Origin of the sequence: Nocardia amikacinitolerans NBRC 108937 (assembly GCF_001612615.1) — a bacterium.
Taxonomy (GTDB): Bacteria; Actinomycetota; Actinomycetes; order Mycobacteriales; family Mycobacteriaceae; genus Nocardia; species Nocardia amikacinitolerans.
On the sequence record NZ_BDAU01000001.1, the window covers coordinates 1 to 227,814 of the forward strand.

The window sequence follows — 227,814 nt, forward strand, 5'->3', positions numbered from 1 at the left end:
GCAACCGGAGTCCGGAACCCCCGGCCGGAGTCTCCGGTTGAGATTCTCGCCGAGCCCGGAGGCTCGGCGCTGCGCCGCGCTCGAGGCGGTAGACGGCGGTGTCGTAGTTGAGATTCTCGCCGAGCCCGGAGGCTCGGCGCTGCGACGCCGGGTAGGGCGGGGTCGGCCAGCCAGTCCGTTGAGATTCTCGCCGAGCCCGGAGGCTCGGCGCTGCAGCTGCCGAAGCCGCGCCGCGGGCGCCCGAAGGGGTTGAGATTCTCGCCGAGCCCGGAGGCTCGGCGCTGCCGCCCGCCTTCCGCCGCCGCGATGCTGACCGCACAGGTTGAGATTCTCGCCGAGCCCGGAGGCTCGGCGCTGCAGTCGTCACGCCCGGTGCGCTTCGACCGGCCGAAGTTGAGATTCTCGCCGAGCCCGGAGGCTCGGCGCTGCCCTGGATGACCTGCACAGTTCTTCACACGCTCCGGTTTTGGTGTGTGAAGCGGCGTTGTCGGGAAACTGTTCGCCCTTGTCGGCCCTGCGGAACCCTCCAGGGATTTCGGTCGCGCCTAGGGTTCCGAAGCGATGCAGCACTGCTTATAGGACCAGTGGTTCGTCGTGTGGAGGTTTCACGGACGCGCCGCGGTGGCGGGTGTTGGCGAAAGTGCCTTGATCGAGTTGATAGATGCGGATGCTATCTCGGCTGTGGTCGATGGCGGCGTCGAGCGCGGCTTCGAGCCGAAGCCGTGTGGCGGGTGTGCATGTGACTTCGAAGACTGATTTCTGTACTCGGTGGCCGTAGCCCTCGCATATTCGGGCGACCTTACGCAGTCGAGCGGCGCCTTCGGGGGTGGTGGTTTCGACGTCGTAGGTGATCAGCAGTTCCATCAGGACACCGTCCAGGGAATGTAGCTGTCGGTGTCGCCACGCAGGTGACGTACGAGTAGCCGAGCCTGTACGAGAGGTATTGCAGCGGCAGCGATTTCGCGATCGAGGTAGCAGTGGCGCCAGTTGCGTTCACGCGCGAGCGACCATTGTTCGAGGAAGTGCTTTCGTCCGGTGTCGGTGAGCTGGACTTGTCCGCCCGGGAGGGTTTCGGTGTGGGTCGACTTGATTTGTCCTCGGTTGATGAGGGTGAGGACGAGCCGGTCGACCAGCAACGGTCGTAGTTCTTCCATCATGTCCAGGGCCAGTGCGGGTTTGGCGGGACGGATACGGTGCAGGTACCCGATATAGGGGTCGAGCCCGACGTGTTCGAGGGCTCCGTGGACCGCGGTTCGGAGCATGCCGTATCCGAAGGACAGCAGGCAGTTCAGCGGGTCGGTGGGTGGGCGCCGATTCCGACCTGGTCCGGCGGAGGGCGCAAGGGCCGGTAGGGCTTGGAAGTAGTCGCGGGCTGCCCTGCCTTCGATACCACGGGCTACATCCAGGGTGTCAGCATCGCGGAGCAAGGACAACGCCGTTGTTTGTCGGTCGGCGATCTCACGCACGGTGGTGAGGCGTTGTCCGGAAAGGTCGCGGGCGCTGCGCAGCAGGAGTTGGCGATAGTTGTGTAACTTGCCGGCCACCATGGCTTTGGCCAATTCCAGGCATGCGGTCGGATTGTCGTTGAGCACGGACTTGCGCGATGCGTAGGTGTGGGTTTCCGCTGACGGGCCCGGACACCCGAGCGAGGAATCTGCCGTTGCGAGTCAACCACGTCAGGCCTCGGCCGTCGGCTGCGCATCGGTGCATCAGGTCGTCGGTGACGGTGACACCGTTGAATACGACGACTTCGTCGAGCCTGACCAACGGTAGGAGGTGTCGTCCAGGGCGGTCGGGGTGATAGACCCGTAGTGCGTCACCGTCGAGGTGGAGGCTGGTGCCCGGAGTGGTGACGTACAGGGTTTTCAGGACTTCGCTCATGGGCAGTCTCCCGGGGCTCGCGGTGCGAACAGATCGACAGCGCGCTGAGGGCGGGTTTCTGGAACGCAGCCGGGCCGCAGTGAACAGCGAACGCAGCGTCGATCATTGACCGGTATGGGCACAGCGCTGCCGAGGATGCCTCGACGTAGATCCTCGACCGCGGACAGTACGGCCTGTTGCAGCTTGTCATCGACGAGCACAAGGTGGTGTTTTCGGTCGCGGCCTGCGAATACCTCGCCGTAAGGCACGCTTTCGTCGAATATCTCCCGCAGGCACAGCACTTGTGCGGCTACCTGCAGATCCGCAGGGCCGCCCGGCCTGTAGCTGCCCGACTTGTGTTCCACAGGTACCGGTCCCTCGGCAGTCCAGTGCACGGTGTCACAAATTCCATGGATTCCGAGGCGGGCGCTGTGCACGGGCAGCGACCGCCAGATCCGGGCGCCGCGGCGACCGGTCAGCACACCGCCTCGGTCGACGGCTTCGTGCGCCAAGTCGCCGCGAACAGTGTCGAGGTTGGACTCGAAATACGATTCCTGCCAAATGAGTACCGCTTGCCGAGGACAGTAGGCGTGATGTTCCAGTGCCGAGATCGGCACGCTCCACCGGTCCTCGGCTGCGGACTCGACACACATCTCAGGCGAAGACCTGGTGATAGGTGATCCCTGCGGGGAGGTCGTCGGCATCGACGCTGACGGTGTAATCGCTGAACCGTCGAGGGCTGCGGTCTTCGTCGTCGCGCTGATGCGCGGGCGCGGCCTGTACGCGTTCGAGGAGTTTGTGGGCTGGGGCGTTGCCGAAGGCGTTGTCGTGGCTGAAGACGTGCAGTCCTCGGGCGGTCATGCGGCCGCGGGCGGCGGAGGCGTCGTGGTCGAACATCATCTCCATCACCTGATACAGCAGTTCGAAGTCCTTGGTGTCGACACCGGTTTGGATGCCGCGGGCGGCGGAGTAGCTGATCTCGACCCGATACAGGGCATAGGGCACTGTCCACTTCGAACCCATCTCGGTGCTCTCGCCGTTATCGATGTCTTCCTGGCGAGTTTGGGTGACGCGAGTGATGGCGTGCTCTGTGGGAGTGATCGGATCGATCGAACGGGCCATCCCGAATTGCAGGGGTCCGCGGATCGCTCCGAGCGCGTTGGTTTCGCCGGTGGAAAGCACCGCGCCGAACAACCGGATGTCGGCGTAACGGTCGCACAACCAGGCCCTGGCCGCTTGGGCTTGTTCGAGTGTCAGTTTCGCCTTCGCCTTGCCGCTCTTCTTGGTGTCTTTGTCGCGTTCGACGCCGGTCGCCGACAACGATTCGACCAACCGGGTGTTGAGCGCATGTCCGGCCTCGACGAAGATGCCGTAGCGAGGGTGTCCTGCAGCGGCTAGGGCCAGACCGTCGCGGAACTTCCGTTTGATCGCGACATCGGTGACCAAGCCGTGGCCGGTGTAGAGGTCGGTGCGGGGCTGGTTGCCGGCATCGGGGTCGCCGTTGGGGTTGCCGTCGGTGACGTCGAAGAAGAAGACCATGTCGTGGCGCACGGTGGGGTCGAGGTGCGCGCGAATGCCTGCGGTTGTCATTGATGGTGGTCCTGTCTGGGAAGGGGCGGTGGATCAGTTCTGCTCGCCGCGCGCGGTGCGCTTGGCGCGAGCAGCAGCGATGTCGTGGGCGAGCTGGTGGTGGTAGCCGAGGATGAACTGCTCCTGCTGGCGCAGTGTGTTACGCATCGGCGCCCCGCCGTGGTGGTCGAGCAGCTCATACAGTGCGGTCAGCCGTGGAGTGTGTGCGCTCCCGGCGGCGCTGTTGCGGCGACGCAGTTTGGTGATCCATGCGGTGGCCTGTTTGCGCCCTTGGACGAGCACAGGGCGGGGAGTATCGATAGCCCGCCGCAGGAATCGGTCACCGAAGGTGGAATTCACTTCCCGCCGCACGTCATCGTCGGCGGGCTCGCCTTCCTGCGGTGCCGAGGATTTCGGTGTCGGCCGATGCGCGTCGCGTTGTGTCGATTCCAAGGCAGCGAACAACCGTCCCGCGACGTAGGCGGGTTCTGTGCAGGTCTCATCCAGTGACATCGGGATCGTGATCTCCTTGTCCGGGTGGCTATTTCGAGTCAGTGCCAGTCGGGCCAACGCGGCGCGCCGGTCATCGATGCGGCCGTCGTTGCGTACTCGATGGATCAGGTGGGCGCGCAGCGAGGTCGGCATTGGGCGCGCTAGGACCGCGACCTGCAGGAGCTGGTGGACGACGTTGTCGGGTCGGTCGGCGTTCTTCGCGCCGAACGGCCGGTATCCGCTGGTTTTGTGGTCCCATCGACCGAGCGCTGCGGCTAGCCCTGGCACACCGTGTATCCATCTGCCCGCAGGGATTTCGGTGCCCTTGGCCAAGGAGTACGGCACGGTGTGGCGTGGTGTGTTCTTGTGGTCGGCGAACCAGGCCAGGATGTTGGAGTCGTGACTGACTTCCTCGCCGTCACGCGTCGCTAGTGCGATGTCGATGAACTCTCGGACCATGATCCGAGCGACGTTGCCGCCCACCGCAAGCCAGCAGAACCGGCCCTTCAACCGCTGGGCGGGTTGTCCGCGATGCACCGTCGTGAACAATTGCTCGACTTCGTCTGGGTTGGGGTCGAGCACGAGGTCGAGGTGGTCGAGTTCATCGGTGCCGGTCACCCACCACGCCAGCCGCGTGTTCTGGCCGGGAAAGGTGACGCTGTGCCGAGAGGACAGGACCGAGGTCAACCCCGCCATGAGGTCATCAGCGCAGCCCAAGCAGACCGGGATATGGGTGAGCTGTTCGGACAAGTCGTAGCCGAACACCCGCTCGTTGACGCTGACCAACGCCGCGTCGTTGCTGGCGCCGGGCACCAGCGATGCCGGTACTTTCACAGGGATCGTGTTGGCCAGTGCAGATTCCTGCCCGCATATCATGCACAACCCGACACTGCCGCTGCCCTTGCGTTCACCGACCTGCTCGCGCCAGAACTGCCCGACGCTGAGGCTTTCGTGGACGTAGCGGCCGTCGACGGCGATCACCACCCCGTCCTTGGCCCGCACACCTTCCGGTCGCGAAACGGAGTCGAGGACACCGGACCGGTACACCCGTATCAGCACATGCGGCGTTCGATCCTTCTCGACGGGAACCGCTGCCGCCCAACGTTCGATCAATCCGACGAACGCCGCATGACATTGGGCGACCCGCGCTGGGTTGCTGTCCTCATCAGACCAACCCAGTACGTACTGGATGTCATCAGCGCCCAGGTTCGGCGAAACCCCTACCGTTCGAGTGGACGCCGGCACCACATGCACGATGCCGCGCTTGGGCCGTTCCGGGTCCGGCGTCGACGTCAGCTCGGCGGTGAACCCTCCCTCGTGGCCGGTGCGCACATCCAATTTCCACCGGAACTCTCGCTCACGATGAAAACCCGGCACGCCCTCGGAACGCTCGCGCGCGTACGCGGTCAACCGCTCCAACAGCATTCACATCACCCCGAGCTCGTCGGCGCCGATACCGAACCGCGGCACCTGCAGCACACCGTTTTCCAGGCGCGCACGAAACCAACTCGAGCGCCTCGGCGTAGTCGAGTAGTCGATGCTGTGCAACATCACTCCCAGGTCGGCCGACATCGCAATCGGCTCGGAGTCGTCAGGGTCGGAGAACGCCGCCGGGAACTCCCGGGTGCCCAAGAACGGCTGGCTGAAGCACTGCCCCTTACTGACGCGGCGCCGCAACTGATCCCGATAAGCGGCTATCTGCTTGTCCGCGTGCGGGAGAAGGTCGATCTGGGCATGGATTCGGTACGCGACGTCCTTCAGGCACACCGCGTTGCGCTGGACCCGATGCGCGACCGTGTCGACAGTTCGCACACCAGCCGCCGCCTCCGACAGTGACACCAGATCCGAAGTCTCGTTACGGCGCAGCGTGAAGGTCTTCACCGGCCTCAAGACCTCGATGCTGGTGATCCGGTACACGAACTCCGGCTTCCAATAGATCGCCGTCAACACCCCGATAGCTGCCGTCGGCGTCATCACCGAATAGGTCAGCCGCTCAGCCGACAAACCCGGCCGCGTGAACAACGCACCCGGGCCCCACACCTGAACCACCAGACTCACACCCCACCCCTTTCAATACTGTTTCCGCACAGATAATTACGAACAAGGCAACCGATCCCTCGCACGCATCGTGCACCACCCCACCGACAAGTTCAGTCGACCTACGGCGACACTGCGGCCAGACTCGGTCGCGCGCGCCATCCTCAGGACGAGCCTGGCACCCAGCGGTGACTCATTGATCGAAATGACGGCGCAGCCAAGTGAATAGCCAGTCCGCGATGATCTTCGCCGCGACAATCTGTCCAACCCGCTCCCACAGGCGAGGCCCTTCACCTCGTCGCTCACCGTCGGACCGATCCCGTTCAGGCTGGCGCATCGCGATCCCTTCGTTAGAGCCGACCTGCCTAACGCTACATCGGACGCCACATCAGCACCGCAAAATCGGATGCCGAATCTCGCTGTGCAACAGAAACTTTCAGAACCGGTCGGTCGAGTTTCGGCACCGACTAGACGGCGAACGCCGGACGCCTCGGCGTCCGGCGTTCATGCTCTGGCAGATCGGCACTAACCTTGAGATTCCCGCCCGGTTTTTCCGAGCGCTGCGGATTGCCGCGAGGCGGCAGCCCTGGTCAGAATACTGTGGTGAGATCGGCCTCATCGAGTCCGAGGCCGCGCGCTGTGGTGTTGTCCCACTCGTAGGTGCCGCGCCACCGCCCGAGGTCGCCGGTGACCGGTTGGATCAACGCAGCGATATCGGCGCGCCGGGCGAGATCCCCGCGCAGCTGCACAATCCATGGCTGTAGCGCCCGCAAGGCCTTCCCGGCCTCGACCGTGCCCGCGGCGAGCTCGCCGGTCAGCCGATCGACGTGCTCGGAGTTCGTCGCGTCGGCGACCACCACGGGGACCGTGTCCTCGTCGATCATCCGGAACGCCTTCTTCCGGTCACGCGCAGCGCTTCGTGCCGCATCGACAAGAGGCCCGTCAGCGACGGCACGGAAATCCAGTTCTTCGCGGTGCTTTTGGATCAGCTGCCCCACCGGGGTCCGGGTGTAGCTGCGTGTGCGGCGATCGAGGCCAAGATCCTGATACAACTCCTCGTAGTATCGGGCCAGCGCCAGTTGGTCATCCAACTTCGCGCCGTCGGGCCCGAAGTGACGAACTGTCAGCCCGCACGCCTGCGCATACTCAGCGGGTCGGTGTCCATCGGCCGGATCGAAGACTACCACCAAGCCCTCCTCGCGTTCACCGTGGCGATTCGCGCGCCCCGCTGCCTGCTGCAACGAGTCCGCAGGCGCCAAGGCCCGCCACACCACTGGGAAGCTCAAGTCCACACCGGCCTCAATCAACTGAGTCGACACCAACACCGTTGGCAACCCGGCCGCCAATCGAGCCTGCACCGTCGCTAACACCGCGCGCCGATGCTGCGGACACATCCGTGTCGACAAATGCCACACGTCCTCACGCCCCTGCGCTACCAACCGGTACAGCACGCGGGCGTCGGCGACCGCGTTGACCACCACCATCAGCTGCGGCACCACCGCCACCTCATCGGCGATCTCCTGCCACGACAGCTTCGGGTTCAACCGCCACTCATAACGAACCCGGCGGGCACTGTCGAACAACGGTTGCGGCTCCGCGATCACCTCGGTGATCCGAACCTGATCCCGCGTCGCCGAATCCTGCCACACCGACAACGCCTGGAACTGTGGCTGCGTCGCCGAGGTCAACAACACCGTCGTACCGAAATCCTCAGCCAGCGTCCGCAACCCACTCAGAATAGGCAACAGCAACCGCGGCGGAAGCGCTTGAACCTCATCCAGAATCACCACCGCACCAGCCAGCCGATGAACCTTGCGAACTTGCGAAGGCCGCCGCCCGAACAGCGACTCGAACAACTGCACCGTCGTCGTCACCACGAACGGCGCATCCCAGTTCTCCGCAGCCAACCGCGACCACCGATTGTCGCGACCTCCCTCTTCCTCACCCTCGTCGAAGCGGACGCCCGAATGATGCTCCAGCACCATGGGATTCGTCTCATCGTCCAGCAGGCGCCGGTACACCTGCGCGTTCTGCTCGGTGATCGTCACAAACGGCACCGCCACAATCACACGCGATTTCCCCCACTTCGCGGCATGACGCAACCCGAATATCCCCTGCGCGAACGTCTTACCCAAACCGGTCGGCGCCGCGAGCCGAAACAAACCAGGCGCTTCCTCCGCAGCCGCCACCGCCGCCTGATACACCGCCGACCGCAACCGGCCAATACCATCGCCCTGACCCTCACCGAGCATCGCCGCACGCCGCCGCTCGAACCGCCGCACCAAAGCACCCATATCGGCTGCCGCGGCGACCTGCGGACCCGACAGCCCCCGCCGATGAGCCGCTGTATCCAGATGATCGGCATCAACCAACGCCGAAAACACCAGACGCAGCCTCATCTCCTCCACCAACTTCTCCCGCACACCAGACCACCGCGTCGGAAACAACCCGCGCCCCAGCCTCACCCCCGACGCCTCCGGCACCTGCTGGAAAAACCTGGCGAGCACTTCACCGTCATTCACACCGTCGGGGTCCAACCACACCTGCTCCAACACCGCCGGACTCACCATTCCACCGTGGTGACCCAGCACCGCCAACGCAGCCAAACCCGCGACCCCACGCAGCGCCCGCGCTCCAACCTCCTTGTGCGGCACCCCCACCCGCCCCACGGTGGCCTCCACCTCGATCAACCGACGCTGCCAAACACACCCCGCCTTGCCCGCATCGTGAAACAACCCCAACACATACGCCAACTCCCCCGCCCCGAACACCGCCGCAAACCGCCCCGCCCACAACGCCGTCGACCGAGAATGCTCATCCAAACCATGACGAACACCCGACACTTCACTACGGCTATGCGCCCACAAAGTCACCCAAACAAACTAACCCGACCCAATCCCCGAAGCGCCTCCAATAGCCACGCCGAACCCGAAGGTCCAGCGATGGCCGGAGCCAGCTGAGACATGCACACTCATCAAGTCGTTGAGATTCTCGCCGGACCCGGAGGTCCGGCGCTGCCGGTCGACCCCAGAGCGAGAGCACAGTCGGAAGATGTTGAGATTCTCGCGGGACCCGGAGGTCCGGCGCTGCCCGTCGCCGCGGCGGCGCCTACGACTGCCGCCGACATGTTGAGATTCTCGCCGGACCCGGAGGTCCGGCGCTGCCAATCAGCGCGGGTCGAATGTCGTTGTTGTTCATAGGTTGAGATTCTCGCCGGACCCGGAGGTCCGGCGCTGCGCGCGCCCAGTACGGCAGGCGCATCGTGTGGACGGTTGAGATTCTCGCCGGACCCGGAGGTCCGGCGCTGCTAGTCCGCTTCGACCAAAAGCTCCGGCACATCCGGGGACGTTGAGATTCTCGCCGGACCCGGAGGTCCGGCGCTGCCCTCGCCCCGGAGCACCGCCTACCCACTCGGGGTGGGTGTTGAGATTCTCGCCGGACCCGGAGGTCCGGCGCTGCGAGAAGCAGCGCGCGGGCATCTTCGGCACGGCCAAGTTGAGATTCTCGCCGGACCCGGAGGTCCGGCGCTGCTCGGCCAGCTGCTCCAACATGCAGCCCAGCGCGGCGTTGAGATTCTCGCCGGACCCGGAGGTTCGGCGCTGCCGGGGCCGCCCGCCGAGGGCAACGGGATACGGCACGTGTTGAGATTCTCGCCGGACCCGGAGGTCCGGCGCTGCAAGTCTTCATGCTGATCATCAACGGCGCCCGCCCGAGTTGAGATTCTCGCCGGACCCGGAGGTCCGGCGCTGCGAGTAGCCGGACAGGTCGACATCGCGGCGCAGCGCGTTGAGATTCTCGCCGGACCCGGAGGTCCGGCGCTGCGTCATCGCCGACGCACGCGGTCGTCGACGTGTTGCCGTTGAGATTCTCGCCGGACCCGGAGGTCCGGCGCTGCGTCGGCGATGCCACGCAGCCCGCGAGCGACCGCCAGGTTGAGATTCTCGCCGGACCCGGAGGTCCGGCGCTGCTGGCGGGAGCAGACCGCGACCAAACAGGCCGCGCCGTTGAGATTCTCGCCGGACCCGGAGGTCCGGCGCTGCAGGCGACGGCCGCCCGCATCGGCCGTCGCTGGCGGTGTTGAGATTCTCGCCGGACCCGGAGGGCCGGCGCTGCGTCCGCCTGGCGATGCTGCCCGGCCAGTCCCCGTTGAGATTCTCGCCGGACCCGGAGGTCCGGCGCTGCTATGTACCTGCATAGGCATCACGGAAGAAAGTTCCGGTTGAGATTCTCGCCGGACCCGGAGGTCCGGCGCTGCCGCCTGCCGGTGGCCCGACGACGGCGACCGGTTCGTTGAGATTCTCGCCGGACCCGGAGGTCCGGCGCTGCGCATGCGCGCCCTCTACTTGGACCGCGACGTGCAGTTGAGATTCTCGCCGGACCCGGAGGTCCGGCGCTGCGAGCGGGCGTTGTGGCCGCCAGTGCTGTTCGAACTGGTTGAGATTCTCGCCGGACCCGGAGGTCCGGCGCTGCCCTGGATGAGCTGCAGTTTTGCCCTGCCAGGTATTACACCGACGCGTGAACGACAACTCATTGACGCGATCCTCCCATGTCGCCACTTCGGAACCCTCCTGGGACTTTCGTCGCACCCCACGTTCCGAACTCACACCCCAACCAGGGCGACCATCACATCACCAACCGAACAGCCCGTGCACTCCAAGGGTTTCGAGGCGACCCCGCTGACTACCTTCACACCCAAGCAATGATCAGAACCTGTGGATGACCGGGAAGGAGTACCTTCCCGGATGATCTTCGAATCCTGGATCTGATCAAGCCTGGCGCGCCAACGCCGGGCGGGAAGGTACGTCCCGAATGCTCAAGGTAATCGACGGTGGCGCCGGTTCCAACAATGTCGGTGTGGCCGACGGCGCGTCGCGTTCGCCGATCGACGAGATCGTGCGCGAGGGTGCGCGGGCGATGCTCGCGGCGGCGTTGCAGGCCGAGGTCGCTGCGTATGTCGCTCAGTTCGCCGATCAACTCGACGAGAACGGGCATCGGCTGGTGGTCCGTAACGGCTACCACACTGCACGCACTGTGACCACGTCCGCGGGTGCGGTCGAGGTCCGTGCACCCCGTGTCAACGACAAGCGTGTCGATCCGGAAACCGGTGAGTGTCAACGCTTCTCCTCGGCGATTCTGCCGGCATGGTGCCGGCGGTCGCCGCAGATCAGCGAGGTGCTGCCGCTGCTGTATCTGCATGGGCTGTCCACCGGTGATTTCGCCCCGGCCCTCGAGCAGTTCCTCGGCTCCGGTGCTGGTTTGTCACCGGCCTCGATCACCCGCATGACCACGCAGTGGCAGGACGAGGCGAAGACGTTCGCTACTCGGGATCTGTCGAAGCTGGACTACGTCTGCCTGTGGGTCGACGGCATCCACCTGGAAGTCCGCCTGGAACAGGAGAAACTGTGCCTGCTGGTGATGATCGGCGTGCGCGCCGACGGCCGCAAGGAACTCGTCGCCCTCACCGACGGCTACCGCGAATCAGCCGAGTCGTGGGCTGATCTGCTGCGTGATGCCTGCCGCCGCGGCATGCGTGCCCCGGTGCTTGCGGTCGGTGACGGCGCGCTCGGGTTCTGGACGGCGCTGCGCGAAGTCTTCCCCGACACCCGAGAGCAGCGCTGCTGGTTCCACAAATCCGCGAATGTGGCTGCTGCACTACCGAAATCAGCCCAGCGGGGCGCGACTGCGGCACTGAAGGAGATCTACAACGCCGAGGACATCGACCACGCCCGGCTTGCGATCAAAGCCTTCGAGAAGACCTACGGAGCCAAACACCCGAAAGCGGTCGCCAAGATCGTCGACGATGCCGACGTGCTGCTCGAGTTCTACCACTACCCGGCCGAGCACTGGATCCACTTGCGCACCACGAACCCCATCGAATCATCTTTCGCCACAGTGCGTTTGAGGACCAGGGTCACCAAAGGACCCGGCTCACGCGCGGCCGGGCTGGCGATGGCGTTCGAACTGCTCGAGTCCGCTCAGAACCGGTGGCGCGCGGTCAACGCACCACATCTGGTCGCTCTCGTCCGCGCAGGAGCGCGTTTCGACCGTGGCGTTCTCGTCGAACGTGAGCAGGCCACCGCAGCATGACCAGCCGATCGCAACGCCCGCTGCTGTTCCTCGATGTCGATGGGCCGCTTCTCCCGTTCGGTGAGGACCCGAAAAACCACCCGCGCGATGTCGTGCCGGACTCGCGCCTATCGCGGCTGGGCCCAGAGCTGGGGCGCCGGCTGGCAGCACTGCCGTGCGAGCTGGTCTGGGCCACCACATGGGAAGACGAAGCGAACACCGAGATCACGCCCCGGATCGGATTGCCACGGCTTCCGGTCGTGCGCTGGCCCGATTCCTCCGCCGAGCACGAACGCGAGGACCGATGGTTCGGGCTGTGCTGGAAAACCCGGACACTGGTGGACTGGGCGGCTGGCCGCCCGTTCGCGTGGATCGACGACGAGATCACCGACGCCGACCGCAGCTGGGTCAGCACACACCATCCCGGCCGCGCGCTCCTGCACCACGTCGAGCCCTTCCGCGGGCTCGGCGACGGCGACTTTGCAGCCCTCGATCAATGGCTACGAGCAACCTGAATCACCCGTGATCCACAGGAATTGACAATTACTCTTCACACCCTCCGCGGAAGTCCAAGCGGGTTGTCGACGCAGACTGGCGTCTACGCTCGAAATCGCGTTGGTAGCAAGAGCATCTCGGCTGATCGTACGCGTGAACACGATCCTCGTGCCTATAAGCGTTTGACATCGAGGCGCAGTGTTCGGACCGCGCAGTCAACCAGGAACTGGATGGAGGTGTAATCTCACACGGCATGAACACATTTGCGTTGCAAGCGTGCAGCGCGCCGTGGACTCTTACAGATGCAGTAACCTGAAGAACCGCTGTTTCCGACCTCTGCACCGCGTCCTGCTTCGCTTCCTGCGCTACAGCCTCAATCAGCAGCTGGAACGGGTTCTCCCCGAGTGGACCGGTTTCCCGTGTTCACCCGAGACGGACCGACAGTGTGAAGGTGCGCGGTCTGAAGCATGATCTGAAGAACTCGCCGGTGCAGGCGTGGCGGATGAATCCAGCCACGTCGCCAGCAGACAACGCCTGAGGCAGATACCGGAACTCGCGACGCGCAGCTGCCGGGGTCCGGCTGTGTGTCGCCGCAGCGGGTGCCCGTCATGTCTCAGGAAATAGTGCGTAAGCGAAATAGGCCGCGAGCCGCGATCCTCCGTCTGCGAACCGAACGCGACAACTCAAAGCCGCCATTGAACGGCACCTTGGTCATCAGCTCGACCGACTCGGAGCTGCCGACCGCCCTCATCACCCCCGCCTCTTCACGAGTCGAACACCGCACGTTGCAGTTGCGCGAGTTGCCACCGGCGATTACCGATGAGAGTCAGCTTCCGGGCACGAGTTGCGGTCTCTCACCGATGAGGTCGAGGGCGATATCGATGATCATGTCCTCTTGGCCGCCGACGAGGCGGCGGCGGCCGACCTCGAGCAGCAGGGAGCGGGCGTCGACGCCGTAACGTTCGGCCGCGATCTCGGCATGGCGCAGGAACGAGGAGTAGACACCGGCGTAGCCGAGGGTCAGGGTCTCCCGGTCCACCTGCACCGGCCGGTCACGCAGCGGGCGCACCAGATCATCGGCGGCGTCCTGGAGCGCGAACAGGTCGCAATTGTGCTTCCATCCTTCGATATCCGCGACAGCGATGAACGGTTCGATCGGGCAGTTCCCCGCACCGGCGCCCTGCCCTGCCAGCGAGGCGTCCACACGTGTGACGCCCTCCTGCACCGCGACGACACTGTTGGCGACCGACAGCGACAGGTTTTCGTGGGCGTGGATGCCGATCTGGGTACCGGGATCGAGCACGTCCCGATAGGCGCGAACGCGCTCACGAACCCCCGCCATGGTCAGCCGCCCACCCGAGTCTGTCACGTAAACACAGTGCGCGCCATAGGATTCCATGAGCTTGGCCTGCGCGGACAATTCCGGGGCTTCGACCATGTGACTCATCATCAGGAATCCGGAGACGTCCATGCCGAGCTCGCGGGCCTTGGCGATGTGCTGGGCGGAGATGTCGGCCTCGGTGCAGTGGGTGGCGATGCGCACCGAGCGCACACCCAAGTCGTAGGCGCGTTCGAGTTCGGCGATGGTGCCGATCCCGGGCAGCAGCAGTGTCGTCAGGACCGCGTCGCGAATGTTCGCCGCCGCGGCTTCGAGCCATTCCCAGTCGGTGTGACTGCCGGGCCCGTAGTTCACCGAGCCACCGGCAAGACCGTCACCGTGGGCGACCTCGATGGCGTCGACACCGGCCGCGTCGAGGGCTGCCACGATGCGACCGACGTCGGCGGGTTCGATGCGGTGGCGGATGGCGTGCATACCGTCGCGCAGCGTGACGTCCTGGATGTAGAGCTCACGGGTCATCGCGCGATCTCCGAAACCAGTTGGGCGGCAGACACTTTGCGCTGGACGATCGATTCGCCGACGCGCAGCGCGGCCGAGGTCATTATGTCGAGGTTGCCGGCGTAGGCGGGCAGATAGTGGGCGGCGCCCTCGACTTCGAGGAACACCGACACCCGGGTCGTCATCGGCCCCGCCCCCTCGGGCACGAGTGTGTGCATCGGCTCGCCCGAGCCGATCGGTGTGAACTGGACTTCCTGCTTCAACCGGTAGCCGGGCACGTAGTGCGCGACACGTTCGGCCATCTCGGCGACCGAAGCGCGGATGGCGTCGTGGTCGGCGTCACCGATGAGGCAGAACACGGTGTCGCGCATGATCAGTGGCGGCTCGGCGGGGTTGAGGATGATGATCGCCTTGCCGCGCGCCGCCCCACCGACGGATTCGATGGCATGCGAGGTCGTTTCGGTGAACTCGTCGATATTGGCACGCGTGCCAGGACCCGCCGATTTCGAGGCGATCGAGGCGACGATCTCCGCGTAGTGCACCGGCGTCACTGCGGACACGGCGGCGACCATCGGAATGGTGGCCTGCCCGCCACAGGTCACCATGTTCACATTGCCGACGCCCGCGTCCAGGTGTTGGTCCAGGTTCACCGGCGGCACGACGAACGGCCCGATAGCCGCGGGCGTCAGGTCGATCAGCGTCTTACCGTAGGGCGCGAGCTTCTTCGCGTTCGCGATATGCGCACCGGCCGAGGTGGCGTCGAAGACGATCTCGATGTCGTCGAAGTTCGGCAGCGCGATCAGTCCGTCGACGCCCTCGTGGGTAGTCGGTACCTTCAAACGCTTCGCGCGCGCGAGTCCATCGGAGTCCGGGTCGATGCCGACCATCGCACCCACCTCCAGGGTGTCGGACAGGCGCAGCACCTTGATCAGCAGGTCGGTGCCGATATTGCCGGACCCGACGATGGCGACCTTGGCTTTGCTCGAGACAGCGGTGCTCATTGCCCCTCCTTCGGGGAAAACGTGGCGAAAACCGAACCGAGAGGGCCGATCTCAGCGCGGATGCGGGTACCGGGCGGCGTCGGCGCCATCGGCCCGAGTGCACCGGACAGGATGATCTGCCCGGCCCGCAGCGGCTCTCCGTAATCGCGGGCGGTCCGCGCCAGCCACGCCAGAGCGTTCAACGGGTCGCCCAGGCACGCAGCGCCATTACCTTCCGAAACCAGCACATCATCGGCGTACATGCGCATCACGACCTCGCGCGGGGAGAAATCCGCGAGGGTCAGCCGCTCATCGGCAAGGACGAACAATCCACTGGAAGCATTGTCGGCGACGGTATCGGTGATGGCGATATCCCAATTCGCGATGCGCGAGTCGACGATCTCGAGCGCAGCGACCGCGTAATCGACAGCGGCCCGGATCTGCTCCTCATCGAGGTCGCCGTCGGCGAGGTCTTCCTTCAGGACGAAAGCTAGCTCGGCCTCGGCCTTCGGTTGCAGCAGCCGCCGCGACGGAACCGGGTCCGACCCAGAACAGTCCATATCGGCGAACAACACACCAAAGTCGGGCTGGTCGACCCCGAGCTGCTGCTGCACCGCCGGTGAGGTGAGACCGATCTTGCGGCCGACGATCACCGCACCGGCCGCGACGCGGCGGCGGGTGAGCTCCTCCTGCACGGCATAGGCGAGCGCGATATCGCCGACGCCGAGCAGCCCGCGAACCGGCTCGATCGGCCGCTGAGTGCGGGTCGCGCCGCTGATCAGGTCGGCAACCTGCCCGACGATATTCGCGTCGATGTCGGTTGTGCTCATAATGGTTCACATCCTTTGGTAGCTGCCGCGTCGATCCTGCCTCGGCCGAAGAGGGGAAGTTGTCGAGCTGTTCCGCTCTGCGGCACAGCGGAGCTGGCGGTCGATGGTGTCAGTGAAGTGTTCGCGAACCAATGTGGTGAACGGCACGGGCTTCTCCACGTTCGCCAGGTGCCCGCAACCGGTGATCAACCGCAATGTCGAGCCTGGGATCGCTCGTGCCATCTCCCGCACCAATTCCGGCGGTGTGACCTGATCCCGCTCGCCGGCGAGCACGAGTGTCGGCACGGCGATGTCGGGCAGCAGTCGCTCGGCATCGTGCGTGGCCAGGGCCTCGCAGCAGGCGGCGTAGCCGTGCGGGCTCATCGTCGACAGCATCAGCAGCGACGCGGCATAGGTGTCTGGTTCCCGATCGTCGAAGCCAGGCGCGAATCGGCGTAGCGCGCTGCGTCGCACAATCTCCGATAACCCGTGCGTCCGAACGAGGCGGGCGCGGGCGTGCCGGAAATCGGAGTCGTAGCTCGGTGCCGCACAGGCGATCACGGCCGAGGTGACACGTTCAGCCTGGGTCGCGGCTAGCACCTGCACTATAGCACCACCGAAACTCAGGCCGACCACGGCGAACTCGTCCACACCGATCACGTCGAGCAGTTGCACCACATCGGCCGCGAACGCCGCTGTCGTGCAGGGATGCGCGGGGACCGGGGTGCCGCCGTGGCCGGGCAGGTCGATGGCGATGGTCCGGTGATCGGTGGCGAACGCACGCAACTGTGGATCCCACATCGACAGCGTCGTGCCGAGGGATCCGAGGAACACCACGACCGGAACGCCGACGCGGCCGTTGTCGGTGTAATGCGGGTACTTCATCGGCGCTGCGCGGTGGTGATGGCGAAGCCAGCGATCCACGCCGGAATCGCTTCGTAGAAGCGGTAATCCATCGTGTAGTCGCCGCCGGCGGCCAGCGCCGCGTAGGCGGCGATCCAGGTCCGCACCTCATGCGCGGAACCGCCGCCCTCGCGGGCCATCCAGTCGACGGTCCAGTTGTCGAATTCGGCGAGTTCACCGTTCTGCAGCAGGTCGAGCAGATGGTTGTCCCACGTCGGGTTGATCGGCGTCATCGTGGATGTCCCGGCGACGTAGTCGCGCCCGGCTTGCACGACCCGCTGCTCCCCCTTTGCCCGCTGTTCCGGTGTCGGCGGATGCCCTTCGATCAGCGCATCCGCGACCCGCGGCGGCGCGCCCCGCAATACCGGCACTGGCGGATCGTGCGAGAGGCCCCCCGAGGCCACATACAGGACTCGGCGACCCAGTTCGTCGGCAGCCTCGCCGATCGCGGTGCCGAGTGCCCGAACGCGGCCCACCGGCCCGAGCGGGGTCGCGACGCCGTTGACGAACACCGGTACGACCGGCACCTGATCGATACCGCCGAACAGCATTTCGAGCGGCTGCGCGAAACCGTGGTCGACAGTCATGCGTGCCGAGATGGTCAGATCGATATTTCGATCGAGTACTGCCTGCGCGATGTGTTCGGCCGCTGCGTGATCCACCGAGAGCGGTCCGGCCGTAGTGTCGAAGTCGCCCACCGCTTGTGCCGCGGTGGCCAGGCAGAATGGCGGCATCTCCTTGTAGAAGAAGCCGTTGTAGTGATCGGGTGCGAAGAGCACCACAAGATCCGGGGCGAAATCGCTGATGAATTCCTTGGCGGTCGCGACAGCTTGGTCGATACGGGTGAGCACGTCCGGTTCGGGATCGTTCTTGCCGATGAGGGGTGAGTGGGACAGGCCCACGGCTGCTGTGGTCACGAGCGGTTCCTCGGGAGTCGGGGGCAGTCGGATGTCACCGCGCCGGAGCGGGTGGGTGGATGACGACCTTGCCGGTGACGGCGCCGTCGATCATGAGTTGGAAGCCTTTGTGAATATCGTTGAGCGGCAGGGTTCGATCGATCGCGGGCCGTATCCCGGTGGCCTCCATCATGCGAAGCATCGCGACCAGTTCCGCGCGGGTGCATCCGGTGGAGCCGAGAATGCGCTGCTGCAGATAGAAGATCCGAGCCAGGTCGGCGGGCGGTTGGTCTCCGCTGGTGGCGCCCGCGACGACGATCGTGCCGCCGGGTCGCAATGATTTCAGCGAATGTGCCCAGGTGGCCTCTCCGACGGTTTCGATCACCACGTCGACCCGCTCGGGCAGGCGCTCACCAGTCGGCACGGCCGCGTGCGCGCCCCAGGCCAGCGCCTCGGCGCGCTTGTCGGCATTGCGACTCGTCACGTAGACGACCGCACCGGCCGCGGCCGCGAGTTTGATCGCCGCGGAGGCCACTCCCCCGCCGGCGCCCTGGACCAGGACCCGGTCGCCGGGCCGAATTCCCGCTTTGGTGAACAGCATTCGGTAGGCGGTGGTCCAGGCGACGGGCAGGCAGGCGGCCTCGTCGAAGGACAGCCACGCAGGTTTCGGCACCAGGTTGCGGGCCGGGACCGCGAGGTATTCGGCGAAGGTGCCGTCGTATCGCTCCGACATCAGCGCCCGCTGGGGGTCCAAGGTCTCGTCGCCGCCACCGGCGTCCGGGTCGGCGATCACCGGGTGCACGATCACCTCGTTGCCGTCGGCGTCGTAGCCCGCGGCGTCGCAGCCCAGGATGATCGGCAGTCGATCCGGCGGATGTCCGACACCGCGTAGCGTCCATAGGTCGTGCATGTTGAGTGCGGTCGCGACCACCCGCACCAGCGTCCATCCGGGGGCGAGCATGGGGATGGAGACATCGCGAACCACGAGACCCGACAGCGGTTCGGTGGCGCTCTGGGAGACAGCCTGTGCAGCAAGCATGAGGACACCGTCGCCTGCTCCGCCCGCCGAGTGAAAGCTGACGTGCCGTCCAGCGGCACACCGCGCCCACCTCGGGCGTTGTGCGCAAACTCGGCGGCAGCTTGTGCCGTCCTGCGGAACGTCCGATGGCGCTCGACACGCCGGGACGGCTTCCCTGGTGACATGACCTCCATCGAACCCGCCACCGGCCGCGAGGCCGCGTGCGCAACCCCGTGTGGCGCGTTGCGGCGACCGGCCGAGCTGGCCCGCAATATCGATGTTTCGGGACTGGTCGACAGTACCGGCGGCTTGCTGGACCGGGCCATTTTCACCGACGAGGGCCTGTATCGCCAGGAGCTGCGCCGGGTCTTCGCCCCGAGCTGGCTCTTCTTGGCGCACACCGACCAGTTCCACAAGCCGGGCGACTTCTTCACCACCTACATGGGTGAGGATCCGGTCATCGTCACGATGGACAAGCAGCGCCGAATCCGCGCGTACCTGAACTCGTGCCGCCACCGTGGCGCGCGGGTACTCCGGGCCGACTTCGGCGCCACCCGTAACTTCACCTGCACCTACCACGGCTGGGCCTACGACCTCGACGGCAAACTGGTCTCGATTCCGAACCAGGACGGATATCCCGACTCGTTCGACACCGGCGACTGGGGTCTGGTCGAAGTGCCGCGCGTGGAGTGCTACCACGGCCTGATCTTCGGTACGTGGAACCCGCAACCCGCTTCGTTGCGCGACTACCTGGGCGATATGGCCTGGTACATGGACGCGATGCTCGACCACGACGACGAGGGCACCGTGGTCGCGGGCGGGGTGCACAAGTGGGTGCTGGACGGCAACTGGAAGCTGGCGGCCGAGCAGTTCGCGACCGATTGGTATCACGTCAACATGAGCCACGCGTCGGCGTTGATGGTGCTCTCGCCGACCAAGAATCCGAAGAACGAGATCGTGCACCGCACCGGGCGGCAGTACGTCGATCCGAACGGGCACGGGCACGGTTTCCCGGTACACCCCAAAAACCGCTTCAATGCACAGAAGGTGCACGAGTGGACTGACTACGCGGCCTTGCGTGAGCGCCTCGGCGATGCCCGGGTGGAGGGCCCGCTGACCGACGGCCACGCCACCGTTTTCCCCAACTTCTCCTACCTGCCCGTCATCGGCACCATCCGGGTGTGGCACCCGAAGGGTCCCGACCGCATGGAGGTGTGGTCGTGGACTGTGGTCGACAAGTCCATGCCGCCGGAAGTCCGTGAAGCGCAACGGCTGTACAACCTGCGCACGTTCGGACCCAGCGGCATCTTCGAACAGGACGACGGCGAGAACTGGAGCGAAGTGCAGGCCATCTCGCACGGCTTCATCACCAACCAGGTGCCGCTCAACTACCAGATGGGCCTGGGCTCCGAGCGCGAGGACGGCAGGCACCCCGGCACGACCAGCGAACTCTACAGCGACGCCGCCGGACGCGCGTTCTACGCCCGCTGGCGCGATCTGATGAACACACCCGCGTGGCACGAGAAGGACAACCGATGAGCAGCAACGGCATTCGCGTGGCCGCCCTCGACGACATCCCGGTCGGCGAGGGGATCGCGATCGACAAGACCGTCACCGGCACCGATGACGACATCGCGCTGCTGCGTGACGACGACGGCAGCGTGTACGCCCTCGACGACACCTGCACCCACGAGGTCGCCTCCCTGGCCGAGGGGTGGGTGGAGGACGGATACGTCGAATGCCCCATGCACTCCAGCAAGTTCTGCCTGAAAAGCGGTGAAGTGCAATGCCTTCCCGCCACCCAGCACACCCGCCCGCATCGGGTCGAGGTGCGTGACACCGAGGTGTTCCTGTTCCCGAACGAGGCGCCATGATCGGCAGCGTAGTCATCGTCGGCGGTGGCATCGCCGGCCTCAGCACCGCCGCCGCGCTCCGGTCGGGTGGATTCGTCGGTGACATCACGCTGGTGGACGCCAGTGAATTCCCCTACGACCGGCCGCCGCTGTCCAAGGAGTTCCTGGCAGGCACCAAGCGGCTGACCGAGATCTCCCTGCAGCCACCGCAGTGGTACGACGACCAGAAGGTCCGGCTCGTCTCGAACTCCAAGGTCACCGCACTGCGGCCAAGCATCGGCGAGGTCGAACTGTTCGACGGCACAACGATTCCCGCCGACCGCGTGGTATTGGCCACCGGCGGGCGCGCCGCACGGCCACCGATCCCCGGCAGCCAGGACGCGCGAGTGCATGTGCTGCGCACCGCAACCGATGCCGAAAGACTCCGTGCCGCACTACAACCCGGCGCACGACTGCTCGTGGTCGGGGCCGGGCTGATCGGCGCCGAAGTCGCCTCCACCGCAGTTGATCTCGACTGTGAGGTGGCGTTGGTCGACCCGCTTCGACCACCGTTGACGCATGCGGTCGGCTCCGAGATCGCCGCCTGGCTGCACGACCTGCACATCCGACGCGGCGTCGTCAGCGTGCGCTCCGGCGTGGAATCGCTGCGCGCCACTCCCTCGGGCATCGAAGCTCACCTGACCTCCGCGGACAGGCCCCGGGAGTTCGACGTCGTCGTGCTCGGTGTGGGCATGGTGCCGGAGACCACACTCGCCGAGACCGCCGGGCTCGAGGTCGACCGCGGCATCGTCGTCGACCGTACTCAGACCACCTCCAACCCCGCCGTGCTGGCGGTCGGCGACCCGGCGCGCGTCCGCGATGGCGGCGCATTGCTCCCGCGCACCGAGCACTGGGAAGCCGCCCAGCGCGACGGGCAACGGGCCGCCGCGACCATTCTCGGCGCCCCACCCCCCGCCGACACCGCGCCGTGGTTTTGGACCGATCGTCATCACGTGCACGTCGAGGTGGTCGGCGATATGGCGGCCGCCGAACGTACCGTGCTCCGAGGAACCGTTGGTGATGTCAAGTTCTCGGCGTTCGGTCTGACCGGCGGCCGCGTCGTCGGCGCGGTCGCGGTGAACGACTCCACCGCGGTGCGCGCCGCCCGCCGTCTCATCGACCGCGGCATCGTCGTCGACACGGCCCGGTTGACCGACCCGGCCACCGACCTACGCCAACTGCTGCTCGGCTGATGTGCCGTCCTGCGGCACAGACGTTTCGGCGCTCCCGTAAAGAAGGGATGAAATGACATGGTGAGCACCACGACAGCGCAGTCCGTCGTCGGCGCGAGGGCCGATATGCACACCCATTTCGAGGTGGAACAGTTCTATTACCTCGAGGCGGAACTACTGGACGACGGCCGCTTCACCGACTGGCTGGATCTGCTCGACGACGACCTCGACTACTGGATGCCGACCCGCACCAACCGATTGCGCCGTCAACAGGCGCTCTCGATCGCCGCCCGCGGAGAGGCCGCCTATTTCGAGGAGACCAAGGACAGTCTCGCCTGGCGCATCCGCCGCTTCGACTCCGGCATGGCCTGGGCCGAGGACCCACCATCGCGAACCCGGCACCTGATCACCAACATCGTTGTGCACCAGGTCGATCCGAGCGAGAACGCCGAGTTCACCGTCAATGACCTGTTGGTGCGTTCGGCGTTCCTGGTCTACCGCAATCGCCTCGAACGCGAGGAGAACATCTTCGCCGGACAGCGCACCGACCTTCTGCGTCGCACCGAGACCGGCCTGCGGGTGGCGCGCCGCACCATCCTGCTGGATCAGAACATCCTGCAGGCCAAGAACATTTCGATCTTCTTCTGACCCGAGGGGACAATCCGTGTCCGTCACCGAAATCGATCACGCCTTGCAAGAGCACAACATTCAGCTCACCCACCACACGGTCGCGACGACGCTCGGCCCGATCGCCGTCGCCGAAGCCGGAACCGGGCCCGCGCTGGTCATGCTGCACGGCGGCGGCCCCGGCGCGTCCGGCGTCAGCAACTACCACCAGAACCTGCCCGCGCTCACCGAGCGCTTCCGCGTGATCCTGCCCGACCAGCCCGGATTCGGCGGCAGCTACCGCCCGACCGAAGCCGATCTCGACACCCGCTCGATCACCCAGATCACCGTCGATGCCCTGTACCAGGCGCTGGACGCACTCACCATCGACCGCTTCCACCTGCTCGGCAACAGCCTCGGCGGCGCGGCCGCACTCGCCATGGCACAGACCCGACCCGAACGCATCACTGGTCTAATTCTGATGGCGCCGGGCGGCGGTTGGCTCCCCTTCGGCCCCACGCCCACCGAGGGACAGAAGGCGATGTTCCGCTACTACAACAGCGGCGGACCCACCGAGAAGAAAATGGCCAACTTCATCCGCACCATGGTCTTCGACCACAAGCAGTTCGGTGCGGACGTCGTCAAAGCCCGCTACGAGGCATCACTGGACGAAAGCCACATCGAGTTCTACCACCGCTACAACGCCGCCTTCGCCAAACGCCACGGCATGGATCCCCTGTGGCGCGACCTGCACAAGATCAAAGCACCGACCCTGCTGCTGTGGGGGCGCGACGACCGCACCATCACCCTCGATGGAGCGCAGATCATGCTCAAGAACATCCGCGACGTCCAAATGCACATCTTCGGCAACTGCGGGCACTGGGTACAGCTCGAGCGGGCACGCGAATTCGAGCGCTTGGTCGGCGATTTCCTGGCGGACCGGGCATGATCGGTTGGCTCGCGGGCTACTCCGTTCTCGTCACCGGCGGCGGCACCGGCATCGGACGCGCCGTCGCCGAACGCTTCGTCGCCGAGGGCGCCTCGGTGACCATCCTCGGCCGCCGCTTGGATCAACTGAAAGAGGTCGTCGAGAACTGCATCGATCCGGACCGCATGCATGCCGTCGAGGCAGACGTCCGCGACTCCGATCGGCTGCACGCCGCCGTCGCCGAAACCGTCGACCGCTTCGGCAAACTCGACACCCTCGTCGCCAATGCCGGTATCTGGGACTACCAGCGCCAACTCACCCGACTGACCGCTGCGGAGCTGTCGGACGCCTTCGACGAGGTGTTCTCGATCAACGTCAAAGGCTACTTCCTCGCCGCGGAAGCCGCTTGGCGGGAACTGGTGAAGACCCGCGGCAGCATTGTCATGACGCTGTCCAATGCCTCCTTCTACGTCAACGGCGGCGGCCCGGTCTACACCGCCAGCAAGCACGCCTGCCTCGGGCTGATGCGCGAACTCGCCTACGAACTGGCTCCGAAAGTCCGCGTCAACGGCGTCGCCTGCGGCGGCATGAACACCGACCTACGCGGACCCGAATCACTTGCCCTACACGACCGTTCGCTGGCGGCTTCGTTCGCGAAGAAGAAGCCGGGCAACGCACCGCCGCCGATCCCGCTGCACGACTCCAGCACCGACCCGGCGGACTTCACCGGCCCCTACGTCCTGCTCGCCTCCCGGGAGCAGAGTGGCCCCATCACCGGACAAGCCATTTCGGTCGACGGTGGCGTCGGTGTGCGCGGCTTCACGACCGCCGCGGGCGGCGACCACCTGTAGTTTCACGATCCGCCGCACTCCGACCGAAGGCTGGTGACGTGACATGCCCACCCCACCGATTCCCATCCCGCAACTGCCCGCACCGTGGACCACCACAATCAGAACCCGTTCTACGGCAAGGGTTGTACTGGAGGTGCGCCGACCCGCCGACTGCACCGCGATCATCGAACTCGAACGTTGCGCCACCGGCCGACTGCGCCACGCCTACCCGGTCGACTCGCACGACATCGAGGCCCGCATCGTTGAAACCCTCCCGGGACCGTTGCTTTCGGAACTTCTCGGTGCGCTTGCCACCTCCATCCACACGACCGATCCCCGCTGCCGCCGGATCGTTTTCGCCACCGGTGTCGAGGACTCCGACATCCTGGCTGCCGCCGAGGCCGTCGGCTACCGCCATGTCGTCGACGTCGACCTTCCCGAAGCCGAACTGAGCCTGATGGTCGACGAGCCCGCTTGGGTCACCGCCGTCGACATGGACATCGACCACGTGCCCGGCACCTGATCAGCGGTCCAGAACATCGGCCGCGCCCGGTCCATGCGCGCCCCGCGTGACAGGCGGACCGAACTGGCGAACCTGCGGAATGGTGGTGACCATGTGGGCCACCACCCGCTCGCTCAAGCACAGATGCCGGTGCGGGACGTCGCCTGGGAATCGCACGAAATCACCCGCAGCGAGGTCGACGGTGTCGTTGAGCGGCCCGGTACGGAACTTGCCAGAGATCACGTAGATGTGATGGAGAGTTCCTGGCGCGTGCGGTTCGACCACCTCCGGTTCCGTGCCGGTTCGTTCCAGCCGGAGCACCAGCGTCCGCACGTAACCGGAACCATAGGTCTCGTCGAGCATGCGCTCGGACCAGTTTGCGGCCTCGGACCACTCGCTCTCCGCAGCTCGCTGCACGTAGACCGGCGTTCCCCATTCTGTGAGCAATCGGCGCGCGGTCACATCCAGCGCCGCACCCAGCTGCGACAGCGTTTCGATGGTGGGGTTGCCGACGCCTTGCTCGATCTTCGACAGGGTCTGTTTCGACAGCCCCGACCGGCGGGCCAACTCGCCCAGGGACATCACCCGTTCCAGCCGGTAACGGCGGACATTGCGTGCGACCAGCTCGTTCTCGTTGGGTCGGCCGTCACTTTTGATGTACATACCGTCATTGTTGACGAACGACCGGAAGAATGCACCCCCGTGGGGTCTCCAGCATGAATCGGTCGAACCTCCGTCGCGAACGGCTATTTTCTCCGGTCGGCCGCGGCAGCCCGGGCGCGCCGCATCTGGTCAGGCGTCAGGGGGGTCGATGGCAGCGGCGATTGCGGCACGGTGCTCGCCCGCATCCCGGCGAGCAGCAGGGCGAGGTACCGCCGCCAGTTTTCCGGGAGTACCGGCTCGGTGAGAATCGCGATGCCGTGCACCATCGTGACCGCCGCGCACACGTCGGCCACCTCCACGTCCGGACGCACCGCGCCGTCGGCCTTGGCCCGCTCGAGCAGTTGGATGAGCGCGGGCTCGATCGTCTCCTCGTACCGCGCCGAGGCCGTCGCGCGATCCAGTAACTCACTCAGCGCCGCGGAGAGTCCACGATTCCCGGCAACCCGGCCGCAGGCGTACTCCAACCACCGCGCGAGACCGGACCAAGCGTCGACTTCGCGGGTCGCCACCTCGGCCGCTGCCGCCAGTTCCTCGAGCGTACGCGTGAGCAGATCATCGATCAGTTCCTGCTTGTTCGCGAAGTGCCGGTACACCGTGCCGACACCGACACCAGCCGCTGCGGCAACCTCGTCGAGCGTCATATCGAGCCCGCGCTCGGCGAGCACCGACTCGGCCGCCTCGACGAGCTTGCGCCGATTGCGGACAGCGTCGGCCCGCCGCCTGCGCACCACCTTCTTCTCCGGCGCACGGCGGCCGCACCGCGCCGACTCCCCAGATTCGATCACCCTCTTGCTCCTCGACCAGCGAAGCGGCGATGCCACCGATGCCAACGCCACAATTCCGAGTTGTGTCACTTTTAATTTACAGTTTGTCACTCTTGACGTACACAAAGCCCACCTGCATCATTGTCACGTATAAGTGCCAATCGGCTCAATAGAGTTGACATAGCCCAGTAAGAGGGAAGCCAGTATGACCACGTCCATCGCCGAACCGGTCCGAGACGATCGCGCCGCCGTAGACAAGGCCATCAGTCTGCTCATCGCCTTCGGAGACCACGCCGGTACCGGACTGGGCGTCAGCGAACTCGCCAGGCGCGCGCAACTCAGCAAGTCGACCGCATTCCGGGTACTCGGCATGCTCGAGCGCAACGGAGTGGTGGAACGCGTCGGAACCGGATACCGCCTCGGCGCGCGACTGCACCAACTCGGCCAAGCCGTCTATTCCCCCGAGCACGAACAGATCCGCGACCTGCTACTTCCGTTCCTCACCGACCTCTACGAAGCCACCCGTCACACGGTGCATCTGGCCGCACTGCACGGAACCGATGTCGTCTACCTCGCGAAACTGTACGGCCACCGCACCATTGCGGCGCCCTCACGGATCGGCGGACGGCTACCCGCACACGGCACAGCAGTCGGCAAGGTCCTGCTCGCCTACCGCTCACACACCGCCACACAAGCACACGCCACCCCACTGCACGCGCTCACACCGCACACCATCATCGACCCGGCCCGACTCGCTGACGAGCTGGCGGGCATCCGCCGCACCGGCATCGCCCACGACAATCAGGAAAGCCGGATCGGTCTGTCCTGCCTCGCGGCACCGGTGTTCGACCACCGCGGCCGCGCCCTCGCGGCACTGTCCATCGCCGGACCGCACGGCCAATTCGATACCCGCCGCCTGGAAACGGGCCTGCGCCGAATTTGTGCGTCGGCAACCAAGACCATCGTCCGCGCCCAGCTACCGCGATCCGCGTAATTCAGGGGTCGACCGGCGATAGTCTCGAGGTAGATCATCGAGAGGTGGGCAATGATGCTTTGTCGGCCGTGGCTCGGATGGGATGACTCGGTGTAGTCGATGACCGACGCCGACCCCTTCACTACCCAACGCGAAACGTCCGGTTCCGTCGCGGCGGAGCTGGCGGCAGCCGGTTTCTACGACGCCGAGGAGATCGGCAGCGGCGGTTTCGGCGCCGTCTACCGCTGCACGCAGGCCGAGCTCGATCGGGTGGTGGCGGTCAAAATGCTCACCGCCGACCTCGACGAGGACAACCGGGCCCGGTTCTTCCGCGAGCAACGCGCCGCGGGCAGACTGACCGGTCACCCCAATATCGTGCACGTCCTGCACGCGGGCGTCACCGACAACGGCCGGCCTTTCCTCGTCATGCCGTACTACCCACGCGGCTCGCTCGACGCACGGATCCGCAGCCACGGGCCGCTGAAGCCGAGAGAAGCGCTGCGGCTCGGGGTGAAGCTGGCGTCGGCGCTGGGGACAGCACATCGAGCCGGGGTTGTGCATCGCGACGTCAAGCCCGCGAACATCCTGTTCACCGACTACGACGAACCGACGCTGGTCGACTTCGGAATCGCCCACCTCGCAGGCGGTTTCGTCACCGATACCGGCGTCGTGACCGGCACGCCGGCATTCACGGCTCCGGAAGTGGTCGCAGGCGAGCCACCGAGCCCCGCTACGGACGTCTACGGGCTCGGCGCCACCCTGTTCGCCGCGATCACCGGCCACGCCGCCTTCGAACGCCGGACGGGTGAGCAGGTGGTGGCCCAATTCCTACGGATCACCTCCGAGCCGATTCCGGATCTACGGGAACAGGGCATTCCAGAGGACGTCAGCGCCATCATCGAAGGCGCCATGTCCGGCGACCCGAGCAGCCGCCCTTCCGCCGCGGAATTGGGCGAACAACTGCGTGCAGCCCAACGCCACCATGGTTTCACCGTCGACGAAATGGTTCTGTACACACCACCCGAAGCCGAGCAGGACTCCACCGCACGCGCACGGGAAAAGTCCTCCCCCATCGGATCGCCCGCGGTTCGACCGTCGAAGACCTCGGGTTCGGGCCGAGCGGGCAGGATTCCACTCGAGCTGACCAGTTTTATCGACCGGCGCACCGAGCTGACCGAGGCGACGAACGCGCTGTCGACCGCGCGGTTGGCGACGCTGACCGGGATCGGCGGTGTGGGCAAGACCCGTCTCGCGGTTCGGGTGGCCACCCATGCACGGCGTGACTTCGCCGACGGTGTGGCCTACGTGGAATTGGGTGAACTTCATGACGAATCGCTGCTAGCGGGGGTGGTGGCGAGCGCGCTGGGATTGCAGGATCGATCGGCGCGGCCGCTGCGCGAGGTGCTCGCCGAGTTCCTCGCCGAGCGCGAACTGCTGCTCGTGCTCGACAACTGCGAGCAATTGGTCAGCGCGGTAGCCGAACTCGCCGAAGCGCTGCTGCGCACCTGTCCCGGATTGCGGATTTTGGCGACGAGTCGCGAGCCGATCGGCCTCGACGGTGAAGCGGTGCTACCGATCCATCCCCTTGCGGTACCCGATCCCGACCGGCTACCGCGGGGCATTCCTCGCAACGACGCGATGAGATTGTTCACCGAACGAGCCGCCGCGGCGGTCGCGGGATTCGAACTCACCGACGACAACAAGGTCACCATCGCCCGCATCTGCCGCCAGCTCGACGGGTTGCCGTTGCCGATCGAGCTGGCCACGGCTCGGTTGCGGGCCATGTCGCCCGAGCAGGTACTCCAACGGCTGACCGATCGGTTCGCGCTGCTGACGCGCGGCAGCAGGAGTGCGCCTTCACGGCAACAGACGTTGCGCATGTGCATCGACTGGAGCTACGACCTGTGTACTCGGGCGGAACAACGAGTGTGGGCCGAGCTGTCGGTGTTCGCCGACAACTTCGAACTCGAGGCCGCGCAATACGTCTGCGGCGACCACCTTGCGGCCGAAGACCTCCTGGACACAGTGTCCGACCTGGTCGACAAGTCGATCCTCGCGCGCGAGGAGTCGGGCGGCGCTGTGCGCTTCCGAATGCTCGAGACCGTGCGGGAATACGGACTCGACAAGGCGCGGCAGTTGGGCGAGTACCTCGAGATCCGCCGCCGCCACAGCGAATGGTACGAACGGCTTGCCCTCGAAGCGAAGGCCGACTGGGTCGGTCCACGAGAGCTCGAGTGGATCGCCAGATGTCACCGGGAGCTACCGAACCTGCGGCGCGCGCTGGAATTCTGTGTGTCCGACGACCCCGAAGCCGGAATCCGGATCGCCGCCGCTCTGTTCCCCTTCTGGGCGACTCAGGGGTGGACCGGTGAGGGACGGCGCTGGCTGGACCGCCTGCTGGATCGCCGTGCCGGAAAAGTCACCGCGGATCAGGCCGCGGCGCTCTACGCCGCCTGCCATTTGGCCGCATTACAGGGCGACCTTCCCGCAGTGGCCGTTTTGGTGCGCGAAGGACGACAACGCGGCGAGCAGACGATCGATCCCCTCGCCCTGGCGCACTTGGACCTCACCGACGCGGTCCTCGCACTGTTCAGCGGGAATCCGGCACAGGCGCAGGCGTATTTCGAGAAGGCCGCGCGAGTGTACGTCGAACACGGTGACCTGCTGTCCCAGCTCTACGTCGAGACGATGCTCGGGCTGACGTACGAGCTGTGCGGGAACACCGAGAAGGCGATCCGGTGCTACGAGCACACGCTCGCGATCACCGAAAAGCGCGGAGAGTCGCTGTACCGGTCGTACGCGATGTGGGCGCTGGCCTTCGTGTCGTGGCGGCAGGGCGATTCCGCGCGGGCGACCAGCCTGCTCGAGCGGGCACTGCGCGTGAGCCGGGCGGTGAACGACCATTCGAACGCCAGCATGTGCCTGCAAGCGCTCGGATGGATCGCTGCCGACGAACAGGATGCCGAGCGCGCGGTCGTGTTGACCGCGGCCGCAGACCGCATCGGCCGGTCGGTGGGCACGACGCCGATCATGTTCGCGGACCTGCTCGCTCAGCAAGAACTGTCCGAAAGCAGAACGCGGCGGGCACTGAGTGAGCGGACCTACGCCGCGGCCTGGCGGGAGGGCGCCGCGCTCAGCTTCGAAGCAGCCATCGCCTACGCCTTGGGTGAACGCGTCTCAGTTACGGCGACCGGCCCTGCCGGTCGCAAACTCACCAAACGCGAGCGCGAGGTAGCCGAACTGATCGCCGAAGGGCTGACCAACAAAGAGATCGCCACTCGCCTGGTGATCTCGCTGCGCACCGCACAGGGACACGTCGAGCACCTGCTGACCAAATTGGGGTTCACCTCACGGACCCAAATCGCGGCATGGATGGCGGCACCGCCGGACAAAGCCGCGGCGAGCGCCCCCGACTTTTGATTCGACCGATCGGCATGTGCGTGTATTCGCGGCTGTCGGGCTGGTTCAGGAGGGCATGGTCTGGTTCCGCACGACGCATCGGCTCAACATCTCCTCGACCCACGGCCGCTCGACCCCCACCCCCGGACACGTCGACCTGAAAAGTCCCATGCGGCAATGTCTATGGCGACTCGATGCGCCGCGCCCCTATGCGATCGCACGCCCTTCCACGGACAACACCAGACGCCGAGTCGGCGAACGCACTCTTGACCGGCAGCCATGAGATGCTCTTAACTATCATTCAAGACTAGCTGGAAGGCGCCGACTCATGACCGAACCCATCGCACCTGCACTACCCGCCCTCGACTCCGCCGCACGCACAGCGTTGTTCACGGAGGCACGGACCGCTAACACGTTCTCCGACACTCCCGTCACCGACGCCGAGCTGACGCAGATCTGGGACCTTGCCCGGTGGGCGCCGACCGCGGCGAACACCCAGCCGCTACGCGTGCTCTTCGTCGGCAAGGGCGAGGGACGCACGCGACTGGTCGGGCACATGGACGAGGGCAACAAGGCCAAGACGGAGGCCGCTCCTGCGGTCGCGGTCCTCGCGGTCGACACACGGTTCCACGAGCATGTGCCGACCCTGCTGCCGTTCAAGCCCGAATTGGCCGGACTGTTCGAAGCCGATGCGGAACTGCGCGCCGACACCGGCGCGTTCAACTCGGCACTGCAGGCTGGCTACTTCGTCCTCGCCGTGCGCAGCGTCGGTCTCGCCGCGGGTCCAATGGGCGGATTCGACCGCACGGGAGTGGATTCGGCGTTCTTTCCCGACGGACGGTGGCGATCGCTCCTCGTCGTGAACATAGGACATCCGGGCGAAGACGCGTGGCGCGAGCGGCTGCCTCGCCTCGCCCACGAGGACGTCGTCCGGTGGGCGTGAAACCCGCAGTCCTCGGCCTGTACCGCGCCCACCCCCTCATCAGGAATCTCAATGACGATGTCAAGCCGCGGCCGGGGCCCCGGTGATGCTTGGGGGCTTGGTGTCGAAGGGCCGGTTGTCGCGCAGCAGGGCCCACAGCACGTCGACCAGGCGTCGGGCCAACGCTAGGAGGGCTTGGGTATGGATGAGTCGTTCGGTGCGTTTGCGCTGGTAGAACGTTCGCGAGGGACCCTCGGTTTTGATGGAGGACAGGGCGGCCATGAAGAACACGCGCCGCAGCCTGCGGTTGTAGCGTTTGCAGGTTGCCGCTGATCCGGCCGGAGTCGCGTGGCACGGGCACGAGTCCGGCGTAGGAGGCCAGCCGGCCTGGGGTGGTGAACTCGGCCACGGCGTCGCCGCCGGTGGCGACGAGGAACTCGGTGCCCAGGTGTGGGCCCATGCCGGGCAGCGACTCGATGATCGCCGCTTGGGGGTGTTCGCGGAAGCAGGTGGTGATCTGCTTGTCGAGGTCTTTGATCTCGCGATCCAGATCGAGCAGTTTGGCCGCCAGCCGCTTGATCAGTGTGGCGGTGGTGGCTTCGCCCGGCACGGCGATGTCCTGGGTTCCGGCTGCGGCCATTGCCTGCGCGGCCATGGCGTCTACGCCTTTGGGCCATGCGCCGTTCTCGGCGAGATGCGTTGTCACGCCGTCGATTCCGGCGTCGCGGATCTCGGCCGGGGTGCACAGTCCGGCGACCAGGATCAGCGGCGAACGCGTCGAGTAGTCGAACGCGGCCTCCAGCGCCGGGAAGATCGAGGCGAGCATGGCGCGCAGCTGGTTGACCCCGCGCACCCAGTCGCTCATGAGGTCGCTGCGGTAGCTCGACAGCTGGGTCAGTTCGGCGACCAGCTCATCGGGCGCGGTCACCGGCTGCAAGTCCGAACGCATACGGGCGGTCTCGGCGATGACACGGGCATCCTTGGCGTCGGTCTTGCCCTCACCGCGGAAGACACCGGTCATGGTCGCCACCACACGGCCGGGCACATACACCACCGACTCACCGGCGCTCAGCAGGACCGTGATCAGCAGCGCGGCCAAGGGGCTGCTCAGATCGATCGCCCACCGCACCTCGATCCCGGTCTTGCGGGCGCGCTCGATCACCGCCTCGATCGCCCGCTGATCGTTGCCGAGTTTGCCCGACCAGCACACCTTGCCGGTCTCATCCATCACGCACACGTGATGACTGGCCTTTCCGACATCGATACCCACCCAAATTCGTTGGCGCAGCGCCACTCCCGCTCTCCGCTCTACACAATCCGAGCCCGTGGACAACCCCGCCATCAGGTCCCTAAACCAGCGACGAACCGCATCAGATCTCAATAAGTGGCCGGAGCGTCCAGCACGGTGGGGCAGCCATTCCTTCGCAGCCACAACAACAGCAACCAACCATCAGCTACACCCCACCGCCCTGGGCATCCAGGGCACCAACCCCAGACACCTACAAACTTAGGGAGCCGACCATGACCGCCCCGCACCTGTCCGCGGTGATCAGCGAACGCCGTCAGCTGATCAATGTCGCCTACCGGCTGCTCGGCTCGCTGGCCGAGGCCGAGGATGTGGTGCAGGAGACCTACGCGCGCTGGTACGCGCTGTCCGAGCGGCAGCGGCGGGAGGTGGCGTCGCCCGGCGCGTGGTTGACCACGGTCGCCAGCCGGATCTGCCTGGATCTGCTCGGCTCGGCGCGCGCAAGGCGGGAACAGTACGTGGGCGAATGGATTCCGGAGCCGGTACCAGGGCGGTCCGAATGGCTCGACGGTCCCGCCTCCGCCGATCCCGCCGACCGGGTCACTCTCGATGAGTCGATCAGCATGGCGTTTCTCGTCGTGCTGGATTCCATGACGCCCGCCGAGCGGGTGGCGTTCGTCCTGCACGACGTGTTCCGCTATTCCTTCGCCGAGGTCGCCGAGATCGTCGGGCGCACGCCCGCGGCGTGCCGTCAGCTCGCCTCCTCCGCCCGGCGCCGCATCGGGACATCGCAGGGTCCGTCGGTGGCCCAGCGCGCCGAGGTGGTCAGGGATTTCAAACGAGCTTGGGAGACACGCGATATCGAAGCGCTGATCGGCCTGCTCGATCCACGGGCGACCGCGACGGCCGACAGCGGCGGCCGAGCACCTGCCTTCCGCGAACCGATCATCGGCGGCGAGCAGATCGCCCACGCCTGGATGGAGATCGCCGCCAACGGCCCCGCGGTAATCCTGCTGGAGCGCACGGTGAACGGTCAGCCCGGCCTGGTCGCGCAGCTCGACGACACCATCGTCTCGGTCTATGCCTTCGACATCGCCGACGGCCGGATCACTCGCATCTGGGCGATCCGGAATCCGGAGAAACTGCGGCCCTGGATCGCGGGCTGAACCCCGCGGTCACCGACCGGTCGGCGTATTGGGTGCCGAAACGGTACCGCCAAGGGCCTGAGCTTTCAGCTGTTCGAATTCCGCGTCGGTGATGACACCGGAGTCGCGGAGGGCCTTGGCGTCGGCGATGCTCTCGGCGGGCGACTTACCCGCGACTTGCCGGATGTACTGATCGGTGGCTTGCTTCGCTTCGGCCTGCGCCTGTTGCGCGCGCAGCGCCATGCCACGCCCGCGCACGATCAAATACACGAGCGCCGTCAGGTACGGCAGCACCACCAGGGCGATCACCCACACGGCCTTGGCGATGCCGGAGACGGTGTGGTCGCGGAACAGATCCACGAGAATTTGGAACAGCACGATCAGGTACGCCACGAAGGCGAAGACGAGGATCGTGTACCACACGTAATCCCAGAACGAATCCATGCTGTGAACCTCCTCGGGCGGATCTCTTCCGTATCGTTGCCGGCCGTGAAATCCGACCGCGGAGTGAATCGGACCGCCGGTCGGCCTCTCGGGCGAAAACGAACTCCTGTCTTCTTTGCGGGTTGTCCGTGCTTCGGCGACAGCTCACGAGTGCGGTTCGAAAATAGGCGCACAACGACGTCGGCGCCAGCGTTCGACGAAATTGTCGAGTAAATGGAACGTGAGTAGGAGCCCTGGCCGGGGTGACCGAGTGCGGAGTGCGGGTACCGGAAAAGAGCACGAGCGCAGATGATCGTGACGGTAAAATCGCCGTGTGAATACCGCCGCGGGGCGGTCGGATCGGCCGTTGTGCGGACCACTTCTTCGCAAGCGTGCCACTGGAGAGCGGTCTGCTTCTTCCCGCCCACATCGCTGGAGACGGAGGCGGATATGACCACAGGTGACGGGGATTGGTCCAAGCCTGCGGCGATGGCCATCCCGAAGGAAGGCTATTTCGATCTCGAGCAGGGCAGGTACGGGCCGATATTCCCACGCACACCGGCCAATTACGGCTTCTCGATCATCGCGAAGGTCAAACCGGGGCGGGAGACCGCGATCCGGGAGTACGGCAAGCAGCTCGAGGCCGCGGTCCAGGAAGACCCCACCGTTCTGGCGCCGCTGCGGCTGCACTACCTGCGGTGGGTGCTGTTCGACGTCGGCGACGGCTTGTGTTTCCAGTACCAAGGGATCTTCGACACCGACTTCGACAAGTACGTCGAGGACGCCATCGCCCTGTTCCTGTCGACGGGTATCACGACCGTGTTCGTGAACCTCGAGGGGTTTCCCGAGGACTGGAAGACCAATACCGAAGCGGTCGTGAAGTTCTTCCGCGAGCATCAATTCCCGAGCTTCCTGGAGTACGGCGAGTACCCGTACGTGACCGCGGACGAGATCAAGAAGGCATTGCGCGTCAAGGCGGCGTTCTCCGGCATGCTCGACCAAATGCAGTAGCACCGCGAGGTTCGTTGATGCTCGAACTCGACGATATCCAGCACCTGGTGCTCACCCGCGTCCCCGCGCTGGCCGGACGCTACGAGTTCCTGTCCTTCGCCAGTGCCGACGGTGGGCGGACGTGGTTGTCGGCGATGGTCGACCAGGTGGCCTCGGCGGCCGCCGCGCAGCGCTCCGTAGCCACCGAGCGCCGCTGGGTGACACTCGCGTTCACCTGGACCGGGCTGCGCGCACTCGGCGTTCCCGAGCAGTCGCTGGCGACGTTTCCCGAGGAGTTCCGGCAAGGCATGGCGGCGCGGGCGGGCATCCTCGGTGACACCGGGCTCGCGCACCCCGACCACTGGGTCGGCGGGTTGGCGGGCGACGACCTGCACGCGATCGCGATCCTCTTCGCCGTCGACGACGCCGAACGGGATCGCTGGGTGCGGGCGCACGATCGGCTGGTCGCCGACTGCGCCGGCGTGCGGGTGCTGTCGTCGCTGGACGTCGGGGCGGTCCCGCCGTTGGAGTACGCGCACGACCATTTCGGCTACCGCGATCGGTTGTCGCAGCCGGTGATCGAGGGCTCGGGCGAGCAGCCGACGCCGGGCTCCGGCGCACCGATCAAAGCCGGGGAGTTCATCCTGGGATATCCCGACGAAGACGGTCTCCCGGTGGAACTGCCGCGACCGGAGGTGTTGTCGCGCAACGGCAGCTACCTTGCCTACCGGCGCCTCGAGGAACACGTCGGGCGATTCCGCGACTTCTTGGCCGAGCACGCCGAGACCCCCGAGGAACAAGAATTGCTCGCCGCGAAACTGATGGGGCGCTGGCGCAGCGGCGCCCCTTTGGTGCTCGCCCCCGAGAAGGACGATCCCGAGCTCGGGGCCGATATGAGGCGCAACAACGACTTCGACTACAAACGGATGGACCCCTATGGCTATGCGGCGCCACTGGGTTCGCACATCCGCAGAATGAATCCGCGCGACACCGCGGTGAACGTGCGACGCAGGCGCCTTATCCGCCGCGGCGCCACCTACGGACCGCACCTACCGGACGGCGTTTCCGACGACGGCGCCGAGCGCGGAATCGCGGCCTTCGTGCTGTGCGCGAGCTTGGTGCGCCAGTTCGAGTTCGCCCAGAACGTCTGGGTCAACGACAAGACCTTCCGCGAACTCGGCAACGAGCGGGACCCGATCATCGGCAATCAAGACGGCACCCTGGAATACAAGATTCCCAAACGCCCGATCCGCCGAACCATCAAGGGATTACCGGCGTTTACGACTCTCAGAGGTGGCGCGTACTTCTACCTGCCTGGTCTTCGCGCCCTGCGTTACCTCTGTACCCGAACCGACAGCGAGGTAGCACCATGACCGCGGCGCGCACCTACAACCAATCCCAGCTGCCACGCCTCTACACTCCCGGCAGACGCCGCCTGAGCATCTATTGGACCTGGAGCTATCCCTGGGAAGCCCAGCGCGACCCCGCCGCGCTGGACAACCGCTTCTCCACCATGACCGAAGTGCGCCAGGCGACTTGGCCCGCCTACGAGACACCCGAGTACGACGCCGCCCACTTCCTGCAGGGCATCGCGGGAACGTTGGAGCTGTTCCACCGCTCCACGCTCGCCTTCCAGGAGCTCGCCCAAGAGGCCACCGGCCATCCCGTCGCGGTCTTCCAGCGCATCGATCAAGCCGGGTTCGAGCTGCCCATCGACGAACGCGTCCTCGCCGACACCGACACCCTCATGGTCTTCGGTCTCGACCACGTACTCGGTCAGGCGGCGGCCAAGCCCGACGAGATCGCGGCCATCGAGCAGTGGTTGCGCCGCGAAGGCACCTGTCTGATCCTTGCGCCACACCACGACGTCGGCTGCACCGACGACCTCGGGCAACGCCAAGTCGAATACGAACACCACGGCGACCCGCTGGTGCCGCGCCAACAACGGTTCAGCGCCTACACCCGCTCACTGATGGAAGCACTCGACGTTCCGGTGCGCAACATGTACGGACTTCGTCCCGCCGTCGTCGAAAGCACGAAATCCATTGCGCCACTTACCGCATTCCGTGACCTCGACGCCCTGCACCTGCTCGACGACGTCACCACGTTCAACTTCCACCCCCACCTCCCGCACTATCACCTCACCGCGCCCGCGAGCGATTCCGTGCGGCTGCTCGCCCGTCAACCCATCGACCTCGACCGACCCCACCCCTTCACCGCCGAAGGCAACACCGAATTCAACACCCTGATCTGGTTGCCGCCCACCGACCACCGCGCGGGCGACATCGTCATGATCGACTCCACCAACTTCACCACCCTGTTCGGCGGAACCGAAAGCCTCGCCAATCTCTGGCGCAACGTCGCGCTCATGAAGTGAACGCACCGAACCCGCATGGAAGTGGTGACAACACACCGGGGTTGCGGTTGAGTCGAGATATGCGGTCGACGAAATTGTTCGGCACGCTGGCGAGGACCCTCGCCGCGCGCACGGAATCGGCGAGCGGCTGGCCCGGCACCTTCCGGAGAATTGTCGACGGGTGCGTCGAGATCGAGATCGTCGACCGATCGATGACCCTCGCGGCCCAAATCTTCACTTCGGTCCTGCCCGTGCTGATCGCCGGGTCTTTCCTCCCCTACTGGGATCTGGCCTCCCTTGCGATCAACGACCAGCTCGGCTTCGACACGACCATGCTCGTATCCGGGGTGGGCACCTTCACGGTCACCGATCCCACTTTCGCGGCCTTCGGTGTCGTCGGATTGCTGATGGTCGTCATCAGCGCACTTTCGTTCGCCAAAGCGCTGGCGCGCGTATACGGGAAGATCTGGCACGTGCCGTCGATCGGCGTGCGCAACGCATGGCGATGGCTCGTCGTTCTCCTGCTCGTGGCCCTCTCGGTCGTACTGATCGGCGCGATTCGGGAACTGACCGGGCTGCGCTACGTGGGCGTGCCTCTCGCCATCGTGGGCGAGCTGGCGATCTGGATTATCGTCTGGACGCTCAGCCCTTACCTGCTCACGATGGGCAAGCTGTCCGGCCGTGTGCTGTGGATGACCGGAGCCCTCACAGCCTCGGGTTTGACCGTTGTCCGAGCAGCGGGACGGCTCGTGCTGCCGAGGATCACGGAAACCGCGTACACGAGGTTCGGACTCCTCGGGCCGGTGTTCACCTCGATCAGCTGGCTGTTCGTGCTGTCAGCGGTCGTCGTCGGCGCCGCGACGATCACCAAAGCTCTCGCTCTCGACGAGTCACCGCTCGGTCGGTATCTCCGCGGACCGGTCACCGGCGATCGGCCACAGACGTAGCCGCCGACTCCCCCGCGATCCAGCGCATCTCCGCCATCGCCGAGGCCGGGCCGCGCGGGTCAGGCGTCGGATCGCGCCGTGGCCTCGGCATGCTGCCGGCTGAGAGCGGGACGAATCAACAGTTCCAGCGCGAGCAACGCCACCAGCGCGCCGAGGACGACCCACACCACCACGAGTCCGGTGGGATAGGGCCAGAACACCAGCACGAGCGCGGCGATGCCGATGATCGTCCAGCGCAGCGCCGTGCGAGCTCGAAAAGCCCACCGTTCCACCACGTTCGGCGGCCGCGATCGCCGCAAGTGCCGCACCGCGTCCATGCCGCGCCCGGATCGACGGCGCAGCGCGATGGCCGAGGCCGAACCTCCGGTGAGGTAAGCGCCGAGCGCGATCGCCAGGCCGAGCACGGCGACTCCGCGCAGCGCGGTCCGCAGCGGTGCCAGCACGGTGTCGATGATCGCGGTGGCAGCCTCCGGTGAGCGCACGTCGGCGGGCATCCCTTCCAGATACAGTGCCCGGGCGACGATCAGCGCGATGGCGAGGATCAGCATGCCCACCGCGAGCGCGAGACCGACGAAGGCAAGGGCGCGTCTGCGGCCGCCCGCGGGCGCCGCGGCGATCGCTGCCACGGCGGCCGCGATCGTCACCCACGGCAGCACCGCCGAAGCTTTGTCGAGGTTGTCGACCGCACGCTGTGCCCGGACCAGCTCCGGGGAACGGAACAACACGAACTGTTTGTCAACCGCGGGGATCTCTTCGGCGAAGGTGAAGTCGCGATCGAGCAGCCGGGCCTTCACGTTCTCGATCGCCGTTCCCAGTGAAATGCTCACGGTGCCGTTCTCGTCGACGGTCACCGACTCGGGGCCGACCTGACCGGTCACCACCGCCACCACCGTCGTGTGGGCGGCGCGGTTGGCTCGCAGCCACAGATCCTCGAACTGGTCGCTGCGCACGTACGACAGCACCGTCTCGTGGACGAAGTCGCGGGTCTGCTCGGCGATCACCGGCGCGAGCCCTTCGACCGCGCGGTCGACGCGCGGCCGGTTCTCGACCGCGGGTACCGCCTCGGTCAGGGCGGCGAGCGCGTCCGCGGTCATGCCTTCGATGTCGACGCGGGCGAAGATCTCGTCGGTGAGCGAGTTCGCGACCTCGTTCTGCACGGCAGGATCGGAGGCCAGGGGCGCCATCGTGGACACGTACCGGTCGGTGTCGAGGATCTGGCTGCGCACGTATCTGGCCAGCACCGTCGTGATCGCCAGCGCGGCGACCAGCACCGCCAAGACCGCCACGGCGGTCCAGCGCCACGCGTGGCGCCGCGGCCGTGCGCTGCCGCGAGCCTCCGCTCGCAACGCGGTCACCTCCGCGCGAAGACGGTCGAGTTCGGCGCGTTCGTCGGCGCTCAGCCGCTCGCCGGGCGCGTTGGCATCCATCGGTATCCCCAACTCCTGGAATGGGTTCGGGCACATGGGGCGACGTCGGTGCGGTCGCGATGCCTTTATCGAATTCACTGTTTCTCGGACGACAGGCAGGTTATAGAGTAACACCACGTACGTCGGTGAATTCGAGATCGATCTCGACCACGCACGTCGGCTCCAGCTGTTCGCCAAGTCGAGAGCGATCTGTAAGCGAGCCAGGCAATTACGGCTCTTTCTCGGACGAAAGAGGAATACCGTGACCGAAACCGATATCGACGCGTTAGGCCCGGTCGATTATCTCGTGATCGAATTTCCCGCCGATCGGCCTCCGGACGGTTCGGCGCTGCCCTTGCTGGCCGACCTCGTCGAGCGCGGCATCATTCGAGTGCTGGATCTGGCGTTCGTTCGGAAGGATGCCGACGGCTCCCTCGCCGGAATCGACATCGCCGACATGGGCCTCGAAGGGGACGTCGACATCACCCTGTTCGCCGAGGCGAGATCGGGACTGCTCGACGAGACCGATCACGCCGAAGCGGGCGCGGCCCTGGAACCGGGGTGCTCGGCCGCGATCTTGGTCTACGAGAACAGGTGGGCCGCGCCTTTCGCGTCCGCGCTGCGCCGCAACGGCGCCCAGCTCGTGGCTTCCGGGCGCATTCCGATGCAGAGCCTGCTGTCGTCGCTCGATCTGCTCGAGACGGAAAGTCGATAGGGAGAGTCTCATGCCAGGATTGCTGCGCGGCGTAGCCCGCACCGCCGTGATTTCCGGAACCGCGACCGCCGTATCGAACCGGGTCTCCCGTCGTCAGGGAGAACGCTGGGCGGCGCAGGAGCAGGCACAGCCCGACCCGTACGCGCAATACGCGCCACCACCAGCTGCCGCGCCCGCACCGCCGCCGAGCGGCGGCGCCGACATGGACCGAATCACGGCACTGAAAGAACTCGCCCAACTCAAAGCGCAGGGCGTGCTCACCGACGCGGAGTTCGAAGCGGAAAAGGCGCGCATCCTCAGTGGGTGAGCAGGATCTTGACGATGACGACGGTCGCGGCGACCACCGTCAGGAAGGCCGCGGTCAAGAGGGATGCCCGGTTCGGGCGCTCGCCGTTGAGATGGCCGATGACGAACACGATGCCCCCGATGCGGACCAGCACGGCCAGTTCCGCGGCGATTTGGGCGGTTCTCGGCTCGAGCCACCCGAGCCAGCCGGTCGCGAGAACGACGCACGGCAGCACCGCCGAACTGAGAATCGGGACGGAATTGCGCAATTCGCGCAGCCTCTCGGCCCGCGTCGATCGACTTCGATGGCGCACGCTGTAGCCGACTGCTTCGGCGAAAACGTGCGCGACGAACGTGGACAACGCCGTTCCGAGAACCACCAGGATTCCGACGTGCTTGGCGCTGGTGGTGATCGGTACCAGCGCCGCTAGCACCAGGACGTTGCCGTAGATGTAGGCGCTGATGCGGCTCGCCGCGTTCTCGCGATCCAGCGGCCTGGTGCGCGAGAACAGCGGGCCATGCAGCAGCGCGTGCGGACTCGATGACATCTTGCCCTCAGCCCGCACCGGACGCTCCGGCGAGATGCGCCGCGTCCTGTCGGGGCAGCGCCGTGGCGGCCAGGAATCCGGCTATGCCGATGAGCGCGAGGGTGGTCATCGCGGCGGCGTAGGCGTGACTCGACAGACCCGCGACCAGGATGGTGCCCGCGATGGCGGTACCGAGCGAGGAACCCAGATTCGAGACGCAGCGCGACAATCCGGATATCTCGCCCTGCTGGTCCTCGCCGAAGCTGGACTGGACGATATCGACCGACGGCGTCAACATGACGCCGAGGCCGACGCCGATCAGCAGCAGCCCGGGCGCCAACGCCCAGGGGCTTTCGAAGCGGCCCGCCAGCGCCAGTAGTGCGCCGATGCCGACGATGGTCACCAGGAATCCCGCGATGATCAGGGTGCGTTGCGCGCGTCTGCGCGCCAGCCGTGCCGCGCCGAGCGAGGTCACCAGCAGCCCCACCGTGGCCGCGGTGAAGATCACGCCGGTCTCGATGGCGTTGTAGCGGCGGACGACTTGCAGGTACGCGGCGACCACGAACGAGGTCCCCATCAACAGCAGCCATTGGATGTTCTGCGTGACGAGGCCGAGGTTGGATGTGCGGTTGCGGAACAGACTTGTCGATATCAACGGCACGCGGCCTGCCCTTTCCTTCGCGCGGATCGAGACGAAGAACAACACCAGCACCACCGCGCCGGCCACGATCAGCACGAGCATGAGCCGGATGTCGTTGTCGGCGGCCAGGATTCCCATGACGAGCAGCACCAGCCCGACCGCCGAAAGCACGGCGCCCACGACGTCGAACGGCACGGTCGGGTCCGGGGGTACCGGGTCGACGATGCGGCGGCCGAGCAGCACGATCGTCGCGACCACCAGCGCTTGGAACGCGAAGGCCGCGCGCCAGCCGATCCCCGAGGTGATGAGTCCCCCGAGCAGCGGACCGGCCGCGGCGCCGATCCCGCCCATCGCCATGATCGCGCCGAATGCCCTTGCGCGGGAGGTGGTTTCGGTGAAGAACAGCGTGGTCAGGATGTAGACGGGCGGAATCAGCAGCGCGGTGCCGATGCCTTCCAGGATCGAATTGCCGAGGATCAGCACACCGAGCCCCGGTGCGAGCGCGCTCAGCACCGCGCCGATGCCGTAGATCGCCAGACCCACCATGAAACAGCGTTTGCGACCGTACCGGTCGGTGATCTTCCCGCCGGGGATCATCAGGGCTGCCATCACCAGCAGGAAGATCGTGATGACGGTCTGCACACCTTGCACCGTGGTGTTCAGGTCGGTGCTGATGTCGTTGATCATCACGTTCATGTTGGAACCGGCGAAGCTACAGATGAACTGCGCCAGCGTCAGCGGAACCAGCACCCCGCGGGGTGGGCTGAGCGCACCGGTCTCGGCCATCGGCCTGCTCGCCTATCCGGTCGTCGTCGCCAACCCGGCTTCGGCGCGGTCGAGTTGTTCGTCGAGCGCCATGGCCGCCGCGACGAGGGCCAGATGGGTGAACGCCTGCGGGAAGTTGCCGAGCTGCTCGCCGGAGGGACCGATCTCCTCGGCGAAGAGCCCGACGTGGTTGGCGTAGGTGAGCATCTTGTCGAAGGCGTAGCGGGCCTGGGTCAACCGGCCCGAGCGGGCGAGCGCCTCGACGTAGAGGAAGCTGCACAGGTTGAAGGTGCCCTCGACGCCGCGCAGGCCGTCCGGGGACGCCGCCGGGTCGTAGCGGTAGACCAGGCTGTCGCTGACCAGCTCGTCGTCCATGGCGTCGAGGGTGCTCAGCCATGCCGGATCTCGGGGCGACAGGAAACCCATCCTGGGCATCAGCAGCAGCGAGGCGTCGAGCACGTCCGTGGCGTAGTGCTGCACGAACGCCTGCCGCTTCTCGCTCCAGCCCCGATCGACGATCTGGGCGAAGACCGCGTCCCGCGCGCGCGTCCAGTTCGCCACATCCGCGGGCCGGGAATACTCCGTGGCCAGCCGGATACCTCGATCGAAGGCGACCCAGGTCATCAGCCGGCTGTAGGTGAATTCCTGTTGGCCGCCGCGGGTTTCCCAGATGCCTTCGTCGGACCTGTCCCAGTGCTCGGTCAGCCAGTCCAGCAGATTCGCGAACACGCGCCATCCCCAGATGCCGCCGATGTCCGAGGACTGCGCCATGGCGTCGGCGGCCTCGCCGTAGATGTCGAGCTGAATCTGGTCGGCCGCCGCGTTGCCGACCCGCACCGGGGCGGATCCGCGGTAGCCCTCCCAATGGTCGAGTATCTCTTCCTCCAATCGCGGATCGCCGTCGATCCGGTACATGATCTGGAGCGGCTCACCGGAGGCGGTGTCGCCCGCGTCGAGACGGTCGCGCAGCCAGCGCCGGAAGGCGTAGGCCTCCTCGGTGAAGCCCAGATCGATCAGCGCCCGCACCGACAGCGAGGCGTCCCGGATCCAGGTGTATCGGTAGTCCCAGTTGCGTTCGCCGCCAACCTGTTCCGGCAAGCCCATGGTCGCCGCGGCGATCGGCGCGCCGGTCGGCAGATAGGTCAGCAGCTTCAAGGTGATCGCCGAGCGGTTGACCTCGTCCCGCCACCGGCCCCGATACGTGGACGAACGCAGCCAGGACTGCCAGAAGCGGCGACACCTATCGAGATCGGCGATGGTGTCGTCGCGCTCCGGGGCTTCGGGGGCGGGCCCTTCGCTCGCCGTGCTCGTCAAGACCACCACTGCGGTCTCGCCCTGGGAGAGCGTGAAACGTGCCGTGATGTCGCCGTCGTCGGCGTGCAAGGTCACCGGATCGGTCGCTTGCAGATGCAGGTCGGTATCCGGCCCGTGGAAGACCGCCGCCTGTTCGCCGCGTTGTTCCAGCGTGTGCTCGGCCCTGCCGTAGTCGAATCGGGGGCGGCAGGTCAGCGTGAACGTCAGGGTTCCGCGCACCACGCGGACCACTCGCACCAGCCGGTGTCGGTCGGTGGGCACGGGCTCCCGGATCGGTTCCATGAAATCGCCGACTTCGCCCACCCCGTCCGGCTGCATGAATCGGGTGACGAGAATGGCCGTGTCCGGCAGATACAACTGGCGAACGTTCTCGGCGGTGGATTCCACCGCCAACCGACAGAAACCGCCGCGCTCGCTGTCCAGCAGCGAGGCGAAAACGCTCGGTGAATCGAATCTGGGCGTGCACCACCAATCGATGGTCCCCGCCGAGGAGACCAACGCCGCGGTTTGCAAATCGCCGATGATGCCGTGCTCGGCAATAGCCGGATACGCGTTCACAAGCGCTCCTTCGATCATGGTGAAAACGCGACACAATTCGCGGCTGCCGGTCCGCCCGCCGCCTGTCCATCCGGAAGCACTCCCCTTCAGTGTGCGCCGACACCGCACCGAACGGGAGAGAAGAGGCGAAACACACGGATGATATTGTGGTCTGGATCACACACAATGGCGTGTGTGATCCCTGGTCTCGAATAACGGCTCGAATTCGGGAAAGCGTTCGGAAACACTCGAAATACCGTCCAGCTCATACCCTTTGGAATCACCCAGCGGAGGTGTGACCCATGGCCAGGCCAACCGAAACCAACGACTATCCCGTCAGCCAGGCCGTCGCGGCCGGAACGTCGATCGGCGCGGCATTCCTGTTGATGATCACCGGCATCGTGTCGATCCTGCAAGGAATCTCCGCGATCGCCAAAGACGAGATCTACGTGACCGGGCCCGAGTACATCTACCAGTTCAACACGACCGGCTGGGGCTGGGTCCATCTGATCCTCGGCATCCTCTTGGTGCTCGCCTCGATCGGATTGATGGCGGGCCAAGGCTGGGCCAGGGTGGTCGCGGTGATTCTCGCGGGGTTGTCCCTGCTCGGAAACTTCCTGTGGCTTCCCTACTACCCGTGGTGGTCGGTGTTGGTGATCGCACTCGACGTCGTGGTGATCTGGGCTGTCACGACCTGGCAGCCGAATCGCGTCTGATTCGACCGGATTCACGCCGTCGCACCCGAGCGGGTGCGGCGGCGTTTCTCGTTCGACCTTCGGCGTTGCCGTGACGGCGATGTGCGGTCGAGCAGACTGAAGGGATGACGCGCTCCGAGTTGAATGCCCGACCGCAGTGGCGAAGGACCGGGATCGCGAAGTTTCCTGTCGCCGCCGTCGTCGACGGCTCGTGGTGGGTTCTGCGGCTCAACGGGTTTCCCGACCATCCACTCTGGACGCTCTTCGTCGATGGCGAGCGGCGTTTCGATGTCGAGGACGCGCCGTCGACGTGGCGACCACGCCTCGGTGAGTCCACTCCCCTGTTGGACTCCGTGACGGCCGAGCAGGTCGTCGCGCCGATTCGGAGCTTCGTCGCGTACGGCAGCGAAGTCGGCGATCCGTGCGATGACCCGTTCTGCTGCGGTTGACGCGAATCGGCCAGTAACCATGTTACTGTACCGTCCGGTCGCGGCTGTGACGGGTGTCATGCATCCGGCGCAGTGCGACGCACGACACTCCGGCGACGGCGTCGGGGGTGAACTTCACGGAGAGATATCGATGCAGCGAGTGCACGGAAGGCGGTCGCTATCGCGGGCCGCCCGGATGGCGGCGGCGGTGGCCGTTGCCTGCGCGACGGCGGTGGCCGGGGTCGGGGTGGACGTCACGGAAGCGGCGGCCGACGAGGTCAGCGCCTTCTACACCCCGCCCGCGCAGATCCCGTCGGAACCGGGCGCGATCATCAAGACCCAGCCGATGCCGCTGTTCGCGACCGCGCCGACCCTCGAGGGATGGCCGGGCCAGGCGCAGCACGTCATGTACACCACGCGCTTCCAGGACGGTTCGCCGGTCGCGGTGACCGGAACGTTCATCGATGCCACCGGCCCGTGGCAGGGGGCGGGACCGCGACCGACCGTCGTCATCGGTCCCGGTACCTCGGGCCAAGCCGACCGCTGCGCGATGTCGGTGGCGTTCTCGACCGGAATGGCGCTGTTCACCGACCCCTCGCCGGGACTGTCGGCGAATCAGGAACTTCCGTCGTCGGCGGTGTGGAGCTCGTTGGGCGCCCGTGTCCTGGTGACCGACTACATCGGCCTCGGCACGCCCGGTATTCACACCTTCGCCAATCGCATCGAGGGCGCGCACGCCCTGCTCGACGGCGCACGGGCGGCCAACCATCTGGCGGGCGTCGGACCGGAAACCCCCGTGGTGTTCTGGGGCTACTCGCAGGGCGGCGGCGCGGCGGCCGCGGCGGCGGAGATGCAGCCGAGCTACGCGCCGGAACTGAACCTCAAGGGCACCTGGGCCGGTGGTCCCGTCGCGGATCTCGCGAAGATCCTGGAACGCATCGACGGCGCGCTGATCGGCGGCGCCATCGGCTTCGCCATCAACGGCATGCTCGCCCGCTACCCCGACCTTCACAAGGCGGTCGACCGGGTGACCAGCCCCGCAGGACGCGCCATGCTGAACACGCTCAGCACCTCGTGCATCGGCGATGTCATCACCCATCACCCGTTCCTGCGAACCAACTCGATGACGATCGACGGCCGATCGCTCACCGAACACCTGCACGGGATCCCGGAAGCCGGTCCGGCGCTGAACGATCTGCGCGTCGGCACCATGAAGCCCACCTCGCCGGTCCTGATCACCAGCGGCATCAACGACGACACCGTCCCCTACAACCAGGCCCGCCAACTCGCCGAGGACTGGTGCGCCAAGGGCGCCACCATCACCTTCCGCACCAACGATCTGCCGCCGATCTTCCCCGGCGCCACGATCCCGAATCACTTCGGACCGGAACTCATCGACGGCTTCGGCCCCGACAACGCGATCACCTACCTCCTCGATCGCCTCGCCGACAAGCCCGTCTCCGGCTGCACGATCGACTGATTTCCCCGGCGCCAGGGACATCGGCGTCCCTGGCGCCGCCCGAACGATTCCCGAAGGTCTTGTGATGACTGTAATTTCGCGCCGGTCGATGCTGACCGGTGCCGCCACGGCTGGCGCGGTACTGCTCGGCGTCCGCTCGCTCGGTGCGCCCGCCCCTATCGCCGCACGGGTCAACACCGTCCCGCTGACCTACGAAGACCATCGCGTCGTGGTGGTCGGCTCCGGTTTCGGCGGCGGAGTCAGCGCGCTGCGCCTGGCGGAAGCGGGCGTGCCGGTGACGGTGCTCGAGCGCGGGTTGCGCTGGCCCACCGGCCCGAACGCCGAGACGTTTCCTCGCGCCTCCGTCCCCGACAAGCGGTTGCTGTGGTGCCGGTCGAGTCCGAACCTCTTCGGCAGGCCGCTGGTGTTCGAGCGCTACACCGGCCTGGTGGAGGCGGTGCCGGGGGTGAACATGACGGCACTGTGCGCGGCGGGCGTCGGTGGCGGGTCGCTGGTCTACCAGGGCATGTCGCTGCAACCGTCGGAAGCGGTGTTCGACACGCATTTTCCGCAGGAGCTCGACTGGGCGACCATGAACCGGGTGCACTACCCGCGGGTGGCGCGGATGCTCGGACTCGCCGAGGCGCCCGACGAGTTGATCGCGACCGAGAACTACCGGGCGGCGCGCGTCTTCGCCGACCGGGTGCGCCGGGCCGGGATGCCGCTGTCGAAGATTCCGATGCCGATCGATTGGGATTTCGCGCTCGCCGAGCTGCGCGGGAAGATGAAGGCGTCCTACACCAACGGCGACGGCGCCATGGGCGTCAACAATGGCGGCAAGCACTCCGTCGATGTCACCTACATCGCCGCCGCCGAAGCGACCGGACTGGTGCGGGTCGAAACGCTGCATGAGGTCACCGATGTCGAGCGCGCACCGGACGGTCGCTGGACGGTGCACGTGCAGCGCTTGGACACCACCGGCGCCGTGGTCGAGAACAAAATCCTCACCACGCGCGCGTTGATCATGGCCGCGGGCAGTCTCAACACCACGCGACTGCTGGTCCGCGCCGGAGCGAAAGGGCTGATCCCCGATCTGCCGGACGGCGTCGGTCATGGCTGGGGCACCAACGCCGACCGCATCTACGTCTGGACCGATCCGTCCGCGGAATTCGGTGCGCCGCAAGGTGGTCCGGTGATCTACGGCAGCAAGAACTGGGCGGATCCGCGGGCCGCCTACACGGTGATCCAGGCGTCCATCCCACCGCTCTCGCTCGACCCCGCCAGCACCATGATGGTCGGCTACGGCGTCAGCGACGGGCGCGGCGCGTTCACCTATGACGCGGCCCGCGACGACGCGATTCTGCACTGGCCCGAACACGGCGACCGCGGTATCCAGGACAACCACATCGGTCCCGCGGTGCGCAAGATCGCCGGACCCGACGGGATGCTGCTCGACACCAACGCCCTGTTTCCGTCGACCTGGCATCCCCTCGGCGGCGCGAGCATGGGCGCGGTCTGCGATCTGGACGGCCGGGTGCACGGCCAGCCCGGGCTCTACGTCCTCGACGGTGCGCTCATGCCGGGCAATACCGCGGCCTGCAATCCCTCGATGACCATCGCCGCCGTCGCCGAAAGGGCGTTGGACAACCTCGTCGCCCGCGACGTGGGCACGCGCATCTGACCGCGTTCGCCGAGCCGCCTGTTTCGCGGCGGCTCGGCGGTGCGGCGCCCGCGGTCGTCCGGCGACTGGATTACGGTTGGCGGGTGGCCAGGACTGGTGAAACCGAGACGGCAACCAAGATCATCGACACCGTGCTCTCGCTGCTCGACTCCGACGGATACGACGCAGTGCAATTGCGCCCTGTCGCGAAGCAGGCGCACGTCTCCCTGGCGACGGTCTACAAGCTGTATCCGACCCGGGACGAGCTGATCCTCGCCGCGGTCGAACAGTGGATGGCCACCAACATCTACACCGAGCTGGCGCCGCCATGCGAGAACGAATCGCTTGCCGACGGTCTGCTTCGGCTGGTCCGGTACGTGTTCGAGCCATGGGAACGCAACCCTCGAATGCTCACCGCTTACTACCGAGCACGCTCCGGCCCCGACGGTCAGCGGCTGGACACCCAGGGCTTCGACGCCGTCCTGCCCGCCGCGACCGTTCTCTTCACCGGGATCGACCCCGACTACATCGCCGATGTGGGGCTCGTCCTGAGCAATATGGTCTACGCCCTCGTCGGTCGCTTCGCCAACGAGGATCTGGCCATCACCGAGATCCTGCCCGCGCTCGAACGAACCATCGCGCGGCTCACCGGAAACAACGAGCCCTTCGCGGCGGCCGCCGGATCCCCCGCTCCCGATGCACCACCCTTCACCTGGAGTCCCTCGATCGTTTCGCCGTACTCCCCTGGTCCGGACGGCGCCGAGCAACCGTCGTAGCAAGTCGAAGCGCGCGCGCCGGGCAGGAACGTGTTCTAGTGTGGGTCGACGCCCGCTGTATCGGAGCTTCGGAGGCACCCGTGCTGTCATTGCAGGAGATTTCGGACCGGCTCGAGATCCAGGATCTGATGGTTCGGTACTCGCACGCCGTCGACACGCGGCAGTGGGACCTGCTCGACGAGATCTTCACCGCCGACGCCCACATCGATTACACGGCGATGGGCGGACCGGCCGGCGATCTGGCTTCCACCAAGCAGTTCCTCGCCACCGCCATGCCGAACTTCCCCGCCTTCCAGCACTTGGTCAGCAATTCCTCGATCACGGTGCACGGCGACACCGCGACGGCCCGCACCATGTGCCACAACCCGATGCTCGTCGCGGGCGAGAACGGCACGCAGAGCCTCATGCTGTGCGGGCTGTGGTACCTGGACACCTTCGCCCGCGTCGACGGGCTCTGGCGCATCAGGCAGCGCGTCGAGGAGAAGAGCTACATGTTCCTCGCGCAACAGGTGAACGGCATCTGACCTACCCACTCGCGGCGCGTATTCGGGCGACCATGTCGTCGAGCCGACGCTGATGCGAGCCCTGCCAGTAGACGCGGCCGCAGTCCGCGCACTGGCGGAAGGCGTCGTAGTAGCGGCGGGTGAGCGGTTCGAGCCGGTCGAGGACGTCCTCCTTGGCGACATCGGTGACGAGGCCGCCGCAGCGTAGGCAGCGACTGAACGGCGCGAGCCGATCGGTCAGGTCCAGCTTGCGGATCAGCTCGACGATCTGCTCGAACGGACGATCGGCGTGCACGAAGACGCCGTGTGTGACGGCGCGCCGCGCCAGCAGCCCGCGATCGCGAGTGAGCAGGATGCGGTGCTCGGCGGCCGCCAGCTCGGCGAGGGCGGCGTCGTCGGCGTCCCATTCGCAGCGGGCGTCGAGTCCCATCAGCCGCATGAGCCGCGCCAGCCCACCGAGATTCACGTCGACGACGAAGCGCGGTTCGCGCAGCGGGCGGGCGCGCACCCGGGTCACCGGCCCGACGTCCAGCGTTTCGAACATCGGATACACCGCGAGCCGATCGCCGGGACGCGGGTGGTGGCCGAAGTCGACGGAAACGCCGTTCACCAACATCAGATCGATCTCGGTGTGCGGAATGCCCGCGGCTTCCACGATGTCCTTCACGGTCTGGTGCGGACGCATCGGCCGCCGCTGCCCCGTGTACCGGAGGTCCGGGTGCAGGAAGTCGTTCAGCTCGGCGTAGACGCGCAGCTCGACACCGGCGGTCATACGACCATTGTCGTCCAAGCACCGGCGCGGGCGGGCGCTCGATGATCGACAATGGTGGTATGCCGACGGTGCTGCTCGGCGGCGATGTCATGCTGGGCCGCGGGGTGGATCAGATCCTGCCGCACCCTGGCGACCCGCTGCTGTGCGAACGGTATGTGCGCGACGCGCGGATGTATGTCGAGCTGGCCGAGGAGGAGAACGGCGCGTTCGCCCGTCCCGTGGATTTCCGGCGGCTGTGGGGCGACGCCCTCCCGCTGCTCGCCAAGGCCGACGCGCGACTGATCAACCTCGAAACCGCCATCACCGCCGACGGGACGTTCGCACCCGCCAAGGGAATCCACTATCGGATGCGGCCGGACAACATTCCGGTGTTGACCGCCGTCGCGCCGGTCGTCTGCGCCCTTGCCAACAATCACGTGCTCGATTTCGGCGCGTACGGGCTGACCGACACCCTCGACACACTCGATGCCGCGGGCATCGACCACGCCGGAGCGGGAACGGATCTCGACGGTGCCCGCACTCCGGCGACGGCCGAACTCGGCGACGGTAGCCGGGCGGTGATCGTCTCGGTCGCCGCCGGATCCAGCGGTGTGCCGGAATACTGGGCGGCGCGTCACGATCGGCTCGGACTGTGGCGGATCGGCGAGACACCAAGCGCCACCGCCGCAGACGAGGTGGCCGCCGTTGTGCTCGCGGCCACCCGCGACCAGGACGTCGCGATCGTCTCGATCCACTGGGGACCCAACTGGGGCTACCGCGTGACGCCGAGCGAACGGCACTTCGCGCACCGGCTGATCGACGCGGGAGTCGATGTGGTGCACGGACATTCGGCGCACCATCCGCGGCCGATCGAGATCTACCGCGGCAAGCCGATTCTGTACGGGTGCGGCGATGTCGTCGACGACTACGAAGGCATCCACGGCCACGAGAGCTATCGCACCGATCTGCGCCTGCTGTTCCTGGTCGACCTGGACGCGGGAGCGATACGGCTGCGCATGATTCCCCTGCGAATGTGCCGCATGCGCCTGCAAACCGCCGAACCCGACGAGGCGCGCTGGCTGTGCGAGACGATCCGGGAGATCAGCCGTGGCTTCGATACGCGCGTCGCTACGCGGGCCGACGGCTTGCCGGTGGTGTATCGCAAAGCCTGACGAATTACCTTCGGCGGCAACGGCTATCGGCCGGGGATGCCGAGTTCGTTCAGCTGCTGCTGAAGACGATCGAGGGCCTCGCGCATGGCGTCGATCTGCGCGTTGAGCTCGGCGATCTTCGCCTGATCCACCGGTGGCGGGCCCTGCGCCTGCGGCGGTGGCGCCGGTAGCGGCTGTTGTCCCGGTGGTGGCGGCGCCGCGGGCCCACCGCCGGGTGCGGTGGCGAGCCGACCCGTTTCGGGGCCGAAGACTTGAACGAGCGCCTCGGCGATGGTCGGGGCGTAACCGACGAGGACGCCGCCGGTGCCTGGTTCGCGATAGCTGACCAGCACCCGCGCCAGCTGCGGGAACGTCGATCCGTTCGGCGTGTTCGAGATTCGCTCGGTGAACAGCGGTTCGACATAGAGCACACCGCCGTCGGCGATCGGCAAGGTCAGCAGATTGCCGTACTGGATCCGGTTCGAGCGCTCCAGCAGTGTCCGCTCGGAGGCGACCCTGGTATCGGAGATCATCGAGTTCTGGATCTGCTGCGGCCCCTGGGTGAGGGTGTCGGTGGGCAGTTGCAGGACGGTGATCTTGCCGTAGTTCTCCGGATCGGAGTCAGCGGAGACGTAGGCGGAGAGGAATTCCCTGTTGAACCCGACCATCGCGGTGGCGAGCCGGAACGTCGGCTCGGCGCTGCCGGGCTCGCCGACGAGGACGTAGAACGGGGGCTGGTGCGGGTTGGCATCGACAGTGGGATCGCTTGGCACCGACCAGAAAGCGTTGGTGGTGAAGAACTCTCGCGGTTCGTCCACGTGATACTTGGCCAGCATCTCGCGTTGGATCTTGAACTGGTCCTCCGGGTAGCGGAAGTGCGCGCGCAACTCCTCGGTGATCGACTCCTCGGGTTCGACCGTGCCGGGAAAGACCTTCATCCACGCGTCGAGCACCGGGTCGTCCTGGTCGACCTGGTAGAGGGTGACGGTGCCGTCGTAGGCGTCGACGGTGGCCTTGATCGAGTTCCGCAGGTAGGAGATGTCGCGTGAGCGTCCGCCGGTCTCGCCGGGCGGCTCGAGCATGTCGAGCGAGGCGTGCTTGGCGTAGGGGTAGCCGTCGATCGTGGTGTAAGCGTCGACGATCCAGACGATTCGCCCGTTCACGACCGCGGGATAGGGGTTGTGGTCGGTGGTCAACCAGGGCGCGACGAGTTCGACGCGATGGCGCGGGTCGCGATTGAGGATGATCTTGGAGCCGTCGCCGATCGCCTTGGAGAAGATGATGTTTCGTTCGGCGTAGAAGATGGCGAAGGCCATCCGGTCGAACCAGTTCCCGATCGGCACGCCGCCAGCGCCCGTGTACGTGTACTTCGTTGCGTCGGTGTCGTATTCGCGCGGTTCGGTGCCGCCGCCGACGATGGCGTAGTCGGGGTCCGACTCGGCGATCACTTCGCCGAAGTAGATGCGCGGCTGATCGACCGGAATCAGCTGCTGCCCGGAGGATTGCGAGGCGATGTCGCTCACCGTGTAGATCGGGTATCCACTGTTGCTGCTCGCGGCGTCGCCCGCGGCCTCACGCACCGCGGCGTTGACGCGGTTGGCAGGCGCGGCGACGAACCCGTTGCCGTGCGTGTAGACGGTGTGCCGGTTGACCCAGTGCCGCTGGTTGCCGCTCAGCGCGTTCGGCGTCAACTCGCGGGCGGCCACCACGTAGTCGCGCAGTTCCCCGTCGATGCGGTAACGATCGAGATCGAGATGCGTGGGGAAGCTGTAGAAGTTCTTCAGCTGTTGCTGCTGGGTGAAGGTGCGCGAGAGGACGCTCGGATCGAGCAGGCGCGCATTGGCGATCGTGGTCACGTCCGCGGGTACTTCGGGCGGCGGTTTGGTGCCGATACCCGGGTAGTCACGGTATTCGACATGGTCGCTACCGATTCCGTACGCCTGCCGGGTGGCGGTGATGTTGCGTTCGATGTAGACGCGCTCCATGTCGGCGGCGTTCGGACGAACCGAGAGCTGCTCGACGAGCAGCGGCCAGACCGCGCCGACCAGAATCGACGACAGCAGCAGCAGCGCGGCGGCCATCGCCGGGATGCGCAGGTCCCGCACCACGACTGCGGCGAAGACCGCCGCGGCGCAGATGACGGCGATCGCGAAGAGGATGAGCCGGGCGGGTAGCACCGCATTGATGTCGGTGTAGCCGGGACCGGCGAAGGTGGGTTCCTTGCTCCGGGTGGACAGCAGCGAGTAGCGGTCGAGCCAGTAGGCGGCCGCCTTCAACGTGATGAATGTGCCTGCCAGCACCGCGAGTTGGACGCGAGCCGCGTGGGTCAACCCGCTCGCTTTCCCGGAGAGGCGCAGGCCGCCGAACAGATAGTGTGCCGCGAGGCAGGCCAGGAACGCGAAGACCGTGGCGACGAACAGCCAGTTGACCAGCAGCCGGTAGAAGGGCAGATCGAAGACGTAGAAGCCGACGTCGTGGCCGAATTCGGGATCCGAGATGCCGAAGGATCCGCCGTGGACGAACAGCTGAACCGTCACCCAGCCCGACTGCCCGATCAGACCGCACAGCAGGCCAAGCGCGGCGGCGATGCCGAGGCCGAACAGCCGAGGCCGCCGCAGCACCGCGGTGCGATAGGGGCGCAGGACGTCCTCGTCCCCGGTGTCGGGTAGCACCAGCGGACGGAACCGGTACGCCAGCCACATCGCCGCGAACAGCGCGCCGCCGATGAGCAGCGCGACGAGGACGAACAGCGCGAGCCGGGTGAGCAGCACGGTGAGCCAGACGCCGCGAAAGCCGACCTCCCCGAACCACATCCAGCTGACATACGCGCCGACCAAGCGCGGAACGACGATCAACGCGGCGAGCAACAGCGCGGCCGAGATCACCAGCACCCGAGTGCTGCGCGGCAACCGCCGCAGGCCGAGACCGTCGCGTGCGCTCATCACCCACTCTCCCGTGGTCGCGCAGGCCGAAAGCGGCACGGCCGACGCGAGACCGTCTGGTTCGATTCTACCGGGGGCGCTGCCCCAATATGGGCGAAGCTCGGCGCTTGGCCTCAGGTCAGCGCGGTAACCTACCCACATGGACGTGGACTCGTCTACGGTCGGGGTCGAGGAGGAATTCCTCCTCGCCGATCCGCGCACGGGAGCGCCTACCGCCAAGAACGACGCGGTAGCCCGGACCGCCGGGGACCTCGGGCTCGACCTCCAGCTCGAGCTGACACGCTGTCAGATCGAGACGAACACCGGCGTCCACACCCGCACCGGCGACCTCGCCCAACAACTGCGCGATCTGCGTCGCGGCGTCGCCTCCTGCGCCGAGATGAACGACGCCCGCCTGCTCGCCGTGGCGATCCCGCCGACGGTCCCGCTGCACTACCCCGTCACCGACACCCCGCGCTATCGCCGCATCGCCGACGGTTTCGGGATGCTCGCCCACGAGCAGGGGCTGTGCGGCTGCCATGTGCACGTGGCCGTACCCGATCGCGAGACCGCCGTGCAGGTGAGCAACTACCTGCGGCCGTGGCTGCCGCTGTTTCTCGCGCTGACCGCCAATTCGGCGATCTATCGTGGCGTGGAGACCGGATACAAGAGCTGGCGCAATATCCTGTGGCGGCGCTGGCCGAGCGCGGGACCGCCGCCCTACTTCCGTTGCGCGGACGACTACGACGATCTGGTCGCGATGATGCTGTCCAGCGGCATCATGCTCGACGAGAAGATGGTCTATTGGGACGTGCGCCGGTCGATCAGCTATCCGACCGTCGAGATCCGGGTCAGCGATGTGCCAGCGACGGTGGCCGAGACCGCCCTGCTCGCCACGCTGGTGCGCGCGACGGTGATCATGGCGCGTCAGTCGCTGGACGAGGGCAGGACGGCCCAACCCGTCGCCGCGGAGATGCTGCGCGCGGCCTATTGGAAAGCGGCGCGCAGCGGGATCGACGGGGACGCGGTCGCGCCGATGGACGGGCGCGTGCTGCCCGCCCGCGACCTGCTCGGCGAATTGGTGGAACACGTCGAGCCCGCACTGAAGGAACTGGGTGATCGCGAGTTCGTCGCCGACACCATCGCCGCGGTGCTCGAGCGCGGCAACGGCGCGACGCGTCAGCTGCGCGCCTTCCGCGCGGGCGGTGACGTCGCCGCGGTGGTCGCCGAACTGTCCGAGGCCACCCTGGAGGGCTGTGCGCTGCCCGAGGAGCCGCCGCTCGGTTTCGGCGAGGCGGGCGCGGGTAGCCCGCTCAGGTAGCCGATCGTCGGCGGAAGGAGCCGGTGGTGGGTGCCGGAAAAGCCAAGGGCGCCGAGGAATTCGTCCCCGCGGGCGCGGATCTGGACACGCTGCGCGCGGCCTCGTGCGGGTGTCACGGCTGCGAGCTGTACCACGACGCGACGCAGACCGTGTTCGGTGAGGGGCCCGCTGACGCGTCCGTCTTCGTGGTCGGCGAACAGCCGGGCGACCGCGAGGACATCGAGGGGCACCCCTTCGTCGGTCCCGCTGGCCGGTTGCTGGACAAGGCGCTCGAGGAAGTCGGCATCGACCGCGACACCGTCTACGTGACCAACGCGGTCAAGCACTTCAAATTCGAGGAGCGCGGCAAACGCCGGATCCACAAGACGCCGGGACGCACCGAGGTGGTCGCCTGCACGCCCTGGCTGACCGCCGAGCTGGACGCGATACACCCGGAGCTCGTCGTGTGCCTCGGCGCGGTCGCCGCCAAGGCGGTGCTCGGCCCCTCGTTCAAGGTGAGCGAGGAGCGCGGGAACGTGGTCTTCTCCGACGACTACCGGGTGGTCGCCACCGTGCATCCCTCGGCGGTCCTGCGCGCACCCGACCGCGACGCGGCCTACAAGGGATTCGTCGAGGATCTGCGCGCGGTGCGCGCCGCGATGGACGCGGGCTGAGCCCGGCACGCCGGCGACCGGCTCCGCTGACCGGTCATCGATGGGGCGATCGCCGGTGGCCGCACACCCGGCGATCGCCCGCCGCTCGTCTCAGACGTGGTCGACGATCTTTCGGTGACCCGCCTGGTGCGCGCAATGCGCGCAGCAATAGATCCGCTCGCCCGCCTGCACCCCGTGGCCGAGAATCCGGCACGAGCAGTGCTCGCAGGTCGGCGCCAGCGCGCTGACCGCGCACTCGAAGCTGTCGAATGTCGCCGTGGAGCCGTTTCTGGTGACCGTGAACGTCTTCTCGTAGTCGTTGCCGCAGGTATCGCAAACCGGCATCGAACTCGCCTCCTTTGGTGTCGTGGTTCCGGCGTGATCTGCTGGCGCGGTACCCGAGGTTGCCCCGGCGAAACCGCCGAACCTGGTAGGAAGGGTTGGTGAGCCCAGACGATTCCGATGCGGACAAAGTGATCGAACTGGCGGGCAAGGTCTTCGACCTGGCGCGGCACGGCGACGCCGACGCGCTGGCCGCTTACGTCGACGCCGGAGTACCCGCGGACCTCACCAACGACAACGGCGACACGCTCGTCATGCTCGCCGCCTACCACGGCCACCGCGACGCGGTCGCGACGCTGCTGGTGCGCGGCGCCGACCCCAACCGGGCCAACGACAAGGGCCAGACGCCGCTGGCGGGCGCGGTGTTCAAGGGCGAGGACGAGATCGTCCGCCTGCTCGTCGCCGCGGGCGCCGACCCGGACGCGGGCACACCGTCGGCACGCGACGCGGCCACCATGTTCGGCAAGACGGAGCTGCTCGACGCGCTCGACTGAGCGGGTCGGAACTCCCCGCGAACTCAGCCGCGCCGCCGCACCTCCGTCATCGCCTTGCGGGCCGCGACGAGCACCGGATCCCACACGGGTGAGAACGGTGGCGCGTAGCCGAGGTCAAGGGCGGTCATCTGCTCGACCGTCATCCGGGCGGTGAGCGCGACCGCGGCGATGTCGACCCGCTTGCCCGCGCCCTCGCGGCCGACGATCTGGGTACCGAGCAACCGTCCGGTGCGCCGTTCGGCCAGCATCTTCACGGTCATGGGCGCCGGCTCGGGGTAATAGCCCGCGCGGCTGGTGGATTCGATCGTGACGGTCACGTACTGCAAGCCCGCCGCGTGCGCGTCCTTCTCGCGCAGACCGGTCCTGGCCACCTCGAGATCGCAGACCTTGCTCACTGCGGTGCCTACCACGCCCGGGAAGGTCGCGTATCCCCCGCCGATGTTCGCGCCGATGATCTGGCCGTGCTTGTTGGCGTGGGTGCCCAGCGCGATGTGCCGCAGCCGGCCGGAGACCAGATCGAGCACCTCTACGCAGTCGCCGCCCGCCCAGATTTTCTCGTGGCCGTGCACCCGCATGGACAGGTCGGTCAGCAGGCCGCCGTATTCGCCGAGGGGCAGACCCGCGGCGCGAGCCAGCGCGGTCTCGGGTCGCACGCCGATGCCGAGCACCACCACGTCGGCCGGATACTCCCCTTCGGCGGTGGCGACGGCGCGGACGCGGCCGCTGTCGTCGGTGCGGATCTCGGTGACCTCCGCATCGCTGACGATCTCGATTCCCAAGCCGCACATGGCCGTTCGGACCAGCGCGCCCATGTCCGGATCGAGCGTCGACATCGGCTCTGCGCCGCGATCGAGGACCGTCACCCGGTAGCCGCGATTGATCAACGCCTCGGCCATCTCCACGCCGATGTAGCCGGCCCCCACGACGACGGCCCGCTTGCCCTCCGTCGCGACGAGCGTATCGATGAGCGCTTGCCCGTCGTCGAGGGTCTGCACGCCGTGCACGCCCGCGGCGTCGATGCCGGGCAACGCGGGCCGGATCGGGCGCGCGCCGGTCGCGATCACCAGCTGGTCGTAGCCGGTCCACGGTTCGGCGCCGGATTCGAGGTCGCGGCTGCGCACGCGGCGTCCGGCCACGTCGATCTCGAGCACCTCGGTGCGCAGGCGCAGATCGATGTCGCGGGCGCGGTGTTCCTCGGCGGTGCGCGCGATCAGCGAATCGCGTTCGGCGACAAGGCCGCCGACCCAGTACGGGATCCCGCACGCGGAGTAGGAAGTGAAGCCGCCACGCTCGAAAACGACGATCTCCAGCTCCCGAGGACCGGTCATGCGGCGGGCCTGCGAGGCCGCCGACATGCCCGTCGCGTCGGCGCCGATGACAACGAGACGTTCGCTCATGACGGTCACGCTACGTGGCGAACCGTCGCGGGCGCGCGAGGTGTCGGCACGCTTGCGGGTCGGATTCGGGTGCGATAAATTGCCCGTCGCTGGGGGCGGGGTCGTCCGCGCGAGGCCGCCGCCGGGGGGTCGTCGCGGGTCGTCCGGATTCGCCCGGACGAAACAGGGGTGGTGACGATGGGTAGCGCGCGAGAACTGCTCGCGGGGGTCGGAATTCCGCTGCTGGTGTTCGCGGCCGTGGCGTTCGTGCTGGCCGCGAGCTGGCGAATCGCGAATCCGCCGGGCACCGACCCCGGGCGCTGGGACCGCAAACTCACCGACCTCGGCCTGGTACTCGCCGCGGTCGGCGTCGTTGCCTCGGTGGCCGGGTTGGTTCCGGTGCGCTCCCCCGGCGACGGAGGCCCGAGCAGTTCGTGCTCGGCCCGCGCCGCGACGCTCGGCTGGGAGCATCGGTCGACGGATGCCTGCGCGCACGCCGAGGGTCGCGACGGCGACCGCTGAAACGTGTTACGCCGGGTTGTCCGTTTGCGCTGTGATCCACCCGGCTTTACCGCACACTGAGCTTCTGGCAAACGCTGTATGAGGGCAGCGTTTTCACTTCGGGAGCGATCATGACCGAAACCCCGTCCGAGGACGAACGCAGGCTCGCCGAACTCGGTTACAAACAGGATCTGGCGCGATCCTGGTCCGGATTCTCCAACTTCGCCATCAGTTTCACCATCGTCTCCATTCTCACCGGCGGATTGGCCAGCTACGGCATCGGATTGGCGAACGGCGGCCCGATCACCATGGCGTGGGGCTGGCCGCTGGTGTCACTCATGGTGTTGTTCGTCGGCCTCGCCATGGCCGAATTGGCTTCCGCCTACCCGACTTCCGGCGGCCTCTACTGGTGGGCCGCGGAATTGGGCGGTCCGGTGTGGGGCTGGTTCACCGGCTGGTTCAATCTCATCGGCCAGATCGCGGTGACCGCCGCCATCGATTACGGCGCGGCGATTTTCACCACGGTGGTGCTGAACGTGATCGGCATCGATATCGGTACCGACCGCACGGCCATCTTCGGAGTCTTCGCGGTGATCCTGGTGCTGCACGCGGTGTTGAACGCGATCGGCCCGCATCTGTCGGCGGTCATCAACAACATCTCGGCGTGGTGGCACGTCGGCGGCGTGGCGATCTTCGTGCTCGTGCTCGGTTTCGGCGCGAAGAACCATCAGAGCGTCGGATTCGTGTTCACCGAGACCGTGGACAACAGCGCGGTCGGCTTCGGCGGCGTGGCGTTCAGCTTCCTGCTCGGTCTGCTGCACGCGCAGTACACATTCACCGGTTACGACGCGTCCGCGCACATGTCGGAGGAAACCCACGACGCGGCCCGCTCGGCGGCCAAGGGCATCATCAACACGATTCTCGTCTCCGCGGTCGCGGGTTACCTGCTCATCATGGCCGTCACCTTCGCCATTCCGAATCTCGACGACGCGCTGGATCCCGAGAAGAACAGCGGTTATCCGGTGATCTACATCCTGGAGAATTCGCTCGACTCGTTCTGGTCGGGGCTGCTGCTGATCATCGCGGCGGTCGCGCAGTTGTTCTGCGGATACGCCTCGGTGACCTCCGCATCCCGGATGCTGTTCGCGTTCTCCCGCGACGGCGCGGTGCCCGGTTCGGCCTATTGGGCGAGGCTGTCGGCGAAGAAGGTGCCGGTGCACGCGGTGCTGTTCATTTCGTTCTTCGCCTTCGTGTTGCTGATTCCGTCGATGCTGGTGCCCGCCGCGAACGCGCCGACGGCCTACGCGGCGGCGACGTCGGTCGCCACGATCGGTCTCTATATCGCCTACGGAATCCCGATCCTGCTGCGGCAGCTGCACGGTTCGCGTTTCCGGACCGGCCCGTGGCAGCTCGGGAAATGGTATCGGCCGATCGGGATCGTCGCGCTGGCGTGGATCGCGGTGATCAGCGTGTTGTTCGTGCTGCCCACCGACGACCGCGGCTATCCGTGGAACAGCGAATTCACTTGGACCACGGTGAATTACGCCCCGCTGACGCTGATCGGGGTGGTCGGTGCTATCGCGATCTGGTGGTTCGCTTCGGCCCGGCGCTGGTTCACCGGGCCCAAGCGCACGGTCGGCGAGCCCACCGATCCGAGCGGTGACGAGACGCCGGTCAGGGCCTGACACGCAGTGGTGGCGCGGTTTCGCACGGTGCCACCGTTGCCGATCGTTAACGGCAGGGTGAGCGAACTTTCCGCAGCGCCTAAAAACGTGTAAAAGTTTGTGGCTAGGCGTATTTCGGATATCGACGGGGGGTGCGTCGGCGGCGCGGCGCGGCTAGTTTGGTTGCGTGAGTTACGAGTACGTCGTCGTACCCGCGGGGGTCGTCGCATCGGCGGTGGAAGTGCCGTCCTATTTCCGATCGCAGCAGGGGCGGCCCGTCGACGACGATCTACGAATCGTCGTGCTCGCCGGGTTGGCGGCGTGGAACGCGGCACTCCCGGCCTCGCGGCCGCACGCCGCCGTGCGGATCGAGGCGGCGGGCGACGCGGTACGGGTCACGGCCGCCGACGATTTGGATCGGCGCCGGACCAGGGGCTCTGCGGTGGATTACGCGGCGGGGCCGGTCCGGCAGCTACTCGAGGACCTGATCACCGGCTTCGACTACGAGCTCTACGACGGGCGGCAGCGCACCCTCACCCCTGCCCCGGGATTTCGGGTCGTCGACGTCGATATCGGCGGTGAGCGCAGCTACCGATCGATGACGAAAAGCCAACTGCTGTCCTGGATTACCAACCTCGCCCAGCTCGCGGCCACACCGTTTCTGATCGTCAGCCGCCCCGACGATCGGGAGACCTTCATTCAGACCTATCGCGACGGGTCGATGGCCTACACGCTGGAAATCCACGACAGCGCGCACACCGACCATTTCTTCGCGGCGGCGTTCTCGGATTCCAGCCTCGTCGCGCGGTTGATCTGGGAGTGGGCCAACGACGACTGGTCGACGCTGGACCGGGTGGAATGGATTCGCGAAGAGAAATAAGCCGGAATCAGGAGTGGCCGGGCAGCACGCAGGCGGTGTCCAGGCCGAGCACGTGATTCAGCCGACCGAACGCCAGCCAGGAACCGATGCTCATGCTGAGTTCCACGATCTCGGTCTGGCTGTAGTGCGCCTTCATCCGTGCCCAGAATTCCTCGTCCAGATTGTGGTGGTCGGTGGCGTAGCGTTCGGCGTATTCGGCTGCGAGCCTGGTGCGTTCGTCGAAGGCGTCGGTGGTGCGCCACGCGGTCACCGCGTCGGCGAACTCCTCCTCGACCTTCACGCCGTCGCGCTCGGTGCGCCAATCCAGACAGAACACGCAGCCGTTGATCTGGGCGATGCGCAGCCGGGCGGCCTCGAACTCGCGCAGGCCGAGCGTGCTGTGTTCGTACACCGCGAGCGAGAAGCCGGACGCGGCGATCCCGATGCCGGGGACCATCTCGCCCCACACGTAGCCGATGGGATCCTTGCCCTGGGGAACGTCGACGATCATGAATGCTTCCTTCCGAGTTTGCCGACCGCTGGGCGCAGCGGGACGTCGAGTGCGTCGTAGAGACCTGGCTCGGCGGCCACCAGCCAGTCGATCGCGCCGACCAACCTGCCCACCGCCGTGGCGTTGCCGCCCGCGGAGCGATTGCCGCCCTCGTCGGTGGCCTCGACCGTCACCTCGATGCGCGGGCGGCCCTCGATGATCACCCGGTGCGCGCCGTCACCGTCTGGCGGTGTCGGCCAGTCCGGCGCGCACGAGGCGTGGATGCGGGTGACGTGCTCGACGACGATGCGCGGTTCCCCGTCGACGATGCCCTGCACCTCGAAACGCACCGCGCCCTGGGTGCCTTCGGCGAACTCGCCCATCTTCGCCGTCCGCACAGTGGTCTCCAGCGCGCGCCGGTCCAGGGTCTCGCGGATCTCGTCGAGTTCAACGCCGAGCGCGCGGGCCATCAGCCGAACCTGCCCGCCCCACACCATGGTCGGCACCGTCGGGGCGAGCATCGGCGGTTGGTAGTCCATCGGCTGGCCCATGCCGACCAGGTAGCGCACCGAGTCGGGCTGGTCGTAGGTGGTGTAGTCGAAGATCTCCTGGCAGCGCACCACGTCCACGGTGCTCGCGAGGCCGCTGATCAGCAGCGGCAGCACATCGTTGCCCCAGCCGGGATCGACGCCGGACACGAACAGCGAACCGCCGCCCTCGTCGATGGCGGCGAGCACGGGTTCGCGCAATTCCGTTGGCGCGCTTCGCGGGTCGTAGAGCGCGTAGAGCGCCGGGGTGACCACGACCGCACCCGCGCGGATGGCGCGCACGATGTCGGCGAGGGCTTCGGCGGGACGGATATCGCCCGACGCGGCGTAGACGACCGCGCGCGGACGAGCGGCGAGGACCGCGTCGATGTCGTCGGTGGCCGCGATGCCCAGCTCGCGGTCGAGTTCGGCGAGCGCGCCCGCATCGCGCCCGACCTTGGCGGGATCGTGGACGAGCACGCCGGTGAGATCCAGCGCCGGATGGGCATCGACGGCACGGATGGCGGCACGGCCGACATTGCCGGTGCCCCAGACGATCGTGGGGATCATCGCGCGAGCATAGCAAGCGCTTGGTTCGGTGTCCGGGGGTTGACGAGATCGCCCTCACTTCGGTGGGCGGGATCGCGTCTCGTAGGGTAACGTGAGCGCTAGTCGCCGCCCCGTGGGCGCGCATTCGCCGTTCGGCATCTTCGAATCGAAGAGAAATTAGCTGTAACCCTGGGTTACATGTAACTGTAAGTTACACATATTTCGACCCTTTCCCGCGCATCCGAAATCCCTTCCGGAGCGGGCAAAGAACTCATCTTCGTAACAGTCCTGCGCGGGATGCCTGATCTGCCCCGTATTGGACCGCCGACGGCCCGCGCGACTAGTACGGTATAGCCCGCCGTGAGGCGCAGACGTAGGACGAGCATCCGGCGGGAAGGCGGGACGCCAGCATATGAACGAGCCGTATTCGCAGTGGCATGCCCAGAATTCGGCCCCCGACCTCCCTCTCGCCGCGCTCTACAAGTCCGCCGACCCGATCCGCTGGAACGGCAGCATGGTCTATCCGATGTACACCGAGCAGTTCGGGCGTACCACCACGCTGCTCAGCATGACGCTGCTGTCCGCGGTGCCGCCCGCCGGACTACGCGGGCACGGAATCGGTCTCTCGGTGGTCGGTGGCTACATCGACCTCGAAGGACGCCGGCTCGCGGGCATCGACGTGTGGAGCGACGCGCTCGCCCGCGGCACCACCGTCACCCTCACGCCCACCGGCCCCGACGCGCTGTTCACCCTCACGCCCGTCTGGGTGGACCAGTCCGGCGTGCAGCGCTCGTGGATGGGCAACTACGGCATCCTCGTCGAGGACACGCCGGACGGCCGGATCGCGCTGTGGTGCAGCGTCGGCGAGGGTCCGCCGAACTTCGCCAACCTGGTCGTCGGTCTCGGCACCGCGGCCGCTCCCGTTATCGCTACCCCGAAAGAACCTGTGGCAGAAACGATTACGAACACCGAAACGCCGACCGCCGCGACGCCGAGCTCGCCGCCGTACCCCAACGGCACGCCGGCCGGATACGCCGCGACGTCGTCTCCCGCAGGCGCCGCCCCGAGGAGCGCCACAACCGCTGCGGCGCAGGCGTATTCGCCGTCGGCCGCGCCGGAAGCGGGAACGGACGCGTCCGCCGAACAGAATGGTGGATGGTCGACCGGGGCCGATACCGTCGCGCCTTCGGTCGGTGAACTCGGCGAACAGCGGCCCGTCGAACGCGGAGCCGAGACCGGATATCGCGGCGCGCTCTACGATCTCGGCGTCGCCATGTTCGGCCGCGGCGAAGAAGAGCAGGCCTGCGGACTGTGGGCGCAGGCGGCCTCGGCCGGGCACCCCGGCGCCGGATACGACCTCGGCGTCGTGCTGTTCCGGCGCGGTGATCTCGCGGGCGCCGAGGGCTGGTGGCGCACGGCCGCCGAACTACGCGACCTGCGCGCGATGGCCGGGCTCGCCGAACTCCTCGACCGGCGCGGTGATCACGCGGAAGCGCGAATGTGGCGCGCACGCGCTGCCGACGAGCGGGCCGCCGAAGCGGGCCAGCCCGTCGGGCCCTACTGAACCGCTTCGAGTTCCTCCCGCACCCGCGTCAGCGCGAAACCGAGCGGGTTGGCTCCGTGCCAGCGCGTCGGTTCGATCAGGTCCGGATGATCGGCGCTGCGTACGCCATTCGATTCCTCGCGGCCGGGCCGCGAAAAAGAAGTGGCACCGGGTCCGGGTGGATCGCTAGGTTGGCGGCCATGGGAGGTCCAGGTATCAACGGAGCGTGCGCGGTGGGCACGTACTTCATTCGGCTGCGCGCGGAGGCCTGGGCCTAGCCAGCGCACCGCTCCGGCATCACTTCGATCCGGCTTCTTCGGCGCCGAGCCGAGCCCGCTCTTTCGGGCTGAGGACGCGCCGCCCGACGACCGCGGACGCGGTCCGTCGACTGTGCCCTGGCATGGGTCCGGGCGAATCACCTTTTCCTGATTCGGCCACTCCGTTCGGAGGACACCCATGTCCCGCAATCGTTTCCTGCCGCGCGCCCGCGACGCGCGCGGCCATTCCGGCGTCGGCCCGCGCAAGCGGCTGAGCCAGAACTTCCTCGTCGACGCGGGCACCGCCCGACTGCTGGTGCACGCGTCGGGTGTCGGCCCCGAGGATCTCGTGCTCGAGATCGGTCCCGGCGCTGGCATGCTGACGCGTCAGCTGGCGTCGACGGCCGGTCGCGTGCTGGCCTACGAGATCGACCCGCGCTACGCGGCGCTGCTGCGCAAGCGCTACGCGGGCGACGCGACGGTCCGCTGCTTCCATGCGGACTTCCGGTCGGTGACACCGCCGCGCGAGGCGTTCGCGGTCGTCGCCAACATTCCGTACGCCAGCACCACCGACATCGTCCGCTGGTGCCTCGCCGCGCGGCATATGACCTCGGCGACCCTGCTGACCCAATGGGAGTTCGCCCGCAAGCACTCCGGCGACTACGGCCGCTGGAGCAAGCTGGCCGTCACACACTGGCCGACCACCGAGTTCGCGATGGGTCCGCGCGTCGACCGCACCCGCTTCCGTCCCGTCCCGCGGGTCGACTCGGCGGTGCTGCACCTGCGCAACCGGTCGCGGCCGCTGCTCGCGAAGGAGGCCCTGCCCGGCTACCGGCGCTTGGTGGAACTGGGCTTCTCCGGCGTCGGCGGGTCGCTGGCGGCGTCCCTGGCGAGGGAGTTTCCGGCCCGCCGGGTGCGTCGGGCGTGCCGAAGCGCGGGCGTGCCCGCCGACGAACCGGTGGGGACCGTGGACCCGGATCGCTGGATCGCGCTCTACACGTCGTTGTCCTGACGTGGACGGTGCCGTCGAGCGGCTGGCAGAGGCTCACGGGTCGCTCGAGGTACCACTCGGTCGGTTTTCTGGGAACGGCGCCCGACCAAGTCGATCTCGTTCCAGAATGCGCGGATCAGCGCCCCGCCCCGGCGTTAGTATGCGCACATGGCGCACCCCGCTACACCGGTACCGGGGGCGACGGTCGCAACGGGCTCGTCGCCCGCCGCGGCCGGGCGCGGTACCGGGGTCGCGGAGGTGGTCGCGCGGTTCGAGGAGGCGTGGCGGGACGCGCCGACACCGCCGAACCTGCCCGCCTTCCTGCCCGACTCCCCCGCCATCCGCCGGGTGTCGTTGATCGAGCTGATCAAGGTCGACCTCGTCAACAGGTGGTCGCGCAACACCGAACCCAAGCGGCTCGCCGAATACGTCGAGGAACTACCCGAGCTGAGCACCTGGCCGTTGCCGCCGGATCTCATCTACGAGGAGTTCCACGTGCGAAGACAGGCGGGCAGCTCGGTGCAGGTCGGCGAGTACACCGCCGCGTATCCCGCGCAGGCCCAAGAGCTTTCGGAGATGCTGGCGACCGACGACTACCACAGCACCATGCTGACCGCGGCCACCGAACCGGTCCGCCTCGACGATGTCGACGTCGGCCAGCGCATCGATGACTTCGACCTGATGACCAGCCTCGGCCGCGGCGCCTTCGCCCGGGTGTTCCTGGCCAGGCAGCGGTCCATGCAGCGGTTGGTCGCGGTGAAGATCTCGCACGACAAGGGCGCCGAGCCGCAGACGCTGGCCCAGCTCGACCACGAGTACATCGTGCGGGTCTTCGACCAGCGCGTGCTGCCCGACCGCCACCTGCGCCTGCTGTACATGCAGTACGTGCCGGGCGGCACGCTGTTCTCGGTGCTGGAGCGGGTGCGCGCGACGCCGCCCGGCGAGCGCGGCGGAGCGCTGCTGCTCGAGGTCGTCGACGCGGTGCTGGCGGACAAGGGCGAGATCACGCCGGTCGAGTCGTCGGTGCGTACCGAGCTGGCCACCCTGTCGTGGCCGGAGACCATCGCCTGGCTCGGCCGCCGACTGGCCGAAGCGCTCGACTACGCGGGCCGCTGCGGCGTGCTGCACCGCGACATCAAACCCGCCAACGTTCTGCTCACCGCGGAAGGCGTCCCGAAGCTCGCCGACTTCAACATCAGCTTCAGCGGCAACGTGTCCGGCGCGAGCCCGGTGGCCTATTTCGGCGGTTCGCTGGCGTACATGTCGCCGGAACAGCTGGCGGCGGTGCATCCCGACAAGCAGGCCACGGCCGCCGATCTCGACACCCGCAGCGACCTGTACTCGCTCGCCGTTGTGTTGTGGGAGCTGCTGACCGGACACAAACCGTTCCACGACGACGCGGTGACCGGCGGCGACCGCACCACTTTGGACGGCATGCTCGATCGCCGCGCGGCGGGCCCGGACGCGCTGCCCTACGAGGACCTGCCGCCGGATTGCCCCGCCGCGCTGCGCCGCGCGCTGGTGCGCGCCCTCGAACCCGATCCCGACCGGCGTTGGGCCTCCGGTGCGGAAATGGCCCAGCAACTGGACGTCTGCCTGGACGCCCGCGCCCGCGACCTGGTCGATCCGCCTCCCGGCAGCTGGCGGTCGCGTGCCTGGCAGCTGATGATTCCGGTCATGGCGGGCGCGATCGGCGTCCCGAACTGGTTCGCCATCTGGTACAGCTACCAGCACAACCGGACGCTGATCATCGACAAACTGGACGAGAACGCCCAGGACCAGTTCCGCCAGATCGCGCTGAACGCCTACGGTTTGTGCTTCCTGATCGGCTTCATCGTCACCAACGTGCTCATCGCCGATCTGTTGCCGATCGCCTTCGGACTGCAAAGAGGACGCGAGTACGACGCCGCTCGGCTCGCCAAAGCGCGTTCGGACACTTTGCAACTCGCCCTGCGCAACGTGCTGACCTGCTTCGGGCTGTGGGTGTTGTCCGGCATCGTCGTCCCTGTGACGGTCCAGGCCTCGGGCAGTCAGCTCAGCGCGGAGGCCTACCTGCACTTCTTCGTCACCCAGATCGTGTGCGGCGCCATCGCGATGGCCTACCCGTACTTCCTGGTCAGCTTCTACGCGGTGCGCGGCTTGTATCCGAGGTTCCTGCCGCACGGCGGACTCGGCATCGCGGACGCCACCCAGCTCGAGCAACTGGACCGGCGCAGCACCTACTTCCTCGCCATCGCCGCCGCGGTGCCGCTGCTCGGCGTCGCGGGCGCGACCTTCATTCCCGCCGAGGACATTCCGTCGGTCATCGTGGCGCTGCGGGTGCTGTGTGTCGGCAGCGCCGCGGCCTTCGTCGGCGTGTACTGGTTGTTCCGCATGCTGGAGAAGGACCTGGCCGCGCTGGAGCGCATCGTCGCGCGGTGATCAGCCGGGCCGGACGAGCGCGCGCTTGACGATCTTGCCCGTCGCGTTGCGGGGCAGCGCCTCGAGGAACGTCACGTCGCGCGGCACCGAGAAGCGGCTGAGCCGGTGCCGGATGTAGTCGCGCACCATTTCGCGATCCATTCGGGAACCGTCCCTGGTGACAACGAACGCCGCGAGCCGCTGCCCGAATTCGCGGTCCGGCACGCCGACCACGGCGACCTCGCTGACCTGCGGCAGGCGCAGCAGCGCCTCCTCGACCGGGCGCGGGAAGACGTTCTCACCGCCGGAGATGATCATCTCGTCGTCCCGGCCCGCGACGTACAGCAGGCCGTCGGCATCGACGTAGCCGAGATCGCCGGTGTCGAGCATGTCGCCCGCTTCGGTGGGCGGCGCGGCATCGGTGTAGCCGTCGAAGAGCATGTGGTTGTTGACGAAGATGCGGCCGGTGACCCCGCGCGGCACCGGACGCAGATCCGGGTCGAGCACCGCGACCTTCGTACCGAGCGGTGGGCGGCCCGCGGTGGTCGGCGCGGCGCGCAGGTCGGCGGGATCGGCGATCGTCGCCCAGGACACCTCGGTGGAGCCGTAGACGTTGTAGAGGACGTCGCCGAAGGCGTCCATGAACCGCAGCACCGCCGAACCGTCCAGTGGCGCACCGCAGCTGGCGACGATCCGCAGGCTGGAGGTGTCGTAGCGGGCGCGCACGTGCGCGGGCAGGTCGAGGATCCGGTTCACCATCACCGGGACCACGACCATCGCGCTGACCCGGTACTGCTCGATCAGTCGCAGGCATTCCTCGGCGTCGAAACGTTCGGTGAGCAGCACGCTCGCCCGGATCGGTGTGCTGATCTGCAAGGCGGCCAAACCCCAGGTGTGAAACAGCGGCGCGGGCAGCAGCATCGTCTCGTCCATCCGGAACGGGATGCGCGAGAGCAGGGCGGCGACGGTGCCGAAACCCTTGGGCTGCGGTCGTCGTGCGCTCTTCGGTGTGCCGCTGGTGCCGGAGGTCAGCACGATCAGGCGGCCGGGTCGGTCCGGTCTGGTGAAGGGCGGGGTGTCCCAGGCGACCAGATCGTCGACCGTCGCCGGACCGCCCTGGTACGGGTCGGAGGTGGAGTAGCGCGGCAGCTCAGGCGATATCGAGCGCAGCAGCGGCTCGAACTCGTCGTCGCGGAATACCGCGGCCAGATCGTGCTTCTCGATCACCTCGCGAATCTGGCGCGCGGAAAGCCCGGTGTTCAGCAGTAGGGCGTCGACGCCGACCTTGCCCGCGGCGACCATGCACTCCACCATCGCGGCGCTGTTGCGCGAGAGCACCCCGATCGCGCTGCCCTCCCCCATGCCCAGCGCGACCAGCGCACCGGCCAGCCGATGGGTGCGGCTGTGCACTTCGGCGAAGCTGTAGGTGGTGCGGGCGTCGATGAGCGCGGGCCGCTGCGGGGTGTACGCCGCGGCGGCCGCGTAGCCGCCCGCCAGGGTGAAGCCCCATTTGGCCAGTCCGCCCAGCTGTTTCAGCCCGCGGTCGGGGCGGTAGCTGCGCACCACGCCCGTGCTGACCAGCTGGCGCGCGACGCCGATCTGCAAGCGTGCCGGGGAATCCTCGCCGTTGACCAGCACCGAGGTCGGCGCGCCGCGCACCGCGTCGGCGATCCGGTCCAATCCGGCGCTGGTCCAGGCGATCACCGCCGATTTGTCGAACGCGGCGATGCTCGGATGCACCCGCCCGAGACCCACGTAGGTCACGGTCACCCTGGTGCGTTCTTTGTTGCCGCGCAAGCGAACCGAGGCGAATCCGCCCGCGCCCGGACATTGGAATTCGAGAATTTCGCGTTCCCGCGCGACAACCAGATGAATGGGCGGTACGGTGATCTCGGTGTCGGGCCCACCGGCGCGAACTATCAGAATGGTTTGCGTTTCTGATGTTTCGGCGCGCTCACAGGATCCGACCCCCTGGAACATTCGCGCGTAGGTCTGCGTCTCGGTGAGCAGATCCCACAGTGCCGTGCGGTCGACTGCGTACTCGGCATCTACGGTGATGACATCGGTAACCAACTGTGTGCATTTCTCTCCGGCCCACCCGTGTGCGCGGGTCGGCGTGATCACGTATTTGTACCGACAGGTAACAGTTAGGTCAAGGCCCGGTGGATCCGCCGGACGCGCCGGTGACTTTCCGGTCAAACGTCCAATTATGGGAATCCGTCCCGCATTCCGTGCGGACCTGCACAATGTGATCGAGAAAGCCTTCGCGGCCCACCGCGGTCGAGGGGGCCGCACGACGGGAGTTTCAATGACCGCCAGAGCCCACCTGGAGCGCGAATTGGGTGGACCGTTCGCGGCCCTCGATCTGCTCACCGAGCCGGAGATCGACGAACTCGCCGCGACGGTCGACGCCGCGCTGCGCACCGAGACCGCAACCCTCGCCGACTCCGTGGACGCGGTGATCGGCGCGCTGCCGTGGCCGCTGCGGACGGCGGCGAAGAAGATCATGTTCGGAAACCGGCTCGGCTGATGACCGACCTGGTCACCAGGGCTCAGCTCGTCCTGCTCGCCCGCACGCTGCACGTCCCCGCCGAACGTCTCGCGCACCTCGAAAAGCTGGGCGCCGCAAGGCTGCACGAACTGCAACAGCGCATCGCACGCCGGATCTTCGACGAGCACACGGCCACCTTCCGCCGCGTCGGCATGCTGGTTCCGGTGATCCCGCTGAGCATTTCGCTACCGCTGGTCCAGCGCATGGTGCCGCCGATGATGGCGGGCCGCGCCGCGGGCGCGGTGGGCGTCGAGCATCCGAAGAAGGCCGCGGAGGCGCTCGGCATGCTGGACGTCTCCTACGCCGCCGACTGCGCGCCGTATTTGGATCCGCGCACGGTCGGCGAACTTGCCGATGTCGCACCGCCGGGGCCGGTCGTCGCGATCACCAACGAGCTGCTGCGCCGGGGCGACTACGTCACCGCGGGTCCGTTCCTCGCCTACGCCACGCCCGCGCTCATTCGTGCGGTCGAGGCGGGCGTGCACGACGACGAGGGCATGATCCGCTCGGCCGCCTACGCGTACTCGAGCGCGAGCATCAGCGCCGTCATCCGGCAGATGCTGCACGGTCCTGCGCAACGCATCCCGCGCCTTGCCGCCACCCTGCTGTCCGGTTCCGCGGAGCTGCGGCTGACGGCGCTCTCGGTCTTCGCGCGCTGCGACGAGGACGTGATCGCCGCGCTTGGCGACGTCCTCATCGATGTCGGCACCGTCGAGCAGAACGGTGACCTCGTCCGTGTCGCGGTCGAGGCGGGCGCGATCCGCGAATTGCTCACGCTGGTCGGGCATCTCGGCCCTTCGGCGCTGGACACGCTGGCCGCCAACCCGGTGACCGCCGACCACGGCGTCATGTCGGCGCTGGTGGCGGCGACCGCCGAACGGCCGGAGGCCGCGACACTGCGCGGACTGGTGAATCTGCTGGAGCGCGCCGACACCGAGACGACGCGTCGGTGGGGCAGGCGACTGTTCGAGTCGGCGGTGCTCGGAGAGTTGCCCGCGCTCGTCACCGAGGCCCGGCTGTGGCCCGCGCTGCTGCGGATACTGGCCGAGATCGACGGTGAAACGCAGACCCGCCTCGGCGAGGAGTGGGCGAAACTGCCTCTCGCGGACCGCGAGACGCTCGAACGGCGGGTCAGCGAACTGCGCCTGGACACCCGCCTCGCCACTCTGACGGTCACCATGAACATCTACGGCTGAGGTCGTTCCACACAACACCGCGCCGTGCGCATCCCCTGAGAGATGCGCACGGCACGGTATCGAAATCCCGCACGTCGCTGTGCGGGATCCCGCCGCGGTGCCGACCCGACATCACACACCGCGGCGTCGTGTCACCGGCTACACGGGGGTGAAATCCCGGCTGCCGATGTAGCTGGGTCGCCGTCCCGGCGCGGCGAACGGTTCCTCCAGGGGGTTCTCCACGCTGTTGAACACCAGGAAGATGTTCGAGCGCGGGAAGGGAGTGATGTTGTTGGACGAGCCGTGCATGATGTTCGAGTCGAACAGCAACGCCGACCCCGCCCGACCGGTGAACTGCACGATGCCGTGCTTGCTCGCGAGCGTCGCGATGTCATCGGTGGTGGGAACGCCGATCTCCTGCTCCTGCAACGACTCCCGGTAGTGCTCGGCGGGCGTGCTGCCCTGGCACGGCACGAAGGTGCGGTGCGAGCCGGGCATCACCATCAGGCTCCCGTTGACCGGATGGTTGTCGGTCAACGCGATCGACAGGCTCACCGCGCGCGGGCTCGGCATGCCGTCCTCGGCGTGCCAGGTCTCGAAATCCGAGTGCCAGTAGAACCCAGTGCCGCGAAAACCGGGCATGTAGTTGATCCGGGTCTGATGCAGATAGACATCCGACCCGAGCACCTGCCTGGCCAGCCCGGCCACCCGCGATTCGCGCACCAACTCGGCGACCGCGTCGCTGAGCTTGTGCACCTCGAAGATGGACCGGACGCGCCGCGACGCCTTCTCCACGATCAGCCGGTCGTCGTCGGCCAGCGCCCGATCGGCGGCGAGCCTGCCGATCTCGGCGCCGAACAGGGCCACCTCGTCGGCGCTGAGCAGGTCCTCGACGACCGCGAATCCGTCGCGATCGAAGGTGGCCAGCTCCTCGGTCTCGATCGTCCCCCACACGGTGGGGTCGGGTCGCTCGATGTGCCGTACGCGCGCGCCGGTTCGGGTGGGGTACCGATCGATGCGCTCGACCTCGTCGCGCTCGATGGTCTGTGGCAACACTTCTCGCCGCTCCTTTCAGCCGATCGGCGCCGCGATCAGCGGGTAGACGCCGTTGCTGTCGTGAACCTCCTGCCCGGTGACCGGCGGGTTGAACACGCACATCATCCGCATGGTGCTGCGCACCTCGAGCCGGTGGCGTTCGTTGCCGTCGAGCAGGTACATGGATCCGGGGCCGAGTTCGTAGGTGACGTCGTTGTCCAGGTCCGTGAGCGTGCCCTCGCCCTCGATCAACCACACCGCCTCCACGTGGTGGCGGTAGTGGAACTCGTGCACGGTCCCGGCCTCGATGGTGGTCTCGTGGAAGGAGAAACCGACGCCGTCGCCGCCGAGCACGATCCGCTTGCTGCGCCAGCCCTCGCCGGCGACGTCGCGTTCGGTGCCGGTGATCTCCGCGGTGCTGCGCACGATCACCGGAGCTCACCGCCCTCGGCCGGGCCGCGGTGGTGCAGGCGGCCCCAGCCGGTGCACACCGTGTCGATGGCGCCGGTGAGCAGCTGCAGGCCGTGGTCGAGCTCCTCGTCGCTGATCGTCAACGGCGGCAACAGCTTCACCACCTCGTCGGTGGAACCGGAGGTCTCCACCAGCAGGCCGCGCTCGAAGGCCACCTGGCAGACCTTGCCCGCCTGCGACGGATCGTCGAAGGCGATGCCGTGCACCAGGCCGCGGCCGCGGGTGGACAGGCCGGGGAAGTGCGCGGCCGCCTCGCCGAGCGCCGTCGCGATGCGCTCGCCCTTGGCGTGGGTGGCGCGCTCGAGGGTGTCGTCGGACCAGTAGTGCTGCAGCGCGGTCTGCGCGGTGACGAAGGCGGGGTTGTTGCCGCGGAAGGTGCCGTTGTGCTCGCCGGGCGACCACTGGTCCAGCTCGGACTTGAAAAGCACAAGGGCCATGGGCAATCCGTAGCCGCCGATGGACTTCGACAGCGTCACGATGTCGGGGGTGATGCCTGCGACCTCGAAGGAGAAGAACGGGCCCGTCCGGCCGCAGCCCATCTGCACGTCGTCGACGATCAGCAGGATCTCGCGCTCCTCGCACAGCTTCGCCAGGTGCCGAAGCCATTCGGCGCGAGCGACATTCACGCCGCCCTCACCCTGCACGGTCTCGACGATGACCGCGGCGGGACGGTCGAAGCCCGAGGAAGTGTCGTCGAGCACCCGCTCCATCCACTGGAAGTCGGCGGTGGTGTTGTCGAAGTAGCCGTCGTAGGGCATGTGCGCCGCGTGCACCAGCGGCACACCCGCGCCCGCGCGCTTGGCGGCATTGCCGGTCACCGACAGTGCGCCGAGGGTCATGCCGTGGAAGGCGTTGGTGAAGCTGAGGATGGTTTCCCGGCCGGTCACCTTGCGGGCAAGCTTGAGCGCCGCCTCTACGGCGTTGGCGCCGGTCGGGCCGGGGAACTGGACCTTGTAGTCGAGGCCGCGCGGCGCGAAGACCGTATCGCGCAAAGTTTCCAGCAGCTTGCGCTTGGCCGCGGTGGACATGTCCAAGCCGTGCGTGATGCCGTCGCTCGCGATGTAGTCCAGCAGCGGCTGCTTGAGGATCGGGTTGTTGTGGCCGTAGTTCAGCGCGCCGGCGCCCGCGAAGAAGTCGAGGTAGTCCTTGCCTTCCTCGTCGCGCAGCCAGGCGCCCTTCGCGGTGGTGAACACGGTCGGCCAAGCACGGCAGTAGCCGCGCACGTTCGACTCGAGCGACTCGAAGACGGTGGTTTCGGCGGTGATCATCGAAGCTCCTTCTCAGGCTTTCGCTGCGCGGTCGGCGCGATGCGATAGAGGTCTTCTGCGGCGTGGTCGTCGGGGAAGACGCCAGGGTCGAACAAAGGGCGCTTGGTCATTCGCGCGCCGCGACGGCGGGCCACCGCCGCGAACATCGCGACCGAGGCGGGATTGTCCGGCGAGATGGTGGTTTCCAGCGCCGTGACCCCGTGCGGGGCGACGGTGTCGAGCAGGTGCTCGATGAGCGCGGTGCCGGTGCCACGGCCACGCTCGCTGTGCGAAACCGCCACCTGCCAGACGAATACGGTGTCCGGAGCCTGCGGTCGCAGGTAGCCGATGACGAAGCCGACGACCCTGCCGTCCACCTCGGCGACCACCGTCGTGCCGGGGAAATCCCGACACCACAGCAGGTACGCGTAGCTCGAGTTGGTGTCGAGCACGTGCGAATCCTTCGCGATCCGCCAGATCTGGGCGGCGTCGCCCAGCTTCGGCGGGCGCAGGAGTGGAGCGCCGATGCGGTCGGATCTGCGCCACGCCGTATCGGCGCGATCGATCGTTTCCGTGGACAAGGTTGGCAGTGACATACAACTCCCAGGTCGGGTCTGCAGTACTTATCCAGGCTTACGGACCAACTTTGAGCTGAAGTGGTCGATCTCTTTGCGGTTGTATTACGAACAGATCACGAGGCAAAACATAATGTGATCAACGTTGCACGTCGAGGCGATATCCGAGCCCGCGCACAGTCACCACGACGCACGGATCCGAGGGGTCGCGCTCGATCTTCGTTCGCAGTCTGCGCATATGGACGTCTACAATGCGCTCGTCGCCGAAAAATCCGTCGTCCCACACACGTTCGAGTAGCAGGGCGCGGCTGAGCACGCGGCCTGGTGATTCGGCGAGTTCGCAGAGGAGTCGAAATTCGGTGATCGTCAGACGAATTTCCTCGTCGCCGCGGCGTACCGCGCCGCCGTCTTTGTCGAGGACGAGCGGCGCGCCCGGATACGCGTCGAGCACCATTTCTCGTGGCACTTCGCGTTCGGCGGCCAATCGCGCCCTGCGGCGCAGTGCGCGCATACGCGCGGAGATTTCCTTGATTTCGAAGGGCTTGGTGACGAAATCGTCGGCGCCCGCCTCGAGCGCGGCGACCACGTCGTGCGTGTCGTCACGCGAGCTGATCACGATGATCGGGACGTCGTGGTCGCGGCGGATCTCCCGGATGCAGTCGAAGCCGTCCATGCCGCCGAGCATCAGTTCCACGATCATCACGTCCGGGGCGCCGTTGCTGCGCAGATGCGTCAGCGCGTCCTCGGCTTCGTTCGCCTCGGCGACGTCGTAGCCTTCGTCCTCCATGGCCATCCGCAGCGCGCCGCGGATCTGGTCGTCGTCGTCAACGATCATCAGGTTCGCGCTCAAGACCTCATCCCTTGCAGACAGGCGGAAGCGCGGCGTGATGCGGAAATCGCATGCCCAGACGACGCGACAGTCCGCTTCGAGCAGCTTGCCGACCACACGAATACCCGTACCGACCGCTCGGTAAACATCGGGTGGCCCGAGGGGTGCCGCTCCATTCGAGTACCCACCCTTACCCGCGGGCGCGGCGATGGCAAATCGTCAGTGATCCTCGCCACGTCGTTCCCGCGGCGTGAACCGGCCGAACAGCGCCGTCGGGACCGCTTTCGCGCTGTTTGCCCGCTGCACTGCCGGGTAGCTGACCGGTATGGGCTTATCGGTGCGCAAAATCGTGTTCAACCCCCTGGTCTCCTCGGTCGCGGGCACGGCGGTCGACGTCGCACGATCCGGGGCGGGGCTCGCCTTCGACACGGGCATGAAAGCCGCCACCGTCCCGATCCGCGTCGCCGAGACCGGTGTGCGCGCCGCCGTCGCTGGCGCGGAGTTGATGCTCCCCGACGCCGCGGGCCACCTGCGCGACGATCTGGCCGACTTGGTCGACCCGCACACCGGCCGAACTCACCGCCGGATCGCGGTGACCGAGGACCGCGCGACCGTCGAGGTGCGCGGCCTGACCGACGCGGACAACCCGGCCATCACCAAGGCACTCGCCAAGCGACTCGACCGGCTGCGCGCGGTGCGCTGGTGGGAGGTCAACGCGGTCACCGGACGGGTGGTCGCGGCGCTGGCCAACGGCGCGGCGGATCTGCCCGCGCTGCTCGCCGAGGTGGAACGAACCGAGCGCGAGACCGCGGTCGCCGACCGGGAGTGGAACCGCCGCGCCGAGTTCCCGTCGGATCGAGAACCCTTGCTGGTGGCCGGGATTCAGGTCGCCGGGGATCTGTTCGCGATGGCCGTCGCGACCACGAGCTGGCTGCTGCCGGTCAAGCCGCCGGTGCGCGTGCTGCGCTCGGTGGCCGCGTTCACCGACGCCCAGCCGCGGCTGCGGCGCGCGCTGGAAGATCGATTGGGCCGTCCGAGAACGGATCTGGTGCTCAGCACCGCGACGGCGATCGGCAACGCGGTCGGCAACACGCCCGCGGCGGGCATGGCGAATCTGTTCGTCGACACGGTGCAGCGGACCATGGTGCTGACCGAGGTCGTGGCACGGCGCGCTCAGTGGCGCGACTGGGAGTGCGAACTCACCAACCATGAGGCGCTGGCCGTCGACGAGCCGTTGCCGGAGCACTCCAGGCCCGTCGATCTGCCGCGCGGACCGGTGGAGCGGGTCGCCGACGAGGCCTCGGCGGGCGCGCTGCTCAGCGCGGCCGCGTTCGGCGCGTCCCGGCGCGGGGGCGCGGCGACGGAGGCGCTCGAGCTCGGCGCGCCCAAGGCCGCCCGCGCGACGCGGGAGGCCTTCGCCGCGGCTGTCTCGACGACCCTGTCGCGCGCGGGCGTGCTGACCCTGGAACCGGTCGTGTGGCGTCGATTGGATCGCCTCACCGCGGTGGTGGTGGACGGCGAATCCTTGCTCACCTCGCGCCGCCTGGTGCTCGCGGCCGAGGCCATCGACCCGCGCTGGCGGGACCCGCGCAGGCGTCGGCGGCGGAAGAGCGCCGACCGGACGGACAGCTCGTCCGATACCGCGGGGCGAGTGTCGACCAACGGGTCGAGGCCCAGGCACGACGAACTCGATGAGCAGGTGAAGGCCGACGAGGAGCGGGCCGCGGCCCACGTGTGGAGCGCCGCACAGCGCCTGCTGCGGTCCGTGGACGGCTCGGACGACGAAGCGGGCCCTGGTGATGTGCACGGGTTGCGCTTGGTCCAGCCCAAGAGCGGAGCGCCGGATCGCGGCGTCACGGTGCGCCCGGTCTGGCGCGAGCTGCGCGACGGCGACCGGCCGGTCGGCCGGGTCCTGATCGGGCGCGAGCTGGACCGTCGCGCGCACGCCGTGCTCGGCGCCGCGCGCACCGCGGGCCTGCGGGTGACGCTGGTCGGCGGCGAGGACGTCGCGGAATTGCGCTCCCTCGCCGACGAATTCGTCTCCGCAGGGGTGTCGATGAGCAAGCTGGTGAACGGCGCGCAGCAGGACGGTCACGTCGTCGCGGTGCTGAGTCCGCGCGCGCACAAGGCGCTGGCCTGGGCTGACGTGGCGATCGGTGTCTGCGCGGGCGACTGCGAGTCGATGCGGCCGCCGTGGAGTGCCGACCTGATGTGCCGCGATCTGAGCCAGGCCCAGCGGGTGCTTGCCGCAGTGGTCCCGGCCAGGCAGGCCAGCGAGCGCGGCCGCGCGCTGGCGCTGTCGGCGTGCGCGCTCGGCGGACTGCTGTTGGCGACCGGTCCTGCGCGGCGCGGACGCAGCTCGCCGATGGTCACCGCGCACTTCGTCGGCCTGGTCAACGGTGCGTTCGCGGGGTGGCAGGCCGTGCGCGGCGAGCCGCGCACCACCCTGGCGCCGCTGCTGCCGTGGAACGCGCTCGAACCCGACGAGGTGCTCTCCCGGCTACCGGAGCCGCAGGCGCTGGACGCGCGGGTCAGCGAGGCATCGCGCACGCCCGCGCTGCTCGCGCCCTTCGCGTCGGTGATCTCGTTCGCCGGGCAGCTTCGCCGTGAGCTGGCCGACCCGCTCACGCCCATCCTCGGTGTCGGCGCGGTCGCCACCGCCATCCTCGGCTCCCCCTCCGACGCCTTGCTGCTCTCCTCGGTGCTGACCGTGAACGCGTTGGTCTCCGCGCGGCAACGGCAGAAGGCGGAGAACGCGCTGCACCAGCTGATCGCCGAAGAAGAGGTGACCGCCCGGCTGCTGGATCGCGCCGTGGTCGGCGAGGGCGGCACCGAGCCGGACGCCGACGCCGACGAGCGGATCGTGCCCGCCCACCGGCTCGTCATCGGTGATGTCGTCGCGCTGCGGGCGGGCGACGTGGTGCCCGCCGACGCGCGCCTGCTCTGGGTGGACGACTTGGAGATGGACGAATCCGGATTGACCGGCGAATCGGTCACCGTCGAGAAGCAGCTGGCCGCGACGCCGGGCGCCGAGCTGGGTGACCGGGCGTGCATGGTGTTCGAGGGCAGCACGGTGGTGACCGGCGAGGCCTGCGCCGTCGTCGTCGCCGTCGGCGCCGACACGCAGGCCGGGCGCGCGACCGCGGGCGCGGTGCCGCCCGAAAAGGGCGGTGTCCAAGCGCAATTGCGGCGGCTGACCGAACGGGTGCTGCCGCTGACCCTGGCGGGCGGCAGCGCTGTGACGGCGCTGGGCGGTCTGCGCGGACAGCCGCTGCGCGTCGCGATCGCCGACGGCGTCGGCGTGGCCGTCGCCGCGGTGCCGGAAGGGCTGCCGCTGGTCGCCACCGTCGCGCAGCTGGCCGCCGCACGCAGGCTGTCCCGGTACGGCGTGCTGGTGCGGGCCAGCCGCACCGTCGAGGCGCTCGGCCGCGTCGACACGCTGTGCTTCGACAAGACCGGGACGCTCACTGAAGGCCGATTGCGGCTGACCACCCTCGCCGACCTGGATCAGCAGTGGTCGCACGACGCCGAGGTCTACAACGCGCGTCGACTGCTGCGCGCCGCCGCGCGAGCCTGCCCCGACCCGGAAGACGGTCCGGTGCTGCACGCCACCGATCGCGCGGTCCTCGATGCCGCCGACGTACTCGGCGACGACGACCAGTGGGACCCGATCGAGGAGATACCGTTCGAGTCCAATCGCGGCTACGCCGCCGCGCTCGGGCACACCACCCGCAGGCTGCGCCTCGTGGTCAAGGGCGCCCCCGAGGTGGTGCTGCCTCGGTGCACGAGGGTGCGCACGGGCGATCAGGACAAGCAGAACCTCACCGACGACCATCGGGAGCGCGCCCACGCGGTGGTGCGTGATCTGGCCGAACAGGGCCTGCGGGTGCTGGTGGTGGCCCGCCGCGACCTGGCCGAGAAGCCGGCGGACGTCGAGGAGGCGGTCGGTGAGCTCACCCTGCTCGGCTTCCTCGGGTTGGCCGACACGCCGCGCCCGCAGACGCTTCCGCTCGTGAAGGCGTTGCGCGAGAACGGCATCGGCATCCGCATGATCACCGGCGATCACCCGGTGACCGCGGCGGCCGTCGCGCGCCAGCTCGGCATCGACGCGGAGTCGGTGACCACCGGCGCCGATCTGGACCGCCTCGACGAGACCGAACAGACGAAGCTGATCGAGCAGACCACGGTGTTCGCCAGGGTCGCCCCCGAGCAGAAGGTGCGCATCGTCGCCGCGCTGCGCCGCGCGGGGCATGTCGTCGGCATGACCGGCGACGGCAGCAACGACGCGGCCGCGATCCGCAGCGCCGACGTCGGAATCGGTTTGGCCGCACACGGTTCCGCCGCCGCCCGCAACGCCGCCGACCTGGTGCTCACCGAACCCGACCCGACCGCGCTGCTGCACGCGCTCGTGGAAGGACGCGGCATGTGGCAGCGGATCAACGACGCCGTCGGCGTGCTGGTCGGCGGCAACGCGGGCGAGGTCGCGTTCACGTTGTACGGCACCGCCGTCAGCGGACACGCACCGCTCGGCACCCGCCAGTTCCTGCTGGTGAACATGCTCACCGACATGTTCCCCGCGCTGGCGCTCGCGCTCTCCCCCGGCCGTGCGGAGGAGGACGCCACCGATCCCGAAGAGCGCGCCAGGCAATTGTCCGAGATCCCGCCCGCGCGACTCGGGCCGGAGCTGGCGCACACGATCGCGGTCCGCGGCATCACCACCGCGGCGGGCGCGGCGACCGCCTGGACCATCGGCCGCTACACCGGGTCGCACCGGCGGGCCGCCACCATCGGTCTTGTCGCGCTGATCGGCACCCAGCTCGGGCAGACACTGGTCTCCGGACACCGCAGCCCGATGGTCTGGGTGACCACCGCGGCCAGCGGCGTGGTGCTCGGCGCCGTGGTCATGACGCCGGGAGTCTGCGGCTACTTCGGCTGCACCCCGCTCGGTCCGTTCGGCTGGACCATCGCGGCGACGACCGCCGCCGCGGCCACCGCGGGCTCGGTGGTGCTCCCCCGCTTCCTGCCGTCACCGGCGGCGACGGACTGACTCCAGACGCGAGAAGATCGGCGCGGCACAGCTGCCGCGCCGATCGCTCGGTCGTTTCCGGTCAGGACTCCTCGGGCCCCGTGGTGAGCGGGGGCTGGTCCGGAACGACGTCCGGTTCCTCGGCGTCGAGACGCTCGCCGATCGACTCACCTTGGCGCTGCTCGGCGGGCGATTGGGCGTAGCGTTCGGCGCCGGACCACGCGTCGGGCGGGTCCATCGCCTGCTCGAGCGGGTCGGCGCCGAGTTCGTCCTCGTCTAGCTGTTCGGTGGTGGACGGAATCTGATCGGTCCACGTCGTGTCGTCCAGCGGCTCCTCGCCTGTCGGTTCGGTCATGCTCGCAGGGTTGCCGCTGCCGAGCCGCCGAAACGGGCTCAGCGGTCCTCGCGGCGCGGCCGCTCCAGCCGGTTGAAATTGCTCGGTGAGCCGTCGGCCCGTTGCTCCTGGTAGAGGAAACGCAGCCGCCGGTCGTCGAAGGTCTCGAACCACTCGTCCCAGCCGACCTGGCGCAGCACCGCCCCGCCGTAGCCGGGGAAGTCGAAGCGCAGCACGCCGAGGCGGCCGTTGTACTCGCTGCCCGGCATGGTGGCGGGTCGAGCACCGCGCTCCTCGGCCCACCGCCTGATCACCTCGTGATTGCGCGTGATCAGGGTGCGGCCCGCTCGGTCCGGCCGCTGCGTCGGCGACGTGATCTCCTGTGCCTGCTGCAGCGACCTCGAATGCCCCGGTCCGGTGTACGGAGTCCGGGTGGCGGGTCGTCGTTGATCGTCCATGACGACTCCCTCTGCGCCCTCGTATCTCTTTGTCCGGTTGCTCCACCACATACCCGAACCGGGTCGTCGGCAAACGAGAGTGAGGCGTACGCCGCATCCGATTCGTCCCGTGCTGGGTGGGTATCCGGCTCGGTGACCGGCCCGCCTCCGCCGCGCGATGCTCGGCGCCGCGGGTCACCACCGAGGAGATGTCGCATGGACGACCACACGCCACAGCCGATACCCGATCCCATCCCGCCGAACCCGCAGCCCGACCCGGTGCCGACGCCACCCGAGCCGGAACCGATTCCGAATCCGGATCCCGCGCCGCATCCGTTCCCGCCGCCGTTCCCGCCCGATCCGGGACCCTCGCCGCTGCCGCCGGAACCCGATCCGAGCCCGTCGCACCCGTTCCCGCCCGAACCGGAGCGGCCGACGCCGCCGGTGCCAGGCCCGGACCCGCGCGAACCCGGTACTCCGCCGTTGCCTGGCCCAGGTCGTCCGACGCCAGGACCCGAACCGACGCCCGGTCGTCCGACACCGTGCCCCGAGCCCACACCCGGTCGTCCGACACCGGGACCGGATCCCGCGCCTCCACCGCCGAATCCGGTGTGAGCCCCGCGGGCGCTGCGTCAGCAGCCGGTCGTTGGGGGCGCTTCGTGAGTGCGTCCCGGGAGCGCCTTGCCGATCGCTCGGTCCGGCGCCGAGTCGATGAGCTGCGGACGTCGTGCTTATGAGCCATCGGCGCCGTGCACCTAGGAGCGGCCGGCCGCGGCGCCGATGAGCGGCGGGCGCCGCGCGACTCAGTCGCGCAGCGCTTCCTCGCGCAACCAGCGCAGCGTCTTGGCCAGGATCCGGGAAACGTGCATCTGGGAGACGCCGAGGACATCGGCGATCTGCGTCTGGGTCTTGCCCTCGAAGAAGCGCATGACGAGCACCTGCCGCTCGCGATCGGGCAGGTCGGAGATGAGCGGTTTGACCGCCATGAAGTCCTCCACGAGGTGGTAGGACGGTTCGTCGGCGCCGAGGCTTTCCAACAGGGGAAGCGGCGCGCTGTCGATGTCGTCGCCTGCGACGGCGTCGATGGACGACGATTGGTAGGCATTGCCCGCGATCAGGGCCTGGGTGACCTCGACCAGATCGACGTCGAGTTCGTCGGCGATTTCCCTGGCGCGCGGCATCCTGCCGAGCCGTTGCGAGAGCGCCTCGACCGTCGCGCCGATGCTGAGCTGAATCTCCTTGGTGCGCCGCGGCACCCGCACGGCCCAGGTGTTGTCCCGGAAGTGCCTGCGGACCTCGCCCATGATGGTCGGCACCGCGAACGCCAGGAACGACGAGCCGCGGCTGACGTCGAACCGGTCGGCGGCCTGCACCAAGCCGAGGCGCGCGACCTGCAACAGGTCGTCGAAGATCTCACCGCGCCCGGAGAACTTGCGCGCGATGTGCTCGGCCAGCGGCAGGCACCGCCCGATCAGCTCTTCGCGGAGGGCTGCGCGGCGCGGGTCGTCGGGGCCGAGGGCGGCGATCTTCTCGAAGAGCGGCTCGATGTTGTCGTAGCTGTCGCCCGCCGATTTCGATTCACCCGCCATCGGCGCCCCCTCGCACCCAGGTGAAGTCGACAACCGTCGGATAACCCGACAGCGCTCCGTCGTAGGGCTCCTGCTGCGCCGCGATCGATTCGGTGAGGGTGCGCACGATGTGCCATCCGAAACCGGCCTGTTCCACTACCGATTCGGTCGTGGCCACCGAGGAGACGTGCACGAACATGCGGTTCTCGTCGTAGGTGAAAGCGCAGTCGATGTTCGAGCCAGGCACCGCGTCCAGGATCAGCGCGGTGGCGACCTCGTCCAGCGCGAGGCGGATGTCGGTCACTTCATCGATGGCGAAATCCGCGATGAGGGCTACGGTTTCGGCGAGCGCGCGGAGCATCGTCAGCTGCTCGAGGCGCGCGGGCACGCGCACCCCGATGGTCGTCGTTTCCGTAGAGGACTGAGAGGTCCACTCCCCCATAACCCATCACCACCTTGTTTCGCGCGGCCGATCCGTCAGGCTACCGCGCAACAATCACCAAGCACCTCGAGGTCAGGCGACCGCGGCGTCCCTCATCGTTGCGCTTACCCGTCGGACACGAACTGAAACGTCGGCAATCAGCCGACGCGGGTACCCACCCTACCGCCGCACCCTTTCGTGGGCGGTCAGCAACAGGTGATCGAATTCCGTGCGCAGCCCGACGGCGACCCGCGTCGTGGCGCGCATGTCGGCGATCAGCTGGGCGGCGAGCGCGCGCAATTTCACGTTGGTTTCCTGGGAACGCCAGCTCAGCACGCGGAAAGCCTGTTCCGCGCTGATGCCGTACACCAGCATCAGCGCGCCCTTGGCCTGTTCGATGACCGCGCGCGCCTCGTACAACTCCGGCAGCGTGTCGTCCAGCGTCTCCTGCCGGTGCTCCTCGAGCGTCTCGGTGACGTCGATGTAGTAGCCGGCGGTGCCGACGACCTCGTCCGCCTCGTCGGTCATCCGGTCGGCCACCACGATCATGTGGTGCACCGTGCCCCTGGTGTCGATGATCCGGTGCCTGCTGGAGAACGGCTCCCCGGTCTCGATGGAGTTGGCCAATGCCGTGGCGACCTGCTCACGGTCGTCGGGATGCTTGTGCGAGAGCAACAGTTTCGTCGTGGGCCGCACCGTCCCCGGCGAGTACCCGTGCATCAACGCCACCTCGTCCGACCACTCCCACCGCTGGTCCGCGAACCAGAAACGGAAACTGCCGACATTCTGCGGCGTTCCCATACCGATCACCCGGTTCAGCACGAACGCGTCCTCGGGTGGAACCGACCCACTCTCCGTCACACGGCAAGTATCCGTCCTCGCCGGGTGAGCGGCGAGCAGATCGATGTGGTCGAGGACTATCGGCCTCACGCGTCCAAAGCGGCTCGCATGGAGGGGTATCGGAAGAACAACGAGCGAACGCCCGCGACCTCGAGCGCCCGTTCGATCTCGGCCCGACCTGCCACGACACGCAGGTCGACGCCCGCGCACGCGGCTCGTTGCCGGAGCGCGCCCAACGTGCTCGCGGTCCGGATGCTGAGGAACCTGGCGGCGCGCAGATCGACGACCACGGTCTGGCAACGCGCCTGTGTCGCGCGTTCGACCGTTTCCTCGAATCGGTCGTGTACGAGCGCGTCGATTTCGCCCTCGACACGGACCACGACGCACCGTCGGCGCCGGTCGACCCGCTGCGACCACATGCGGCCCTCGTGCTGCGAGTGCGCGCCACTTGGACCGGCACTCGGATCGACTCCATCGATGCGGTGCCTGGGCAGAGCGGCATCAACTGGCATGGCATTCCTCCCTTGGCAAAGGGATGTCCGGCTCGGTGCGATCGGCTCGGTCGACGGACGTGCGCCGTCGATGGGAGGGGCACGGTGGAATGATCGCCCGTTGTCGGGGGTACGCGGTGCGTTCAGCCGCCGCGTGCCGGGTCTGTCAGCCACCTGGGGGCGCGCTCGGAGTTCGTCCCAGCGCGCCCGCCGATCGGCATCGATCGGCCGTTGCCGTCACGCTCCCGTCCGAATGATCGCGGTGGCCCGTCGTCTGGGCCGACCGCGTCGAACCGGGTTCGGCTGTAGTCTCAACCTCCCTACAGTCTGGCACGTCCGCCCTGCGGTGTCAGGGACTTGTCTCAGGCAGGCACCGCGGCGGTCGCCCGACGCCAGGTGCGATGCCTGGCCAGCGCGTCGGCGAAGGCGTCCACGAAATCCCCAGGTAGCGAGCCGCCGCTCGACTCGGTGGTGACCACGCCCTGTTCGATGCCGAGCCCGCCGTCCGGTGGCGTCTCGGGGACGATTCCGGAGATGCGCAGCACCGAGACGCCTGCGCCGAAAGCGGCGACGGCCTTCGCGTGCTTGAACGCCTCCAGCACGAAATGCACCGCGGAACCGTTGCGCGCCAACGTCTCCGCCGCGCCGGGACCGCCGGGGACGACGACGCCGTCGTAGAGCACCGAGGCGGCGGTGGCCAGCGATCGGTCGACGTCGAGCTGGTCGCCGTCGGACCCGTCGCCCCTGACCCGTCCGCCGTGCAGGCCGAGCACCTCGACGATCGCGCCGCGTTCGGTCAGCACCGTGCGCAGCGCGCGGACCCCGGCCGCGTCGACGCCGTCGGCGGCAAGCACCGCGATCTTGCGGGTCTGGATCGTGTCCATCGCGGTGTTGGCCTGGGACAGCGCCGGCGAGACGAAGGCGTCGGAGGTGTCGGTGTCGGACTCGGGAGCGGAAATGCCGAGCTTCCCCGCGACTCGCACCGCCAGATCGGTGTCGATGCGGACCAGGTGCTCCACGACCCGCTCGCGGATCTCCGGCCGGTCCACCTTGCCCAGCTCGAAGGCGAACGCGTCGACGATGTGCTCGGCCTCGGGCGGGGACATGCTGCGCCAGAACATCCTCGGCTGCCGGTAGTACTCCTTGAAGCTCTCCGCGCGCTTGCGCTGCGCTTCGCCGTCGATCCGTTGCGAATAGTGTTGGTAGGCACCGGAATCGGCCAGGAACGGGCATCCGCCGCCGATGCTGTTCTTGGTGTACGAGGCGGGTCCGACCGGGATGGCGTGCTGGCCGTAGCCGTCCTGCTGGTGATTGCGGACCTCGGCCACCGGCCGGTTGATCGGCAGCTGGGCGAAATTGGGGCCGCCGAGCCGGATCAACTGGGTGTCCAGGTAGGAGAAGTTGCGCAGCTGCAGCAGCGGATCGTTGGTGAAGTCGATGCCGGGTACCAGGTTCGCGGTATGGAAGGCGACCTGTTCGGTCTCGGCGAAGAAGTTGTTCGGGTTGCGATCGAGCACCATGCGACCTACCGGCCGGACCGGCACCTGCTCCTCGGGAATGATCTTGGTCGCGTCGAGCAGATCGAAATCGAAGTCGAACTCGCGCTCCTCCGGCACCAGCTGCACACCGAGTTCCCACTCGGGATACTGGCCCGCTTCGATGCAGTCCCAGAGATCGCGGCGATTGAAATCGGGATCGCGCCCGGCGATCTGCTGGCACTCGTCCCACACCAGCGAGTGCACGCCGAGCTTCGGCTTCCAGTGGAACTTGACGAAGGTGCCTTTCCCCTGCGCGTTCACCAGCCGGAAGGTGTGCACGCCGAAGCCTTGCATCATCCGGTAGCTGCGCGGCAGTGCCCGGTCCGACATCAGCCACATGATGGCGTGCAGGGTCTCCGGTTGCAGCGACACGAAGTCCCACAGGGTGTCGTGCGCCGAGGCGGCCTGCGGAATCTCGTTGTGCGGCTCGGGTTTCACCGCGTGCACGAAGTCGGGGAACTTGATGCCGTCCTGGATGAAGAACACCGGGAAGTTGTTGCCGACCAGGTCGAAATTGCCCTGGGCCGTATAGAACTTCGTCGCGAATCCGCGCACGTCGCGGACCGTGTCCGCGGACCCGCGGGATCCGGCGACGGTGGAGAACCGCACGAAGACCGGGGTGCGCACGCCCGGATCGGTGAGGAAGGGCGCCGCCGTGACGTCGGCCAGCGCGTTGTCGTAGGGCTGGAAGTAGCCGTAGGCGCCCGCGCCGCGGGCGTGCACCACGCGTTCGGGGATGCGCTCGTGATCGAAGTGGGTGATCTTCTCCCGCGCGTGGAAGTCGTCCATCAGGGTGGGGCCGCGCTCCCCCGCGGCCAGCGCGTCGTCGGTGCTCTCGACGCGCACGCCTTGCTGGGTCGTCAGGTAGCCGCGCTCTCGATCGACACGGTGCGCGTCCAGCTGTCGCTGTTTGGGATCGGCACCGGATCCGCCGACGCCGTTGTCCGATCGCTCGTTCACTGGCTTCCTCCTGCCTGCCGTCAATCGCTCTCGTCCGGCCGACTGCCCGCATTCGGTGCAGGTAAACCGAGCTCATCCGGACGTTTCCGGCCGGAAACCCCGTGCCGCGCCGTTTGCGCGCCACGGTGGCGGGCATATCCCGCACATACCGCCGACGGCACGTCCGGCCATGGCCGCGCCGAGCATCGGCATGCGCCCGCCTTCTCGCCGGAACGGAGTAGCCGTGAAGATCGCCATGGTTTCCGAACACGTCAGTCCTCTCGCGGATCCAGGCGGCGGCGCGGGCGGTCAACAGGTGCACGTCGCGGCGCTCTCGGCGGCGCTGGCCCGCCGCGGCCATCGGGTCACGGTCTACACCCGGCGCGACGACCCGCACATCCGGACCGAGGTGGCGACCCGCGACGGCTACCGCGTCGTGCACGTTCCCGCCGGGCCGCCGCGGCCGCTCGGCCGCGATCGGACACTTCCCCACCTCGGCGAGTTCGGCACTTTCCTGCGTAAACACTGGGCCATCGACACGCCCGACGTGGTGCACGCGCACTTCTGGATATCCGCGCTCGCCGCCGAGCTGGCGGCCAGGGCGCACGACATTCCGGTGGTGGTGACCTTCCACGCGCTCGGCACCGTCAAGCGCCGCCACCAAGGACTTGCCGACACCAGCCCACGCTCCCGGATTCGATTCGAGCGCCTCATCGCGACCAGGGCCGCGCACGTGCTGGCGACCAGCGCCGACGAGGCCGTCGAAGTGGTCAGGATGGGCGTGCCGCGCTTCCGTATCTCGGTGGCGCCCTGCGGAGTCGACCTCACGGCCTTCCGTCCCGAGGGCGGCGTCGCCGACCGCAAGGCGCGGCACCGGATCTTCGCGGCGGGGCGGCTGGTGCGCAGGAAGGGATTCGACCTCGCGGTGCGCGCCCTGCCTGACCTGCCCGACACCGAACTGGTCATCGCGGGCGGTGCGGTCGGCGACGACGTGGACGACGACGCCGAAGGCAAGCGGTTGCGTCGCATCGCCGTGGAACACGGTGTGCACGAACGGGTTCGGCTGCTCGGCCGGGTCTCGCACAGCGCGATGCCTCGGCTGTACCGCTCGGCCGACGTGGTGCTGTGCACGCCCTGGTACGAGCCGTTCGGCTTGGTCCCGCTGGAGGCGATGGCCTGCCGCAAGCCGGTGGTCACCACCGCGGTCGGCGGCATGCTCGACACCGTGGTTGACGGAGTCACGGGCAAGTTCGTCGCACCACCCGAACCGGATGTCGTGGCGCGTGCGGTGCGCCCGCTGCTCGAGGACGCGACACTGCGCGAAACCTGGGGCGCGGCGGGGTATCAGCGGGCGAGCAGCCGCTACTCGTGGGATCGCGTCGCCGCCGCGACGCTGTCGGCGTACCGGCGCGCGGCGCCCGCGAGTGCCTCGGTGGTCACGGATGCGGGTGGCTCCGGGCGCGCCATCGCCACGGCGCGATGAGCCAGGCCGCCGCGAACAGCAGCGCTGCGGCGACGCCCGCGACAACTCCCGCCACGTCCCCAGCGACGACGTCGACTACCAGCACCAACGCGCCCGTCAGCGCGACGCCGAGCAGGGCGACACCAGCCATCGCGCACCGATGCGCGGCCGAGACGACGTTGCCGAGCCGATGCCTGCGGAACAGGATGCGATGCCAGGACACCGGCGCCACCAGGAACACCGTGGCGCCGAACGCCGCGCAGACGGTCACCAGATACAGCGTGCGCATCTGCTGCGACACCACCGCGAACTCGGGTTGGAAGGGCAGGAGCAGCAGCGCGCCGATGAGGAACTGCACGCCCGTCTGCACGACGCGCAGCTCCTGGATCAGGCTGGCCCAGTTGCGGTCCAGTCGTTCGAGCTCGGTTTCGTCTCGTCCCTCGTCAGGCCTCGGCGGCCGCCGCGAGGTGTTCTCATCGTCGTGCACTTGCGGTCTTTCGGCGATTCTCCTTTTCGATCGCCGAGATGAGCTCTTCCTTGGTCATCTTCCAGCGCCCCTTCCCAGTGGTTGGCGACGGTCGTTTCCGGCCGGGGTGCACCTCGTCGCATACCCGCTCAGGCCCTGATTAACCCGGAATCCGCCGGGTACCACCGCAGCATGGTCGCGACGATGGACGAACTGCTGCACGCGCTGACCCGGGCCGCGAACACGTTGCTCGACGCGGAGATCAGGTTCGCGGTGGCGGGTGGCTGCGCGGTCTACGCTCGCGGCGGTCCCGCGTCGGATCACGATGTGGATCTCTTCGTCAAACCCGCCGATACCTCGCGCGCCATCCAGGCGCTCGCGCGGGCGGGTCTGCGGGTGTGCCAGCCGCCCGAGGACTGGCTGTCCAAGGTCTACGACGGCGACACCCTGATCGACGTGATCTACCGGCCCAACTGCCGCGACGTCACCGACGAGTTGCTGGACCGTGCCACGGTCATGCGCGTCGGGCCGACGGTGGCGCCGGTGATCAGCGCGACCGACCTGATGATCGACAAGCTCCTCGTCTTCGACGCGCACCGACTGGATCTGAGCCCGCTGCTACACATCGCGCGCGATCTGCGCGAGCAGGTGGACTGGGCCGTCGTGCGCAGCCAGACGCAGGAATCACCCTATGCCCGAGCCTTTCTCGGCCTGGTCGACGACCTCGGTATCACCGACGCGGGCCGAATCGAGGCGGGCACCCGAGATCGAGAAGAAGGCTGAGCCGATGGAGAAGCCCCAGTACCTCGTGGCCCGTCTGCGCCGCGCGCTCGCCGAGGACCCGCGCACCGCCGAACTCGGCGTGCAGGTCACCATTCGCGGTGAGGTGGTGGTGCTCGACGGTGAAGTGACGAGCGACCAGCGCAAACAGCAGATGGAAGCGGTGGTCCGCGAACAGCTGCCCGGCGTGGTCATCCACAACGACGTGCGCGTCTCGGTGCCCACCGCACCGACCGGAACCGAACACCTGTCGACGCACGAAGGGAGCTGACGCCATGCGGATCGCCGCGGTAGGCGACGTACATCTGGGAGCCGAGTCCTCCGGACAGCTGCGCCCCGTGCTGCGCGAACTCCCCATGCGCGCCGACGTGCTGCTGCTCGCCGGAGATCTGACCAGGCACGGCACGCTGGACGAGGCGCGGGTGGTCGCGACGGAGTTCACCGATCTCGGCGTGCCCGTCATCGCCGTGCTCGGCAACCACGACCACCACAGCGACGCCCAGGACGACATCACCGCACTGCTCACCGACTACGGCATCACCGTGCTCGAGGGCAGCTCCACCACGGTTTCCGTCGACGGGCAGACGCTCGGTGTCGCGGGAACGAAGGGCTTCGGTGGCGGGTTCGCAGGCAAGTGCGCCAGCGTCTTCGGCGAGCGAGTCATGCGCGAATTCGCCTGCCACACCGTGATGTTGGCCGACTCGCTGCGCGCCGCGCTGGCCGAGCTGGACACCGACATCACCGTCGTGCTCACGCACTATTCACCGGTCAGCGACACTTTGCACGGCGAGCCGAGGGAGATCTACCCGTTCCTCGGTTCCTATCTGCTCGGCGAGCCGATCGACGAATTCGACGCGGACCTGGCGCTGCACGGGCACGCGCACGCGGGAACCGAGCGCGGAACGACGCCGGGCGGCATCCGGGTGCGCAATGTGGCCGAGCCGGTGATTCGGGCGGCCTACGCGATCTACGAGCTGGAACCCGCCAGGCAGCGGGTGGTCAGCGCGCCCACGTGATCGTGCCGACGGGCTGAGTTGCGGTGACACCATCGTGCGCCGCGATGGACGGCGCACGATCGGTGCAGAGCACTGTGCGGGCCGTCCGACTCAGAAGTCCAGCGACACCGCTTCCACCATGTTCCCCGCCTGCGCGTTGCCCAGGGCGGTCGCGACATCGGCTTGGGCGATGATGCCGACCAGCCGTCCGCGATCGAGCACCGGAATGCGCCGCACTTGATGCTGGGCCATCAGCGACACCACCTTGCGCACGCCATCGGTGACATCCACCGTGTACGGCACGCCACCGGCCAGCTCCCCGGCCAGCACACGCTGCGGATCCTTGCGCGCCGCAACGACTTTCACCACGATGTCGCGGTCGGTGAGCATGCCGTGCAGCCGGTTGTCCTCGCCGCAGATCGGCAACGCGCCGATGTCCAGCTCGGCCATCTGATCCGCCGCCTCGGCCACGGTGTCGCCCGCGCGAATACAGTGCACGCCCGCCGTCATGATGTCGCCCGCCGTTGTCATCCCCGACCTCCCTGGTCCCTGTGAGAGGCGCCACGGTGCGGGCGCCTCGGGGACCGTGTACCCGGGTCGTGCTCGGGTACACGGGTTCTCGGGTACCCAGGTTTCGAGCGGGCCCGCCTGGGCACACCGGGCTTATGGAAGCTCCGACGATTACTTCGAACGGGGCGGCCGGACCGCTGAACGTCCTGGTGTGGCACGCGCACAGCCCGTGGATGACAGCTTTCGTCCAGGGCGGGCACCGCTATCTGGTGCCCTACGACGCACGCCGCGGCGAATGGGCGCGTGGTCGGTGCGGACGTCCCTGGCCCGCGAACGCGGTCGACATCGCACCCGCCGACCTGGTCGACACCGACATCGATCTCGTTGTCCTGCAACGCCCGAGGGAAATCGATCTCGCGCACGAATGGCTCGGCCGGGCACCGGGCATCGACGTGCCCGCGGTCTACGTCGAACACAACACGCCGCACCAGCACGCGGCGCTGACCAGGCATCCCCTGGCAGGCCGCTCCGACATCCCGCTGGTGCACGTCACCCAGTTCAACCGGCTGATGTGGGACAACGGCCGCTGCCCGAGCATGGTCATCCGCTACGGGATTCCCGATCCCGGCCAGCGGTACACCGGTGAACTGCCGAGGGCCGCGACGATCATCCACGATCCGGTGCGCCGCTGCCGCATCACCGGCACCGATCTGCTCGCGCCGCTCTCCGAAGCCGCGCCGATCGATGTCTACGGCGCGGGCACCGAACGGCTGGCCGACGCGCTGCACCGCCCGCCCGACCGGATCGTCGGCGCCGGCGATCTCGAACAGGACCTGCTGTACGAGGAACTGGCCCGCCGCCGCGTGTTCCTGCACGTGCCGCGCTGGACCTCGCTCGGCATGTCGGTGCTGGAGGCGATGTATCTCGGCATGCCGATCGTGGCGCTCGGCACCACCGAGGTCTCCGCCTCGATCCCCGCGGAAGCCGGTGTGGTGTCGACCGAGCCGGAGATCCTGGCCGAGGCGGTCCGGCAGTTCCTGCACGAGCCCATGTTCGCCGAGTTGGCGGGCAAATCGGCTAGGCAATGGGCGCAGGCGAATTTCGGTCTCGCGGAGTTCCTGCGCGAATGGGACCGGCTGTTCGCCGACCTCGTGGCCGACCGCCGCTGATTGACCTGCGCTTCCCCGGGTACCCGTCGAACGGCATCCGTTCGATGGTTGCACCCGGAAGGAGACCACTATGCGTGCCGAGAACAATTTCCGACGCGACAAGAAGCCGGAAGGCGTATTTCCAGACCACCACCGGACCACCCGGACGCACGCGGGCGAGGCGATCGAGGACGCCAAGAACTGGCCGGGCATGGTCCTGGTCGGCGTCGGCATCGTGCTCGTCGCGCTGACGCTCACCGCCGCGGGCTACGGCTTCGAAGGCTGGGCGATCGTCGCGGGCATCGCGGCCGGGGTGAGCATCGTCGTCGGCGCCGCGCTGGTCTTCGCCGAACACAAGCGCGTGCAGCGCAAGCACGGCGACTCGCACTACGACGACCGAGGTCACTGATCGTGCACCACCGATCGAATGAAGCCGACGTGGTGGCGTGGAAGGGAAAAAGAATGCGACGAAGCCGAACTCGGCTGCCGGGCCGGAGTCTGGCCGTGTGCGCCGCGCTGGTGACCGCGGGCTCGCTCGTGGCGGGATGCGGCGGCGACGGCGACACCGACCCGGTGCCCGCCACCCCCACCGAGGGCACCGTCTCGCTGACCATCGCGGCACCGACAAGCGCCGATGTGCCGAATCCCGACGAGGTGACGCCCGCGGCCGCCGCGCAGCTGTGCGACATGATGCGCGCGGAGGTCGGCAACTGGAGCGAACAGGGTGAAGTGGTCGGCCGGGTCAGCTTCAACGGCACGGTGCACAACTGGGCGGTGCGCAACGGCGGACTCAACGACGCCGTGCTCGCCGATCAGTCGATCATCGACACAGCCACCATCCAGGAGTGCCCCGACGTGCGCCAGCAGGTGCTCGACGCGCTGAACCTCGACGACCTGGCCGCCGGCCTCGCCGGTTTCTGAGCCGCCCCGACACAGGAGAGTTTCGATGAGAATGCGTAGCCTCGCCGCCGCGGCACTGGCCTCCACCGCGATGTTCGCGGCGGGTTGTGCGGAGGCCGAGAAGGCCGTCAACAAAGGCGGCGACACGCCGTGCAGCGAATTCGTGGAACAGGACGCCGACAAGAAGCGAACCACCGTCACCAAGTTCCTCGAGCAGGAGCGAAGTGGGCAGGAGGCGCCGGACGACCGCATGGTCGACGCCGCCATCGCCTCGATCGAATTGATGTGCACCGCGCAGGCCAATCCGGACACTCCGATCCGGAAAGCGGACCTGACCGGCATTTTCGTTCCGAAGTAGCACTCCGAGATTTCCGATCCAGGACAACGAGAAAGGGGTGTCCGGCATTTGCCGGACACCCCTTCCGTCACCGTATAGGGCGGGTACGAGGACTACTGGCCCTGCTGGTGAGCGCGCTGACGCTGCTCGTCGACCGCGGCCTCACCCCGCTCCTTCTCGGCGGCGGCTTCCTTCCGCGCGGCCTCGCGCTGCGACTCGGCCTTGTCCTGCTGGGCCTTGCCCTCGTCGCGCAGATCGTCGTTTCCGAAGACGCTTCCGACGGCCTCCTTGGCCTTGCCCTTGACGCCTTCGACAGCGCCTTCGACGCCTTCTCGGGGACCACTCTTCTGCTCGGACACGATATCTACCTCCGAAATATCGGTTATCAGGTGGACAGTGGCGGTCTACCCGGCAAAGGCGGGCTCAATCAGCGTCCCGGATATTCGCCGAAGTCGATCACGTGTGTCGACCGGGCTGGAAGATCGGCCGGTCAGCGCCGGGTTTCGGGTCGGGTCGATCGGCTATGTCCCGACTATGACGTCCCTGTGGATGAACGACGCGCAAGTACCCGCACGACTGCGGCTGACGCCCGGCTCGCGTTTCGACACCGTGGTGATCGGCGCGGGTCTCACCGGGCTCGTCACCGCGCTGCTACTGGCCCAAAACGGCATCCAGGTCGCGGTGGTGGAAAGTCGGCGCGTCGGGCTCGGGACGACCGGCGGCACGACAGGAAAGGTCAGTCTGCTCCAGGGAACTCGCGCGCAGAGCATCGCGGGACGGCACGGTATCGGCACCCTCGCGCAGTATCTGGCGGCGAATCGGGACGGCCAGGATTGGCTTTTGCGTTTCTGCGACGAGCACGGAATCGCCTATCAGCGCGCCGCCGCGGTCACCTACGCCCAGTCCGAACGTGAAAAGCGCGCGGTGCGAGCCGAATTCGAGGCGACGCGGGCGGCCGGCCTGCCGACCGAGCTGATCGACGACATCGAAGCGCCCTTCCCGGTGTACGGCGGTGTCCGGCTGATCGAGCAGGCCCAGATCGATCCGATGGCCGTGCTGGCCGCGCTGGCCGCCGAGGTGGAGTCGCACGCCGCCCCGATCTACGAATCGACCATCGCGCAGGGGGTGCACCACGCCGACGGTGAGCTGATCGTGCAGACCGAACACGGCGACCTGGCCGCGGGCACGGTCGTGCTGGCCACCGGGACCCCGATGCTGGACCGGGGCGGGTTCTTCGCACGTCTCACGGCGCAGCGCTCGTACCTCGCCGCGTTCCGGGTGCCAGGGCCGGTGCCGCACGACATGTACATCAGCGCGGGCCAGCCCATCCGCTCGCTGCGCTACCACCCAACGCCCGAGGGCGACCTGCTGTTGGTCGGCGGCAGCGGCCACGAGGTCGGGCGGACCGACGAGGCCGCCGTGCACGCCGACGAACTCCTGGACTGGACCGCCGCCTGGTTCCCCGGCGCGGAGGTTCTGCACCGCTGGTCGGCTCAGGACTACCACCCGGTCGGCGAATTGCCGTACGTCGGCCCGCTGCTGCCCGGCCAGGACGACATCCTGGTCGCCACCGGCTACGCCAAGTGGGGCCTGACCAACGGCGTCGCCGCCGCGCTCGCCCTGGCAGGCAGGCTCACCGGCAAGCCACCCGCCTGGTCCGGTACGTTCACGACGTGGCGGCCCGCCGAACTGCGCTCGCTGCTCTCCGGCGCGAAAGCCAACACCGCCGTGGCCCAACAACTTTCGACGGGCTGGCTGCGCATGCTCGGCGGCGGATCGGCGAGCATGCCCGAGGAAGGCTGCGGGCGGGTCGAGCGCCACGGGCTGACGCCCTCGGCGGTCTGCACCGTCGACGGAGTCACCACCGAGGTGTCCGCCGTCTGCCCGCACCTGTACGGCATCGTGCGGTGGAACGACGCGGAACGGTCCTGGGACTGCCCGCTGCACGGCTCCCGCTTCGCGCCGGACGGCACGGTACTGGAAGGACCGGCGACCAAACCACTCGCCCGCCGCGCGGTCTTGCGCAAGGACGTCTGATCCCATGAGCCCGCCGGTTGCCGCACGATCGGGCAACCGGTCTCGACGTCGCCGGGCTGCTGCCCGCCGACCTCCGCGTCAGCTGGACCGAACAGCTCGCAGCTACTACCAGACATTTCAGACGAAAGCTTTGCGATATGCCTGCGGGGTCACTCCAACGGTTTTCCGGAACGCTTGCCGCAGTGCGGCAACTGAGGCGAATCCCGCTTGCTCGGCGATCGAATCGATGGTCACATTGGTTGTTTCCAGCAGTTCCTGCGCCTTCCGCACCCGTGCGGTCTGCAACCACTCGTTCGGCGTCATACGGACCTGCTCGGTGAATCTCCGAATCAGGGTCCGCCTACTGACCCCGGCCCGGGCCGCGAGATCCGACACAGTAATTTTCGCGTCGAGCGTGGACTCTGCCCACTCCAGGGTTGGGTTGATCGATTTGTCGAGCGCCTTGGAACGCGGACGTTCCGAGATGAATTGCGCCTGACCCCCTTCCCTGGTCAGCGGCATCACCGACAGCCGCGCCATGTCGGCTGCGATGGCAGAACCGTAGTCGAGTCGGACCATATGGAGGCATAGATCGAGGCCGGCAGCTGCACCTGCTGAGGTCAGCACCCTTTCGTCAGCCACGAAGAGAACCGACGGGTCGACTCGGACGCGCGGATAGCCAGCCGCCAGTTCAGCCGCGACCATCCAGTGAGTCGTGGCCCGCCGTCCATCGAGCAAGCCTGCGGCCGCGAGCGTGAACGCGCCCAAGCAGATCGAGGCCACCCGTGCGCCACGCTCATATGCTCTGTACAAGGCGTCTTCGAGGCGACTCGAGGGTTGCGCCGAATAGCTCAGCGATCCCGGGACCACCACGGTGTCAGCCTGTTCCGCCAAGAACTCGATCTAGGTCAGGGACGAGATTCCAAAGAACCTGGAGGAAACATCTCGGTGCTCACCACACACTCGGACGTCGTAGCAGGGCGATCCGTCATCGCGCATGCTTCGACCGAAGATCTCGAGCGGAACCGATAGATCGAACGGGATGACGTTGTCGACCGCGAGCACCGCCACCGATCTCATGGCGCCAGCCTAGCCCGAGTATTTGACTGAGGGCGCCGCGCACAGGCACTCCCAGCTCGAATCCCCACTAGTCGGCGATATCCGGCGTTACGACGACCAGTCCAGCGCGGATCAACCGTTTGAGCGCCCGGCCTTGCAGGACGGTAAGTGAATTGCCGAGTTCGGACCAGCGCACCGGTCCACCGCGCAACAGCTCCCACAATTCTTGACCGCCGTCGCGCTCGAGGCACCGCACTTCGATTGCCGGATTGTCATCGGAGTAGAACCGCTGGCAGGCGACTGTGTCGGCCAAGGGTGACGGTGCTGCGTCTGCGTTGACAATCGGATCGCGCCAGTATTCGGCGAGTCCCTCGCGTACGTGCTGCGGTACCTCGAATGGCACCGACATCCCCTTGAACCCCGGTATGTCAGCGGCGATGCCGGAGCGAACTCGAGCCTCGGGCGAGAACGCCAAAAGATCCCCCGGTGCGAGTTCAATCGCGTCGGCAGCAGTGAAGGCCCGCATGTATGGCCCCTCGGTGGCGAGATCTTGGGGGTCGCGGCTGCCCTTGGTCATGATGTTGAGCAGATCCGGCACCAAGGCGGTATTCAACAGCGCCTGGAAAGTGCCTTCAGTGGCATCGTCGATTCCGACTCGGCGACCTTGAGCGCTCCAGTACGGACTGTCCGGGTGTGATCGAGAGATCTCGTGGTACCACTGATCGATGCTCAGCGCCCAGGTCTCCGCCATGCCGCGCCATTCGGCGTCGTAGTCCCGCCAGAGATCGTGCTTCGTCTGCTCGTCAATGCCGGGTTCGAAGGTCTTGCGCAGCACCAGCGCTGCCGCCCACGCCTGAGCCACCGCGAAGGACATGCCAGAGGAGAACAGCGGATCAACGAAGTACGAGGCGTCGCCGACGGCCATCCAACGTTCGGGGTAGGAACCGAAGCAGTCACTGACTCGCGAATAGTTCGTCGCCGTCAGCATTTCCGGGCGGATGGGTTCGGCGTCGGCTACCAGGTCACGCAGCACCGGGATCGATTGAATTGTCTTGCGGAAGATCTCCGGATCACGCAGATCGACCCGCGCGATCGAATCCGGATTCGTCACGATTCCGATGGACCACACCGTTTCCCGCGCGCCGTCCACCAGTCGCGGGGTGGGAATGTACCAGACCCAACCGTGCTCGAACGCAACCGCGTAGATGGGCGAAAGATCGTCGTCGCGGAAGATGTTCCAGCTCCCCGTGGCTCGCTGCGCCGGAACGCAGTTGCGATAGTGCGACCAGACGGCGATGTTGCGGTATTCCGACAACCACTGCCTGTCCCGCTGAGATCCGCGGGCGGCTACCTGATTCGCGCGGCCGGAGGCGTCAACGAAGTATCTGGCCCCGACCTGGGTGCCGCCCTCTAGCGAGACCGTCGAGAGGTCGGTGCCTGGGGCGAAGGAGGCCACTCGTATGCCTTGGAACACCTGTGCGCCACACGATTCCGCATGATCGAGCAGCACCGTGTCGAACTCGGCGCGGTTGACGTGTATCGACCAGCGGTGCACCCCATCGACGAGGAAATCGGCGTGCTCGAAGAACCCCACGAACGGGCGGTCGGTGTCCCACTGATAGATGCCGCCGAACTTCTGGATCCAGCATTCACTGGCGAGAACCTTCTCCAACGCCCCGCTGGCCTGCAGTACCGGAACCAGGGGATGGGCACCCGATTCGCCGATGTGCTCGCGGGGGAATTGCTCTTTGTCGAAGACCGCGACCCGCAGGTCGGTGTCCCGGCACAGCATCGCCGCGAGCGTAGACCCGGCCGGACCTCCTCCCATGATCACGACGTCGTACTCGGTAGCGAGCTCAGTGATAGGTGTGGCCATGGAAGATACCTCTCTTGCTGAAGCGATTCGTGTGATGGAAGGGGTAAAAGGCTTGTGGCCGTGTAGAACCCGCTCTTGCGGTGGGAGGATCGGTACATGGTCGCCACTGAGCACGCCCGGGACGGAGCGCTCCTGATGCGGCCGAATCCGCCGGAAGCCGCGGTGGAAAATCGACAAGCCTCCCGTGCTGATTGATCCCCCGGCGCTCCGCCAGCGGAGGCTCGAACCCAAAGGTAGCGATAATCCGCGCTCGCAGAACAGTGCGATACACGCCAGGAAAGTGCAACTTTGCGCCATCTCGACTCGGTGGCATTTCGGCGGTACCCATGCGTTGTGCCATAGTTCACATGGAGGTCCGGCTACACAACCGGTGCGCTATCGTCCCCCGAGTCGTATCTCGTCGACTTCGCCGCTCGTCCGGAAATTGCGGTGGCTCTTCGGCGCACGCGCACGGGTTCTGGATGTGTGTGGTCTTCTCCCTTTTGAATGGAGTCGGACGTTGTCAAGTAATCAGACGCTGTTCCTGCTACTCGATCTTGTCCTGATCATGATCTGTGCGCATACCCTGGGCAGCCTCGCCGAACGGATGGGCCAACCTGCGGTAATAGGTGAGATCGCGGCCGGAATTCTGGCGGGGCCAACTATTCTGGGGGCCGAATTATCCGGCTTCCTGTTTCCCCATGAGGTCCGCTCGTACTTGAGCGCTTTCGCGAACGTGGGAGTGCTGATCTTCATGTTCCTGGCAGGGCTCGAAATCGATCGCGATGCGCTCGGCGGGCACCGGAAGCCAGTCGCGGCGGTGGCCCTTTCGGCCTTCCTCGCCCCCTTCGCGCTGGCCTGCGCGGTCGCGCCATGGGCGCTGGCCCGGCACAGCGGCGCGGACCGGCTGAGCTTCACCTTGTTCATCGGTTGTGCGCTCGCGGTCACTGCGTTTCCGGTCCTCGCGCGCATCTTGCATGATCGTGGCCTGTTCAGAACCCGAATCGGTCAGGTCAGCATGGCAGGCGCCGCGCTGGACGACCTGCTGGCCTGGTCCGCCTTGGCCGTGGTGATCGGCCTGGCACAGCCCGAGTTCGGCGCCCGATGGCAGCTGCTGCTTATAGCACCGCTGCTTGCGACGTTGTGGTGGGTTGCGCGACCGGTTCTGGCCAAAGCCGCGAGCTCCGGCGCGCTCGCTGGGCGTAACACCATGCTTCTCATGGCGGTCTGCGGTGCATTGCTATGCGGCATGGCCACCGAATGGCTGGGACTCCATCTGATCTTCGGTGCGTTCGTGTTCGGCCTCGCCTTTCCTCGAAGCGGCCGGCTCGCCGTCGAGGGCGGCGTCCGCTTGTTAAGCGGCGTCTTCCTGCCTGCCTTCTTCGTGGTCGCCGGCCTCCAAGTCGATTTCGGTGCCTTGGATCGGGCAAGCATCGGCGAGTTACTGGCGATCATGGGCGCCGCACTCGTCGGCAAGCTCGGCGGCGTGTATCTCGCGGCACGGTGCACCGGCATCGACCGAAGGGCTGCCGCGGCGGTCGCGAGCCTGATGAACACCAGGGGTCTGACCGAACTCGTGATCCTTAATGTCGGCCTGGCGACCGGCCTCCTCGGCGAGCGCCTGTATTCCCTGTTGGTCCTGATGGCGCTGCTCTCCACCGCGATGACCGCACCGCTGCTTCGACTGTGCGGCGTGGCACGCATGCCCCGACCGCTCGCGCACGCGAACTGAACAGAATCTTCTCGGCCCGCCGTATCGTCCGGCGATGCAAGCAAATCTTGATCCGGCCCGCGTATCGAGCCGAATTTGCAACCCGATCGGCTCCGTACCCGCAGAGGAGCACCGCGAGCGGTATCGCTTTCCGGTTCGGAGGTAGAGGCGGGCCTCAAATCCAAGAGATTCAGATTATTCGCTCGGGCGAATAAAAAGAGGCAGTCGTGTGACAAGTGTCACACGCATTTCCCCCGCCTGCGCTCGCCGCTACTATTGCAGAAGGAGGAGGTAAACCGGGGGAAATGATGATGGAACGATGCAAGTTACGAGTTCGTCCTGTTGTTGTTGAATTCCATGTACTCCATACGCAAAGTCGCGTCTCCTTCTCGGATATTCGCCGATCGGCGAGCGACATTTCGCCATGAAATCCGAGAAATTTTACGGAGAAATATGGTGCAATCCATTTGAAGGTGGCTGTGTTGCGGACTCGCTCGCAGGTAGGAATTTACGTATCGACCGATGACGTCGGCCGCCCGTCCATCTGAAGAGCAGCGGTCTGGAAGTAGCGGGATACGTCGTCCCAAGCAGTTGTGTGCCGCGGGCACGGCCCTCATCCCCTGCCATCGAGCACCGCCTTCGCTCTGCTTCAACTAGCCATGTACGACTCGAACCGCGTCGACCTTCCTGGAACGCGGCGAAAGGAAACGCCGATGAACGCTGTTACGACGATGCCTTCGGACGAAGGCTGCCTACCCGACGCGTATGCCAGCCCAGCAGCGCTTGGATCGTATGACGCTGTGGCAGAACATATTTTGAGCATGGTCTTCCGGCGGCGGCGCAGCGCGGCGCCGGGCGAGTCTTGCGCAACGAATCCCTGCGCGGAATGCTTTGCACCGCATCTGTCGAAGGTGGTCCGTTACATCGAGTCGAATCATCCTGTTCATTTCGTGATACCCGCGTTCCCGGCGAAGTCGCGCAACCGCCGCAAGGTGCTTGGCCGGTTGCCGGACATGGCGGAGGTTCTCGCGATCGAATCGCTCCAGTCTTTCTGCGATCAGGTGTCGGCGGTCTACGCCCCGGGCGCCGTCATCACGATCTGCTCCGATGGCCATGTCTTCAGCGACTCTCTCCACATCCCGGACGAGCATGTGGACGAGTACGGCGCGCAGCTGCAGCGCATCATCCGCAGTACCGGCGGCGGCTCGATCGGCCTGTACGCCCTGCGCGACGCCATGCCGGATCTCACGTGGGACGAACGGCGCCGATTGTTACTCGAGGAGTACTCGGAAGGCATCGACTCGATCCGGGAAGCGGTCCGCACGTGCGAATCGATGCGGCGGATGTTCAACGGCATCCACCGTTTCATGGTCGAAGACAATGCGGCGCTGATGCCGGAGCTGAGCGCGAATCAACGCCGGTTACGTTCGAAGCAGACGGCCTATGAGGTGGTACAGCGCAGCCAAGCGTGGAGCGGATTGGTAGCCGGTGTGTTTCCGGACGCGATCCGGCTGTCCATTCATCCGCAGACGCACCACGGCGAGAAGATCGGCGTCCACCTGCTGCGCACCCAGGACAGCTGGCTGACGCCGTGGCACGGCGTCGTGCTCGACGACGGCGTTGGATTCACTCTGGTCAAGCGCGCCTATGCGGAATCCCTCGGCGCGCGACTGGTTTGGCGGCACAGTCGACCCAGCCACTTCGTCGTCCATAACCCAGACATCGTCACCGGCGAGCTGACCGTAGAAGCCACCCCTACCGATGGAGAGTCATGACCCACAGCTTGCGCCATCCCCGTTTGGACGGAACCGATCTGCACCCATTCGGGAAGGCGGTGACCGCAGAAACCTCAGGAATGTCCCTGCGCGATATCGCGATCGATGAGCTGTTGGCGACCACCTTGACCGCGAAGGTGCTGGTGCTCCGAGGTTTCGGGCTGCTCAGCGTGCAGGACTTGGAGTCGTATTGCCGTGTGGCGGGCGAGATCCTGCAGTGGGACTTCGGCTCGGTATTGAACTTGGACATCCGCGACGATCCGCAAAATTACTTGTTCGACTCCGGCGATGTGCCGTTTCACTGGGACGGCGCGTTCGCCGCGCACGTCCCGCGGTTCTTTCTCTTCCAGTGCGTCAAAGGCAGTCCCTCCGGCGCTGGTGGCGAGACGGTCTTCTGCGACTCGGTCCGGGTGGTTCACGAGGCGCCCGAAGAACTGCGAGCGTTGTGGGCCCAGGCGATCGTCACGTACCGCACCGACAAGCTGGCCCACTACGGTGGCCTGCTGACCGCGCCGCTGCTGGGCACCCATCCCACGACCGGCGAGACCACGATCCGATATGCCGAACCGCTGGATCCTGCGCGTTATCTCAATCCGTTGTTCCTGACCGTGGACGGCTTGTCGCCGGAGGACGCGACGCATGTGATGGACGATCTCCGCGTTCGCTTGCGCGATCCAAAGTACTGCTATGCGCACCATTGGGAGACCGGCGACATCGTCGTCGTCGAGAACCACGGTCTGCTCCACGGCCGCAACGCATTCACCGGGTCGACCGAACGTCACTTGCAACGCATTCAAATCATCTGACGGACAGGTGAAGCCGTGCAGGACAGATTCTTCCGAAATCCGGCAGTAGGAAGATCAGCCAGGCAGCCGATCAGCGGGATAGGTTCGAAGTTGCGGGTCGGAGTCGCCGACCACGACGGCGTGGCCGACGAGGTCGAACATGGCAATATCGGTGTGATGGTCGCCGAACGCGGCGCAGTCACGAAGGTCGATCCCTGTGGCCGCGGCATAGCGGCGCAGAGCGGCCGCCTTGTCGGGACCAACCATGGTCCTCATCACGGCCCCGGTATACCGGCCGTCGACGACTTCCAGGTCCGTGCACAACATGGCATCCGCGCCGACTTGCTCCGCGATCGGTCGCAGCGCAGCGTCGAACGAGCCGGAAACCAGCACTATTCGGGTTCCCCCGGCAGCCAGTTCGGCAAGGCGGTCGACCACAGCGTGGTTGAAGTAGTCCATTGCGGCACATTGGAATGCGAACCATTCCCGTCCGATCTCGTGCACCTCCGTGACGTCGCGGCCGGCCCAGGATCGATAGAACCAGCGATGCGAATGGGCACGCCCCAGTCCGGCCGCGCGCAACGCTCGGAATTGCCGAATCCTCTCGTGCCCGCTGCGCGGCACATCGAATTCTTCATCGAGTCGCCCGGTGGCGCGGTACGCGTCGAATTCGAAAAGCGAGAGAAAGGTGATGTCACGGACCAAGGTTTCATCGACATCCACGAAAGCGGCTGGTACCGGCTGGCCACACGATGCCTTGGGCGCGAAGTGCATGCGTCTACTTCCCCACTCACCCGCATCTGCGGGAATCGAACTTCCCCGGACAAGCGAAATAATCTCACGTTCGGCCCGAAACCACCAGACCTGAGTCAGGTCCACCTGAGAATCCCATCATCGGCGATTCGGCGGACAGGGATCGACACTCTGAACGAATATCGAAAGGAAGACAATGGAAACAACCGGAGAATCACCACTCGTCTCCTGTGATTGGCTGCGCGCTCACCTCGACGACCCAGGAATGACCATCGTGGAGGTAGGCATGCCACAGGGTTTCGAATCGAACTACGACGGCTATCTGGCCGGTCACATCCCCAACGCCATTTGGCTCGATTGGGCCGCCGAACTGCGAAATCCCCGCTGTATCGGCGTGCTTGACCAGGAAATGTTCGAGAGCTTGATGGAGGGCAAAGGGATCGCGGCAACCGATCTGGTCGTGCTCTACAGCGCCGACAACAACATCTGGTCCACTTCTGCGTATTGGCTTTTCCGGTTGTATCGCCACGCGAGTGTGAAGGTGCTCGACGGCGGCCGGACGAAATGGGGACAGCTCGGCTATCCGCTGAACCGAGAAACACCGGAACGCGGCACCACAACCTACACTTCACCTGGTCAGGACGGTTCGATTCGTGCACTGCGCTCGGATGTTCTGGAGAAACTCGGCCATGCTGTGTTCATCGACGCCCGCGAGCCGGAGGAATACCGGGGGAGAACTTTCTCTCCGGCCGAGTCGCCTAACGCCATGGGCGGTCAACGCGCGGGACGCATTCCGGGCGCGGTCAATGTTCCTTGGCGACTCGCGGCCAATGCCGATCACACCTTCAAGAAGGCCGCCGAGCTGGACTCGATTTTCGTCGAGGCAGGTCTCGCCGACTGCGACGATGTGATTACCTACTGCTGGGTCGGAGCGCGTTCTGCTTACTCCTGGTTCGTGCTGCGGGAAATAATGGGCGTGCCAGGGGTGCGAAATTACGACGGATCCTGGGCCGAATACGGCAGTTCCGTCGGTGTACCGATCGAAACCTGATCGTCACCGGCTGGGTGGGACCGTGAGCGTGCCCCAGCGGCACGCTCGAAATCCGTCTGCCGCAGCGGCCGAGGTGGTCAGTCGTGCGCTGGATCACCGGCCGCGCAGGCGCCACGGTCCGGGTTCGATGCCGCCCGTACACCGCTACGGACACCGAGGCGCTGCAGGAGATCGAGCAAGGATCGGCGCTCCTCGGTCTCGAATGCATCCAGGAGCTCCGCCTCGTACGTGTCGAGGATCCGCTCGGCCTCACGCAGCAACTGCTGTCCGGCGGGAAGCACATGCAGCGCGTGCGCGCGACGCTGCACAGGATGCTTCTTGCGCTCCACGAGACCGCGCCGCTCCAAGTCGTCGACCATGCCGACCATCACGTTGCGGTGGATGTGCAGCGACTCGCACAGCTGCTGCTGTGAGAGCCCGTCTCGGTCCAGCAGCGTGCTGAGCACGGCCACATGGCGGGGTTGGATTCCCAGGGGCCCGAGTCGTGCAGCGAATTGCTCGGTCGTGTGGACACCCAGCTGGGCGAGCAGGAAGGTCGGATGCTCGTTCAGCCCGATGTGCGTGTGATCGCCGGTCGTAGACATATCACCGACAGTATAACCCTTGATCATTCGACTCACAGTGAGTGATAATCACCTGGAGTGCATATCATTCCGAGTGCAGTGCTGCTCTTCGATTTCGTCACCTCCTCGAAAGGCCGAACGACCTATGCGAACCCGCACGCTGGATCCCGCGGAGACGGGCCCCTCCCTTGCCGCGCCACCCGGTCGCGGCCCTTGGCCCGCGTTCATCGTGGTGCTCGTTGCCGCGTTCATGGACCTCCTGGATATGACGATCGTCAACGTCACCGTCCCGACCCTGCAGCATGATCTCGGCGCTACCTACACCCAGATCGAATGGACCATCTCCGGCTACGTGCTCGGCTTCGCGGCGTTGCTCATCACCGGCGGCAGACTCGGCGACATCTACGGCCGCCGCAGGCTGTTCCTTCTCGGCGTCGTCGGCTTCACGGCAGCATCGGCGCTCTGCGGCCTCTCGACCAGCCCCGAGCTGCTGATCGGGGCTCGCCTGCTCCAAGGCGCTATGGCGGGATTGATGGTGCCCCAGGTTCTTTCGATCGTCCAGGCCACTTTCCCGCCGGGTGAGCGTCAGCGTGCGATCGGCATCTTCGGCGGCATCAGTGGACTAGCGGCAGTCGCGGGCATGGTGATCGGCGGTGGACTCATCGAACTGGACCTGTTCGGCTTGTCCTGGCGACCGATCTTCTTGATCAATATCCCGGTCGGGATCGCAGCGCTCGTCGCGGGCCGGATCTTGATTCCCGAGTCCCGCTCCGAGTCCGCACCACGCCTCGATCCGATCGGCATGGTCTTGGCTATCATCGCGGTGACCTTGCTCGTCTATCCACTCATCGAGGGTCGCCGACTGGACTGGCCCGCTTGGACGTTTCTCTCGATGGGCTTATCGTTCGCCGCCTTCGGGCTCTTCGTGGCATTCGAGCGCCGCCGGACCCGGCTCGTCGGCTCGCCGCTGGTGGTACTCGGCCTGTTCCGGCTCCGGTCGTTCACCGCGGGCCTGCTCGTCTGGCTGCTGTTCAATGTCGCCATGGGTGGGTTCTTTGTGGTGTGGACCCTCTATATGCAGGCAGGTCTGGGCTGGACGGCGCTGCACGCCGGGCTGGTTGCCGCCACGTTCGCGGTCGGCGCCGGTATCGGCGCCGGATCATCCATGGAGGTGCTCGTACCGCGATTCGGTCGCGGGGTGCTCCTGGCGGGCGCACTGATCAACGCGATGGGCTTCGGCCTGTATGCCTGGCTCTCCGCATATTACGGCGCCGATGTCGATACGGGACCCATGGCCGCGGTGCTCGTGTTCACCGGTGTCGGATTCGGCATGATGTTCGCCTCGACCATGGAAGTGGTCCTCGCCGAGACTCCCGCCGTCGATGCGGGTTCCGCGTCGGGATTGCTGAATACCGGACAGCAATTGGGGATGGCGCTTGGCGTCGCACTCGCAGGTGTGCTGTTCTTCACAGTCTTGGAGGACAACTCAGTGCGCGGCGCTGACACCGCGGTGCCGACGCTGCGCTCAGACCTGAGCGCAGCGGGCATTCCGGCACCCGTTCGAGACGACATAGTGACCGGCTTCCGCGTCTGCGTGCACGACCGGTCGGCATCTCATGACCCAAGCGCGGTACCGGACAGCTGCCGTTCCTCGGCGACCGCTGAACCGATCGAGCGCGTGCTGACCAGAGCCGGCGAAACCGCTCGCGGCGAGAACTTCTCGGGCGCTTTCGCCGCGACGCTGGGCGCGGGCGTCGCCACGCTGATAGTGGTCTTCGGCCTGGTCTTCCTGCTGCCACGAGGCGGGCGATCGCGCGACGAAGCGAGACCGTCACCCGTCGCAGCTGCCCGCTAGCACGCCACCCGGCGGGGCCTGTGACAAACCGACGCGGGCCCCACTGGCAACGCACGACTCATGCCAAGGACGCCGCTCATGCCCGACCTCTGTACCGAGCGAGACACACCCGGTGGCTGCCCACCGTCCGATCCGGCAGTTCGATTCTTCCGGGCGCTCTCCGACCCGACCCGGTTGAGACTGCTGGAATTCATCATGGAGAATGAGCGCACGGCTGCGGAATGTAAAGCGCACGTGCGTATTTCGCAACCCCGTGTGTCCGTGCACCTGTCTTTGCTCGTCACCTGCGGGTACGTGTTGGTCCGCCGCGAGCGCCGCATCCTGCGGTACCGCGTCGCCGATCCCCGCATCCGCGAACTGATCGGACTCGCCCGCACGCTGGCCGCCGACAATGCCGTCGCGTAGTCCTGCCGGGACTTTCGCTTCCCGAGGGCGCAGCCAAAGTGCGATCGCCGCCGGGGTCTCAGGCACCCGGCGATACCCGCACGATCGGGCGGGCGGTGTCGAGGATGGCGTCGACGGTCTCGGGGACGGTCAGGTTCGAGGTGTCGAGCCATAGACCGAGCCGGGGTGTGCTGTCGCGCAGCACGGCGTCCAGGGCCGCCACGGTGAACGTGTCGTAGGCGTTCTTGTCGCGGGCCGCCTCGCGGGCGGCGATCGCGTCGCGGCTCGGCGCGAGCACCACTACGTACAGCGGGTCGGTGTGGATCCGGTCGACGGTGTAGGGCAGGAACTCGCCGAGCACCACGTCTTGCAGGATCGCGGTGAATCCCGCGGCGGCGTATTCGTCGGCGACCGACGCGGCGAGCCGGTGGCGCAAACGCAGCTGATCGAGGGCGGCCGCGGACGGTTCCGGACCCATCTCCGCGCGACCGTTCACCACGAACCTGCGAAAGGTGTCGCCGCGCACGTGCGCCGAGCGGGGCAGGCGTTCGGCAAGCGCCTGTGCCACCGACGATTTGCCCGCGGCTTGGATACCGGTGATCAGATAGACAGCGGAGGCCATCCGGCCATGATCGCAGACCTCAGGCAGGTTCCACGGTGAGGGTGATCGTGGTCCACGCCCCGACGTGGACGCGGTCGCCGCTGCGCAGCGCCACCGGCTGCTCCGCCGGGATCAGGTCGTCGCTGTCGTTGAGGCTGGTGCCGTTGGTGGAGCCGAGATCGGTGACGGTGAGGCCGGTCGGGGTCAGGTGCAGCAGCGCGTGCGCCCGCGAGACGCCCGCGTCGGCGGGCGCGATGCCGAGATCGATGTCGGGGTGCAGACCCTGCGAGACGCTGCGTTTGCCGATCAGGATCTCGCTGCCGTGCAGAATGATTCGGCGCGGCGGGTAGTACGCGGGGAACTCCACGCGATCCGCGTCGGGGCCTTCGCGCGCAAGCACGCGGTCGTAGAAGGCGCGATCGGCGGTGACGGTGGCGACCCAGGTGACGGTCGGTGGCCGCACATCGGCCGAATCGGCGACCTCCGTATCGGGTTCGCGCGGAGCGGGTTCCGGTGCGGGCAGCGCCGAATCGAGCCCGCACGCCTCGCAGAAGCGGCCGCCGCTCGGCGCGCCACAGGCCGGGCAGCGCGGCGCGGCGACCGCCGTCGGCGCCGCGCCGATCGGCGCTCCGCACACATCGCAGTAGTCGGCCGCCGCCGACTCGTGTCCCTCCGGGCAGGTGACCATCAGGACTCCTTGCGTACCCGCGCCGTCTTGGTGGAGCGGGCGTCCAGTGCCATCTCGTCCTCGGCCGCGACGCGCGACCGCAGCCGCACCGTGCCGTTGCGCTCGTCCACCTCGACCACACCGCGTAGCAGCTTCGCGGTGCTCTCGTTGCCCGACTCGGCGGCGAGTTGAACCGCGCGCCGCAGTTTGGCCGTCGCGGTCTCCACGTCACCGTTCTTTCGGGCCGCCAGTCCCTCCTGCACGGCGTCGGCGAGCTCGGCCTGACCGGTGTAATGCGCGACGCGCCTGCTGATCCGGGCCGACAACTCCGTCTCGGTGGTCCACACCGCCCGCACCAGACCCTGTCCGACGACCTCGTCGCCCGCGAGCACACTGACCCGCGCCGCCAGCTTCTCTCGACCCGGCGCGGCGGGCTCCACCCGCACCTGCACGTGGTAATCGCGCTCCTCCGCACCCCACGCGCCGAGCGAATACTCCCCCACCTGCGGGCCCGCTTCGACGCGGCGAGCCGTCAGGTCCTCGATGGCTGGCGCGACCTGCTTGACGAAGCGCACCGTCGCGCCGGCCGGAGTCCAGACCCGCAGTGTCAGTTCGGGAATCGCCTTGGCCATCGAGGTTTGCGTCATGGCCGCGAAGTCCGCGGCCAGGTGCGCCGGATCGGCGACGATGTCGACGGTGCCGTGCAGCGCCGAGGCGATGGCCCGCAATTCGTCCACCCGCCAATCGGTTCCGACGCCACGGCAGTCGCAGGTGAACATGCCCTCGGACTGGGCGATCTCGGCGGCGAGGGACTCCGGCGATTCGTGCTCGTTCTTGCCGTCGGTGAGCAGGATCGCGTGCACCATGGCGCCCTCGTGCTTGGTCGCCAGTTGCCGGGCCAAGCCGAGCCAGGTGCCCATGGCGGTGCCGCCGTCGGCGCGCAATTTGTCGAGCTTGCGGCGCGCCGCCGCGCGCGTGGTCGCGTCCGCGGGCACCGAGGGCACATCGGTGGGAAAGACCAGGCGGGCCATGGACGTGCCCTGCACGATCGCGAAGCGGGTGCCGTCGGGTAGCGCGTCGAGCGCGGCCATGGCGGCGCGGCGGGCGCCTTCGAGCTTCTTGCCGTTGCCCATCGACCCCGAGCTGTCGATGATCAGGATCTCCACCCGCTCCGGCGGCGGACCAGCGGCGACGAATTCGGGGCCGGTCTCCACCGAGACCACCGCGTCGACCGTGCCCGCACCTTCCGCGAGGTACTCGTTCTGGTCGACGACCACCGAGATGCCGTTGGGGGCAACAGAATTCACAGTACTTCTCCTGGCTGGTCGATCAGGGCACCCGCGCGAGCGCGACGGTGATGTTGTCGCTGCCCCCGCTGCGCAGCGCGAACTCGGCGAGATCGCGGGCCGCCTGCATCGGCTCCGCGGCGGTCGCGAGTGCGGCGAGCGCGTGGGCGTCCGGCTGGTAGTTCCACAGGCCGTCGCTGCACAGCAGCAGCAAGCCGGGGCCGCGGGTGCGGAAGACCCGCACGCAGGTGTCCGACCACGGCCGATCCCCCGAGTCCGCGCCGAGCCAGCGCAACAGGGTGTGCGCCCTCGGGTCCTTCATGGCGGCCTGCTCGTCCATGGCGCCCGCGTCGACGAGGGCCTGGGCCCAGGAGTCGTCCACGGTGAGCCGCTGCGAGGGCGGGATGTCGGGCGCGCCGGGCGCGGGGACGAGCCAATACCCGCGGCTGTCACCGACATTCGCCACCGTGATCTCGACCGTGTCGGCGTCGTAGCCGCGCACGATGGCCGAGACGTACGTGCAGGAGGGCGCGTGGCTCTCGTGCACCGCGATATCGCGCACCGCCTGCGCCGCGGCGGCGAGTCCGGCCAGCGCGGCGTCGGGGGCGTCTTGTCCTTCGGCCAGCGCGGCGAGAGTGGCGTCCACGCCAGACCGGGAGGCCGTGCCGGAGGCCGCCTGCGGATCCTCGGAGGTGGACACGCCGTCGCACACCACGATGACGACGGCACTCGGTCCCGCCCCGCCGTCCACCACGGCGGCGGCGACCGAGTCCTCGTTGCGCGCGTGCGCGATGCCGCGGTCGGTGACCACGCACACCGCGCCCAGGTCGGCCTCGAAACGATCACGCGGAGCACGCAATTGGCCGCAGCCGCGGCAGTACCCGTCCGGGTCGTAGTCCTGCGCGCCGCAGGCGTCGCACGGCCGCGGTGTCGCCGACTCGGACTCCGGATGCGGCAACGCGACTCGGCGCGCGCCCAGTTCACGCCCGCAGGCCTCGCAGTACCGGTCGGTGCTCGAGACGCGCTCCCGGCAACCGGGGCAACGCGGCGAAACGCTCGGCGGTTCGGCGGGTTTCGCCAAGGGCATGGTCGGCACGGTGTCCGCCGGATGGGTCGGAGCTTCGCTCACAGGTGGGGTCACGTAGGCACTCACGGTCGAAGTCGGGTCGGGTGGGGTCGCGCTGGGGTCGGTGGGGCTTTCTGTCTCCGCCGAACTGCCCGGCTCCGTAGGGTTGGTTGCCCCGGTGATGGTTGGCGTGGCGGGTTGGTCGGGAGCGGGGGGATGGCCGGTCGCTTCGGATCGGACGGGCTCGGTCGGTTGGTCAGGTGCGACCGGTTGGCGCGGCTCGGTGGGGCGGTCCGGCTCGGCGGGAGGCCGATGCGGGGTGGACGGGGTGGGCTCACCCGGGTCGGCAGGCTGGTCCCGGTTCACAGCGTGGTCCTCGGGCGAATGGCGTTGGCGCGGTCGACCAACTCGAAACGGGTCCACATGTCGTCGGTCTCGCGCGCCAGGTCGCGGAAGCAGCGCTCCAATCCGGTGCGCACGCCCTCCTGGTCGAACGGGACGCCTAGCAGTGGCGCGTGGTTCGTCGCCGCTCTGCCGCCGTCGAGCCAGGCCAGCGCGGCGTCCAGCACCCGCATCCGCACCTGTGCGCCACGGCGTTTGGAATCGAGCGCCAGCGCGTCGACCCGACCGCCCGCGTCACGGAGTACCGCCTCGGTCAGCTCGGCGGGTCCGCGTTCGGCGAGCAGCGCGTCCACCGCGGCCACGCGCGCGTCGGTGTACAGCGACGAGGACCGATCCACTTGGTCTAGGGCCGCGACCGCGCCGTCTCGGTCGCCCGCGCGGCGGCGCACCCGCGCCAGACCGAACACCGCGGCGGCGAAGGCGCGGTCGGTCCGCCAGACGGTGTCGTAGTAGCGCCCTGCCGCGGCGCCGTCGGCGGTGAGTTCGGCGACGGCGGCCAGCGCGAGCTTGGGCGCCGGTTCCCCGGGCAGCGCCGCGTACACGGCATCGAATTCGGCGCGGGCGGCGGCGAAATCGCCGGCGAGTAGCCTGGCTTGTCCGCGGTACCAGGCAAGCCGCCAGTCGCCGGGCAATCGGTCGGCGAGCTCGGTGAGTCTTCGCTCGGCCTCGGCCGGGTCACCGGTGTCGAGCGCGGCGCGCACCAGGCGCAACGGGATCTCCACCGATTCGCCGCGCCCGGTGACCACCGAACGCAGCCCGTCCGCGAAAGCGCGCTCCAGTTCGCCGGGCGTCGTTCCCGCCGTCGTGGCGAGCAGCGCGGCGCCGCTGTCGCCCGGATCGACCAGCGGCACCGGCAGACCGGCCACGATGTCCTCCGGCGCGACCGCCACGTCGACACCGATACCGAAGACCGCGCGCGGCGGCCCGAAATACGCCGACATGCCGGGACGCGGTACCGCGTCGTCGGCGCTGAGCACCTCGCGCAGCACGCCGGTCAGCTGATCGGCCACCTCTTCCATCGAGGCGAACCTGGCCTCGGGATCGGCGTCCGTGGCGCGCGCCAGGAACCGGTGCAGCGAGTCGTAGCGTGCGAGCAGGGGCTCGGCGGCGGGCCCCGGTAGCGCGCCGAAATGCCCGTTCTCCTGCGGGACGTGCATGATCAGCACCGCGAGCGTGCGGCCGACCGTGTACACCTCGGTCGCGACGGTCGGACCGGTGGCGGCGATCTCGGGCGCCTGATACCCGATGGTGCCGTAGATGGCGCTGTCCTGATCGTCCATGGCGATCACCGCGCCGAGATCGATGAGCTTGAGTTGCTCGTCGGTCTGCATCACGTTGTCGGGCTTGAAGTCGCAGTAGGCGAGACCGAGCGAGTGCAGGTAGCCGAGTGCGGGCAGCATCTCCAGAATGTAGGCGATGGCTTGCGGTACCGGCAGGTATCCGCCGTCGGTGTCGCGCCGATCGCGCAGGATCTGCTTGAGCGAGGTGCCGCCGACGAACTCCATGACGATGTAGCCGACCGCGACGCCATCGGGCCCGGCGTGTTCGACGAAGTTGAAGATCTTGACGATGCTCGGATGCTCGACCTCGGCGAGGAACCGCTTCTCGGCGAGGGCCGCCGCCATGGCGTCCAGATCGCCGGAGTTGAGCAGACCCTTGAGCACCACCCAGCGGTTGCCGACATTGCGGTCGGTGGCCAGGTAGATCCAGCCGAGCCCGCCGTGCGCGAGGCAACCGACCACCTCGTACTGGCCGCCGACCAGGTCGCCCGCGCTCAGCTTGGGGGCGAAGGAGAATCGGGCGCCGCAGTTCGGGCAGAAGCCCTCGGTGCGGCCGGGCACACCGTCCCGGCCGCGGCCGACCGGTCGTTCGCAGGCGCCGCAGAAACGCTTCGACTCGGCGACCATCGGGTCGGCGAGAACGGCCGAAGTGGGGTGGATCCTCGGCACCCGAGGCACCTCGACCATGCCCGCGCCGAGCCGTCCGCGCGCGCTGGGCTTGGACGAAGTCGACCGTCCGGTCCGTACCGAGCGCGCCGATCCCCGCGCGGTGCCCGCGGACGTGCGTGCCGAGGCGGCGACGGGCGCGGCGGGCGCGGTGCCGCACGTCTCGCAGTAGCCGCCGGATATCGTTCCGCCGCAGCCCGGTTCCGCGCAGGTGTTGGCGTTCCCGGGTGCCGTCGACCGCCCTGATTCGGGTGCCGTGGCAACCAGCGTGGCGCCCCCGGACTGCCCTGATACGGGTGCCGCGGCGCCCGCCGACTGCCCGGCCGTCGCGCCGACGGCAACCGGTGCGGTCCCACACACCGTGCAATAACCGTCCTCGACGGCCCCGCCACAGCCTGGCTCGGTGCAGGTCATGATCTCCTCCCCGATTTCCGCGCGACGATCTGCTGGTAGTCGGCGACCGCGCGGGCGGCCGCCGCGAGATCGCAAGGCCGGTGCGCGAGCAGTTCGGTCGCGATCCGATGGCTCGCCGAGAGCTCGTCGTCCTCGGCGAGCGCCAGCCTGGCCGCCTTGGCCCGATACGCGGAGAGTCGGCCGCGCAGCTCGGCGCGGCGGTCCAGCAAGCCCTGGGCGAGCTCGGCCGCGTCGGCGGCCGCGTTCGTCGCCGTAGCGATCCGGCGGCGCAGGTGCAGCAGTTCCGCCGCCGCGCCGGATCGGGCGGCGAGGGCGGCCAGTTCGGCGTCGAGTTCCTTGTGTTCCGTGCCGGGCGACGGCAGCGGCCCGGTGCGGATCTTGTGTTCGGCTTCCGCACGCACGCGATCGGCACGGGCCTCGGTCTCGGCGAGCACGGTCAGCCGGTCACGGGTCGCCGCCACGGCCGCATCCCAGTTCGCGGTGATCGACGTCAGCTCGGCGAGCACGTCGGCAGCGCGGTCCAGGCGCGCGCCGATATCGGCGAGGCGGGCGTCGATCTCGGGCGGTGTCAACGCCAGCGGATCGGTGGCCGAGCGACGCAACAGCTCGGCGATGGCCGCACCGATGTCCCGTAGTTCGGCGGTGCCCGCGCCCGCGCGGTCCAGCCGGTCCTGGAGCGGCGCGAGCCCGGACAGCACCCGGTCGTTGACCGCGCCGACCTCGTCGAGGAAGGCGGCGATCCGGGGAAAGGTCGCGCGCATGCGATCCACCGTGTCGGCCACGCCGACGAACAACACCTGTTCGCCGGGTCCGGTCAGCGACCGCTGCGCCAACGGAATCGGTGTGCGCGAGGCCTCGTGCGGCCGCCCGTACAGCAGCGTGGTCAGTTCCGCGCGCGCCTCGGCGTCAAGCCGCGACCGGGTGCCGCGCACGGTGCGCGCCGAGTCGAGGATGGTTTTCAGCCTGGCGAAGTCCTGCCACATCAGGTCCAGCTCGGCGCGGATCGGCGTCCACCGGCGCTCGGTGAGACCGGTGGGCGGAAAGCCGCGCAGCAGGGTCAGTCCGGGATGCCGGTCCAGTTCCAGCATGGTGGCGGCGATCGCGTCGAATTCTGCGCCGCGGGCGGCCAATTCGCTGTCGATCTCGGCAAGGGTGCGTGGCTGCATGATCACCCGGCTCACGTGGTGTACCGGGTTTCCGGCGGGCCTGGCGAGGGACCGAGCGCGCTGAGCCGCGCGGCGTAGATGCGCTGCCAGGTGCCGTCGGTGCGGATCCGTTCGAGCACCGCGTTGACGAAGCGCACCAGATCGGGTGCGCCCTTCGCCACGCCGACCGCGTAGGCGCCGGTCCCGATTGGTTCGCCGACCACCTCGAGGTTCCGGTCCTGAGCGACGAGGCCGAACAGAATGGGGTCGTCAGCACTGATCGCATCCACGTGACCCTGTTGCAGCGCGGCAAGGCAGTCGGTCCAGTTGGCGACGCCGAACACCGTGAGCCGCTTGGGCAGCGCGAACAGCGGCCCGGAGGCGGTGGTGCCCTTGGTGACGCACACCCGCTTGCCGCCGAGGTCCGCCCCGGACCGGATGCCGGAGTTCTTCGGCGCCAGAATCCGCTGCGCCGCACGGTAGTACACGGCGGAGAAGTCGACGTCGCGGCGGCGTTCGCAGGTGGCCGAGAAGGTGCGCACGATCAGGTCGACCTTGTTCTCGCGCAGCGCGGAGATGCGTTCCTCGGCGGTCACCGAGCGCAGTTCGATCCGGTTCGGGTCGCCGAACAGCGCCCGCGCGATCTCCCTGGCGATATCGATGTCGAAGCCCTCGATCTCGTTCGTGGTGGGATTGCGGAAGCCGAACAGGTAGGTGTTCTGGTCGACGCCGACCCGGATCCGGCCGTTGGCCACGATCGCGGCCATCGGCGAGCCCGCGGGCATCACGCCCGGCGGCGGCAGCGGGCCGGGGCGCAGGCTGGCCTCGGCATCGCACTCGTCCTCGGCCTGCCCGGGCGTGGTGATCTCGGCGAACTCGGGCGGGGCCGGATTCACCGCGGCCGCGGGCGGTGACGCGGGCACCGAGGCGTCGGTGCTGCACGCGACCAGCGGACCGAGCGCGGCCAGGGCGGCGACCAGCGCGAAGAGCCGTCTTGTCACAGGAACTCCTTCAGCCGCGGCCACAATCCGACGACCGCGGCGCCCGCCGCGAACAGCATCAGCAGCAAAACGCCGGAGGGGCTCCAGCTCAGCGCGTCACCCGCGGCGTCGACACCGCCGCGCAGGTCGCTGCGCACCCGCTGCACATCGGCGCGCAACGATTCGTCGAGTTGGGCGAACCGGGTCGCCGAGGTCTCCGGCCCGGTGCCGATGGCTTGGTCGACGGCCGCCGGATAGTCGGCCGCCTGATACGCCGCGAGCTGGCGGCGATGGCCCACGGTCCAGCCCTCGAAACGCAGGGCCGCGGGCGAATCCGGGCCGGTGACCGTCACGAGTCGGTCGCGCAGCGCCGCGGTGTGGCGGGTGAACGTCTCCTCGCCCGCGGCTATGTCACCGCGGGTGATCAGTTGCAATGTCTCGGCCGTGCGGGCCTGCTGCGCCAGAATCCTTGCCTCGGCGAGGGTTTGGAAGCGGACGGCCGCGCCGTCGTCGCCGGTCTCCAGTGCCGTGGCGGCCACCGAGGTCGCCAGTACGGTCCACAGCAGCGCGACCCCGGTCGCCGTCGCCGCGGCGACGAGCCCGGGGTTGACTCGCCGGTTGGTGCGGCGCGACAGGACGAAAGAGCCCGCGCCACAGGCGAACAGCACCAGCAGCAGGGCCGTGATCGTGGTGAACGGCAGCGCGCCGATCGCCCGCTGATCCTCGTGCACGGCCGCGAAGCGGAGGGCGCTGAGCTCCTCGGCGTTCTTCAACAGCGAATCCTGCATGACCTCGGAGGCTTCGCGCAGGTACGCCGAGCCGACGGGGAAACCTTGCCGGTTGTTCGCCCGCGCCGTCTCGACGAGGCCGGTGTAGGCGGGCAATTCGGCGCTGATGGCCGCCACGATGCGGCGGGTGCGCTCGTCGGAGGCGCCTGCGGTGGCCTGGGCCAGCGCGTCGGCCGCGTCGGCGAGTGCCTGCTGGTAGCGTGCGCGCACCTGCGGCGTTTCGATGCCACCGGTCAGGAACGCCTCGGCCGCGGCGGCGTCGGCCGCCGAGAGCGAGACGTAGAGGTTCTGCGCCGTGTAGGCGAGCGGCTCGGTGCGAGCCAAGGCGGCGTCGCGGCGGTCGAGCTTCCCGCTCAACTGGTTCGAGCCGGTGAATCCGGCGAGCAGGCACAGCGCCATCGTCGCCAGTGCGAGCGCGCCGATCAGTCCCGGTGTCGTGCGCGCGAAGCGCCGCACCCACGCCGCCCCGTCGCGCGCGGTCGCCGGAAGGCGAGGTCCCACACCGTCCCCCCTTCATCTACCCGGCCGGTGTCTCCGCACGCGATAGTACGGTAGGCCGCTGCGATCCGCTCTCCCTTGCCTTTCCGGCCTCGCGACCGCACAGCAACAGGCCGCCGATCCAGCTCGCTCGCGAGTGTCAGTCGCCGCCGAACGCGCGGAAACTCAGGTAGCTCGGACAGTCCGGGCGCAACAGGATGCGCTGCCCCGCGATCTGGCGCTGCTTCCACGGTGGAATCAGATGGCGCGGGAAACTGGTGGGGCTGACCGCGACTCGCAGCCGATGCCCGGCGCGAATCAGCGCCTCGGTGGGGTTGATCTCGATATCGATCTCGAAGGCCTCCCCCGGCGTCACCGGCAGCGCGGAATCGGCGGTCATGGGGTGCATTGCGAAGAGCAGTTCACCCTCGGCGTAGTAGCTGTCGGCGGCATCGATCGCGCGCAGCGTCGACAGCAGCGCGCCGCGGGTCAACGGCGCCGACACGCCGTCGGGGCGCACATCGCACACGGTGACCGACCAGAAGGCGTCCTCGCCGTCGACCGCGGCGAGCAGGTGCAGATTCATCGGACCGGAGAGCACGGTGTCGGTCTCGAACGGCGCGCTGGTGAAGGTGAGCGCGGTGGCCTCGCTGCGCCGGTCGTCGTTGCCGAAACGGTCACCGAACAGCAGCGCGACGCCCATCGTCATCACCGCCGTGTTGTTCGATGCCGCGCTGACCCGGCCCGTCGGCACCGTCAGCGGGTACTCGGTATCCGTTGGCGCGGTGGACAATCCGCCGTCGGAGGCAGCGTGTGACGCGGTGCCGCTTGGATCGGCGGTGAGGTAGAGCCTGCGCACGCGCGTCGCCGGATCCGGGTATTCGTCGCGCCTGATCCAGCGTCCGTCGCCCTGTCGGCGTACCGTCACCGGTCCGTACCGGTCGATTCCGTTGTCGATGCCCTTGACCCAGCGGTCGAAGAACGCGCACTGGAGTTCGTCGAGCGCCTGCGGGTTGCCTGGATCGCCGAAGCCGGAGCCGGGCGTGAGGTGGTAGGAGTCGTCCACCAGGATCTGCTTGGCTCCCGGCGCGACCGGAATGCGTTCGTAGATGCGGAAATTCGAGCGGTTGTAGACGTCGTGCCAGCCGCCGTGGATCCAGGTGGGGACGTCGATCTCCTCGAAGTGCGCCAGCCGGGCCGCCCACTCCGGATGTAGGTAGCCGTCGGGGTGGTCGATGCTGACGGCGATCCGGATGGCGCGGCGCACCCAGTCCGAGCGCGCGGTGATCCGGTCGCGCAGATAGTGGCCGAGCAACCCGTCGCGCACCAGACCTGGCAGTGCCGGAATTCGTCCCGCTCCGTGCACGAATAGGATCCACGCGAGCATGCCCGGCGTTGGCACCCCGCCGGTCAGCCCGAGTTCGCGCACCGGGTTCTCCCCCGCCTCGATGGCGAAGACGGCGGCGAGTCCCTCGGGGCGCAGGCCAGCGGTGACGAGCGCCGCGATCGCGCCGTAGGAAAGACCCGTCACAGCCACGCGTCCGTCGCACCAGGGCTGTTCACGGACCCACCGCAGCACCTCGAGATAGTCGCGCTGTTCCCGAGGGCCGAAGAAATCCCAAGTGCCCGTGGAACTTCCGGTGCCGCGCACGTCGACCATCAGCCCGACGTACCCGCGCGACACGGCGGTGCGGTTGATCGCGAACGGCTCGAGGACGCCGCCCGCGGGTGTGCGCAGCACGTCCCGCGCGGTCATCCTGGCGCGGTCGGACGGCGCGATGCGGCCCGCCAGCGCGCGCAGTGCCCGATTCGCGCGCATGCCGTGTCGGTTGAGCATCTTGTTGTAGGCGGTGAAGTTGATCAGCGCCGGGAGCGGTTCGTCGGTCGGCCCGGAGCGGTCGCCGGGGCGCAGGATGTCGGCGCTGAGAACCGCCCCGTCGGACATGGGGATCGGAACCGTCACGGCCGCGTGCAGTTTCGGATAACGCTCCGGTCCGATGTCGAAGCGTGCGTCCGGCGGCGCGTCGGTAGCGCTGGTCAACGGCTCGCCCATGGCGATCCCCTCTCCGAGGTGGGTCAGCGGGCGCGCAGCACCCCTGGCTTGTCGACGTAGCGCTGCATACCCCAGTTCAACCCGCGCATGGCGAGGTTGTAGGCGGGCGGGAAATAGCGCTGGGCCCAGTGTCCGATGCGAATGTCCTGCGAGGTGTAGATCAGATACCTGTTCCGCTCGACTCCGCGCACAATGGATTTCGCGGCCTGCTCGGCGGTGACGGCGTGCCGCAGGAACAGTTTCAGCCCGCGCTGCACCGCCTCGGCCTCCCGGTCGACGCCCGCGATGTCCACCCGGTTCACCATCGGAGTCGACATCGCGCCAGGGCACACCAGGCTCACACCGATGCCGTGCCTGCGCAGGTCGAAGCGCAGCACCTCCGAGACGCCGCGCAGTCCGAATTTGCTCGCGCTGTACGGCGCGTGCCACGGCAGGCCGAACAGGCCGGCGGCCGAGGACACGTTGACAAGGTGGCCGCCGCGTCCTGCCTCGATCATCGGCGGCAGGAACTCCTCGATGACGTGGATCGGGCCCATCAGGTCGATGTCGATGGTGCGCCGCCACTGGTCGTGGGTGAGCCGGTCGACGGTGCCCCAGGTGGCGATGCCCGCCACGTTCATCACGATGTCGACGCTGCCGATCTCGTCGTGCACCTTGGCGGCCAGCGCGACGACGGCGGTGTGGTCGCTGACGTCGAGCGCTTCGGCAACGTGCACGGTGGCGCCCGCCGCGCGCAACTCTTCGGCGGTACGCCGCAAGCCTTCCGCGTCGATGTCGGTGAGAATCAGTGACGCGCCCTTGGCCGCCACCGCGTGCGCGGTGCCGCGGCCAAGACCGCTGGCCGCCCCGGTGATCAGGCAGCTCTTGCCGTCGAACTTCGTCATGGCTAGACCATAGTGTTGACGAACATCATTGTCTATGAATCGGACACGATCCGTCCCAGACGGAACCGACCGCTCGGCCGCGCGGCCCGCCGGCTCACGACTTCGGAGCAGTTGTAGCTCAGCGTTTTTCGTACAGCAGCAGATCGACCACCCGCAGGATACGGTCGAGGTCGAAGCGCTCGGGTTCGGCGAGCATCTGCCGCGCGAGGGTCTGCACGGCACCCTGCACGATCTCGACGAAGACATCGAGATCCACCTCGTCGGCGCGCTCTTCGGCAGGACGGCTCGTCAGCCAGTCGCGCAGCAGCCGACGCAGCGGTGCGCGCAGTTCGTCGCGGGCCCGCTCGATCGGGGCGCGCAGTGCGGCGGGCACCCCGTCGATCGGGTAGTAGACCAGCCGCCAGCTGTCCGGTACGGAGCGCAGATCGCTCAGGAAGCACGTCAGTGCCGAGAGCAGCGCCGCTTTGGGATCGGCTGGCGCGGCGCCGCTCTCGGTGACGTGCGCGGTGGCGGCGACCATGCGGGCGGTCTCGCGAGCGATGAGGTCGCGAAGCAGGTCGTCGCGGTTGGCGTAGAGGTCGTAGACCACCGGGCGGGTCACGCCGCCGCGCTCGGCGACCGCCGCGATGGTGACCTCGGCGAATCCCGACTTGGCGAGGATGCGTAAGGCCGTGTCGAGCAACTGTTCTCGCCGGTCGGCGGGTTGCAGGCGCTTGGCGTATCTGCGGCGCGGCCGCGCGGCGTCGCTACCGGCCCGCGCCATCGGAAGCCTCCCCGACTCCGGTCATCGCCACCGCTCGGCGCGCGACCCAGCGCAAGGTCGAGGCGATCGCGTCGCGGCGTTGCGTTCCGCCCTCGGCGAGCAGCAGGCGTGCGGCGGTCTCGCTGGTGCTGATGGTGGTGTAGCTGACGAGTTCGGCGTCCAGTTCGCGGTCGGTCATGGCGGCGATGATCCGGATCATGGCTTCGGAGCGCTCGCGCAGCGCAATCCGGCCGCGGGCCACCCGTTCGTGCGCCGAGGGCGGCAAGGCTTCGTCGCGCATCAGCACGAACCGCCACGTGTCTGGCGCGGCGAGCACCATGTCCAGGAACAGGTCGGCGGCCTTGGCCGCGATCTCGGCGGGATCGGCGCCGGGCTGGATCTCGGGCAAGGCCGCGGCGGCCATCGTCAAAACGCGCTCCTCCTCCCGGTCGAGCAGGGCGGTGAAAAGGCCTTCGCGATCACCGAATTCGGCGTACAGGGCGGGTCTGGTCAGGCCCGCGGCTCGTGCGATGGCGTGCATGCTCGCTTGGGCGTAGCCCTCGCGGAGGACGAGATCGCGTGCGGCGTCGAGGATCTGGTCGCGTCGCGCTGACACCTTCGCCTCCATCGTGGTCGGTCGTCGAGCGCCAGCACTCCCCCAGCGAACTGGTCACTCGAATGAAACAGTGTACGCAGGCGGTGGCTCGCCGGGTGGACCACTCTCGAACGTCACGCTTTCGCACCTCGGCTTGCCTTCGGGGACAACCGGTTTCGTCGAATTCTACGGCGGCGATGTCGGCGCGAAGGTAAATTGACGTCGTTGTATTTGCGTGTGACGTGCGTTACTTCCAGCCAGTAGAAGTGCCGGTCGTCACATGCGAACGTGCCGTCGGGCTACCGGTTCTCGGGGCCGTCGGGCGACCAGCGCCGAGGCGGATCGGCGTGCGCAACGGGGGATGCAGGGAGGAACCATGAGTGAGGCGCCGCCGAGCGTCACGGACGCGGGCGCGATCCGGTTCGCGCGAGAAAACGTCACCGGCACAGCGGTTTCCAGCGTGCGCACCTTCGGCCGGGCCGTCGATCTCGGCATCGAGTCGGTGCGCGGCGCGTTCGCCGATCTGATCGGCCTGCGCTTCCAGTGGCAGGAGATGCTGCGCCAGGCCTGGTATCTGGTGACCGTCACGGCACTGCCCGCCGTGCTGATGGCGGTGCCCTTCGGCGTGGTGGTTTCGGTGCAGGTCGGCAACCTGATCCATCAGCTGGGCGCCGACTCTATGATCGGCGCGGCGGGTGGGCTCGGCGTGATCCAGCAGGGCGCACCCATCGCGACCGGTCTGCTGCTCGGCGGGGCGGGCGCCTCGGCCATCGCCGCCGATCTCGGCGCGCGGACCGTGCGCGAGGAGATAGACGCGTTGCGCACCATGGGAATCAGTCCCGTGCACCGGCTGGTGATTCCACGGGTGGTCGCCATGCTTTTCGTCGCGCCCCTGCTCAACGTGCTCATCATCTTCGTCGGCGTTGTCTCCGGCTACGCGGTGGCGATCAGCGCGCAGAACGTCACGCCTGGCAGCTACTGGGCGACGTTCGGCTCCTTCGCGGTCGTCGCCGACGTGTGGATCTCGCTGGCCAAGGCCATGCTGTTCGGCTTCCTGGTGGTGATCATCGCCTGCCAGCGCGGGCTGGAGGCCAGGGGCGGTCCGCGCGGCGTCGCCGACGGCGTCAACGCGGCCGTGGTGATCTCGGTGGCCTCGATCATCGTGGTCAACCTGGTGATCACCCAGATCGTCACGATGTTCCTACCGCTGCGGGTGGCCTGAGATGACCGCGACACCGTACGCGCCAAAGGGTTTGGGCTGGGCCTATCGCGCCGTCCGCAACCGCGGCCGGATCCTGGCGCCGGTCGAGAACACCGGCTTCCTGCTCGGTTTCGTCTTCCAAGCGCTCTGGGCGATACCGCTGACGCTGCGCCGCTACCGCGCCCAGACGATGCGCACCATCACCGACATGACCTGGGGACGCGGGTCGGTCATCGTCGGCGGCGGCACCGTCCCGATGCTGGTGGTGCTCGGCGTCGCGATGGGCGCGGGCGTCGGCATCCAGTCCTTCGCCGCGCTGGACCTGATCGGGCTCGGACCCGTCACCGGTGTGGTGTCGGCATTCGCCAACACCAGGGAGCTCGCACCGATCGCGGCGGCGGTCGGGTTCGCCGCACAGGCGGGTTGCCGGATGACCGCCGAGATCGGCTCGATGCGCATCTCCGAGGAGATCGACGCCATCGAATCCCTCGGGCTGCGCTCGGTGCCTTTCGTGGTCACCACGCGGGTCATCGCGGGCGCCGTCGCCATCGTGCCGACCTTCCTCATCGCGCTGATCCTGAGCTACCTGGCCTGCTCGGCCGTCATCGTGCTGCTGCACGGTCAGGCGGGCGGGGTCTACAACCACTACTTCTTCCAGTTCACCAGCGGCTACGACGTGCTCGCCGCGGTGATCAAGATCCTCGTCTTCGGCGTCACCGTCATCCTGATCCATTGCTACTACGGCTTTTTCGCCTCCGGCGGCCCCGAGGGCGTCGGCATCGCCTCCGGTCGCGCGGTGCGGGCCAGCTTCGTCGCCATCATCGCCCTGGACATGGTGCTGACCATCGTGCTCTGGGGCGTCGACTCCGCCATCGAATTCCCGGGGTGAGCGCATGCCGAACTACGGACTTCCCGGTGTGCCGATGAGCAGGCGCGGTTCTCGCGCACTCGGCGCGGCCGCGTTGGCGCTGACGGTCGTCGCGGGTCTCACCTGGCGCGCGGGGCTCGACGACCGGCCACCGGACCGCTTCCAGGTCCAGCTGCGCACCGAGCAGATCGGCGAGGGCGTCATCGAGGGCACGCGGGTGCGCTACGACGGCGTCACCGTCGGCGAGATCACCGAGATCGCCGCCATCGGCGACGGACGCCAGCTGATCACGTTGGACCTCGACAAGACGCAGACGGCAAGCCTGACCGACGCACTGACCGTGGACTACGCACCGGAAAACCTGTTCGGCATCAGCGCTCTCACACTGCGCGCGGCCGAGGGCGGCGCCCCGCTCGCGGAGGGCGCTCTGATCGATCTCGCCGGAGCGCACGCGGAAAAGGTCACCGATGTGACCATGGGCAGCCTGCTGCGCGCGCTCACCGAGACCTCCACGGAGGTGCTCACCCCGCGGCTTTCGGAACTGCTCGCCACGGTCAACAGCGAGATGAGCTCGTTCGCACCGTTCTGGGAGGCGATCATCACGCTGTCCCGCGCGGTGGCCGACACCCAGCGCTATCCGGCGCCGTACCTGATCGACCAGTACTCGTCCTTCTTCGGCGGCGTCGGCGATTTCGCCTCGGCGACCTTCCGGCTGCTGCACTCGGTGATGAACATCGAGATCTTCCTCAACGATCGCCCGCGCTACGACGCCACCATCACCATGGTCGTGGACGGTGCACTGCCGTCGATCGGAACACTCGGCGACGCCGCCAACCGGCATCTGTCCCCGTACACAACGGAATCGACACCCCTCGTCGCCGCGCTCGCCGCCACCGTGCCCGCGCCGGGACGCTCGCGCGCCGAGGTGACGGAACTGATCGATCGGTTGAACCGCTTGTTCTCCGACACCCCCGACGGTCCCGCTGTGAACGTGGCCGTGACTCTGCGTGGGATGCCTGGGCTGGCGGTGCCACTGCTCGGGACGTCCGGCTTCGCGGCGCTCGACGGTTCGGGAGGTGCGCGATGACGACCCTGCCGATCCGGGCGGTGATGTGGCGACTCGGGCTGTTCGCCGTCGCGATGCTCGTGCTGTTGGTCGTCATCGTGCAGGCGATCACCCGACCGGTGGACGGCGAGACCGGTTCCTACACCGCGGAATTCACCGATGTGAGCGGATTGAAGACCGGCGACGACGTCCGGATGTTCGGCGTCTCGGTCGGCAAGGTCGCCGCGATCGAGCGGGCGGGCACCAACGCGCGGGTGACCTTCACGGTTCAGCGCGACCGTCCGATCTACGACTCCAGCGTCCTCGCCATCCGCTACCAGTCACTGACCGGACAACGTTACGTCGATGTGCGGCAACCGGATCGGCCGGGCGCCACGCTGCCGCCCGGCGCGGCGCTCGGAGTGGCCAACACGGTGCCCTCCTTCGACATCACCCAGCTGTTCAACGGGTTGCAGCCGGTGATCGCCGAATTCTCTCCAGGCGCGCTCAACCAGTTCACCGAAAGCGTGCTGGCGGTGATCGAGGGCAACGGCTCCGGCATCGGTCCGGCGCTGGACGCCATCGAGAAACTCAGCCGCTACACCTCCGATCGCCAAGCGGTGATCGCGACCATCGTGGCCAACCTGCACGCGATCTCCACGCAGGTCGGCGGGCGCTCACCGCATCTGGTCACCCTGATGGAAGGCCTCGCCGACGTCGTCAGCGCGTTCCGGGTGCAGCTCGACGGGTTGCTGGACTTCGCCGCCGCGGCCCCCTCGGCGATGGGACCGCTGAACCGGCTGATGGAAACCCTCGGCTTCACCGAACGCGCCAACCCGGATCTGATGACGGACCTGCGGCTGCTTTTCCCCGACCCGGAGGCCGCGCTGGAGCTGCTCGGCAGGCTCCCCGGTCTGCTCCAAGCGCTGAGCAACGTGCTGCCGCCCGCACCCGGCGCGGCGGGACCGGTGCCGATGAGCTGTTCCAAGGGCGCGGTTCAGCTCCCCCAGGTGCTTTCGGTGCTCGTCGCAGGGCAGAGGATCGCGATATGCAACGGATGACCCAACGCCTGCTGAATCGCCTGGCGCCGCACGGTCTTTCGCACGACCGGCACCAGGCGGCGAAGAACGCGAGGGAGTTCCGCCTCGGCATCCTCGGCGGGCTGTTCGTCGCCGCACTGCTGCTGGCAACGGCGGTGATCTATCTGGTCCCGTTCGGGAAGGCGAGCTACACCGCCGACCTGGTCGAGGCGAACTCGGTGAAGGTCGGCGACCAAGTGCGCCTGGCGGGCATCACCGTTGGCTCGGTGACGGCGCTCGAGCTGGGCGAGACGAAGGTTCGGATGACCTTCACCGTGGACCGCGACGTGTTCCTCGGCGACGCGACCAGCCTGGAGATCCGCATGCTGACCGCGGTCGGCGGCCACTACGTCGCGGTATTCCCCTCCGGTACAGAGGCTCTCGGCTCGCGACCGATTCCGCCCGACCGCGTCCGGCTCCCCTACAGCTTGGTGCGCATTCTCCAGGACGCCGCCGCGCCCGTCTCCGAGGTCGACGGCGAGACGCTGCGCCAGAATCTGGCCGCCCTCCAGCAATCCCTCGACACCAGTCCGGACGCGCTGCGCCAGCTGGGCGCCGCGACGCAGTCGTTCGTCGACATCCTGCGCAGGCAGAACCTCGAGGTCTCGCGCGCGCTCACGGTGATGGACGAGTACCTGCGCACCATCGACGGGAACAAGTCGCTGATCGGCACGTTCGTCCGCGAGCTCGGCACCCTGATGACCGTTGGCCTCGGCAAACGCGCCGAGATCGCGTCGGCGCTGACCATCGCCGCCTCGCTGCTGTCCAGGATCGCCGCCGTCGAGCCCTCCTGGCGCGAGGTGCTCGCGCCGCTGGCCGGGAAGCTGCGCGAGTTGCTGCCGCAGCTGGAACAGCTTGCCGCGCAACTGGATGTGGCGATCCCGCAGTGGCAACAGTTGCGCGAGCGACTCGTGGCGATGACCGCCACGGAGGACGGTGTCGTCATCGATCAGTCGGCGCTCACCGCGCCGGTGTGTATTCCGCTGCCCGGATGGGAGTGCTGAGCGATGAAACGCATTCTGCGGTCCCAAGGTTTCGTGACCGTGCTCGGTGCGCTGGTGCTGGCTGCGGTCGCCGCGGTCGCCTACCTCGTGGTGTTCGACCCCGTGAAGAAGACGGTCGCCTACTGCGCCATGATGCCCGACGCCGTTGGCCTGTATCCGGGCAATCACGTGACATCCCTTGGCATTCCGATCGGCACGGTCAACTCGGTGCGTCCCGAGGGCACGGGTGTGCGGGTGGACTTCGAGGTTCAGCAGGAGCGGGTGTTGCGCGGCGAGGTCACCGCGACCACGGTCTCCGACACGCTGGTGGCCGATCGCAACCTGGCGGTCCTCGGCGAGCCCGGCGCCGCGCCGTGGGACCGGTCGACGTGCATCACCAAGACCTTCACGCCGAAGAGCATCAGTCAGACGCTCCAGGGCTTCTCCCAGCTCGCGGGTCAGCTGACCGGCGGCGGAAAACCGGGCGAGCAGACCAGGATTCGTGACAGCGTCGTCGCCTTCGAAGCCGCCACCTCCGGCACCGGACCGGCGCTCAACAAACTGATCACCGATCTCGGCGACGCGCTGCGCGCGCCGGACGCGGCCATCGGACACATCGGCGGGCTGCTCGATTCCTACGGCAGGCTGATGTCGAGCATCGCGATGAACTGGGACGACATCAGGATCGTGCTGCTGCAGGCGAGCGAGGGCATCGCCTTCATCAACGAACTCTGGGGCCGGGTGGTGCAGCTCATCGACTCGCTGCTGGTCATTCTGCCGTGGCTGAACAGCATCGCCCGCGAATACGGCAGACCGATCCTCGGGGCGCTGGACGGCGCGCTGCCCGGCCTGCGGCTGCTCTCGGCGAATGTCGCGACGCTGCGGCAGCTGGTGGAGATGATCCCGCCGATCGTGCAGTTCTTCGAGGAGGTGATCGATCCGGCCACCGGCAGGCCCCAGCTGACCTACGCCGCGCCGAAGGTCGGACTGCCCCGCGAGCAGGCCGACCAGGTCTGTGCCGCGCTCAACGCGGTGCTGCCGGGTCACTGCGATGGAGCCGAAAACGGTTTGGCCGACGTGAATCTCGTATCCCTTGTGCTCGGAACGGTAGGTGCCCGATGACCGTGCGATCCCTCCGCCGCGCCGCGCTGGTCCCAGTGCTGGCACTAGGGCTGCTGTCGGGATGCGGATTCGATCCCGCGCAAGTGCCGGTGCCCGGCGCGACGGTGTCCGGCCCCACCTACCAGGTGCGGATCGAGCTGGCCAACGCGCTGAACCTGCCCGCGCGGGCGAAGGTGGTGGCCAACGGCGCGCAGATCGGCAGCCTGCGCGAGGTGAGCGTGGTCGATCCAACGCTCGAGCAGCCGGGACGGGTGGAGGCAGTCGTCGAGATCGCCGAAGGGGTGCGGCTTCCGGTCAGCACCACGGTCCAGCTGCGCCAGAACACCATCCTCGGCGACATCTACATCGGACTCACCACGCCGACAGGCGATTTCGATCGCACCATCCCGGCGGGCGGAACCATCCCGCTCGCACGCACCCGGCCCGCGCTCCAGGTCGAGGATCTGCTGGCCGGCATGTCCACCTTCGTCGGCGGCGGCGCGATGCAGCAGATGCAGGACATCGTCAACCGGGTCAACGCGACCCTGCCCGAGCAGCCCGCCGAGACCGCGCGGATCTTCGAGGTCGTCGGTCGCGACGTGGCCGACGTGGCCGCCGACATGGCGGTGGTCGACCGGTTCCTGGACACCATTCAGCGGGATCTGGATGCCGCGCTGGACAATCCGCGCGAACTGGAGGCGCTGCTCAGCGAGCGCGGGGCGGTCGAGATCCCGGCCGACGCGAAATCGCTGGTTCTCACGCTCGGCGTCGTCGGCGGGCTCGGCATCGTCGGGCACGCGATCGCCTGGCTCGGCCCGCTGCTGGAGGCCAGTGACGCTGCCGCGAAAGCCTTGGTGCCCTTGCTGTTCGCGGATCGACCGCTGGATCTGACCGCGCCGTCGAACCTGAACCGGGTCGTTTCGCTGGTTCGCGACAAGATCATTCCGTTCGTCGAGCGCGGTCCGAAGGTGAACATCGGCGCGGTGGCGGTGGACGGGGCCGCGACGCCGGTCGCCACCGATGAGCAGGTGCAGCGGATCATCGCCACCCTCAGGATGATCGGAGTCGTGCGATGAACGTCGCGTCCGAGCCCTATCCCGGCTACGTCCCCTCGACGTCCGCGAACGACGAGGTGCTGCGGCGGCTCGGCCCGCTCGCCTCGCTTGGCGCGATCGCGGCGATTCTGCTGATCGGCGTCGGCTACCTGAGCTTCGGCGTGGTGCGGGTCGGCTGGTTCACCGAGCACACCGAGGCCAGCATGACGGTCCCGGATTCCGGCGGTCTGCTGCCGCGCTCCAAGGTCCTGCTCTCCGGCGTCCAGATCGGGCAGATCACCGCGGTGACCCACACCCGCGACGGCATCGAGGTCGGCTTCCGCTACGACGCGGAATACCGTGTGCCCGCGAACAGTTCGGTGCGCATCGAGACGCTCTCCGCGCTCGGCGAGCCCTACCTGGAATTCCGGCCGACCGCCGCGGACGGGCCGTACCTGCGCGACGGTGACCGGCTGACGGCCGCCTCGGTCCAGCGTCCGGTGTCGATTCCCGAGGTCGCCCGCACCGCGACCCAGCTGCTGGAGCAGGTGGATCCGGCGACGGTGGCCGCCATCATCGAGAACTTCAGTACCGGTCTCGCGGGAACGGAGGCGGTGATCCCGCAACTGTCCAGGGCCTCCGATCTGCTGGCCGCCACACTCATGAGCCGAACGGATCTGATCCGGCGACTGCTGATGGACATGCAGGCCCAAGCCACCGAGATGACCTGGGCGGGAGGCGAATTGACCGCCGCGGCCACGCCGTGGGCGGACTTCGGACCTCGGGTCAGTGAGGTCGCCGCGGCGATCGCGCGCGTCGTGCGGATCGGCGACACCCCGGGCGACTACCTGACCGACACCGAAGACGTGATCGGACTGCTTCCCTTCCTCGACGCGCTCACCCAGAAGCTGGACCTGCTCGGACCCGAACTGCGCGAACTGTTTCCGGTCGTCCAACCGCTGCTCGCACTGACCACCGGCGTGCTCGGGAAGGTCGACCTGGGCAGCCTGATCTCGCAGGCGCTGCACGCCACGACGCCGGACGGCGCTCTGCAATTGCAGATCACCGTCCGCTAGACCGGGACTTGTTGGGCTTCCGAGTCAGACCGTCCGTTCTTCGAGCGCTTTCACCAGGGACGCGGCGAGGATGGCCACGGCTCGATCATCGTCGGAGGCAAGCTGCCGCAGGATCGTGAGCGCAATGGTCCCCGGCATCTCCGCGAGCGCCTGGGTCAGCCGCATCCGCACCGCCGAATCCGCTGTGGGAGCGGCGAGTTCATCGGCCATCGCGCCGATAATCCGATCCGCCAACTCGGGGTCGTTGGCCAATGTTCCCAGTATCTCGGCTGCCTCGACATCGTTCGGCCCTTCGACCACCGTGGCGACGAGCGCCGGCACAGCTCCGGCGACGCCGCGCGCACCCAGTGCCAGAGCCGCATGTCTGCGAACCGTCGTGTCCGTATCCCGGAGTGCGTCCGTGAGCGCCGCGGTCGCCTCGTCATCGGGGAACTCGGCGAGCGCCGCGACCGCGCGCCGCCGGATATCGACGTTCTCCGAGCTCAGGGCACGCGTCAGGGTGGCCACGGCGTCACCGTCGGCCCTCGTGAGGGCCCACCGCAGGGCACCGGCGACGTTCGGATCGGATTCGGTGAGGAGTGCCTCGACCAGCAGCTCGGCGGGCATCGCCAGGTCCTCGGCCGGGGCCAGTGCGGCTTGCTGCCGCCGTGCGGCACTCGGCGAGGTGAGCCCGTGCAGGAGCTCGATGACGCGCGCGACGTCCTGCCAGCTGGCGGGCTCGACCGTATCGACCAGGCGTAGCCGCTCGAGCAGTTCCCGGTCTCGGTCGAGTCGTGCCTCGGTCTTGCGGATGAGGTCGCCGACCAGTGCCGACGGGACGAATCCGGGATCGTCGAGAGCGGATCCGATCTGGCGCAGTGACAGCCCAAGGGATCGCAGACCCTCCACGTGGAAGATCCGCCGGATGTCTTCGGCAGAGTATTCCCGGTAGCCACCCACGGTGCGGCCCGTGGGTCGTACCAGCCCCAGGTTGTCGTAGTGCCTGAGCATTCGGGCACTCACACCCGAGCGCCGCGCCACCTCACCGATCAGCACGCGGCTTCCTCCTTCCGTTCCGGGCCGAGGGCGACGACCCGGCGTGCCTCGTCGACGGCGAGGTCGAATCCTGCTTCCGGGTCGTGCAGCAGTCGCTGCGTGGCGCGCGCATGCGCCCGCACCGTCGGGTCGTGGCTTGCCATCGCCGCCTGCAGGATCGGCTCGATCACGTCGCCGAGTGCGACGAGGGCACGGCTCAGACTCAGTCGTACGTCCCGATCCCCGCGGCCCCATTCGGCGGCCAGCTCCGCGGCCAGCCCTTTCCGCTCCCCTTCGGGCGCGAGAACGACGGCAGCGCGCCACGCACTGCGCGCGACCTCGTCGTCGGCATCGTGCAGCAGCGACCGCGTGATCGCGGGCCACGCGTTCTCGTCCCCGATCTTCGACAGTGTGTGCAACGCCTGGCTCCGGGCCTGTGCACGTCCGGAACCCAACTCCGCGCGGAGTTTCGGAACCGTGATCTCCGCCGGGAGGCGGGTCAGCGCCCACGTGAGCATGTCCCGCACGAAGAAGTCCGGCTCGATCGCGCACCGCTCTACGAGTACATCGACGAAAGCGGGTGCGGCGTGCGTTCCGATCGCCAAGGCCGCCTTCAGCCGCGTCGACGAGTTCTCATCGGCCAATGCGTCGAGCAGCCGCGCGTCCTGTGAATTCCAGTGTCTCGTGTTGATGGGGACCACCTCCGACCGCCAGTGAACGGCTTCGCACAGTGACAAGGTCAAGTTCACAGGCAAGCCGTCGGCAACATCCGGTGGTGCGCCAAGCGGCCTCGAGCGCGGGGCTACGCGTCGATGATGTGCGCTCAGGAGTTCGGCGGCAGGATCGGGGGCGCGAACACATCCTCCAACGGCGTCGGCCCGTTGTACCGACGGCACTGACAACCGACCCACTCGCGCAGACCGTGCACGCCCTTCCGGCGGATCTCGGCGTGACACTTCCCCGTCTCGCGGTCGTGCAACGCCAGATCGTGCCCGCAGCCGCAACGCGCGGTAAGCACCTTCTCCCCCGACCGGGCTCGCCGCCGCCCGATCCGACCGCACACGAAGCCGACACCGACCAGCGCGGCACCGACCGCAAGGCTCAGGGGATCCATACTTGAAGTATATGTATACGCATAGCCGCAGTCATTCGAAACGGCCGCTCCAGCCAGACCTGCGGTCCACTACCGTCCATAAGCTCGGGGAATCGCCGGTAGCGATCTAGACCAACGCACCGTCTGTGTCACGAAAATACCTCGGCCGCAAAGGCTTCGATGAGCCGCGCGAGTCGGCGTGGTGCGAAGTCGTTGGCATTGTGCGCCTGCCCGGCCATGAGGATCTTCCGCGCGTTCGGCATGACATCGCACAGGGCGTCGATCCGTTCGCCGAGGTGGGCTGGGCTGCGATCGCCGCCGAGCAGCACCGTCGGCAGCTCGATCGCGGCATAGCAGTCCAGCCGCCGGCCGAGGGAGTCGATTGCCGCGACGTCATCGAGTTGGCGCGGCACATATGCCCGCAGTTGCGGCACCGCGGCGACCACGATCCGAAACATTGTCCTCGCAACTCGTCCCGCCTCGAATACGTCACGTTCGAAGATCGCGATTGCTTTTCCGGGCTTTCCAGCGGCGGCCGCGGCTCGCGCCGCACGCAGCGCGGGACCGCCCAACGGTTCGTCGATCACCACCGGCGGTTCGTAGACGAACAGCCCCGCGAACAACGCGGGCGCGGCAGCGGCGGCTTCCAAGGCGATCACACCACCCGACGAGTGGCCGCAGAGCAGAACTGGCTCCCCGACAGTGCGTGCCAGCGTCAGCACGTCACCGACTTCTTCGGTGATGGTGACCGGCTCGGCCCGCACCAGGTCGAGGCGATACTGGCGGCGATGCAGCCGGAGCACCCGGTAGCGGTGCGTCAGCGGCCGGACCACGCGAGCCCACGCCGAGCTGTCTCCCATACCGCCGTGCACGATCAGAATGACCGGACCACGACCCTCGTCGACAAACTTCATGTCCATACCCACGACTATCGGTAGTGGACAGACTCCCGTCTTGAATGAATGTTCCCCTCCTCCGCCAGCTCGGCCGGGGTTCGGCCGGCGAACAAGACGGTCTCGCGGTGCAGATGCGACTGGTCGGCGTACCCGCAGCGGGCGGCGACCTCGGCCGCCGCCACTCCCGCGCCGAGCGCTGTCACGGCACGATCGAACCGGGCCAGCATCGCGGCCCGCTTCGGCGTGACGCCGATCTGGGCGGTGAACCTGGACCACAACCGTTTCCGACTCCACCCGCACATCTGGGCCAGCTCACCGACGCGCACCCGGCCATGGCTGGCCAGGATGCGCTCCCAACTCGCCACCACCTCGGGTGCGGGTCGATACGAAAAGCGTTGCATCACGAACGCTTCGGTCAGCATGAACCGCTCTTCCCAGGTCGCGGTGACCAGCTGCTCGCGCAGCCTGCGCACCGCCTCGCCGAACAATGCATCGGGCGCCGTAGCCGAAGAAACCACCGTGCCCAACAACGCATACGCCTGCACCGGGGAGAGCCGTAGCTCCACGCAATCCACCCGCGGGCTGCGGATCCTGACCGCACCGGGAAACAAGCCCGTCACCACCCCGCCCGCGACCCACCGGTCCGAACCCGTGTCGATATCCAGCCCGTCACCAAGGTCGACAACCATCACACAAGACCTGCCGGGAACTACCCGCATGTCCAGCCCCGCACGGCCACGATCGCGATACCCGGCGATGTCGATACCGCTCCGGCTGTCGGCATGCCGCGCGATGTCCCAGCCTCCATCGAGACCGCTGTCGAACAGGATCGGATCCACCCCGCCGAGCGTATCGCGGCACCAGGACCGTTCGTCGCCGAGTTCCCGGTCAGGGCTCGTCGGCGACGATGATGCCGAGGGCGCTTGCGAAACTCGGTGCCAGGTCCATCAATTGCAAGGGCGTGATGGTCGCGCCGCGCAGCCCGTCGAGTCCCTCGGCGACGCCGATTCGGGTTGCCCCGCGCAGGTCGACCTTGCGCATCCGGGTCTTGTTCAGCGCGAGGTCGGTCAGCACAGTTCCCGGAAAGCTCACCGTATTCAGATCGGCGTCGCCGAAATCGGTGTGGCGCAGTACGCAGTCGGCGAAGGTGACCTCGCGGAGTTTCGCGCCGCGGAAGTTGACCGAGTCGAATTTGCAGCCCTCGAATCGGACTCGACGCAGCACCGCGCCGCCCGCGTCGACGCCAGAGAGCGCGCCCTCGACGAATTCGGCGTCCTGCCAGGAACTATCGGCGAGCTCGGTGCCGACGAACGCGACGGCACGCAACCAGACGTCGGCGAACCGGCCGTAGCGGAAACTGCCCCGGGTGATGGTCAGCGAGCTGAACGCGGACTGTTCGAAGCGCACGTGCTCGGCGGCGGGGCGCTCGAGCTGCCGGTCCTCGACGTGCACGCAGTCGTAGTCGCCCTCGCGCTCCGGTTCACCCTCGAACGGCCTCAGGTATCGCGCGAACGGCAGATCCGCCAGCTCACGTGCCACGCCCCACCTCCCAACCTCGGTCGACAACGTCGGTCCTGTCTATCAGCACCCACCGACACGACCCCGGTCAGCGCAGCGTGCGCAGCCAGCGGCGGGTGTCGGCGGGGTCGATGACGTCGTCCAGTTCCAGCACGGTCGCCGCGGTGAGCGCTTTGCCGTTGGCGTAGGCGAGTCGCACGAGGTTGTCGAAGGCGGTCTGCCGTTCGGCGGGGTCGTCGATGACGGCCAGTTCCTTGGCGAAGCCGAGCCGCACCGCGCCTTCCAGGCCCATGCCGCCGATCTCGCCTGTCGGCCAAGCGATCACGAACCGTGGCGCGCGGAACGAGCCCGCCGCCATCGCCTGCGCGCCGAGGCCGTAGCCCTTGCGCAGGATCACCGTGCCCCACGGCACCGACAGTCCGGCGGCCTCGATGAACAGGCGGCTGAACTTGGTCACCGTCGCGTGCGTCTCGGCCTCCGGTCCGACCATGAAACCCGGTGTGTCGCACAGGGATACGATCGGCAGTCGGTGCGCGTCGCAGAGCCGGAGGAACGCGGCGAGTTTGTCGGCGGCGGGCGCGTCGATGGCGCCGCCGAGGTGGTGGCAGTCGTTGGCGATCAGGCCGAAGGGCCTGCCCTCGACCCGAACAAGGGCGGTCACGATGCCGACACCCCAGTCCGCCCGTAGCTCCAGTACGGAGTCGACGTCCGCGACCGCCGCGATGGCAGCGCGAATGTCGAAGGCGCGCAATCGATTCTCGGGCACCACGTGGCGCGCCAGCCGGGGATCGGGCGCCGTCCATTCGACGGTCTCGCCTTGGAAGTAGCCGAGATAGCGGCGCGCGAGGGCGACGGCTTCGGCTTCGTCGGCCGCGACCAGGTGCACCACGCCATTGCGGCGCTGAACCTCGATCGGCCCGATGTCCTCCGGCGCGTACACACCGAGACCGCCGCCTTCGATCATCGCGGGCCCGCCCATGCCGATGTTCGCGTCGGGGGTGGCGATCACGACGTCGCACATGCCGAGCAGCGCGGCGTTGCCCGCGAAGCAGCGGCCGGAGACGATGCCGATCAGCGGCACCCGACCGGACAGCGCGCCCATCGCGCGGAAGGTGGTGACATCCAGGCCCGAGATGCCCGGGTAATCGGTGTCGCCCGGCCGCCCGCCGCCGCCTTCGGTGAAGAAGACGACCGGAAGTCGTTGCTCGCGAGCGAGTTCCAGCATGCGGTCGGTCTTGGCGTGATTGCGCATGCCCTGGGTGCCCGCGAGGACCGTGTAGTCGTAGGACAGGACGACCGCGCGGCTCGCGTCCGCGCCGAAGCGATCGGCGTTGATCGTGGCCACGCCGGTGATCAGGCCGTCGGCGGGGGTGTTGGCGATGAGGTCCTCGGGGCTGCGGCGCAGCCGTTGGGCGGCGACCGCGAGCGCTCCGTACTCGACGAAGCTGTCCGCGTCGACCAGATCGGCGATGTTCTCGCGGGCGGTGCGCCTGCCGAGCCGGTGGCGTTTGGCGACGGCCTCGGGCCGGGCGGCGTCCAGACCGACGCGGTGACGTTCCTGAACCTCGGCGAGATCGGCGCGGATCGCGTCCAGGTCGACGGCGGTGACGTCGGCGGTTTCGCCGTCGTGCTCGGCGGCGGCCCAGACCAGCAGCGCGGTGTGCGGGTCGACCGTGTCGCCGGGCGCGACAAGGTGCCGCAGCACGCGCAGGGCCCGCTCCGCGCGCAGCACGTGCTGCATCTTCATGGCCTCAAGCACGGCCACCTCGTCGCCCGGCGCGACGACGGAGCCCGGCTCGACCACGCTCACGACCGTGCCGCCCATCGGTGCCAGCAGCGCGATCTCCCCGTCGAGCAACGGATCGGCGACGCGCGTGGCCGAATCCTCGATCGTCGTGTCGACCACGGGCAGCGCGGTCGCGAGATCCGCTGCGCGAGCGGCGAATTCAGCGACACGCTGCTCGAACCAGGAGGTGCTGACCGTGCGCCCGTCGGCGAGCTCGTCGAGCGCCGCGCGCAGCACTGTCGCGTTGGTGTCCACGCCTGCGACCACGGTCTCGGCGAGCGCGTCGGCGCACCGACGCAGCGCGGCCGGATAGGTACCGGCGCGCGCGATCACCTTGGCCAGCAACGAATCGAAGTGCACGCCGTGCCGCATACCCGCGTACAGGCCGGTGTCGACCCGCACGCCGACGCCGGTCGGCGCGGCGAACCGCGCGACGGTGCCGGAGGCGGGCAGCACTTCCCCACCGGCCGTGACGATTTCGGCGTTCACCCGAGCCTGGACCGCGTAGCCGCGCGGTGCGGGATCGGGCAGTGCGAGGTCGGTGAGCGACGCGCCGCGGGCCAGCTCGAACTGGATCGCGACCAGGTCGATACCCGTGACCTCCTCGGTGACGGTGTGCTCCACCTGAAGTCGCGGATTCACCTCGAGGAACCAGTAGTGCGCTCCGCTGACCAGGAATTCGACGGTGATCACGCCGCGACAGCGCACCGATTCGGCGAGCGCGACGGCGTCGGCGTGCAGCCGCTCACGCAGTGCGGCGTCGAGTCCGGGAGCCGGCGCGATCTCGATCAGTTTCTGGTGGCGGCGCTGCACGCTGCAATCACGGTCGCCGACCGCCACCGCCGCGGTGCCGTCCGCGACGACCTGCACTTCGATGTGCCTTGCCTCCGGAACCAGCGCCTCGGCGTAGACCGTGTCGTCGCCGAAACCAGCCCGCGCCTCGGCCCGGCAGTGCTCGTAGGCGGCGGCCACCTCGCCGGGGTCGCGCACCACCCGCATGCCGCGTCCGCCACCACCGGCCGCGGCCTTGACCATGACGCCCTCCGGATAGCGGGCGAGCAACTCGGCGATCTCCGCGACACCGGACCCGGCGGGCGTAGCAGGCAGCACGCGTACGCCCGCTCGTTCGGCCGCCGCCCGCGCCGCGGTCTTGTCGCCGAAGATACGCAGCACCTCCGGCGCCGGCCCGACGAACACCAGCTCCGCCGCGGCGCAAGCGGCCGCCAAATCGGCGCTCTCGCTGAGGAATCCGTATCCGGGGTGGACGAGCGCTCCGGTGTCGGCCTTCCGCGCCGCGGCGACGATGCCCGCCACGTCGAGGTAGGCGGCCGCGCCGTGACCGGGTAACGCCACCGCGTCGTCGGCCAGGCGCACGTGCATGGCCTCGCGTTCGTCCTCCGTGTACACCGCGAGCGTGGAGTATCCGTGCTCGCGCGCGGTCCGCAGGACTCGAACCGCGATTTCTCCTCTGTTGGCCACGACGACGCGCATGCCGCCCAGTGTCGTTGACATTGACGTCAACGTCAATGACCATGGTGCCGTGACCTCCTCCGCCTGGTCGGTTCGCGCCGCACGCGAACGCTCGCACACCGACCGCCACCGCGACCTGCTCGACGCCGCCGCCAGGGTCTTCGCCGCGCGCGGCTACGCCGAGACCACCGTCGCGGCCATCACCGCCGAGGCCGGTGTCGCGCGCGCCACGCTGTACGTGTACTTCGCGTCGAAAGAGGAGATCTTCCAGGCTCTTGCCGCCAGGGTGCGCGACGATTTCCTCGCCGCGCAGGAGCCGGGCCTCATCGGCGACGATCCGCGAAAGACGTTGCGCGCCACCATCGAAGCCTTCGCCGCCGCGGCCCGCGACGCCGGTCCGCTGCTGCGGATGATCGAGGAGCGCGGCGCCATCGAGCCGGCTCTGGCCGGTCTGGCGACCGAGATCGCCGAGCGTCCGATCCGTCGCTTCGCCCGGTGGATCGAGCGCCAGCGGCAGGCCGCGACGGTCGCACCGGTCGCCGAGCCGCGCGTGGTCGCGGAGACGATCGGCTACGCGCTGGCCAGCGGGGCACTGGCACGTCGTGACACGGACGCGGCCGCGTGGGGGAAGTACCTGCGCGGCATGCAGACGGTGGCGGAGACGCTGCTCGGCATGAGCTCCGCAGCGGCTCCCCGGTCCTGAAGTCGGCCGCCGGTTCCCCTGCCACCGGGGCGGGTGCTCAGCTCACGGCCCGCCGCACGAGCTCGCCGATCTTCTTCTCGTCGGCGGCGGTCAGCTTCGTCAGCGCGAAAGCCGTCGGCCACAGGGTGCCGTCGTCGAGGTTCGCCGAGTCGTTGAAGCCGAGCGTCGCGTACCGCGCCTTGAACTTCTCCGCGCTCTGGAAGAAGCACACGACCTTGCCGTCCTTGGCGTACGCGGGCATGCCGTACCAGAGTTTCGGCGCGAGCTCCGGTGCGTCGGCCTTGACGATGGCGTGGATCCGTTCGGCGAGAACGCGATCGGCGTCCGCCATGTCGGCGATCTTGGCGAGCACGTCCTGCTCCCCGTCGGCCTTGGTGGCGCGCGAGCCGCGGCGGGCGGCCGTCTTCAGCTCCTGGGCGTGCTCTTTCATCGCGGCACGTTCTTCGTCGGAGAACCCGACCGCGGTCTTGCTCTTGGTGGCGGTGCGGGTGGTGGTCTTCTGGGCGGTCATTGTCGGCTCCTTGGTTCGGGTGTTGATGGGGGGTCGGGGGCGCTCAGCTGTCCTGAAGCAGCCCGAGGACGTTGCCGTCGAGGTCGGTGACGGTGGCCACCAGGCGACCGGCACCGACGTCGCGCACGGGCTCCTTGACCGTGGCGCCGGCGGCGGTGACTTCGGCCAGCTTCGCCTCGATGTCGGGCACGTGCCAGTACGCCACCGGGGCGGTCATGTTCTGCGGTCCACCGCCGGGCACCAGTCCGATGTGCTGGCCCTCGACTTCGAAGCCGACGTAGTAGGTTCCGTCGGTCTGCGGCTCGATGCCGAGCAGCGCGGCGTACATCTTCTTGGCCGCCGCCAAGTCGGAAACGGGATGCAGGACGGTCTTGATTCCCGCGGTCATGATCACTCCTGATGTGGTCGAGATCGTCTCGGATGCGGAACCGGAGGGCACTTGCGCCGTTTCGGCCGTTCCTCCGATGTCCATGACAATTACGGTAGGCACGGCGCGGGGCCCCGACATCCGTGCCGACCACGGAACGCACCACTGAACGTGCCCGTAGCTTTGCCCGTGCGACCCCGGGGTCGAGACCCGTACGGGAAAATGGCGAGGTGTCGAAGCAGAAGGTTGCCGTCGGGATCTCCGACCGGGAGGCCGAGGTCCTGAGTCTTGTCGGGCAACATCGCAGCAATGCGGAGATCGCCGCCCAGTTGTTCATCTCGGTGCGCACCGTGGAGACCCACGTGTCCTCGCTGCTGCGCAAGGTCGGTGTCCCCGACCGGCGGGCGCTCGCCGCCCGCTCGGCCGAACTCGCCACGGCGGAGCGGACGAGCGAGCCGATCGTCGCCCTACCCTCGCCCTTGACGTCGTTCGTCGGTCGCGCCAGGGAACGCGGCGCACTGCGCGAAGCCGTGCGAGCGCACCGCCACGTGACGGCCCTCGGTCCCGGCGGGATCGGCAAGACCCGGTTGGCGTTGGCGGCCGCCGCCGACCTGGCAGGCGACTTCGCGGACGGCGTTTGGTTCGTCGACCTCGTGCCGGTCACTGATCCGGCGATGATCGGCTCCGCGGTGGCCGTCGCCCTCGGCCTCGGCGAGAACCAGGGTCGCAGCCTCGACGACTCGGTGCGGTCCGCGCTGGCCGATCGCCATACCCTGCTCGTGCTCGACAATTGCGAGCACCTCCTCGACGGCGCGGTGCCGTTCATCGAGCGACTGCTCGCGCGCTGCCCGCGGGTGACCGTCTTGGCCACCAGCCGGTCTCGGCTGATGGTGCCCTTCGAGCACGTCTACGCGGTGCCTCCACTGTCACTCGACGGCGACCGCGACAACGACGCCATCGCGCTGTTTCTGGAACGCGCCTCCGCCTTGGGCTGGTCGGTGGATCCGGAGCAACGCGAGCGGGTCGCCGAGGTCTGCGAGCGGCTCGACGGGCTGGCTCTGGCTATCGAACTCGCCGCCGCCCGGCTGCCCACGCTCGGTCTCGACGGTCTCACCGCGAGCCTGGCCGACCCGCTGCGGCTCCTCGTCGGCGGACGTCGCGCCGACGACCGGCATCGGTCCGTGCGCGCCATGCTCGACTGGAGCCAGGCGTTGCTCACCGACTCGGACCGATGCCTGCTGCGCCGCGTCGCGGTCCTGGTCGCGCCGTTCACCGCCGCCGACGCCGCGGTGGTGGCCGGTCATCCGCCGCTGGCCCCGGATGCGGTGGCGGACGGGTTGGCTCGCCTCGCCGAGCAGAGCCTGCTGACCACCGTGGTGTCCTCGGCGGGCACCCGCTATCGGGCGTTGGAGACGATTCGCCAGTACGAGACCGAGCAACTCGTCGCGACCGGCGAACTCGCCGAAGTGCTTGCCCGCCACTTGCATTGGTGTTCGAAGAGCGCCGCCGACCTGGCCGCGGAACTACCCGAGGCGACCGGCGGGTGGCGCACCAGGTTCGACGCGGCGGTCGACGATATCCGGGCGGCGCTGGCCTGGGCCGCGGAACAGCGCGGTCACCGCGCCGAGGCGCACGAGCTGGCCTTGCTCCTGGCCCAGCTGACATTCGCCAGGAATCTGGTCGGCGAGTCCCAACAGCGCTACGAACAGGCGGCCGCGCTCACCGACGACCCGGCGGCAGCGGCCGCGGCACTGCGGAACGCCGCCGCGGTGGCCGGATGTCGCATGCGCGGCGAGGACATGTTCCGCCTCTATCGCGCCGCCGCCGACACCGGCACCGGCGACCCGGCCGCGGCCGCGCGCGACTTGGCCACGGCCGCGATCACCGTCTATCGGATGACCGACACATTCACCCAGCCGCCACCGCCGGGTGCGGCCGCGATGCTGTTGGCCGAGGCACGTGAGCTGGCGGGTGCGGATCCGGCCGCGCAGGCCGCGATAGCGCTGGCCGAGTGCGGGGTACTCGCCGACGCCATCGATCCGGATCAGGGTGGGCTCGGCGCACCCGAGGCGATCGCGCTCGCCGAGCGAGCTGTCGACCTGGCGTTTCGGACCGGCGATCCGCTGGCGCAGAGCGCGGCGCTCGACGCACTCGCCGCTGCCCAGTGCTGGGCGGGCGATACCTTCGCGACCGCGGCGACGGCCCTTCGACGAGTCGAGCTGCTCGCGTCGGTGCCGGTGACGTCGGCCTGCGCGCTCGAGCGGGTCAACGCGCTCGCCGAGGCGGCCGAAACCTGCGTCGGGGTGGGCGATTTGGCGGGCGCCCTGCGGTGGGGTGAGCAGCTCCGCGACCTGCCGCTGCTGGCCGAACGCGGTGACTTCGCCACGTCCCGGCTGCTGGTCGCGGACGCGCTTGCGGGCAATGTCGCCGACGTGCTCGCGGGCAGCGGGCGGTTCCTCGACGCGTGGGAGCTCTCCGGACGCCTGCCCGCGCCCCACCTCGCCACGGCGGCGGCCGCGGTAGCGCTGGTCCACGGTTTGCGCGGTGACGACACGGCGCGAGCCGAGTGGCTGGCCACCGTCGACGCGCTCGGTGTGACGCGCGAGCACAAGGCCGCCTACAGCGCCGTGTTCGACGCGATCGTCCTGCTGCACCACGGACAAGCCGACCGGGCCTTGGCCGGGCTGGCAGCGGACCCGGACGAGATGGACGAGCGAGTCGTCTGGGTATGGCGCCATTGGTATCTCGCACTGCGCGCCGAGGCCGCGGTGCTCTCCGGTCATCCGGACGCCCGCGACCACCTCGCCACGGCGCGCACCTCGGTGGCAGGCAACCCGATCGCCGACGCGATCGTCGACCGGGCCGCAGCCCTGCTCGACAACGAGCCCGACCGCCTACTCGCCACCGCGGCCGCCTTCGAAGCAGCCCGCTGCCCCTACCAGCAGGCCCGAACTCTCGCGCTCGTCGGCGGCGACTCCGCCGAGGTCGGCACGACCGTTCTCGCGGACCTCGGCATTACCTTTCCCGCGCCTTGAGGGCTGACAAACCGCCATGAGCGCCTCCGCATAGCAGCGGCACATGCCCTCGACGACTTCAGCCCGCCGACGTATCGGCGGGCTGAAGATCGACCGGTGTCGCCGAGATCAGGCGGTGCGGCTGTCGAGCAGTGCGACGGGCCGGTCGGCGGCGGCGCTGAAGGTCAGTACGCCGTCCTCGAGCGGCGCCTTGCGCAGCAGGGCGCGGTCGCGGAAGTAGTTGTTGACGACCTGCCACGGCCCGTTGGTGCCCTGGCGCGGCATCACCGCGTCGCCGCGCTTGATGTAGCCGGAGGTCAGCGCGCCGCCCATCACCGAATCGACGCCGCGGTCGCCCTCCTTGGCCACCGCGACGAACTTGGTCAGGCCGTTGGACTTCAGGTGGTTGAGCAGGCGGCAGAAGTACTCGGCGGCGAGATCGGCCTTGAGCGTCCACGAGGCGTTGGTGTAGCCGAGCACCATCATGGCGTTGGGCACGCCGTCGAGCAGGGCGCCCTTGTAGACGACACGGTCGCGGGTCGCCACCGGTTCGCCGTCGATCTCCAGCGACGCGCCGCCGAGCATCTGCACGGTGAGGCCGGTCGCGCTGATCACGATGTCGGCCTCGAGCTCCTCGCCGGAGGCCAGCCGGATGCCGGTCTCGGTGAAGGTGTCGATGCGGTCGGTGGCGATCGAGGCCTTGCCGCTGCGCAGCACCTTGAACAGGTCGCCGTTGGGCACCACGCACAGGCGCTGGTCCCACGGGTTGTAGGACGGCGTGAAATGGCGCATGTCCAGATCAGCGCCGACCTGGAGCCGGACCGCGGCGAGCAGCAGCTTCTTCGCCGCCGCCGGATTGGTGCGGGACAACTGGAAGCTGGCGCGCTGCAAGGCGATGTTGCGCGCCCGGCCGATCCGGTAGGCCAGTTTGGCGGGCACCTTGGCCGCCTTCATACCGACCGCGACCGGGTCGTCGGCGGGCAACGCGGTGATGTAGGTGGGCGAGCGCTGCAGCATGGTCACGTGCGCGGCGTCGTCGGCCATAGCGGGGATGAGGGTGATCGCGGTCGCGCCGCTGCCGATGACGACCACACGCTTGCCGCGGTAGTCCAGGTCCTCGGGCCAGTGCTGCGGGTGCACGAGCTGCCCGCGGAAGTTCTCCTCGCCGGGGAACTCGGGGCGGTAGCCCTTGTCGTAGTCGTAGTAACCGGTGCAGCCGACCAGGAAGTTGCTTGTCCACTCCTCGGTCTTGCCGGTCTGCTCGTCGAGCGCGGTCACCGTCCACAGCTCGGTCTCGCTGGACCAGCGCGCGACGGTCACCTTGCGGCCGAACCGGATGTGCTCGGTGACGCCGTACTCGGCGGCGGTGTCCTCGACGTACTGGCGGATGTGCGGGCCGTCGGCGAGCACCTTGGTGCCGTGCCAGGGACGGAAGCCGTAGCCGAAGGTGTACATGTCCGAGTCGGAGCGAATGCCGGGGTACTTGAACAGGTCCCAGGTCCCGCCGATGGCGCTGCGCCGTTCCAGGATCGCGTAGCTGCGTCCGGTCCGCTCGCGGGTCAGGTGGCAGGCCACGCCGATTCCGGACAGGCCAGCGCCGATGATCAGTACGTCGACATGCCGCGTCATTGGGGTACTCGTTTCGTCTGGTCTCGCACCCGGGCGCCGTCGTCCGAGCGTGGTAATCGAGGGTACATGTTATTCAAAGTAACGTCTAGAACGCCAATCGGCCGGTGCGTGCGGTCGCTGCCGATATGCATTGCCTGCAAACCCCCGGTTATCGATGCCGCGACGGCACCCCCGAGAATGGATCCTCGGCTCGGGCCCACGAAGGCCGAGCCGAAGATCCCTATCTCGTACTGGGACGGGTGAACCGCGTCCCGAGAGGAAGCCGATGACCAGCGCAGAACAACGGTGGCGCCGCCGCACGCCCGACGACGCGAGCCTGCCCGGCGCCGACTCGTCGCTGAAACGCAGCCTCGGGCGGGTCGACCTGACCGCCATGGGTGTGGGCACCATCGTCGGCGCGGGCATCTTCGTCATCACCGGCGTGGCGGCCGCGGAGAAGGCGGGACCGTCGATCGTGCTGTCCTTCGGACTGGCCGGTCTGGTCTGCGTGCTCGTCGCACTCTGCTACAGCGAGCTCGCCGCGATGGTCCCGGTCTCGGGCAGCGCCTACACCTACACCTACGCCACCCTCGGCGAAGGACCGGCGTTCCTGGTGGGCTGGAACCTGCTGCTGGAATTCGTCATCGCGGGCGCGGCCGTGGCGATCGGGTGGTCCGGCACCACGGTGTCGGCGCTCGATTCGATGTTCGGCATCACGATCCCGCACGCCCTCACCGCGGGGCCCGGCGAGGGCGGTGTGGTGAACCTGCCCGCGGTGCTGATCATCGCCGCCATCGTGGCCGTGCTGGTCGGCGAGGTGACGCTGACCGCGCGCATCACCAAGGCGCTCGTCGGGGTGACCATCGGTGTGCTCGTGCTGGTGATCGCCGTCGGCGCCCCGCACGTCGACCCGGGCAACTGGGCGCCGCTCGCCCCGTTCGGCTGGAGCGGCATCATCGGCGGCGCGGCGATCGCGTTCTTCGCCTTCCTCGGTTTCGACGTGGTCGCCGCCTCCGCCGAGGAGGCGCGCAACCCCAAGCGCGACGTGCCCTTCGCCATCATCGGCACGGTGCTCATCGCGACGGTGCTCTACGCGCTCGTCAGCGCCGTGCTCACCGGCGTCGCCCCGTTCCCGACGCTCAACAACGGCGCACCGATCGCCACCGCGTTCGGCGCGCTGAACATCGGCTGGATCGGCAACGTCATCATCGTCGCGTCGATCATCGCGCTCACCAAGGGTCTGCTGCTCGTCGTGTACGCGCAGGTGCGGCTGAGTTTCGCGATGTGCCGCGACGGCCTGCTCCCCCGCCGCCTCGCCGCCACCGGCCGCCGCTCGACACCGGTGCGGCTGACGCTGGTGCTCGGCGCGGGCTGCGCCGCCATCGCCGGGTTGCTGACCATCGACATCGTGGTCGAACTGGTGAACATCGGCGCGCTGTCGGCGTTCGCGGTGGTGTGCGTCGGGGTGCTGGTGCTGCGCAAGCTGGAGCCGAACCGGGAGCGTCCTTTCCGCACCCCGCTCGTTCCGCTGGTGCCGATTCTCGCGCTGATGGGCTGTGCGCTGATGGCGTTCACCCTGGACGAGCTGACCTGGGTGCGGTTCGCGGTCTGGGTGGCGATCGGTGTCGCGGTCTACCTCGGCTACGGACGCAAGCACTCGACCTTCGCGGCGACCCGCGTCCCCGTCGCGCCGAGAAGTTAGCCGCGGCCGCCAGGCCGCACCCAGCGCAGCAGTGCGTCCACCGTCGTTTCCGGCGAGGTGTTGAAACACAGCCGGATGCCGGGCGACGCCTCGGTGAGGACGTTCACGATGCGCTCGAACAGCAGCGTCTGCTCGGGCAGCATCCGCACCCCGCCGCCGATCATCGCAAGCCCGTAGTCGGCCTCCGCCAACCTGTCTTTGATCAGCTCCTCGGCCGCGGCGGGATCGACCGGAACCGAGCACGACACGACGTCGAAGCCCGAATCCCGCAACATCGCCGTCCCCGCCTCGACCCGCGCGCTCAACTCGGCCTCGTCCAGACCGGGGTGTTTGCCGTAGTCGAGCTGGCTCGGATGCAGGCCGATGGAAAGGATCTTGGTATCGGAACCGAGGGTCATGGCGTCCACACTGCCAGCGCTCACTGAATCACGCAGATCGACAGGCGCTGCCGTTCTGCACTCGATGCAGGATCACCCTGCCGCACGGCCGTTTTCATGTCTCGGCATCGAGTGCAACCGGAGTTCCACGTGAATCACGCGGGTTTACAACGGGACTCGCCGATCCTGCCATCGGCGGTCTCGTCTCCGACGAGCTAAGCGCCCACGACCTCGCGCGGCGAATCTGTCACGGACGCAAAGGGAGACGACCCGCACCGCTACGACAGCTGGATCGGGTCGACTGCCCTCTGGCTACTGTTGATCCGCATGGCACACAACGAGTTCGAGATCACCGCGGAGTTGGTGCGGGAGCTGCTGCGTGACCAGCACCCGGATCTGGCCGAGCTGCCGGTGCGGCTCGGCGCGCGTGGCTGGCACAACCAGCTGTGGCGGCTCGGCGACGACCTCGCCGTCCGGTTACCCTGGGCGACCGAGTCCGCGGACACGCTGCTGCGTAAGGAGCACACCTGGGTGCCCTCCCTCGCCCCGCGCCTTCCTCTGCCGGTTCCAGTGCCGAAGCGCTTCGGTGCACCCTCCGAACGGTTTCCGCGGCCCTGGATCGTCACCACCTGGGCGCCGGGGGAACCTGCCGACCGCAGGCCGGTCACGCGCGGGGCGGAGGCGGCCACGACCCTGGCTGCCTTCCTGACGGCACTTCACCAACCAGCCCCCGAACAAGCGCCCACCGGACGAGGCCGTGGCGGGCGGCTGGCCGACTACACCGAGGGGTTCGCCGAGCAGCTTGCCGCGGCCACCGAGTCGGGTCTGATCCCCGACCCGGACGCCGTCCGCGCGGTCTGGGAAGACGCCGCCGCCGCACCCGAATGGGCCGGTCCGACGCTATGGCTGCACGGGGATCTGCACCCGGCGAACGTCCTCACCGCGGACGGCGCGATCTGCGGCGTGATCGACTTCGGCGACCTGTTCGCGGGCGATCCGGCTTTCGACCTCGCCGCCGCCTGGATTCTGTTGCCGGACGGCGCCGCCGAAGACTTCCATGCCGCCTACCGGCCGGCCCCGGACGCCGCCACCCTGCGCCGCGCCCGGGGGTGGGCGGTGCTGCGCGCCCTCGCCGGCATCTTCATCGGAGACGCCGGTGTCCACGGCCGCCCGGGCGGCAAGCCAACCTGGGGCCCGCCCGGCCATGCCGCACTGCGACGCCTCATCGCAACGAGCCATCGATGATCTACCCAAGTCGGTGTCCGGTTCCCCTTCCGGGACAGCGGCCGGTTCAGAGCGGGAGTCCTGGTATGTGGTTCCGAAACTCCCTCGCTCGTTACAGCGCCGGGATGTGGCCGGGTGCGGTGTCGGCGAACAGTTCGGGGGCGGTGGCGCGGACTTTGCCGAGGGCTTTGCGGGTGCGGGCGGAGTCGACGGTGTGCAGGATCGGCAGGGCGGGTCGCCACAGGTTGGTGGCGTCGGTGTGGTTGCCGAGTTTCCACCGCAGGAGCCCGGTTTCGGCGGCGGTGAGCGCCCAGACGCGGGCGTGGGTGGCCGGGTTCCAGATGCTGGTGCCCAGGGTGTAGTAGCGCTCGGCGTTGGTGAGGTCGCCGAGGGCGAGGAAGGTTTTCGCGGTTTGGTCGACGACGGTGGCCTTGTTGGGGCACCACATCGACACCCAGCGGGGTTGTTCGCTGGTCATGTCCGGGTTGATGGCCGACTCGGCGGCGCGTAGCGCGGCGAGGGCGGCGGGTTTGTTGCTGGTTTCGGCGTGGGTGCGTGCGACGGCGACGGTGAGCAGCGCGTTGGCGTCGGGTCCGAGTTTCCCGGCGGCGCGCGACAGGGCGGCCTCGGCGAGGTCCGTGCTGAATCGCGGTTGGGCGATGTCGGTGCCTTGCAGGGCGAGGATGCGCAGTATCCACAAGTCTTGGCCGGGGGTCTGGGCGTGTTCGGCCAGTCGGAGCGCGGCGAGGAAGTAGCGTTGCCCGACGCCGTCGGCGCCGGCGTCGTGAGCCTTGAACCCCGCCAAGTAGGCCAGCTCGGCGGCGGCCGAGAATGCGTGTGCGCGAACGTCTTCGGTGGCGAAGCGAGAGCGCAGCAGGGCGGCGATGTCGGTGGAGAGGAATTCGGCCACCGCGGTGCGGCCCATCCCGCCGCCGCGGGCTTCGTCGAATTTCAGGAACGCGTCGGTGATCGTGCGCACGGCGTCGACGTCGGCGGCACCGACCACACGGGCCTCGGTGACAGTGGCGATGCGCGCGGTTGCCTCGACGGGTAGGGCGAGGGCGGTGGCGGACAGGGCCGCGGAGTAGGCGGCCTTGCGCAGGAACGAGCGGCGGTTCACGTCAGCCTTTCCGAGGGCGGTCAGGGAGGTGACGGATCGAACTCAGCGAGTTCCTGGCCGGGTCCGGGCTGGCGACTCAGCATCATCTGTGCGCGCCGAGTTTCTCCGGGCAGGCCCGCGCCCACTACCCGCAGCTCGCGCTGCGCGAGTACGAATTCCATGGCGTCCAAGACCTTGTCGACGCCCATCACCAGCGACTGGCCGAGGCGGGGCTGTATCTGACGTTCAATTCGATCTGGCCGGCGACGGGCGCCCGGCCGTTGGCGATCAACCCGTCGCGGACGATGACCTTGCAGCAGCTGTCCGAGCAGGTCAAGGACACGCTTTGCAATATCCGTCCCAACGGGGAGTTCCGTTTGCAGGCCGCTACCTGGGGCCGGGAGATGGTCGGCAACGCCGCGCTCGGCTCGGTCCACGCGCAACCGGCCGCCGCTCTGCTGGCTCGCGCGGAATCCCTGCTGGCGGGCGGAACAGCTCGGCAGCTCCCGCGAGATATCGAGGCCCAGCACAAGTTTCAGCTCGGCGCTGCCGCGGACCGGTCGACCACCGAGCAGCTGATCGGCCGCACCGGCAGCCCCGCCCCGGAGGTGGATCTGATTGCGATCGGCAGTGTCGACCGGCATTGGATACTGGACAACCCCGTCGAAACCGCCGCTGTCGCCGCCCAGCTCAGCTCCCGCCCGGGTGAGCACCGGACGGTGACCCATCCCAGCGGCACGGTGCTGGTGTTCGACCGCACCCGCTCGCTGGTGACCTTGCTGCGCCCGACCGAGTGGGAACAGGTCGCAGCCAGCTCCGAGACAGCGCAGGTGATGTCATGACCACCGCCACCCCGCACGAGGAGGCGCAGCAGCTTCTCTACTGCGATGACGGACTCGCGGTCCTGGTCACCGAAGCGCTCGAGTACGCGCCGGCCGACCCGGCGATGCGAGCGGCGCTGGCTTGCCATCTGGCCGCGCCGCACACTCCGGCGGCGGTGCTCGCCGCGAATTCCGGGGTGGACCTGGCGGCGGTGATGCAGGTCTACCACCTCGCCCGCACGAGCCCCCAGGTGCGGCGGCTGGTCGGGTCGTCGTATTACCCGCATCGGTTGCGGTGGGAATTCGCCGCGGCCACGGTCGCCGAATGGCAGCGCCGCCCCGATATCCCGCGACGGATTCTCGCGCGCGAGCCGGTGCTGGCCGAGACGATGGAGATCCACCCCACGCGCGGCACCTGCAACTACCGGTGCCGGATGTGCCTGTGGTCTGACCAATCCGAACTCACCTACGCCACACGCCAACTCGACACCGGCGGCCTCATGACCGCCGCCGATTGGTGCCGCGTGATCGGCGAACTGGCCGACGCCGGGGTGCGTCGGCTGGTCGTCTCCGGCGGTGGCGAGGCCCTGATCAACCCGGACCTTCCAGCCATCCTCGACCACGCCGCCGATCTCGGGTTCGAAATCCACGTCTACACCACCGGTTTCAGTATTCGCCCCGGCGGTGCGCTGTTCGCGGCGCTGCTGCGCTGTCACCGCATCCGGTTCTCCATCCACTCACCCGACCCGGCCACCTACGACCGCGTCGCGGGGACCAGACCTCGCCAGCGGGCGTTGGACAGGGTCAGCGACAACCTCGCCGCGCTGCTGCCCGCGGCGACCTGCCCGCGGTGGGCATCGGCATGGTGATCCAGCCGGACAACTACACCCAGGTCGGGGCCATGGCCGACTTCGCCGAAACCCTCGGCGCGGACCGGCTGGACCTGCGCAAGGACGAGGTCGATGTCACCGCCGGACTCGACCCGGCCGGCCTGGCGGTCGTCCGCGCTCAGTTGCGGGCCCTGCGCGCTCGTCCCTGGATTCAGACCCGGATCGACATCGGTGACGAGCTGATCGCGCTAGCCAACGGGGTGACCCCGGACCGGTCGCGCACCCAGGAATGCCGGGGCCGCTGGTTCCGGCCGACGATCGGCGCGTTCGGGCACCTGACGCCCTGCGATTTGAAGGCCGAACTGCGGTTCGCGGCCACCGGCTACGACCTGGGCAACGTCAAACGCTCCCGCATTCTCGACGTGGTCGCCACCACGGCTGGGCGACCGATCGCCGACGACTGCGCCCAATGCATGCCCAGTTCCCGCACCGGCAACGCCATCGTCGGCAAGCTCCTCGACGATCTACAGGCAGGTGTCGGACTGGCCGAACAGCCCTTCGATTAGCGGGTCTTCGTCCGCTCACGCAGCGCGGTCGCCGCCACGGCGACCGCGCCGCGCACGATCAGCCCGGCCGCGACCAGCGGCGCGAACACGATCCACGGGCTGCCCTGGTGGTAGTCGCAGTAGAACCGCAGGGCACTGCGGTGGTGGGTGCGGACCTTTCGGTAAGGCGCGGACCGCATGCTGCCGCCCTCGCGGTGGCGAATCTCCACGCTCGGGTCCAGCACCACCCGGTAACCGGCGCGGTGCATGTCCAGCGCCATCTTGGTTTCCTCGAAGTAGAGGAAGTAGCGGTCATCGAACCCGCCGACGGCGTCGAACGCCGTGCGGCGGAACAGCATGCAGCACCCTGAAATCCAATCCACATCCGATACCTCGGTGACCGGGGTGCCGAAGTAGCGGCGCGTGGCCGGGTTGCCCGGCCACACCCCGCCCAGCAGGGCGTGCGCGATACCGACCGCCAGCGAAGGGAAGCGCCGACCGCTCGGATAGGGGGTGCCGTCCAGGCGCGCGATCCGCGGCCCGATCATGCCGATCCGCTCGTCCGCCTTCGCCGTCTCGACCAGTGCCGCGATCGAGCCCGCCGTGAGCTGGGTGTCGGGGTTGGCGACGAGAATCCATTCCGCGCTCGTCGCGGCGGCAGCCTGATTGATCGCCGCCGCGAGCCCGACGTTGCGGGCGTTGCGGATGACACGGCCGCCGAACTCTTCGACAATCTCGGCGCTGCGGTCGGTGGAGACGTTGTCGACACCGATCACATCGACCGCGTACGGCTCCACCGCGGCCGTAAGCGTCTCCAGGAATCCGGGCAAATCCTCGGCACTCTGGTAGGTCACCAGGGCCAAGCCGACGGTCTTGTCATCCGTGCTGGGCATGACGGGGAACCTACCACCGGTCGACGGCCTCCACGCCACCGATCACAGCACCGACCATAAGGTCTGTCACCGGGCGATGTGCTCCCGGCCGACCAGCAGACGCACCAACTCCTCAGCCGCGAACACCGGCGTTGCCACGAAACCCGACCTCCACCACGCCGATCAACCTCCTCGACAGCCAAGCAAAGCGCCAATCACGCTGCCCCGCAGCCCGAACCGTCCATCGCCGCTGGTCAAGTCACTTCGTTGCTTTTCGTGCGATTGCTACCGGAACCCCGGCCCGGCCATGCCGCACTGCGACGCCTCATCGCAACGAGCCATCGATGATCGATCGTTCGCGGAGGGAGCGGATCACCGTTGGTCGGTCGGCTTCGTCGGCGGACGTGTCGCACAGCGGCGACGATGACTGACCGGCCTCAGCGCGTATACCGATGCTTGACGCCCACCGGGAAATAGTCCGGATCTCCCGTGGGTCGTAGCTCCACGTGCGGCGTCTGACGCTCGGCCGGTACGTAGTTCGCGTATTCGCTGTTGTGTGTCAGCAGCTCGTCTCGAACGGCATGGGCCACGAGGCGGGTTCGCTCGGTCGTGTTCGGTTCGTCGGGGCCGAGTTCGACTGTGATGCGCAGCAAACGGTTGCGGTCGGCGTCCTCCCAGGCCTCGAGCACGAACTTGCCGGTGACCCAGTCGCTGATCTCCGCGCGCTCCAAACCGAGCGACACCGTCTCGGGATAGACATTGGCCCCGAACACCGACACCGCGTGGATGGAGCGGCCGAAGACGAAGACGAAGGGCAGGTCCGGGCCGGTCTCCTCGTCCGGTTCGAAACCGTGCGCCCGGCAGAACTCCACCATGCGCTCGTGCGGGATGACACCGCCGTCGTCGGCGAGGTGGTAGCGGATCAGCGGCACACCGGAGTCGGCGGTGAACACCAATGTGCCGTCGACGGTTTCGAAGAAGCGGTCGGCCGGGTTGTACTGCATCAGCGTCGGCAGCCGCTGACCGCCGAACAACTTGCGCGCCGCCGCAGGATGCTCGGCGAGGAACCGCCGGATTCGCACGCTGAGCGGGGTCTCGTTGCCGAGCACGCCGCCGTCGGCCGTGCCGTAGAGCGCGGCGACATCGTGCACCGGATCCAGACCAGCCCGCTTGCCCATGAGATCCCGCCACTGCTCGCTGAACACCTCCCCCGCGCACACCAGTTTCACCGCGTAGCGCGACCAGTCGACGCCCTCGCGCAACCCCGTGTCGATGACGTCCTTGAGGAAGGGCGGATACCCGAACAGCACCACCTGGTCGAAGTGCGAGCCGAGTTCCGGTACCACGCGCAGGATCTCGGCCTTGTTGTTGCCGGGGGCGACGATCGTCATGGCCAGTTCGGCGGCCAGCCCGCGCAGGCAGGACAGTGTGTAGAGGCCGCCGACCCAGGTGCCGAGCGGGAAGCACACCACGGCGAGGGTGCGCCGATGCGCAGCGTCGAAGCCGTGCACGAGGACTTGTTCGAAGCGGCGGGTCGCGGCCGCTTCGTCGGCGGCGGAGCGCGGCCAGAAGGTCGGTGCGCCCGTCGAACCGGACGACACCGCGATCAGATCGCAGGCCCCGAGATCACCGTCGCGGCAGCGCTGCGGCAGCGAATAGCGTTGGTGGTAGTTCTCTTTCGTGACGAGCGGCAGTCGCGCGAATCCCGTGCCGTCGACGACCGAGGCCGCGTCGACGCCGTGGCTGTCGAGGAAGGCGCGGTAGGCGGGCACGGTCGCCGCCGTCCGCTGGAACAACGCCACGAGCCGCTGCTGCAGATCCGAATCCATCTCCGAGGTGGCCCTTCCGCGAGGCGAAACCTGCGTGGGGTCCAAAGTACCGCCGGTCCGTGCGGCGCGCGGCAATCCGCGCGGATCGCCACTTTCTCGCTATCTTCGAAGTGGACCCGCTGCGAACCTTCGGCGGGCGCGGCGCGATGTTCCGGTGGGATGTCGTGGAGGATCGGGGGACGACGGTGCGGTCGAGTCGGTGGGTACTGATGAGCGTCATCGCGGTCGCGACCTTGGTCGCCACCGGCTGCTCGATCACACCGACCGTGGAAGGCAGCGCGCGACCCTCCCCCGCCCCACTGCCCACGCTGCGGGATTACGAGGCCCAGCGGGTCGAGTGGACGCCGTGCCGCGAGCAACGCGAGGCCGAGTGCGGCGAGATCCGCGTGCCCGTCGATTACGCCCGCCCGGAAACCGCCGCCCTCACCATGCCGCTGGTGCGGTTGCCCGCCACCAACCCCGCCCAGCGCATCGGGGTGCTCACCACCAACCCCGGCGGCCCTGGCGAATCCGGTTACGAGGACGTGCTTTCCGCGCTGAACCCGGACGACACCGGCCTGCGCAAATTCCGTATCCGCTACGACCTCGTCGGTTTCGACCCGCGCGGCGTCGGCCGCACCGCGCCCGTGCGGTGTCTCGGCGACCGCGCGATGGACGAATACCTGGCCACCGACTTCACGCCGGTGGACGACGCGGGTCGCCGCGTGGTCGCCGAGGCGCACCGCCGTTACGCCACAGCGTGTCTGCGCAACACCGGCAACCTGCTCGGTTTCGTCGGCACCGAATTCGTGGTGCGCGACATGGACATCATGCGCTCGGCGCTGGGCGAGCCGAAGCTGAACTTCTTCGGCTTCTCCTACGGCACCCGGCTCGGACAGCTGTATGCCGAGCAGTTCCCGGATCGGGTCGGTCGCATGGTGCTGGATTCCGTCGACGACCCGAGTCTGACACCGGACCGGTGGGATTCGCTCGACGCTTCCGATGCCCCCGCGCCCGGTGCGATCTCGGCGCGAGATCGCTTGGTGCACACGATTCTCGAAGCTTGCGCACGCCGCGAGGACTGCCCGCTCGGCAATGATCCGGACGCCGCCATGCGCCGGCTGATCGAGCTGATCGACCGGGTGGACGCCGAGCCCATCGCGGCCTCCGACGGCCGCAGCGTCGGTTCCAATCTCGCCCTGCTCGGCATCTTCATGGCGACCTACGACGAGCGCTACTGGCCGCGGTTCGAGCGCGCATTCGCCGACGCGCTGCGCGGCGACGGCACCGGGCTCGCGGAACTCGCCGACTTCTACGTCGGCCGCGAGGACGGCCGCTACAGCTCCTCCGATCCGGCGTTCTGGGCCGTGGAATGCATGAACGACGACCCGGCCGCCTGGCGCTCGAAGGCAGAGGACGTGATCCTCCGCGACCTGGCGCAGGAGGCGGAGTGGGCGGCCGTGCGCTCACCGCTGTTCGGCGCGAACCGGGTGTTCAGCACCCCGCTGTGTCTGTTCTGGCCGGTCCGGCCGACCCAGAAGTCGGCGGGCGTGGACGCGGCGGGCGCACCGCCCATCCTGCTGCTCAACAACAGCGGCGATCTGGCGACCACGATCGAGGACGCCGAGCACGTCGCCGCCACCCTGGCCGACGCCGTGCTCGTGGTCAGCGAGCACGACGGTCACATCGCCTTCGACAACGGTTCGGCCTGCGTGGACGGCATCGTCATCGCCTACCTCTACGACGGAACCCTCCCGCCGGACGGGACCCGCTGCGCTGACTGACCAGCCGGATAGAGTCGAGCGGTGACCTGGACCGTCGGCTTCGACCTCGACATGACCCTGATCGACTCGCGACCGGGAGTCGCGCACGCCATCGACACCGTCGCCGCGGAATTCCAGCTCCCGCTCCGCGGGGCCGACTTCGTGCAGCGGCTCGGGCCGCCGCTCGATCTGCTGCTCGCCGAGGCGGGTGCGCCAGACGAGCTCATTCCCGCACTGATCACCCGCTACCGCGAGCTGTATCCCGACGTGGTGCCGCGCATTCCCGCCATGCCCGGCGCGGAGGCCGCGCTCGCCGCCGTGAACGCGCGCGACGGGCGGCTGATGGTCGTGACCGGCAAGCATCAGCCGCTCGCGCAACTCCATCTCGACGCACTCGGCTGGCGAATCGACCACCTCGCCGGTGACGTGTGGTCCACCGGCAAGGCCGAGGCACTGCGCGCGCAAGGCGCGGCGATCTACGTCGGCGACCACGCGGGCGACATGCGTGGCGCCAAGGCCGCCGCGGCGTTCGCGGTCGGCGTCACCACCGGCCCCTGCGACGCCGCAGAACTGCTGGCCGCCGGCGCCGACGTCGTCTTGCCCGACCTCACCGAATTCCCATCCTGGCTGGCCGAATTCGCGGCGGCCGGAGCGCCCTCCGCGTCGAGCTCGCGGTAGGCGTACCCCGCTCCGGCCGTGCGCGGGCTTTGCCCGGCTGCGGCATCAGGGCGTATCTCCGCATCGCCTCGGCCGGTGCACGGGCTACCGGCGTCCGGCTGCGTCACCTGGACACACCGCCTCCGCTCCCGCCATGTGCGGGCTCGACCGGACTCCATCCCGCGTCTTCTCGGCGAGCACCGGTATTGATGTGCAGGACCGCGTCGGCCGTGTCGAGAATCGCTCGGTCGAGCGGGGAGTAGCCCTGCCGCGGGGTGGTGTCGGTGCGCGGGCGCGCTGAGGTCACCGCATCGGCCGATGTCAGACCCCAGTCGGCGATGCGACTTTGGAGGACGCTCTCGTAGGTGCCGGGCTCGGGCTCGCCGAGGCCGAGGACCTCGCTGCGGCCCAGGCTTCCGGCGAAGAAGGCGTCTCGCTCACCCACCAGGGACCCCACGATGGCGCCCGCCGAGAACCACCCGAAGTCCATTCCCGCCATCTGGATGGTGCCCCGGTTCCGCTGGAGGTGGGCGTTGTGCGCGCCGACCACGGTGCCGCCGCGCCGGGCTTCGATGTTTCGGATGTCGAGAAGGTTCTCGGCCATCGACGTCTCGCGGATGTCCAGCAGGCCGGACAGGCGGGCGCGCTCGTCGCCATGATGGGCCGCCTGCCGGTGATAGCGCAGCAGACAGCGGCCTGCGGTGAGGTGGATTTTCGCGTTCAGCCACGCGGCGCGTGATGTCGCGGCGATCAGTTCCGGTGCGCGCGCGTAGAGCGCGAGGAGCATGTCGTCGGCGATATCCCGCAGGCGCTCGGCCTCGGCCGTCGCGCCGATCGATTCGGCCGGATCCATGATCGCCTCCGCGCGATCCCAGCGTTCGTCGTCACCGAGGAGTTCGCCGAGGTCGAGATCCAGCCGCAGGTAGTCGCGGGTGTGCTCCAGGAAGCGGCGCGGACTCGGTGCGTCGGGGTTCTCCATCGGGGCGTCGAAACCGTGAAATGCCAAGCGCTCCAAGGGTGGTCGGTTGTGGTTGTATTCGCGCATCCAGGCGACGAGTTCCCGGTTGGCGGCCAGGTCGCCGAACCCGTGCGAGAAGCCTTCGCTCATCGCGGTGTCGAGGCTGCCGACACCGTCCCGGACGTAGTCGTCGACAACGAGCGCGGCGACGCGGTCGGTTTCCAACGCGATCGAGCGGAAGCCGCGGTCGACCAGCTGGACGAACAACTCGTTGCGGACGAAACCGAAGGACGGTTCCCGGTGCGTCGGCTCGCCGAGCGCTACCAGCTCACATGACGCGGAGACGAAGTCTCGAATGTCCTGACTCATGTGTTTTGATCGTATCGTTGAAAGATCGGTTGAAAGTTCCGTCGGGCTGAGCTTGGTGAGGCGCGGTAAAGTCTCGAACCGGTGAAAACTTTTCGGCCCTCCGATCTGGCCCGCGAGCACGGCCTCTCGACCCAGGCGGTCCGCAACTACGAGCGCGACGGGTTTCTCCCGCCCGCCGAGCGCACGCCCAGCGGCTACCGGATCTACACCGAAGTGCACGCGGCGGCCTTGCGGGCCTTTCTCGGTCTAGTCGCGGCGTACGGGCACGCGGCCGCGGGCCGAATCATGAACGCACTCCACGACGACGCGCTCGACGACGCACTGCGCGTCATCGACGGCGGCCACGACCAGTTGCTTCGCGATCGAGAAACCCTCGCTTCTGTGCGGCGCGCGGTCGATCACCTGGCGGCGGAGTCCCCCACCGTCTCCGAGGGCGCCGACAGTCGAACCATCCGCGAACTCGCGCACCGACTCCGCATCACCCCCGCGACGCTGCGCAAGTGGGAGGGTGTCGGCATCCTCGCCCCGGCGCGCGACCCGGCCACCGGATACCGCCGCTACAGCGCGAGCGATATCCGCGACGCCGAGCTCGCGCATCTGCTTCGGCGCGGCGGCTATCCGCTGGAGCGGATCGCCACGGTCGTCCAGCAGATCCGAAGTGCCGGTGGCACAGCCGCATTGGCCGCCGCCCTCGACGACTGGCAACGAAAACTCACCGCCCAGGGTCTTGCCATGCTCGACGCGGCCGGTCTGCTCGGGAACTACCTGCGCGTGCTCGACGATCTGCCGCAACGAGTTTCGGCGTCGGCCGTGCCGGTCAGTCGGCGATGACCTCCAATTCCGGCCGGTGCTCGCGCATCGCCTCGGTGACCTTCAGCAGCGGGACCGACAGCGAGGTCATCGGAATAGACGGCGCGGTGGCGATCGCGTAGTCCCGATCCGGGTGGGTCAGCACAAGATCGATGGCGTCCCCGCTCTGGCACCTGCGCACCCGCACGTGATCCACCGTCGACCACGCGATACGGCCGAACGCCCGGTGCTCCACGGCGTCGTCGGTGATCACCAGATCCGGCCTGCGGCGCAGTCCCGACCACGCCATCTCCGCGCCGATCGCGAGAAACACCAGCGCCCCGATCTTCCCCGCGATCACCGCCGTATCCGTCACGATCGCGAGCACGCAGATCGCCGCGAGCCCGAGACACGCGACCGCCACTCCCACCGTCGTCCGCCACGAGCGAAACACCGTATCGGCGCGCCGCCCCGCCCCCTTCCGCACATGCATTGGCGCATCCTAACGGTGGGCCACGAAGGGGTCGTCCGCACGTGCGCGGCGATCCACGCCAACAGCCCGCGCGGCAATGCGTCGCCGAAGGCGCGATGGCCCAACTATTTTCATTCCGGTGGGCGCCAGCTGAGAACTGGATCCAGGCTGCGTGACATCATGCCGTTCGGTGCTATCCGAATGACGTTGTCGCGCAACCAGGTCGCCGCCGGTGCCGACCACTGGGCGACGGTGCCAATGCGGTAGGACTGGCGTGCGACGGTTCGAGTCCGGGTGCGCCGCAGGCGGTCGTAGCCGGTCAAGGCGGCCTGGATCGGATGCCTGCCGAGCATGGCGGCGAGCGTGACGGCGTCCTCGAGTGCTTGATTGGCGCCCTGCCCGAGATTGGGCGTCATCGCGTGTGCCGCGTCGCCGAGCAGGACGACCCGCCCGCGGGCGAAGGTGTCCAGGGCGGGCAGATCGTAGATGTCGTGACGGAGGACAGCGTCCCCCACGTCTCACTTCCGCCGGGTGTGAAGTCCAGCGGCCGCGTGATCATCCGCCATGCGGTGTATCCGGCATATCGGGGTTCGCGGGCATTCGGCCACACCGATCGGCGCACCACGCTGCGAACCCCATCGGCGCCGATCACCAGGTCGGATTCGCAAGAACCCAGCGAGTGTTCCACCGTCGCGACGGTGCCATGATCCTCGACGCCGACGACCTCGACCGTCGGACGCAGGGCACCGGCGGGCAGCGCCTCCCTCAGGATCTCCAGCAGGTCCGCGCGACGCAGGACGACCAGCGGCCCGTGCCGACGTGCCAGTGCGGCAACGTCGGTGCGAGACAACCACCGACCGGTGCGATCACGGATACCGCCCTCGGTCCCGGGCATTCCGGCGGCCCGCACCCGATCCCCGAGTCCGAGCGCGTCCAAGGCGCGGACACCGTTGGACCACAGCGAGATTCCGGAGCCCGTCGCACCGCTGTCGTCACCCCGCTCGAGCACTTCGACCTGCCACCCGCGGCTCGTCAGGGCCACCGCGGCGGCCAGCCCGCCGATTCCACCGCCTACCACGGTCGCGCTCCGGATCCCGCCCACGATATCCTCCACTACAGCTGTAGTTGCACCTACTACAGTAGTAGTGCAGGACCGGAAGAATGGGAAGCGAGCGTGACCGACACCGCAGATCGCCGCACCCGGCTGGCCGACGCCGCGGTCGAGACCCTCGCCAGAACGGGAATGCGCGGTCTTACACATCGGGCCGTCGACCAGGCCGCGGGATTGCCGGAGGGCTCTTGTTCGAACTGCTTCCGCACCCGGCAGGCGTTACTGGAGGCGACCGTCGAACGGCTCGCGGAGCGCGACGCCGCCGAACTCGCCCTCCCGATGCCTGCCGTCCCGGATCCCGACGAGCTTTCGACGCTGCTCGCCGACATCATCGAGCGATGGCTGACCACCGACCGGGACCGCATGCTCGCCCGCTACGAGTTGGCGCTCGAGTCGACACGGCGACCCGAGCTTCGCAAAGCATTGCGTGACAGCGGAGCCCGATTTCGCACCATGGCTACGGAGTTGTTCGCGGCGCTGGGCGCCCCGGATCCGGCCCAGCGCGCCAACGCCTTCGTCGGCTGCCTGGACGGGGTGATCTTCGACCGGCTGGCGGGGGCGGGCGGCGGGGAGCCCGATCGACAGCAGTTGGCGGAAACCGTGCGAATCCTCTTCAGGGGCTTCCTGGCGTGAGCGGCGACCAGCGCGCCGTGACCTGACAAACCCGCGGCCACACCGATCCGTGCCGCTGCGGCCGCGGGCTTTGGTTCAGGCCGCCTTGTACTTGCGCAGGTATTCGCCGGTCAGCGAGGTGGGGTGGGTCAGGAGGTCGGCGGGGGTGCCGGTGAAGACGATCTGGCCGCCGTCTTTGCCGCCGTCGGGGCCGAGGTCGATCACCCAGTCGGAGTGGGCGACGACGTCGAGGTTGTGTTCGATCACGACGACGGTGTTGCCGCGTTCGACGAGGCCGTCCATGAGCGCGAGCAGGGTGTCGACATCGGACATGTGCAGACCGGTGGTCGGCTCGTCGAGCACGTAGATCGAGCCGGTGTTCTGCAACTGGGTGGCGAGCTTGATGCGCTGGCGTTCGCCGCCCGACAGCGTGCTCATCGCCTGGCCGAGGCTCAGGTACTCGAGACCGACCTCGTTCATGGTGCGCAGCTTGGCGTTCAGCGCCTTCTCCGTGAAGAAGGCGAGCGCCTCCTCCGCCGACATCTCCAGCACGTCCGCGATGGACTTGCCGCGCAGCGTGTGGCCGAGCACGTCCTCGGAGAAGCGGCGGCCGTCGCAGGCGTCGCAGTGCGTGGTGACCGGATCCATGTAGGCGATCTCGGTGATGATCACCCCGCGCCCCTCGCACTGCTTGCACGCACCGTCGGAGTTGAAGCTGAACAGGCTCGGTGATTCGCCCGTCGCCTTGGCGAACAGCTTGCGGATGGGGTCCATCAAGCCCAGATAGGTCGCGGGAGTCGACCGGGACGATGCCGCGATCGGCGACTGGTCGACGAACAGCGCCTCGGGATGTTGGCGCACGAACACGTCCCGGATGAGGCTGCTCTTGCCCGAGCCCGCCACGCCGGTGACGGAGGTCAGAATGCCGGTGGGAATGCCGACCGTGACATCGCGCAGGTTGTGCACACTCGCGTGCTCGATCAGCAGCTCGCCGCTGGCCGCGCGGAAGCTGTCCTTGACGGTGAAGGGTCTGCGCAGACCCGCGCCGGTTGGCGTATCGGCGGCGCGCAGTTCGGCGAAGCTGCCCTGGAACACCACCTGCCCGCCGTGCACACCGGCGCGCGGACCGACATCGACGACGTGGTCGGCGATCTGGATGACATCCGGGTCGTGCTCGACGACCAGCACGGTATTGCCCTTGTCCCGCAACGCTTTCAGCAGATCGTTCAGCCTGCCGACATCGCGCGGGTGCAGCCCGACGCTCGGCTCGTCGAAGATGTAGGTCATCCCGATCAACGTGCTGGACAGATGCTTGATCATCTTCAGCCGCTGGCCCTCACCGCCGGAGAGGGTCGAGGTGGGTCGGTCCAGGCTCAGGTACCCGAGTCCGATGTCGGCGACGCGGCGCAGCGCGGTGCGGATGGCGTCGGCCAAGCCGAGCGCAGCCGGGTCGGTGATCTCGTCGAGCACCGCCATCAGATCGGTGATCTGCATCCGCGACCACTCGGCGATATTCCGGCCGTCGATCTCGGTGGCCAACGCCGCGGCGTTGAGGCGGGCGCCCTTGCAGGTCGGGCACACGCCCTCGGTGAGGAACTTCTGCATCTGCTCGCGGGTCTTCTCGCTGAGCGTGGAGGTGTCGCGCTGCAGACGGGTACGGGTGAACTTCTCCGCGAGCCCCTCGTAATTGGCCTTCCAGGTGCCCTTGGCGAAGGTCAGCTCCACCTTGCCGCCGCTGCCGTACAGGAAGTCCTGGAACTCGGCCTCGGTGTAGTCGGCCAGCTTCTTGTCCGGATCGAAGCGCCCGGAATTGCCGTAGAGCTGCCAATCACCGCTGCCCACACCGTAACCGGGGAGCAGAATGGCGCCTTCGTTGAGCGATTTGGTGCGATCGACCAGCCGGTCGGGGTCCGCGCGAACCGTCATGCCCAGCCCGTCGCAGTCCGGACACATGCCCTGGGGCACGTTGAACGAGTAGTTGTAGACGAATCCGGCCGAGGGCGAACCGAATCGGGCGAACATGGCGCGCACCATCGAGTAGATGTCGGTCATGGTGCCGACCGTGGAGCGCGGACCGCCGCCCACCGGCTGCTGGTCGATGATGACCGGCGCGGTCAGATTCTCGATCGCCTCGGCGTGCGGTCGCTCGTAGCGCGGCAGGAAGTTCAGCACGAACGCCGGGAAGGTGGCGTAGAGCTGCCGCTGCGACTCCACGGCGATGGTGTCGAACACGATGGACGACTTGCCCGACCCGGAAACGCCGGTGAAGACGGTGATCTTGTTCTTGGGGATTTCCAGCGAGACGTTGCGCAGGTTGTGCTCGCTGGCCCCGAGCACCCGGATGACATCGACGGAAACGGCCGAATCGGTAGAAGGCATACCGGACACCATGCCATCGCGCACCGACAAAAGGCCCAGTGCAGAGTGGCCTAGATCACATTTCGAGCGGATCGGTATCACCGTCGGCCGGAAGGCGTCCGTAGAGTCGTGAAGTGAGCCGCGACCCGTACTGGAACCACAACACCCGCTACCATCCCTGGCTGCTCGCCAAGGCGCCGGCGTCCGCACGAACCGCGCTCGACGTGGGCTGCGGCGACGGGCTTCTGGCAAGGAAATTGGCGACGCCCGGCCGCGAAGTCTTCGGGATCGACGCGGACGCGGACGCGCTGAAACAGGCGTCGGGAGCGGACGGCGTGCGCTTCGAACAAGCCGACTTCCGGGATTTCGCAGGCGCTTTCGACTACGTGACAGCCGTGGCGACATTGCATCACGTGCCACTCGACGAGGGCCTGACCGCCCTACGCCGCCTCGTCGCCCCCGGCGGCACGTTGGCCGTGGTCGGACTGTGGAAGATGACGCCGGTCCGCGACGCGGGCTATCTGCCCTTGCTGCCGCTGATCTGGGCCGTCGATCGCCTCCCGCCGCGCCCGAGCGGTCCGGACGTGCCGATGCGGGATCCCGTGGACACCCTCGACGACATCCGGAAATCCGCGGCCGCGATCCTGCCCGGCGCGCGGATCCGGCGTCGTCTCATGTGGCGCTACACATTGCTGTGGCAGCGGCCCGCGTAGGCCGATCCCCGCTCAGCGCAGGCGGGCGAGGACCGGGGCGAACTGTTCCATACTGTCCTCCAGCACGGTGAAGTAGCTGATTCCGAAGCGCTCGCGCAGTTCTCGGACGCGGTCGGCCGCCTCGTCCGGCGAACCGATGAGCAGGGTCGGGACCCGCTCGGGATTGTCGGCGGCAGAGGGCGGCAGCGCCGGTGCGTACGCATCGGCGAGCGCGACCCATTCGTTTCGCGAAACAACCCGCTGCACAAGGAGATTGAGTTCGACCTCGCCCGCGCGATCGCCGAGCAGTTCGTTGACGTAGGCCACCCGCTCGGCGGTTTCGTCCTCGTCGGCGAGTAGCACCGGGCCGCCGGGCGTCGCCGCTCCCCCGCCCGCGAAAGCGACGATGTCCGCTTGCTCGGCGGCGAGCTTCAACAGTCGGTCACCCCACCCGGCCACCAGCAGCGGCGGGCCCGAGGGCTGCGCGGGGCGCGGCTGGTACTCCGGGTCGGCGAACAACTCACGCAGCGTGGTCACCGTCTGCTCGAGGTGCCGCACCCGCTTGCCACCGCTCTCGAAAGGGATTCCCGCGGCGTCGAACTCGGCGCGGACATAGCCGGCGCCGAGCCCGAGTTCCACGCGCCCGTCGGTGAGCTGGTCCGCGCCCGCCGCGTCGCGGGCCAGCAGCACCGGGTTGTAGAAGGCGGTGTTGAGCACGAAGGTATTGAGCCGCACCCGTTCGGTGGCCTCGGCGGCCACGATCATGGCGGGAAACGGCGCCGGCAGGCCGAGGTGGTCGGCGACACCGATCACATCGAAACCGAGTTCCTCGGCCCTGCGGCACTTTTCGACCCACCGGGACCTGGACTCCGGCGTCACCATGTTCACGCCGAAACGAAGAGGACGCTGCACTGTCACCAGAACTGTCTACCCGTCGGCTCGGCGTGCCCGCCACCCGAGGCCGGCGCGCGGGTTCAGCACTGCGCGATCGCACTCGTCGCGACGGCCACGCCGAGCAGCGCCACCGCCGCACTCAGCGCGGGCACCGGGCGCTGGATCACATTGCGGGCCAACCGGCGCAGCGCCTCCTTGCGGCCGAGGCGACGCGGTGCTCCGTCGCCGCCGGAGTGGCGCAGTGTTCCATCGCGGCCGAACCGCAGCGTTCCCGTGCCGAGGCGGCGGAGCGCGGCGGTGTCGAGGCGAAGCGGACGGCGCGCCTGTCCCTCGGCGCCGGAGCCGGCGGAATCGCGGCGGAACCATCGGCGGACGAACCCGAGGATCGCGAGGACGATAGTGGCGGTCACCATGTCCGAGCCCCTCAGGCGCCGAGCGCGTTCGGCGCCGGGCGCGGTGCGGCCGTCTTCGGCAGCACACCCGGCGCGTCGACGATGCCGAAGGTGAGCAGGCTCTCGGCGGTGTCGAGCACCGTCTCGCGGACGGGGCGCATGGTCCAGCCGAGTTCCGCGCGCGCCTTGTCCGCACTGACCAGTTCGGTGCGGCCGAGAACCGGAACGGCCAACCGCACACCCTTGTCGAAGCGGGCGATGAACCGGATCAGCCAGTCGGGCAGCACCCGGGTGGGCACCCGCAGGCCGCGCGGGTTGTACTCGTCCGCGAGGATCCGGGCCAGGTCGGCCATCCACACCGGATCGGCCGCGCAGATGTACCGATTGCCCGCGGCCTGCGGCAGTTCCATCGCCAGCCGGTGCGCCACGGCGAGATCGCGCACGTCGACCGGTGTCCAGCCGGTGCGAATCGAGCCGGGCACGTCGCGCGCCAGCAGCCGCCTGATCGGCTCGTGAGAGGTGCTGGTGACCGCGGTTTGCAGCGGGCCGAGCACCATGCCAGGATTCACCGCCGCCAGCTCGAGTCCGCGCTCGGCGGGCAGGCCGCCGACGAAGTCCCACGCCGCGCGTTCGGCCAGCGTCTTGCTCTTCTGGTAGGGCGGAATCCGTTCCACCACCGACCAATCCGCCTCGGTGCGCACCTCGTCCACGTCGTGGCCGTAGGCGATCGCGGCGATCGAGGAGGTGAGCACCACTCGGCGGACCCCCTGCTCCGCGGCAGCCGCGCGCAGCACCCGCAGCGTGCCCTGCACTGCCGGTTCGACGAGTTCGCGCTCGTCGTCGGGGATGTACGGCGGGAACGGCGAGGCCACGTGCAGCACGTACGCGCAGCCCGCGACGGCCTCGGACCAGCCCGCGTCGTGGTCGAGATCCGCGGCGACGAACTCGAGGTCCGCACCGAGGCGGCGCGCGAGCTCCACGAGGTGCGCGCGCTTGCCGGTGTTCGCCAGGTCGCGCACGGTGGCGCGGACCCGATAGCCGTGTTCGAGAAGTTCGGCGATGACGTGTCCGGCGATGAATCCCGTTGCGCCGGTGACGAGTACCTGGTTGCTCATGTGTCCCACCTGTCTGGGGAAAGAGGGAGACGGCCGGAATCTAAGCGCCGCTCAGATAATCTAAGCACCGCATAGATAGGTTGTCCAGCCCCCGTCGCATACGCTCGGATGGTGAAGCGGACCAGTTACCACCACGGCGCACTGCGTGATGAGCTGATCGCCGCATGCTTGCGCCTGATCGAAACCGAGGGCATCGCGGCGGTGAGCCTGCGCCGCGTGGCCAGAGAGGCGGGCGTCAGCACCGGCGCGCCGTACCATCACTTCGCCGACCGGGCCGCGCTGCTCGCGACCCTGTCCACCAAGGGTTTCGAGCTGCTCGCGGCCGAACTCACCGCCGCGCGGGCGGCCGCGACCGGCTCACCGCTGGACACCCTCGGCGCACTGACCGTCGCCTACGTCCGCTTCTCGCGAGAGCAGCCCGCCTACTTCCGCCTGATGTTCCGGCCCGAGCTCTCCCAACCGGAGAAGCACCCCGATGCCGTCGCCGCGGGCGACGCCGCGTTCGCGGTCCTGGCCGATGCCATCGGCGACTGCGTTGCGGCCGGTCTGCTGCCCGCCGACAAAGCCGACATCCTCGGCATCACCTGGTGGGGCATCGGCCACGGACTCGCCTCGCTGTGGCTGGACGGTCAGCTGGAGAAACGAAGCAGCCAACTCGGCACGACCGCTCCCGAACTGGTCGAAGAAGTACTGCGCACGGTGTCTTCGTTTCTCACGCCCGGGCCTTGACCCGGTTCGGCGCTTTCTGCCCTAGAGTGGGCGCCAGATGTTTGCTGTTCCGTCACTGCTCAACCCGAATACCGTGAGCCGAGAGGGATGACCGGATGTCCGCACAGCAGCTCGACCCCGTCGTCCAAGAGTTCGTGGACGCGCTCAACGCCAACGACCTCGACCGCTTCCGCGCGGTGCTCACCGAGGACGCGACCATGTCCGACGACGGCGTGGAGCGCGATGTCGCGCAGTGGACCGACGCGGAGATCTTCGCGAGCAACGGCCGGATGCAGGTCGAATCGGTGACCGACGGCGGCGTGGAACTGCTCGCCGACTACACGAATTCGCGCTGGGGATCGATGCGCACCGCGTGGCGGTTCATTGTGCGCGACGGCAAGATCAGCCGATTCGAGACCGGACAGGCCTGACCTCTTGCCGTGGCCGCGCCGATCTTGACATTCTGACCTCGTGTTCGACGCGCCGCCCTACGGCTCGGGTTCCCTGGCCGACCTGTTCCCCTCCGTCCTCGCCTGCCTCGGTGTGCCCGGCGAAATCGATCGGCTCGGCCTCGGCCTGTCCGCCCGCCGGATCTGCGTCCTACTGGTGGACGGACTCGGCGCGGAAGCGCTCGCCGCGCACCAGCGGGAGGCGCCGTTCCTGTCGAGTCTCGCGCCCGGCCAGCTGTCGGCGGGATTCCCGAGCACGACCGCGACCAGCCTGAGCTCGCTCGGCGTGGGGGTGCCGCCGGGTGAGCACGGCATCGTCGGATATCTGATGAACGTGCCCGGCTACGACCGGTTGGTCAACGCGCTGCGCTGGCGCCTGCACGGCGAGGGCCCGAAGGTGGACCTGCTTCGCGAACTCGTGCCGGAGCAGTTCCAGCCCGCCGCAACGGTATTCGAACGCGCCGCCCGCGCGGGGATCAGCGTCTCGCAGGTCGCTCCGATGTATCAGGCGGGCTCCGGACTGACCAGGGCCGTGCTGCGCGGCTGCGATTTCCGCCCGAGCCTGTCGTTCGGCGATCTGGTCGACGGCGTGTCCACCGCCTTGCGCGTGGGCGACCGCTCGCTGGTCTATGCCTATCACGGCGACCTGGACACCACCGGTCATGTGCGCGGTCCGTCCTCGGACGCGTGGCGGCTGGAACTCGCGCACGTCGACCGCCTTGCCGCCACGATCGCCGAACACCTGCCGCCGGACGCGGCACTGCTGGTGACCGCCGACCACGGCATGGTGGAGCTGACCGGAACGGTGGATTTCGACGCGGTCGAGGCCTTGCGCGCCGGTGTCGACCGGCTCGGCGGCGAACCGCGGGCCCGGCACGTCTACACCGTCGACGGCGCGGTGGACGATGTCGCGGCGGCGTGGCGGGAGACGCTCGGCGCCGATTTCGCGGTGCTGCCGCGCGCCGAGGTGATCGAACGCGGCTGGTTCGGGCCGACGGTGGAGTCGTCGGTGGTCGAGCGGATCGGCGATCTCGTCGTCGCGGCGCGCGGACCGCGCGGTGTCATCCGCACCGGCGCCGAACCGCTGCAATCGGCGATGCTGGGCCACCACGGATCGCTGACCTCGGCCGAGCTGAACGTGCCGCTGCGCACCTGCCTCGCCTGATCGACACACCGGACCGCCTCGACACACCCGAAGCAGGCCCGCTTACCCTCGATACCGATCGCGGCGGCCCATCCGCTCGACCAGGTGACCAGGAGGAGCAGATGAACGCCACCGTGCGCAGGACCGTCCTCGGCGCGGCGGCCGCCGCGCTGCTGCTGGCCGGATGCACCGACATCGAGCGCGCGCTCAACAAGGGCGGCGACACACCGTGCAGCGAGTACGTCAAGCAGGACGCCGACACCAAACGCATGACGATCACCAAGTTCGTCAAGCAGCAGACCGGCGATGATCGCGAACCCGCAGGCACCGCCGTCGACGCCACCATCATCTCCGTCGACCTGCTCTGCGCAGGCCAGCGCAATGCGGAGACGCCCATCAAGAACGCCGACGTAGCGGGCATCTTCCTCAACAAGTGAGGTGCCAGGGCGTTCACCGCCCAACGGGCGGATGGGCGGCCAGCCAGTCGGTGGCGCGCTTGCGGGAGGCGCGGGAAAGCCAGGCGTCCTGGATGATCTCGGTGAGCTCGCCGACGGTGATCTCGTGCAGGCGGCAGGCGCGCACCAGCACCGAGGGGGGTCCGTCGAAGTGCGGTGTCGTGAAGAACGGCGAGTCCGGATCCTGTACCAGCGCTTGCTTATCCGACTCCGAGGGCACCCAGATGACGATCACGTCCGGGTAGCGCTCGCCGGTCTGCGGGTCGAAGGCATCGGGCCGTGGATTGCGGAAAAACACGAACGACTTCCCGCCGACCTGGTAGATGGCGTTGCCGAGCGGGCCCGCCGCGTTGGTCACGTGCGGCATGCCGCGCGCGATGGTGTGGACGTCGGAGAGCCGGGCTGGTCGCTCGCGTTTCCCCATGCCAAGAGGGTAATAAACGGCGTGTCGTCGCGTTGCGTCCGCCATGATGAGAGCACGAAGAGGCGATTTCACTCGACGACAAGGGTTTTCCGCGGTGGCACCGTCGCGCACCCTCACCCGGCAGCGGGCAGAACTGGAGAAGGAGTGGACCCGGTGGGCATCGACCGCCGGTCCTCGCGCGCGCGTGCACCCCCAGTCCAGTGTCCTACGCAACGACGTGGCGCAGTCCTGGCAGCGTTCGCTGCACACCGTCGATCCTGCCCGCACCGTCGCGCCGGGGCTCGACCGGATCGATGACCGATGGGCGGAATCCCCGCTGCGCGGACCGGTCACCGAACTGGCGGGCCACATGCGCGGCATCGCCGAGGACGCGAAATACCTGGCTGTGGTCAGCGACGCGGCGGGCACGATCCTGTGGTCCGGCGGTGACCGCAGGCTGCGCCGCCAGGCCGAGGACGTGAACTTCGCGCCGGGCGGCTGCTGGGACGAAAGCCATATGGGCACCAACGGGTTGTCCCTCGCTTTGCACGACGATCGTCCGGTCACCGTGTTCTCCGCCGAGCACTTGGTCGCCGCGCTGCACGGGTGGGTCTGCTACTCCGCGCCGATCCACGCGCCGGACGGCAAGCTGCTCGGCGTCCTGGATCTGTCCAGCGTCTGGAGCCGCTCGCATCCGATGGCGATGGCCTCGGTGCGTTCGCTGGTGACGGCCGTGGAAACGGTGCTGCGCACCAGCGCGCCGCCGCCCGCCGCGGGGGTCCGGCTCGAATGTCTCGGCACGGCAAGGCTGTTGCGCGACGGCAGGCCGGTGCCGCTGCCGCCGCGTCAGCTGGAGATCCTCGCGTTGCTCGCGCTGGAACCGGAGGGCTACACCCCCGAGCAGCTGCACGCGGCGGTCTACGGCGACCGTCCGGTCTCGACCAACACCCTGAAAGCCGATGTCTCGCACCTGCGCCGGGCCACCGGCGGTGAGATCGCCAATCGCCGCTACATGCTGACCGGCCCGCTGTCCTGCGACGCGGTCGACCTGCTCGCCGCGATCACCGCGGGCGACACCTCGAGCGCGGTCTGGCACTACCGTGGCCCGCTGCTTCCTGGTTCCGACACCCCCGGCGTCGTCGAATGGCGCGACTACCTCGATGTCGGCATTCGCACCGCGGTCCTGGCCAGCGACCGTCCCGAGCACGCGATCGCCTTCGGCGAGCGCGCGGCGGACGACATCGCCGTGCACGAACACGCGTTGCGGCTGTTGCCCGCCGACGACGTCCGCCGCGCGGTGGTCGCCGCCCGGCTGCACAACGCACTCCACGGCTGACACCGCGCGCACGATCGAGACCGCGCGGTCACCAACCTCGCGCCAACCTTCGCCGTCCATAGTGGCCTCGTCGCTGGGTTTCGCGCGAGGAGTGATTGCGATGATCTACGCCAAACCGGGTTCCGACGCCGCGATAGTCGGTTACGCCACCCGCTACGACAACTTCATCGACGGCGACTGGGCCGCCCCGATCGAAGGACGATACTTCGACAATCCCTCCCCCGTCGACGGCGAAACCTTCTGCTCGGTAGCCCGTTCCACCGCGGCCGACATCGATCTGGCATTGGAGTCCGCGCACCACGCCGCCGCGGCATGGGCGGCGACCTCGCCGACCGAGCGCTCGAACATCCTCCTGAAGATCGCCGAGCGCCTGGAGAACAGCCTCGAGCCGCTCGCGGTCGCCGAGACCTGGGACAACGGCAAACCGGTCCGCGAAACCCTCGCCGCCGACCTGCCTTTGGCGGTGGACCACTTCCGCTACTTCGCGGGCGCCATCCGGGCCCAGGAGGGCAGCATCGCCCAGATCGACGCCGACACCGTCGCCTACCACTTCTACGAGCCGCTCGGCGTCGTCGGACAGATCATTCCGTGGAACTTCCCCATCCTGATGGCGGCGTGGAAGCTGGCTCCCGCGCTGGCCGCGGGCAACTGCGTGGTGCTCAAACCGGCCGAGCAGACGCCCGCCTCGATTCTGCTCGTGGTGGAGCTGATCGCGGATCTGCTGCCTCCGGGAGTTCTCAACGTGGTCAATGGTTTCGGTGTGGAGGCGGGCAAGCCGCTGGCGTCGAGCCCGCGGGTGGCCAAGGTCGCGTTCACCGGAGAGACCACCACGGGGCGGCTGATCATGCAGTACGCGAGCGAGAACATCATTCCGGTGACGCTGGAGTTGGGTGGCAAGAGTCCCAACATCTTCCTGCCCGATGTCATGGCCGCCGACGACGAATTCCTGGACAAGGCCGTCGAGGGCTTCGTGATGTTCGCGCTCAACCAGGGCGAGGTGTGCACCTGCCCGTCGCGGGCGCTGATCCACTCCTCCATCTACGACGAGTTCCTGGCCCGCTGCCTGGAGCGGACCGCGGCCATCGAGGGCGGGAACCCGCTCGACGACACGACCATGATCGGCGCCCAGGCCAGCAACGACCAGTACGAGAAAATCCTGTCCTACATCGATATCGGCAGGCAGGAAGGCGCCCGCGTGCTCACCGGAGGTGAAGCGCGCAAGGTGGACGGACTACCCGGCGGGTACTACATCCAGCCCACCGTGCTCGAGGGCGACAACACCATGCGCGTCTTCCAGGAGGAGATCTTCGGACCCGTTGTGGCGGTGACCCGTTTCGACACCGTCGACGAAGCGGTCCGGATCGCCAACGACACCCTCTACGGCCTCGGCGCGGGCGTGTGGACCAGGGACGGCGCCACCGCCTACCGGATGGGCCGGGCCATCAAAGCGGGCCGGGTGTGGACCAACTGCTACCACGCCTATCCCGCGCACGCCGCCTTCGGCGGATACAAGAAGTCCGGCATCGGCAGGGAAAACCACAAGATGATGCTGGACCACTACCAGCAGACCAAGAACCTGCTGGTGAGCTACTCCCCCACCAAGCTCGGATTCTTCTGATGCGGAATCGAATCACTCTGATGTCGAACCGGATTCATCGCGTCGGCATGACCGACGCGGCGCAAGTCGTCTTGCGCCGGTTGATCGAACACCACGGGCCGGTGCTGTTCCACCAGTCCGGCGGATGCTGCGACGGCAGCTCGCCCATGTGCTTCCCGGCCCGCGAGTTCCGGGTCGGCGCCGCCGACGTGCTGCTCGGACAGCTGCCCTGGCACACCGAGTTCTGGATGAGCGGCGATCAGTTCCAGCTGTGGAAACACACGCACCTGACGGTGGACGTGGTGCCGGGGCGCGGCTCGGGCTTCTCCCTCGAGTCGCCGGAGGGCGTGCGTTTCCTCATCCGATCCCGCCTGCTGACCGACGAGGAAGCGGCAGCACTGGCGGCCGGTCCGCCGCCGCGCACCGGAGCCGAACGGCTCACCTGAGGCCCGGCGACGGGACGCCTGGCCGGCTCGCCCGCAGACCGAGCCGGCCAGGCCCCGGGCTCAGCGACCGGGAAGGAGCCGCAGGCTGCGCGCGACGAGCATCAGGAACCGCTGCCACAGGTCTTGCGAAAGGAACGGCGGCGGATCCAGATTCATGAACCGGGTGACAACGACCGTCTGCGGTTCGGTGAACTTCAGCAGGCCGTCCGCGCCGTGCCTGCGCCCGACGCCGGAGATACCCATGCCGCCCATCGGCGCGGCGGTGGTGCCCCACGCCGGTGCGTAGCCTTCGTCGACGCACACGGTGCCGGCGTGCAGTCGCTGCGCGATCTTCTCGCCCGCCGACTTGCTCTCCGCCCACACGCTGGCGTTGAGGCCGTACTCGGTGTCGTTGGCCAACCGGATGGCGTCCTCGACGGAATCGACAGGATAGATCGACACCAGCGGGCCGAAGGTCTCGTTGCGGCCGCACTCCATCTCGTCGGTGACGTCGGCGAGCACGGTCGGCTCGAAGAACAGCGGACCGAGGTCGGGGCGCGCCTTGCCGCCCGCGAGCACCGTGGCGCCCTTGGAGGTGGCGTCGGCGACGTGCTTGGTGACGGTCTCCAGCTGCGACTCCGAGATGAGGGAGCCGATGTCGGCCGAATTGTCGTAGGCGGCGCCTAGTTTCGCGGCACGCACCGCGGCGAGGAACTTCTCGGTGAACTCGTCCGCGACCGCCTTCTCGACGTAGAGCCGCTCGATCGAGATACACAGCTGGCCCGCGTTGGAGAAGCACGCCCGCACCGCGGCCTTGGCCGCCTTGGCCAGATCCGCGCCGCGGGTGACGATCATCGGGTTCTTGCCGCCCAGTTCGGCGGAGAATCCGATGAGCCTGCGCCCGCACTGTTCGGCGAGGGCACGGCCGGTGGCCGAGGAGCCGGTGAACATCAGGTAGTCGCAGTTGTCGACGATGGCGGTGCCGACCTCGGTGCCGGGACCGGGGACGACGGCGAGCAGGTCGCGCGGCAGTCCGGCCTGGTAGAGGAGTTCGGCGGCGGCCAGCGCGGAGTACGGCGTCTGGCTGTCGGGCTTGACCACCACCGCGTTGCCCGCGAGCAACGCGGGGATGGAGTCGCCGATGGACAGCACCATCGGGTAGTTCCACGGCGCGATCACGCCGACGACGCCCTTGGGGTGGACATGCACCGCGGCGCGGTTCAGCACCGGGAACGCGCCGGGCACCTTGCGCGGCGCCAGCAGGCCGGGCGCGACCTTGGCGAAGTAGCGGGCCGCGAACATCATGCCCATGATCTCTTCCTGGGCCGCCCAGCGCGCCTTGCCTGTCTCGGCTTGGATGACGTCCATCAGGGCTTCGCGGTTCTCGATGAGCAGCGTGCGGAAGCGATCGAACACCGCAGAGCGCTCCGCGGCGGGGCGTGCGGCCCAACGCGCCTGCGCGGCCCTGGCCTTGGCGAATGCCGACGCCACATCCTCGGCGGTGCCGACCGGCACGGAGCCGAGCGGTTTGCCGGTGAACGTCTCGGCGATCGTCTTGCGCGAGCGAGCCTCGGGGCCGTCGATCGCGGCGAGCGCGCTCAGACGGTCGAAGACTCCGGCTTCCGGCGCTGGCATCCTTGCCTCCTACTTGTGAGTAACTTCGGGATACACACAATCTACGCTGTCGCGCCGCCCGAACACACGCGGTCGACAGACTCGGTCCCGAAATCCGGCGCGGCAAGGCAGTCGTGGATCAGCTTTGTTTCGGGTTGTCAAATCGAGTCTCGTTCAGCGGGACCGGAATGACAGCGGTGTAGTTCGCTGAATTACGTTGTGCGGATGTTCAGAGCGAGGCTCGGTGTCCGGAGCCGGATACTGGCGATCGCGCTCCTGCCGAGCCTGACTCTGCTCGTGATCGGCGTGGGTGCGGCGGGATACCTGGTCGACCAGGGCAACACCGCGAAAGACTGGGCGGCGCAGATGCAGGCCGCGATCCCCTCGACCAGGGAACTGATGGAGGCGACGCAGCAAGAACGCCACCTCACCCTGGCGCATTTGGCGGGCGACGATTCGAACGGCCCCGCGCTCACCGCGGCGCGGGTGCGGCTGGACGGCGCGCTGCGCAAGCTGCTGGAGGCCTCCGCGGGGATCCGCGCCGTGGACGACTCGAAGATCGGCGACGACCTGGCCGGGTTCAACACCCTCGCCCAACACCTGGCAGGCGTTCGCGCGCAGACGGATTCGCGCCAACTGCCGATGGCCGAGGCGTACGGCTTCTACAACCGGCTGCTCGATGTCGTCTCGGTGGGCTCGCAGGTCGCCCAGCAGTCCGCGCCCGACGCCGAGATCGGTGTGGAGATCACCGAGGGCATGCGGTTGCTCTACGCCGCCGAGGCCATGTCGCGCGGTCACGCGTTGGCCGTCGCGATGGTCACCGCGAACGGCGACCTGCCGATGCCGGTCGAGGAGTATCTGCGCCAGATCGGCTTTTACCACACCGAGATCGCGCTGCTCGCCAGCGAGATCGACATCGAACAGCGCGAGGCGGCCGCCGCGCTGACCGGCTCCGAGGCCTGGCAGCGGCTGTCCGCGATGGAGAACGCCATCGCGCGGCGCTACGTCGCGCCGGTCGAGGACGAATCGTCCACCGGCGCCGCGAGCCGTGACGAGGCCGCGCCGCTGCCGCTGTCCCCGCAGGACTGGCAGGCCGCCGCCGCGGAGATCAACCGCGGCCTGCTCGATCTGTGGATCACCCAGAACAAGCACACCCAGCGGCTGGCCGAGGAGAAGTCGTCCGATTCCGCGCTCACCTCGCTCTTCGGCGGCGGTGGCGTACTGCTGGTCAGCGTCGCCGCCATCGTGGTCGCGGTGCTGATGGCGAATCGAATCATCAAGCGGCTCAGGCGGTTGCGCGGCGAGACCCTTGCGCTGGCCGACAACCGGCTGCCCGACATGATGCGCAGGCTGCGCGCGGGCGAACAGGTCGATCCCGCCGAGGAGACGCCGCGCCTGGACTACGGCCGCGACGAGATCGGCGAAGTGGCACAGGCTTTCGAACACGCGCACGCGGCCGCGGTGTCGGCGGCGGTGGACGAGGCCCGCACCCGCGAAGGCGTCAAGGCGGTCTTCCTCAATATCGCCCACCGCAGTCAGATCGTTGTGCACCGGCAGCTGGAGATCCTGGACGAGGCCGAGGCGCGCCAGGAGGATCCGGCCCTGCTGGAGACGCTGTTCCGGCTCGACCACCTGGCGACCCGCGAGCGCCGCAACTCCGAGAACTTGATCATCCTCGGCGGCGGCCAGCCGGGCAGGCAGTGGCGCTACCCGATTCCATTGATGGATCTGGTGCGTTCGGCGGTCGGCGAGACGCTCGACTACGCGCGGGTGCGGGTGACGCGGCTGCCCGAGGTGCGCGTGCTCGGAACGGTGGTCGCCGACCTCGTGCACCTGGTCGCCGAGCTGGTGGACAACGCCACCGCGTTCTCCCCGCCGCAGTCGCGGGTGGAGATCTTCGGCAACGTCGTCGGCCGCGGTGTGGTCGTCGAGGTCAGCGACCAGGGCATGGGCATGCCCGAGGCCGAGCTCGAGCGGGTCAACGAGATGCTGCGCAACCCACCGGACTTCGGTGTCGCCACGCTCTCGGCGGATTCGCGCCTCGGACTGTTCGTCGTGGCGCAGCTGGCCGTCCGGCACGGCGTCGCGGTGCGGCTCGCGGAGTCGGATTACGGCGGCATCCGCGCCATCGTGCTCCTCCCGACCGCGCTGCTCGTCACCGACACCGCGCCCAGCGCGCCGGAGACACCGGCCGCCGATCAGGCGCGACGTCCACGGCATCCGGTGCCGTTCATCGAGGCGCCCGGAACCGAAACACCCGGCGGCGCGACCGAACCGACGGCCCCGGTACTCACCATGGACCCGCCGGCCGCACCGAAACCCGAACCGACGGAACCGGATCCGAACACCTCGGCCGCCCCGCCCGCGACCACCGCGGACGGCAGGCCGGTGCTGCCCAAGCGCAACCGCCAGGCCAATCTCGCGCCCCAACTGGCGCAGCCGTCGACCCAGGAACCCGTCGCCGAACGTGCGCGTTCCGCCGAACAGGCCCGGGATCTGATGTCCGCCATCGAGAATGGAACCCGGCAGGGTCGCCGTGCGCAGCCCGCCGACGAACAGGAAGGCGTGTAGTGACCGCTCCCAAACCCGGTGATCTCAACTGGCTGCTCGACGATCTGGTGGATCGGCTGGCCGGTGTGCGGCACGCGGTGGTGCTGTCCACCGACGGACTGCTGCTCGGCCGCTCCACCGCGATGACCCGTGACGACGCCGAACACTTCGCCGCCATGTCCTCGACCCTGTACGGACTCGCGCGCAGCGCGGGCAGCCGATTCGGCGGCGGCGGCGTGCGCCAGGCGGTCATCGAACTCGACCGCGCCGTGCTTTTCGTGACGTCCGCGGGTGACAACGCCTGCCTCGCGCTGCAAGCCTCCGAGAGCGCGAATCTCGGCATGGTGGCCTACGAGATGAACGTGACCGTCCAGCGTGTCGGCTCCTATCTGTCCACCCCCGCCCGATTGCCATGACGCGCCGGGGTGAGCCGTGGTTCGACGACGCGGCCGGACCGCTGATCCGGCCGTACGCGCTGACCCGTGGACGCACCATGGGCGCAGGTCACGATTTGGACATTGTGACGGTGGTGGTCACCGCCTCCCCCGCACCGACATTGCGCAGGCCGGAGCCCGAATACGCGGAAATCGTGCGCCTGTGCCGTGATCCGCAATCGGTCGCGGAGGTGGCGGCCAACTTGAAACTTCCCCTTGCGGTGACCAAGATTCTCGTCGGCGACCTGATCGGCGAGGGACAACTGATCTTCCGGGCTCCGGTGCAAACGGAGGCCGGCCCCGGCGATCTCAACATATTGCGAGCGGTACTGGATGGCATCAGAAAACTTTGACCCCGCCCGGCTCGATCCCGACGGGGCCCAGCACTTGGCCGCGTCGGTCAAGATCCTCATCGCCGGCGGCTTCGGCGTCGGCAAGACCACGATGGTGTCGTCGATCAGCGAGATCGCGCCGCTACGCACCGAGGAACTCATCACCGAAGTCAGCAGCGGCGTCGACGATTTGTCCGGCGTGGAGTCCAAATCGACCACCACCGTGGCGTTGGACTTCGGGCGCATCACCATCGATCGCGATCTGGTGCTGTACCTGTTCGGCACGCCGGGACAGGACCGGTTCTGGTTCCTGTGGGACGAGCTGTCCCGCGGCGCGCTAGGCGCGGTCGTGCTCGCCGACACCCGGCGCCTCGGCAATTCCTTTGCCGCCGTGGACTTCTTCGAACGCCGCGGGCTGCCGTTCATGGTCGGGGTGAACTGCTTCGACGGGGCGCCGCGCTACACCGAGGACGAGGTGCGCGACGCACTCGATCTCGACGCGGACACCCCGGTGATGCTGTGCGACGCCCGCAACCGCGAATCGGCCAAGAACGTGCTGCTTACGCTGGTGCAGCATCTCATCGAGCTGGCCGGACGCGAGCCCGTCACCACCTGAACCGCACGTCCGATGGGCGCTGCGCAGCCCGCGCATGGCCGGAGCGAAGGCGGAGGTCCGCTTACCCGGACCGCGAGCCGAGGTAGCGGCCGAGCACGCCGTCGACGGTGAGGTCTTCCAGGCAGCCGACGAGGCGGCGTTCGGTGTGCTCGCCGAGCGCCGGTGTGAGCGTCACCGCCCATGCGTCGCCGTCGGCCACCGGGCCTGCGACCACGCGCACGTGGTTGACGTGGCTGGCGCACTTGTCCCACAAGCGAAGTGCGGGTTCGGTCGACGCGCCTGCGTCCTTGGCTCGCGCGTCGAACCGCACCACCTGCGTGCTCGCCGCCGCGCCCCGATCGGTTTCGAACTTCATCTCCCGCGCCATGGCGAGCAGCACCGTCGCGAGGCAGGCCGCGCCCACGGCGACCAGCAGAATTCGGCGCATCGGATCACCGCGGCGATCGGACCAAGGGGCCGTGCAGCAGCTGCAGACGGTCCGCGCGCACCGCGATCCCGAGTCATCGGTGTTCCTCCGTTTCGATCGATGGCCGCACTTCCCCGCTGCGCCCGTCCACCTGCACCACCGCGCCGTCGGGCAGTCGCCGGGTGGCGTCGGGATAGCCGACCACCACCGGGACGCCGTACTCGCGGGCCAGAATCGCCAGATGGCTGAGCGGGCTGCCGGTTTCGGCGATCAGGCCGGACAGCCGCGGCACCACGACGGCGAGCCGAGGATCGAGATGACGGACGACAAGCACCGATCCCGCGGGCGGATGATCGCCGATGTGCACCATGCCGCGACCGACGCCGCCGCCCGCGCCGATGCCGCGGTCGGCGCGGCCGCGTCCCCTCGACACGGCGATCGGGAAACCATCGGTGGCGAGCCGGAATTCGGCGGGGAGCGCGAGCTCGTCCGGCGTCGTGCGGTCGGACAGGTCGTCCGGCAGCCGCCGGTAGCGCACGGCGGTGCGCAGTTCCTCCAGCGACAGCAGTGTCGAAGCGCCTGGGTCGTCCAGCAATCCGGTCGCGGCGAGCCGGCTGCCGAGTTCCCACGCCGCCCTTGCCCCGAGTTCTTGCACCCAGCGGGCGCGCAGCCGCAGTGCCTCCCTGGCCAGCGCGAGCTCGCCCGCGCCTTCGCCGATGGGCAGCGGGTCGGTGTCGACTTCGGGCACTCGCGGCGGCGGACCGATCCGCGGCGGGATCAGCGCGAGCACGACGGGCAATTCCTCGATCACCCGCTCCTCGGGCAGACCGGTCGCGCGTGCGGCGGCGAGCGCCGAGAGCGCCATCTCGGCCGCGGTGGGCGCGGATTCGCCCTTCCCGCCGAGCATTCCGGCCAACGCCTCGTAGCCGTGCAGCGCGGTCAGCGCGGTGCGGGCGTTGTCGAGCACCGCGAGCAGGGCGAGGTCGGTGAGTTCGGCGAGCGGCGGCACCTCGGCCAGATCCGTGTCGACACGCTCGCAGATCTGCTGCGCCAGCTCGGGCAGCGCCGCGGCGAGCCTGCCGACCCGCATGGCCGCGCCGAGCCGCCGCGCCCCCGGCCGCGGATCGAGCAGCCGCGCCAGAGTGCGGCGCGGGCGCACCACACCGAGCAGTTCGAGATCGGCGACCGCGATGCCGCGCACCGCGGTGGCGACCGGTGACTCGTGCAGCGCGCGCGGCGGCGCGGCTCCGGTCATATCGACAGCGACCCGAAGGCCGTCGGCGAGCGGCGCAAGCCACAGATCCTGCTCGAGCGGGCGCAGCGGGTCGGGAAAGGTCTCGGCAAGCGGACCTGGCCCGAGCACGGGGCCGCGCACTGGTCCGTGCAGGGCGGTGACCGGGCGGGCCTGTAGCAGGATCACCCGGCCGCGCGCGTCGATGGCCCATTCGATGTCCAGCGCACCGCCGAACACCCGCTCCGCACGCAGCGCCAGCCGAATGACCTTGCGCCGCAGCGCGTTCGGCAGCGGATCGGCGTCGGGCGTCGCGACCGAGGTGACCCGTCCGCGCCGGGTCGTTGTCGCGGTCCACCCGCCCTCGGCGCCGCCGACGACCGCGCTGGGTCCGCGGCGCGACGCGGTGATCATCATGCGGTCGGTGCGCCCGGTGACCGGGTCGGCGGTGAAGACGACGCCGCCCCAGCCCGCCGCGAGGAACGGTTGCACCAGCACCGCCATCGCGGCGTCCACGCCCGCGCCGAGGTCGGCGGGCGGCCCGGAAGCGAGCACCTCGTCGACGGCGTCCCGAAAGCCCTGCCAGTCGCGCACGTCGAGCACCGAGGTGAACAGCCCGGCCATGGACTGGTGCGCGCCGTCCTCGGCGACCGAAGAGGACCGCACCACAAGGGCTTTCGCGCCCGCACCGGACAGGCCGCGCCATTCGGCTTCGGGCGGGTCGCCGCGGTGCGACCACGCGGTGGTCAGGACGAAGCCCTCCAGCACGGGCAGGCCGTGCGCGGCCGCCGTGGCGAGGGCCGCGGCCTTGGCGCCGGTGAGCTCGGCATCGCGCGCTCGCGGATCGCGCAGGGCGACGATGCCTGGCCGGTTCGTGGTGGTTGTCGTGATGGTCATCGAACCGCCTTCGACGGAAAACAACGCTGTTTCGGGGGCCGACCGGTCGGACCTAAGGGGAGAAGGTCTCTCCACTTAGGCGTGTTTCCAGTGTTTCCCCGGAGTCCCGCGCCTGTCAAGGAATGGACGTTCGTCTTGCGAGTCGCGCAGTTCACTGCCCCGTGGCCTGGCGGTCCCCTACTGTTCACGGTACGATCCGCCGCCCGCTTCGAGTGTCCCGCGCGCACAACGTTATTCACCGGCAACGCGCTCGCGACCACGGAACGAGTGCCCCGGCAGTTCGGGGCTGTCGGGAGACCGCTCGCTGCTTCGATACTTGCCGCGAACGAAAGGAAGATCCCGAATGTCACTGTCTCCGAACATCAGAAAAGCCCTGATCACCCTCGCCGTCTCCGGCGCGTTGGTGACCTCGACCGGACTCGCCACCGCCCACGCCGCGCCGGCACCTGCACCCGCGGCTCCCGCCGCGGTCGCGGATTCCGGATCGGCCAGCGGCTCGGCCACTTACGGCCGCGACTTCGTCGAGTTCATCGTCTGTCTGCTGAAGGGTCAGTTCATGGGCTCGAAGTACCCGCTCTGCTGAGGGGGTTGTTCACACCTGGCTGAGCCAGGACAGGAAGACGAACACCCCCGCGATGGTGAAGACGAACGCCGCCGGGACCGGCCACGCCGGCCCGGCGCGTTCGAACAGCTTACGAATCAGCCGCAATTGCAACGCGCCCAGCCCGGCGAGGATGGCCAGCCAGACCGGAAGCAGCCCAACCCCGAGCGCCGCGTGCACCGCCCACGCCCCCGCCAATGTCGGCCCGCCCCAAGAGTTCTCGTAGTCGTTCGCGGCGACCAGCGGATATCCGACGCCCCGGACGAAGGCGATGGTCGCGAGGAACCCCAGAAACCAGGCCAGCAGGCCGACCCCCGCGCTCAGCACCGAATGAACCACGACCCGCACCGGCGTGATACCGCGCCGACGGATCGGCTCACGCAGCCGCCTGCGCGGCACGCGCATTCGAACCGCGACCGGCGCCGCGGCGAGCGGAAGCGCCGCCAGCGCGTAAGCGGCCCAGCGGGCGAGCGAGCGAACCGGCCTCATGATGCGACCGTATCGCGCGGACGCGGACGCCGCCCGGTCGCGCATCGCGCGCCGGGCGGCAGCTCGACAGACCCGTCCGTCCCTTCGTCAGCGCGGCCTCGCCCGCACGGCGTCGTGCGCGTCGTGAAGCAGCCCGGGCGCCAGGCTCCGATGGATGGCCGACAACCGCGTCCAGATCGGCTTGGCGATCCGCCGGTCGTAGTCGATGATCGTGGCCAGCGACAGTTGGTCGCCGTCGATGCGGATTACCAGATTGCCGGTGAGCATCCAGGAGCGCGCGGCCAACGTGATGTAGCCGTCGCCCCGATCCGCGATGTCCCAACCGGCCACATGCGCCGGTGACCGCCGCGACGCGAGGCGCATCCCCAGCAACACCCGCCAGATGAACTGCCCCTGCAACCCCGCGACGTCTTCGAAGGCCGCGCGTGCCCACTGCTCCGGCGACCACTCCGCGGCGTCGGGGGTGACGAGCGTGAACAGGTCGATGTAGTCCGGGTCGGCGACCGTCGCGAGCGCCAGAATCGCCTCGGGAATCTCGTACTGCTGGAAGACGGGCGCATCGGCGCCGCCCGCGGTCGCGCCGCTCTCGTCTCGTGACAACTCCTGCATCGTGCGGCCTCCTCCGCCCACCGGACCGTCTTATACGGCGCCGTATATAACCAGGCTAGACCTGCCATACGGTCGCGTATAGATGGTGGCGGTGTGAGGGCGGGCACGGTTCGATTCGGCGGATCGCCCCAGCGAAGCAAATCGACCCCGCCGAGCAGATGACTCGGGTACCAGGACCGGCTTCAGCGCAGCAGACCGGCAGCGGCGAGATCGTCGAAGAGCAACTGGTCGACAGGTGGCACGGAATCTCGGTCGGCGTAGCCGAACCAGGCCATCTCGTCGATCTCACTGCTGGCGGTGAGCGTGCCGCGATAGTCGGCGGTGTAGCAGCTCATGCGGACGGTCACGCCATCGGCCGGTCCGTGCACCGCCGCCTCGTAGGTGCCGACGTGCCTGGCGGTTTCGGGCACCAGCGCGACGGTGAGCTCCTCCTGGATCTCGCGCAGCAGCGTCTGGAGATCCGTCTCCGCGCCTTCCCTTTTGCCGCCGGGAATGTAGAAGATGTCCTTGCCGCGCGGTCGCGCGCACAGGATGCGACCGTCTTCGATGCGCACCCACGCGACCGTATCGATGACCGTCTCCACCCGCGCGTCCGTCACGCGCGCAGCCTATCGCGGCGGCGCGCTGCGGGCCGCGTCCTGGGCCAGCGCGGCCGGGATCAAGCTCTTGTCGCGGGCGCCGGGACCGAACACCGGCCGCAGTTCACGCCCCTGGACGCGCTCGCCGCACTCCGAGCACACCGGTTCGATCGTCGTCCGATGGCCGCAGGTGGTGTGCACCGTTTCCAGCGGCGGGCCGTCCGGCGCGGCCCATTCGTCGCCCCACTGCCGCATCGCGGTGACGACCAGCCACAGCGAACGCCCCTTCGGCGTGAGCCGGTAGTCGTGCCGCGGCGGATTCTCCTGGTACGGAACCTTTTCCAGGATCTCGTTGGCCACCAGGTGCTCGAGGCGTTGGGTAAGCACATTGCGTGCGATGCCCAGCCTGGCGCGGAAGTCGTCGAAGCGGGTCACGCCGAACAGGGCGTCGCGCACGATCAGCAGCGTCCACCATTCGCCAACCACCTCCAGGCACTGGGCCAGCGAGCAGTTCATGTCCTCGAAGCTCGTCCTGCGCATGCGGACAGCCTAGTTGGTTGCTTCAAAGAACTCACTACCCTATGGTGCGTTTCATGAAGCAACTCACTGACCGGTCGCCCGCCGAGGAGTTCGCGCTCGGCGCGACCGGCCCCGGCTCCTGGCAGGCCCGGGTGGATCGAACATGGCGGGGCTGGACCGGACCGCACGGCGGAGTGATCGCCGCACTGCTCGTCGAGGTGGCTCGACGCGCGGGCGGCGACGAACTTCCGGTGCGCGCCGTCGATCTGCGTTTCCTCGGCAGGCCTGTCGACGGCGTATTCACCTTCTCTGCCACCGTGCGGCCGCTCGGGCGGAGTACCGCGATCGTCGACGTGGTCGCGCGCCAGGAATCGGGCGAGGTCGCCGCCGCCTCGATCACGCTCGGCCGCACCGCGCCGAGCTCGGTACCGGACCGCACCGAACGTCCCGCTCCCGAGGTCGCCGCTGCCGATGCCTGCGCGGCGTTCCGATTGCCGCCCGAAATCGTCCCCGTCGGAGCGCATTTCGAGATTCGGCCCGCCGCGGGACCGCTGCCGTTGACCGGCACGGCGCAGGCGTGGATGTGCGCGTGGGTCGCCATGAATCCGCCGATGATCATCGATGCGGCCACCCTCGCGATCCTGGCCGACGCGCTGCCGCCCGGCATCTTCCCCACCCTGTCCGCTCCGATCGCCGTCCCGACGGTCGCGTTCTCGATGCACCTGCACACCGACTTCGCCTCGCCCGCCGGGCAGCCGGTGTTGGTGCGCGCCGCGAACACCGGCACCGGCGGCGGCTGGTCGGTGGACGACATCGACATCTGGGACCCGACCGGGCGGCTGCTTGTCTCGGCCAGGCAGACCCGCCGAGTTCTCGGCTGAAGCGGAGGAACCTGTGAAAACCATTGCGCCCGCCTCGGAACGGCCCGCGGGCGATCCTCGGCTCGTGCTCGGCATCGTGTCGGTCGGCGTCCTGCTGTCGAGCCTGGATCTGTTCATCGTCAACGTGGCGCTGCCAGATATGGCGCGTGAGTTCGGCGGTGCCGAACTCGCCGGACTGTCCTGGGTCCTGAACGCCTACGCCATCGTGTTCGCGGCGCTGCTGGTGCCCGCGGGACGTCTGGGCGACCGCGGCAGCAATCGGACCACCTTCCTGCTCGGCTTGGCCGTGTTCGTGCTCGGTTCCGCGGCGTGCGCGGCCGCCTGGAATGTGGCCTCACTGGTGGCTTTTCGGGTGTTGCAGGCGGTCGGCGGGGCCATGCTCACGCCCTCGTCGCTCGGCCTGGTGCTCTCGGCGACACCGCCCGAGCGGCGGGCCACGGCGGTGCGCCTGTGGGTGGCGTTCGGCGGACTCGGCGCGGCGCTGGGTCCGGTCGTCGGCGGGCTGCTCGTCGAGATCGATTGGCGCTGGGTGTTTCTGGTGAACGTACCGATCGGGCTCGTCGCCCTCGCCGCCGGTCTGCGCAGGTTGCCCGATCCGCGCGGCGACGGTGGCGCGCTGCCGGATCTGTTCGGCGCGGTCGCGTTGGTCGGGGCGACCGCCGCGCTGGTGCTCGGACTGGTGCAGGGCGAGCAATGGGGATGGGCATCGCCGCAGGTGCTTGGCGTTTTCGCCGCCGCGGTGGTGTTCGGTGTCGCCTTTGCCGTCTCCTCGGCGCGCCACCGCAGTCCGGTCGTCGACGCCGGGTTGTTGCGCGCCCCGAATTTCGCGCTGATGGCGGCCAATTCGGTGCTGTTCCAGGTGGCGTTCGCGGGCATGCTGCTGTCGGTGGTGCTGTGGGCGCAGAACGTGTGGGGGTGGTCGGCGCTGCGCACCGGGCTCGCCATCGCGCCGGGGCCGCTGGTGGTGCCGATCGTCGCGGTCCTGGCGGGCAGGCTGATCGTGCGCGTCGGGGCGGGTCCCGTGATCGCCGCGGGCGGTGTGGCTTTCGCCGCTGGCATGGTGTGGTGGGCGCGCGCGATCGAGCTCGCGCCGGACTATCCCGCTGGTCTGCTTCCCGGCATGGTCGTCAGCGGCCTCGGCGTCGGCCTGACGCTGCCGACCGCGTTCGCGGCGGGCACCGCCTGCATACCGCCGCAACGGTTCGCCACCGGGTCGGCGGTGTTGAGCATGGCGCGCCAGATCGGATTGGCCGTCGGTGTCGCCGTCCTCGTCGCGGTCCTCGGCTCGCCGGACGACCCGCTCGCGACTTTGGACGCCTTCCGTCGCGGGTGGTACGTCGTGGCTGGGATCGCGCTCGCCGCGGGTCTCGTCGGACTCGGCGTCAAGATGCCGCGTCCGGTGCCGGACGCTCCCGTGCTCGAAACGGCACGGCCGTAGCGAACGTTCGCTGCCCGGCACGCCGAAATGCCGGGCAGCGAACGTTTTCGTCAGCGGCTCAGTCGCTGGAAGCGGCGCACCGCGAGCGGCAGGAAGATCGCCGTCAGCACCACCGGCCACACCACCGCCATCAGCACCGCGTGCTGTTCGATCCACGAATCACCGCTGCCCACCGGCGTTCCGAACAGTTCGCGGGTGGCGGCCACGGTCGAGGAGATCGGATTCCACGCCGCGATGTGCCCGAGCCAGTTCGGCATCAGCTGCGGGGCGACGAAGATGCTGGAGATCATCGTCAGCGGGAACGCGACGGCGAACAGCCCGCCCGCCGCCTCCGGGTTCGGCACGATCAGCCCGAGCCAGACGCCGAGCCAGATCAGGGCGAACCGCAGCCACAGCAGCAGCGCGAACGAGGCCGCCGCGCCGAGGATTCCGCCGTCCGGCCGCCAGCCGATCGCATAGGCGGTGATCATCAGGATGGTCAGCTCGGCGCAGGCCACGATCAGATCGGTGACGCCGCGTCCCGAGACCACCGCCGAAGGCGACATCGGCATGGAGCGGAATCGGTCGATGACGCCATTGGTGGCGTCGTAGACGACGAGTGTCGCGGTGTTGATGAAGCCGAACGCCATCGTCATCGCGAACATGCCAGGCATCAGGAAGTCTCGGTAGTCGCCGCCGCCGGGCACCGTCATGGCGCTGCCGAAGACGTAGCCGTAGAGCAGCACCGACAGGATAGGGAAACCGAGCTGCCATGCGATGTTCACCGGCTGACGCTGATAGTGAGTCAGCCCGCGCCGCACCACATTCCAGCAGTCGGCGAGCGCCCAGTAGGCGCGGGAGCGGGTCTGCACCAGATCGATCGTGGTCATCAGGCGGCCTCCTCTGCGGTCGTGCGGTGTCCGGTCAGCTGCAGGAACACGTCGTCGAGGCTCGGCCGACGCAGGCCGATGTCCTCGACCGCGATGCCCTCGTCCTGCAGGGTGCGCGCCACGTCGGTGAGCGCGGCGACGCGGTCGGTCACCGGCGCGTACACCCGGCGCTCGGCGTCGTCGGTGTCGGGCTCGCCGGTGCAGACCCTGGCGAGCACCTTGGCAACCAGCGGCAGATCGGCCGCCTCCGTGGCGACCACCTCGATCAGGTCGCCGCCGACGGTGTTCTTCAGGCCGTCCGGGGTGTCGTCGGCGATCGCGCGACCCTGATCGATGACCGTGATCCGGGAGGCGAGCCGGTCGGCTTCCTCGAGGTACTGCGTGGTGAGCAGCACGGTGGTGCCGTCGGCGACCAACGCGCGCACCGACTCCCACACCTCCCCACGGCTGCGCGGATCCAGTCCGGTGGTCGGCTCGTCCAGGAACAGCACGTCCGGGGCCAGGATCATCGAGGCGGCCAGATCGAGCCTGCGGCGCATGCCGCCGCTGTACTTGCCGACGCCGCGGTCGGCGGCGTCGACGAGATCGAAGCGCTCGAGCAGTTCGTCGGCCCGCTGCTTGGCCCTGCGCCCGCCGAGATGGAACAGCCTGCCGAACATCTCGAGGTTCTGTCGTCCGGTGAGCACCTCGTCGACGGCGGCGTACTGGCCCGTCAGCCCGATGCGCGCCCTGACCTCCCTTGGTTGCCGCACGACGTCGAGTCCGGCCACCGTCGCGTGGCCGTCGTCGAGCCGGATCAGGGTGGACAAGATGCGCACGGCGGTCGTCTTGCCCGCACCGTTCGGGCCGAGCAGGCCGTGCACCGTGCCGCGTCGCACGGTGAGCTCGAAGCCGTCGAGCGCGTTCTTGTCCCCGTACCTCTTGCGCAAGCCCTCGGCCCGCACCGCGTAGTCGTTCACCGCATCCTCCCTGTCGAACCCTTAACTGGGTACGTTGTACCCGAATTAGAGTACAACGTACCCAGTTCTGCGCCAAGCGTTTAATCTGAAGTCATGACGACCACCGAGACCAGCGGCAGCGGCGACCTCGCGCGCACACTCGACCTGCTCTGGGACACCGGCCACCGGCCGAGTCGCGGGCCCAAACCCACGCTGACACTGGATCGAATCGTCGAGGCCGCGATTCGCGTGGCCGATGCGGAAGGCTTGGCCGCGGTCACCATGCGGCGGGTCGCCACCGAATTGGGCACCGGAACGATGTCGCTGTACCGGTACCTGCCCGGCAAGGCCGAACTGCTCGACCTGATGCTCGACCGGGTGCAGCAACCGCAGGAGACCGCGGCCCCGCCGGACGGCTGGCGCGCGATGCTGCGGGAGTACGCGTACGAGATGCTCGAGATGTACCGCCGTCATCCCTGGCTGATCCAGGTCAACCAGACTCGACCGGTCCTCGGCCCCGGCGCCCTGGCGGGCATGGAACACCTCGTCGGCGGGATCAAGCCGATGGGCCTTTCCGATCCCGAACTGATCTCGGTCCTGGTGATGATCTCCGGCTACGTCTGGGGCGTCGCCCGCACCCAGATGTTCGCGGAGGAGGCCGAACGCACCACGGGCATGACCGACGCCGAGTTCTGGGAAGCCCAATCCCCCGCTCTCGAAAAGGCCATGGCCACCGGTAACTACCCCGTCATGGCGTCACTCTCCGAATCGGCCTTCGACTCCTCCTTCGACCACTTCGACTTCGGCCTCGAGCGCATCCTCGACGGATTGGAAGTCTTCGTCGCCAAGCGCGGGTAGGCGGTCGTCGGCGGTTTCGGTTCGCCCGGGGCGAACCGACCAGGGAACCCGAGCGGGTCCTAGCGACGACTGACCGTGTGGCTGCCTGCTCTCAGACAGCCCGCACTGTTACCGCGTCCAGACCGGCCGCGCGGGAAACGCGGTCGGCGGCCTCGTCGAGGTTCTTCGGGAGCGGTGCGCTGTCGAACATGCTGATGCGGATTTCGGTTCCGTCGAGTTCCCAGGTGCCCGCGATTCGGCCGTCCACCACGACGATTGGGGCGATCCAGCCCGCGGTCTTGCTCACGAGTGACCGATGCGCCGTCGGCAGCAGTTCGGTGTCTCCGGTGCCCGGGCCGAGGACGTACTGGTCGAAGGGGCCGAGCAGATGCACCGACGGGGTTGGCTCGGTCGCGGCGAGTTCGTCGGCGTGTTCGGTGCGGATGTAGCCCGTTCGGCCCTCGACCTCCACCTTCGTCAGCGCGTCGCCCAGCTCGGCGAACCAGCCTCGCACGGTGGTCTTGCGGAGGCTGTTGCGACTGAGCCAGGCGTCGAAGGTCTCCGGTGCGGCGGGGCCGTAGGCGCCGAGGTAGGCGGTGATCGCGGCGGGCGCGGCGACCTCGGGCTCGGCGAGCCCCGGCCAGTCCGCGACGAGTCGCGCCGGACTGGTGAAGGTGACTTTGTTGCCGCGCGCAGGTCCGTGACAGAGCGCGCCTTGCCAGGCCAGCGGCTTGAGCAGCGCGCCCCAGCCCGAGCGCAGCTCCTCCCCCAGCTTGTGGAAGGCCCGGTCGGCGAGCAGCGCCTCGACCAGCTCTTCGCGGGTGAGTTCGGCGTCGGCCAGAATCCCGCCCACCGCCTCGGTCAGCGCGGCGACCTCCGCGGGCGTCGCACCGAAAGTGCGCTGCCACGAAGGCTTCTCCCAGGTGCGGGCGGACGCGATGAGCGGAAGCACGGCGGCGGCGCCCGCGGGCGTCATGGCGTGCAGGGTGCCGCGCATGGCCCAGGTCTTGATCAGCGAGCCGTTCGCCAGCGCGGCCACCACCGCCCCGTCCTCGGGCTCGGCGCTGCGCAGCGCGACCGCCGTTTCCGCCGCGGAGGTGACCTGCGCTTGTACGCCGCACAGGCGACCGACGAGCTCGGGCACGGACGCCGCGGTGGGCCGCGCGACATGGTGGCGGGCGAGCCGCCAGGCGAAAACCTGATCCCAGGTGACGCGCACCCGATCCTCCTGTGTCAGCCGATGATCGTGCCGCACGCTACACCGGGGCTCCGACAAGCGCGCCACGTGCGGACTCGGTCAGTTGATCATCGTGCTGCAGAACAGGATTCCGACGGCGATCTCGAACAGCCCGATGACGGTGGCCGCGATGACGCCGAGCAGCGCGGTGCGGTTGGTCGCGCGGTGCACGCCGCGCACCGGGTCGACGAGTCGTTCGGCGCGGGCCAACACCGCGGTTCCCGCCGCGCCGAGCGCGCCCACCGGTATCGGGGCGCCCGCGCCGACGAGGGCGAGCAGCCCGCCGAGCAGGGGTTCGCGGCCGTGGACGCGGGCCGCGCGATCGTCGGCGCACATCTCGAGCAGCCTGCCGATCTCCACGCTGCCCTCGGTGAGCAGCCGCAGTCCGGGCAGGGTGGTCGCCATCGCGCGCAGCGTGGCGGTGAGCGCGGCGTGGCGGCCGCGCAGGTGGGCGTGTTCGTGGGCGAGCACCGCGGCCAGCTGGTCGCGGGTCAGCGCGTCGAGCGCGGCGCTGGTGACGACGATGGTCTCGGGCCGGCCCGCGACGCAATAGGCTTGCGGCTCCGGCGAATCCAGCACGACCGCACCGACACCGGGCAACTCACGGCCGACCATCCGCACGGCGCGCCCGTGCGCGAACGTACGGCGTCGCAGCCGCAGCGCGACCCGCGCGGCCTGCAACGACACCGCGGCGACACCGGAGGCGAGCACCGCCGCCAACGAATAGGTGGCGAGCTGGGCGGCCCAGCCGTGCATGTGCAGCGGGAAGGACAGCACCGAATAGCAGGCGCGCAGCGCCTCGCTCGGATGCCGCCAATAGGTGGCGAACTCGACGACCAGCAGGCCGGCCGCGAGCACCCAGGCGCCGAGCGCACCGGCGATGGCGACCAGCCAGGCCAGCACCCCCAGCCGCGGCGCGACGCCGCGGCGGGTGAGCCGGTGCAGCACCGGCGGTCCGAAGACCGCGACGGTGCTGCCGTAGGCCATCAGGCACAGCGCGACGTTCACGGGGCCTCGGGGGTTCTGCGCGTGGTCAGTCGTCGCAGCGCCGCACGCAGACCCGCCGACTCCTCGGCGCTGATCCGGTCCACGAAATGGCTGAGCACCAGATCGGAGCGACCGCCGGAGCCGAGCGCCTCGAGCATCAGCCGGGCACTGTGCTCCTCGCGGGTCAGCGTCGGCCAGTACCGGTAGGCCTTGCCCGCCCGCTCCCGCGCCAGCCATCCTTTGCGGTGCAGGTTGTCCATGGTGGACATCACCGTGGTGTACGCGATGCCGCGCTCGGCGGAGAGTTCCTCGAAAATCTCCCGTACCGTCGTGAACTCCGCGTCTCTGTCCCAGATGCGGTCCATGATCACCGCCTCCAGGTCTCCGAATCCGCGCACCGTACCGACTCCCTCATCGTCGTCCGATCTACTGTCGCGCAAAGAGTACCGAGAATCGGCCTTGTCTACGGAGTCGAACCGTAGATCGATGCGGATCGTCGCCGCGTATGCGAACATATGTTCGTGTCCGATCGCCGCGCCTCCCCCGTCGTCGCGCCACCGCGCGGCCGGGAACGCCCGCGCATCGAGGCGCGGGCCGAGGCCTCGATCCTGCACGCCGACCTGGACTCCTTCTACGCCTCGGTCGAACAGCGCGACGATCCACGATTGCGCGGCAAGCCGGTGATCGTGGGCGGCGGTGTCGTCCTCGCGGCGTCCTACGAGGCCAAGGCGTTCGGCGTGCGCACCCCGATGAACGGCGCCCAAGCGCGGCGGCTGTGCCCGAACGCGATCGTGGTGCCCCCGCGCATGAGCGCCTATTCCGAGGCGAGCAAGGCGGTGTTCGAGGTCTTCCGCGACACCACGCCGGTGGTCGAAGGCATCTCGATCGACGAGGCGTTCCTCGACGTCGGCGGGTTACGCCGGATCGCGGGCCAGCCGCTCGACATCGCCCAGCGGTTGCGGGCGCGAGTGCGCGACGAAGTGGGTCTGCCGATCTCGGTCGGCATCGCGCGCACGAAGTTCCTCGCCAAGGTCGCCAGCGCGGTCGCCAAGCCCGACGGACTGCGCCTGGTGCCGCCGTCGGCCGAGCTCGACTTCCTGCATCCGCTTCCGGTCGAAAGGCTGTGGGGCGTCGGCGATGTCACCGCCCGCACGCTGCACGAGCACGGCGTCACCAGGATCGGGCAGCTGGCCGATCTCGGCGAGAACGCGCTGCGCGGCTTCCTCGGTCCCGCGGCCGCCCGCCACTTGTACGCGCTGTCGATGGCCAGGGATCCGCGCCGGGTGGAGACCGGTCGCCGCCGTCGCTCCATCGGCGCGCAACGCGCCCTCGGCCGCCGCGCCCGCCCCGCCGACGAGATCGAGGCCTACCTGCACGGGCTCACCGACCGCCTCGGCCGCAGGCTGCGCACCGCCGACCGGGTCTGCCGAACGGTCGTGCTGCGCATGCGTTTCGACGATTTCAGCCGCGCCACCCGATCCCGCACGCTGCCCGAGGCCACCGACCACACCGACACCCTGCTACGCACCGCGCGGGGGCTGCTCGCCGACGCGATGCCGATGATCGAGGAGCGCGGGCTCACCCTGATCGGCCTCGCGCTGACCAACCTCGACGACGCGGACGCGGTCCAGCTCACCCTGCCGCTGGAGGCACGCGCCACCAACACCCTCGACGCCACCCTGGACGATCTGCGTTCCCGCTTCGGCTCGGCCGCCGTCACCCGCGCGGCGCTGATCAACCGCGGCGAGGGCCTTTCGGTGCCGCTGCTACCGGATTGAATCAGCGACTTCGCTTGGGCCGCTTGTCCATCAACCGCAGGATCAACGGCGTGAAGATCAGCTGCATCGCCAACTCCATCTTCCCGCCGGGCACCACGATGCAGTTCGGCCGCGACATGAACGAATCGTGCAGCATCGACAGGAGATACGGAAAATCGATGACCTTCGGATCGGCGAAACGGATCACCACGAAGCTCTCGTCGGCGGTCGGAATGGTGCGGGCGGTGAACGGATTCGAGGTGTCCACGGTGGGCACCCGCTGAAAGTTGACGTAGGTGCGGGAGAACTGCGGGCAGATGTAGGTCACGTAGTCCGGCATGCGACGCAGGATGGTGTCGATCACGGCCTCGCTGGAGTAGCCGCGCAGGGTCTTGTCGCGAATGACCTTTTGGATCCACTCCAGATTGATGATCGGCACCACCCCGACCAGCAGGTCGGTGTACTGCGCGACGTCCACCGTCGAGGTGACCGCGGCGCCGTGCAGACCCTCGTAGAACAGCAGATCGCTGCCGGGAGCGAGTTCTTCCCACGGGGTGAAGGTGCCAGGCGGCTGACCGTACGGCTTGGCCTCGGCATCGTCGTGCAGGTAACGGCGCACGGTCCCGACGCCGGTCTCGCCGTAGTCGCGGAACAGCGACTCGAGCTCCTTCAGCAGATTCGCTTCCTCGCCGAAATGCGAGAACCGCACATTGCGGTTCTGCTCGGCCTCGGCCATCGCCAGCTTCATCTCGTTGCGGTCGAAGCGGTGGAAGGAATCGCCCTCCACGATCGCCGCGTTGATCCCCTCGCGGCGGAAGATCTCCTGAAAGGTCCTGGTGACGCTGGTCGTGCCCGCACCGGACGAACCGGTGATCGCGACCACGGGATGTTTGACCGACATGGCCCCTCCTGACTTAGCGACCGGCCGAACGGAACAGCGACCGGTTGCCGAACAGCGAGCTGTCGAAGCTTGGCCCTTCGTCCGGCTCGCGGTGGTATCGCTCGATGCGCTCGACCTCGTTGCGGGAACCGAAGATCAACGGCACCCGCTGGTGCACGTCGTCGGGGGTCACCTGGAGCACCCGCTCCACGCCGGTGGTCGCCGCGCCGCCGGCCTGCTCGACGATGAACGCGATCGGACTCGCCCCGTACAGCAAGGCGACCCGCCCTGGCCGTGCGGGCGGGCGGGTGTCGTGCGGGTACAGGTAGACCCCGCCGCGAGTGAGGATGTGAAAGGTGTCGGCCACCAGCGAGGCCACCCAGCGCATGTTGAAGTCGCGCCCGCGCGGCCCGTCGACCCCGTCCAGGCATTCGTGCACGTAGCGTCGCACGGGGCGTTCCCAGAACCGCTCGTTCGCGGCGTTGATGGCGAAACCCGCGGTGTCCTCGGGGATTCGCATGCGCGGGTGGGTGAGCACGAACGCGCCGATCTCGCGGTCCAGGGTGAACCCGTCCACGCCGCGGCCGGTGGTCAGCACCAGCATGGTGGCGGGACCGTAGAGCGTGAAGCCCGCGCACACCTGCTCGGCGCCGGCTTGGAGGAAGTCCGCCGCCGTCGGCTCGCCGCCTTGCCGCCCCCACACCCGCTCCGGCGCGCGCAGCACGCTGAAGATCGTGCCGACGGGCAGGTTCACGTCGATATTGCTGGAACCGTCCAGCGGATCGAACGCCAGCAGGTACTTCCCGCGCCGGTGCGTGTCCGGCACCGGATGGATCTGCGGCATCTGCTCGGAGAGCAGCGCCGAAAGATGGCCGGTCCATTGGGTTTCCGCGACCATGATGTCGTTGGTGATGGCATCGAGCTTGCGGTGCACGGTGGGCGGGAGGTTGTCCGGTTCGGAGGCGCCGAGCGACCCCACGATCGCGCCACGGGTCACCTGGTTGGCGATGATCTTCGTCGCGGTCGCGACCACGTTCACCAGGGCGGAGAACTCACCGGACGAACCGGGGTGCCGGTGTTCCTCCTCGATCGTGTAGCGGGTGAGGGTCTTCAGTCCTTCTGGCATCGCGTCTCAATCGGTCATGCGGGGGCCCTCGCGGTCGGCCCGTCCGGCTGCTCGGTGGTGCTCGACGCGCGGCGCTCCGCTGCCCCGTCGCGCGCACCGCTGTCGGTGAACACGCTGCTGCCGTAGACATCCCGGTCGGTCAGCGTGATCAGATCGTTCCTCGTCAGCGGTCGCCGCAGCTCCACAAGGCGCTTGGCCTGGCGCAGCCGGCACCGGTCCAGCGCGTTGCGCACGCTGCGTGCGTTCGAGAAGCGCGGGCGGGGCATCCGCAGCTCCAGATACTCCGCGAACGCCGCCGCGGCAGCCGGATCGAAACGGAAGTTCTCCCGCGCCACCATCAGCTCGGCGATGGCCACCAGCTCGGCGTGGGTGTAGTCGACGAACTCGAGGTGATGCGCGACCCGCGACGACAGACCCGGATTGGCGGAGAAGAACCGCTCCATCCGATCCGGATAGCCCGCGAAGATCACCACCAGGCTGCCGCGTTCGCTCTCCATCTCCTGGAGCAGGATCTCGATGACCTCCTGCCCGTAGTCGCGCTCGTTCTCCGGCCGGAACAGGTAGTAGGCCTCGTCGATGAACAGCACTCCGCCCGCCGCCTTGGCCAGCGCCTCCTTGGTCTTGGGCGCGGTGTGCCCGATGAACTGACCCACCAGATCGTCGCGGGTCACGGTGTGCACCTTGGGCTTTCGAATGTAGCCGAGCGCATGCAGCATCTCGGCCATGCGCAGCGCCACCGTCGTCTTGCCGGTGCCGGGGCCGCCGGTGAAGCTCATGTGCATGGTGGGCCGCGAGGCGTCCAGACCGAACCGCTGCCGCGCCCGGTCGATCAGCAGCAGCGCGGCGATCTCGCGCACCCGCAACTTCACATTGGCCAGGCCGACCAGTTCGGCGTCCAGCCTGCTCAGCGTGCCCTCGACATCGTTGCCCGCGATATCGGTCGACAGATCCAGCGTCGCGTCCGGCCCGAGGACGGGCGCCTCCGGCTCGGGCACGGACGCGACCGGCCGGGGGTCGTCGACACCCGGCCGGTGCAGGCGGAAACCGGAGCCGTTCCGATCAGCCGGCATACCGCTGTCCCCGTGGGCGATCGGCGGCGTAGGCGTGCAGGCCGTAGGTCTGCACGCGGTCGGGACCCTCGGTGCGGGTCAGGGTGAAGCCCGGCTCGTCCGCCGGACGCTGCACCAGGAAGCTCAGCGCCGTGGTCTGCTTGGTGTAGCTCGCGTTGTAGGCGAGCACCCGAATGTAGTGCCGAGGGAAGGTCGCCCGGCACGCGTCGATCTCGGCGAGCACGCCGTCGGGCTCGTCGAGATCGAACAGCGGCAGACCCCACATCTCCCAGTACGCGTTGCGCGGGTGCGAGTCGTCGGTGTACTCGATCGACACCGGCCACCCGTTGAGCAGCGCGTAGCGCACTTGGGCCGCGATCTCGGCGTCGGTGAAATCGGGCAGATACGAGAAGGTTCCGTGACGCAGATACATGCGAACGCCTTTCAAACGCTGGCCGTCGGCACCGCGTCGGGTGCGTCGGTGGAGGTGTAGTCGAAGGTGACATCGCCCCAGGTCGCCAGCGCGACGTCGAGCGGTCGGCAGATCTCGGCCGCCTTGCGCAGCACGTCCGGTCCTTCCTCGAGCAGATCGCGGCCCTCGTTGCGCGCCTTGACCACCGCTTCCAGCGCCACCCGGTTGGCCTCGGCGCCCGCCGCGATGCCCAGCGGATGGCCGATGGTGCCGCCGCCGAACTGCAAGATCACGTCGTCACCGAACAGGTCGAGCAGCTGATGCATCTGGCCGGCGTGAATACCACCGGAGGCCACCGGCATCACACCGGGCAGGCTGGCCCACTCCTGATCGAAGAAGATGCCGTTGCGCGGCTCGGTGCGAATGTGGTTCTCCCGCAACGTGTCGTAGAACCCCTTGGTCGTCGCCGGGTCGCCCTCCAGCTTGCCGACCACGGTGCCAGCGTGCAGATGATCGACGCCGATGAGCCTGCACCACTTGGCAAGCACGCGGAAGCTGACGCCGTGCGTCTTCTGGCGGGTGAAGGTGGCGTGGCCCGCCCGGTGCAGGTGCAGCAGCACCCCGTTGCGCCGCGCCCAGTGCGACATGGACTGCATCGCGGTGTAGCCGACGGTCAGGTCCATCATGATGACCACGCTGCCGAGTTCCTTGGCGAACTCCGCGCGTTCGTACATCTGCTCCATGGTTGCCGCGGTGACGTTGAGGTAGTGGCCCTTGATCTCGCCGGTCTCGCACATGGCGCGGTTCACGCCCTCCATGGCGAACAGATACCGATCGCGCCAGCGCATGAACGGCTGGGAGTTGATGTTCTCGTCGTCCTTGGTGAAATCCAGCCCGCCCCTGCACGCCTCGTAGACCACCCGGCCGTAATTGCGCGCGGAGAGCCCCAATTTCGGCTTCACCGTCGCACCGAGCAACGGCCTTCCGTATTTGTTGAGATATTCGCGCTCCATCACCGTGCCGTGCGGCGGGCCCTGGAAGGTCTTGACATACGCGACCGGAATGCGCATGTCCTCCAGGCGCAGTGCGAGCAGCGGCTTGAATCCGAACACATTGCCGATGACCGAGGACGTCAGATTCGTGATCGAACCCTCCTCGAACAAATCGATGTCGTAGGCGATGTAGGCGAAGTACTCCCCCTGCCTGCCGGGAACCTCGTCGATCCGGTAGCACTTCGCCTGATACTTCGTGTGCGCCGTGAGCCGGTCGGTCCACACCACAGTCCAAGTGGCCGTGGACGATTCGCCCGCCACCGCGGCCGCCGCCTCGATCGGATCCACGCCACGCTGCGGTGTCACCCGGAAGACAGCGAGCACATCGGTGTCCGACGGTTGATAGTCCGGGGCGTAATACCCCATCGACGCGTAGGACTGAACGCCCGGATCCCACCGATCCCGTTCGATCTCTTCGGCCATCGTTCCTCCTGGAGCGTTGTGGGCGTTGCGAATTCCAGGATGACGGGGCCACCGACCACAAACAATTTGAATGTTTCTGGTAATCCTCAACCTTTTCTTTGGGTTTGCTACCGTCGGTAGATGGGTATGGTGAGTGCGGCGCGGATGGAAACATTCCTGATCGTCGCCCGCCAGGGCAGCATCCGGCGCGCGGCGACCCAGCTGCACGTCACCGAGGCGGCGGTATCGGCCGCGGTGGCTCACATCGAGAAACAGTTGGGCGCCAAGCTCATAGCGAAGGCGGGGCGCGGCATCGCGCTCACCGAGGCGGGGCGCGTCTACGCCGAATACTGCCGCGGCATCCTCGGACTGATGAAAGAGGCCCAAGCCGCCGTGCGGCAGGCCGAGATCGGACGCTTGCGCATCGGCGTGGTGGCCACCGCGGGCGAGTCCGTGCTGCTGCGCCCGCTGGCCAAGTTCCGCAACCGCTATCCGGATATCGAGCTGAGTCTGTCCATCCATCCGCGCGACGTGCTGTTCGTCGAATTGCTGCACCACGAAACGGATCTCGTCATCGCGGGTCGCCCGCCGCGCGACGCGGGCCTGGTCACCCGCGCCCGGCGCGCCAGCCAGCTCGTCGTCGTCGGCGCACCCGACCGCTGCCGCGACCCATTGCGCTCGACCTGGCTACTGCGCGGGCGCGGCTCCGGCACCCGCGACGCCACCCTCGCACTGCTCGACCAACTCCAGATCTCGCCGCCCACCCTCACCCTCGGCTCGCACGGCGCGGTGCTCGCGGCAGCCCGAGAAGGCTTGGGCGTCACCCTGATTCACAACGACGCGGTCGAACACCACGTCGAAACCGGAGCGCTGCGCGTCCTCCCGGTGGACGGCACACCCCTGGACCGCGCCTGGCACGCCATCACCACCCGCACCCCCACCCCCACCACGCGCCTGTTCCTCACCCACATCATGGACCCCGCCGAGGTGGGCGAAGACGCCTTTCACACGCCGACGACGTTCTCGTAGCCGGACAGCCGGTTCACCACGATTCGATCAGCGGGACATCGTGTTCCTGCCGCCGCCATTCCTCGCCGATGCGACCGAGTCGATCCTGCGCGGCGATGCCGCGCAGTCCCGCGATCTTGTCGTCGCGGATCTCCAGGACTACGACGCCGAGGACGCGGTCGTCGAGCGTGGCGAGCATGGCCGGGCAGCCGTTGACCACGGCGGCATGGATCGAGGGCGAGCCACCGGCGAGTCTGCGTTTGGCCGGAGTCGGTTTGAAGCCGGCTCGCATCGCGGCGGCGATCCGCTCCGGGGTCGAGTACTGGATCAGCTTCCCGGCGAGCCCGAGCCCGGCGCCGTCGGAGATGCCGGTCGCGTCGTCGGTCAGCAGCGCGACCAGCCGTTCGGTCCTACCCGAGGAAGCGGCATCGACGAACGCCTCGACGATTCGGCGCGCGGAGGCACGGTCGATGTCGGTTCCGTTGCGGGCGGCGGCGATTCGACGCCGGGCTCGGTGGGCGTGTTGCTGACTCCCCGACTCGGTGATGCCGAGAATCTCGGCTATCTCGCCGTGGCTGTACGCGAAGGCCTCGCGCAGCACGTAGACGGCCCGTTCGACCGGCGACAGACGCTCCATGAGCGTCAGCACCGCCAGGGTCACCGATTCGCGCTGCTCGACGGTGTCGGCCGGGCCGAGCATCGGGTCGCCGTCGAGGAGCGGTTCGGGCATCCAGGTGCCGACCGCGCGTTCGCGCCGCACCTTCGCCGAACGGAGGCGGTCGAGCGCCAGGTTGGTGACGATCTTGGTCAGCCACGCCTCCGGCACCTCGACGTACTCCCGGTCGGCGGCCTGCCACCGCAGGAACGCGTCCTGCACCGTGTCCTCGGCATCGGCGGCCGAGCCGAGCAGACGGTAGGCGAGCGAGGCCAGCCGATTCCGGCTGGCCTCGAAACGCGCAACGGTGGCAGTGTCCATGAATCCGACTCTAGGCGGCGACCACATCGAACGAGGGCTCTCGGGTGGTGGCCAAGCGGTACCGGTGCCCCGGCCTTCCGAAGGTCGGGTGACTCAGTGTCCAGGCGGCGGTGGTGAGGATCGCCGACTTGACGCGCGCCGCCGTCCGGCCACACAGCGCCCCCGATTTCGCCCGCGCGTCACCGTCGACCAGCTGGAAGATCGCGTCCTTGCGACCGAGGCTGATGTGGTTGCCGACGTACGCCAGCGAGGTCGCCTTGATCTTGCGCCCGGTCCGGTCGCCGATGATCGCGGCCGTCGCCTGCTGGCTGGTGAATCCCGCCGAAGCGCACGACATCGGCAACGGCAGTCCGTTCTCGCCGATGACAAAGACGCTGTCACCGGCGACATAGACATCCGGGTGCGAGACCGACCGCATCTGCCGGTCGACGGTGATCTGGCCGTTGGGCTGCACAGCGAGGCCGCTGGCGGCGGCGATCGGGTGGACGGCGAAGCCCGCGGCCCACACCGTCGCGTCGGCGGCGAAAACGGTGCCATCGGCCGAGATCGCCGCACTCGCCTCGACGCGCTCGACAGCGGTGTGCTCGTGGACCGTGATACCGAACCGATCGAAGGCACGCAGCAGATGGCGACGGGCCTTCGGACCCAGCCAGCCGCCCAGCTCGCCGCGGGTGACGAGGCCGACCCGAAGACCGGGACGGGATTCGGCGATCTCGGTGGCGGCTTCGATCGCGGTCAGATTGCCGCCGACCACCAGCACGTGCCCGCCCTCGCCCAGCTCATCCAGGCGTGCGCGCAGGCGCAGCGCGGCCGGCCGCGTGGCCACATGGAAGGCGTACTCGTCGACGCCGGGAACACCGTGGTCGGCAGCGGTGCTGCCGAGCGTGTAGAGGAGGGTGTCGTATCCGAGGCGGTCGATACCCGCACCATCGGAGACCGTGACAGTCCGATGCTCGACGTCGACGTCGGTCACCCGCGCCACCCGCAGCCGGATGCCGGTGCCCGCGAACACCTCCGCCAGCGGCCGATGACGCAGCTCCTGACCGGCGGCGAGCTGATGGTTGCGCAGCCGCTCGACGAAATCGGGTTCGGCGTTGACCACGGTGATCTCGAAGTCGTCGGAGTGCAGTTGACGGGCCAGGTATCCGGCGGAGAAGGCTCCGGCGTATCCGGCCCCGAGAACGACAATGCGGTGCTTCATGGTTCGCTCCTGTCTGGTTCGCGTGTTCTCTGAACGAGACAGCCGCCGAATTCCTGACAGCAGCGAACGGTGACGTGGATCACCCGTTGCTTTACAGCTGACCGTGCTGGGAGTCGAAGGTGGCGGTGCGGCCGCCGAGGAGGATTTGCGCGCCGGGTTGCAGGATCACCGGGTGGCCGGGGAGAGCGCGGGTCCAGTCTTGGTGACCCGGTTGGCGGATGTGGGTGCCGTTGGCCGAGCCGCTGTCGACGACGGTGACATCCCAATCCTTCAGACGGATCTCGGCGTGGGTGCGGGACATGCCGCCGGAAGCGTCGTCCACGCGGATCGGCCGGGCGCCGCGCCGCGCCGCCTCCGAATGGTCGGGTTCGCGGCCGAGTACGCAGTCGGCGTCGAGGATGTAGGAGGTGCCGTCGTCGAGCAGCAGCAGGCCGAGCGGCGGGCGCTCGCCGTCGGTGAGGACGCAGGTGAGCTGGTCCATGCGGATGCCGCAGACCGCGCAGAACGACACCCGCGGATCGTTGTGGTGCTGACGCGCGCACTTGTAGCCCTTGACGATCGCCCGCCGCGGGCCCGCACCACCCGGCACCGCCGGTTCGGACGCGCGGCCCGGCCCGGATGCCGCACGTTCACTGTCGATCGGGCGCGAGGGAGGACGGCCGGGCGTGTGCTCCGGTCCGGTGTCGCGCCGCGAACTCGCGCGTCCGTATCCACCGTCGACAGGTTCGGACGCTCGTCGATCCGGTTCCGGGCTGAACGGCCGCGGAACCGCGGTCTCGTCGTCGACCGGCGCGCTCGGCGCCAACGTCTCCTGGAGGTCGATCTCCGCGGTCGGCTGCGCGGCAACCGGACGATTCCCGGTCTGCCGTCGGTCGTGCCCGCCTCGCGCCGCAGGCGTATCACCCTTCACCACGGCCACTTTCGGCACCGGCCGCCCGTACCAGAGCACCGCGCCCGACCCGGGAACGGCACCGTCTGCCAACGTGCACACGCCGCGAATCCCCGGCAGCTCGAACTCCTGATCCGCCTCGTCCACGAACAGCCCGGCGCCGATCGCGGGTGCCGGGATCACCACCCGGTCCACGGTGAAACCGGCGTCGCTGCCGCGCAGTACCTCGGAGCGGTCCGCACCGGCCAGCACCGCGCTGACCCGGCCGTGCAGGAACACCGCGAGTCCGCCAGCGGACGGTGTGAGCACACCGAACTCGACGGCGTCCTCGTCGTCGAGACCCATCAGCCAGGTCGTGGCAAGCCGTGCGAACATGCGCCCGGTGCGCTTCTGTTCCTTGGCCGCCGCCTCGTCCACCAGGTCGCGCAGCGCGAGCAGGGCGGCGCCCGCGGCGGTGTCCTCGGTCGCCGTCTCGTCGTCCCGGTTGGCCACCACGAGGACCACCCCGCCGTGGCACGCCACCAGGTGCGTGCCCGGCAGCACCTCGACCCGCGGATCCGTCACCGCCGTCCTCCTTCGCGGCGCCCGCCCCGGCGCGGACGGCGCACCGCCCCGCTCACAGGAACCTGCCTCCGTTGTACCGCCAGCGGTGGAAGAACAGCCGGATCGGCCCGTTCACGAAGAGCCAGAACACGATCCAGGTGACCACGAAGTGGATCAGGAACGCCGCCGCCGAGGGCCGCAGCTGCTCGGGCAGCACGATGGTGGTGGTACGCAGCAGCAGCCACATCAGCAGCCCCTCGTTCACCATCGTCAGCAAACCGAACAGCGTCGGCCAGTCCTTCTCCCATCGGAATTGCTGCAGAAAGTGGTACAGCAGCTCCCAGAGCACGCCGACCAGAATCACCGCGAGCAGCACCGACAGCGTCACCCGATAGGACTGGCCGAGCGAGAGCGAACCCGTCGGCAGCAGCGGCGTGATGAACAACGCGACCAGCAGACCGAGCGCGCCGAGCACGAGAACACGGGTCTGGATTCGCCCGTTCAGAGTGGGAGTCATCGCTCAGATCTTCTTGTCGTTGACCCACAGCCACCACTGCCGCGCCGAGCGCAGCGGGCCAAGGCGTCGGCAGAAGCCGAGCGCGGCGAGGTCGTCGGCCATTTCCAATGCGGCGTACTGGAGCCCGAGGAACGAGTCGACGCCCGCGTAGTAGCCGCCGAGCGTCGCGCTGCCCGCGGCGTACATGCGTCCCGTGCCGCTGCGGGTGCCGATCAGTTCGAAGGTGCGGTCCACGTCGAGCCGGCCGACCGGGTTGCGTCCCGCGCCGGTGTGGTCGAGCAGATCGGCAAGCAACCGGTGTTCGCGGATGTCGGCCTCGAGGCCGGTGCAGTCGATGATGTAGTCGGCGTGCGTGTCGAACGGTTGGGTGGGCGGCGGAAAAGGCAACGGCGCCTGCGGATCCGGATCGATGGTCGTCACCACACCGGGCCTGCCGTCGGCGGGACGCAGGTCACGTGCGGTGCCCGCCATCACCTGGTACCAGCCCTGGGCGCGGCCGCGCTTCAACTGCTCCTGCCAGCTCTTGCGCACCGGAGTGTTGGTGCCGCCGAGCGTCTTGTACAGCGCGGCGCGCTGCTCCCCCTCGAGCCCGCGCAGCTTCGCCTTCAACTGGCCGCCCCAGGCGCCCTTGGGCCAGTTGAAGCCTTGATAGGCCCAGCCATCGGAGCCTTTGCGGCGCATGAACACACTCGGTCCGTGCGGACCGGCGACGTACGTGCGAAACAGATGCAGGATCTGGGTGTTGAGCCGATGCTTGTCGCGATCGTCGATCAAACGCTGCAACACCCGGCTCGCCACGATCCCCGCGCCGCGGATCATGACCGTCCCAGGTCTTCGCTGCAACGCCTGATAGACATGTTCGTGCGGTTCGTACGCGTTCACGACGCGGGTGGGGTCGCGGAAGCGCTCGCGATAGGCCTGCAGGTCGGGCAGCAATCGCAGCCCCGGATAGCCGACGGCCACGTGGACGTAGCTGCTGCGGAAGACAATGCGCTTGGTCGGCGTCGCGCCGTCGGGTGGTGTCAGGATCGTGTAATAGCCGCCGCCGTGGCGCCGGCGCACCATCCGGACCTGCCCTTTGTAGAGCGAGCCCGCGTAGTCGACGCGGTGGTACTCACGCTCCATCGCGGCGAACGCCTGACCGGCGCGGGGCGTGTAGTAATTGGTGAGAATCGGCTCGGTGAGCACATTCCACAGCGGCGCCAGCGACTTGTCGGCAATCGCCTCGCGCACCGCGTACGACGGGAAGCCCCAGATGTTCTCGGGGGTGCTGCCGGAATCGCTGCGCAACCGCTCGCCGCGCGGAATCTGCGACACCCTTGTCAGATATTCGTAGCCGGACCACGGCACGTCCTGCGGGCCGAGCACCGCCATCGAACGCGCGGGCACTCCGTAGATCCGGAGCGTGTCGAAGGCGGCGAACGACCCGATTCCGCTGCCGATCGTCACGAACGGTATATCGATGACCGGTATCCCGGCCCTGTCGAGCATGTCGTCGGTCCATACGTCGGTGTCGACGAGGACCGGCGTGAGATCTCCCCGCATTCGCCGGATAGTACCGGCTAATTCTTATGGGGCGCTTGTGATCACCTTGTACTCACGCGACCCGCGCGCGACGAAACGCGCACCGATCTGCGCCAACCTGCCACGCCACCGACCGCAGCGGACGTACCATCCCTGCGTGGCCGACTCGACTCGTTCCACCCCGCTGCGGGTGCTGGTCTACAGCAACGACGCCGATACCCGGCGCCAGGTGATGCTGGCGCTGGGCAGAAACCCGCACCCCGAGCTACCCGAACTCGACTACCTCGAGGTGGCCACCGCGCCGGTGGTCATCGAGCGGATGGACGAGGGCGGCATCGATCTCGCCATCCTGGACGGGGAATCGACGCCCGCGGGCGGACTCGGCATCGCCAAGCAGCTCAAGGACGAAATCGACCAGTGCCCACCGATTCTGGTTCTCACCGGCAGGCCGGACGACGCCTGGCTGGCGACCTGGTCGCGGGCCGAAGCCGCCGTCGCGCACCCGATCGATCCGATCCGGCTGACCGAGGCCGTCGTCGCGCTGCTGCACGATCGCACCGCCGCCTGATTCATAGCTAATCGTCATCATTGGACGGTCCGGTCGCGTCACGAAGTCGATCCGCGTTCGCCAGCGACCGATGAGCAATCGTCACGAATAGCTCTCCGCGCGCGCCGCAGCGCAATACCGGCCCGTACGACTGGGTGATCATCGTGGGCAACTCATCGGTAGCAAAGATACTCGGCAGTAGCTTCACGCCGTTGTCGCAGCCCGAACGACATGCCGGTTCGTCACGTGACGGACGGTGGCGATTACCCCACATCAGTCATAAATCGCAGTTCCGAATTCGATCAAACATCCGGGAGCAAAGGAGTGGCGGCCAGTCCTATCGGTTGTAGGCTGTGCCGTAGCTCACATGGGCGCGAGCACGGGTATGAGACCCGCTGTGTCTGATCTCCCTGGCGCACGCCCCACCGAGCGAGGCCATGGGGCGAGTCTGGCCAAGGCGGACAACGACGTCAGCCCGCCTCGGAAGCTGCCACCAGCCGCCGTAGAGGAGCCCCCGGGGCTCGCAGGAGGGGAAGTGCAGTCGTGAACATGGAGTTGCCGACCCTGGTGCTCGGCGCGGTCGCCGCGGCCTTCGCGGTCTTTTCCATACTCTTGGCGGCCCTCATCGGGCCGAAGCGCTACAACAGGGCCAAGCTGGAGCCCTACGAGTGCGGCATCGAGCCCACTCCGCACGCCGTCGCGGGCGGGCCGGGAAACATTGGCGGGCAGCGATTTCCGGTGAAGTACTACCTCACCGCCATGCTGTTCATCATCTTCGACATCGAGATCGTGTTCCTCTACCCGTGGGCCGTGCACTTCGACGCGCTGGGTCTGTTCGGTCTCGCCGCGATGGCGCTGTTCATCTTCAACGTCTCGGTCGCCTACGCCTACGAGTGGCGCCGCGGCGGACTCAGTTGGGACTGATCGCCACCAAGGTTTCGCCCGCACAGTGGAAGTGAGAGTTAGTCGGAAATGGGTCTCGAGGAAAAACTGCCCAGCGGCTTTCTGCTGAGCACGGTGGAGGACTTCGCCGGATATCTGCGCAAGGGCTCGTTGTGGCCCGCCACCTTCGGTCTCGCCTGCTGCGCCATCGAGATGATGGCCACCGGCGCAGGACGATTCGACATCGCCCGCTTCGGCATGGAGGCGTTCCGCGCCTCGCCGCGCCAGGCCGACCTGATGATCGTCGCCGGCCGGGTCAGCCAGAAGATGGCGCCGGTACTGCGACAGGTCTACGACCAGATGACCGAACCGAAATGGGTGCTCGCCATGGGCGTCTGCGCCTCCTCCGGCGGCATGTTCAACAACTACGCCATCGTGCAGGGCGTCGACCACGTGGTGCCGGTCGACATCTACCTGCCCGGCTGCCCGCCCCGCCCGGAGATGCTGCTCAACGCGATTCTGGCACTGCACGCCAAGATTCAGGAGATGCCGCTCGGCGTCAACCGCGAGGAGGCGGTCCGCGCCGCCGAGCAGGCGGCGCTCGCGTCGACCCCGACCATCCGGATGGAGGGTCTGCTGCGATGACCTTCGACTCCCCCGAGAACACCGAAACCAGTTCGCCACAGTCGGAAATCGACGCCGCGGCGACCGCAGGCCCCGAGGGCACGCTGCCGCCCGAGGCCGAACCCGAGCCCGCGGGCGAGGACGTCATCGGCGTGCGGCGCGGCATGTTCGGCATCTCCGGCACCGGCGACACCTCCGGATACGGCCGCCTGGTCCGTCCGGTCACGCTGCCCGGAAGTACGCCCGCCCCCTACGGCGGCTACTTCGACGAGATCGTCGACGCGCTGCGAACGGCGTTGGCGCCCACCGGCACACCGTTCGAGAGCGCGATCGAGAAGATCGTCGTCTTCCGCGGCGAACTCACGCTGCACGTGCGCAGGGAACATCTGCCGCTGGTCGCGCAGGCGTTGCGCGACGACGCCGCACTGCGTTTCGAGCTGTGTCTCGGCGTCAACGGCGTGCACTACCCGCACGACACCGGCCGCGAACTGCACGCGGTCTACCACCTGATGTCGGTCACCCACGGCCGCAGGCTGCGCGTCGAGGTGTCCGCGCCCGACGCCGACCCGCACATCCCCTCGCTGTATTCGGTGTACCCCACCACCGACTGGCACGAGCGGGAGACCTACGACTTCTTCGGCATCGTCTTCGACGGTCATCCGTCGCTGACCCGCATCGCCATGCCCGACGACTGGCGTGGCCACCCGCAGCGGAAGGACTACCCGCTCGGCGGGATCCCGGTCGAATACAAGGGCGCGCGCATCCCGCCGCCCGACGAGCGGAGGGCGTACAGCTAGTGAACGACATCGATACCCAGCCCGGCGTCGACACCGACTCCGGGCGCGAACCCGCTGCGCACCGGCGGGAACACACCGCGAACCCATCGGAACCGACCGTCGTCACCGTCGCCGGTCAGGACTGGGACACCGTCACCGAAACCCTCGACGGCGCTGGCGAAGAGCGCATCGTCGTCAATATGGGCCCGCAGCACCCGTCCACGCACGGCGTGCTGCGGATCATCCTGGAGATCGAGGGCGAGACCGTCACCGAGGCCCGCTGCGGCGTCGGCTACCTGCACACCGGCATCGAGAAGAATCTCGAGTTCCGCAACTGGACGCAGGGCGTCACCTTCGTGACCCGGATGGACTACCTGTCGCCGTTCTTCAACGAGACGGCGTACTGCCTCGGCGTGGAGCGGCTGCTCGACGTCACCGAACAGATTCCCGAGCGCGCCACGGTCATCCGGGTGCTGCTGATGGAACTCAACCGCATCTCCTCGCACCTGGTCGCACTCGCCACCGGCGGCATGGAACTCGGTGCGCTCACGCCGATGCTGTTCGGGTTCCGCGAACGCGAACTCATCCTCGACGTCTTCGAGACCATCACCGGTCTGCGGATGAACCACGCCTACATCCGTCCGGGCGGCCTGGTTCAGGACCTGCCCGACGACGGCGTCACCAAGGTCCGCGAACTGCTCGCCCTGCTGCCGAAACGGCTGCGCGACATGGAACATCTGCTCACCCAGAACCCGATCTGGAAGGCACGCACCCAGGACATCGGCTACCTGGACCTGACCGGTTGCATGGCCCTCGGCATCACCGGCCCGGTGCTGCGCGCCACCGGCCTGCCGCTGGATCTGCGCAAGGCCCAACCCTATTGCGGTTACGAGAACTACGAATTCGACGTCCCCACCACCACCGGCTGCGACTGCTACGGCCGCTACCTGATCCGGGTGGAGGAGATGAAGGAATCGCTCAAGATCGTCGAACAGTGCCTGGACCGGCTGCGGCCCGGACCGGTGATGATCGAAGACAAGAAGCTGGCCTGGCCCGCCGATCTGCAGCTCGGCCCCGACGGACTCGGCAACTCCCCCAAGCACATCGGCCGCATCATGGGCACGTCGATGGAGGGCCTCATCCACCACTTCAAGCTCGTCACCGAGGGCATTCGGGTCCCGGCCGGGCAGGTGTACGTCGCGGTCGAATCGCCGCGCGGCGAACTCGGCGTGCACATGGTCAGCGACGGCGGCACCAGGCCCTACCGCGTGCACTATCGCGACCCTTCGTTCACGAATCTGCAGGCGGTGGCGGCGATGTGCGAGGGCGGCATGGTCGCCGACGTCATCGCCTCCGTCGCCAGCATCGACCCGGTGATGGGTGGTGTCGACCGATGACCGAGATCCTGCTCAAGCTCTCCACCCGGCCCGAGCCGTTCCCGCCTTTCGTGCGGGAGCGGCTGGAGGTCGACGCGGCGGCGATCATCGCGCGTTACCCGCACCCGCGTTCGGCACTGCTTCCGCTGCTGCACTTGGTGCAGGCCGAGGAGGGACACGTCTCCGGCACCGGCATCGAGTTCTGCGCCGAGCAGCTGGGTCTGACCGGCGCCGAGGTGACCGCCGTCGCCACCTTCTACTCCATGTTCCGGCGCACGCCCACCGGCGATTATCACGTCGGCGTGTGCACCAACACGCTCTGCGCGGTCATGGGCGGCGACGCGATCCTCGCCGCGCTGGAAACCCATCTCGGCCTGCGCCACGGCGAGACAACGGCCGACGGGTCGATCACCCTCGAGCACATCGAATGCAACGCCGCCTGCGATTTCGCGCCGGTCGTGATGGTGAACTGGGAGTTCTTCGACAACCAGACGCCGGAATCGGCGCGAGCCCTCGTCGACGCGTTGCGCGCCGGGCAGCAGGTGACACCGACCCGCGGCGCGCCGCTGTGCACCTTCCGGGAGACCGCGCGAATCCTGGCCGGCTTCCCCGACGAACGTCCCGGCGCGCTCGACGGCGCGGCGGGCGAACCGACCGTGGCGGGTCTGCGGGTGGCCAAGGAGCACGACATGCAGGCGCCGCGGGCGAACGGGGAGGGCATCCGATGACGACGTTGACGCCGGTGCTCACCAAGTACTGGGACGATCCGCAGTCCTGGACCATCCACACCTACCGCCGCCACGACGGGTATCAGGCGCTGCGCAAGGCCCTGCGGATGGAACCCGATCAGGTCATCCAGACGGTCAAGGACGCCGGACTGCGCGGTCGTGGCGGCGCGGGCTTCCCGACCGGCATGAAATGGAGCTTCATCCCGCAGGGTCCGGGACCCGACGGCACGGAGAAACCCCACTACCTGGTGGTCAACGCCGACGAGTCGGAACCCGGTACCTGCAAGGACATTCCGCTCATGCTGGCCACGCCGCACGCGCTGATCGAGGGCGTGATCATCGCCGCATACGCCATCCGCGCCGCCACCGCGTTCATCTACGTGCGCGGCGAAGTGGTGCCCGTGCTGCGCAGGTTGCAGGCGGCCGTCGCGCAGGCCTACGAAGCGGGCTACCTCGGCCGCGACATCCTCGGCTCCGGCTTCGACCTGGAGCTGATCGTGCACGCGGGCGCGGGCGCCTACATCTGCGGCGAGGAGACCGCGCTGCTCGATTCGCTGGAGGGCCGCCGCGGCCAGCCCAGGCTGCGGCCGCCGTTCCCCGCCGTCGCGGGCCTCTACGCCTGCCCGACGGTGGTCAACAACGTCGAGTCCATCGCCAGCGTGCCGCCCATCATCCTCAACGGCACCGGCTGGTTCCGTTCCATGGGCAGCGAGAAGTCCCCCGGCTTCACCCTCTACTCGCTGTCCGGCCATGTGGCCAAGCCGGGCCAGTACGAGGCGCCGCTCGGCATCACGCTGCGGGAACTGCTCGACTACGCGGGTGGCGTGCGGGCGGGCCACCGGGTGAAGTTCTGGACGCCGGGCGGCTCGTCCACCCCGCTGTTCACCGAGGAGCACCTCGACGTGCCGCTCGACTACGAGGGCGTCATGGGCGCGGGATCCATGTTGGGCACCAAGGCTTTACAGATCTTCGACGACACCACCTGCGTGGTGCGCGCGGTGCTGCGCTGGACCGAGTTCTACGCGCACGAGTCCTGCGGCAAATGCACCCCGTGCCGGGAGGGCACTTACTGGCTGGTCCAACTACTGAAGCGGGTCGAGGCGGGTCGAGGCACCGAATCGGATCTGGACAAGCTGCTCGACATCAGCGACAGCATCAACGGCAAATCGTTCTGCGCGCTCGGCGACGGCGCGGCCAGCCCGATTCTCTCCTCGCTGAAGTACTTCCGCGAGGAGTACATCGACCATCTGCGCTCGGGCGGCTGCCCGTTCGATCCCGCGCGCTCGACGGCCTGGGCCGAGGAAGAAGGGGCTCGATGAGCACGGCATCGCGCAGCGATTCGATGAGGGGTGGCGGCCGGGAGACGGGTGGGCCCGCGACTGTGAGTACCAATACGAGCGGGCTCGCGCCCGCGGATCTCGTCACCGTCGTCATCGACGGCACACCCGTCAGCGTGCCCGCGGGCACCCTGGTGATCCGCGCTGCGGAACTGATCGGCATCCAGATCCCGCGCTTCTGCGACCATCCGCTGCTCGATCCCGTCGGCGCCTGCCGCCAATGCCTTGTCGAGGTGGAGGGCCAGCGCAAGCCGGTCGCGTCCTGCACCCAGACCGTCGCCGAGGGCATGATCGTGCACACCCAGCTCACCTCGCAGGCCGCCGAGCGCGCGCAGGAAGGGGTGATGGAGCTACTACTCATCAACCACCCCCTGGACTGCCCCGTCTGCGACAAGGGCGGCGAGTGCCCGCTGCAGAACCAGGCCATGTCCTCCGGCCGCCCGGAAACCCGGTTCGACGGCGTGAAACGCACCTACCCCAAACCGATTCCGCTGTCCTCGGCCGTCCTGTTGGACCGGGAGCGCTGCGTGCTGTGCGCCCGCTGCACCCGGTTCTCCCAGCAGGTGGCTGGCGACCCGTTCATCGAGCTGATGGACCGCGGCGCGCTCGAACAGGTCGGCACCGCACAGGCCGAACCGTTCGACTCCTACTTCTCCGGCAACACGGTGCAGATCTGTCCGGTCGGCGCGCTCACCGGAACCAGCTACCGATTCCGCGCCAGGCCCTTCGATCTGGTCTCCAGCCCCAGCGTGTGCGAGCACTGCGCCTCGGGCTGCGCGCAGCGCACCGATCACCGCCGCGGCAAGGTGCTTCGCAGGCTCGCGGGCGACGACCCGCAGGTCAACGAGGAGTGGAACTGCGACAAGGGACGCTGGGCGTTCGCCTACGCCACCGAACGCGACCGCCTCACCACCCCGTTGGTCCGCGGCTGGGACGGCACCCTGCATCCGGCGTCCTGGTCCGAGGCGCTCGCCGCCGCGGCCGAGGGTTTGGCCGCCGCGCACGGCAACGCCGGTGTGCTCGTCGGCGGACGGGTGACCGAGGAAGACGCCTACGCCTACTCCAAGTTCGCGCGAATCGCGCTCGGCACCAACGACATCGACTTCCGTATCCGTCCGCATTCGGCGGAGGAAGCCGATTTCCTCGCCGCCCGTGTCGCGGGACAAGGCGTCACCGTCGACTACGACGGTCTGGAGCGGGCCCCGATCGTGCTGCTCGTCGGGTTCGAGCCCGAGGAAGAGTCCCCGATCGTCTACCTGCGGTTGCGCAAGGCCGCCCGCAAGCGCGGCCTGCCCGTCTACTCGCTGGCGCCGTACGCCTCCCGTGGCCTCGAGCGCATGTCGGGCACCCTGATTCCGGCGATGCCGGGGGCCGAACCGCACCTGATGGAGACGCTTCGCACTGGCGAGATCCCGTCCGACGGTAGGGAATCCGACACGTTGGCCGCGGCCGCGCGACTGTTGCGCAGTCCGGGCGCTGTGATCATGGTCGGCGAGCGCATGGCGGGCATCCCCGGCGCGCTCTCGGCCGCTGTCCGGCTGGCCGAGGAGACCGGCGCGGCGCTGGCGTGGGTGCCGCGACGGGCGGGCGAGCGCGGCGCGGTCGAAGCCGGGGCTCTCCCCGGCCTGCTGCCCGGCGGCCGGCCGGTGGCGGATCCGCTTGCCAGGCACCAGGTTCGCGAGATCTGGAACGTCGACGAACTGCCGATCACGGCGGGACGCGACACCGCGGCCATCCTCGACGCCGCGCCGACCCTCGGCGCGCTGGTCGTCGGCGGTGTCGATGTCGCCGATCTGCCCGACCCGAACGCCGCGCTCACCGCCATCGACGCGGCACGCTTCGTCGTCAGCCTGGAACTGCGGCACAGCGCCGTCACCGAGCGCGCCGACGTGGTCTTCCCGGTGGCCGCGACCATGGAGAAGTCCGGCACCTTCCGCACCTGGGAGGGCAGGCCGCGCCGGTTCGACGCCGCGCTCGGCGAATCCACGGTGCGCCGCACCGCCGCACCGCTCTCCGATCAGCGGGTGCTGCAAGCCATCGCCGACGAGATGCGGGTGCGCCTCGGCCTTCCCGACACCGCGACGGCGCGCGCCGAACTCGCCGCGCTCGGCGCGTGGGACGGTCAGCCCGTCGCCGCGCCCGCGCACCGGCCGCATCCGATCACCCAGCCCCGTGCGGGCTCGGCGGTGTTGGCGGGCTGGCGGATGCTGCTCGACCTGGGCCGCATGCAGGACGGCGAACCGAACCTGGCGGGCATCGCCCGTCCGCCGGTGGTCCGGCTCTCCCCGGCGACCGCCGCCGAGATCGGCGCGGCCGACGACGATCCGGTCACCGTCACCTCCGAGCGCGGCATGCTCACGCTGCCGCTGCTGATCACCCAGATGCCCGACCGGGTCGTGTGGCTGCCGCTGAACTCCCCCGGCAGCTCGGTGCCCGAGCAGCTCGCCACCCAGCCCGGCGGCGTCGTGCAAGTACGCCACGCCGACGAGAGGATGAAGGAACATCGCCATGAGTGATCTCGCCCTCTTCGGCCACGACCCGCTGTGGCTCGTCATCGCCAAATCCCTGGCGATCTTCGTCTTCCTGCTGCTCACCCCGATGATCGCGGTGCTCGCGGAACGAAAGATCGTGGCGCGCATGCAGATGCGCGTCGGCCCCAACCGCGTCGGCCCCAAGGGCTCGCTGCAGAGCATCGCCGACGGCGTGAAGATGGCGCTCAAAGAGGACATCGTCCCCGCCATCGTGGACAAGCCGATCTACATCCTGGCGCCGATCATCGCGGCCATCCCCGCGTTCATGGCCTTCGCGGTGATCCCGTTCGGCGGTGAGGTCTCCATCGCCGGCCACAACACCGCGCTGCAGCTGACCGATATGCCCGTGGGCGTGCTGTACATCCTCGCGATCACCTCGATCGGCGTGTACGGCATCGTGCTGGCGGGCTGGGCCTCCGGCTCGACCTATCCGCTGCTCGGCGGCCTGCGGTCGACGGCGCAGGTCATCTCCTACGAGATCGCGATGGCGCTGTGCTTCGCCGCGGTGTTCCTGCACGCGGGCACGATGGCGACCTCCGGGATCGTCGCCGCCCAGGACGGCACCTGGTACGTCTTCCTGCTGTTGCCCTCGTTCCTGATCTACTGCGTGTCGATGGTCGGTGAGACCAACCGGGCGCCGTTCGACCTTCCTGAGGCCGAGGGCGAACTGGTCGGCGGCTTCCACACCGAGTACTCCTCGCTGAAGTTCGCCATGTTCATGCTCGCCGAATACGTCAACATGGCAACGGTTTCGGCGCTGGCGACCACGCTGTTCCTGGGCGGCTGGCACGCGCCGTGGCCGATCAACATGTGGTCGGGCGCGAACACCGGCTGGTGGGGCCTGCTGTGGTTCACCGCCAAGGTGTGGACGTTCCTGTTCGTGTTCATCTGGCTGCGCGGCACGCTGCCGCGACTGCGCTACGACCAGTTCATGAACCTGGGCTGGAAGCTGCTCATCCCGGTGTCGCTGCTGTGGGTCATGCTCGTCGCCGCGGCCCGCGTACTCGACAACGAGGGCTTCGCCTGGGCGACCGCCGCCATGATCGTCGCTGGCGTACTGATCACGGCGCTGATGATCGGGATGTTCGTGCGCGCCGGACGCCGACCGGGCGCCCCGCCGCTGGTCGATGAACCCGCGGCCGACGAGCACGCGCCGGGCGGTGTCTTCCTCGGCTTCCCGACACCGCCGATGCCCGCCGACGTCCGCCACGTGGACGCGACGAAAGGTCATCCGCTGGAACCGCTTTCCGGTTTCGCGGTCACCGCGCTCACCATGTTCAAGAAGCCGAACACCGAGTTCTACCCCGAGCACAAGGTGCCGACCGCGCCCCGCTATCACGGTCGCCACCAGCTCAACCGTCATCCCGACGGCCTGGAGAAGTGCATCGGCTGCGAGCTGTGCGCCTGGGCATGCCCCGCCGACGCGATCTACGTGGAAGGCGCGGACAACACCGAGGACGAACGCTTCTCCCCCGGCGAACGCTACGGCCGCGTCTACCAGATCAACTACCTGCGCTGCATCGGCTGCGGCCTGTGCATCGAGGCTTGCCCGACGCGAGCGCTCACCATGACCAACGAGTACGAACTCGCCGACGACAACCGCGCCGACCTCATCTACGAGAAGGACCGGCTGCTCGCGCCGCTGGAACCGGGCATGACCGCTCCGCCGCACGCCATGTACCCCGGGACGACCGAGGGCGACTACTACCGCGGCACCGTCCCCGGCGCGGACGCCGAATCCGACGAGAAGCAGCCCGCGACAGCAGGCGCGGAAGGAGTGAAACGGTGACGCTACTGATGGCCGCCGAGCCACTGACCCGCACATCCACCGGCGAGGCCGTGCAGTTCTGGATTCTGGCCCCGCTCGCCGTCCTCGGCGCGCTCGGCATGGTGTTCGCTGCCAAGGCCGTGCATTCCGCGATCTGCCTTGCCGCCACCATGATCACGCTGGCGGTGTTCTACATCGCCCAGGACGCGCTGTTCCTCGGCGTGGTGCAGATCGTGGTCTACACCGGCGCGGTGATGATGCTGTTCCTGTTCGTGCTCATGCTGGTGGGCGTCGACTCCGCGGAATCGTTGAAGGAGACCCTGCGCGGCCAGCGCTTGGCCGCCGCCGCGGTGGGACTCGGTTTCGGTTTCCTGTTCGTCAGCGGTATCGCCACCGGCGTCCGCGACTCCGGAATCCGCTTCCCCGCCACCGGTTTCGCCGGTCGCGACGTGATCGGCGAACTCGCCGAGCTGATCTTCGTCCGGTACGTGTGGGCCTTCGAACTCACCGGCGCGCTGCTCATCACCGCCACCATCGGCGCGATGGTGCTCGCGCACCGCGAACACTTCGGCCCGCGGATGGATCAGCGCGAAATGTCGCGCAGGCGGTTCCGCGACGGCAAGAGCCGCGCCACCCCGCTGCCCACGCCCGGCGTCTACGCCAGGCACAACGCGGTGGACATTCCCGCGAGGCTGCCGGACGGCTCGTTCGAAGAGCTGTCGGTCAGCACCATCCTGCGGCACCGTCGCACCAGGGCGCTGACCGAGGCGGCCGTCATCTCGGTCGGCTCCGGCGACGGTGACGCGAAGACCAACGGCCACGAACCCGCCGACGAGGAAGGCACCCGGTGAACCCCGAGAACTATCTGTTCCTGTCCGCCCTGCTGTTCACGATCGGCGCGGCCGGAGTGCTGTTGCGGCGCAACGCGATCGTGGTGTTCATGTGCATCGAGCTGATGCTCAACGCGGTGAACCTGGCGTTCGTCACCTTCGCGAGGATGCACGCGAACCTGGACGGCCAGGTGTTCGCGTTCTTCACGATGGTGGTCGCCGCGGCCGAGGTGGTCGTCGGTCTCGCCATCATCATGACCATCTTCCGCGCCCGCCGCTCGACCTCGGTCGACGACGCCAACCTGCTGAAGTTCTGACGTGGATACCGCGATCCTGACGCTGCTGCCCGCGCTGCCGCTGGCCGGGGCCGTCGTACTGCTGCTGCTCGGGCGTGCCGCCGACAAGTGGGGTCATCTGCTCGGTTGCCTTGCCGCGCTTGCCTCCTTCGGCGTGGCCGTGTGGGCTTTCGTCGTCATGCTCGGACGCGACGGCGCCGCGCGGGCGGTGCACGCCGACCTGTTCAGCTGGGCGCCGGTGAGCGGCTTGCACGTGGACTTCGGTCTCCAAATCGACCAGCTGTCCATGTGTTTCGCGCTGCTGATCACCGGTGTCGGCTCGCTGATCCACCTGTACTCGATCGGGTACATGAGCCACGATCCGGATCGGCGGCGGTTCTTCGCCTACCTCAACCTGTTCCTCGCGGCCATGCTGCTGCTGGTGCTGGCGAACAACTACCTGGTGCTCTACCTCGGTTGGGAGGGCGTCGGTCTCGCTTCCTACCTGCTGATCGGCTTCTGGTACGGAAAGCCTTCCGCCGCAACGGCCGCCAAGAAGGCGTTCGTGGTCAACCGGGTCGGCGACATGGGTCTGGCGCTGGCCATGATGATGATGTTCGCGACCTTCGGCTCCATCGGGTTCGGCGAGGTGTTCGCCGCCGCACCTGGCGCGAGCGAGGGCACGCTCACCGCGATCGGCCTGCTGCTGTTGCTCGCCGCGTGCGGCAAGTCCGCGCAGGTGCCGCTGCAATCCTGGCTCGGTGACGCGATGGAGGGCCCGACGCCGGTGTCGGCGCTCATCCACGCCGCCACCATGGTGACCGCGGGCGTCTACCTGATCGCGCGGTCCAACGTGATCTTCGACCTCGCGCCGAACGCCCAACTGGCCGTGGTGCTGGTCGGTGCGGTGACGCTGCTGTTCGGCGCGATCGTCGGCTGCGCCAAGGACGACATCAAGAAGGCGCTGGCCGCGTCCACCATGAGCCAGATCGGGTACATGGTGCTCGCGGCGGGCCTCGGCCCCGCTGGCTACGCCTTCGCGATCATGCACCTGCTCACCCATGGCTTCTTCAAGGCGGGCCTGTTCCTCGGGGCGGGCTCGGTGATGCACGCGATGGACGACGAGGTCGACATGCGCCGCTACGGCGGACTGCGCAAGCTCCTGCCGATCACCTACGTCACCTTCGGGCTCGGCTACCTCGCGATCATCGGGGTGCCGCCCTTCGCCGGGTTCTTCTCCAAGGACAAGATCATCGAGGTGGCCTTCAACCAAGGCGGCGCGGCGGGCTACGCGCTGGGCACGGTCACCCTGCTCGGCGCGGGTCTCACCGCGTTCTACATGACGCGGGTGATGCTGATGACGTTCTTCGGCTCGCCACGCTGGAAGCCCGACACGCATCCGCACGAGGCGCCCGCGGTGATGACCGGCCCGATGATCCTGCTTGCCATCGGCTCGCTCGCCTCCGGCCTGGTATTCGTGCTCGGCAACGCGCTGGTGAACTGGCTGGAACCGGTGGTCGGCGCGCACCACGGCGAGGAGGTCGTGCCCGCCGGCGTGGTCACCGCACTCGCGCTGGCCGTCGTCTCCGTCGGCGTCACCGTCGCCTACAGCCAGTACGCGCAGCGTGACATCCCGGAAACGGCGCCGCAGGAGGTCTCGGCGCTCACCGTCGCCGCCCGCAAGGATTTCTACGGCGACGCGGTCAACGAGGGCGTGTTCATGCGTCCCGGCCAGCACCTCACCCGGTCGCTGGTGTTCGTCGACAACCGCGGTATCGACGGGATCGTCAACGGTACGGCCGCGCTGATCGGCGGGCTCTCGGCCCGCGTCCGCCGGGTCCAGTCCGGATTCGTGCGGTCCTACGCCCTGTCCATGTTCACCGGCGCGGCCCTGGTGGCCGCCGCCCTGCTGGCGGTGAGGATCTGGTGACTACCTACCCCTGGTTGACCACCCTCTGGCTGCTTCCGGTCGCCGGCGCGGTCGTCGTGCTTGCGTTGCCCGCCGCGCGCCGGGTGCTGGCACGCAGTGTGGCGCTGACCTTTTCGGTGGCCGCGCTGGTGCTCGCCGTCGTGCTCGCCACGCGTTTCGAGCCCGGCGGCGAGCAGTACCAGTTCATCGAATCCCACGAGTGGATCCCCGCTTTCGGCGCCGGATACACCCTCGGTCTGGACGGCATCGCGCTGGTGCTCGTGCTGCTCACCACGGCGCTGGTGCCGCTGCTGATCCTGGCGGGCTGGCACGACGATCGCGCGGCGGGCTCCGGCAGGCGGGTGGCGCACACGTATATGGCGCTGATCCTGCTCGTCGAGGCGATGGTGCTCGTCTCCTTCCTCGCACTGGACATCCTGCTGTTCTACGTCTTCTTCGAGGCCATGCTCATCCCGATGTACTTCCTCATCGGCGGCTTCGGGCCGAAGACGGCGGATGTACAGCTGCGCCAGCAGCGCTCTCGGGCGGCGGTGAAGTTCCTGCTGTACAACCTGTTCGGCGGATTGATCATGCTGGCCGCGGTCATCGGTCTGTACGTGGTGACGGCGCGCGAGGGCATCGGCGCGGACGGTGCGGGGACTTTCGATTTCCGTACCGTGGTCGCCGCAGCCAACGCCGGTGAGCTCGGCGCGGGTCCGGCGGTGCTCAACGCCCTGTTCCTCGGGTTCATGTTCGCCTTCGCCGTGAAGGCGCCGCTGTGGCCGCTGCACACCTGGTTGCCCGACGCGGCGGTCGCCGCGACACCGTCCAGCGCCGTGCTGATGATGGCGGTCGTCGACAAGGTGGGCACCTTCGGCATGCTGCGGTACTGCCTGCTGCTGTTCCCCGACGCGTCGGGAACCTATGCGCCGCTGGTGATCACGCTCGCGGTGGTCGGCATCGTCTACGGAGCGCTGCTCGCGATCGGCCAGACCGACGTGATGCGACTGATCGCCTACACCTCGATCTCGCACTTCGGCTTCATCATCCTCGGCATCTTCGCCATGACAAGTCAGGCGCAGACCGGGGCGACGCTCTACATGATCAACCACGGCATCTCCACCGCCGCGCTGTTCCTGATCGCCGGGTTCCTGGTCTCGCGGCGCGGCACCCGGGTCATCGCCGAGTACGGCGGCGTGCAGAAGGTGGCGCCGGTGCTGGCCGGGACGTTCCTCATCGCGGGACTCGCGACGCTGTCGCTACCGGGCCTCGCGCCGTTCGTCAGCGAATTCCTCGTGTTGATCGGTACTTTCAGCCGCTACCAGGTGGCCGCGATCGTCGCGACCAGCGCGCTGGTGCTCGCCGCGGTCTATGTGCTCTGGATGTACCAGCGGATGATGACCGGACCGGTGAAGAAGGGCAACGAGAACCTCCACGATCTGGTGCCCCGCGAACTGCTCGTCGTCGCACCACTCATCGCGGCCCTGCTGTTCCTCGGCCTCTATCCGAAACCGGTACTGGACTTCATCGATCCCGCGGTCGGCCAGACACTGACCACCATCGGCCGCCACGATCCCGAGCCGACGGTTCCCGCGCCTACGGCGGGCGCGACGAACCTCCAGGAAGGAGGGCACAAGTGAGCACGCACTCGATCCCGCTCGCCGCGTCCGTGCCCGCGCCGAGCATCGAATACGGCGCGCTCGCACCAATGCTCATCGTGTTCGGCGTCGCGGTGGCCACGGTCCTGGTCGAGGCGTTCGTCGCGCGGCGGTACCGCTACGGCACCCACCTGTGGCTCAGCCTGATCGGTCTCGCGGCGGCGTTGGCGGCCGTCGTCCGGCTGGCGGGCACCGAAACCACCGCGGTGGCAGGGGCCGTCGCGATCGACGGGGTGACACTGTTCCTGCAGGGCACCATCCTGGTGGTGTCGATCCTCGGCGTGCTGTTCATCGCCGAACGCGGCGCGCAACCGCGGGCCCGTTCCGGGCCTGGCACCTGGAGCCTGGCCGCGGCGACCGTCGGTCGCGGCGCGGACGCGTTCACCCCGCAGGCATCGGCGGTTCCGGGCAGCGCGGACGAACAGGCCGCGATCCGCGCGGGCATCGCGACCACCGAGGTCTTCCCGCTGACGCTGCTCGCGATCGGCGGCCTGCTGCTCTTCCCCGCGTCGAACGATCTGCTGACCATGTTCGTCGCGCTGGAAGTGCTGTCGCTGCCGCTGTATCTGCTGTGCGGGCTGGCGCGGCGCAAGCGACTGCTCTCCCAGGAGGCGGCGCTGAAATACTTCCTGCTCGGGGCGTTCTCGTCGGCGTTCTTCCTGTACGGCGTCGCGCTGCTGTACGGGCAGGCGGGCACGGTGCGGCTGGCCGGGATCGCCGACGCCATCGCCGCGCAGCCGTCCGACGCGATGCTGGCGCTGCTCGGCGTGGCGATGCTGGCGGTCGGGCTGTTGTTCAAGATCGGCGCGGTGCCGTTCCAATCCTGGGTTCCCGACGTGTACCAGGGCGCGCCGACCCCGATCACCGCGTTCATGGCGGCCGCCACCAAGATCGCCGCGGTCGGCGCCATGTTGCGCATCCTGCAAGTAGCGGTTCCGGGTCTGCGGGACGACTGGCGGCCGGTGCTCGCCGCGGTCGCGATCGCGACGATGGTGGTCGGCGCGGTACTCGCGGTGACCCAGACCGATGTGAAGCGGATGCTGGCGTATTCGTCGGTGGCGCACGCGGGCTTCATCCTCACCGGTTTGGTCGCCGCCAACGACGCGGGCGTCGCGGCGGTGCTGTTCTATCTGGTCGCCTACGGGCTTGGCACGCTCGGCGCGTTCGCGGTGGTGAGCCTGGTCCGCGAGCCCGACGGTGACGAGGCGACCGCGCTGGCGCAGTGGGCCGGACTCGGCCGCCGCTCCCCTTGGCTCGCCGCGGTTTTCGCGCTGCTGCTGCTCTCCTTCGCCGGTCTGCCGCTGACCAGTGGGTTCGTCAGCAAGTTCGCCGTGTTCGAGGCGGCCGCTTCCGGTGACGCCGTCACGCTCGTCATCGTCGGCGTCATCTCGAGCGCCGTCGCGGCGTTCTTCTACGTCCGCGTGATCGTGTTGATGTTCTTCACCGATCCCCCGACGGATGCCCCGGTGGTGGTCACGCCCGCGCTCACCCAGGCGATCGTCCTGCTGACCGCCGTGGCGACCCTGGTGCTCGGTGTCTTCCCGCAGCCGCTGCTGGATCTGGCCGAGCGCGCGTCGACCTTCGTGCGCTAGGCTCGCGAGCACACGCGATGGCCCCGACCGGAACTCGGTCGGGGCCATCGCTTTTCGCGCTACTTGTCGAGTTTCGCCCGGAACGGGCCGCCGACGCTGTTGAACACCGGGGCTCGGAAAGATTCGATCATGTAGTCGCGCCTTCGCGCGTTCGGCGAGGGTGATCCATGGCAGGTGCGCCGGGCCCAGTCGTCATACGTCGCAAGCCCCTGCGGGGCCTGGCGTCGAGGAGGCCGATGGCAGCATGGCCCTCAATCCTTCTTCGCTGGTTCCGGCGAGGCGCAGCGCTCCTGACTGGCACGCAGCATGGCGTTGTAGAGGGCGCGGGGCTCGGGCGAGTCGGGCAGGGGGCCGCGGGCTGGGGCCTCGAAGGACTGGAGCATCAGAGCCACGACACGTTTCCAGGCGTCGGGCGCGGCGTCGCCGGTGGCGTTGACGACGCCGGCAGTGACCATGTGCACCAGCACCAGGTCCTCGGGGGTGAAGTCCTCACGCAGACGTCCTGCGGCCTTGGCGCGGCCGATGAGCTGGACAACGGCCTCGTACGCCTGGTCTCGGCGCTCCTCCAGAACCTTGGCCGTGGGGAAGGTCATGGTCAGCACGTCGGCGAAGCCGTGATCGGCGGCCTGCATCGCACAGGCGGTCTCGATGAACCCCGCGAGACCGTGCCAGGGATCGGGGTCGTCGAGCGCGACGCCGACCGCCTCGACGTAGGCGTCCATACGGTCGGCGAAGACCGCGGCGACCAGTTCCTCCTTCGTCGGGAACCTGCGGAACAGCGTGGCGATGCCCACCCCCGCCTCGCGGGCCACGGAAGCCATGGAGGCATGCAGGCCCTCACGCCTGAACACCGTGCGCGCGGCGGCGACGATCCGCGCGCGGTTACGCTCCGCGTCGCTGCGCAGAGGCTGCGCGGCAGGGTCATCGCCGGCTTGGGCGCCAAGGTTCATGACACTCACCCTACCTAATCGGAATACCCTATCCGCTTCTAGTGTTATCGTAGGCATCACGAAACGGATAGGCCTTTCCAGATAACGAATCGGATAGCCCTTTCCGCGTCTGTATCCAAGACGCTTCCCCCATCGAAAAGACTGCACCATGCCCAGCATCGCCATCGTCGGAGCTGGCCCCGGAATGGGCCTCGCCATCGCCCGCACCTTCGGCTCGCGCGGCTTCGACGTCGCTCTCATCGCCCGCAACCGCGCCAAGCTCGACGACCTGGTCGGCCGGCTCACCGCCGAGGGCATCACCGCCGCGGCGTTCCCGGCGGACGTGCTCGACCACGACGCGCTGACCCAGGTCCTCGAGGACGCCGCCACCCGCTTCGGCGGCATCGACATCTTGGAGCACTCGCCCGCTCCGAGCATCGGCTCCATGACCCTCACCTCCCCGTCTCAGACCAGCGCCTCCGATGTACAGGGATGGATCGACTTCCTGCTCTACAGCGCCATCACTGCCACCCAGGCGGTCCTGCCCGCGATGCGTGAGGCCGGCGCGGGCACCCTGCTCTTCACCAACGGTGCCGGCTCGGTCGACCCCAACCCGATGCTCGGCAACGTCAACCCCGCCCAGGCGGCGCTGCGCAACTGGGCGCTCAACCTGCACAAGGAGTTGGCCAGCAGCGGTATCCAGGCCGCGCACGTCGCCATCGGCGTGTGGATCGGCGCGGGCGGCCCTCCCGAAATCCCGACCGCCGAGCCCGATGAGATCGCCCCTCTCTACTGGGACCTGCACACCCAGCGCGACGAAGCCGAGCGCGTCTTCACCGTCTGACGCCCCGCCCCCTCCTGATCCGCCGCGGCGTTCTCCGCCCCGGCGCCACCGAAGAAGAAGGTTCCCGCTCCGATGAATTGTTCCTGTGGATCCTGCAAGGCGTCCTCGCCGCCCTGTTCGTGGCCGCGGGCATCCTGAAGTCCACCCAGCCCCGGGACAAGCTCATATCCCAGCTGCCCTGGGTCAGTGACGTCCCTACACCCGTGGTGCGTCTGATCGGCGTCGCCGAACTCGCCGGCGGCCTGGGCATGATCCTGCCGGGTGCCTTCGACACCGCCACCGTGCTCACCCCGCTGGCCGCCACCGGCGTGGCTGTGATCATGATCCTGGCCGTGGGCCTCCACGCCCGCCGCAAGGAACCGCAGGCGATCGGGTTCAACGCGATCCTGCTCATCGGCGCAGTCCTCGTCGCATGGGGACGGTTCGGGCCCTACGCCTTCTGACCGTCGGCACTGCGCCGGGCGTGTCGGTGACCGACCTCGGCCGGTTCGGCATTCGGCGTCTTCACCCGCTCGGAGTTCATCGGCCGCACCGTCGGTGTCGCCGATGGACACCTCACCGATGCCGAGATGGTCCGCTACGGGCGAGACGTTCCGTAGTGGTGAGTGCGCACACAGACCAGCTCCAAGCCTGCGAGCCGGGCCGGACGTCTCGCCCCCGGCCCCACCACAAATATCGTTCCCGACATTGGAGAAACCGTGAATCTCGATCTCGCCGACAAGACAGCCGTTGTCACCGGCGCCAGCCGGGGCATCGGACTGGCCGTCGTCCGCACCCTGATCGGTGAAGGCGCCCGGGTCGTCGGTGCCGCTCGCACCATCACCACCGAACTGAAAGACACTGGCGCGTATACCGTCTCGGTGGACCTGACTACCCCCGGCGGCGTGTCCACCCTGGCCGATACCGCGCTGGCCGAGCTGGGTGGTATCGACCTGCTGGTCAACAACCTGGGCGGCGGGGAGGCAAGCTTCGGTTTCCTCGATGCCGATGATGCCGAATGGGCTCGCATGTTCGACGTCAACGTGTTGAGCGCTGTCCGTACCACACGAGCGGCCCTGCCAAGCCTGATCGAGCGCCGGGGAGCGATCGTCAACATCTCCTCCACCGCCGCCCGCACACCCGGGAATGTCCCGGCCACCTACAGCGCGGCCAAGGCGGCCGTGACCGCCCTCGGGAAATCTCTGGCCGAGGAATTCGGAGCACGTGGTGTCCGCGTGAACACGGTTTCCCCCGGCCTGGTTCGCACCTCCATCTACGAGGACCCCGACGGCCCGGTCGCCAAGGCCGCCGTCGCGGCCGGCCAGAGCATGCCCGAGTTCATCGATCAGCTCACCAACGGCTCGCAGATCACCACAGGCCGGATGACCGAGCCCGGGGAAGTGGCCGCGCTGGTCGCATTCCTGCTGTCCGAAGTCGCCGCCAACATCACCGGCGTCGACTACGTCATCGACGGCGGTGCCATCAAAACGGTCTGACCCGGCTCACAGCGTTCGATGCCCTGCCACCGCGCCCCGTTATCCGGGGCAAGCCGGAACGGCGGGTTCCGATGGCCGCGAAGGTGACCCGCCTGCCCACCGCACCGGCGGCGCGCACTCTGCGCTCGGCCGCCGAGGCGTTCCTCGACACCATCGGCTCGGATCCGTGACCGCACCCGCGGCCCGGTCTTCCTCTACCGGAGCCCCGTTCTGGACGACGAACGCGCACCGCGCCCACCGCGGCCGGTCTCATGCGGCGACGCGCCGGAACAGTCGGCCAGCGAGGTCGACGCCGACGATCCGGCCGTGCTCGTCGCGGGAGAAGTAGCCGAGCTGTCCGCGCAAGCCGCCGTCGGTGACGATGTATTCGTCGCCGGGCAGCAGGCCGATGGCGGCGGCCGGGTAGTCCGGCGGCATCTCCTGATCCGAGGCCGCTCGGATCTCCGGCTTGATGCCGACCGCGAGGCTGAGCCCGGTCGCGTCGGCGGCGATGACGAGTGTCATCGCGTCGATGTCGTAGGTGCCCGCCAGTTCCGCGGCGCGTGTCGCGTCGTAGGGCAGCGGTTCGGCGTCGCGGTCGAGGACGTTCAGGTAGTGCTCGAGCGCCCAGCGGACGATCGCCTGGTTGCAGGCGATGCCCTCGGGCCCGGCGTTGGACATCACGACGATCGCGAAGTCGCGTTCGGGGACGATGAGCAGTTCGGCGAACTGTCCGTTGCCGGACCCGCCGTGCCCGATGGCCCGCACACCGTCGATGTCGCGCAGGAACCAGCCGATGCCGATGGCGTCGCCGAACGAGCTCGCCCGCAGCGCGACGGTCGGACGACGCATCGCGAGCAGACTCTCGGCGGGCAATACAGCGCCGCCGTCACCGAGATGGAAACGGGCCCAGCGCAATTGGTCGGCCGCCGAGGACGCGAGACCGCCGCCCGGGTTGTTGGCGCGCGAGGGCCGCCACTGGCGCGCGACCGTCAGCGAACCGTCCGCCTCGGCGTTGTGTCCTTCGGCGAACCGGCGGGCGGTGATCTCGTGCTCGGCGAAGAAGCTGTGCGACAGGCCGATCGGCGCGAAGACGAGCTCGGCGACGGCCTGCTCGAACGACTGCCCGGTGACCTTCTCCAGGATCCGCCCGGCCAGGTTGTATCCGGCCTGGCTGTAGGAGGCTCGCTCGCCGGGGGCGGCGATCAGGCCGAGTTCCGGGAGGCGGGCGACGAATTCGGCCAGCGCGTCCGCGCCGTCGCCGGTGTCGACGGCGAGGTTCCAGTCCAGTCCCGCGGTGTGGTTGAGCAGGTTCGCCACGGTGATTGTGTTGGCTGCGTCCTCGTCGGCGAGTGCGAGCTCGGGGACGTACTCGCGCACCGGCGCGTCCAGTTCGACGCGCCCTTCCGCGACCAGTCGCATCAGCGCGGTCGCGGTGTAGGTCTTGGTGATCGAGCTGAGCTGGAACAGCGTGTCGCTGTCGACCGGCTGCGGGTCGTCCAGGCTGGTGACGCCGTGGCAGGCGAAGACTTCGCGGCCGTCGACCAGCACGCCGACGGCGAGACCGGGAATCCCGTACTTCGTGGCGGCTGCTTCGACGAATTCGGACAGGGTGACATCGGACATCGGGCGTTTCCTTTCATGTTCGTGGAACGCCCATGACGATGCCGACCGCCGCTGACAGCGCACTGACAGCGCGCTGATAGCCCCCAGCCCGTGCGCACGCCGCGCGAGAATGCAGAAGGTGCCCGCACGCAGCTGCGCGGTAATTCGATCAGCCGCGGTAGTGACCACCTCGGGTGGGACGGCGTGAGGTAGGTCATTGCCGCCGGGGTGTCACAAAACGGTGGGGACCGGCATCTGGTGGGTGACATAGTCGAGAGCAAAGAGACAGGAGCCCCCATGGCCAGCACGTTGCCGGAAACCGAGGACGGCGGACCCGACGCCGCCACGGCGGCGTTCGTCGCGCACCGCAACCTGCTCTTCACCGTCGCCTACGAGATGCTCGGCTCGGCCGCCGACGCCGAGGACGTCCTGCAGGAGACCTGGCTGCGGTGGGTCGGCGTCGATCTCGACGAGGTGCGGGATCGGCGCGCGTATCTGGTTCGGATCACCACCCGTCAGGCGCTGATCCGGTTGCGTACGCTCGGCCGCCGCAAGGAGTCCTACGTGGGTCCGTGGCTGCCCGAGCCGCTGCTGACCGCGCCGGATGTGGCCGAGGACGTGGAGTTGGCCGACAGCGTCTCGATGGCGATGCTGTTGGTGCTGGAGACGCTCACGCCGACCGAGCGTGCAGTGTTCGTGCTGCGCGAGGTGTTCGACGTCGGGTACGACGAGATCGCCGCAGCCGTCGACAAGAGCAAGGCCGCGGTTCGCCAGATCGCCCACCGCGCGCGGGAGCACGTCGCCGCGCGTCGGCCGCGCGGTGTCGTTTCGCCTGCCGAGACCCGCGGTGCGCTCGAGGCGTTTCAGCGGGCGATCGAAACGGGCGATCTGCAGAGTCTGGTCGACATTCTCGCGCCGGACGTCGTGCTCCTGGGTGACGGTGGCGGCGTCGTGCGAGCCGTGCAGCGGCCCGTCGTCGGGGCGCACCGGGTCGCTCGTTTGCTCGGCGGCGGCTTGGGTCGGCTCGACGCCGCGGTGTCGGTCGAGCAGGTGCAGGTCAACGGCTGGCCCGCGCTGATCGTCCGGTTCGACGACGAGCTCGACAGCGTCGTCGCGATGCGGATCGACGACGGGTTGGTCACCGGGCTGTACGTCGTGCGCAATCCCGAGAAGCTGTCGCATGTGGAGCACGAGAACGTGGTGAGTCGTTGAGTCGCTCGGGGTTCGTCCGCTTCATCGAGAGCTGAGGCGTGGTCGACACTCTCGTGCTGCTGCGACG

215 protein-coding genes, 3 pseudogenes and 2 CRISPR repeat arrays are annotated in these 227,814 nt (G+C 68.3%); of the genes and pseudogenes, 110 read left to right on the forward strand and 108 right to left on the reverse strand.

The annotated features are described in order from the left end of the window. Nucleotides 1-36 precede the first annotated feature (36 nt). Nucleotides 37-429: a CRISPR direct-repeat array (repeat unit 37 nt; unit sequence GTTGAGATTCTCGCCGAGCCCGGAGGCTCGGCGCTGC). A gap of 144 nt (nt 430-573) precedes the next feature. The 8 genes and pseudogenes from cas2 to cas3 form a co-directional block, all read right to left on the reverse strand. Next, nucleotides 574-864, reverse strand: coding sequence for a CRISPR-associated endonuclease Cas2 (gene cas2 / locus NAM01S_RS00005; protein ID WP_084482192.1), 291 nt, complete (start codon nt 862-864; stop codon nt 574-576). Next, nucleotides 864-1,592 (reverse strand): CRISPR-associated endonuclease Cas1, encoded by a 729-nt coding sequence (gene cas1 / locus NAM01S_RS00010; protein ID WP_253799493.1) that lies wholly within the window; start codon nt 1,590-1,592, stop codon nt 864-866. The genes cas2 and cas1 overlap by 1 nt, the downstream gene beginning before the upstream one ends. Nucleotides 1,593-1,632: 40 nt before the next feature. After that, nucleotides 1,633-1,881 (reverse strand): annotated as a pseudogene (locus tag NAM01S_RS37120) (CRISPR-associated endonuclease Cas1); the annotation flags it as partial. Further along, the gene (gene cas4, locus NAM01S_RS00015; protein WP_218018309.1) at nt 1,878-2,477 is read right to left on the reverse strand and encodes a CRISPR-associated protein Cas4; all 600 of its coding nucleotides are present in this window, start codon (nt 2,475-2,477) and stop codon (nt 1,878-1,880) included. The gene cas4 and the pseudogene NAM01S_RS37120, both read right to left, overlap by 4 nt. Before the next feature lie 37 nt (nt 2,478-2,514). Then, nucleotides 2,515-3,450: a type I-C CRISPR-associated protein Cas7/Csd2 gene (gene cas7c, locus NAM01S_RS00020; RefSeq protein ID WP_067777902.1), complete on the reverse strand. Its 936-nt coding sequence runs from the start codon at nt 3,448-3,450 to the stop codon at nt 2,515-2,517. Between the two features lie 33 nt (nt 3,451-3,483). After that, complete coding sequence (locus NAM01S_RS00025; RefSeq protein ID WP_067777904.1) at nt 3,484-5,346, reverse strand: type I-C CRISPR-associated protein Cas8c/Csd1; 1,863 nt, start codon at nt 5,344-5,346, stop codon at nt 3,484-3,486. Next, nucleotides 5,347-5,979 (reverse strand): type I-C CRISPR-associated protein Cas5c, encoded by a 633-nt coding sequence (gene cas5c / locus NAM01S_RS00030; RefSeq protein WP_067777906.1) that lies wholly within the window; start codon nt 5,977-5,979, stop codon nt 5,347-5,349. Between the two features lie 569 nt (nt 5,980-6,548). Further along, entirely contained in the window at nt 6,549-8,831 is a 2,283-nt protein-coding gene (gene cas3, locus NAM01S_RS00035) for a CRISPR-associated helicase Cas3' (protein WP_157107522.1), read from the reverse strand. A gap of 108 nt (nt 8,832-8,939) precedes the next feature. Next, a CRISPR array of direct repeats spans nt 8,940-10,428; the repeat unit is 37 nt; unit sequence GTTGAGATTCTCGCCGGACCCGGAGGTCCGGCGCTGC. A 339-nt stretch (nt 10,429-10,767) separates the two neighbouring features. Between cas3 and NAM01S_RS00040 the strand changes: the two genes are divergently transcribed. Both NAM01S_RS00040 and NAM01S_RS00045 read left to right on the forward strand, forming a co-directional pair. Further along, nucleotides 10,768-12,045, forward strand: a complete 1,278-nt coding sequence (locus NAM01S_RS00040) for an IS256 family transposase (RefSeq protein ID WP_067777908.1) — start codon at nt 10,768-10,770, stop codon at nt 12,043-12,045. Continuing rightward, entirely contained in the window at nt 12,042-12,539 is a 498-nt protein-coding gene (locus tag NAM01S_RS00045; protein WP_067777910.1) for an HAD domain-containing protein, read from the forward strand. The genes NAM01S_RS00040 and NAM01S_RS00045 overlap by 4 nt, the downstream gene beginning before the upstream one ends. Nucleotides 12,540-13,345: 806 nt before the next feature. Here NAM01S_RS00045 and dmpG read toward each other — a convergent pair. The 6 genes from dmpG to NAM01S_RS00075 are packed head-to-tail and all read right to left on the reverse strand — an operon-like array spanning nt 13,346 to nt 18,983. Beyond that, complete coding sequence (gene dmpG, locus NAM01S_RS00050; RefSeq protein WP_067777912.1) at nt 13,346-14,377, reverse strand: 4-hydroxy-2-oxovalerate aldolase; 1,032 nt, start codon at nt 14,375-14,377, stop codon at nt 13,346-13,348. Further along, complete coding sequence (locus tag NAM01S_RS00055; protein WP_067777914.1) at nt 14,374-15,357, reverse strand: acetaldehyde dehydrogenase (acetylating); 984 nt, start codon at nt 15,355-15,357, stop codon at nt 14,374-14,376. The genes dmpG and NAM01S_RS00055 overlap by 4 nt, the downstream gene beginning before the upstream one ends. Beyond that, nucleotides 15,354-16,166 (reverse strand): 2-keto-4-pentenoate hydratase, encoded by an 813-nt coding sequence (locus NAM01S_RS00060; protein WP_067777916.1) that lies wholly within the window; start codon nt 16,164-16,166, stop codon nt 15,354-15,356. The genes NAM01S_RS00055 and NAM01S_RS00060 overlap by 4 nt, the downstream gene beginning before the upstream one ends. A gap of 6 nt (nt 16,167-16,172) precedes the next feature. After that, nucleotides 16,173-17,030 carry an alpha/beta fold hydrolase gene (locus NAM01S_RS00065; protein ID WP_067777918.1) on the reverse strand — a complete coding sequence of 286 codons (858 nt, stop codon included), beginning with the start codon at nt 17,028-17,030 and terminating at the stop codon, nt 16,173-16,175. Then, nucleotides 17,027-17,965, reverse strand: coding sequence for a 3-carboxyethylcatechol 2,3-dioxygenase (locus NAM01S_RS00070; RefSeq protein ID WP_084482194.1), 939 nt, complete (start codon nt 17,963-17,965; stop codon nt 17,027-17,029). The genes NAM01S_RS00065 and NAM01S_RS00070 overlap by 4 nt, the downstream gene beginning before the upstream one ends. Nucleotides 17,966-17,999: 34 nt before the next feature. After that, a complete protein-coding gene (locus NAM01S_RS00075) occupies nt 18,000-18,983 on the reverse strand; it encodes a zinc-binding dehydrogenase (protein ID WP_067777922.1) in 984 nt (327 codons plus the stop codon). A 162-nt stretch (nt 18,984-19,145) separates the two neighbouring features. On the opposite strand from NAM01S_RS00075, the gene NAM01S_RS00080 reads away from it, so the two are divergent. The 7 genes from NAM01S_RS00080 to NAM01S_RS00110 are packed head-to-tail and all read left to right on the forward strand — an operon-like array spanning nt 19,146 to nt 24,913. Beyond that, nucleotides 19,146-20,501 (forward strand): aromatic ring-hydroxylating dioxygenase subunit alpha, encoded by a 1,356-nt coding sequence (locus tag NAM01S_RS00080; RefSeq protein ID WP_084482196.1) that lies wholly within the window; start codon nt 19,146-19,148, stop codon nt 20,499-20,501. Continuing rightward, complete coding sequence (locus NAM01S_RS00085) at nt 20,498-20,836, forward strand: non-heme iron oxygenase ferredoxin subunit (protein WP_067777923.1); 339 nt, start codon at nt 20,498-20,500, stop codon at nt 20,834-20,836. The genes NAM01S_RS00080 and NAM01S_RS00085 overlap by 4 nt, the downstream gene beginning before the upstream one ends. Then, nucleotides 20,833-22,047, forward strand: coding sequence for an NAD(P)/FAD-dependent oxidoreductase (locus tag NAM01S_RS00090; protein ID WP_067777924.1), 1,215 nt, complete (start codon nt 20,833-20,835; stop codon nt 22,045-22,047). The genes NAM01S_RS00085 and NAM01S_RS00090 overlap by 4 nt, the downstream gene beginning before the upstream one ends. 57 nt (nt 22,048-22,104) lie before the next feature. Next, complete coding sequence (locus tag NAM01S_RS00095) at nt 22,105-22,674, forward strand: 3-phenylpropionate/cinnamic acid dioxygenase subunit beta (protein ID WP_067777925.1); 570 nt, start codon at nt 22,105-22,107, stop codon at nt 22,672-22,674. 58 nt (nt 22,675-22,732) lie between these two features. Continuing rightward, on the forward strand, nt 22,733-23,581 hold the full coding sequence (locus NAM01S_RS00100) for an alpha/beta fold hydrolase (RefSeq protein ID WP_084482296.1): 849 nt from the start codon (nt 22,733-22,735) through the stop codon (nt 23,579-23,581). Beyond that, entirely contained in the window at nt 23,578-24,411 is an 834-nt protein-coding gene (locus tag NAM01S_RS00105) for an SDR family NAD(P)-dependent oxidoreductase (RefSeq protein ID WP_067777926.1), read from the forward strand. The genes NAM01S_RS00100 and NAM01S_RS00105 overlap by 4 nt, the downstream gene beginning before the upstream one ends. A gap of 43 nt (nt 24,412-24,454) precedes the next feature. Next, nucleotides 24,455-24,913: a hypothetical protein gene (locus NAM01S_RS00110; RefSeq protein WP_157107523.1), complete on the forward strand. Its 459-nt coding sequence runs from the start codon at nt 24,455-24,457 to the stop codon at nt 24,911-24,913. On the opposite strand, the gene NAM01S_RS00115 is transcribed toward NAM01S_RS00110, so the two are convergent. Both NAM01S_RS00115 and NAM01S_RS00120 read right to left on the reverse strand, forming a co-directional pair. After that, the gene (locus NAM01S_RS00115; RefSeq protein ID WP_067777927.1) at nt 24,914-25,555 is read right to left on the reverse strand and encodes a helix-turn-helix domain-containing protein; all 642 of its coding nucleotides are present in this window, start codon (nt 25,553-25,555) and stop codon (nt 24,914-24,916) included. Between the two features lie 83 nt (nt 25,556-25,638). Beyond that, the gene (locus NAM01S_RS00120) at nt 25,639-26,340 is read right to left on the reverse strand and encodes a TetR/AcrR family transcriptional regulator (RefSeq protein WP_084482200.1); all 702 of its coding nucleotides are present in this window, start codon (nt 26,338-26,340) and stop codon (nt 25,639-25,641) included. A 184-nt stretch (nt 26,341-26,524) separates the two neighbouring features. On the opposite strand from NAM01S_RS00120, the gene NAM01S_RS00125 reads away from it, so the two are divergent. From NAM01S_RS00125 to NAM01S_RS00135, 3 genes are all read left to right on the forward strand, one after another. Continuing rightward, nucleotides 26,525-27,313 carry an IclR family transcriptional regulator gene (locus tag NAM01S_RS00125; RefSeq protein ID WP_067777929.1) on the forward strand — a complete coding sequence of 263 codons (789 nt, stop codon included), beginning with the start codon at nt 26,525-26,527 and terminating at the stop codon, nt 27,311-27,313. Between the two features lie 99 nt (nt 27,314-27,412). Further along, nucleotides 27,413-30,712, forward strand: coding sequence for a protein kinase domain-containing protein (locus tag NAM01S_RS00130; protein WP_067777931.1), 3,300 nt, complete (start codon nt 27,413-27,415; stop codon nt 30,710-30,712). A 307-nt stretch (nt 30,713-31,019) separates the two neighbouring features. After that, entirely contained in the window at nt 31,020-31,634 is a 615-nt protein-coding gene (locus tag NAM01S_RS00135) for a malonic semialdehyde reductase (RefSeq protein ID WP_067777933.1), read from the forward strand. A 60-nt stretch (nt 31,635-31,694) separates the two neighbouring features. Here the strand turns inward: NAM01S_RS00135 and NAM01S_RS00140 are convergent. Further along, nucleotides 31,695-32,955 (reverse strand): annotated as a pseudogene (locus NAM01S_RS00140) (IS110 family RNA-guided transposase). A 179-nt stretch (nt 32,956-33,134) separates the two neighbouring features. Here NAM01S_RS00140 and sigJ point away from each other — a divergent pair. Beyond that, a complete protein-coding gene (sigJ, locus tag NAM01S_RS00145) occupies nt 33,135-34,025 on the forward strand; it encodes an RNA polymerase sigma factor SigJ (protein ID WP_067777935.1) in 891 nt (296 codons plus the stop codon). 9 nt (nt 34,026-34,034) lie between these two features. On the opposite strand, the gene NAM01S_RS00150 is transcribed toward sigJ, so the two are convergent. After that, a complete protein-coding gene (locus NAM01S_RS00150) occupies nt 34,035-34,448 on the reverse strand; it encodes an SHOCT domain-containing protein (RefSeq protein WP_067777939.1) in 414 nt (137 codons plus the stop codon). Between the two features lie 429 nt (nt 34,449-34,877). On the opposite strand from NAM01S_RS00150, the gene NAM01S_RS00155 reads away from it, so the two are divergent. Genes NAM01S_RS00155 through NAM01S_RS00170 form a run of 4 tightly spaced genes read left to right on the forward strand, consistent with a single transcriptional unit; the run spans nt 34,878 to nt 38,720 of the window. Further along, nucleotides 34,878-35,438 carry a hypothetical protein gene (locus NAM01S_RS00155; RefSeq protein WP_067777941.1) on the forward strand — a complete coding sequence of 187 codons (561 nt, stop codon included), beginning with the start codon at nt 34,878-34,880 and terminating at the stop codon, nt 35,436-35,438. Nucleotides 35,439-35,455: 17 nt separating this feature from the next. Continuing rightward, nucleotides 35,456-36,790 carry a Dyp-type peroxidase gene (locus tag NAM01S_RS00160; RefSeq protein ID WP_067777944.1) on the forward strand — a complete coding sequence of 445 codons (1,335 nt, stop codon included), beginning with the start codon at nt 35,456-35,458 and terminating at the stop codon, nt 36,788-36,790. After that, nucleotides 36,787-37,794 carry a hypothetical protein gene (locus NAM01S_RS00165; protein WP_067777947.1) on the forward strand — a complete coding sequence of 336 codons (1,008 nt, stop codon included), beginning with the start codon at nt 36,787-36,789 and terminating at the stop codon, nt 37,792-37,794. Before NAM01S_RS00160 ends, NAM01S_RS00165 begins: the two co-directional genes overlap by 4 nt. Before the next feature lie 59 nt (nt 37,795-37,853). Then, nucleotides 37,854-38,720: a hypothetical protein gene (locus tag NAM01S_RS00170; RefSeq protein WP_067777950.1), complete on the forward strand. Its 867-nt coding sequence runs from the start codon at nt 37,854-37,856 to the stop codon at nt 38,718-38,720. Between the two features lie 59 nt (nt 38,721-38,779). Here the strand turns inward: NAM01S_RS00170 and NAM01S_RS00175 are convergent, their stop codons facing one another. Continuing rightward, the gene (locus NAM01S_RS00175) at nt 38,780-40,147 is read right to left on the reverse strand and encodes a hypothetical protein (protein WP_067777952.1); all 1,368 of its coding nucleotides are present in this window, start codon (nt 40,145-40,147) and stop codon (nt 38,780-38,782) included. Between the two features lie 241 nt (nt 40,148-40,388). Here NAM01S_RS00175 and NAM01S_RS00180 point away from each other — a divergent pair, with 241 nt between their 5' ends. After that, nucleotides 40,389-40,841: a DUF6325 family protein gene (locus tag NAM01S_RS00180; RefSeq protein ID WP_067777954.1), complete on the forward strand. Its 453-nt coding sequence runs from the start codon at nt 40,389-40,391 to the stop codon at nt 40,839-40,841. 10 nt (nt 40,842-40,851) lie between these two features. Continuing rightward, complete coding sequence (locus NAM01S_RS00185) at nt 40,852-41,148, forward strand: SHOCT domain-containing protein (RefSeq protein WP_067777956.1); 297 nt, start codon at nt 40,852-40,854, stop codon at nt 41,146-41,148. Here NAM01S_RS00185 and NAM01S_RS00190 read toward each other — a convergent pair. Genes NAM01S_RS00190 through NAM01S_RS00200 form a run of 3 tightly spaced genes read right to left on the reverse strand, consistent with a single transcriptional unit; the run spans nt 41,138 to nt 44,930 of the window. After that, complete coding sequence (locus NAM01S_RS00190) at nt 41,138-41,674, reverse strand: hypothetical protein (protein WP_067777958.1); 537 nt, start codon at nt 41,672-41,674, stop codon at nt 41,138-41,140. The genes NAM01S_RS00185 and NAM01S_RS00190 overlap by 11 nt on opposite strands. Before the next feature lie 7 nt (nt 41,675-41,681). Further along, nucleotides 41,682-43,079 carry an MFS transporter gene (locus NAM01S_RS00195; protein WP_067777960.1) on the reverse strand — a complete coding sequence of 466 codons (1,398 nt, stop codon included), beginning with the start codon at nt 43,077-43,079 and terminating at the stop codon, nt 41,682-41,684. Nucleotides 43,080-43,091: 12 nt separating this feature from the next. Beyond that, nucleotides 43,092-44,930, reverse strand: coding sequence for a glycoside hydrolase family 15 protein (locus NAM01S_RS00200; protein WP_067777962.1), 1,839 nt, complete (start codon nt 44,928-44,930; stop codon nt 43,092-43,094). A 281-nt stretch (nt 44,931-45,211) separates the two neighbouring features. Here NAM01S_RS00200 and NAM01S_RS00205 point away from each other — a divergent pair, with 281 nt between their 5' ends. The 6 genes from NAM01S_RS00205 to NAM01S_RS00230 all read left to right on the forward strand — a co-directional run bounded on the left by NAM01S_RS00205 (nt 45,212) and on the right by NAM01S_RS00230 (nt 50,451). Then, entirely contained in the window at nt 45,212-45,625 is a 414-nt protein-coding gene (locus tag NAM01S_RS00205) for a DUF7144 family membrane protein (protein WP_067777964.1), read from the forward strand. Between the two features lie 104 nt (nt 45,626-45,729). Further along, nucleotides 45,730-46,053: a hypothetical protein gene (locus NAM01S_RS00210; RefSeq protein ID WP_067777966.1), complete on the forward strand. Its 324-nt coding sequence runs from the start codon at nt 45,730-45,732 to the stop codon at nt 46,051-46,053. A gap of 130 nt (nt 46,054-46,183) precedes the next feature. Continuing rightward, complete coding sequence (locus NAM01S_RS00215) at nt 46,184-47,512, forward strand: lipase family protein (RefSeq protein ID WP_157107545.1); 1,329 nt, start codon at nt 46,184-46,186, stop codon at nt 47,510-47,512. Nucleotides 47,513-47,576: 64 nt separating this feature from the next. Further along, on the forward strand, nt 47,577-49,172 hold the full coding sequence (locus NAM01S_RS00220; RefSeq protein ID WP_084482202.1) for a GMC oxidoreductase: 1,596 nt from the start codon (nt 47,577-47,579) through the stop codon (nt 49,170-49,172). An 83-nt stretch (nt 49,173-49,255) separates the two neighbouring features. Continuing rightward, nucleotides 49,256-49,927 (forward strand): TetR/AcrR family transcriptional regulator, encoded by a 672-nt coding sequence (locus tag NAM01S_RS00225; RefSeq protein ID WP_067777970.1) that lies wholly within the window; start codon nt 49,256-49,258, stop codon nt 49,925-49,927. Nucleotides 49,928-50,007: 80 nt separating this feature from the next. After that, nucleotides 50,008-50,451 (forward strand): nuclear transport factor 2 family protein, encoded by a 444-nt coding sequence (locus tag NAM01S_RS00230; RefSeq protein ID WP_067778292.1) that lies wholly within the window; start codon nt 50,008-50,010, stop codon nt 50,449-50,451. 1 nt (nt 50,452) lies between these two features. On the opposite strand, the gene NAM01S_RS00235 is transcribed toward NAM01S_RS00230, so the two are convergent. Then, the gene (locus NAM01S_RS00235; RefSeq protein WP_067778293.1) at nt 50,453-51,202 is read right to left on the reverse strand and encodes a Mut7-C RNAse domain-containing protein; all 750 of its coding nucleotides are present in this window, start codon (nt 51,200-51,202) and stop codon (nt 50,453-50,455) included. A gap of 41 nt (nt 51,203-51,243) precedes the next feature. Here NAM01S_RS00235 and NAM01S_RS00240 point away from each other — a divergent pair, with 41 nt between their 5' ends. Next, nucleotides 51,244-52,353 (forward strand): CapA family protein, encoded by a 1,110-nt coding sequence (locus NAM01S_RS00240; protein ID WP_067777972.1) that lies wholly within the window; start codon nt 51,244-51,246, stop codon nt 52,351-52,353. Nucleotides 52,354-52,376: 23 nt separating this feature from the next. Here NAM01S_RS00240 and NAM01S_RS00245 read toward each other — a convergent pair whose 3' ends face one another. Next, a complete protein-coding gene (locus NAM01S_RS00245; RefSeq protein WP_067778294.1) occupies nt 52,377-55,274 on the reverse strand; it encodes a UPF0182 family protein in 2,898 nt (965 codons plus the stop codon). Between the two features lie 139 nt (nt 55,275-55,413). Here NAM01S_RS00245 and NAM01S_RS00250 point away from each other — a divergent pair, with 139 nt between their 5' ends. Together NAM01S_RS00250 and NAM01S_RS00255 are read left to right on the forward strand one after the other, a co-directional pair. Further along, complete coding sequence (locus NAM01S_RS00250) at nt 55,414-56,574, forward strand: glutamate--cysteine ligase 2 (protein ID WP_084482204.1); 1,161 nt, start codon at nt 55,414-55,416, stop codon at nt 56,572-56,574. A 26-nt stretch (nt 56,575-56,600) separates the two neighbouring features. After that, on the forward strand, nt 56,601-57,227 hold the full coding sequence (locus NAM01S_RS00255; RefSeq protein ID WP_067778296.1) for a UdgX family uracil-DNA binding protein: 627 nt from the start codon (nt 56,601-56,603) through the stop codon (nt 57,225-57,227). 90 nt (nt 57,228-57,317) lie between these two features. Here NAM01S_RS00255 and NAM01S_RS00260 read toward each other — a convergent pair whose 3' ends face one another. Continuing rightward, nucleotides 57,318-57,551 (reverse strand): metallothionein, encoded by a 234-nt coding sequence (locus NAM01S_RS00260; RefSeq protein ID WP_067777974.1) that lies wholly within the window; start codon nt 57,549-57,551, stop codon nt 57,318-57,320. 95 nt (nt 57,552-57,646) lie between these two features. Here NAM01S_RS00260 and NAM01S_RS00265 point away from each other — a divergent pair, with 95 nt between their 5' ends. Then, a complete protein-coding gene (locus tag NAM01S_RS00265; RefSeq protein ID WP_218018310.1) occupies nt 57,647-58,042 on the forward strand; it encodes an ankyrin repeat domain-containing protein in 396 nt (131 codons plus the stop codon). Nucleotides 58,043-58,065: 23 nt separating this feature from the next. Here NAM01S_RS00265 and NAM01S_RS00270 read toward each other — a convergent pair whose 3' ends face one another. Continuing rightward, the gene (locus tag NAM01S_RS00270) at nt 58,066-59,439 is read right to left on the reverse strand and encodes an FAD-dependent oxidoreductase (RefSeq protein WP_067777976.1); all 1,374 of its coding nucleotides are present in this window, start codon (nt 59,437-59,439) and stop codon (nt 58,066-58,068) included. A gap of 177 nt (nt 59,440-59,616) precedes the next feature. On the opposite strand from NAM01S_RS00270, the gene NAM01S_RS00275 reads away from it, so the two are divergent. The 3 genes from NAM01S_RS00275 (at nt 59,617) to NAM01S_RS00285 (ending at nt 62,463) form a co-directional block, all read left to right on the forward strand. Continuing rightward, nucleotides 59,617-59,940, forward strand: coding sequence for a hypothetical protein (locus NAM01S_RS00275; protein ID WP_157107525.1), 324 nt, complete (start codon nt 59,617-59,619; stop codon nt 59,938-59,940). A gap of 110 nt (nt 59,941-60,050) precedes the next feature. Then, nucleotides 60,051-61,604: an amino acid permease gene (locus tag NAM01S_RS00280; protein ID WP_067777978.1), complete on the forward strand. Its 1,554-nt coding sequence runs from the start codon at nt 60,051-60,053 to the stop codon at nt 61,602-61,604. Nucleotides 61,605-61,770: 166 nt separating this feature from the next. Next, a complete protein-coding gene (locus NAM01S_RS00285; RefSeq protein ID WP_067777979.1) occupies nt 61,771-62,463 on the forward strand; it encodes a hypothetical protein in 693 nt (230 codons plus the stop codon). 7 nt (nt 62,464-62,470) lie between these two features. Here the strand turns inward: NAM01S_RS00285 and NAM01S_RS00290 are convergent, their stop codons facing one another. Both NAM01S_RS00290 and NAM01S_RS00295 read right to left on the reverse strand, forming a co-directional pair. Then, nucleotides 62,471-62,953 carry a carboxymuconolactone decarboxylase family protein gene (locus tag NAM01S_RS00290; RefSeq protein ID WP_067777980.1) on the reverse strand — a complete coding sequence of 161 codons (483 nt, stop codon included), beginning with the start codon at nt 62,951-62,953 and terminating at the stop codon, nt 62,471-62,473. Continuing rightward, on the reverse strand, nt 62,950-64,029 hold the full coding sequence (locus tag NAM01S_RS00295) for an NAD(P)H-dependent amine dehydrogenase family protein (protein ID WP_067777981.1): 1,080 nt from the start codon (nt 64,027-64,029) through the stop codon (nt 62,950-62,952). The genes NAM01S_RS00290 and NAM01S_RS00295 overlap by 4 nt, the downstream gene beginning before the upstream one ends. 391 nt (nt 64,030-64,420) lie before the next feature. Between NAM01S_RS00295 and NAM01S_RS00300 the strand changes: the two genes are divergently transcribed. From NAM01S_RS00300 to NAM01S_RS00310, 3 genes are all read left to right on the forward strand, one after another. Then, nucleotides 64,421-65,572, forward strand: coding sequence for a tetratricopeptide repeat protein (locus tag NAM01S_RS00300; protein ID WP_067777982.1), 1,152 nt, complete (start codon nt 64,421-64,423; stop codon nt 65,570-65,572). Nucleotides 65,573-66,007: 435 nt separating this feature from the next. Then, a complete protein-coding gene (gene erm, locus NAM01S_RS00305; RefSeq protein ID WP_067777983.1) occupies nt 66,008-66,820 on the forward strand; it encodes a 23S ribosomal RNA methyltransferase Erm in 813 nt (270 codons plus the stop codon). A gap of 147 nt (nt 66,821-66,967) precedes the next feature. Continuing rightward, nucleotides 66,968-69,220, forward strand: a complete 2,253-nt coding sequence (locus NAM01S_RS00310; RefSeq protein WP_084482206.1) for a serine/threonine-protein kinase — start codon at nt 66,968-66,970, stop codon at nt 69,218-69,220. Here NAM01S_RS00310 and NAM01S_RS00315 read toward each other — a convergent pair whose 3' ends face one another. Beyond that, the gene (locus NAM01S_RS00315) at nt 69,221-71,272 is read right to left on the reverse strand and encodes an AMP-binding protein (protein WP_067778298.1); all 2,052 of its coding nucleotides are present in this window, start codon (nt 71,270-71,272) and stop codon (nt 69,221-69,223) included. A gap of 235 nt (nt 71,273-71,507) precedes the next feature. On the opposite strand from NAM01S_RS00315, the gene NAM01S_RS36265 reads away from it, so the two are divergent. Both NAM01S_RS36265 and NAM01S_RS00325 read left to right on the forward strand, forming a co-directional pair. After that, entirely contained in the window at nt 71,508-71,729 is a 222-nt protein-coding gene (locus NAM01S_RS36265) for a hypothetical protein (protein ID WP_067777985.1), read from the forward strand. Beyond that, nucleotides 71,729-72,946: a hypothetical protein gene (locus tag NAM01S_RS00325; protein ID WP_067777986.1), complete on the forward strand. Its 1,218-nt coding sequence runs from the start codon at nt 71,729-71,731 to the stop codon at nt 72,944-72,946. Before NAM01S_RS36265 ends, NAM01S_RS00325 begins: the two co-directional genes overlap by 1 nt. Before the next feature lie 138 nt (nt 72,947-73,084). Here the strand turns inward: NAM01S_RS00325 and thpD are convergent, their stop codons facing one another. The 5 genes from thpD to NAM01S_RS00350 form a co-directional block, all read right to left on the reverse strand. Continuing rightward, complete coding sequence (gene thpD / locus NAM01S_RS00330; protein WP_301317578.1) at nt 73,085-73,978, reverse strand: ectoine hydroxylase; 894 nt, start codon at nt 73,976-73,978, stop codon at nt 73,085-73,087. A gap of 18 nt (nt 73,979-73,996) precedes the next feature. Continuing rightward, nucleotides 73,997-74,392, reverse strand: coding sequence for an ectoine synthase (locus NAM01S_RS00335; protein WP_067777987.1), 396 nt, complete (start codon nt 74,390-74,392; stop codon nt 73,997-73,999). Continuing rightward, the gene (ectB, locus tag NAM01S_RS00340) at nt 74,389-75,699 is read right to left on the reverse strand and encodes a diaminobutyrate--2-oxoglutarate transaminase (RefSeq protein WP_067777988.1); all 1,311 of its coding nucleotides are present in this window, start codon (nt 75,697-75,699) and stop codon (nt 74,389-74,391) included. Before ectB ends, NAM01S_RS00335 begins: the two co-directional genes overlap by 4 nt. Further along, a complete protein-coding gene (gene ectA / locus NAM01S_RS00345) occupies nt 75,696-76,274 on the reverse strand; it encodes a diaminobutyrate acetyltransferase (RefSeq protein WP_084482210.1) in 579 nt (192 codons plus the stop codon). Before ectA ends, ectB begins: the two co-directional genes overlap by 4 nt. 118 nt (nt 76,275-76,392) lie before the next feature. Beyond that, nucleotides 76,393-77,103 carry a response regulator transcription factor gene (locus NAM01S_RS00350; RefSeq protein WP_067778301.1) on the reverse strand — a complete coding sequence of 237 codons (711 nt, stop codon included), beginning with the start codon at nt 77,101-77,103 and terminating at the stop codon, nt 76,393-76,395. A 316-nt stretch (nt 77,104-77,419) separates the two neighbouring features. Here NAM01S_RS00350 and NAM01S_RS00355 point away from each other — a divergent pair, with 316 nt between their 5' ends. Continuing rightward, the gene (locus tag NAM01S_RS00355) at nt 77,420-82,129 is read left to right on the forward strand and encodes a cation-translocating P-type ATPase (RefSeq protein WP_084482212.1); all 4,710 of its coding nucleotides are present in this window, start codon (nt 77,420-77,422) and stop codon (nt 82,127-82,129) included. A gap of 61 nt (nt 82,130-82,190) precedes the next feature. On the opposite strand, the gene NAM01S_RS00360 is transcribed toward NAM01S_RS00355, so the two are convergent. Next, nucleotides 82,191-82,463 (reverse strand): hypothetical protein, encoded by a 273-nt coding sequence (locus tag NAM01S_RS00360; protein WP_218018311.1) that lies wholly within the window; start codon nt 82,461-82,463, stop codon nt 82,191-82,193. A 38-nt stretch (nt 82,464-82,501) separates the two neighbouring features. Further along, on the reverse strand, nt 82,502-82,900 hold the full coding sequence (locus NAM01S_RS00365) for a hypothetical protein (RefSeq protein ID WP_067777990.1): 399 nt from the start codon (nt 82,898-82,900) through the stop codon (nt 82,502-82,504). A 195-nt stretch (nt 82,901-83,095) separates the two neighbouring features. Here NAM01S_RS00365 and NAM01S_RS34650 point away from each other — a divergent pair, with 195 nt between their 5' ends. Then, on the forward strand, nt 83,096-83,494 hold the full coding sequence (locus NAM01S_RS34650) for a hypothetical protein (protein ID WP_157107526.1): 399 nt from the start codon (nt 83,096-83,098) through the stop codon (nt 83,492-83,494). A 188-nt stretch (nt 83,495-83,682) separates the two neighbouring features. On the opposite strand, the gene NAM01S_RS00370 is transcribed toward NAM01S_RS34650, so the two are convergent. The 5 genes from NAM01S_RS00370 to NAM01S_RS00390 all read right to left on the reverse strand — a co-directional run bounded on the left by NAM01S_RS00370 (nt 83,683) and on the right by NAM01S_RS00390 (nt 88,697). Next, on the reverse strand, nt 83,683-84,468 hold the full coding sequence (locus tag NAM01S_RS00370; protein WP_067777991.1) for an RNA polymerase sigma factor SigF: 786 nt from the start codon (nt 84,466-84,468) through the stop codon (nt 83,683-83,685). Then, the gene (locus NAM01S_RS00375; RefSeq protein WP_067777992.1) at nt 84,458-84,889 is read right to left on the reverse strand and encodes an ATP-binding protein; all 432 of its coding nucleotides are present in this window, start codon (nt 84,887-84,889) and stop codon (nt 84,458-84,460) included. Before NAM01S_RS00375 ends, NAM01S_RS00370 begins: the two co-directional genes overlap by 11 nt. 159 nt (nt 84,890-85,048) lie before the next feature. Further along, a complete protein-coding gene (locus NAM01S_RS00380; protein WP_067778303.1) occupies nt 85,049-85,729 on the reverse strand; it encodes a PAS and ANTAR domain-containing protein in 681 nt (226 codons plus the stop codon). Nucleotides 85,730-85,794: 65 nt separating this feature from the next. After that, on the reverse strand, nt 85,795-86,220 hold the full coding sequence (locus NAM01S_RS00385; RefSeq protein WP_067777993.1) for an STAS domain-containing protein: 426 nt from the start codon (nt 86,218-86,220) through the stop codon (nt 85,795-85,797). 341 nt (nt 86,221-86,561) lie between these two features. Continuing rightward, nucleotides 86,562-88,697, reverse strand: a complete 2,136-nt coding sequence (locus NAM01S_RS00390; protein WP_067777994.1) for a catalase — start codon at nt 88,695-88,697, stop codon at nt 86,562-86,564. 223 nt (nt 88,698-88,920) lie between these two features. On the opposite strand from NAM01S_RS00390, the gene NAM01S_RS00395 reads away from it, so the two are divergent. Beyond that, entirely contained in the window at nt 88,921-90,159 is a 1,239-nt protein-coding gene (locus tag NAM01S_RS00395; RefSeq protein WP_067777995.1) for a glycosyltransferase, read from the forward strand. Here the strand turns inward: NAM01S_RS00395 and NAM01S_RS00400 are convergent. After that, entirely contained in the window at nt 90,113-90,625 is a 513-nt protein-coding gene (locus tag NAM01S_RS00400) for a DUF6328 family protein (protein WP_067777996.1), read from the reverse strand. The two genes, NAM01S_RS00395 and NAM01S_RS00400, sit on opposite strands and share 47 nt — an antisense overlap. A gap of 171 nt (nt 90,626-90,796) precedes the next feature. Here NAM01S_RS00400 and NAM01S_RS00405 point away from each other — a divergent pair, with 171 nt between their 5' ends. Genes NAM01S_RS00405 through NAM01S_RS00415 form a run of 3 tightly spaced genes read left to right on the forward strand, consistent with a single transcriptional unit; the run spans nt 90,797 to nt 92,400 of the window. After that, nucleotides 90,797-91,387, forward strand: a complete 591-nt coding sequence (locus NAM01S_RS00405) for a nucleotidyltransferase family protein (protein WP_067777997.1) — start codon at nt 90,797-90,799, stop codon at nt 91,385-91,387. Between the two features lie 4 nt (nt 91,388-91,391). Beyond that, entirely contained in the window at nt 91,392-91,655 is a 264-nt protein-coding gene (locus NAM01S_RS36270) for a BON domain-containing protein (protein ID WP_067777998.1), read from the forward strand. Between the two features lie 4 nt (nt 91,656-91,659). Further along, nucleotides 91,660-92,400 carry a metallophosphoesterase family protein gene (locus tag NAM01S_RS00415; protein WP_067777999.1) on the forward strand — a complete coding sequence of 247 codons (741 nt, stop codon included), beginning with the start codon at nt 91,660-91,662 and terminating at the stop codon, nt 92,398-92,400. A 90-nt stretch (nt 92,401-92,490) separates the two neighbouring features. Here the strand turns inward: NAM01S_RS00415 and NAM01S_RS00420 are convergent, their stop codons facing one another. After that, nucleotides 92,491-92,910, reverse strand: a complete 420-nt coding sequence (locus NAM01S_RS00420; protein WP_067778000.1) for a CBS domain-containing protein — start codon at nt 92,908-92,910, stop codon at nt 92,491-92,493. Between the two features lie 212 nt (nt 92,911-93,122). Between NAM01S_RS00420 and NAM01S_RS00425 the strand changes: the two genes are divergently transcribed. From NAM01S_RS00425 to NAM01S_RS00440, 4 genes are all read left to right on the forward strand, one after another. Next, entirely contained in the window at nt 93,123-94,058 is a 936-nt protein-coding gene (locus NAM01S_RS00425; RefSeq protein ID WP_253798074.1) for a glycosyltransferase, read from the forward strand. Nucleotides 94,059-94,128: 70 nt separating this feature from the next. After that, nucleotides 94,129-94,446, forward strand: a complete 318-nt coding sequence (locus NAM01S_RS00430) for a hypothetical protein (RefSeq protein ID WP_174554759.1) — start codon at nt 94,129-94,131, stop codon at nt 94,444-94,446. A 53-nt stretch (nt 94,447-94,499) separates the two neighbouring features. After that, nucleotides 94,500-94,958, forward strand: a complete 459-nt coding sequence (locus tag NAM01S_RS00435; RefSeq protein ID WP_067778001.1) for a hypothetical protein — start codon at nt 94,500-94,502, stop codon at nt 94,956-94,958. Between the two features lie 25 nt (nt 94,959-94,983). Then, on the forward strand, nt 94,984-95,295 hold the full coding sequence (locus NAM01S_RS00440) for a hypothetical protein (protein WP_084482216.1): 312 nt from the start codon (nt 94,984-94,986) through the stop codon (nt 95,293-95,295). A gap of 92 nt (nt 95,296-95,387) precedes the next feature. On the opposite strand, the gene mbp1 is transcribed toward NAM01S_RS00440, so the two are convergent. After that, nucleotides 95,388-95,633, reverse strand: a complete 246-nt coding sequence (gene mbp1, locus NAM01S_RS00445) for a microaggregate-binding protein 1 (RefSeq protein WP_067778003.1) — start codon at nt 95,631-95,633, stop codon at nt 95,388-95,390. A gap of 175 nt (nt 95,634-95,808) precedes the next feature. Here mbp1 and NAM01S_RS00450 point away from each other — a divergent pair, with 175 nt between their 5' ends. Further along, nucleotides 95,809-97,311: an FAD-dependent oxidoreductase gene (locus NAM01S_RS00450; RefSeq protein WP_067778306.1), complete on the forward strand. Its 1,503-nt coding sequence runs from the start codon at nt 95,809-95,811 to the stop codon at nt 97,309-97,311. Nucleotides 97,312-97,428: 117 nt separating this feature from the next. Here NAM01S_RS00450 and NAM01S_RS00455 read toward each other — a convergent pair whose 3' ends face one another. Both NAM01S_RS00455 and NAM01S_RS00460 read right to left on the reverse strand, forming a co-directional pair. Then, nucleotides 97,429-98,184 (reverse strand): GlxA family transcriptional regulator, encoded by a 756-nt coding sequence (locus NAM01S_RS00455; protein ID WP_307188650.1) that lies wholly within the window; start codon nt 98,182-98,184, stop codon nt 97,429-97,431. 253 nt (nt 98,185-98,437) lie between these two features. Next, entirely contained in the window at nt 98,438-100,522 is a 2,085-nt protein-coding gene (locus NAM01S_RS00460) for an NAD(P)/FAD-dependent oxidoreductase (protein ID WP_307188651.1), read from the reverse strand. Between the two features lie 202 nt (nt 100,523-100,724). Between NAM01S_RS00460 and NAM01S_RS00465 the strand changes: the two genes are divergently transcribed. From NAM01S_RS00465 to NAM01S_RS00475, 3 genes are all read left to right on the forward strand, one after another. Continuing rightward, nucleotides 100,725-101,936 carry a cation:proton antiporter gene (locus tag NAM01S_RS00465; protein WP_067778004.1) on the forward strand — a complete coding sequence of 404 codons (1,212 nt, stop codon included), beginning with the start codon at nt 100,725-100,727 and terminating at the stop codon, nt 101,934-101,936. A gap of 692 nt (nt 101,937-102,628) precedes the next feature. Beyond that, the gene (locus NAM01S_RS00470; protein ID WP_253798078.1) at nt 102,629-103,690 is read left to right on the forward strand and encodes an L-tyrosine/L-tryptophan isonitrile synthase family protein; all 1,062 of its coding nucleotides are present in this window, start codon (nt 102,629-102,631) and stop codon (nt 103,688-103,690) included. Next, on the forward strand, nt 103,687-104,496 hold the full coding sequence (locus NAM01S_RS00475) for a TauD/TfdA dioxygenase family protein (RefSeq protein ID WP_067778006.1): 810 nt from the start codon (nt 103,687-103,689) through the stop codon (nt 104,494-104,496). Before NAM01S_RS00470 ends, NAM01S_RS00475 begins: the two co-directional genes overlap by 4 nt. Before the next feature lie 54 nt (nt 104,497-104,550). Here NAM01S_RS00475 and NAM01S_RS00480 read toward each other — a convergent pair whose 3' ends face one another. Continuing rightward, nucleotides 104,551-105,249 carry an HAD family hydrolase gene (locus tag NAM01S_RS00480; RefSeq protein WP_067778007.1) on the reverse strand — a complete coding sequence of 233 codons (699 nt, stop codon included), beginning with the start codon at nt 105,247-105,249 and terminating at the stop codon, nt 104,551-104,553. A gap of 175 nt (nt 105,250-105,424) precedes the next feature. On the opposite strand from NAM01S_RS00480, the gene NAM01S_RS00485 reads away from it, so the two are divergent. Continuing rightward, entirely contained in the window at nt 105,425-106,279 is an 855-nt protein-coding gene (locus NAM01S_RS00485) for a sulfurtransferase (protein ID WP_067778008.1), read from the forward strand. A 77-nt stretch (nt 106,280-106,356) separates the two neighbouring features. Here the strand turns inward: NAM01S_RS00485 and NAM01S_RS00490 are convergent, their stop codons facing one another. After that, a complete protein-coding gene (locus NAM01S_RS00490) occupies nt 106,357-106,863 on the reverse strand; it encodes a MarR family winged helix-turn-helix transcriptional regulator (RefSeq protein ID WP_067778009.1) in 507 nt (168 codons plus the stop codon). 19 nt (nt 106,864-106,882) lie between these two features. Here NAM01S_RS00490 and NAM01S_RS00495 point away from each other — a divergent pair, with 19 nt between their 5' ends. Next, nucleotides 106,883-108,697, forward strand: a complete 1,815-nt coding sequence (locus NAM01S_RS00495; RefSeq protein WP_157107527.1) for an MFS transporter — start codon at nt 106,883-106,885, stop codon at nt 108,695-108,697. A 78-nt stretch (nt 108,698-108,775) separates the two neighbouring features. Then, entirely contained in the window at nt 108,776-109,102 is a 327-nt protein-coding gene (locus NAM01S_RS00500; protein ID WP_084482220.1) for an ArsR/SmtB family transcription factor, read from the forward strand. A 58-nt stretch (nt 109,103-109,160) separates the two neighbouring features. Here the strand turns inward: NAM01S_RS00500 and NAM01S_RS00505 are convergent, their stop codons facing one another. The 12 genes from NAM01S_RS00505 to NAM01S_RS00565 all read right to left on the reverse strand — a co-directional run bounded on the left by NAM01S_RS00505 (nt 109,161) and on the right by NAM01S_RS00565 (nt 123,148). Continuing rightward, on the reverse strand, nt 109,161-109,703 hold the full coding sequence (locus tag NAM01S_RS00505) for an AAA family ATPase (RefSeq protein WP_067778012.1): 543 nt from the start codon (nt 109,701-109,703) through the stop codon (nt 109,161-109,163). A 19-nt stretch (nt 109,704-109,722) separates the two neighbouring features. Beyond that, nucleotides 109,723-110,370, reverse strand: a complete 648-nt coding sequence (locus NAM01S_RS00510) for a double zinc ribbon and FHA domain-containing protein (protein ID WP_067778013.1) — start codon at nt 110,368-110,370, stop codon at nt 109,723-109,725. Then, a complete protein-coding gene (locus NAM01S_RS36965) occupies nt 110,370-111,656 on the reverse strand; it encodes a vWA domain-containing protein (protein WP_067778014.1) in 1,287 nt (428 codons plus the stop codon). The genes NAM01S_RS00510 and NAM01S_RS36965 overlap by 1 nt, the downstream gene beginning before the upstream one ends. Nucleotides 111,657-111,678: 22 nt before the next feature. Continuing rightward, nucleotides 111,679-112,764, reverse strand: a complete 1,086-nt coding sequence (locus NAM01S_RS00520; protein WP_253798082.1) for a phosphatase — start codon at nt 112,762-112,764, stop codon at nt 111,679-111,681. Between the two features lie 299 nt (nt 112,765-113,063). Beyond that, the gene (locus NAM01S_RS00525; RefSeq protein WP_084482223.1) at nt 113,064-115,463 is read right to left on the reverse strand and encodes a serine/threonine-protein kinase; all 2,400 of its coding nucleotides are present in this window, start codon (nt 115,461-115,463) and stop codon (nt 113,064-113,066) included. Continuing rightward, nucleotides 115,460-116,644, reverse strand: coding sequence for a hypothetical protein (locus NAM01S_RS00535; protein WP_067778017.1), 1,185 nt, complete (start codon nt 116,642-116,644; stop codon nt 115,460-115,462). Before NAM01S_RS00535 ends, NAM01S_RS00525 begins: the two co-directional genes overlap by 4 nt. Then, complete coding sequence (locus NAM01S_RS00540) at nt 116,641-117,609, reverse strand: glutamate ABC transporter substrate-binding protein (protein ID WP_067778018.1); 969 nt, start codon at nt 117,607-117,609, stop codon at nt 116,641-116,643. The genes NAM01S_RS00535 and NAM01S_RS00540 overlap by 4 nt, the downstream gene beginning before the upstream one ends. Then, nucleotides 117,606-118,877 carry a GlnX family signal transduction membrane protein gene (locus tag NAM01S_RS00545; RefSeq protein ID WP_253798084.1) on the reverse strand — a complete coding sequence of 424 codons (1,272 nt, stop codon included), beginning with the start codon at nt 118,875-118,877 and terminating at the stop codon, nt 117,606-117,608. Before NAM01S_RS00545 ends, NAM01S_RS00540 begins: the two co-directional genes overlap by 4 nt. Before the next feature lie 136 nt (nt 118,878-119,013). Further along, the gene (locus NAM01S_RS00550; RefSeq protein WP_067778019.1) at nt 119,014-120,906 is read right to left on the reverse strand and encodes a CocE/NonD family hydrolase; all 1,893 of its coding nucleotides are present in this window, start codon (nt 120,904-120,906) and stop codon (nt 119,014-119,016) included. 23 nt (nt 120,907-120,929) lie between these two features. After that, nucleotides 120,930-121,790, reverse strand: coding sequence for an SDR family oxidoreductase (locus tag NAM01S_RS00555; protein WP_067778020.1), 861 nt, complete (start codon nt 121,788-121,790; stop codon nt 120,930-120,932). A 118-nt stretch (nt 121,791-121,908) separates the two neighbouring features. Continuing rightward, nucleotides 121,909-122,553, reverse strand: coding sequence for a TetR/AcrR family transcriptional regulator (locus NAM01S_RS00560; protein WP_067778021.1), 645 nt, complete (start codon nt 122,551-122,553; stop codon nt 121,909-121,911). Further along, nucleotides 122,537-123,148 (reverse strand): TetR/AcrR family transcriptional regulator, encoded by a 612-nt coding sequence (locus NAM01S_RS00565; protein WP_169810785.1) that lies wholly within the window; start codon nt 123,146-123,148, stop codon nt 122,537-122,539. The genes NAM01S_RS00560 and NAM01S_RS00565 overlap by 17 nt, the downstream gene beginning before the upstream one ends. Before the next feature lie 355 nt (nt 123,149-123,503). Between NAM01S_RS00565 and NAM01S_RS00570 the strand changes: the two genes are divergently transcribed. The 8 genes from NAM01S_RS00570 to NAM01S_RS00605 are packed head-to-tail and all read left to right on the forward strand — an operon-like array spanning nt 123,504 to nt 131,514. Beyond that, entirely contained in the window at nt 123,504-124,349 is an 846-nt protein-coding gene (locus tag NAM01S_RS00570) for an MlaE family ABC transporter permease (protein WP_067778023.1), read from the forward strand. Nucleotide 124,350: 1 nt separating this feature from the next. Further along, nucleotides 124,351-125,217, forward strand: coding sequence for an ABC transporter permease (locus NAM01S_RS00575; RefSeq protein ID WP_067778024.1), 867 nt, complete (start codon nt 124,351-124,353; stop codon nt 125,215-125,217). Between the two features lie 4 nt (nt 125,218-125,221). After that, nucleotides 125,222-126,283, forward strand: coding sequence for an MlaD family protein (locus tag NAM01S_RS00580; RefSeq protein ID WP_067778025.1), 1,062 nt, complete (start codon nt 125,222-125,224; stop codon nt 126,281-126,283). Further along, a complete protein-coding gene (locus NAM01S_RS00585; RefSeq protein WP_157107528.1) occupies nt 126,280-127,302 on the forward strand; it encodes an MCE family protein in 1,023 nt (340 codons plus the stop codon). The genes NAM01S_RS00580 and NAM01S_RS00585 overlap by 4 nt, the downstream gene beginning before the upstream one ends. After that, entirely contained in the window at nt 127,290-128,324 is a 1,035-nt protein-coding gene (locus NAM01S_RS00590; protein WP_084482225.1) for an MlaD family protein, read from the forward strand. The genes NAM01S_RS00585 and NAM01S_RS00590 overlap by 13 nt, the downstream gene beginning before the upstream one ends. A gap of 3 nt (nt 128,325-128,327) precedes the next feature. Continuing rightward, entirely contained in the window at nt 128,328-129,425 is a 1,098-nt protein-coding gene (locus NAM01S_RS00595; RefSeq protein WP_067778026.1) for an MlaD family protein, read from the forward strand. Beyond that, complete coding sequence (locus NAM01S_RS00600) at nt 129,422-130,480, forward strand: MlaD family protein (protein WP_067778027.1); 1,059 nt, start codon at nt 129,422-129,424, stop codon at nt 130,478-130,480. Before NAM01S_RS00595 ends, NAM01S_RS00600 begins: the two co-directional genes overlap by 4 nt. Further along, complete coding sequence (locus tag NAM01S_RS00605) at nt 130,477-131,514, forward strand: MlaD family protein (RefSeq protein ID WP_084482227.1); 1,038 nt, start codon at nt 130,477-130,479, stop codon at nt 131,512-131,514. Before NAM01S_RS00600 ends, NAM01S_RS00605 begins: the two co-directional genes overlap by 4 nt. A gap of 24 nt (nt 131,515-131,538) precedes the next feature. On the opposite strand, the gene NAM01S_RS00610 is transcribed toward NAM01S_RS00605, so the two are convergent. From NAM01S_RS00610 to NAM01S_RS00640, 7 genes are all read right to left on the reverse strand, one after another. After that, nucleotides 131,539-132,549 carry a HEAT repeat domain-containing protein gene (locus tag NAM01S_RS00610; RefSeq protein ID WP_067778028.1) on the reverse strand — a complete coding sequence of 337 codons (1,011 nt, stop codon included), beginning with the start codon at nt 132,547-132,549 and terminating at the stop codon, nt 131,539-131,541. Then, nucleotides 132,543-133,229, reverse strand: a complete 687-nt coding sequence (locus NAM01S_RS00615) for a HEAT repeat domain-containing protein (RefSeq protein WP_067778312.1) — start codon at nt 133,227-133,229, stop codon at nt 132,543-132,545. The genes NAM01S_RS00610 and NAM01S_RS00615 overlap by 7 nt, the downstream gene beginning before the upstream one ends. Nucleotides 133,230-133,351: 122 nt before the next feature. Then, complete coding sequence (locus tag NAM01S_RS00620) at nt 133,352-133,642, reverse strand: hypothetical protein (protein ID WP_067778029.1); 291 nt, start codon at nt 133,640-133,642, stop codon at nt 133,352-133,354. Nucleotides 133,643-133,770: 128 nt separating this feature from the next. After that, entirely contained in the window at nt 133,771-134,541 is a 771-nt protein-coding gene (locus NAM01S_RS00625; RefSeq protein ID WP_067778030.1) for an alpha/beta fold hydrolase, read from the reverse strand. Nucleotides 134,542-134,549: 8 nt separating this feature from the next. Next, nucleotides 134,550-135,356: a helix-turn-helix domain-containing protein gene (locus NAM01S_RS00630; protein ID WP_067778031.1), complete on the reverse strand. Its 807-nt coding sequence runs from the start codon at nt 135,354-135,356 to the stop codon at nt 134,550-134,552. Between the two features lie 49 nt (nt 135,357-135,405). Next, nucleotides 135,406-136,056, reverse strand: coding sequence for a pentapeptide repeat-containing protein (locus NAM01S_RS00635; protein ID WP_067778032.1), 651 nt, complete (start codon nt 136,054-136,056; stop codon nt 135,406-135,408). 67 nt (nt 136,057-136,123) lie between these two features. Next, nucleotides 136,124-139,312, reverse strand: coding sequence for an acetyl-CoA carboxylase family protein (locus NAM01S_RS00640; protein ID WP_067778033.1), 3,189 nt, complete (start codon nt 139,310-139,312; stop codon nt 136,124-136,126). A gap of 49 nt (nt 139,313-139,361) precedes the next feature. Here NAM01S_RS00640 and NAM01S_RS00645 point away from each other — a divergent pair, with 49 nt between their 5' ends. Next, the gene (locus NAM01S_RS00645) at nt 139,362-139,994 is read left to right on the forward strand and encodes a TetR/AcrR family transcriptional regulator (RefSeq protein WP_067778034.1); all 633 of its coding nucleotides are present in this window, start codon (nt 139,362-139,364) and stop codon (nt 139,992-139,994) included. A 37-nt stretch (nt 139,995-140,031) separates the two neighbouring features. Here the strand turns inward: NAM01S_RS00645 and NAM01S_RS00650 are convergent, their stop codons facing one another. Beyond that, entirely contained in the window at nt 140,032-140,505 is a 474-nt protein-coding gene (locus NAM01S_RS00650) for an iron chaperone (RefSeq protein ID WP_067778035.1), read from the reverse strand. A gap of 43 nt (nt 140,506-140,548) precedes the next feature. Then, entirely contained in the window at nt 140,549-140,893 is a 345-nt protein-coding gene (locus tag NAM01S_RS00655) for a VOC family protein (protein WP_067778314.1), read from the reverse strand. 209 nt (nt 140,894-141,102) lie between these two features. Here NAM01S_RS00655 and NAM01S_RS00660 point away from each other — a divergent pair, with 209 nt between their 5' ends. Next, the gene (locus tag NAM01S_RS00660) at nt 141,103-143,907 is read left to right on the forward strand and encodes an ATP-binding protein (protein WP_067778036.1); all 2,805 of its coding nucleotides are present in this window, start codon (nt 141,103-141,105) and stop codon (nt 143,905-143,907) included. Nucleotides 143,908-144,015: 108 nt separating this feature from the next. Here NAM01S_RS00660 and NAM01S_RS00665 read toward each other — a convergent pair whose 3' ends face one another. Next, entirely contained in the window at nt 144,016-145,515 is a 1,500-nt protein-coding gene (locus NAM01S_RS00665; RefSeq protein WP_067778037.1) for a flavin-containing monooxygenase, read from the reverse strand. Nucleotides 145,516-145,780: 265 nt separating this feature from the next. Between NAM01S_RS00665 and NAM01S_RS00670 the strand changes: the two genes are divergently transcribed. Beyond that, entirely contained in the window at nt 145,781-147,196 is a 1,416-nt protein-coding gene (locus tag NAM01S_RS00670; RefSeq protein ID WP_084482231.1) for an amino acid permease, read from the forward strand. Here NAM01S_RS00670 and NAM01S_RS00675 read toward each other — a convergent pair. Continuing rightward, the gene (locus tag NAM01S_RS00675) at nt 147,193-147,594 is read right to left on the reverse strand and encodes a hypothetical protein (protein WP_067778316.1); all 402 of its coding nucleotides are present in this window, start codon (nt 147,592-147,594) and stop codon (nt 147,193-147,195) included. The two genes, NAM01S_RS00670 and NAM01S_RS00675, sit on opposite strands and share 4 nt — an antisense overlap. A gap of 306 nt (nt 147,595-147,900) precedes the next feature. On the opposite strand from NAM01S_RS00675, the gene NAM01S_RS00680 reads away from it, so the two are divergent. Then, on the forward strand, nt 147,901-148,818 hold the full coding sequence (locus NAM01S_RS00680; protein ID WP_067778038.1) for an aminoglycoside phosphotransferase family protein: 918 nt from the start codon (nt 147,901-147,903) through the stop codon (nt 148,816-148,818). A 91-nt stretch (nt 148,819-148,909) separates the two neighbouring features. On the opposite strand, the gene NAM01S_RS00685 is transcribed toward NAM01S_RS00680, so the two are convergent. Continuing rightward, nucleotides 148,910-149,917, reverse strand: a complete 1,008-nt coding sequence (locus NAM01S_RS00685) for an NsdA family TPR-like regulatory protein (protein ID WP_067778039.1) — start codon at nt 149,915-149,917, stop codon at nt 148,910-148,912. 20 nt (nt 149,918-149,937) lie between these two features. After that, entirely contained in the window at nt 149,938-150,105 is a 168-nt protein-coding gene (locus NAM01S_RS34655) for a hypothetical protein (RefSeq protein ID WP_157107530.1), read from the reverse strand. A gap of 96 nt (nt 150,106-150,201) precedes the next feature. Between NAM01S_RS34655 and NAM01S_RS00690 the strand changes: the two genes are divergently transcribed. The 3 genes from NAM01S_RS00690 to NAM01S_RS00700 are packed head-to-tail and all read left to right on the forward strand — an operon-like array spanning nt 150,202 to nt 152,113. Next, the gene (locus tag NAM01S_RS00690) at nt 150,202-150,738 is read left to right on the forward strand and encodes a hypothetical protein (RefSeq protein ID WP_157107531.1); all 537 of its coding nucleotides are present in this window, start codon (nt 150,202-150,204) and stop codon (nt 150,736-150,738) included. Further along, nucleotides 150,735-151,586: a radical SAM protein gene (locus tag NAM01S_RS00695; protein ID WP_067778041.1), complete on the forward strand. Its 852-nt coding sequence runs from the start codon at nt 150,735-150,737 to the stop codon at nt 151,584-151,586. The genes NAM01S_RS00690 and NAM01S_RS00695 overlap by 4 nt, the downstream gene beginning before the upstream one ends. Then, entirely contained in the window at nt 151,580-152,113 is a 534-nt protein-coding gene (locus NAM01S_RS00700) for a hypothetical protein (protein WP_218018312.1), read from the forward strand. Before NAM01S_RS00695 ends, NAM01S_RS00700 begins: the two co-directional genes overlap by 7 nt. Here the strand turns inward: NAM01S_RS00700 and NAM01S_RS00705 are convergent. Both NAM01S_RS00705 and NAM01S_RS00710 read right to left on the reverse strand, forming a co-directional pair. Beyond that, nucleotides 152,110-152,985, reverse strand: a complete 876-nt coding sequence (locus NAM01S_RS00705) for a glycosyltransferase family 2 protein (RefSeq protein WP_067778043.1) — start codon at nt 152,983-152,985, stop codon at nt 152,110-152,112. The genes NAM01S_RS00700 and NAM01S_RS00705 overlap by 4 nt on opposite strands. Nucleotides 152,986-153,401: 416 nt before the next feature. Continuing rightward, a complete protein-coding gene (locus NAM01S_RS00710; RefSeq protein WP_157107532.1) occupies nt 153,402-154,793 on the reverse strand; it encodes a phenylacetate--CoA ligase family protein in 1,392 nt (463 codons plus the stop codon). A gap of 110 nt (nt 154,794-154,903) precedes the next feature. Between NAM01S_RS00710 and NAM01S_RS00715 the strand changes: the two genes are divergently transcribed. Together NAM01S_RS00715 and NAM01S_RS00720 are read left to right on the forward strand one after the other, a co-directional pair. Beyond that, nucleotides 154,904-156,556, forward strand: coding sequence for an alpha/beta hydrolase (locus tag NAM01S_RS00715; protein ID WP_067778044.1), 1,653 nt, complete (start codon nt 154,904-154,906; stop codon nt 156,554-156,556). Between the two features lie 21 nt (nt 156,557-156,577). Continuing rightward, nucleotides 156,578-157,213: an HAD family hydrolase gene (locus NAM01S_RS00720; RefSeq protein ID WP_157107533.1), complete on the forward strand. Its 636-nt coding sequence runs from the start codon at nt 156,578-156,580 to the stop codon at nt 157,211-157,213. Between the two features lie 103 nt (nt 157,214-157,316). Here the strand turns inward: NAM01S_RS00720 and NAM01S_RS00725 are convergent, their stop codons facing one another. Next, complete coding sequence (locus tag NAM01S_RS00725; RefSeq protein WP_303755242.1) at nt 157,317-158,639, reverse strand: erythromycin esterase family protein; 1,323 nt, start codon at nt 158,637-158,639, stop codon at nt 157,317-157,319. Between NAM01S_RS00725 and NAM01S_RS00730 the strand changes: the two genes are divergently transcribed. Then, on the forward strand, nt 158,601-159,350 hold the full coding sequence (locus NAM01S_RS00730) for a TioE family transcriptional regulator (protein WP_067778046.1): 750 nt from the start codon (nt 158,601-158,603) through the stop codon (nt 159,348-159,350). The genes NAM01S_RS00725 and NAM01S_RS00730 overlap by 39 nt on opposite strands. Here the strand turns inward: NAM01S_RS00730 and NAM01S_RS00735 are convergent. The 3 genes from NAM01S_RS00735 to NAM01S_RS36290 all read right to left on the reverse strand — a co-directional run bounded on the left by NAM01S_RS00735 (nt 159,337) and on the right by NAM01S_RS36290 (nt 160,882). After that, on the reverse strand, nt 159,337-159,801 hold the full coding sequence (locus tag NAM01S_RS00735) for a hypothetical protein (RefSeq protein ID WP_157107534.1): 465 nt from the start codon (nt 159,799-159,801) through the stop codon (nt 159,337-159,339). The genes NAM01S_RS00730 and NAM01S_RS00735 overlap by 14 nt on opposite strands. A gap of 110 nt (nt 159,802-159,911) precedes the next feature. Next, nucleotides 159,912-160,196: a flavin-dependent monooxygenase gene (locus tag NAM01S_RS36285; protein ID WP_253798086.1), complete on the reverse strand. Its 285-nt coding sequence runs from the start codon at nt 160,194-160,196 to the stop codon at nt 159,912-159,914. Beyond that, nucleotides 160,193-160,882: an FAD-dependent oxidoreductase gene (locus tag NAM01S_RS36290; RefSeq protein ID WP_253798088.1), complete on the reverse strand. Its 690-nt coding sequence runs from the start codon at nt 160,880-160,882 to the stop codon at nt 160,193-160,195. The genes NAM01S_RS36285 and NAM01S_RS36290 overlap by 4 nt, the downstream gene beginning before the upstream one ends. A 72-nt stretch (nt 160,883-160,954) precedes the next feature. Between NAM01S_RS36290 and NAM01S_RS00745 the strand changes: the two genes are divergently transcribed. Beyond that, nucleotides 160,955-161,524 carry a TetR/AcrR family transcriptional regulator gene (locus NAM01S_RS00745; protein ID WP_067778048.1) on the forward strand — a complete coding sequence of 190 codons (570 nt, stop codon included), beginning with the start codon at nt 160,955-160,957 and terminating at the stop codon, nt 161,522-161,524. Nucleotides 161,525-161,599: 75 nt separating this feature from the next. Here the strand turns inward: NAM01S_RS00745 and NAM01S_RS00750 are convergent, their stop codons facing one another. Further along, on the reverse strand, nt 161,600-163,882 hold the full coding sequence (locus tag NAM01S_RS00750) for an ATP-binding cassette domain-containing protein (RefSeq protein ID WP_067778319.1): 2,283 nt from the start codon (nt 163,880-163,882) through the stop codon (nt 161,600-161,602). 113 nt (nt 163,883-163,995) lie between these two features. On the opposite strand from NAM01S_RS00750, the gene NAM01S_RS00755 reads away from it, so the two are divergent. Beyond that, on the forward strand, nt 163,996-164,574 hold the full coding sequence (locus NAM01S_RS00755) for a class I SAM-dependent methyltransferase (RefSeq protein ID WP_067778049.1): 579 nt from the start codon (nt 163,996-163,998) through the stop codon (nt 164,572-164,574). Nucleotides 164,575-164,586: 12 nt separating this feature from the next. Here NAM01S_RS00755 and NAM01S_RS00760 read toward each other — a convergent pair whose 3' ends face one another. Genes NAM01S_RS00760 through NAM01S_RS00770 form a run of 3 tightly spaced genes read right to left on the reverse strand, consistent with a single transcriptional unit; the run spans nt 164,587 to nt 166,954 of the window. Then, nucleotides 164,587-165,471 carry an LLM class F420-dependent oxidoreductase gene (locus NAM01S_RS00760; protein WP_084482233.1) on the reverse strand — a complete coding sequence of 295 codons (885 nt, stop codon included), beginning with the start codon at nt 165,469-165,471 and terminating at the stop codon, nt 164,587-164,589. 56 nt (nt 165,472-165,527) lie between these two features. Next, nucleotides 165,528-165,860: a hypothetical protein gene (locus NAM01S_RS00765; protein ID WP_067778051.1), complete on the reverse strand. Its 333-nt coding sequence runs from the start codon at nt 165,858-165,860 to the stop codon at nt 165,528-165,530. An 11-nt stretch (nt 165,861-165,871) separates the two neighbouring features. Continuing rightward, on the reverse strand, nt 165,872-166,954 hold the full coding sequence (locus NAM01S_RS00770) for an SDR family oxidoreductase (RefSeq protein ID WP_067778052.1): 1,083 nt from the start codon (nt 166,952-166,954) through the stop codon (nt 165,872-165,874). A 108-nt stretch (nt 166,955-167,062) separates the two neighbouring features. On the opposite strand from NAM01S_RS00770, the gene NAM01S_RS00775 reads away from it, so the two are divergent. From NAM01S_RS00775 to NAM01S_RS00790, 4 genes are all read left to right on the forward strand, one after another. Further along, entirely contained in the window at nt 167,063-167,683 is a 621-nt protein-coding gene (locus NAM01S_RS00775) for a TetR/AcrR family transcriptional regulator (protein WP_067778053.1), read from the forward strand. A gap of 95 nt (nt 167,684-167,778) precedes the next feature. Further along, nucleotides 167,779-168,093: a nuclear transport factor 2 family protein gene (locus tag NAM01S_RS00780; RefSeq protein ID WP_067778054.1), complete on the forward strand. Its 315-nt coding sequence runs from the start codon at nt 167,779-167,781 to the stop codon at nt 168,091-168,093. A gap of 40 nt (nt 168,094-168,133) precedes the next feature. Then, on the forward strand, nt 168,134-169,276 hold the full coding sequence (locus NAM01S_RS00785) for an alkaline phosphatase family protein (RefSeq protein ID WP_067778055.1): 1,143 nt from the start codon (nt 168,134-168,136) through the stop codon (nt 169,274-169,276). Between the two features lie 101 nt (nt 169,277-169,377). After that, nucleotides 169,378-169,692, forward strand: coding sequence for a hypothetical protein (locus NAM01S_RS00790; RefSeq protein ID WP_067778056.1), 315 nt, complete (start codon nt 169,378-169,380; stop codon nt 169,690-169,692). A 13-nt stretch (nt 169,693-169,705) separates the two neighbouring features. Here the strand turns inward: NAM01S_RS00790 and NAM01S_RS00795 are convergent, their stop codons facing one another. Beyond that, nucleotides 169,706-170,134 carry an MmcQ/YjbR family DNA-binding protein gene (locus tag NAM01S_RS00795; RefSeq protein ID WP_067778057.1) on the reverse strand — a complete coding sequence of 143 codons (429 nt, stop codon included), beginning with the start codon at nt 170,132-170,134 and terminating at the stop codon, nt 169,706-169,708. 94 nt (nt 170,135-170,228) lie between these two features. Between NAM01S_RS00795 and NAM01S_RS00800 the strand changes: the two genes are divergently transcribed. The 3 genes from NAM01S_RS00800 (at nt 170,229) to NAM01S_RS00810 (ending at nt 173,492) form a co-directional block, all read left to right on the forward strand. Beyond that, nucleotides 170,229-171,449, forward strand: a complete 1,221-nt coding sequence (locus NAM01S_RS00800) for a winged helix-turn-helix domain-containing protein (RefSeq protein WP_067778058.1) — start codon at nt 170,229-170,231, stop codon at nt 171,447-171,449. 100 nt (nt 171,450-171,549) lie between these two features. After that, nucleotides 171,550-173,067, forward strand: a complete 1,518-nt coding sequence (gene exaC / locus NAM01S_RS00805) for an acetaldehyde dehydrogenase ExaC (protein ID WP_067778059.1) — start codon at nt 171,550-171,552, stop codon at nt 173,065-173,067. A gap of 20 nt (nt 173,068-173,087) precedes the next feature. Next, nucleotides 173,088-173,492, forward strand: coding sequence for a DUF779 domain-containing protein (locus NAM01S_RS00810; protein WP_067778060.1), 405 nt, complete (start codon nt 173,088-173,090; stop codon nt 173,490-173,492). Between the two features lie 60 nt (nt 173,493-173,552). Here the strand turns inward: NAM01S_RS00810 and NAM01S_RS00815 are convergent, their stop codons facing one another. Continuing rightward, on the reverse strand, nt 173,553-175,106 hold the full coding sequence (locus NAM01S_RS00815; protein ID WP_067778061.1) for a succinic semialdehyde dehydrogenase: 1,554 nt from the start codon (nt 175,104-175,106) through the stop codon (nt 173,553-173,555). Between the two features lie 204 nt (nt 175,107-175,310). Here NAM01S_RS00815 and NAM01S_RS00820 point away from each other — a divergent pair, with 204 nt between their 5' ends. Genes NAM01S_RS00820 through NAM01S_RS00835 form a run of 4 tightly spaced genes read left to right on the forward strand, consistent with a single transcriptional unit; the run spans nt 175,311 to nt 179,017 of the window. Then, nucleotides 175,311-177,656 carry a sensor histidine kinase gene (locus tag NAM01S_RS00820; protein ID WP_067778062.1) on the forward strand — a complete coding sequence of 782 codons (2,346 nt, stop codon included), beginning with the start codon at nt 175,311-175,313 and terminating at the stop codon, nt 177,654-177,656. Then, nucleotides 177,656-178,051 carry a roadblock/LC7 domain-containing protein gene (locus NAM01S_RS00825; RefSeq protein WP_067778063.1) on the forward strand — a complete coding sequence of 132 codons (396 nt, stop codon included), beginning with the start codon at nt 177,656-177,658 and terminating at the stop codon, nt 178,049-178,051. Before NAM01S_RS00820 ends, NAM01S_RS00825 begins: the two co-directional genes overlap by 1 nt. After that, nucleotides 178,048-178,422 carry a DUF742 domain-containing protein gene (locus tag NAM01S_RS00830; RefSeq protein ID WP_067778064.1) on the forward strand — a complete coding sequence of 125 codons (375 nt, stop codon included), beginning with the start codon at nt 178,048-178,050 and terminating at the stop codon, nt 178,420-178,422. Before NAM01S_RS00825 ends, NAM01S_RS00830 begins: the two co-directional genes overlap by 4 nt. Continuing rightward, nucleotides 178,403-179,017, forward strand: coding sequence for a GTP-binding protein (locus NAM01S_RS00835; RefSeq protein ID WP_067778065.1), 615 nt, complete (start codon nt 178,403-178,405; stop codon nt 179,015-179,017). Before NAM01S_RS00830 ends, NAM01S_RS00835 begins: the two co-directional genes overlap by 20 nt. A gap of 61 nt (nt 179,018-179,078) precedes the next feature. Here NAM01S_RS00835 and NAM01S_RS00840 read toward each other — a convergent pair whose 3' ends face one another. Next, nucleotides 179,079-179,444, reverse strand: coding sequence for a hypothetical protein (locus NAM01S_RS00840; RefSeq protein WP_067778066.1), 366 nt, complete (start codon nt 179,442-179,444; stop codon nt 179,079-179,081). Nucleotides 179,445-179,517: 73 nt separating this feature from the next. Continuing rightward, a complete protein-coding gene (locus NAM01S_RS00845) occupies nt 179,518-181,551 on the reverse strand; it encodes a PEP/pyruvate-binding domain-containing protein (RefSeq protein ID WP_067778067.1) in 2,034 nt (677 codons plus the stop codon). 343 nt (nt 181,552-181,894) lie between these two features. Here NAM01S_RS00845 and NAM01S_RS00850 point away from each other — a divergent pair, with 343 nt between their 5' ends. After that, nucleotides 181,895-182,134, forward strand: a complete 240-nt coding sequence (locus tag NAM01S_RS00850; protein WP_067778068.1) for a hypothetical protein — start codon at nt 181,895-181,897, stop codon at nt 182,132-182,134. A 9-nt stretch (nt 182,135-182,143) separates the two neighbouring features. Here NAM01S_RS00850 and NAM01S_RS00855 read toward each other — a convergent pair whose 3' ends face one another. The 4 genes from NAM01S_RS00855 to NAM01S_RS00870 form a co-directional block, all read right to left on the reverse strand. Then, a complete protein-coding gene (locus NAM01S_RS00855; protein WP_067778320.1) occupies nt 182,144-182,641 on the reverse strand; it encodes a hypothetical protein in 498 nt (165 codons plus the stop codon). Nucleotides 182,642-182,728: 87 nt separating this feature from the next. Then, nucleotides 182,729-183,250: a hypothetical protein gene (locus tag NAM01S_RS00860; protein WP_067778069.1), complete on the reverse strand. Its 522-nt coding sequence runs from the start codon at nt 183,248-183,250 to the stop codon at nt 182,729-182,731. Nucleotides 183,251-183,432: 182 nt separating this feature from the next. Further along, a complete protein-coding gene (locus NAM01S_RS00865) occupies nt 183,433-183,849 on the reverse strand; it encodes an NUDIX hydrolase (RefSeq protein WP_084482235.1) in 417 nt (138 codons plus the stop codon). A gap of 9 nt (nt 183,850-183,858) precedes the next feature. Next, nucleotides 183,859-184,368: a winged helix-turn-helix transcriptional regulator gene (locus tag NAM01S_RS00870; RefSeq protein WP_067778070.1), complete on the reverse strand. Its 510-nt coding sequence runs from the start codon at nt 184,366-184,368 to the stop codon at nt 183,859-183,861. Nucleotides 184,369-184,421: 53 nt separating this feature from the next. Here NAM01S_RS00870 and NAM01S_RS00875 point away from each other — a divergent pair, with 53 nt between their 5' ends. Further along, the gene (locus NAM01S_RS00875) at nt 184,422-185,228 is read left to right on the forward strand and encodes an acyl-CoA thioesterase (RefSeq protein WP_067778322.1); all 807 of its coding nucleotides are present in this window, start codon (nt 184,422-184,424) and stop codon (nt 185,226-185,228) included. Nucleotides 185,229-185,241: 13 nt separating this feature from the next. Continuing rightward, complete coding sequence (locus NAM01S_RS00880) at nt 185,242-186,666, forward strand: MFS transporter (RefSeq protein WP_253798091.1); 1,425 nt, start codon at nt 185,242-185,244, stop codon at nt 186,664-186,666. 50 nt (nt 186,667-186,716) lie between these two features. Here NAM01S_RS00880 and NAM01S_RS00885 read toward each other — a convergent pair whose 3' ends face one another. Together NAM01S_RS00885 and NAM01S_RS00890 are read right to left on the reverse strand one after the other, a co-directional pair. After that, nucleotides 186,717-187,535: an ABC transporter permease gene (locus NAM01S_RS00885; RefSeq protein WP_067778071.1), complete on the reverse strand. Its 819-nt coding sequence runs from the start codon at nt 187,533-187,535 to the stop codon at nt 186,717-186,719. After that, complete coding sequence (locus NAM01S_RS00890) at nt 187,535-188,494, reverse strand: ATP-binding cassette domain-containing protein (protein ID WP_067778072.1); 960 nt, start codon at nt 188,492-188,494, stop codon at nt 187,535-187,537. Before NAM01S_RS00890 ends, NAM01S_RS00885 begins: the two co-directional genes overlap by 1 nt. 93 nt (nt 188,495-188,587) lie before the next feature. Here NAM01S_RS00890 and NAM01S_RS00895 point away from each other — a divergent pair, with 93 nt between their 5' ends. Then, nucleotides 188,588-189,331: a TetR/AcrR family transcriptional regulator gene (locus NAM01S_RS00895; protein ID WP_067778073.1), complete on the forward strand. Its 744-nt coding sequence runs from the start codon at nt 188,588-188,590 to the stop codon at nt 189,329-189,331. A 91-nt stretch (nt 189,332-189,422) separates the two neighbouring features. Here the strand turns inward: NAM01S_RS00895 and NAM01S_RS00900 are convergent, their stop codons facing one another. The 3 genes from NAM01S_RS00900 to NAM01S_RS00910 form a co-directional block, all read right to left on the reverse strand. Beyond that, nucleotides 189,423-190,529: a winged helix DNA-binding domain-containing protein gene (locus tag NAM01S_RS00900; RefSeq protein WP_067778325.1), complete on the reverse strand. Its 1,107-nt coding sequence runs from the start codon at nt 190,527-190,529 to the stop codon at nt 189,423-189,425. Nucleotides 190,530-190,607: 78 nt separating this feature from the next. After that, nucleotides 190,608-191,555: a M56 family metallopeptidase gene (locus NAM01S_RS00905; RefSeq protein ID WP_067778074.1), complete on the reverse strand. Its 948-nt coding sequence runs from the start codon at nt 191,553-191,555 to the stop codon at nt 190,608-190,610. After that, nucleotides 191,552-191,932, reverse strand: a complete 381-nt coding sequence (locus NAM01S_RS00910; protein ID WP_255284281.1) for a BlaI/MecI/CopY family transcriptional regulator — start codon at nt 191,930-191,932, stop codon at nt 191,552-191,554. Before NAM01S_RS00910 ends, NAM01S_RS00905 begins: the two co-directional genes overlap by 4 nt. 117 nt (nt 191,933-192,049) lie before the next feature. Between NAM01S_RS00910 and dinB the strand changes: the two genes are divergently transcribed. Further along, nucleotides 192,050-193,312 carry a DNA polymerase IV gene (gene dinB / locus NAM01S_RS00915; protein WP_084482239.1) on the forward strand — a complete coding sequence of 421 codons (1,263 nt, stop codon included), beginning with the start codon at nt 192,050-192,052 and terminating at the stop codon, nt 193,310-193,312. Nucleotide 193,313: 1 nt separating this feature from the next. On the opposite strand, the gene NAM01S_RS00920 is transcribed toward dinB, so the two are convergent. The 5 genes from NAM01S_RS00920 to NAM01S_RS00940 are packed head-to-tail and all read right to left on the reverse strand — an operon-like array spanning nt 193,314 to nt 198,233. After that, complete coding sequence (locus NAM01S_RS00920) at nt 193,314-194,192, reverse strand: phosphoribulokinase (RefSeq protein ID WP_067778075.1); 879 nt, start codon at nt 194,190-194,192, stop codon at nt 193,314-193,316. A 13-nt stretch (nt 194,193-194,205) separates the two neighbouring features. Beyond that, nucleotides 194,206-195,297, reverse strand: a complete 1,092-nt coding sequence (locus NAM01S_RS00925; RefSeq protein WP_067778076.1) for a class 1 fructose-bisphosphatase — start codon at nt 195,295-195,297, stop codon at nt 194,206-194,208. Between the two features lie 14 nt (nt 195,298-195,311). Beyond that, nucleotides 195,312-196,367: an AAA family ATPase gene (locus NAM01S_RS00930; protein WP_084482241.1), complete on the reverse strand. Its 1,056-nt coding sequence runs from the start codon at nt 196,365-196,367 to the stop codon at nt 195,312-195,314. Beyond that, nucleotides 196,357-196,779, reverse strand: a complete 423-nt coding sequence (locus tag NAM01S_RS00935; protein WP_067778077.1) for a ribulose bisphosphate carboxylase small subunit — start codon at nt 196,777-196,779, stop codon at nt 196,357-196,359. The genes NAM01S_RS00930 and NAM01S_RS00935 overlap by 11 nt, the downstream gene beginning before the upstream one ends. 11 nt (nt 196,780-196,790) lie before the next feature. Next, on the reverse strand, nt 196,791-198,233 hold the full coding sequence (locus NAM01S_RS00940; protein WP_067778078.1) for a form I ribulose bisphosphate carboxylase large subunit: 1,443 nt from the start codon (nt 198,231-198,233) through the stop codon (nt 196,791-196,793). Nucleotides 198,234-198,353: 120 nt separating this feature from the next. Here NAM01S_RS00940 and NAM01S_RS00945 point away from each other — a divergent pair, with 120 nt between their 5' ends. Beyond that, complete coding sequence (locus NAM01S_RS00945) at nt 198,354-199,241, forward strand: LysR family transcriptional regulator (RefSeq protein ID WP_253798093.1); 888 nt, start codon at nt 198,354-198,356, stop codon at nt 199,239-199,241. Nucleotides 199,242-199,254: 13 nt separating this feature from the next. On the opposite strand, the gene NAM01S_RS00950 is transcribed toward NAM01S_RS00945, so the two are convergent. The 5 genes from NAM01S_RS00950 to NAM01S_RS00970 form a co-directional block, all read right to left on the reverse strand. Beyond that, nucleotides 199,255-200,196, reverse strand: a complete 942-nt coding sequence (locus NAM01S_RS00950) for a sigma-70 family RNA polymerase sigma factor (RefSeq protein WP_067778080.1) — start codon at nt 200,194-200,196, stop codon at nt 199,255-199,257. 10 nt (nt 200,197-200,206) lie between these two features. Further along, entirely contained in the window at nt 200,207-201,397 is a 1,191-nt protein-coding gene (locus NAM01S_RS00955) for an NAD(P)/FAD-dependent oxidoreductase (RefSeq protein WP_067778081.1), read from the reverse strand. A gap of 91 nt (nt 201,398-201,488) precedes the next feature. Next, entirely contained in the window at nt 201,489-202,850 is a 1,362-nt protein-coding gene (locus NAM01S_RS00960; RefSeq protein ID WP_067778082.1) for an FHA domain-containing protein, read from the reverse strand. 52 nt (nt 202,851-202,902) lie between these two features. After that, entirely contained in the window at nt 202,903-203,346 is a 444-nt protein-coding gene (locus NAM01S_RS00965; protein ID WP_067778083.1) for a hypothetical protein, read from the reverse strand. A gap of 3 nt (nt 203,347-203,349) precedes the next feature. After that, complete coding sequence (locus tag NAM01S_RS00970) at nt 203,350-204,891, reverse strand: hypothetical protein (RefSeq protein WP_067778084.1); 1,542 nt, start codon at nt 204,889-204,891, stop codon at nt 203,350-203,352. A gap of 136 nt (nt 204,892-205,027) precedes the next feature. Here NAM01S_RS00970 and NAM01S_RS00975 point away from each other — a divergent pair, with 136 nt between their 5' ends. From NAM01S_RS00975 to nuoN, 15 genes and pseudogenes are all read left to right on the forward strand, one after another. Continuing rightward, nucleotides 205,028-205,438: an Rv3143 family two-component system response regulator gene (locus tag NAM01S_RS00975; protein ID WP_097243679.1), complete on the forward strand. Its 411-nt coding sequence runs from the start codon at nt 205,028-205,030 to the stop codon at nt 205,436-205,438. Nucleotides 205,439-205,966: 528 nt separating this feature from the next. After that, a complete protein-coding gene (locus tag NAM01S_RS00980; RefSeq protein ID WP_301316811.1) occupies nt 205,967-206,341 on the forward strand; it encodes an NADH-quinone oxidoreductase subunit A in 375 nt (124 codons plus the stop codon). 48 nt (nt 206,342-206,389) lie between these two features. After that, complete coding sequence (locus NAM01S_RS00985) at nt 206,390-206,944, forward strand: NuoB/complex I 20 kDa subunit family protein (protein WP_067778086.1); 555 nt, start codon at nt 206,390-206,392, stop codon at nt 206,942-206,944. Further along, nucleotides 206,941-207,720 carry an NADH-quinone oxidoreductase subunit C gene (locus tag NAM01S_RS00990; RefSeq protein ID WP_174554760.1) on the forward strand — a complete coding sequence of 260 codons (780 nt, stop codon included), beginning with the start codon at nt 206,941-206,943 and terminating at the stop codon, nt 207,718-207,720. The genes NAM01S_RS00985 and NAM01S_RS00990 overlap by 4 nt, the downstream gene beginning before the upstream one ends. After that, a complete protein-coding gene (locus NAM01S_RS00995; RefSeq protein WP_067778087.1) occupies nt 207,720-209,096 on the forward strand; it encodes an NADH-quinone oxidoreductase subunit D in 1,377 nt (458 codons plus the stop codon). Before NAM01S_RS00990 ends, NAM01S_RS00995 begins: the two co-directional genes overlap by 1 nt. Beyond that, the gene (gene nuoE, locus NAM01S_RS01000; protein WP_067778088.1) at nt 209,093-209,803 is read left to right on the forward strand and encodes an NADH-quinone oxidoreductase subunit NuoE; all 711 of its coding nucleotides are present in this window, start codon (nt 209,093-209,095) and stop codon (nt 209,801-209,803) included. Before NAM01S_RS00995 ends, nuoE begins: the two co-directional genes overlap by 4 nt. Further along, nucleotides 209,800-211,122: an NADH-quinone oxidoreductase subunit NuoF gene (gene nuoF, locus NAM01S_RS01005; protein WP_067778089.1), complete on the forward strand. Its 1,323-nt coding sequence runs from the start codon at nt 209,800-209,802 to the stop codon at nt 211,120-211,122. The genes nuoE and nuoF overlap by 4 nt, the downstream gene beginning before the upstream one ends. Before the next feature lie 23 nt (nt 211,123-211,145). Continuing rightward, complete coding sequence (locus tag NAM01S_RS01010) at nt 211,146-213,656, forward strand: NADH-quinone oxidoreductase subunit G (protein ID WP_084482323.1); 2,511 nt, start codon at nt 211,146-211,148, stop codon at nt 213,654-213,656. Further along, a pseudogene (gene nuoH, locus NAM01S_RS01015) lies at nt 213,649-214,869 on the forward strand (NADH-quinone oxidoreductase subunit NuoH); the annotation flags it as partial. The gene NAM01S_RS01010 and the pseudogene nuoH, both read left to right, overlap by 8 nt. Beyond that, nucleotides 214,861-215,460, forward strand: coding sequence for an NADH-quinone oxidoreductase subunit NuoI (gene nuoI / locus NAM01S_RS36295; RefSeq protein WP_255284283.1), 600 nt, complete (start codon nt 214,861-214,863; stop codon nt 215,458-215,460). The pseudogene nuoH and the gene nuoI, both read left to right, overlap by 9 nt. An 8-nt stretch (nt 215,461-215,468) precedes the next feature. Continuing rightward, on the forward strand, nt 215,469-216,290 hold the full coding sequence (locus NAM01S_RS01020; protein WP_067778091.1) for an NADH-quinone oxidoreductase subunit J: 822 nt from the start codon (nt 215,469-215,471) through the stop codon (nt 216,288-216,290). Then, complete coding sequence (nuoK, locus tag NAM01S_RS01025) at nt 216,287-216,586, forward strand: NADH-quinone oxidoreductase subunit NuoK (protein ID WP_036536861.1); 300 nt, start codon at nt 216,287-216,289, stop codon at nt 216,584-216,586. The genes NAM01S_RS01020 and nuoK overlap by 4 nt, the downstream gene beginning before the upstream one ends. A gap of 1 nt (nt 216,587) precedes the next feature. Beyond that, nucleotides 216,588-218,474 carry an NADH-quinone oxidoreductase subunit L gene (gene nuoL / locus NAM01S_RS01030; RefSeq protein ID WP_067778092.1) on the forward strand — a complete coding sequence of 629 codons (1,887 nt, stop codon included), beginning with the start codon at nt 216,588-216,590 and terminating at the stop codon, nt 218,472-218,474. Then, nucleotides 218,471-220,093, forward strand: a complete 1,623-nt coding sequence (locus NAM01S_RS01035) for an NADH-quinone oxidoreductase subunit M (RefSeq protein WP_157107536.1) — start codon at nt 218,471-218,473, stop codon at nt 220,091-220,093. Before nuoL ends, NAM01S_RS01035 begins: the two co-directional genes overlap by 4 nt. A gap of 68 nt (nt 220,094-220,161) precedes the next feature. Further along, the gene (gene nuoN, locus NAM01S_RS01040) at nt 220,162-221,703 is read left to right on the forward strand and encodes an NADH-quinone oxidoreductase subunit NuoN (RefSeq protein ID WP_245909993.1); all 1,542 of its coding nucleotides are present in this window, start codon (nt 220,162-220,164) and stop codon (nt 221,701-221,703) included. 251 nt (nt 221,704-221,954) lie between these two features. Here the strand turns inward: nuoN and NAM01S_RS01045 are convergent, their stop codons facing one another. Beyond that, the gene (locus tag NAM01S_RS01045) at nt 221,955-222,653 is read right to left on the reverse strand and encodes a TetR/AcrR family transcriptional regulator (RefSeq protein ID WP_067778095.1); all 699 of its coding nucleotides are present in this window, start codon (nt 222,651-222,653) and stop codon (nt 221,955-221,957) included. Between the two features lie 148 nt (nt 222,654-222,801). Between NAM01S_RS01045 and NAM01S_RS01050 the strand changes: the two genes are divergently transcribed. From NAM01S_RS01050 to NAM01S_RS01060, 3 genes are all read left to right on the forward strand, one after another. Next, complete coding sequence (locus NAM01S_RS01050) at nt 222,802-223,476, forward strand: SDR family NAD(P)-dependent oxidoreductase (RefSeq protein WP_067778096.1); 675 nt, start codon at nt 222,802-222,804, stop codon at nt 223,474-223,476. A 77-nt stretch (nt 223,477-223,553) separates the two neighbouring features. Next, nucleotides 223,554-223,919 (forward strand): DoxX family protein, encoded by a 366-nt coding sequence (locus NAM01S_RS01055; protein ID WP_067778097.1) that lies wholly within the window; start codon nt 223,554-223,556, stop codon nt 223,917-223,919. A gap of 255 nt (nt 223,920-224,174) precedes the next feature. Continuing rightward, nucleotides 224,175-224,951: an SDR family oxidoreductase gene (locus NAM01S_RS01060; RefSeq protein ID WP_067778098.1), complete on the forward strand. Its 777-nt coding sequence runs from the start codon at nt 224,175-224,177 to the stop codon at nt 224,949-224,951. 249 nt (nt 224,952-225,200) lie between these two features. Here NAM01S_RS01060 and NAM01S_RS01065 read toward each other — a convergent pair whose 3' ends face one another. Then, on the reverse strand, nt 225,201-226,556 hold the full coding sequence (locus tag NAM01S_RS01065; protein WP_067778099.1) for a serine hydrolase domain-containing protein: 1,356 nt from the start codon (nt 226,554-226,556) through the stop codon (nt 225,201-225,203). Nucleotides 226,557-226,832: 276 nt separating this feature from the next. Here NAM01S_RS01065 and NAM01S_RS01070 point away from each other — a divergent pair, with 276 nt between their 5' ends. Continuing rightward, nucleotides 226,833-227,747, forward strand: coding sequence for an RNA polymerase sigma-70 factor (locus NAM01S_RS01070; RefSeq protein ID WP_067778100.1), 915 nt, complete (start codon nt 226,833-226,835; stop codon nt 227,745-227,747). Nucleotides 227,748-227,814: the final 67 nt, after the last annotated feature.

Coding starts and splice junctions, on each gene's coding strand:
- NAM01S_RS00290 (WP_067777980.1), bottom strand. CDS start 62,953: ATGATCGTCGACGTTCCCCAGGGCAAGGATCCCATCGGCTACGTGTGG.
- NAM01S_RS00370 (WP_067777991.1), bottom strand. CDS start 84,468: ATGGCGGGTGAATCGAAATCGGCGGGCGACAGCTACGACAACATCGAG.
- NAM01S_RS00750 (WP_067778319.1), bottom strand. CDS start 163,882: ATGCCTTCTACCGATTCGGCCGTTTCCGTCGATGTCATCCGGGTGCTC.
- NAM01S_RS00110 (WP_157107523.1), top strand. CDS start 24,455: ATGCCCACCCCACCGATTCCCATCCCGCAACTGCCCGCACCGTGGACC.
- NAM01S_RS00510 (WP_067778013.1), bottom strand. CDS start 110,370: ATGGTCACCTGCCCGGAGGGACACGAGTCGGCGGCGGCCGACTACTGC.
- erm (WP_067777983.1), top strand. CDS start 66,008: ATGTCCCGCAATCGTTTCCTGCCGCGCGCCCGCGACGCGCGCGGCCAT.
- NAM01S_RS00055 (WP_067777914.1), bottom strand. CDS start 15,357: ATGAGCACCGCTGTCTCGAGCAAAGCCAAGGTCGCCATCGTCGGGTCC.
- NAM01S_RS00405 (WP_067777997.1), top strand. CDS start 90,797: ATGGTCGCGACGATGGACGAACTGCTGCACGCGCTGACCCGGGCCGCG.
- NAM01S_RS00735 (WP_157107534.1), bottom strand. CDS start 159,801: ATGCATGTGCGGAAGGGGGCGGGGCGGCGCGCCGATACGGTGTTTCGC.
- NAM01S_RS00090 (WP_067777924.1), top strand. CDS start 20,833: ATGATCGGCAGCGTAGTCATCGTCGGCGGTGGCATCGCCGGCCTCAGC.
- NAM01S_RS00550 (WP_067778019.1), bottom strand. CDS start 120,906: ATGGGCGAGCCGTTGACCAGCGCTACCGACGCGCCGCCGGACGCACGC.
- NAM01S_RS00275 (WP_157107525.1), top strand. CDS start 59,617: ATGGGTAGCGCGCGAGAACTGCTCGCGGGGGTCGGAATTCCGCTGCTG.
- NAM01S_RS34655 (WP_157107530.1), bottom strand. CDS start 150,105: ATGGGCGTCGACAAGGTCTTGGACGCCATGGAATTCGTACTCGCGCAG.
- NAM01S_RS00965 (WP_067778083.1), bottom strand. CDS start 203,346: ATGACTCCCACTCTGAACGGGCGAATCCAGACCCGTGTTCTCGTGCTC.
- NAM01S_RS00600 (WP_067778027.1), top strand. CDS start 129,422: ATGACCGTGCGATCCCTCCGCCGCGCCGCGCTGGTCCCAGTGCTGGCA.
- NAM01S_RS00245 (WP_067778294.1), bottom strand. CDS start 55,274: ATGAGCGCACGCGACGGTCTCGGCCTGCGGCGGTTGCCGCGCAGCACT.
- NAM01S_RS00680 (WP_067778038.1), top strand. CDS start 147,901: ATGGCACACAACGAGTTCGAGATCACCGCGGAGTTGGTGCGGGAGCTG.
- NAM01S_RS00980 (WP_301316811.1), top strand. CDS start 205,967: ATGGAGTTGCCGACCCTGGTGCTCGGCGCGGTCGCCGCGGCCTTCGCG.
- NAM01S_RS00625 (WP_067778030.1), bottom strand. CDS start 134,541: ATGGACATGAAGTTTGTCGACGAGGGTCGTGGTCCGGTCATTCTGATC.
- NAM01S_RS36270 (WP_067777998.1), top strand. CDS start 91,392: ATGGAGAAGCCCCAGTACCTCGTGGCCCGTCTGCGCCGCGCGCTCGCC.
- NAM01S_RS00920 (WP_067778075.1), bottom strand. CDS start 194,192: ATGTCGGTCAAACATCCCGTGGTCGCGATCACCGGTTCGTCCGGTGCG.
- NAM01S_RS00555 (WP_067778020.1), bottom strand. CDS start 121,790: ATGACGAAGTTCGACGGCAAGAGCTGCCTGATCACCGGGGCGGCCAGC.
- NAM01S_RS00490 (WP_067778009.1), bottom strand. CDS start 106,863: ATGTCTACGACCGGCGATCACACGCACATCGGGCTGAACGAGCATCCG.
- NAM01S_RS00105 (WP_067777926.1), top strand. CDS start 23,578: ATGATCGGTTGGCTCGCGGGCTACTCCGTTCTCGTCACCGGCGGCGGC.
- NAM01S_RS00150 (WP_067777939.1), bottom strand. CDS start 34,448: ATGGATTCGTTCTGGGATTACGTGTGGTACACGATCCTCGTCTTCGCC.
- NAM01S_RS00385 (WP_067777993.1), bottom strand. CDS start 86,220: ATGCCAGTTGATGCCGCTCTGCCCAGGCACCGCATCGATGGAGTCGAT.
- NAM01S_RS00190 (WP_067777958.1), bottom strand. CDS start 41,674: ATGTCATCGAGTCCGCACGCGCTGCTGCATGGCCCGCTGTTCTCGCGC.
- NAM01S_RS00855 (WP_067778320.1), bottom strand. CDS start 182,641: ATGAGGCCGGTTCGCTCGCTCGCCCGCTGGGCCGCTTACGCGCTGGCG.
- NAM01S_RS01045 (WP_067778095.1), bottom strand. CDS start 222,653: ATGAACCTTGGCGCCCAAGCCGGCGATGACCCTGCCGCGCAGCCTCTG.
- NAM01S_RS00115 (WP_067777927.1), bottom strand. CDS start 25,555: ATGTACATCAAAAGTGACGGCCGACCCAACGAGAACGAGCTGGTCGCA.
- NAM01S_RS00295 (WP_067777981.1), bottom strand. CDS start 64,029: ATGATCCCCACGATCGTCTGGGGCACCGGCAATGTCGGCCGTGCCGCC.
- NAM01S_RS00160 (WP_067777944.1), top strand. CDS start 35,456: ATGCTCGAACTCGACGATATCCAGCACCTGGTGCTCACCCGCGTCCCC.
- NAM01S_RS00155 (WP_067777941.1), top strand. CDS start 34,878: ATGACCACAGGTGACGGGGATTGGTCCAAGCCTGCGGCGATGGCCATC.
- NAM01S_RS00580 (WP_067778025.1), top strand. CDS start 125,222: ATGCCGAACTACGGACTTCCCGGTGTGCCGATGAGCAGGCGCGGTTCT.
- cas2 (WP_084482192.1), bottom strand. CDS start 864: ATGGAACTGCTGATCACCTACGACGTCGAAACCACCACCCCCGAAGGC.
- NAM01S_RS00040 (WP_067777908.1), top strand. CDS start 10,768: ATGCTCAAGGTAATCGACGGTGGCGCCGGTTCCAACAATGTCGGTGTG.
- NAM01S_RS00470 (WP_253798078.1), top strand. CDS start 102,629: ATGAACGCTGTTACGACGATGCCTTCGGACGAAGGCTGCCTACCCGAC.
- NAM01S_RS00045 (WP_067777910.1), top strand. CDS start 12,042: ATGACCAGCCGATCGCAACGCCCGCTGCTGTTCCTCGATGTCGATGGG.
- NAM01S_RS00420 (WP_067778000.1), bottom strand. CDS start 92,910: ATGACAACGGCGGGCGACATCATGACGGCGGGCGTGCACTGTATTCGC.
- NAM01S_RS00570 (WP_067778023.1), top strand. CDS start 123,504: ATGAGTGAGGCGCCGCCGAGCGTCACGGACGCGGGCGCGATCCGGTTC.
- NAM01S_RS00430 (WP_174554759.1), top strand. CDS start 94,129: ATGCGTGCCGAGAACAATTTCCGACGCGACAAGAAGCCGGAAGGCGTA.
- NAM01S_RS00665 (WP_067778037.1), bottom strand. CDS start 145,515: ATGACGCGGCATGTCGACGTACTGATCATCGGCGCTGGCCTGTCCGGA.
- NAM01S_RS00675 (WP_067778316.1), bottom strand. CDS start 147,594: ATGACCCTCGGTTCCGATACCAAGATCCTTTCCATCGGCCTGCATCCG.
- ectA (WP_084482210.1), bottom strand. CDS start 76,274: ATGTCACTGCCAACCTTGTCCACGGAAACGATCGATCGCGCCGATACG.
- exaC (WP_067778059.1), top strand. CDS start 171,550: ATGATCTACGCCAAACCGGGTTCCGACGCCGCGATAGTCGGTTACGCC.
- NAM01S_RS00840 (WP_067778066.1), bottom strand. CDS start 179,444: ATGCGCCGAATTCTGCTGGTCGCCGTGGGCGCGGCCTGCCTCGCGACG.
- nuoF (WP_067778089.1), top strand. CDS start 209,800: ATGACGACGTTGACGCCGGTGCTCACCAAGTACTGGGACGATCCGCAG.
- NAM01S_RS00640 (WP_067778033.1), bottom strand. CDS start 139,312: ATGCGCGTCGTCGTGGCCAACAGAGGAGAAATCGCGGTTCGAGTCCTG.
- NAM01S_RS00815 (WP_067778061.1), bottom strand. CDS start 175,106: ATGCCAGCGCCGGAAGCCGGAGTCTTCGACCGTCTGAGCGCGCTCGCC.
- NAM01S_RS00590 (WP_084482225.1), top strand. CDS start 127,290: ATGCAACGGATGACCCAACGCCTGCTGAATCGCCTGGCGCCGCACGGT.
- NAM01S_RS00885 (WP_067778071.1), bottom strand. CDS start 187,535: ATGACCACGATCGATCTGGTGCAGACCCGCTCCCGCGCCTACTGGGCG.
- NAM01S_RS00365 (WP_067777990.1), bottom strand. CDS start 82,900: ATGGACGATCAACGACGACCCGCCACCCGGACTCCGTACACCGGACCG.
- NAM01S_RS00940 (WP_067778078.1), bottom strand. CDS start 198,233: ATGGCCGAAGAGATCGAACGGGATCGGTGGGATCCGGGCGTTCAGTCC.
- NAM01S_RS00095 (WP_067777925.1), top strand. CDS start 22,105: ATGGTGAGCACCACGACAGCGCAGTCCGTCGTCGGCGCGAGGGCCGAT.
- NAM01S_RS00310 (WP_084482206.1), top strand. CDS start 66,968: ATGGCGCACCCCGCTACACCGGTACCGGGGGCGACGGTCGCAACGGGC.
- NAM01S_RS00930 (WP_084482241.1), bottom strand. CDS start 196,367: ATGCCGGCTGATCGGAACGGCTCCGGTTTCCGCCTGCACCGGCCGGGT.
- NAM01S_RS00955 (WP_067778081.1), bottom strand. CDS start 201,397: ATGAAGCACCGCATTGTCGTTCTCGGGGCCGGATACGCCGGAGCCTTC.
- NAM01S_RS01020 (WP_067778091.1), top strand. CDS start 215,469: ATGGCCGCCGAGCCACTGACCCGCACATCCACCGGCGAGGCCGTGCAG.
- NAM01S_RS00215 (WP_157107545.1), top strand. CDS start 46,184: ATGCAGCGAGTGCACGGAAGGCGGTCGCTATCGCGGGCCGCCCGGATG.
- NAM01S_RS00375 (WP_067777992.1), bottom strand. CDS start 84,889: ATGGGGGAGTGGACCTCTCAGTCCTCTACGGAAACGACGACCATCGGG.
- NAM01S_RS00695 (WP_067778041.1), top strand. CDS start 150,735: ATGACCACCGCCACCCCGCACGAGGAGGCGCAGCAGCTTCTCTACTGC.
- NAM01S_RS00475 (WP_067778006.1), top strand. CDS start 103,687: ATGACCCACAGCTTGCGCCATCCCCGTTTGGACGGAACCGATCTGCAC.
- NAM01S_RS00210 (WP_067777966.1), top strand. CDS start 45,730: ATGACGCGCTCCGAGTTGAATGCCCGACCGCAGTGGCGAAGGACCGGG.
- NAM01S_RS00790 (WP_067778056.1), top strand. CDS start 169,378: ATGAACGCCACCGTGCGCAGGACCGTCCTCGGCGCGGCGGCCGCCGCG.
- NAM01S_RS00895 (WP_067778073.1), top strand. CDS start 188,588: ATGACGACCACCGAGACCAGCGGCAGCGGCGACCTCGCGCGCACACTC.
- NAM01S_RS00280 (WP_067777978.1), top strand. CDS start 60,051: ATGACCGAAACCCCGTCCGAGGACGAACGCAGGCTCGCCGAACTCGGT.
- NAM01S_RS00575 (WP_067778024.1), top strand. CDS start 124,351: ATGACCGCGACACCGTACGCGCCAAAGGGTTTGGGCTGGGCCTATCGC.
- NAM01S_RS00795 (WP_067778057.1), bottom strand. CDS start 170,134: ATGGGGAAACGCGAGCGACCAGCCCGGCTCTCCGACGTCCACACCATC.
- NAM01S_RS00585 (WP_157107528.1), top strand. CDS start 126,280: ATGACGACCCTGCCGATCCGGGCGGTGATGTGGCGACTCGGGCTGTTC.
- NAM01S_RS00240 (WP_067777972.1), top strand. CDS start 51,244: ATGATCGACAATGGTGGTATGCCGACGGTGCTGCTCGGCGGCGATGTC.
- NAM01S_RS00440 (WP_084482216.1), top strand. CDS start 94,984: ATGAGAATGCGTAGCCTCGCCGCCGCGGCACTGGCCTCCACCGCGATG.
- NAM01S_RS00875 (WP_067778322.1), top strand. CDS start 184,422: ATGAAGCAACTCACTGACCGGTCGCCCGCCGAGGAGTTCGCGCTCGGC.
- NAM01S_RS00985 (WP_067778086.1), top strand. CDS start 206,390: ATGGGTCTCGAGGAAAAACTGCCCAGCGGCTTTCTGCTGAGCACGGTG.
- NAM01S_RS00705 (WP_067778043.1), bottom strand. CDS start 152,985: ATGCCCAGCACGGATGACAAGACCGTCGGCTTGGCCCTGGTGACCTAC.
- NAM01S_RS00060 (WP_067777916.1), bottom strand. CDS start 16,166: ATGAGCACAACCGACATCGACGCGAATATCGTCGGGCAGGTTGCCGAC.
- dinB (WP_084482239.1), top strand. CDS start 192,050: ATGTTCGTGTCCGATCGCCGCGCCTCCCCCGTCGTCGCGCCACCGCGC.
- NAM01S_RS00270 (WP_067777976.1), bottom strand. CDS start 59,439: ATGAGCGAACGTCTCGTTGTCATCGGCGCCGACGCGACGGGCATGTCG.
- NAM01S_RS00505 (WP_067778012.1), bottom strand. CDS start 109,703: ATGGCCTCCGCTGTCTATCTGATCACCGGTATCCAAGCCGCGGGCAAA.
- NAM01S_RS00935 (WP_067778077.1), bottom strand. CDS start 196,779: ATGTATCTGCGTCACGGAACCTTCTCGTATCTGCCCGATTTCACCGAC.
- NAM01S_RS00250 (WP_084482204.1), top strand. CDS start 55,414: ATGGACGTGGACTCGTCTACGGTCGGGGTCGAGGAGGAATTCCTCCTC.
- NAM01S_RS00065 (WP_067777918.1), bottom strand. CDS start 17,030: ATGAAGTACCCGCATTACACCGACAACGGCCGCGTCGGCGTTCCGGTC.
- NAM01S_RS00165 (WP_067777947.1), top strand. CDS start 36,787: ATGACCGCGGCGCGCACCTACAACCAATCCCAGCTGCCACGCCTCTAC.
- NAM01S_RS00850 (WP_067778068.1), top strand. CDS start 181,895: ATGTCACTGTCTCCGAACATCAGAAAAGCCCTGATCACCCTCGCCGTC.
- NAM01S_RS00700 (WP_218018312.1), top strand. CDS start 151,580: ATGGTGATCCAGCCGGACAACTACACCCAGGTCGGGGCCATGGCCGAC.
- NAM01S_RS00085 (WP_067777923.1), top strand. CDS start 20,498: ATGAGCAGCAACGGCATTCGCGTGGCCGCCCTCGACGACATCCCGGTC.
- NAM01S_RS00620 (WP_067778029.1), bottom strand. CDS start 133,642: ATGGATCCCCTGAGCCTTGCGGTCGGTGCCGCGCTGGTCGGTGTCGGC.
- NAM01S_RS00325 (WP_067777986.1), top strand. CDS start 71,729: ATGACCGACCTGGTCACCAGGGCTCAGCTCGTCCTGCTCGCCCGCACG.
- NAM01S_RS00185 (WP_067777956.1), top strand. CDS start 40,852: ATGCCAGGATTGCTGCGCGGCGTAGCCCGCACCGCCGTGATTTCCGGA.
- NAM01S_RS01050 (WP_067778096.1), top strand. CDS start 222,802: ATGCCCAGCATCGCCATCGTCGGAGCTGGCCCCGGAATGGGCCTCGCC.
- NAM01S_RS00360 (WP_218018311.1), bottom strand. CDS start 82,463: ATGACCGAACCGACAGGCGAGGAGCCGCTGGACGACACGACGTGGACC.
- NAM01S_RS00810 (WP_067778060.1), top strand. CDS start 173,088: ATGTCGAACCGGATTCATCGCGTCGGCATGACCGACGCGGCGCAAGTC.
- NAM01S_RS00425 (WP_253798074.1), top strand. CDS start 93,123: ATGACAGCTTTCGTCCAGGGCGGGCACCGCTATCTGGTGCCCTACGAC.
- NAM01S_RS00970 (WP_067778084.1), bottom strand. CDS start 204,891: ATGCGGGGAGATCTCACGCCGGTCCTCGTCGACACCGACGTATGGACC.
- NAM01S_RS00025 (WP_067777904.1), bottom strand. CDS start 5,346: ATGCTGTTGGAGCGGTTGACCGCGTACGCGCGCGAGCGTTCCGAGGGC.
- NAM01S_RS00080 (WP_084482196.1), top strand. CDS start 19,146: ATGACCTCCATCGAACCCGCCACCGGCCGCGAGGCCGCGTGCGCAACC.
- NAM01S_RS00480 (WP_067778007.1), bottom strand. CDS start 105,249: ATGCACTTCGCGCCCAAGGCATCGTGTGGCCAGCCGGTACCAGCCGCT.
- sigJ (WP_067777935.1), top strand. CDS start 33,135: ATGACCGCCCCGCACCTGTCCGCGGTGATCAGCGAACGCCGTCAGCTG.
- NAM01S_RS00860 (WP_067778069.1), bottom strand. CDS start 183,250: ATGCAGGAGTTGTCACGAGACGAGAGCGGCGCGACCGCGGGCGGCGCC.
- NAM01S_RS00925 (WP_067778076.1), bottom strand. CDS start 195,297: ATGCCAGAAGGACTGAAGACCCTCACCCGCTACACGATCGAGGAGGAA.
- NAM01S_RS00130 (WP_067777931.1), top strand. CDS start 27,413: ATGACCGACGCCGACCCCTTCACTACCCAACGCGAAACGTCCGGTTCC.
- NAM01S_RS00605 (WP_084482227.1), top strand. CDS start 130,477: ATGAACGTCGCGTCCGAGCCCTATCCCGGCTACGTCCCCTCGACGTCC.
- NAM01S_RS00780 (WP_067778054.1), top strand. CDS start 167,779: ATGTCCGCACAGCAGCTCGACCCCGTCGTCCAAGAGTTCGTGGACGCG.
- NAM01S_RS00175 (WP_067777952.1), bottom strand. CDS start 40,147: ATGGATGCCAACGCGCCCGGCGAGCGGCTGAGCGCCGACGAACGCGCC.
- NAM01S_RS34650 (WP_157107526.1), top strand. CDS start 83,096: ATGGACGACCACACGCCACAGCCGATACCCGATCCCATCCCGCCGAAC.
- NAM01S_RS00655 (WP_067778314.1), bottom strand. CDS start 140,893: ATGACCGCGGGAATCAAGACCGTCCTGCATCCCGTTTCCGACTTGGCG.
- NAM01S_RS00830 (WP_067778064.1), top strand. CDS start 178,048: ATGACGCGCCGGGGTGAGCCGTGGTTCGACGACGCGGCCGGACCGCTG.
- ectB (WP_067777988.1), bottom strand. CDS start 75,699: ATGATCACCGCCGAAACCACCGTCTTCGAGTCGCTCGAGTCGAACGTG.
- NAM01S_RS00460 (WP_307188651.1), bottom strand. CDS start 100,522: ATGGCGCAAAGTTGCACTTTCCTGGCGTGTATCGCACTGTTCTGCGAG.
- nuoN (WP_245909993.1), top strand. CDS start 220,162: ATGCTCATCGTGTTCGGCGTCGCGGTGGCCACGGTCCTGGTCGAGGCG.
- NAM01S_RS00485 (WP_067778008.1), top strand. CDS start 105,425: ATGGAAACAACCGGAGAATCACCACTCGTCTCCTGTGATTGGCTGCGC.
- NAM01S_RS00595 (WP_067778026.1), top strand. CDS start 128,328: ATGAAACGCATTCTGCGGTCCCAAGGTTTCGTGACCGTGCTCGGTGCG.
- NAM01S_RS00205 (WP_067777964.1), top strand. CDS start 45,212: ATGGCCAGGCCAACCGAAACCAACGACTATCCCGTCAGCCAGGCCGTC.
- NAM01S_RS00435 (WP_067778001.1), top strand. CDS start 94,500: ATGCGACGAAGCCGAACTCGGCTGCCGGGCCGGAGTCTGGCCGTGTGC.
- NAM01S_RS00990 (WP_174554760.1), top strand. CDS start 206,941: ATGACCTTCGACTCCCCCGAGAACACCGAAACCAGTTCGCCACAGTCG.
- NAM01S_RS00770 (WP_067778052.1), bottom strand. CDS start 166,954: ATGAGCAACCAGGTACTCGTCACCGGCGCAACGGGATTCATCGCCGGA.
- NAM01S_RS00500 (WP_084482220.1), top strand. CDS start 108,776: ATGCCCGACCTCTGTACCGAGCGAGACACACCCGGTGGCTGCCCACCG.
- NAM01S_RS00300 (WP_067777982.1), top strand. CDS start 64,421: ATGAACGAGCCGTATTCGCAGTGGCATGCCCAGAATTCGGCCCCCGAC.
- nuoE (WP_067778088.1), top strand. CDS start 209,093: ATGACCGAGATCCTGCTCAAGCTCTCCACCCGGCCCGAGCCGTTCCCG.
- NAM01S_RS00945 (WP_253798093.1), top strand. CDS start 198,354: ATGGGTATGGTGAGTGCGGCGCGGATGGAAACATTCCTGATCGTCGCC.
- NAM01S_RS00835 (WP_067778065.1), top strand. CDS start 178,403: ATGGCATCAGAAAACTTTGACCCCGCCCGGCTCGATCCCGACGGGGCC.
- NAM01S_RS00820 (WP_067778062.1), top strand. CDS start 175,311: ATGTTCAGAGCGAGGCTCGGTGTCCGGAGCCGGATACTGGCGATCGCG.
- NAM01S_RS00525 (WP_084482223.1), bottom strand. CDS start 115,463: ATGACCTGCACCGAGCCAGGCTGTGGCGGGGCCGTCGAGGACGGTTAT.
- NAM01S_RS36265 (WP_067777985.1), top strand. CDS start 71,508: ATGACCGCCAGAGCCCACCTGGAGCGCGAATTGGGTGGACCGTTCGCG.
- NAM01S_RS00670 (WP_084482231.1), top strand. CDS start 145,781: ATGACCAGCGCAGAACAACGGTGGCGCCGCCGCACGCCCGACGACGCG.
- NAM01S_RS00560 (WP_067778021.1), bottom strand. CDS start 122,553: ATGGCGCGGGCCGGTAGCGACGCCGCGCGGCCGCGCCGCAGATACGCC.
- NAM01S_RS36285 (WP_253798086.1), bottom strand. CDS start 160,196: ATGACGCCCAATCTCGGGCAGGGCGCCAATCAAGCACTCGAGGACGCC.
- cas7c (WP_067777902.1), bottom strand. CDS start 3,450: ATGACAACCGCAGGCATTCGCGCGCACCTCGACCCCACCGTGCGCCAC.
- NAM01S_RS00710 (WP_157107532.1), bottom strand. CDS start 154,793: ATGGATTCGGATCTGCAGCAGCGGCTCGTGGCGTTGTTCCAGCGGACG.
- NAM01S_RS01070 (WP_067778100.1), top strand. CDS start 226,833: ATGGCCAGCACGTTGCCGGAAACCGAGGACGGCGGACCCGACGCCGCC.
- NAM01S_RS00775 (WP_067778053.1), top strand. CDS start 167,063: ATGGTGAAGCGGACCAGTTACCACCACGGCGCACTGCGTGATGAGCTG.
- NAM01S_RS00950 (WP_067778080.1), bottom strand. CDS start 200,196: ATGGACACTGCCACCGTTGCGCGTTTCGAGGCCAGCCGGAATCGGCTG.
- NAM01S_RS00845 (WP_067778067.1), bottom strand. CDS start 181,551: ATGACCATCACGACAACCACCACGAACCGGCCAGGCATCGTCGCCCTG.
- dmpG (WP_067777912.1), bottom strand. CDS start 14,377: ATGACCCGTGAGCTCTACATCCAGGACGTCACGCTGCGCGACGGTATG.
- NAM01S_RS00415 (WP_067777999.1), top strand. CDS start 91,660: ATGCGGATCGCCGCGGTAGGCGACGTACATCTGGGAGCCGAGTCCTCC.
- NAM01S_RS00650 (WP_067778035.1), bottom strand. CDS start 140,505: ATGACCGCCCAGAAGACCACCACCCGCACCGCCACCAAGAGCAAGACC.
- NAM01S_RS00450 (WP_067778306.1), top strand. CDS start 95,809: ATGACGTCCCTGTGGATGAACGACGCGCAAGTACCCGCACGACTGCGG.
- nuoI (WP_255284283.1), top strand. CDS start 214,861: ATGCCCGCCGACGTCCGCCACGTGGACGCGACGAAAGGTCATCCGCTG.
- NAM01S_RS00170 (WP_067777950.1), top strand. CDS start 37,854: ATGCGGTCGACGAAATTGTTCGGCACGCTGGCGAGGACCCTCGCCGCG.
- NAM01S_RS00690 (WP_157107531.1), top strand. CDS start 150,202: ATGACCTTGCAGCAGCTGTCCGAGCAGGTCAAGGACACGCTTTGCAAT.
- NAM01S_RS01010 (WP_084482323.1), top strand. CDS start 211,146: ATGAGGGGTGGCGGCCGGGAGACGGGTGGGCCCGCGACTGTGAGTACC.
- NAM01S_RS00870 (WP_067778070.1), bottom strand. CDS start 184,368: ATGCGCAGGACGAGCTTCGAGGACATGAACTGCTCGCTGGCCCAGTGC.
- NAM01S_RS00765 (WP_067778051.1), bottom strand. CDS start 165,860: ATGGTGACCGCCACTATCGTCCTCGCGATCCTCGGGTTCGTCCGCCGA.
- NAM01S_RS00260 (WP_067777974.1), bottom strand. CDS start 57,551: ATGCCGGTTTGCGATACCTGCGGCAACGACTACGAGAAGACGTTCACG.
- NAM01S_RS00075 (WP_067777922.1), bottom strand. CDS start 18,983: ATGCTTGCTGCACAGGCTGTCTCCCAGAGCGCCACCGAACCGCTGTCG.
- NAM01S_RS00220 (WP_084482202.1), top strand. CDS start 47,577: ATGACTGTAATTTCGCGCCGGTCGATGCTGACCGGTGCCGCCACGGCT.
- NAM01S_RS00235 (WP_067778293.1), bottom strand. CDS start 51,202: ATGACCGCCGGTGTCGAGCTGCGCGTCTACGCCGAGCTGAACGACTTC.
- NAM01S_RS00195 (WP_067777960.1), bottom strand. CDS start 43,079: ATGGCCGAGACCGGTGCGCTCAGCCCACCCCGCGGGGTGCTGGTTCCG.
- NAM01S_RS00125 (WP_067777929.1), top strand. CDS start 26,525: ATGACCACGTCCATCGCCGAACCGGTCCGAGACGATCGCGCCGCCGTA.
- NAM01S_RS01065 (WP_067778099.1), bottom strand. CDS start 226,556: ATGTCCGATGTCACCCTGTCCGAATTCGTCGAAGCAGCCGCCACGAAG.
- NAM01S_RS00135 (WP_067777933.1), top strand. CDS start 31,020: ATGACCGAACCCATCGCACCTGCACTACCCGCCCTCGACTCCGCCGCA.